This is a genomic window from Mucilaginibacter straminoryzae (assembly GCF_022953055.1).
Taxonomy (GTDB): Bacteria; Bacteroidota; Bacteroidia; order Sphingobacteriales; family Sphingobacteriaceae; genus Mucilaginibacter; species Mucilaginibacter straminoryzae.
Window position 1 is genome coordinate 230,687 of sequence record NZ_JALJEJ010000002.1, and the last position, 230,686, is coordinate 461,372.

Consider the following 230,686-nt stretch of genomic DNA (forward strand, 5'->3'; position numbering starts at 1 on the left):
TGAAAAAACGCCTTTTTGATGAGCGTGTAGGTTATTTCGCCAACAGGTATACATTGTTTAAGGATAGCAGCCAGCGCAGCAGCACGCTTGATTTTATTCAGCGTTACCGGTTAGAACCGAAGCCCGAAGATGTAGATAAATACAACAGAGGCATTCTGGTTGAACCACGCAAACAAATTGTTTATTACATCGATCCGGCGACGCCAAAAAAATGGCGGCCATATTTAATCGCTGGTGTAAACGACTGGCAGAAAGCCTTCGAACAAGCAGGGTTTAAGAACGCCATTGTTGCCAAAGAATGGCCGGAAAATGATAGCACGATGAGCTTGGAAGATGCGCGTTTTTCGGTGATCAGGTATGCCGCTTCTGAAACACCCAATGCCTACGGTCCGCGTATTTCTGATCCGCGCAGCGGCGAAATTATAGAGGCGCACGTGGTATGGTTCCATAACGTAATGAAATTACTGCACGGCTGGTACATGATCCAGGCAGGTGCGGTAGACCCCCGTGCACGAAAAATGAAGTTCGATGATGAACTCATGGGCGAGCTGATCCGCTTTGTATCATCTCATGAAGTTGGCCATACGCTTGGTTTAAGGCACAACATGGGCGCCAGCAGCCAAACACCTGTAGAAAATCTTCGTAACAAAAAGTGGGTGGAAGCAAACGGCCATACGGTATCAATAATGGACTATGCTCGTTTCAACTATGTTGCCCAGCCGGAAGACCATATCGGAAAAGCAGGAATCTATCCCCGCATCGGCATTTACGATAAATGGGCCATCCAATGGGGTTACCGCGTGTTTCCGGGCAACCAGACGACCGAACAAGAAAGCAAATTACTTAATAAGCTGACGGTTGATAGCCTGACTAAAAACCCGCGTTTGTGGTTTGGCGGCGAAGGCAAGAACGAAGACCCGAGAAGCCAGTCTGAAGACCTGGGTGATGATGTGGTGAAAGCCAATGAATACGGTATCAAGAACCTCAAAAGAGTAGTGCCTCAATTACCAGAGTGGACTAAAGAAGAAGGTGACCTGTATGATAACCTGGCAGAAATGCACAAAACAGCGGTAGCCCAATACCAGCGTTATTTATTTCATGTGATGAAGAACATCGCGGGCCGTTATGTTACTGTTAAAAGCGTGGAACAGTCTGGTCCGGTTTATACACCGGTTCCCCGTGCACGCGTTAAGGAAACCATCAGTTATGTAGGCCGTAACGTATTTGAAGCCCCTTTATGGTTATATCCGCAAAGCATCACCAGTAAAACAGGTGCTAAAACGGCAGATGATATTATCGACCTTCAAAACCAGATCATGAACGTACTGCTGGCGCCGACGTTGCTGTATAATCTTAATAATATCGCGCTGCAATCGAATGATCCCTACCCCGTTGCAGAATATCTTAAAGATGTAGAAAAACAGGTATGGAAACCATTTGGAAAAAACGCGCTAAGCAATAGCATCCGGCGCAGTTTGCAGCGTTCTTACGTAGAAAAGCTGGATTTCATCATCAATCCCAGACAGGTTAAAGATGGCGTAATGCGTTCGAACACCCAGCGCGACGACACCCGGCTTTTGGCTTTAGCCCATGCTAGAAAATTAAAAAGTGATGTAAAGCTGCTTGCTGCGGCCGATGTACGAAACGCTGATCATTACCGCGATATTATTCATCAAATAGACAAGATTTTGTACGATCAAAACAAATTATAAACCCATGATAAAACAACTAAAATCTACCTTGATCCTGCTTTTGCTGCTGGCAACCGGCAAATTTGCGGTAGCCCAGCAGGACACCGCTATCGCCATCCGCAACAACAAAGTATTACCAGCCTATGTGGCACTGCACGGCAAATTGATCCAGTCGGATTTTGCGGGTGCTACTGCTGCCGCTAAAACATTGACTGAAGAATTGCCAAAGATCCATCTGCGTTCGCATGACCTGAATGACCTGATGTCGCTGAAAGTCCTTCGTAAAGAAACAGTAGATGCCGCAAATACAGTTGCAACAGCGCCCAATATTAACGAGCAACGCAAGCAATTCGCCGTATTATCGCAAAAGCTATGGGAACTGGCAGGCAGGTACAGGTTCATTAAAGAATCGACCATTTATTACAACCAATGCCCCATGACGGGCGTTACCTGGATCAGCGATAATAAGACTATCCAGAACCCCTACTACCCTAAAAATATGCTCACCTGCGGCGAGATCAAAGCCCAGTTGTAAGTACCGCTAATTTTCTAAGTTAGTATTGATAGAACCGCTTCAAGTTAAATACATTGAGGCGGTTTTCTTTTTCCTGCGAAACTGTTCCTGTTAAAGGCTTTATTCTTTTTAACTTAGCCGGACAATTTGCTGATTTCCATGGCTACCAAACGTCCGGGTTTCTTCACCCTCGCTGCATCTTTATTTCTGCTGTCTTCCTGTCATTCGTTTTTAGGATCTGATAAAAAAGGTTCTGACGATCAAACGAACTATCATTCTGCTTATGACGATAGCACCTTAAACCGAAGTAAATTACCGGTGATGATGCCGTATAACCGGATCATTCAACCTGCCGGTGAACTGATTACCTACGGCAGCCCGGAGGTAGAGAACCATAGCCTCGACTTGAAACAGATAGAGGGTACAGACCTGATCGCCGTGGAAGACCGTTACGGCATCGCCATTATCAATAAAGCAACCAAAAAACTGGTGAGCCGGTGGGCCTACCCCAACGAGAATATTTATCGCGGACTGATGAGTACCTATTCAGGTATAGAGGTAGCTAAAATAGGCGGGCAGGTACACATTTTCTGGAGCGCGGCCAGCGGCGATACCGGGAAATCAGTAGTGTTAGATGCCGTTTGGGACGGGCAGAACATCAAGATTAACGATACCATTAACTTTGCACCGGAAGCCCCTGCCCCACTGGCCCTGCCAAATGAAGTAGCTATTAACCAGGAAAACGGAAAGTATTACCTCTACGTGGTACTGAACGGTAATAACAAGCTGGTAAAAATTGATGTGGTTGATAAAAAAACCGTATGGTCTGTCCCTACCGGTGCTGCACCTTATGGCCTTACCATTGTTAAAGGCAGGGCTTTTGTAACCAACTGGGGCGGCAACATCCCTACCGAAGGCACCAAGGACGAGACAGCGGGTATCCCTTACGGAAAGGTATATACTAATCCGGTTACCGGCGCTACCCGCGAAGGCACTGTCGGCGTGTTTGATATTACGGACGGCAAGCAGATCAAAAATATTGAAGTGGGCCTGCACCCGAACGATATTATTTCGAATCACAAGGAAGACCGGCTGTATGTGACCAATAGTAACAGCGATGCGGTATCTGTTATTGATGTGGCGACATTACAAAAAACAGCAGACATTTCTGTTAAGATCAATACCGGCGAAGCAGGCTTTATTGGAGATTCGCCCAACGCGCTGACCATCAGCCCGGACGACCGTACGCTGTACGTTGCTAATGGCATGGACAATGCCATAGCCGTAATTAAACTGAACGAAGGTAAAGCAGGAAAAGTAGCCGGTTATATCCCAACAGAAGCCTACCCAGGCGGCCTGGCAATGGATAACGACCAACTTTATGTGGCCAACCTGGAAGGCGAAGGCGCACGTGTAAGCACTAAAGAAATTAAAGGCGCAAAAGGGGAAGCCGAAAATTTTGACGGCGAGGCCTATAACTCGCATCACCAGAAGGCAACCATATCGATCATTCCATTACCTGATGACGCTACCCTGGTCAGCTACACCAAAAAGGTAAAAGACCTGATGCTGGATTTCCGTACGGATTTGGCAAAACTTACCCCAAGACCTAACCAGCCTGAACGGCCGATGCCCGAACGTGTCGGCGAGCCGTCGGTGTTTAAGCATGTTATTTATATTATCAAAGAAAACCGCACTTACGACCAGGTTTTAGGCGACCTGCCGCAAGGGAATGGTCGTAAAGAGCTGTGCGTTTTCGGAGACAGCATTACCCCCAACCAACACCAACTGGCTAAAAACTTTGTACTGCTGGATAACTATTATGCTTCCGGAAAATGTTCTGCAGAAGGGCACCAATGGACAGATGCCGGAATGGCTTCTGACTATATCGAGAAGAACGTTAGGGCATGGTTCCGCAGTTACCCGCACGTGCAAACAGATGCGATGGTGTATAACAAGAAAGGCTTTATCTGGAATAATGCCGCCGACCATGGCCGCAGCGTCAGGATATACGGCGAAGCGTCGCTACCGGATATCGACCCCAAACTTACCTGGACGAACATTTACGACAATTATAAATCCGGTAAGCCGCTTAAATTTTTTAACAGAAGCACGATTGCGCGCGTAAGGCCGATGCTGTCGCAAAATTATCCCGCATCTGATTACCTGAAAATCACCGATCAGATACGCGCAGATGCCTTTATTAAAGAGCTTAAAGATTTTGAGAAAAAACCCGGCGACCAGTTCCCTAACCTGTGTGTAATGGCACTTTCTACAGACCATACCGTGGGTACACGCCCGGGTATGCCTACCCCCCGCGCCATGGTTGCCGATAACGACCTGGCCGTCGGCCGGATTGTAGAAGCCATCAGCAAAAGTCGTTTCTGGAAAAACACGGTGATATTCATTACGGAAGACGATTCGCAGGCCGGTTGGGACCATGTTTCCGCTTACCGTACCACCGGAAATGTGATCAGCCCGTATAGCCGCCAGCAAAGAGCTATCTCTACCAATTACAACCAAACTTCTGTCGTTCGTTCCATCGAGCAGATCCTTGGCATCCCTCCGATGAACCTGATGGATGCTACCGCCCTGCCGATGTTTAATTGTTTTACCCAAAAAGCGTCCGCTTACACCTACACCGCGGTACCTAATAAGGTTAGGCTAAACGAGATGAACCCGGGCTTGTCTTCATTAAAAGGGAAATCGCTCTATTATGCAAGGCAATCCTTGCGCCCCGAGTATGACCATGTGGATGGAGGAAATGACGGTATCATGAACCGTATATTATGGTATTACGCAAAAGGAGCTAAACTATATCCCGAAAAACTTGCCGGTAAAGCCGAAGCAGACGATGATGACGACGATTAGCACATATGGCTAAAGCAGCAAAGAAATAGCAGCTGATTCAGCCTCAGGCTTTTATTAAAATATCAAAACCTTTTTTGAAATTAAGCCTTAATTGCGTAAAATTGCACACTCAAAAATAACCGCGCCTATAGCTCAGTCGGTTAGAGTAGAAGACTCATAATCTTTTGGTCCCTGGTTCGAGCCCAGGTGGGCGCACGAAATGTGATTTTTTAGAATCACGAAACCCTCTAAATCGCTGATTCAGAGGGTTTTTTATTTTATTCCAGTCTATATCAATCCTTACGAATGCACGCTTTGGAACACCAATCCGGCACCCTGAAATTAGTTTTTAATTTTAGGCGCATTTATGAGTTAATGAACTGTAAAACAGTATTTTAAGTCTTTAAATAAGCATCAAAAAAGACTCAAATAGACTGCAAATTCAAATCTTTCCTGCGCCCCTCTTGCGCCCTGAAAAATGACGGTTTCAGGCGGTAATTGGAGAATACGGCTACCTTGACCACCAAATTCCGTATTTAGGGGATCAATTATCGCTGGTGAAACATTCACGACCGCTAAATGCAATAAAAGACACCCATATTATCGCCTGTGCATCAGTAATTTAGGCAAACCATCTGTTCATTTAAAAGCAAACTGTAAACCTGGCAAACGGCTACTTCTAACCGGAAGAACACCAATAATAACCATAAACTTAAATTCAAATGAAAAGAATCCTGATCATCTCGGCGCTTGGTATATCCCTTGTCGCGTGCAAAAAACAACTGGTAAATACTACACCTGTTGATGATGTTTCGAAAAGCCACAAAACATCGGTTAACACCATTGGAAAAATCTATTATGTTGACTCTACCGGCAGTGATACCAACGATGGTTTAAGCACATTAACACCATGGAAATCTATTGATAAAGTTAACAGTATCACCTTTAGCCCGGGAGACCAAATCCTGTTTAAATGCGGAAATTCATGGTCCGGGCAATTGCACCCCAGAGGGTCTGGCGCAAGCGGTACACCTATTGTAATCGATCAATATGGTACAGGTAATAAACCTGTTATTCGCGGGCCGGGAACAAAGTCTTCTGCCGGTGTACTATTATATAACCAATCTTATTGGGAAATTAATAACCTGGAGGTTACCAATTATTATTCAGGAGGCGATACGCTTCTCCGTGGTATTTTTGTAACCAATACCAATTTGACAACAAAAGCCAATTACATCCATATCAACAACTGTTATGTACACGATGTTAATGCTTATGGTTATGCAGCCAGCCCCACCTTGTATTCTAAGCTTACAGGCGGTATAATTCTATACGGCTATTTTGATGATCTGCAAGTAAGGAAATGCCACGTGGCCAATTGTACGGTAGAGGGTTTACGCACCCTTCCCTACCCATCCGGAACCGGGTTATCTACCAATGTTAAGTTTATAAGCAACACCATAGAAAATATTTACGGAGACGGGATAGTTTTAAGTACTGTAAGCGCCGGGCTGATTGACAGTAACGTAGTAAAAAATGCCTGTATGTCTAACGACCAGGATTACGCAGGTTGCTGGACCTATCACAGCCAGAATTCTATTATCTCTCATAACGAAGTGTATAACCTGGCCGGAGGACGAGGGGACGGCGAAGCCTTTGATGCTGATGAAAATACCGATGGTGATATCTATGAATATAACTATACCCATGATAATGCAAACGGATTTATGGAGTTTATGCCTTCCGCCGCTAACATCATCGTGCGATACAACGTTAGCGTAAATGATTGTAAAGCCGGGGTAAGGTTATTCAATTACTTACCCAGTACTACGTCTAACTCACTGTATAACAACGTATGGTATATCACCAACAATATGAGCAAGCTAATAGACTGTTACTCTGCTGCAGGCTTTAACGGCACTCTGAAAAATAATATCCTTTTTTGCACGGGCACGGTTACGAAATTCTGTAAATCTTCAGCCGGAACCTCAAGCACTTGCCTCAATAATTGCTTCTACCCTGGCTCCATCACCTCTGTTAACGGGCCTGTCGGGACTGTTTCTGGCAACATCACCACAAATCCATCTTTTGTAAATGCTGGGTTTCATAGCGTTGGCCTTTCATCAGGAACTGCCTATAAACTCAACAGCGGATCGCCTTGCCTTAGTGCTGGCGTATTAGTGAGCGGTAATGGAGGTTATGATTATAGCCATAACTTGTTAACCACCGGCAACCCGGATATGGGCGCCTTCCAAAATTGACGCGAAATAGAAATCGCGGCATCAATATCACCGAATCTACTCCTATTGCTATCAGGAACGCCTTTTCAGAAACAGGAAGGGCGTTCCTGATTTTGCCATGCTTCAATCGGTTAAAACAGAAACATTCGGCATTGCTGATTGCATCAACAGTCCTGCCGGGACACGAGCGAAGTACACTACTTTGGTTGCTACGGACTATTAACCTTTAAGTCTTGTTTTTAAAAAGTCGATTACCCCAAATTTTAGATTATGAACTCTTCAAAAAAGAGCAGAATGCTCGCCCTACCTCGTTTTAATGGTCTGCTGATCTTGCTAATCAGCGTGTTAACCCTGTTCGGCCAATTAAACGTTTACGCGCAAAAGGAAGAAGACGACAATAAATTTACGTCTAATAAGAACAAGCCTGAGCGTGAAGAATGGTTGCGCGATATGGGTTTTGGGTTGTTTATCCATTTTAGTTTTGATAGCCAGTTGGGTATTTCCATCAGTCATTCCATGGTTGGCGCGTCTGATGATTATATGAACAGGTTCATCAATGAATTATCAAAAACTTTCGATCCTTATAAATACGATGCCTACCGCATGGCTATGCAGGCCAAATTAGCAGGCGCACGGTATATCTGCATTACCGCCAAGCATCATTCGGGGTATTGCCTCTGGGATACAGAAACCACCGACTTTAAGATCACCAATTCAGCTTACAAAAAAGATCTGATAAAGGAATATGTAGACGGTGCAAGAAAAGCCGGGCTGGCCGTCGGCATTTATTACTCTCCGGAAGATTTTAAGTTCCTGTACGACCATGGCGTTACCGTAAGCCGCGCAACAGGTAAATTGCCCCAGAAGATAGAAGATGCCTATAATGACCTGGTGAGAAAACAAACCCGTGAGCTGTTTACCCGTTACGGGAAAATTGATATGCTTTTTATTGACGGAAACCACAAAGAAGCATGTAAAGAAGAAGCCTGGAAACTACAGCCGGATGTAGTGATCACCCGCGGAGCGGTAAATACCCCCGAACAGACCATTCCAGGTGCAGGCGCAGATAAATTATGGGAATCAAACCTAACCATGGGGACGCAATGGGAGTATAAGCCCACTAATGACGACCTAAAGTCTGGCACCCGGTTGATAGAGATCCTGATAGAAACGCGGGCCAAGGGCGGTAACATGCTGCTTAACGTGGGGCCGAAACCTGATGGAACGATTGCTGACCCGGAAGAGCGTCGTTTACAAGAAATAGCAACCTGGCATTTTATTAACCAGGAAGCTATCCATAATGTCAGGACGTGGATTATCCCCAACGAGGAGTATATCTGGTTTACTGCTTCAAAGAACAGGAAAACGGTTTACGCGATGATAACAGGCCTGCCAGACTGGTTTAAGGGCCAGCGAAAGGATTTTGTAATATCTTCTGTAAAAACTACCCCGAACACGAAAATAAGCGTGCTGGGCTATAGTGGCAAAACGTTTGAATCTGCTGGTAACAGAGACCCGAAGTGTTATTTTACACAACAAGCTGACGGTATTCATATTTCGGTAGTAAATGGCCAAAGAATTTATGATAACAATAAATGGCCTAACCCTATCACCGTGAAGCTCGAGAACATAGAACCAGCTTTAATACCGCCGGTTTTGCAAACTTTAAAGCCGGGAACCGAAAACAACCAAACCGTTTTCAAAGGAAAAATATTAGATAAAGGGGATGCAAAGAGTTTGAATGTATGTTTCGAATACCGGCTATATCCGGGCTTTTTTGAAAATCTTTATTTTAAAGAATGGAAGCGTACCGAGGTTTTGCCGATGAATGATAAGGGCGAATTTTCCTATACGGTACAAGGGCTGCAAAAAGGTAAAACTTATGAATACCGGTTTGTTGTAATTCATCCTAAAATAACTTTATACGGCGATCGCGAACAAGCTACCGCTAAATAATCCCGTAAATTAATTGGCCAAATGTGAATGTAAGTTTTTCATGTGCGGCTCAAATGACCAGCCTCGTTAAAGGAAGTAAATGAAACCCATAGATACACCAACTAATCTTTTCAGAACTTTATTATTTGTTTCTCTTATTGGTTTAATACCACGGTTCGGTACGGCTCAAAGTAAGGCAGGCGGCTATCTTTCCCCGGCACCATCTGTTATCAGCATAGATAGCACCATTACTTGTTACGCAGACCTTCGCTATGGCCCGGTACCCGATTCTGTCAATACGGCCTCATCAGACCGTATCTTTGATCTGTATCTTCCCCATACTATGGGTTTAAAGGATAAGCTCCCGTTGTTCCTGTTTATACATGGCGGTGGCTTTTCAGGCGGTGGTAAGTCATTGAAAGAACTTTGCACGGCAATGGCCCGAAAAGGCTATGCGGTGGCATCTATCAATTACAGGCTTACATTAAAAAACAACAAGGTTCATGAGGCTAACTGCGGCGTTAACATGTCAAAAGGATTACCCGTTGGCGGAAGGTTCCACCCGCTGTTACAAAAGGCAGTAGCCAATGCCTCGGATGATGCCGCCATAGCACTGACTTTTCTTTCCACCAAAGCAGCAGCATACCATTTGGACACCGGCAAAATATTTATCTGCGGTGGATCTGCCGGGGCAATGACGGCCTTGCACCTTGCTTATATTTCCAAAAAACCGCACCCACCTGTAAAAGCGGTGGTGGATTTGTGGGGAGGCCTGGAGGATGCCGGTAAGATAGCTGCTGCTAACGTACCCCCGGTATTAATCATTCACGGAGACAAGGATGATACGATAAATATTGACTACGCCTACGCCCTACAGCGACGGATGCAGGAAATTGGATCGGCATTATCCGGTATGATCATTTTAAAAGATAAAGGCCATGCGCAATACCAATACGTTACCGATCACCTGATCGGCGATATTGACGCTTTTCTAAACCGTATTTCAAAATGAGCCGAACTGAACAGCCAACATAGCAACCCAGCAAAGAGCATCAAGCGCCTGATGCGATATCCGGCTGATGGCGCTCCTGTGCTTTCTCTACGACCAATTATTGAGCAGGTAGCGAAACGCATAGCTGGGATCGATCATACCTTTTAGTATCATTGTCATCCAAAAATCGTTGGGTATCTGTACCTCAGCCATCCGCATATTTTTAGAAACCCGGTTCTTGTTTGTTGTATTTAAAGCAATGCTGTTTACGCCAGGTGCAGAAATTGCGAATGCGATACAGGCTGCGGCTGGTTCTACCTCAAATTCCCGGCATAACTTATAGAAAGACTCCCGCCACTGATATAAATTGCTGTCTTTTACGGGGTCAACCGGCCTGTAATTATAAAAATCAAGGCCGGTTAAAAAACCGCCATTGAATACGGCTGAATTAATAATTGCGATCTTGTTCCTCTCGAGTTCCTGCATAAATTCAATCAATTCCATCGGGTGGCTGTGTATTGTAAAACTATTGGCGATCATTACCCAGTCTAACGGAACATCCCTGCTGATCTTTTGAACAACTCGCCAGTCTTTGGCGCCGATGCCAATGCCTTTAACCTCGCCCGCTGACTTCAGCTCTGCCAGGGCAGAGTAGGCATCCAAAATATCCTCATATCTCCGTTCTGCATCAAGCAAGTCTGATGCTCCGTTGATATATTCATCGGGATCATGTACCGAAACCAGGTCAGCAACATAACCATCCAGCAATTCGTTCCCTTGTGCGTAACAATCCAGTATACCTTTATAGCTAATCCGCTGTACGGCATCATGTTTTAGCCCTCTCCATACGCCCGGTTCAAAAGTAGGTTCCGGCGTGTCCAAGTCTGTCCGCAGCCAGCCTAATTTATTGCTGATCATAACCTTTTCTGGCGAAACATCAAGCTGCCTGAGACATTTTCCCAGGGTTTCGAGCGCCAGCCCTGCACCGTACTTCCCTGCCGAATCAAAAACGGTTGCTCCTTCGGTACACCTGATGCATTCGCTGATTATTGCTAACTTTTCCTCATCAGGCAGTATGGTATAAAGGTTACCCAGTCCGCTTGTTCCGTAGATCACTTTTGGTAGCTCCATCATTTTATTTGATTTTAATTAAGTAGTCTTGAGCGGTGAATTATTTTGTTTGATCCGGCCTTACAAATAGCCGTCTATGCGGAGCGTGTAAGCGATCTGATCAGGGATGGCGGCAGGTAACATCACTTCTAAACCTTCCGCTGTCTGCTGAAATGATAACTTTTTGTCAGAACCCAATAGAGATATCCTGATAGCTGAAGCAGATCCGGGTAACGCAGTGATGGAACGAATCAGTAATTTCCCGGATGACGGCCGGGCCATCGCAATTGCATAAAGTGATTTTCCTTTTGTAGTAAACCTGAAGTCTTGCGCAACGTAGGGCGCTTTTCGGTACAGCGGCATATGTCCTTTTGCATTATCGGGAACGTGATCTGCGATAGAAGGACCTTCACCGTAACGTACCCATGGCCGTGTGCCATAAATGGCTTCTCCATTAATAGCCAGCCATGCGCCAATGCCTTTAAGTATCTCCTTTTCCTTATCATCGATGGTACCATCCGCCCTTATCGGGATACTTAACAACAGGTTCCCATTTTTACTAACAACATCGATCAGGGCATGTATTACACTTTCAGCATTTTTATACTCAATATCTTTTTTATAATGCCACGCACCAATGCACGCGTCTGATTGCCATGGAATATTGCTTAGTTGCCGCTCGGTTCCCACCTCAAGGTCATTGATAAAACACTTTTTTTCTGTATCCGTCAGCGATTTGGTATTGATCACCGCCTCATTCCTGCCATATTTAGCGATACTTTTATTGTACAAGCCTGCGGCCAGGTTCAGGCCGATCGAAGGATCATTCTCATATAGCGGTAAATGGGAGTCGTCGAAATAAACCAGGTCTGGCTCGTATCTGCTGACAAGATCTTTTACCCTGTCATAGAACTTGTGCAGATATGCCGCGGAGGGCAGATCGCCGGGGTTTTGCCAGGCCAGCCGACGATTCAACACGTCTTTACTGATTTTGTGTCCGTACTGTGCGTATAAATCCTGGGGGTCATAACCTTCCCACCATAACCCTTTGCCATCTGCTTTAGACATAACCCCGTCATAGGAAACACCTTTAAACGCACCGCTGGTATCTTTTAGCTGCGTTACTTCATACCAGGACCAGGCACTGCTGGCATGAACGGAAACCCCAAAACGTAGTCCGGCTTTTTTTGCTGCTTCTGCCCATTTGCCGATAAGATTTTTCTGAGGCCCCATGTTGACAGCGTTCCAGGGCTGATATTTGGAATCCCAAAGGTCAAAGTTATCATGGTGATTAGCCAGCGCAACAAAATACTTCGCCCCTGCATTTTTGTAAAGCGCCATCAGTTGCCCAGGATCAAAATGTTCTGCTTTCCAGAGATGGATCACATCCTTAAAGCCAAACTTTGAAGGATGTCCGTAGCGTTTCAGGTGCAGGTCATATTGTTTGCTACCCTGGATATACATATTGCGTGCATACCAGTCGCCGGCCTCGGGTTCGCACTGCGGTCCCCAATGCGCCCATATACCAAATTTAGCATCGCGAAACCATTCCGGCACCTGGTAATTACTCAGCGATGTAATGGTGGGTTCAAACGGTCCTGAAGAAAAAGTTTTTATCTGTGCGCTGGCCATGCTACCCATCATATGCGCAAACAAGGAAATAGTTAAAATCCGTAAAAAAACAGCTCGTGAAAGTTTTTTCATGTGATTATTAATGTTCTAGTAGAAATAGTTTTTTAGAGAAGTTCGTGTGAATTAAATGGATGAAGAAACTGCAATAAGCGGGCATATCACGTTCGGCTTCTACAGTCATCCCGATGTAGTCCGCTTTTTTTCAGGCAACTTCTAAGTCAAAAATCAACTGCATCAGCACCCACTTTTCATTTTCTTTAGCCCAAGGCAGCGGCTGCTGGAATTTCCACATCAGTTCTTCCCAATCCTGGGTTCTAGGGTTGGCGGCATCAAGCTCGGCTTTACGTTCAAAAGAGAAAGAATCAGCCACCTCCATGATCATGAACAGGCGGTTACCCGTCCGGTAGATCTCCATGGCGGTAATATCTGCACCAACAATGGCGTTTTTAATCTCCGGCCAGCCGTTTCCGGCGCTATGCCAACGGTCGTATTCGGCTATCAGTGATGGATCATCTTTAAGATCAAGTGCATAACAAAATCGTTTCATATATTGGTTTTTAAGGTTCAATAAATAGTTCCAGGCTTAGAATATTTTTTTGATCTGAACGGCATTCAATATGGCCTGGCCCTGGTGCGGAATGAAATCAATAGTGATACCCTGGCCTTTTTCGGCAGTGATGATGGTTGTGGAATAATAGGCCGTTGCCGGAAGCAGGTAATTGTGATTGCTAAGATCCTCTAAAATGGTTTTACCATTGATCTGTACATCAAAAGAGCGGGTCTGCTCTACTTCTTTGGCTACAGTTGCATCCAGGTTGTAAATTGATTTTTCGGCATTATTTTTTGCCTGAAGTTCGGCAAAGTGCAGGGTGACGGCGTATTCCCCGTCCGGTACGTCGGCTTTAAAACCAGTCAAACCAATGCGTTGCGTTTCATAGATTGCATCATTATTGGTATTAACAATGGCTTTGTCTGATCCAAAGGGTTGCCGGTTCAGTGAATTTAGCCGGAAAACCTGCCCGCCAAGATATCCCCAACTGCCTTTAGTATAAGGCTTTTCTGGAAGCCATACCTGCTGCATTTTCTGATCTACAAAGAAACGCGGATCACCTAAACTTACGTTCAATGCATCAAAGGTGGTATCATGGGCAAGGTCTGAAGCGATCATTTTGAACTTTACCGTCTGGTCATCTTCCAGTCCTTTCCCGTCTGAAGCCTTAATATAGTTGAGGCCATTACGAAACGGCACCTGAAAAACGGCAATATGGTCTTTGGCTTCAACCTTTTTTAACAACTTACCGTTAAGCCATAGCGCTACAAAAGGCTGGTTGGTGAAAACCACCACCTCTTGCATGGAAGTTCCGTCTGCGGAGGCGATCCCCGATCTGAGCAGCCATTGATTACCACCAAGTTTAAGGAACGGCACTTTCAGCAAATTTGCCTGGTAAAGAAAATAAGCTTCTTTAGGCTCGCGTGCATCAGTTGTTAATCCCTTGGTATTGATATGCGGTGTCGACTCGCCACGCCCTTCCGAGTTAAAATCGACCAGGTTCCATACCGCTGCGCCTGCAACGAAAGGCCTGGCCATGATCTCTTTAAGATCATGCATGTGATAAATCCGCTGATATTCAATCGTTTTATCAAACCGTACCGGATCTGAACTATGAGAGCGGATATCTGCATCGGCACCGAATTCCGTTACGATCAGCGGCTTATCCGGAAGGTTGGCATGATGCCTTTCCAGGAAACGTTCAAAACCTTCGAGCCCGCCACTGTACCATCCGCTGTAGATATTCCAGCCAACGATCTGAGGTACCTTAGTTAATCCGGTATTGTTATAGAGATCGAAATTACCGTTACAAGGAATCATGGTGAATCTTGCCGGGTCTTCGGCCTTGCTCAGGCTATCAATTCTTTTGGCAAGTTTGACAATGTTGCCAAAATATAACTGCCGCTCTTTACTCCCCTCTTTGTAATGCGGATGCAGCAGTACCTCGTTCATATACGCCCAGATGACCACACTTGGGTGATTGAAGTTCTGGTCGATCATCTCCCTTTGCATGTCCAGGCAGTTTTTATAAAAAGTCTCGGATTCATTAATCTCGTTGACTACCGGGATCTCTACCGAGGCAATGATACCCAACCGGTCGCAGGCCTGGAGAATTGACGGCGCCTGCGGGTAATGCGCTATTCGGATAAAGTTGGCGCCCATATTTTTAAGCAATACTATATCTCGTTCCTGTAGGGCTTCAGGAAGCGCGTTGCCCATATCCCTGAAATCCTGATGCCGGTTCGCTCCGATAAGCTTGACATGCTTTCCGTTTAAAAAGAAACCGCTATCGGCGCTGAACTTAAACCACCTTATGCCCAGGGAATTAGTTTGCTGATCGACAACCTCCTTTGTTTTGTTATTGATCAACCGCGTGATGACGCGATAAAGGTAAGGGTCATCGCATGACCAAAGGTGCGGTTTAGACAGTGCTTGTTTAACAGACACCCCTTCTCCGTCCAATTTCTGTTCAATACGGTCCACACTTCGTCCGTCGCGGTCTACAATCTCATTAATAATTTTATAGGCGCTACGGTCTTTCAGCTCTTTCACTTTTGTATTTGTGATAATCACTGCCATCTGTTCGTTCACACGCGGCGTACTAATCCTTAGCCCTGCCTGTCCCGGCCCGCTTACATCCAGATGAGGCCTACCGGTGGCTACCAGGAAAACATTGCGATAAATACCACCATAGAAGGTAAAATCTGCACTTAACGGAGGGACGCCAGGGTCGGCGCTGTTATCTACTTCGACCATAATCTGGTTAGCAGAAACGGTGTCGGAACTGAACTTAAGTAACTTGCTGACCGGAATAGAAAACGCGGTGTATCCACCGATGTGCCTACCTGCAAACACCCCGTTCACGAACACTTGGGTAACCTGGTTTGCGCCTTCGAAATACAGGTCGATGTTTTTGTCTTTCCAGTTTGCCGGTATATATATCGTCTTTTTATAGATGCCTTTTCCGCGATAATAACCTGGTTCATCATCATTCACATCCTGCGTATTCCAGGTGTGCGGCAAGGAAACCCGTTCCCAGCTAGTAGCATCGGCAGAGCCGGGTATATCTTTATGGAAGAGCCAATTGCTGTTAATGGATTGTACGATGCGTGTTTGCGCAAACGATAACCGGGCGCATAACAAAGGCATCAATGCCGTTAGCAATAGTTTTTTTATCATGGTTTATTTTAGATTTATCGTTAAAAGTTAGCACGCCGGTTCATAGGTAGTCCGGCGATAGTTGACGGTAAAGAACATGGGCTCAGTTATCCACCCAACAGAAACGTACCGCATCGGCGTTCACCAGGCTATCCTGCTCCCCGACGATGGAGATATAACTTTTGCTGCCTTTCACAAACCGGTAGCGGCCAATCTTCACCCATTTCCCTGAATCATGCTGGTTCAGCGAGGCATTTACAATTCCATCTGCAGTGCCAATATTCAAGGGTACTTTGGCCGCGCTCTCCTCATCTGCCGGAGACCAACAGAATACGTCATACTGCCCGGATCTGAATAAGTAGGGCCTGAATGTAAACGTGCCGGCACCGCCCTGGGGCTTACTCCTGAAGTTCATTTCATAACGCCCCTTCGGTTTTGTCTCTATCTCCGTCCATTTACCGGTAAAGGAGGTAAAACCCTTCATGTTATTGTCTATAATGACATCTTGGGGCGAATTCCACAAACCGTATGGGTTTTCTGCAAGGGATATCACTTGCCTTGCCGCTTTCAGCTTTTTCTGTAAAACAACTACATCCACCTGCTGTACGGCCGTTTTTTGCCTAACGGCTAAGGCTGCGGCGATGCCAGCGGCATGCCCCATAATCATGAACTGGGGCTCCATTCTGATAGAAGCAAACGCCATATGGCTGGCAGATAGGCAAACCGGCACCAGCAGATTCCTGCACTCGTTAAATTTCGGTAGCAGTGCACGGTAAGGGATTTGGTATTGCGCTACGGGGATAGAAAGGTAACCTTCGTTATAAACTTCATCAACCAGTTCCGGGAAGCGGCTCAGGCTGATGTAGCTTCGCTGCATTTCCCGCACATCCATATTGTAAGAGCCCATGCCAATGGCATCATATTTAACCGTGTCATCTTCCAGATCATGCTCTGTCATAAAATATTCGCCTTTCATGCGGCGCGCTTCCCTTACATAAAGCTGATGAGGAAAATTACCGTTATCTGTATACTCATCTTTACATAAGCCAAAAAGTTTCATTTTCTCACGCACCCTGGCGGGTATGGATGAATCATTGGCCAAAAAATAGACCAGCCCCTGAACATAATCTTTATGCCATTGCCAGAGTGAATCCCTCAGACGGTAATCTGCCTCCGGGTACCTCCAGCTTGATCCGTCCAATAAATTGGTTGAGATACCTGCCGAGGAGTTAATATCGCTTTTACCGTTAGGCAGCGTCGGAATAAAACGAACCAGGGGGTCTGCATCCGGCCTTTCTTTGTAATACCTTTTTACCAGTTCAAAATTAAGGGTATCATAGTGGAGCGGTTTCGGCCAGGGAACCATGTTTTCAGTTTTGTCCGTCCCGATCATACGAAAGCAATAGGATTGTATTCCGCCGTCGGCTTCGCCAATTTCTGCCATCGGCAATCTATTTATCAGCGGGAGAAGCTGCTTACCAGGTCCATCACGGTAAGGGCTAAGACGGGCGTCTATCTGGTGGCTGGTAAAGGTTACCGGTTGCCTACCCGCCCATTTTTCATTGTACTCCTTTTTACTTTCGCGACCATAAGTGTAAGAAACCCTGGCTTTAGCCATCAGGTCGCCTTCGTAGCCCGCGTCAATAAATACCTTTGCTTTCAGGGAGGTTCCATCCAAAAAGAACAGCTCGGTAATTATGCCGTCATTCTTCTCAACCCTTTCCAACCTTTTTCCAAATAGCACCTGCACTTTCTGTCTTTCCAGCCAGTTCGTTAAAATTTGTTCTGCTACCTTGGGTTCGGGCCCACGCCAATAAAACAACGGCGCATGGTAATATTCTGCTACCTTTTTATAAAAGTCCGCTGCCAACCCACCGATAACCGTGCGGTCGCCATAGTCGGTATGAGACAGTCCGCCGGTCAGCATACCGCCAATATATTTTCCGGGTTCTGCAATGGTTACTTTAAGCCCCTCCTGGGCTGCAGCGATAGCAGCCATGATACCAGCTGGTGTTGCACCATAAATAACCAAATCTGGTGAGTGTGCTTCTGCCGAAGCCGCCACACATGTAAAAGCAAATATTAAAGCGGTAAAAAGTCTTCTCATAAAGTTTAATGGTCGATCTAAATTTTACCAAGGTTGGCTAACAAGTAATCGATTATGCACCCTGCTGATTCGTAAGCTTTATACCATCAATTATTTTTTCCCGGCAGGGCATCGAAATACTTTATCAACCGGTATCTGTTGATGTTCAATTCACGCATCTTTGTAGCGAGCGGATCATATAGCTGATATCTATTATCCACCAGCCCCTTATTGGAATCCGTATTTGAATTATCGCCAGACTTCTTGCTCTGCGGGTCGTTATCCTGGTATTTAAACCAGTGCCACCCCACGCAATTTTTGGATTCAAGCAGTCCGAGGCAAAAATTTTGGTATGCTTTTCCGCGGTCTTCCTGTGTTTTTACCTGCCAGCCCGCACCAGACATATTAGGAAACCCGGTGTCCATCCCCTTCGTGTAGAATTCGGTTATGATAAAAGGTTTACCAGACCATTCGCCCCAATCGTGCATGCGCTCCACGCTTGGTGTCCAGGCACCGTAATAGTTTATTGAGATAACGTCGCAGTATTTTCCGGCCACCGTCATAAACTCAGGCGTATTCTTCTCGTTACGGTAAAGCCTTGTGCCGAGTATGAGGTGATTTTTATCAAAATGTTTCAGCGCAGCAGTAACTGCACGGTAGTAACTGTCTGCCGCAAAAGCCATAAATTCATTGCGAAGCTGCGGGGTCAGCTCATTTTCGCTGATTCCCTTTTGTTTCAGCCAGGCTAACGCAGCCTGCCGGTTAGGGTCGTCTTCATCGGGTATCGCTAAATATTCATCTATGTTGCTCGCTGCAAAAGGTATCTCATTATCGGTGAAGTAGCCGAATAGGTTGGGGTCATCCTTAAACTGTTCTATCTGGCTGGCCACCTCCTCACAATAGGAAGGGAATTCGCGGTCAAAAGCATAGATGAGCCCTTTTTTATGCCCGCTGTTTCCCATAGCTTTATAACCCTTCCCTCTTTTACTGCTGTAAGAGCTCATGAAATTAAGTATCACGCAATAAGAAACCGGTTTAGACGCTTTTTTATTGGCTTTGATGAATTCTTTATAGGCAGACCATGCCCCTATACCGTTAAAGCCTAACCCTTCCAACTGTTGCCCGGTCTTCTCTGTCCAATCCTCATCATTTTTGAAATCATCTCTGAAAGCGGCTTCGTTTCTTTCCGAATTACCTTTGACGACACTATTGATAGAGACATTGGTACCGGGATGCCCCTGCGGATCGATAATCCACCAGCGGCCGTCAATCTTTTCTGTACGGAAGAAATTGGTTGCTTTGAAGCGCTTACTTTTATCAAAGCCATACGTATCAAAGTCGGGTTCCTTCAGCGGGGTAAAATCCGTTATATTACCCACCAATCTGGTCTCGAAAGGTTTCCAATCACTATAAACAGAATTTCTGTCTTTATCCAGGCTCCATACCCTGGCCTCGACAGACTCTGACCGGTAATTGCCGCTTTGCTTCTGCTGGCATAAAGCGGTATTTGAAAATATCGCCAGCACTCCCAGGGGTGCCAGGTACTTCTTATAAATCATGTTTAATTGGTGGGTTAGTTTACAAGTTGCAAATTAGGGTTAAGTGGCGAATTGTTGCAATTGCTGATGCTTCAAACAGCATAGTCATTTGTTCATCTCCAGTTGATTTTACCCCCGGGTGCCAGGATATATCTGTCACGGGCATAAAGCAGGCAGTCCTGAGTAATTAGACATGCTCTTGTGATATAAATGGCATGAACAAAAAAGGCATTGGTTTAGGAATTTTGGAAAGCAATGAAACCAAATTTGAAGGACAACGCAAATAAGCCGCAGCTTAAACTGATCTACGTCGGATTACTTCTGATCATGGGTATTTTACTGCTGATCAGATTGCTCTGAATTTTGTAAGCATACCAATTATTTAAACCTTTTTATAACCTAAATTCAAAGAATTACTATGGTGCATTTTTATCCAAAATGGCGTTGCTGCTTTTTTTTGTTAATTCTCTACACGCTGTTCCTGACCATCGTACCCAGAACAGCTTATGCCCAAACCGGGGGGATCACGGTTTCAGGTACTGTTAAAGATGGCGACGGAAATACCTTACCCGGGGTAACCATAAAAATCCAAAACACGCAGACAGGAACAGTAACCGACGCTTTAGGTAATTACAAAATCAAAATTCCCAATGCTAAAGCCGTTTTGGTGTTCTCTTTTATCGGTTACAGTACCCAGTTAAGGCCAACCGGCAATCAGACCGTTATCAACGTGACTTTAAAAGAGATCGATTCCAAATTAAACGAGGTAGTTGTGGTTGGATACGGTTCTCAAAAAAGGCGCGACGTAACCGGTGCTATCGCCTCCATTAAATCAGACCAAATGGATACGTTTGCAGGCGGCTCTTTAAATACCAGCCTGCAGGGCAAAATTGCAGGTTTGCAAATCACTACAGATTCTGGCGAACCCGGCGCGGGCGCTAATTTCACCTTACGGGGGGTGTCTTCAGTTAACGGAAACAGCTCGCCATTGATCATTATAGATGGCTTGCCCGTTAATAATGATTCTTTTACATCTGCCCAGGATGGCGCAACATTCAGCCCGCTTAACGACCTCAACCCCTCAGATATCGAATCAATAGAGGTATTAAAAGATGCGGCAACAGCATCTATTTATGGTGCACGTGCATCTAACGGTGTCATCCTGATCACTACAAAATCCGGCAAGGGCCAGCGGCCCCAGATCTCCTTTTCTCAGAACGCTTCTTCTGTTGGCCTTTACCGTAAGATTGGCATATTGAACGGCCCCGAATGGCGCAGCGCATACACCGAAGCGATATATAATTCGACCGGGGCATTAACAACAAAAGTTTCCGTGATCGATTCGCTGCACCCCTATTACCGGGACTCTTACGACTGGCAGGATGTGATGTATAGAAGATCACTGCAATACAAAACGGACGTAAGCGTACGCGGTTCGTCAAAGGATAATGCGATGGACTATTACGTGAGCGCCGGCTTCCGTAACCTTGCCCCTATCATTATCGAAACAAATTATAAACAAGCCTATGCGAGCGCAAGAACAAATTATAAAATCTCATCTTTCCTGCGCGGTTCAACTAATTTCAATCTATCAAACTATACCTATAATCGCTTAAATACGGGTAACAGTACCTCCAGTGTGATGTTCACCTACCTGGTGACCATGCCGGTCTACAGCCCGTACGATCCGATAACGGGGCAGATCATCAACTTGTTCGATGGTTCTAAGCCGAGCCCGCTTGCCCAGGCGATATACAGTACTAACAAAATTGAGCGTTCGCGCCTTTTAGGTCAGCAAGAATTTGTACTCACACTGGCAAAAGGCCTGGATATCAGATCTACGCTCGGTGTAGATTACAGTAATACCAACACCTATTATTTCTCTCCTCCGCAACTATCAACAGCTACGTCGCCCAAATCGGTTTTCTCAATCTATAATCCGATCATTAATAATTCTTTGGTGAACGAGAACACCATTACCTATCAGAAAAGCTTCAATAATCATAATATTAACGTGCTTTTCGGGGAGTCTTACCAGTTCAATAAAACCAATAATCTGAATCTTCGCGGAAGCGGTTTTATCGACAACGTGATCACGACTATCGGCGGGGCGGCTAATATTGATCTGTTCACGCAGTCTATCACCCAGTCTGTTCTGCAGTCGTTTTTCTCAAGGGTGAACTATAATTATAAATCGAAGTATTTATTCTCGGCTTTACTGCGAAGAGATGGGTCGTCCCGCTTCGGTGCAGACAACCGATATGCCTATTTTCCTTCCGTATCTGGCGGATGGAGATTTACAGAAGAAAAATTCCTGAATACAAATAAAATCCTGGACGGTAAACTAAGGGCAAGTTATGGCATTACCGGTAACCAGAATATCGGCGACTATGCGTCTACCGGGTCATATAGCAATGCCGGGAAATATTTAGGCGCAGTATCCGTAATCTCTGATGGTTTGCCCAACCCCAACCTGAAATGGGAAACCACCAGGCAGTTTGATATCGGGACTGATCTGACGTTCTTTTCAGGACGGTTTAATTTGAGTGTTGATTACTACGTCAAAAACACGAATGACCTGCTGTTCAACGTACAGATTCCGTCGCAAACTGGCTACAGCACCATACCCTATAATTTTGGCGGATTAAGCAATAAGGGTGTAGACATCCAGCTTGACGGCATGCTTATTAACAAAAAAGTAAAATGGAGTTCGGTTGTAACCTTTGGCCTTAACAGAAACAAAATCACCTCACTTCCGGATGGGCAGGATTACCGTCCTACCGCACTTAGCCTGGCAAGGGTTGGCTATCCGGTAGGGGTATTCTACGGATACCGTTCATTAGGGGTTTATGCACACGACGCAGATAATGTATACAAAACAGATGCTAACGGCACGGTTATTCCCTTTAGAAAGGGTTCGGCAACAGGTGCAGTGTACAAGGGCGGAGATGAGATTTATCAGGATGTAAACGGCGACGGAATCATCAACGATAAAGACCTTCAGATTATAGGGAACCCTACCCCGCAGTTTTTCGGAGGCTTCCAGAACACGGTAAGCTACAAATCATTCTCATTAGCGGTATTCGTCAACTACGTTATCGGGAACAAAATATTCAACAACCTTACCCGGTCAATAGACGGTTATCAGTTCGATGGAAATTATACCATAGACCAGGTACGGCGCTGGAAAAAGCAGGGCGATATTACAGACGTGCCCAGGCTTGTTAAAGGCGACCCGATGGAAAACTATGCACCCTCAAGCCGCTTTGTGGAAGACGGATCATTTATCAGGGTACAAAATCTGACCCTAACGTACCGCCTTCCCGGGAAACTCTTAAGCCGTGTGGGTATCAGAAACGGCAATGTGGGTTTAGGTGTGAATAATCTGGCCGTATTCGGGCGCTACACGGGTTACGACCCGGAAGTCAGCGCTGGGAATAATCCTTTAGGGTTTGGGATCGATAACGCATCCTTTCCAAAATCCAGATCTTACAATTTGTCATTAAACATCAGTTTCTAAACGATGAAAACACTTTTGAGCATTAAACATATACGTCTAATCGGGATGGTAATGGCTGTACTTTTAACAGCCGCGGCTTGTAAAAAAATAGATTCAGGCCCGATCACTTCCTACTCTAGCGATAATTACTGGCAGACACCAGCCCAGGCATCCGCTGCGTTGAACGGGGCTTACAAGGCCTTGCAATCAACGTTGAATACCGAGTTTATTTATTACGGCGAGGCAAGATCTGATAATCTGGTACTTGCGTTGCAGAATAACAATGCTTCTATAAGCGTGATCAACAATACGCTTAACGTAAACAGCAATTTTACAGACTGGGGCGGGTTTTACCAGGTGATCAAACAAGCTAACCTGATCATCAGTAACGTCCAGCTGATGAAAGCGAACGGGCTTTATACCAGTACCACCGAATATAACCGGGTACTTGGCCAGGCATATGGGTTAAGGGCGCTATGTTATTTCTGGTTGGTGAGGATATGGGGCAACGTTCCTTTAATTACGCAGCCTATTACCGGCGATATTATCTCTTTTCAAACACCGCGAACGGATACAGTAAAGGTATACAACCAGATATCAACAGACCTGATACTTGCAGGTAACCTGCTGCCATCCAGCTATACGGACGTGATGCAGAACCGTGCCATGCTGACGAAGGGGGCTATTGATGCGATCCAGACAGATTATTACATGCACCGGAATAATATGGACAGCGCGCTGATCACTTCTGCCAGATTTGTGAATAGTTCAGGGGCTATCGTAAATTCTAACTACAGGCTTACCACGCTGTATGATCCATCGATCAACTATTTCGCATCCCCCGCCCTGATCGATAATTCTGAATATGCGCAAATGTTCCAGACCGGATATTCGGCCGAGTCGATTTTCGAAATTGCATTTAGCTATAACGAGGGGGCAACGTCCGGAATTTATGGCATCTACGGTAGCGCCGGTAATGCGCAATTCAATGCCAGCAATAATATCCTCGCAAAATTTGACCCTAATGATATCCGCACGGTAGCAGACCTGAAGTCGCTGAACCAGGTGTTTAAGTTTTTCCCAAAAGGAACTTTCAACACCGTTACCGGTAATGATAAAAATGTGATACTCTACAGGCTTGCCGATATTCTTTTGCTGCGTGCAGAGGCATTAAACGCAAAAGGGCAGGTTGCTAATGCGTTCACACTGGTTAACCAGGTACGCGCAAGAGCGGGCGTTCCGGCAATTGCTGCGTCGCAATATAACGCCTTCTCAAGGGTGCAGGCAGAGGATTTCATCTTGGATGAGAGGGCCCGCGAGTTGTGCTTTGAAGGTAAAAGGTGGTTTGATCTGGTGAGGACCGGCAGAGCAATACCCATCATGAAGCCCATCAACGGGCTTAGTGACCCTGCAAATATATTATGGCCGATCAGCCTGAACGTGATCAATCAAAACCCATTGATAGAACAGAACTCCTATTACAAATAATCATGAAAACGAGAACGCTTACCATATTTAGTTTAACGTTACTGATCTGCACATCGCTCTTCATGACCGCATGTAAAAAATTCAGTTTGTTAAAAGACGAAGAACTACCCAGTATCCCCGCAGGTGCAAATCTGAAGAATGAAACCATCTGGCAATTTCTCTCTGACAATGATTTTCATTCCAATGATCTGACAAAGGTTGGTCTGTATGGCAAAATTGTGCAACTGGCAGGATTACAAGACCTTTTTAACAGTGCCGGAGATTATACGGCCATCATTCCGAGCGATGGCGCTATCAATACCTTCCTGCAATCTTTAGGCGCCCAGAGCATCAATGATGTATCGCCTGTAGTCTGGAAAAATCTAGTATTGAATAACCTGATCCCAAAACGGGTAAGATCTTTTGACTTACCGGCAAACCAGGCGCAAGTGTATCTGACCGTCAGCCAGGACTCGCTTTTTCTGACCAGGACCCCAAGCTCCACCAATCAGTATGTACTTTTCGTCAATCAATCAAGCACCGTAAATTCTAACAGTGTGATCGTGCGTACCCAAAATCTTGAATTCAAGAATGCTATCGGGCATGTAATAGACGGATTTACGTACTATGTACCAAAAACAAAAGGCGCTGATCCGGTAAATCCGGGCAGTGTCAGCTATGCCACCGATACCATTCCTATTACAAAAGATTCTTACGTTAATGCCGGCACCACTACGCTGATGAATACCAATTATGGATCATTGATCTATATGATTGTGATGAACACGCCTACCAACATGAGTTTTACCCGCAGGGCTTTGTTGCAGTTTCCAATCCGGAAGCCATCCTTCAACAATCGCATCGGTTCGGTCAAAGTTGCCGCATTCATTAATCGTATAGATGGCGCGGGTACCATCACCGTACAGGAAGATCAAAATGTCGACTGGCAGGAAAACAAGGTAACCTGGGCTAACGCGCCGGTACCGGGCACCATTCCATTATCCAGTTTCCCGGTAACTACGGCCAATAATTTTAGTTGGCAGTACGGAACAATTACCTCGGCCTATATGGATGCGCTTGCGGCGAACAGAACCTTTATTAACATCGGCCTGTTTACCACCAGCAATACCATCAATTATCAATTTGCCACCAAAGAAGCCGCGGCGAACAGACGACCATATCTGCTAATCAGCAGTGCTGCCAACACGGTGCTTAAGGACCTGGTTAATAATGGCCTGGTTGTAGACAGCAAGGTAGGTTATAAAACCATCAGCACCGATGACCTTAGTTTATCCGGGACGGCCGATAATAATATTTTTTATACTGTAAAAACATTGCCTGCAAACGGCTCTCTGGTGATCAATAATTTACCTGCCAAGGTGGGTAGCGCATTCTCTCAGGAACTGCTAAAAAAAGGCGGGGTAAAATATCTTTATTCTGGAAACGGCGGTGCTGACAAACTGGTATTGGAAGCCAGCGACTTCCAGAACGGCTACTATAATTCGCTGATCAATCTTAACATAACTATTAATTGATAACCCAACATCCCTGGCCAATTAAAATTGCATTGGTCAGGGTTATGGCTATTAAACGCAAAACAGATCTTACAAACAGTTTAAGCAACATCCTATGCCGAGAATTCCGTGGCAGCTCTTCGTATTTTATTTATCCACCTTACTGGTCAGCTGTTCTGACAGAGTGCTAATTCACGGTGTTGCAGACAGGGTATCCAACAACACCAATTTCTCATTAGCTAGCCTCGGTGAAAACACAAAGCCGTCCAGGTATAATGAATGGATGTACCAGAATTTCATCATCATGGAAGCGATGGATCAACTTGGCCTAGTGCTTAATGATAGTAGCTATGCGAATTATGCACGCAAGAACATTAACTTTTTTTGTGCCTATCTGGAAGAAAGAAAAAGCACCAGTCAGCTAAAAACCCTTGACTGGTATTTGCATCCGACTGAAATGTGGCATTGCGGCATGATCGCTGCTTTTGCTGCGCAACAAAACATACTAACCAACCAGGAGAAGATCAACGGACTGAAGACATTTCAGTCTTTTTTATTAACCGCGCCCAAGTTAGCGAATGGGATGTTCGTTAGACAAAAGGGCGGCAAATACAGGACAAGAGCGGTGCAAATCGATGATATTTATATGCTTTCGCCTTACTGGGTGCGAATGTGGCAATCCACCAAAGACGTTCAGTACCTGGATAAGGCAATTAGTGAAACGTATAACTATTTCAATTACCTATGGGATGACAAAAGCCAGCTAATGCATTGTTTGTGGCTGGAAAACACCCAAAAGCCTGCTTCCCACTTCTGGGGCCGGGGTAATGGCTGGTTTATCATGGCCCTTGCAGATCTGCTCAACCATCTTCCCTATGATCACCCGCAGCGCAAAAGATTGATCGCGATATTTAACCAGGTTGCAAAAGGAATTGCCAGGTACCAGGATAAAGATGGCTTGTGGCACCAGGTATTAAATGTTCCGGAAAGTTTTAGCGAATCATCCTGTTCCGGCATGTTCACCTATTGCATTTTAAAAGGCGTAAACGAGGGGTGGTTAAACCGCTCTTTCAACAAAACAGGTATGAGGGGCTGGCGGGGACTGAAAACTAAGATCACCTCGGGGCTTGAAATAAAAGACACCTGCCCGCCTACTGATATGAGCGAGGATCTGAGCTATTTTTTAAACCGTCCGCGCGTTACCGACGATCAGCATGCAATTGGGCCATTCCTGCTTGCAGGGGGGGAGGTATTGAAGGCGCGACGGTTATCAAAACTAAAATAAGCAACCTATCAACCTTGTTTTTATGGTCGCTTCAGGTCGGCAGACAGGCTAAGTAACTCCGGGAAACAGTCCCTTACGATTAAATCGCTGCTACTTTTTTTTGATCATACAAAGAAACGATTGCTAGCCAGACAAACCAGGGCGAGCCCAATATCGGGCTTTACATCAAATAACTGAACTACGGTTCATTCCAGGCAAGAGGGATATATCTTTTAAATTAAGTATTACATATTTATGTTTTTTTTACCAAAGCTGCATCAAAGGGTATTTCTAAGGGAATCGAGTATGGTTATCGGCATGTTGATCTTCACCGTGTGCCAGCTAAAAGCGCAAGGTTACAGGGAGATTGAACAGCTAAAAAAGGGCTGGTTTTTTGCAAAACAGGAAATGCCCGATGCTTTGAGCAGTCAATTAAACGGCCCGGGGTGGACAGAAGTAACAGTACCCCATGATTGGGCTATTTCAGGTCCTTTTTCGAGAGACAATGATCAGCAATCGGTAAGGGTGACAGAAGATGGCGAGGCTAAAGAAAAACTAAGGATTGGCAGAACAGGTGGACTGCCATTCTTTGGCATCGGCTGGTACAGACGTCTACTTCCTATCACCGCTAAGGACAAGGGGAAGAACATCACGGTTGAATTTGACGGTGCAATGAGTAACGCCCGTATCTTCCTGAACGGGAAATTTGTTGGCGAATGGCCTTATGGGTACACTTCCTTTCAATTTAACATAACCCCTTACGTTAACTGGAACGGTATAAACGTACTTGCTGTCCGCCTGGAAAACCAGGAGCGTTCTTCCCGGTGGTATCCCGGTGCGGGGCTATACAGAATGGTCCGGCTGGTTAAAACAAATGCCGTGCATGTAAGCCATTGGGGCACGTTTATCACAACACCCTCAATCACTTCGCGAGAAGCTAAAATCAATATCCGGACGCAGATCTGTAACGAATTGCACAACAATAAAGCCATTGTTATCCGGCAAGAAATATACGATCCTAAAGGCCATATAAAAGGGAGTTCAGCTTCGGTAAAGCACTTAAGCGGTAAGCTAAACGTATCCAACCAGATCGTAGTTGCCAACCCCGAGCTATGGTCCGCAGAACATCCGGCGCTCTACCGTGTCAAAACCACCGTCCTTTCGTCATCGAAGATACTCGACGTTTATTACACTACATTCGGCATCCGCGACATACGGTTTTCGCCAGATCGCGGTATGACGGTCAACGGTATAAAAACTAAACTAAAGGGGGTATGCCTGCACGATGACCTGGGCGCATTAGGCATGGCGTTCAATAAAGCGGGGCTTAGGCACCGGTTGAAATTATTAAAGGCAATGGGTTGCAATGCTATCCGGGGCACACACAACCCTCACGCACCTGAAATGCTTAAACTTTGTGATGAAATGGGGTTCTACTACATTGATGAGGCATTTGATGAATGGCGAATTCCCAAAGTAGAGAACGGCTATCACCGGCTGTTTGACAACTGGGCGGAAAAGGATTTACAAGCAATGATTGAGCGGGACAGAAATCATCCGGCATTGATTATGTACAGTATTGGAAATGAGATTAAGGAAGCCACGACACCGGATGGAGCTGAGATTGCGAAGTATTTGACCATGATATGCAAACGTGCCGACCCTACACGGCCGGTAACAGCAGGGATTAATGTACTTGAACCCGCTATTGACTATGGATTTGCCAAAGTACTGGATATTCCCGGCTGGAATTACAAACCAGAACAGTATTCGCGCATCCACCAGTTATTGCCGGATAAGCCGCTCTATGGTAGTGAGACGGCCTCTACCGTCAGTTCCAGGGGGGCCTATCATTTGCCGGCTGCCAAAGCGTCTATGAAGATTTGGCCAGACAACCAGGCCTCTTCTTATGATCTTGAATATTGCAGTTGGTCGCAGCTGCCGGATGTGGAATGGATGAATCAGGATAAAAATAAGTTTGTTCTGGGTGAGTTTGTCTGGACAGGGACAGACTACCTTGGAGAACCCTCCCCTTATAACGACAACTGGCCTAGCAGAAGTTCTTATTTCGGGATGATCGACCTTGCCGGGCTGCCTAAAGACCGGTATTATCTTTATCAAAGCCGCTGGAGCCGCAAAAAGGTTTTGCACGTACTTCCGCACTGGAACTGGCCAGAACGGGTTGGAAAAATAGTGCCCGTATTTGTATACACCAATTATCCCGAGGCCGAATTATTTATTAACGGAAAAAGCTTCGGCCGAAAACGATTCAAAACGGATGAACTGCTCAACCGCTACCGGCTAAGGTGGGATAGTGCCATTTACCAACCCGGTGAACTGAAAGTGGTTGCCTATGATGCTCATGGCCGTATCGCAGCAACCCGTTCGGTGAAGACGGCAAAAGAACCCGCACGGATAGTTTTAGAGGCGGACAGGAATAGGCTGGTCAAAGGCGTTGACGATCTCTGTTACGTTACCGTAAAAATAGTAGACAGGGAAGGCAATCTTTGCCCTGATGCAGAAAACCTGGTTTCTTTTGAGGTTTCCGGCTCCGGAACTTTGAGAGCAGTAGATAATGGCAACCCTGCAACCACCGAACCTTTCCAGGCAAATTATCGCAAAGCCTTTAACGGGAAGCTGATGGCCATTATTCAAGCGGGTGAGCATAAGGGTATCATTAAGATCAGAGCTTTTGCAAAACAGTTGTCCCGCACAGAAATAACCGTCAAAGTGCGCTGAGGAATATTTTCGGCGTCCCCGAGAGTTAAACTATTCGTGCTAATCAACCCCAGGGCTAAACATCGCAGTCCATTAAATGCTTTGATACCAGAGGTAAAAATTTCAATCCCGTTTTATGATTTAGCATTATCGGATTCTGCTCCGTAATAATCTTTAGGTGTTTTGCCAAACTCCTCTTTGAAACACTTTCTGAAATAGTTAAGGTCTAAAAAGCCAACCATGTAAGCCACCTCACTGATGTGATATTTTTTTGTGGCCAATAGTTGGGCAGCCCGTTTAAGTCTGATCCCCCGGATGAATTCGACCGGGGTTTGGTTGGTCAGCGCCTTTATCTTTCTGTAAAAAGTCACCCTGCTCATGAATACCTCTTTCCCCAGATCTTCAACACTTAGTTTAGGGTTGTCTATCTGCCTTTCTATCAGGCTCATAATCTTTTCTAACAAAAGCTCATCTGCAGAGTTAATGGCAATATTTACCGGCTGAAGGGTGATCTCTTTCTTGTAACGGTCCCGTAGTTTTCTCCGGCTTTCGAGTAGGTTCCAGACTCTTCTTTCCAGGAGTTTTACGCTAAAAGGCTTGGTAATGTAATCGTCTGCGCCGGTATCAAAACCCTCGATCTTGTAAATAAGCGGCGTTCTTGCAGTTAACAAGATAATAGGGATATGACTGGTCCGGGTATCTTTCTTCAGCGTGGAACACAACTCGGTACCACTTACTTCTGGCATCATGATATCCGATAAAATAATATCGGGGATAAGCTGAAATGCTTTTTCGATACCTTCTTTACCGTTGACTGCCACTTCAACAATAAAACTATTTTTAAAATAATCAGAAAGAAAAGTGATCAGGTCTGGGTTATCTTCAACAATCAATAGAATGGGTTTCTCTTCCAGCCACTCGCGCGGTTCAGCTAACTGTTCGGTTATTAATTCGGCATCCAGATAAAGGTCTTTTTCCTGGTAAGCGGCTATGTCCTCACTGCTCTTATAATCCGAAATGATTTCATCCGCTTTATACTGATCCTTACCCATCGGTACCGTAAAGCGAAAACAGGTATACCCCCTTTTTCCGTCGAGGCCCTCCTGGCTTTCAACAGTAATAGTCCCTTTATGATATTCAACAAGTGTCTTTACTAAATTAAGCCCGATACCATTCCCGTTAAGGTTAACGCCATAATTGTCATAATGGGCAAACTGATCAAATATATGAACGATCTGATCGGCGGGTATGCCACGGCCATTATCCTTTACCTCTATTTGAAGCTGTTTCTGATCATTGATTTTCTTCAAGGTTATCAGCACGGTTCCGCCTTCCGGTGTGAATTTAAGCGCATTCGAAATCAGGTTGAACAATATCTTTTCGAAAATCTCCCGGTCGAACCAAAGCCTGATCCTGGGTTGTTCGGCCTCCACCTCTATCTTAATACCCAGGTTTTCTGCATGGGCTTGAAAAGAATACACCACCTCTTTTACAAATCTTACGATATTCCCTTCTGCAACCTGAACCTTCGCCAGGTTGCTTTCAAACTTCCTGAAATCCAGCAGTTGGGTAATCAGCTTCATCAATCGCTCGCCGTTCCTTTTCATCAGCATCAGCTGATTGTTAAACTTATTATTTCCCTGATTGGTCTCGATCAGGTTTTCCAAAGGTGCCAGGATCAGTGTGATCGGTGTTTTGATCTCGTGGGATATGTTGGTAAAAAAATTCAGTTTTTGCTGATAAAGTTCCTGCTCTTTCTCGCGTACAATGTGTTCGTAAGAAAGTTCGTTCTTCAGCTTAGCAGTTTTCAAAGAATAGTAATAATACAGATAAAGCAAAACACTCATCACGGTGGCATAAATGATAAATGCCCACCATGTTTTCCACCACGGTGGAAGAACAATGATCTTCAGGGTCTTTGCCTGCTCATTCCATACCCCGTCATCATTCGATGCCTGCACTTTAAAATTGTATTCGCCGGCATCCAAACTGGTATATGTTGCAGACCGCTCACTCGTTACGTAATGCCAATCCTCATTTTTGGTTAAACCTTCCAGCTTATACCTGTAGTGGTTCTTGCTGGGATTAATATAATTGAGCGCCGCAAACTTAATACTAAAATAAGCCTGCGCGTGAGCCAATACAACCTCTTTACACTGATCAATCGCTTGCTTAAGCGGAGCATCCGGCGCACCGACCTTTACCCTCACATTATTAATTAAAAAATCCGTGAATATCACTGGGGGACGGTAACGATTGACAGCAACATGTACCGGGTCGAAGAAGGAAATGCCGTTAATGCCCCCGAAAAACAAGGCTCCATCCGGTGCTGTAGCGCCAGAGTTGGGGTTGAACTGGTTACTTTGCAGCCCGTCCTGAAAATCGTAATTTAAGATATTGAAGTTTTGAGCCCTGAACGGAATTGAAAAATTTTTGAATGTAAGTTTTGACAACCCTTTGTTAGAGCTAACCCATAGGTTGCCCGCTTTGTCTTCGCAAATATCCTGAATCACATCATTGGCCAGGCCTTCCCTGGTGGTAATATGATAAAACCTTCTGGTAGCGCGGTCGAAAAAGTTCAGCCCTCCTCCTTTTGTACCTATCCAGACACCTTGCCGCCGGTCTATGAATATAGAAAGCACACTACTGTTGCTCAGGCTATACGGATCATTCCGGTCATAAATGAATAACTTAAACTGTTTTCCATCAAAGTAGTTTAAACCCGCCCCGGTACCGATCCATAAGCTCTGGTCCTTATCCCGGCATATCTTGTTCACATGATCGCTGGCAATACTGTTGAAACCTGCACGGTGGGATAACCGGCTGATTATTTTTGAGGAGCGCAGCAACAACACGCCAGATCCATTAGTGCCAGCCCACAAACCTTTCGGGGTTTCTTCTAATGAATAAACGCCCCCGGTTACGGGAATTTCGCATTTAATGATGGCGCCGGTCTTCATATCCATGCGCCATAAGTGGGTAAGCGTACCTATCCAAAGATCGTTTCCAATCCTGAGCAGGCTTTTGACGGTATTGGATGCCTCTGGTTCGATGGCACTGAAACGGAAATTACGGAAGGTATTCTTTTTGCTGTCATAATGATCAAGCCCTTCACTTTCCATTCCCACCCATAATGAACTATCAGCCCCAACCGCTAATGCATTCACCACCTTGGAAGTCAGGCCCTGACGGTCACCAAATTGTTCACCTATCATATTAAATACACGCGCCTTGCCGGTGGTCATATCCAGTCCGCCAGAGTAGGTGCCTATCCAATAATTACCGGCCTTGTCTTTAGCGATGCAACGGACGATATTATGAGATAGCGAATAGGGATCATACTTATCAGTGGTATAGAGCGTTTGGGTTCGAAGCAGAATGTTATAAACCAAAAGGCCGTTTCTGGTACCGAACCATATTTCTTTTTCGTTCCTGACGAATATATCGCGGACAGAACTGACTACCGGGAAACGGTTAAACAAACCAGAAAACGCAGCCAAAGAGACCAGCTTATTTTGTTGCCGTTCATAAATAAATATGCCGCGCGACTCTGTACCGATCCAGACTCTCCCCTGTTTATCCTCCCTGATGGTACGGATGAAGGAGCCCGACAATGAGCGGTCTTTGACCAGGATACCAGGCAGCGGAAGTATACGTGTTGTAAAGGGATCCAGGATGACCAGACCATTTTGCTTACAAAGCCAAAGCATACCTTTTGAATCGCAGAAGATACTTTGTATCCTTTGTAATTCTTTGCTTTGGAAAGTGATGAGCCGTTTTCGCTTGCTATCATATTTTTTCAGGTTTCCGAGGCATCCTATCCAGATATCGCCAGCGTTGTCAGCAGTTATAGAAGTGATATAATTTTGCGGGCTTTCTGCTGTCTTTAACGTTTCCGTCAACCGGGTAAACCGATCCTTATCGCGGTCGTACCTGCTTAGCCCGTTTGCAGTACCAATCCACATGTCACCGCTTTTATCCTCAAAAATGGCGTTGATCTGGTTTCCGCTGATGGATAAGGGATCCTGGTTGTCATGCCGGTAGGTGGTAAATTCGTAACCATCAAATTTATTCAGACCGTCCTCTGTTCCTACCCACGTCAAACCCCGGCTGTCGCAAAGGACGCTCAATACCGTATTTTGAGACAACCCCTGGTTAATGGTGTGATGCTTGAAGTTCAAAGTCTTCGCCTGCGCTTTACCCGTTCTAAACACGCAAAGAAACACGAACAACATTATCGCAAAACGCTTTAAGCTCTTGGAATCAATTCGGAAAATCATCAAAATTAGGCTAATCGGCTGATCTAATGTAATTGGTTTGCCAATAGATCTGCAAGCAATTTAATTAAACCTTAGCTTAAAAAGGCATTACAAATATTTCATAGAGCATTGCTTATTGCTCAAATAAATTTTAAGAAACATACTGTCAACAATAGCTACCATCACCAATAGTATTTCAGGCAGAAAACGATCCTCATTCCGCTATCCGGAACCAAATGTTTAATGCATTAACAATAATCATTGGCCTGAACTATTACACCTGCCTTTTTGCTGCAACAGGCATGAACGGAACATCTCAGGAAAATCAAAATTTGTATTGTTCACTCCATACAGCCAATGTTCAGAAATAAACCTTCAAATTACAGGAGAATAAAAACAGCTATTCTTCCACTACTTTTATCATTGGGTCTGGCCAGCCGGGCCCAGGATCTAAAAATTACACCTGGAACGTACAAAGCTTCCTGGTCTTCTCTCGAGAGCTATAAACAGGCCCCGGATTGGTTTCGTGATGCCAAGTTTGGGATATGGGCACACTGGGGGCCGCAATGCGAACCCGAGGCCGGCGACTGGTACGCCAGAAACATGTATATCCAGGGCAGCAGACAATATCAACTGCACGTGAAGCGCTACGGCCATCCTTCCAAATTCGGGTTCAAGGACGTGATCCATCTTTGGAAAGCAGAGCATTTTGATCCGGAACAACTGATGGCGCTTTACAAAAACGCAGGCGCCAAATACTTTGTTGCGCTAGCCGCACATCACGACAATTTCGACCTATGGGACTCAAAGTATCAGCCCTGGAACGCTGTTAACATGGGGCCGCAGAAAAACCTTGTAAGCAAGTGGGCAGATGCGGCAAAAAAGGCAGGGCTTCGGTTTGGGGTGTCTATCCACGCCCGAAGCGCCTGGAGCTGGTATGAGGTTGCCCAGCTAAGCGATACCACCGGCGCTATGGCAGGGGTTCCGTATGACGGAAAACTGACTAGAGCAGATGGAAAAGGGTTGTGGTGGGAAGGTTATGACCCGCAGGATCTTTATGAACAGCGGCATACCCCAAGCATTTATGCACGCGACCGTAAACTGCAGAGTAAGTTTCCGGGGGAACCCGCTTCCACGGCTTACAACATGAAATTCTATAATCGGGTGCTGGATGTAGTTGACAAATACGAGCCGGACCTGGTGTACTTTGACGATTATAAATTACCCCTGGGCGTTAAGGATGATCGCGAAAAATATAGCTTAAACCTTGTCGCAAATATTTACAACAGAAATGCTGCGAGGCACTCGGGGAAAAACGAAGCCGTTATCAATACCAAATCACTGACCGGCTCAGAACAAAAATGCCTGGTGAATGATCTTGAAGTCGGCACCGAGCGTTCTATCAACCCCATTCCCTGGCAGTCAGATGCCTGCATAGGTAACTGGCACTACCAGAAAGATGTACATTATAAAGACGCCAAGAGCGTTATACACGCATTGGCGGATGTGGTAAGCAAGAACGGCAACCTCTTGCTCAGCGTTCCGATCAAGGCAGACGGAACGCTTGACGATCAGGAAAAAAAGATACTGAAGGAAATTGGGGAATGGATGGCCGTCAACGGAAACGCCATCTACGGTACACGCCCCTGGACCAGGTACGGTGAAGGTCCCTCGTTAGAAAAATACATTCCGGACAACGGAAAAGGTGCTATGCCGCTTTTCAGGAAAAAGAGTGATGCCTATACTGAAGCAGATATCAGGTTTACACAAAAAGAGGGCTCACTGTTTGCCATTTGCATGGAATGGCCGGCCTCGGGTAAGGTATGTATCACTTCATTGAAAGGCATCAGCAAAGAGCAATTGGATGCAATAAAAGCAACTATGCTGGGTTACAACGGCCCCCTTGAACTGAACAGTACTTCAAAAGGACTTGAAATAGCCTTGCCATCTGCCCCCCCAAACCCGATAGCTTATGTTATCCGGTTAGATGGCTTAACCAAATAACGCCTCCATTTTATCACAAAACCAATTCATAAAAGATCACTTAACCAGAAATTACGATGAGAAAGTATTTACCCCTTATGCTTATTTCTGTAGCCTTATTCGGCGCAGGATGTAAAAAAAACGCAGATGCGTTGCTGGAGGCCAAGTCCGGCGATAAGGCATATCATGCCGGGCAGCAACTCAACACCCTGTCCCCTGGTACAACTTATTATATAGACCCCGCCGGCGCTGATACCAGCAGCGGCACAAGCGAATTGACACCCTGGCAGAGTTTAGCAAAAGTTAATGCAACCACCTTTAATCCTGGTGATCGCATCCTGTTCAAATGCGGCGGAACGTGGTCTGGCCAGTTACGCCCTTTAGGCTCAGGTGCAAGCGGTTCGCCCATCATTATTGATAAATACGGAACAGGTAATAAACCGGTGATCAACGGGCCGGGTACAAAATCTTCAGCAGGTTTACTTTTATACAATCAGGAGTACTGGGAGATCAACAACCTTGAGATCTCTAATTACAGTAGCGCAGGTGGCATATCGATCCGTGGAATTTTAGTGACCAATACCAACCTGACCGTGCCGAAAAACCACGTTTATATCCGCAACTGTTACATACACAATGTCAATTCCGATTACTCCGCTTCAGGTGTCCCTAAAATAACCGGTGGCGTGATCTTATACGGATATTTCGACGATGTTACCGTTAGAGATTGCTACGTTAAAGATTGTGCTACCGAGGGCTTAAGAACCTATCCTTACGGATCAGGAGCCACCAGATCCACCAATATTAAATTCATACGCAATACCGTTGAAAACATCTATGGCGACGGAATTGTACTTAATACGGTTTACCAGGCCCTTGCCGATTCTAATATCGTTCACAATGCTTGTATGGACGATGTTAATAATTTTGCCGGTTGCTGGACATTCAATAGCATCGGGTCTGTTATCTCACATAATGAAGTTTACGGCCTGACCGGCGGGCTGAACGATGGTGAAGCTTTCGACGCCGATACAGATGTGGACGGTGATATCTACGAGTATAATTACTCGCACGATAATAACAAAGGGTTCATGCTATTTATGCCTAATGCAAAAAATGTGATTGTACGTTATAACATTAGTGCCAATGATGTGCTGGGCGGAACAAAGCTGATAGACTTTAAGCCAACGGGGACAAGTAACAACATTTATAATAATGTTTTCTACATCACAAATAATATCACCAACGTATTTGAGCATGCGTTCCATGGTAACTTTAAAAACAATGTGCTTAACGCTTCGGGAACAGTGACTAACTTTTCAGAAAGCGCTATGAATTCAGGGTCGGTTCTTAATAACAATTGCTTTTATCCAACAACCGCTCTAACCACCAACTGGAATACAGGTTCTCATTCATCAAATGTATTCTCGAGTCCTGCTTTTGTATCGCCATCCAGCTATTCGATGGGGCTGGCAAGTGCAGCGGCTTTTAAGTTAAGTTCTGCCTCACCATGTAAAACGGCCGGGGTTGTGATTACCAATAATGGCGGTATAGATTATTTTGGCATAGCGCTTTCTACCACCACTAACCCGGATATCGGCGCAATAAAATATTAGACTAGTTATTAGCAATAACCTTTCGTATTTGCCCCTAATACCTTAATCCAGACACCATCCGTAAAAATTTGAGGATCTTATATTGCTATGTTCACGTAGGAATTACCGGTCGAAACGGATGGTGTTCTTTTAATTTAAAAAAATGAAAGTTTCAAAAAAAATAGCTTCCTCTTTACTCGTTCTGTCTATAGCGACCAGTACGATGGGCCAGTCGAATAACGAGCCAAACAAGGGCAAAAAAACAATAAAATATACCGCATCCTGGGAATCACTTGAGCAGTATGACTGTCCGGAATGGTTCAGAGATGCCAAATTTGGTATCTGGGCACACTGGGGGCCACAATCTGTCCCAGAGCTTGGCGACTGGTACGGCCATTTTCTTTACAAAGCGCCAAATGAAGCTAACGAATGGCGAATTAAGGGCGGTATTAAAGCAAATGCCTACCATCTTAAAACTTACGGACATCCCTCAAAATTTGGATACAAGGACCTGATCCCTTTATTTAAGGCCGAGCATTGGGACCCAAAAGCGTTGATGGAGCTTTATTATAAAGCCGGCGCCCGTTATTTTATGTCCATGGGGCAGCATCACGATAATTTTGATATGTGGGACTCCAAATATCAACCCTGGAATGCTGTAAACATGGGCCCCAAAAAAGACATTGTTAAGGGTTGGCAGGAAGCCGCAAAAGCACTTCAAATGAAGTTCGGCGTATCCTTCCATGGTTCATCTTCGTGGAGCTGGTTCGAACCCAGCCGGGGAGCCGATCTGGATGGGCCGCTAAAAGGAGTACCATACGACGGAAATCTGACTAAGGCTGACGGCAAGGGGCTATGGTGGGAAGGTTACGACCCGCAAGACCTTTACTGCAAACCGCACCAACCAGGCGCACCGCCGGATTCTGCCTTTAAATTAAAATTCCTTAACCGGGTATATGACCTGGTTGACAATTACAAACCCGACCTGATCTATTTTGACGGCGGGTTCCCTTTCAAAGATCTTCGCATCGCCGCTCATTTCTATAATAAAAGCCAGGAATGGAATAATGGCCGTAATATGGCTGTAATCAATGTTAAGGGCTATTCGCCCGAAAAGCAGAAAAGCTTTGTGCATGATATTGAGAACGGCCAGAGCGATACCATAAGAAGATACCCCTGGCAAACCGACACCTCTTTTGACGGCTGGTTTATTTCCAGGGATGCCTATACTGCATCCACCAAGCAAATTTTACAGCAGTTGGCGGATATTGTTAGCAAGAACGGAAATTTGATGCTGAACATCACCCAAAAATCAGACGGTACAATATCAGAAAAGGCAGTCCAATTCTTAAAAGAAATGGCTGCATGGATGGATATCAACGGCGAATCCATCCACGGTACACGGCCATGGAAAATATTCGGTGAAGGACCAACAAACGTTGTAAACGGTGAAGCTAATAAAACCCAACGGTTAAAGTATACTTCCGAAGATATCCGTTTTACTACCAAAACAAATTGCCTGTATGCCATACTAATGGAATGGCCGGATAGTAAGGTAACCATAAAGTCTTTACAAAAAGGAAAAACGCTATGGTTCGGCGACATTAAGGAAGTTACCTTGTTAGGATCATCTGAAAAGTTATCCTGGTCTCAAAACAATAATGGGTTAACAGTTTCATTACCTCAGACACCAGATTCAAAACTAGTGCGTGTATTGAAGATTTCCGGTCAATAGCATAATAGAACTATAGTATACTTTCATTTACATCATCGGTTTGTAAGAAAATGGATTGTCTTTAGCTTTTTAAAAGACCACCGTTTTAGATTTTCCTGTATATGCTACTGTTTTGTAGGTGTTACTGTCTTCATTCAGATCTTTCAGCGCAGGGGCTATAGTTACTCTAAACTTACGGCTTTTAAGCAAGCCCGGGAAATCACCATGGCGGTCGCCTATCGTTAGTTTTTTCTGCTGGTTATCCCAGTGGAAGGTGATGGTACTGTATTTACCCTGCTCATAGTTGTAGCTGTCGTTCTCGTCTTCATACAGGGTAAAATCGCCATCCGCACCGGGATAAATCCGGATATCGAGCACATCCCACTTCTTTTCTGCAGCATACTGAACTTTTGGCCCCCATGGGATAATTGATCCTGCTTTTACGTAAAGCGGCACCACATCAATAGGCGCTTGCCTTTCTATCGCTTTGCCACCAGCAATTTGCTCGCCGGTCCAGAAATCAAACCATGATGAATTGGTCGGCAGATAAACCGATCTGGATTTTGCTCCCTTTTCAATTACCGGTGCAACCAGGAACGACTTGCCGAACAAAAACTCGGTATTCAGGTCCAGCACTTTTGTATCACCAGCGTAATCAGCTGCAAGCGGACGTAAAAAGGATGCTGCTTGGTTTGTTACATTCCACCCGGTAGCATACAGGTAAGGCAGCAGACGATAACGCAGATTGATACATTTTTCCTGCGCATCAAAGGCCCAATCGCCCCGTTTACCAAATTGATAGATCTCGCGGGGTATATCCGTTCCGTGCGAGCGCATCATTGAAGTAAATGTGGAGAACTCCATCCAGCGGACATACAGCTCCTGGAAATCCGGGTTCATGGCTCCCCCACCCTGTCTGAAACTACCGGCAAAGAACCCACCGATATCTACATTCCAGTAAGGCAGGCCGGTAAGACCGAAATTAAGCACTGCCGGTATCTGCCTCCGCAGGTTTTCCCAGTTAGACCCTAAATCGCCGCTCCAGGTATCCGAACCGAAACGTTGTTGCCCCGCGAATGCAGAGCGGGTTAACAACATCACCCGTTTTTGTGTTAATGTTTCGCGTTGATGTTCATACACCCCTTTGGTATGCTGAAGCGGAAAAGCGTTCAACCAGTTTCGATAAGTACCCAGGTAAGTTGGCTGTTCCCAGTCGCTTTCTTTAATATTGATATGATCCGGTTCGGTTGAATCCAGCCACCAGGCGTCGGGCCCTAAAGAAAATACGCCTTTATTCAGGTAAGACCAGTAAATATCCCTGGCTTCCGGGTTGTATACGTCGTAAGGTTTTGCACCGCTGTTCGGCGGCCAGGTATCAAAGTTGATCAGCATATTTTTCTTACTGAACTCTGCATACTGCGGCGTTTTTGGGCCGAAACCTGGCCAGGAAACGATGAATAAGTGTGCATTCATCCGGTGTATGCTATCGATCATGGCTTTGGGGCGTGGATAGGTTTTCGGGTCGAAAGCCATCGCATTCCAATTACTGTCCGGTCCCCAGTACTGCCAGTCTTGCACAACACCATCTATCGGAACTTTTAATTCCCGGTATTTTCTGGCTACTTCAACCAGTTCGAACTGGGTTTTGTAGCGCTCGCGCGATTGTATAAAACCAAAGGCCCACAATGGTTTCATGGGAACCTGCCCGGTTAACGTACGCATTTCTGCAACCACACCGTCTGTCCCGCGGCCTGCCATCACGTAATAGTCTATATTATCACCGCGCTCAGAATCAAAGGAAGTTTCCTGCTTGTTATCGTTAAAAGTAGTGGGCGAATAATTGTCCCAATACAAACCGTACCCTTTAATAGACTGAAAGAAAGGTATACAAACGCGGGTATTACCTTGCTGCAGAAACACTTTTTCGAACCGCTGACTCAACTTACCGTTTTGCTGCTGGCCTAAGCCGTAAATCACCTCCGTGGTATCTAATTTAAAAGCTTGCCTTACTTCATACATTTGTTTGCCCTTATCATCCATAGGACTAAACTGGGCGCCGTAATCCTTTTCAGATAAAAGCGCTTGACCTGAAGGTGTTTCGAACCATACTTTACCAGTCGCGAGATTCAGGTAAGCGGTTAACTTGCTGCTTTTAATAGCTACTACATTGCTATTACGGGTTACGGTTAACGGCACGTTCTCCGGCTGTTTAATTACCGCAAGGCTGTTCTTTGTAAAGTGATGCCCGACCGGAAACTTTTCTACCCGGGCAATAGCAGGCGAGTAGAACACGATGTTCACAGAAACGCCGTCTATAACAGCTTTAACGCCTTCTTTTGATTGCTGATAGTTCTGCGCAAAAAGAACAGAAGGCATCGCGATACAGGTTACGAATAACCATTTATACAGATTTAATTTCATTGTTTATACGTTTAGATGTATGTTACTCATCAGGCCCCTACCTGTGTTGATTTTATCTTAAAAGCTTTACACTATAAACCGGTGCGGTTCTTTTACCACCAGTTGCAACGAATTTCACTTCGAGTACTTTGTTAGTTTTTGCTAATCCATCCGGCAGTTTAAATTCTTTGGTCACTACCGCTTCGGCAGCATCATCCGCTACATTAATGTGTGTGATGTTTTGTCCGTTGATGTACACATCAAACTGACGGTCGCGGTCTTTGCCCGAATAACTGATCTGCAGTACGGTAGTTTGTGAATTCCCCCCGAGCTTATAGCTAAAGAAATCGCCCGCATCGCGCCAATGTCGGTTATTGATGATCCCTGTGTTTGAATTTTGCGAGTTAAGCCCATGGTCAACTTCGGGTTGCTGTTCACCAGCATTTACACCATCTACTATCCTCGAAGCAAGGCGGGTGCTTAGCTTGTCCTCTGTTTCCAGTTGCTGTTCACGCTGTGAAATGGAATCAGCATTGGCTACAGGCCAATAAAGCATATAACGCGCATCATGAAGTTTATAAAAAGGAATCAGTTTCAGGTTTTTGTATTTCGCCTGGTAGATCAGTGGCGAGATGCTGAAGTTTGCATTACTGCCTTTTACCGGAGTAAGCGCGGCAGCAAGGTCGCCACCTTTATCAACGATCAACGGCGCCTGGGAGAAATCATACAGTTTACCACGGGCAATATGTCCCCAGCGGCTGTCGTCTGCTTTCAGGCCCAATAGATCAGTGGTATCAGTTGGCGCAGCTAACACAATCGGTCCGTGCAGAAACGATACCCATCCGGAATGGTCCGGCAGGTATTCTACCGAATTCTTCATGGGCAGTGCTATTGTGACCACATCGCCGGTTTTCCATAGCCGGTTAACTGCCAGGTAGCCCTTAATCCCATTTTGTGCTTTTACTATTTTGCCATTAACTTTAATAGCAAACCCACCGGTTGCCCATGATGGTTTGCGCACAGACAGATTAAACTGTTGCGGCTTTTTAATCGTTACCATTAGTCGGGTGCTTTCACGATCTGGAAAGTTATTTTCCTGTTTTAAAGTTATTCCGTTGTCGCTCCAGTTCAATACCGATGGAATGAACAGATTGACGTAGATATCCTTTCCCTGATGTGCGTATATCAGCTCGCCATACTTACCATGATTTTCCATACCGGTACCCACGCAGCACCAAAAGCTTTCATCAGCGGTGGAATATACCCGGTAATGCCTTGGGTGGATAGGTGTAAAGTAAACAAAGCCGCCTTCTACCGGATGCTCTGACGATAGGATGTGGTTGTACAATAACCGCTCGTAAAACTCCATGTACTCCGGCGAGTTGTCATACAAAAACAGCATTTTGGTCAGCTTCAGCATGTTGTTGCTGTTGCAGGTTTCCGGCCCCTGTTCAGATTCCAGCATGGGCAGAAAGTTATCCGAAGGGTTAAAATGCTCGCGCACACTATTGCCGCCGATGGAGATGGTGCGGTTATCGACTACGGTTTTCCAGAAAAAACGGGCAGCAGTATGATAGGCGGTATCCTGGTTCAATTCAGAAATACGTTCAAATCCTATAATCTTTGGAATTTGGGTATTCGCGTGCAAGCCGGTGAGTTTATCCTGACGTTTTTCCAGCGGTTGCAAAATTGCCTGATGACAAAATCGCTGTGCCAGTTTCAGATATTTTTTATTGCCGGTGATATCAGCAACATCTGCAAACACTTCATTCATGCCGCCGTGCTCTGTATTTAACATACGCTGCATTTGCTCTGGCGTTAACCCCGCGGTTTCTTCGGCTGCCCAGTCTGACAGTTTAACCAACACTATTTTGGCTTTTTCATTATGCGCCAGCAACCAGCAATCGCGTAAACCGGCGTACAGCTTATGCATATTGTACCAGGGCACCCACTTTTTGTTGAAGCTGCTAAAATCGCCGTTCTTCACTTCGGCCCACATGGCCATCCCTCCCGGTACACCGCCTACATAACCATTCTTATTATTCTGCTGGCAGCGGGCCAACTCGTCTACCATGTAATTAATCCTTTTTAAACACTGCGGATCGCCGGTGGCGGCATACATTTGTGCCAGGGCGGTAAGGTAATGTCCGGCGGTGTGCCCATCCAAACCGCTATCTTCCCAGTTGCCATAGCTTTTAGCTTTGGGCGTTAAACCGCTTTCCCTTAAAAAAGGAGCCAGCAGCCGATCCGGATCAAGCTTCAACATATAGTTGAGATCGGTTTGCTGGGCAACCAAAAACGGGCTTGATAACAGCTTGATATCTTCTAAAGGAAATAGTTCAATTGGTTTGCTTTGGGCTGAAACCCTCGAATTGATCATTCCGCACGCCAGTGCGAGCATTAAGCCATATCCAATTCTCTTTCTGTTTTTCATTAGTGAATATTTAGGTTCTCAGATTTGTAGATCAATATATTTTCGAATGCCAGCAGATCCATATCCGTTTTCAGGAAACACGATACCGCATCTTCGGGCGTACAAACAATCGGCTCGTCCATTACATTAAAGGAGGTATTGATCAGTATAGGGCATCCGGTTACAAGATAAAAAGCTTGCAGCAAATGATAAAAGCTTCCGTTAAGTTCGTCAACTGTTTGTACGCGGGCAGAATAGTCGACGTGGGTAACAGCCGGAATAGTAGTTCGTACTTCTTTAAGCGTAGCTACGCCAACTGCAAAGCTATCATCTTCATCCCCATCCAACTGCCATTGTGATACGGGCGCGGTGAATAACATATACGGACTGGCAACCCGCAGATTGAAATATACATGGCAATACTTTTGCAGAACTGCGGGAGCAAAAGGCCGGAACGACTCGCGGAACTTAATTTTAAGATTCAGCTTTAATTGCATACCCGGATCACGCGGATCGGCCAGTATGCTTCTTGCGCCCAATGCGCGCGGCCCAAACTCCATACGGCCCGAAAACCATCCAACCACCATTCCGTCGGCAATTTTTTCGGCCACGGTTTTCAGGTAACTATCGGGGTTAAGCTTATGATACCTGATGTTTAATTTGTTAAGCGTATGCGCTATTTCTTCTGCACTAAACGCTGGCCCCAGCAACATCTGTTGCATCTGATTTTCATCGCCAATTTTCCGCTTATTTTGCAGATGTTGATAGTAGATGAACAATGCCGCACCTACCGCTCCCCCTGCATCTCCGGCTGCAGGTTGTACCCAGATATTTTTGAATATGCCGCTTCTGAGCAGTTTGCCATTAGCTACACAATTCAATGCGACACCGCCCGCCATACATAAATTTTCGCAGCCCGTTTTCGCTTTTATATCCCGTGCTATTTTAAGCAAAATTTCTTCGGTGACGTTTTGTATAGATGCCGCCACATCCATGTGAAACTTAGTGATGGTTTCGTCTTTCGCCCTGATCTTGTTCCCAAATAGCTTCACAAAGTTTTGATTAACCATGGTTAACCCGGATGCATAATTGAAAAAATTCATATTGATCCGGAAGGAGCCATCGGCTTTTACATCTACCAGGCATTTATAGATAAGCGAGCGGTAAACAGGTTTTCCGTAAGGGGCAAGACCCATCACCTTATATTCATCGCAATTTACCTTAAAACCCAGGTAGTAAGTAAAAGCAGAATAAAGTAAGCCTATCGAATGCGGAAAATTAATGTATTTGATCCGGTTAGTATTGTTTCCATGGCCAACTGCAATGGAAGAGGTAACCCATTCCCCGGCCCCGTCAACGGTTAAAATGGCCGCCTTTTCAAATGGCGATGCAAAAAAAGCAGATGCTGCATGCGAGGAATGATGTTCGCAAAACAGCAACCCTCCTTCCCTTTCTTTCCAGTTTTGATCTATTTGTTGAAGGGCTTTACTGATATTTCCCCGGGTAAACAATTTATCTTTTATCCATATGGGCATTGCTTTCAGGTAAGCACGTAAGCCGTGCGGGGCAAATGCAAAAATGGTATCCAGTAAGCGTTCGAACTTCAGGAAGGGCTTTTCATAGAATACCACATGATCTACTTCTGTTAAAGCAATACCTGCTGCAGAAAGGCAATATTTAATTGCGCTTTCGGGAAACGACGCATCATTTTTAATGCGGGAAAAGCGTTCTTCCTGAACAGCAGCCACAATAGTCCCGTCTTTTACGAGACAAGCCGCACTATCATGATAATAAGCAGATATACCCAGGATATACATTAGAAAAGAGAGTAGATGAACGTGGACAATGCGGTGCTTTGCGCGACAAACAAAAACAGGCTCAGCAGGATTATCAATGCCAGAAAAGGCCACATCCAGTACTTTTTCCGTTTTCCTAAAAATACCCAGAACTCGATCAGCGTATTCATACTTTAATATTGTTTAGTCGGGTCAATAGGTTCCTGTGAATCTGTTATCCAGTAGGACCGGGCCTGCTCATCAAACTTTAACTGCAAAGGATCTTTCTTAAATACTTTATTAAGCAAACTTAGCGGCGTAACCACCAGAAAGTAAAGCAGTGTCAGGATCACGCCGGTGAAAACCTGGGCCATTGCCCGTCCACACCGTTCTATCAGCATACGCGGACCAGCCAGTATCATTGGCGAAAACAGCGTGATCAGTAATAAGCCACACAGTGCTGCTACCAGCCACAGGTTGACACTACCAGTCCGGTACCTGTTCAACACAGTTGCCGTTGTTATCCCGACAGAGATGCCCAAGCCAAAACGGCTGTTATCATTCCATTTCTTCATCTTCAGTTACCTGTAGTTATTTGCCACCTGTGGCTCCCCCATCTTCTCGTAATACCCGGCTATCTCCATGCGCAGATTCTGATTTTGCGGTTGTGCCGTCAGTTCCTTTTTTGCTTGTACCAGCCTGGTCACCAGCTTCAGCATGGGCTCATAATCGGCATTCATGCCATTCTTTGCTTCCACAACTTTCAGCCAGTTCATCGCTTCTGAGGGCTTGTCCAGCTTCAGGTAAAGCAGGTACAGGTTCTGCGCATTTTTGTAAGACGGGTCTATCTGATAGCAGCGTAAGAAATAATATTCGGCATCCTTTACTTTTCCCAAATCGAAATTAAGCCGGGCGGCATACATGTAATAAGTGGTATTTTCGGGGTTCTCCAGCAGCACCGCCTCTGTGGCTTTCAACGCCTGCAACTTATTGCCTGTAGACATACTGCCCTTAAAAAGCTGATCCATCGCCATTGCCCATGGCAGGTGATTTACTGAAAGCTGACCTGCCAGCCGCTCTTCCATTGATTGCCCTAAATTGAAATCTTTAGAAATAGGTTGATTAAAAGGCCACCCTGAACGCAGGATCATAATCTGGTAAATGCCGGCCAGCGAATCTACTTTGGTAACAGGCATCTTGGCCAGCAATGTTTTAAAAGACATTTCCCTCGCGGTATCTGCATGAAAGACGCCTATTTTCTTCAAGGCTTCATAAAACCCGTCTGACAGGAGTGCATAGCCCAAAAGATTGGGATGGACATGTTCCAGCAGGGTTTCATTACCTAAAATACGATTAGCAGAATGTTCTTCAAAAAGATCACGTGCGTTTACTACGTAAACACTGGGTTTGCGTGCCGCCTGTATAATAATCTGGTTCATAGCTTCCGGCGCGCGGAAACGCAATTCATCAAAATCCTTAGCAAGTAGAAAATGCTTCTTCGCTTCCGGATAATCGCCTTTTTTTAAGGCATCGGTTGCTGAATTGAACTCCCTGTTAGCAGAATAACGGTCTGTCGCAGAAGTGCTGATAAACGGTTTCAGGTCTTTTTCATTACTCACCAGGTTACTGATCAGTAGCGGAATATGCTTTTCAGAAAACAGCGTGGTTAGCTGCTGCATGTTGGTTTCAAACTGCGTGATACCTTTTTTATAGTCGTCGCCATTGAAAGGCATCTGTTGTTTACCCACCATCCGCTTCATCAGGTTTTCACTCAGATTAACGCTGTTTGAAGGTTTGCCACCCGAGCGTATGCTGAACAAAAGGTTCTGCACCAATTGCACCGTTCTGAAACGACGCAACCACACCAGTGAATTAATTAACCCGCTGCTGCTCCCGATACGACTGGTAGAACCGACACCCAAAGCGCCATAGTATTCATTGTGCCCTACGTATACCAAAACAGCGTCGGGCTGATAGTTCACTACCTGACGTGCAAAGTTTAGTACGGTGTAAGAGTTAACCGCGGTTAGCGCCAGGTTAATCACCTCAATTTTCTGATCGGGCAATGAATGCATTAAACGGTAAGCCAGCCACCGGTGGAAAGAACCATTGTGAAAATAGGGATACCCCGCAGCGGTAGATTCGCCAAGTACAAAAATCCTTAAGGTTCCTGTTTGCTTCTGTTTTTCAAATGGCTCGTAGAATCCTTTGGTAGCGTTGATGGTATCAGAAAAAAAAGGATCAGATGCATACCTGTTCATCACCAGCTTTGATGGGTCTGCAGGATATTCCACAAATAAAGAGGTATCATGGCCGTAGCCGAAACCCCGTAGCAGCAATTCGATAAAAAGAATAAACACAAGCGGTAACAGGCAAGCCAGCAGCTTAAATATGTTTTGCTTTTTTAAGACCCTTTTCATCGATAATTACTACTGTTTCAATTAAACAGGGCGGCTGTAACCGCCCTGTTTCTTTTCTTATTGCATTCCCGGTTAATATCCCGGATTTTGCTTTAAATTACTATTTGTGTGCAGTGCGCTGGTTGGTATCGGCATTAATGTTCTGTAATCACCATTGGGAGAATGCGATAACCACGATTTTTTTGTCAGCACCCCAAACCTGATCAGATCCTGCCTTCTGCGTCCCTCCTGGGCAAACTCCCAACCCAATTCATCAAGGAAACGGCCGTATTGGATATCAGAAACGGATTCGTGGGTGGTGGCCAGGTGATTGCGCAATCCGTAATCATAAACTGTTGGCCCGGCCAGTTGCGCAGCCGTTACAACGGCTTTGCCCGGATTATTAACAAAATTGCGCTGGCGTACTTGTGTTACCAGACTGGCGGCAGTAGCGCCGTCTCCGTTGCGCAATGCAGCCTCCGCTTTCATCATCAACACATCTGCATACCTAAATAATGGAAAATCATTGCTCATGCCCACTAATTCGCCCTGCTGGATCTCATATTTTCCTAAACGGAAACCGTGTACCTCCTGCGACGAATCGACGCCTGGTAATTGGTTGATATAAGCCAATGGCTTTCCACTAAACTTATCCATGGTACCCATTAGTATGGCACCGCTGGCTGTATACTGCTGCCCTTGTATCCAGTTCGCTTTCAACCGGTTATCATCAGGGTCAAAAGTGTTGATGAATTGAGGCTCTGCACAAATACCTCCCCAAGGCGAATTTTGGAAGTTATACGTGGCCTGGTTCTCTGGCTGCAAGGTTTCCATATGCAACGTCCAGGCGGTATTGCCGTCAGCTGTATACAAGTTGTCAAAAGGAATAGCAAAAATAATTTCCTTAGAACCCGAGTTATTGGTGGCGAACACGCTGGCTTGCACCGCTTCCAGATTGAACAATCCTGAGTTAATGATCTGGTCGCAAGCGGAAATACAATCTGTCCAATGCGCTGTGCCTGTGTAAACCTGCGCGTTCTGGTACATTTTGGCTAATAAGGCCAGCGCCGCCCACTTATTAAATCGACCGTAGGTGGTACCATCGTTCTTCTGATTTAACAGCGGTAAATTGGTGGTGATTTCTGAAATGATGAAATTATAAACATCGCTACGGCTGCTTTGCGTTGGCAAAAATCCAGCAGGTACATCAAATTTGGTAATGATGGGTACATTTCCAAAGAAATCGCACAACGGGTAATAGAATGATGCACGCAGAACCTTTAACTCCGCCATTAAACTATCTTTCCCTGAAGTAATCGGGATCAGGTTATTTTGCAACTGGTACAATAACCGGTTACAATTGGTAATACCGGCATAGGCGTTCGTCCAGATCTGGTAACTATTGTCGTCATCGGCTGTCCACTTATGCTCATGCATCCGGCGATAGATACCACCGTCAACCCAGCCATTTGGCCTTGCAGGGATTACCTCCTCATCGCCGGCGAGTTCATTGGTTCGCCAAATGGCGTTTGCACTCCGGCCAAGTTCCAGTGTCCGCCAGTTGGTGTACGGTACCCCCACCAGGGCAGCAACGTCGCTTGCTGTTGGTTTAAACTCGCTGGAAATAATATTGGCAAAATTCGTGTCATTTAGTTTCGTACATGAGTATCCTATCAAAACGATGAGGACAGTCATGGTAAAAAGATATGCTTTTTTCATTTCTATTTTCTTCATGGTTGATACTTTAGAAGCTGGCTGATACGCTAAGGTTGTATATGCGTTGCGACGGATATACGTCTCTCGCATCAATGCCAGGGCTTAAGCCGCTCAGATCAACTTCAGGATCATTTCCTTTATACTTGGTAATAATGAAGGTATTCTGGGTGGAGCACGCAACTCTCAGACTACGGATGTATTTTGTTTTCAGCTTTCTGAATGTATAACCTAAATTAATGTTATCGATCTTCCAGAAATCACCGTTTTCAATGTAGTAGCTGTTAAACTCCTGCGCTACGTTTTTATTCAATACGGCCACCCCATAAATTTTATCATATGCGCTGGCCATACGGTTGTAGTTCATTATACCCGGCAGTTCGAAATCTGCACGTTGCAGGTTGGCGATCTGGAAACGGAAGGCACCACGCATAGTGACGCTGAAATCCCAGTTTTTGTAGTTAATGGTGTTGTTCCAGCCGGCATAGTATTTAGGAAGACCGTTACCTACAACTTGCTTATCTTCAAAGGCGTGTTTAAACCGGGGATCCGTATATGTCACGGTACTTCCGTCCGGTTCCTGGTAGATCCAGTAACCATCTTTGGTTATACCTACTACTTTGAAGGCATAGAAGTCGCCGATATTATGTCCAACCTGCACAATATTCGTAAAAGTTGTTGCCGGTGGACCGGTGCTGCCGGCAGTAAAGTACGGTAGTGTCGCTTGGTAAAGATCGTTAGAAAGACTTACGAGTTTATTTCTATTGGTTGAAAAATTAACCGTGCTGGTCCAACTGAAATCTTTGGTTTTTACGGGAACAAAATTTACCGAAACCTCAATACCTTTATTATTCAGGGTACCCACGTTGGCTTTAGTACTGTTATAAAGATTTGGAGGGCTCGGCACTATGTAATCATAAAGTAAGCCGGTAACGCGTCTGTTGTACAAATCTACGGTACCGTTAATCCTATTTTTAAGCAAACTAAAATCTAAACCCAGGTTGGTTTCATGCTTTTCCTCCCAACGCAACGCGGGATTAGCATTTTGACTTGGCGATAGCGTTTGAATCCATTGGCCGTTATAAAGAATATAATTTCCGTACCCTAACAGACCTACTGCCAGGAAGCTCTGGGAAGGCTGATTACCGGTAACACCGTAACCAGCGCGCAATTTCAGATCATCAAACAGGGTTTGATTCTCCATAAATTTCTCTTTGGTTAAACGCCACCCGGCCTGTAATGAAGGAAATCTACCATAGGGCTTACTTGCACCATAAAACTGGCTTGCACCGTCTATACGCATACTGGCCAGCAACAGGTACTTCTCTTTGTAATTATAGGTAGCACGGGCAAAGTAGCTGATCAGATTTGTTTGCGTCCTTTTGCTGCTAATAATGTCTTGACCGATCTTTTGGGCTACCCCTAACTGGATCTGGTTATATCCGAAAATATCTGTTGGGAAGCCGTGGTTAATAATGCTTGTTTCAAAATTATTATAATCCTGGTATTCGTAGCCGGTAAGTACGGTAAAACGGTGATCGCCGAACGAGCGGGTATATTCGGCAGACAAGTTCAAGAACCGGCTAACCGCTTGGCCCTGGTAAATCCGTGCTACACCATTTTGCTTATCACGCAAAGTAGAAATGTTTTGATGGTTCTCATAAGAAAGGTTTTGATAGCCTGATTTGGTATATGAACCTGTTGCTGCTAATCTTAACCCTTCAATCGGCAAAAACGAAATGGTTGTATTATACCTGCTACTAAAAGCGCTGTTAGGCGCGTCAACAGTGTAGGCATCAGAAACCGGATTTTGATACTCAAAGTTATTGGGTTCCTGGTAGAAAGTACCGTCCGGCATTACTACCGGTGCCGTAGGGTTCATACGCATGGCCTGCCGGTAATCATAATAATTGAAATCGCGGCTATTGAAATTCGTTTGCAGCAAGCCGAAGTTGAACTTTAATTTACCATCAAACATAGAATGGTTAATATCTGCCCTGCCGGTAATTTGGCTATGATCTGACCGAAGGAACATCCCGTTTAATAAACGGTAGTTGAAAGAGGCCGTATAATTAGTTTGACCATTGCCTCCACTAAAACTGGCGTTCTGTAGCGTAGAAACCGGAAATTTCTTAGTGATGGCATCCAGCCAGTCTGTCGAGCTGCCCTTATCGTAAGATGGGTCGCGGATCCCGTCCTTGATCTGGTCGCGGTAGTCCTGGGCAGTAAGTAATTTGGGGCGCCTGGTGATTTGCCCGACACTCGCATTTCCACTATAATCTACATGTGCCCCATTTCTGCCCTGGCCCGATTTTGTGGTAACGATAATTACCCCGTTAGAACCTCTAACACCGTATATTGCCGCCGAAGAACCATCTTTAAGCACAGAAATTTCTGCTATGTCTTCTGGCGCAACCGTAAGCAGATCACCCGGAATTCCATCAATGATAACAAGCACGCCGGTATTCGCACCGAGGATCGTATTGTTACCGCGAAGTTGAATTTGCGATTGCGCATTAGGGTCGCCAGAAGGGTTTGAAATACTTAAACCCGCAACTTTGCCTCTTAAAAGTGCAGCGGCGTCTGTAACCGGGCCAGTTACAAAGTTTTCAGATTTTACAGTGGTTACGGCACTGGTTACGTCTGCCTTTCGTTGCTGACCGTAACCGATCACCACTACTTCGTTCAACGATTTCAGTTGCGTACGCATTTGTACATTATAAGCTGTACGGCCGCCAACTATCTGTACCTCCCGCGAAGTAAAACCAATGAAAGAAAAAAGCAAAGTACCCTTCCCATCCGGTACATTGATGGTAAATTTTCCATCTACATTGCTTTGGGTTGATGTATTTGATCCCTGTAATTTGATAGTTACACCGGGGAGTGGTTGGTTGTTGTCATCCGTAACCTCACCGGTTATCTTTACGTCGGCTGCCTTAGTTGTCTCTGCTAATGGCTTCCGGTAAAGAACAATCAGGTTTTCTTTTATCTCATAACCTAATGGCTGGTTAGTAAAACACTCTTTCAGGGCATCGGCCAGCGGTTTATTCTTGAATTTTGCCGTAACGTTGTTGGTCTCGGCAAGCATCTGGTCTGTAACCAAAAAATGGTAACCCGTTTGCTGCTGGATGTGTTCCAGCACCTGCGCTAGTGGCATAGCTTTGGCAGAAAGGGTTAGCCTCTGGGCATTGCCGGCCAGCGACACCTGCAGAAAAGCTGTTACCATTAAAACGTAGGTCAATTTCATTATAAGAAGGAATTTTCGGACGCAACAAGACCTTGTATGCCTTATAGAAGCATAAAGTTTCATATCTTTGATAGTTTTGGTTTAAATCGGTAAGTAATGCTGTTAATTAAGTACTGTAGAACCAGACACTCTGGGCCCGGGATGTTGCAGCATCTTGGGCTTCTTTTTCCGTTCTACTTTTGGTAGAATCATTTCATAACAATTATCCTCCTTCCTTCTATTTTAAAGTGAACGGTTCTGGTGAGTTCCAGCAGGTGAAGCACATCTTCTATCTGAGCGGAACGTGGGATTGTGCCTAAAAAGCCCTCATCTGTTATCTTTCGCGTGTAATCTACTTCTACGTTATACCACCTGGATATTCTTCGCATAATGCTTCGGATATCCTCATGAGCGAAGTTGAAATTTCCATTTTTCCATTCGACAGCCTCATTTGCGGCTACCTTCAACACTTTGATATGACGACCAACGCGGGCTTGTTGCCCAGGTTTCAACATTTTGGCTTGCATTCCCTGGCTTACTTTCACAGAGCCTTCTAACAGTGTTGCTTTTGCAAATGGTTCATCGGCATAGGCATTGACGTTGAAATGCGTACCGAATACCTGCACAGTCATTTTTTCAGACACTACTTTGAACGGCCTGCGCTTATCTTTTGCAACCTCGAAATAACCTTCACCAAGGAGTTTTACAAGCCGTTCGTGGGCAGGGAATTGCACCGGCGTTTCCAATTCGGTAGCGGCATTTAACCACACTGCAGAGCCATCTGCCAGCACAACTTTATACTGCCCGCCTTTGGGCACAGTTACTTTTATCTGCCTGGAATAGTTGGATTTTGTTATAGTTTGACGGAACCGCACTTCCCCGTCTTTTACCTTCACGATAGTGATACCGCCATCCTCTGCTAAAACACCGTTTGGCACATGTTCAAGGGCAATTTTCTGGCCGCTGCCGAGTGTCAGGTACGCTTGATTTCTGCCTGGTTCAATGCGTACCGGTTTTACTGCTAATTGTTGTTTTGCCGGCGCTTGTTTTTGACGTTGAAAGAAGAGTGCACCAATACCAATAAGCATCAGTACGGCGGCGGCTTTAAAAAGAGTAGAAAGGACGTGATGTCTGCGTTTGTGATTGAGCAAGCTTGGATCCGAATCATCCAATCGTTGTTCTATACCACGTTTCAACCTACCGATGAGCTCCTCATCCCCTTCTTTTGGATCATCAACGGCAACGGAATAATCTGCAAGTTCATCAAGCACTTCAGCAACCTGATCCGAAGGAATGGTCTCCAACCATTTTACAAACTCGGCATGCTCCTCCGGGGTAAAGTTGCCATCCCTGAATTTTTGCAAGAAAAGTGCGAGTGCCCTTCGTTTCATATTATAATGACGAACCAAGACAGAGAAAGGACCCCTAGGCGATAAAATTTATTTGAAAAGAATAAAGAAAATTAAAACAACCAGATCCAACTGTACACTGATATAACTGCGGATAAAACTTAAACCCTGATAAAGCTGTTTTTTGACAACTGATTTTGATATATCAAGGTCTGCCGCAATTTCATCCAAGGATAGCTCATCTTCTGTCCGCATCAGCACAATCTGCCTCCGTTTGTTTGGCAACAGATTAATGGCTTCACGCATAATATGCAGATACTGGTTGAATATGATCCGGCTGTCAGCTCCGTCAGCAACTGCTTCTTCTTTAGGTGATATTTGCTGATACACGCGCGCTTTCATCTGCTCTTTTCGCAAATGATCTAACAGCATGTTTTTTGCACATTTGAAAAGATAAGACCTGATGCAGAACACCGCATGCAACCTTTCACGATTTTCCCACAACTTAACAAACAACGATTGCACAATCTCCTCTGCTGTCTCCGCATCACCACATACCAGGAATACATAATTGTGAACACTTTTAAGATACCTGGTATATAATGCCGCAAAAGCATGCCTGTCGCCATTAGCAATGGAGCTAATCAGCATTTCGTCATCTGGCTGCCGTCTCATAGGGGTCTTCTCTAACTTCAAAAATTAAGTGTCTTAAATACACTTATTAAACAGGCCGTGCGGCTTTACTAATAATTGGTAGAGCAATTTAAAATAAAAAAAATCAATACTGCAAAATTTGCAGCAAGAAAAATTAAGAGACTGGTTGTCGTTCTCTGTAAAATCAGGCTAAATATCTATAATACATTCTTATAGGATTCAGGGAAGTACTTAACTTAAAAAGGTGTTAACGCATACTGATATTATTCATTCTACTCCAATTTGCAATCACGAACGGAACAACACGGAAGCGACCGCAATCTCAGCAGCTATTTGAGAAGGAGATCAAACTCGATATATCGTAAAAAACTGCTTTTTTATTAAATGCCATCCCCATTGCTCACACCATGCTCATGGTAGTTTCCTGAATCAGCAGTTGTAACACCCGTTTCTTTCAGGATGTTAGTTAAATCTGGATGGTTCTTAGCATCTGGCATTTTAAAATACTTTTTCAACGTTAATATCGGTTGTTCAAAGTAACGATATGAAAGTGCCGAGATTCCTATCAACAGCACAAAGTTTTCAAAAATCAACACATAATCCTGATCATAGGATACTGGAGGCAAGCCCAGGAAAGCATTGAACGGCTGTAGAAAATGATAGGTATAATACGGCAATATAAAATGAAAAAGATAAATACCGTAGCTTATTTTACCTATATGCATCAGCTGTTTATTATCTAAAACAAAAGCAAAAAGGTAAGATCCGGATTCTGGCTTCCGGACAAAAAACAAAATAATCCATATAGTTATAATAGTAGCCAGCGTTGTGTCTTGTATAAAATAAAGACGATGAAAAATAGCCTGGCAAAGCAATATTGCCAAACTTGCAACAGCGGCTATACTTACGGGCGTATATATTTTGGATAATAATGGTGAATGTGTGATGGTTAACCATCCTAACAGCGCCCCCCCAGCCAACGCATTAAGACAATTGGTGGTCAGCATGGCCGAGAAAGCATTATCAGAAGTCAGTTTTTCGCTGATTAGCCCCATGCCTATAAACAAGGTGATAACATAACCTAAATATTTGCGGTTGGTAAATAGAATCACCCAAGGCCATATGAAATAAAATTGCTCTTCTACCGCCATTGACCATAAGTGAGCCAAAGCCGGCCATTGCTGAATGCGATAAGTATAAATATTTGAGGTGAAAGTCAAATAATATTTAAAGTTGATAGGCTCGGATCCCGGACGTGTAAAATACCATATACCCAATATTAAAAAATAGCCAGGGAACAAGCGTAATGCTCGTTTAGCGAAAAAGTTCACGTAAACCAGTAATTTATTAACACCGGTTTTTTCTGATTTCAGCCGGTCTTTAAGTAAAATGCTGGTGATTAAAAAACCGCTGAGCGTGAAAAACACACTCGGGGCATTGCAATAACCAGCTAAAGTATATAGAAAGGTATTTTTTGGCCACCAATGTACCATTATAACGGTAATTATAGCAATGGCTCTTATACTGTCCAACTGGCGTATATATTTCATAAAGGATTTTACGATATTATAATATATATGTTACAAACGAAGTTAAACTTACTGATAGTCAATAACAAAGAGGCTCGAGCAGATTTTCTTTCTATTCTCCTTTGAGGGGAATTTCCAACTTTCAGACAAGCTAAAGCATTTTGGCAGACGTGGTCATTTACGGCTAAAGCAGATAAAGCGATCAACAAGCCCTGATTCACGCCTGATGGAGAGGTTGTAAGTAGGATGAATACACAACCTTGATCGGGATACTTTTCTTAGCCGTCGGGTTTAAAATTATTGCATAACAAAAGCTTCCGATTCTTCCTGAAAAGCAACGTCGTCTAAATGATTCATTGATAAACTTTCATTTTATTATTAAAAAATTGTAACTATGTATTACCAATTCACTACCTACCATTCGCCTTATGCTCTCAGGACAGGACGATCAGATGTGGCCCGACGCGACGTTATTAGAAATGCTGCGGTCAGATGACCAAACGGCATTCAATATCCTGTACAATAAATATTCTGCAAAGCTTTACTACGCAGCCTACCAGCTTTTTAAAGATCAGGCGATTTGTGAGGATCTGGTACAAGAGCTATTTATAGACCTTTGGGTAAAGCGTCACCAGTTAAAAATAAACTCGTTAGAGTGGTACCTTAAGGTGGCGATTAAAAACCGCGTACTAATGTACCTGCGTACCAAACGTGCCGAACTGGATATCTCTGCTATTGAACTACTGGCAGAAAAGTACGGGGCAGATAGCCAGCTACTGCGTAATGATATCAACCGGGTGCTGGATGAAAATGTGGCGTCCCTACCCGAAAAATGCCGACAGATATTCAAACTCAGCAGAACACAATACCTGAGTAATAAAGAAATTGCATCCATGCTTAACATATCTGTTAAAACGGTAGAAAATCAAATCACTATTGCATTGCGCCATCTGCGTGCAGGCTTAAGCGATTACTTACCTCAAATAGCAATTGTACTACTGTTACACCTGCTGAACTAAAATCGATATAAAAATTTTTCTTTGTTTTAGGGGGTAGGTCTTTCTATTGCATCTTACACCCATAAACCGATGAATAAATTCAATTTCCTGAAAAAGCGTAAGCCGTCTGGCGATAGCCTGCAACAGCAAGAACTGGCAAAGCGGTATTTCGACGAACTGCAACTCAAAAACCAGCAGCCAGTCGATGGCGCCGAACCGTTTGACCAGGACAAGGTATTTTCGCGCATCAACCTTGCCTTAAATGAAATTGAACAAAGAAAAAACAACATCGGTAAAAAACTGGCCGTTGCCTGCTCGTTGCTGGTCATCGTTGGTTTAGCGGCTATTTCTTACCAGTATCGCACACAAATTTTAGATAAAGTAGACCCTGTTGCTGTAAAAACATTAACCGCCGCTAATGGACAGATGGTTAGTTATACCCTTGCCGATGGAACTAAACTATGGCTTAACGGCGGTAGTAAATTAATTTACCCCGAAAGGTTCAGGGGCGCCAAAAGAGAGATCACCTTAGAGGGTGAAGCTTTTTTTGACGTGGCCCACAAATCAGATCAGCCATTTATCATCCATACCGGCCATATCCAAACGCAAGTGTTAGGTACAAGTTTCAATGTAAAAGCCTACCCGGAAGATGCATTTGTACAAGTAGATGTGGTTACAGGTAAAGTGGGTGTTTTAAGTACTCCAAAAACAGCGGCAAAGCAACAAGCCGTTTTACTTACCCCTCGCCAGGAATTACGCGTAAATAAATCAACACTGGCTTTGGTAAAGCAAGAGAATGTAGACGTCCAACTGTCTTCTGGCTGGAAAGACGGCGAACTGGTATTTAAGCAAGCCGCATTAAAAGACGTTTTAAGTTCATTACGCCGACGTTTTAACGTCGAAATAAATGCAGATCCTAATCTTGCTGGGTGTTCTATCTCGGCCAATTTCACCAACGTATCCTTTTCGCATATCATGGAAATTATTTCCAAACTGGTAAAAGGGAATGCAACACCCGAAGGTAAGGGCTACCATTTGCGCGGTAAAGGTTGCTAATACACCAATTAAATCTATTATACCAATTAAACAAATCTAAATCCAGGAAAGAACAATGATTACTTAGAAAAACAAAAACCCTGCTCAAACGGATTTGACCAGGGTAGATTAAAATGCCGGGTTATTAATTAGTGTACCGTTTCAGAGGTCCAATTCAGAGCGGAACACTTTAATTCAAACACTTTAACTCATTCAAATTTATGAATATATCTCTATTTTCTAATGGAGTAGTTCGTTATGCACTGATATTAATGAAATTTACCTCGCTTGCCGTCTTCGTGGTTTGCCTGATGTGCTTTTCAGCTATCGCAAACAACTCTTACGGACAGAAATTCCTGGAGCAAACGGTAACGCTTAAGCTAAAAAACAAAAAGCTTACGGACGTTATTGAAAAGTTATCTGCAGATAACCAGGTGAAATTTGCTTATGCCGATAACGTGGTTAAACCACCGTTTAAGGTGAATATTGACGTTGACCAGCGTCCGATGAAATTAGTTTTAGATGAGCTGCTTACACCTTTTCATCTATCGTACAAGATTATTGATAACGTGATTGTTATCAGTGACCGTCCCACTACCGCCGCGACAACAGGAGCAAATAATTCCGAGCAAGCCATAAAGGTACGCGGCCGGGTTATTGACGACACCAATAAGCCCCTGCCGGGTGTTAGCGTAAGAGTAAAAAACAGCAATATAGCCACCGTGACAGATGTTAACGGTAACTATACCTTAAACGTACCCGACGCGAATAACACACTTGTGTTTACTTTTATCGGCTTCACTACCAAAGAAGTAGCTGTTGGCAGCCAAACCACTATCGATGTACAACTGATGCCTGCTGCTACCTCACTTAACGAAGTGGTAGTGGTAGGTTACGGTACGCAACGCCGCGCAAACGTTGTAGGCGCAGTAGACCAGATCACGTCAAAAGCTATAGAAGGAAAACCTGCAGTAAACCTTACCCAGGCTTTGCAGGGGACTTTGCCCAACTTAATCATTCAGCAAAACAACAACGAGCCGGGCGCTTACCAAACCATTAACATCCGCGGTGTAAGCACATTTGGCAACAACAGTCCGCTGGTAGTTATAGATGGGATTACCGGTGGCGACCTGAACCTGCTTAACCCTAATGATATCGAGACAATTTCTACATTGAAAGATGCCGGTAGCGCAGCCATTTACGGTTCGCGGTCTGCCAATGGCGTTATCCTGGTAACTACCAAAAAAGGCAGCAAGAATACGGCGGCCACGTTAACCTATAATGGGCAATATGGCATACAAAAACCACATGTGGGTTACAAACCTGTCCATGCTTATGAAAATGCGATACTGCGGAACGAGGCCGTAGTGAATGCCGGACTTACCCCGATTTATTCACCAGCCCAGATACGCCAGTTTCAGCAACATGGCGATGAGGAGTGGTTCCTGGATGCCATACTTAAAAACGCGCCTCAGCAAAACCATAACCTAAGTCTTTCCGGTGGTAATGCAACCTCGTCATATCTGGTGTCTGCCGGTGTTCTTGATCAGCGCAGTAACCTTGTTGGCCCTGATTATGGTTTAAGACGCTACAATTACCGCATGAACCTGACCAGTGAGTTTGGTAAACTGAAGGTAACCAGCATACTTTCTTATGCACGCACTGAAATAAAAGAACACTCGTTCAATACAGGGACGCTGATTGTAGATGCAGGCCGTACCCCCACCTACTACCCTATTCAGGATGCGCAGGGCAACTACCTGACGAACGATGTACTGGCCGAGTTTAACCCACTTGGTATCCTTGAAAAAGGCGGTTATCGCAAACGCGACAATGATAACATCTTCGGAAATTTAACAGCAGAACTTGCCGTTACCAAAGATTTCAAATTGAAAGGCGTATTCGGCGGAACCCTGCTTTCCAACCACATGTTCGGTCGTGTGATGCAGGTGAACTTCCTGCCAAAAGGCAGCTATGGTTCTGACCGGAACACCACAGATGACAATAATAAAAACCTGTTTGTTAATTCGCAGTTCCTGGCACAATACACTAAAACCATCAACAAAGATCATTTCGTCGACCTGCTGGTAGGTGTGGCCAACGAGTCCACCAATAACGAATCAAACTTTCTTCGATTGAAATACACCGATCCGGAATTAGGCACGCCTGTTACCGGCACTGTTATTGAAACATCGTCTACTGCCACTAACAACAACAAAGTAGAAACCAGCCTGAACTCGCTATTCGGACGAGCTTCTTACAACTATAAGAGCAAGTACTACGGCGAGTTTGATTTCCGGGTTGATGCTTCATCCAAATTTGCCAAACAAAACCGTAATGCCTTCTTCCCATCCGGAACGCTGGGCTATCGCTTAAGCGAAGAAAGTTTTATGCAAAACTACCGAGATAAGTTTGGCGACCTTAAACTACGCGCTTCTTACGGTATTTTGGGTAACCAGAACGTTGGCGATTATCAGTATTTCAATACGTTTAACGTATCGTCAAATACCTTTTATTCATTCAATAATCTTCCGGTTAGTACCTCTAACATCAACTTCGCCAACCCGGATATCCGTTGGGAACGCGCAGCAACCTTTAACATCGGCTTTGATGCGACTTTCTTTAAAAACGCACTTTCTGTTACCGCCGATTACTTTAACAAAGTCACCCGCGATATTCTGCTGCCACCGGTAGTGCCCGGCACTTTTGGAGCATCATTGCCGGATTATAATGCGGGTGAAGTACAAAACCGCGGCTGGGAGTTAACCGTGAACTACCGCGCAAAAACAGGCGCATTTAACCACACTTTTGCTTTTAACGTTGCCGATACCAAAAACAAGGTATTGAAGCTGGAAGGTGGTGATCAGATCCGGTCTTACGACGAGATGCAGATCATCAACAAAGTTGGTTTACCTATCGGCTCTTATGTTGGTTTAAAACGTAATGGTTATTTCCAGAACCTGGATGATATCCAGAACGGGCCGAAACCGGCAGGGATCACCGTATCACCGGGCGATAACCGCTACGTGGATGTGAACGGAGATGGCGTTATTGATGACAATGACCGTTTTGTTCTTGGTAATGGCTTCCCCCGCCTAACCTTCGGGTTTAACTATAGCGTTTCTGTTAAACAGTTTGATTTAGGCTTATTTCTGCAAGGCGTAGGCAAACGCAGCATGTTTGTTCGCGGCGAGCAGGTAGAACCTTTCCACGTAAACTATTCGCAGGTAATCTATCAGCACCAACTGGATTACTGGACACCCGACAATCCTGATGCGCGCTTTCCTCGCCTTGCGGCCAGCGGTAGCCAGTCTAACACCAATAACTTCCGTCGGGGTTCAGACATGTATTTGTTCGATGGCTCTTATTTAAGGGTTAAAAACGTGCAGATCGGCTATACGTTACCAGGTGGCTTATCAAAAAAGATCGGCATGCGTAAACTGCGGGCTTATCTGACCGGGCAGAACCTGCTCACATTCTCCGCAATGAAGTTTATCGATCCGGAGTCAACCGAATTATCGGGGAGCGCAAACGTACCAAACGGAGGCGGCGCCAACAGTGCGCGGTCTTACCCACTGCCTATTTATTATGGTTTCGGTCTTGATATTACCCTTTAAATCTACACCGACATGAAAAAAAACATTATTCATAAAATTAGCTTTTTGCTGTTGCTTGCAGCAGCAACGCAAGGATGCAAGAAGCTGGATCTTGCTCCAGAAAATAAATTTACCGACGCTAACTATTGGATTACGGCTGATAAAGCGGGCGTTATCCTGAACACGGCTTACCAGCAGATATCAAACAGCGGATACTTTTTCACCAACGAGGCCATGTCTGATAATGCGTACAACGGCCGTGGTGATAACAACGGTGTTGCTTCGCTTGCCGCCGGAACCTATGATGCTTCATTAGGCCGCCTGAAAAGCGAATGGGGCGATCATTACCGTGGTATTAAAACCTGTAACATCTTCCTGGAAAATGTTGATAAGGTACCCGGTATGGATGCTACGTTAAAAGCGCGCATGAAAGCCGAAGCGAGATTTATCCGTGCTTGGCACTATTTCATGCTCGAGACCTGGTGGGGCGATGTTCCGCTGATTGATAAAGATCTGACGATTGACGAGTCTAAAACCATTGCACGCACGCCAAAAGCACAGGTGGTAGATTTTATTCTGAAAGAATTAGACGCCGCTACTGCAGACCTGCCTGTAAATACTGCCCTTGCTGCAGCAGACCGCGGCCGCGTTACCAAAGGTGCCGCTGTGGGGCTGAAAGCACGGGTATTGCTTTACCAGAACCGATGGGCTGACGTAGTTACCGAGTGCGAAAAGTTAATGAATGGAACTGCTTACGGCACTTATGCCTTGTTCAATTCATACGAAGGCCTGTTCCTTCCTCAGAATGAATATAATTCAGAGGTAATGTTCGATCTGGAGTATCTGCCGCCATCTGTCGGAACCAGGTATTATACCGACTTCAGAGACATGGCGCCGTTATCTGTAAATGGCCGTCTAAATGCCATCGCCCCAACCCAGGAACTGGTGGATAGCTACCTGATGCTGAACGGAAAAAAGATCACTGATCCAACTTCTGGCTACAACGAAAACAATCCGTACGTAGGCCGCGACCCGCGTTTGACTTATACCGTTGTTTATAATGGTTACCAGTGGAAAAAAGCCGACAATACCATTAAAACTATTTATACTAAACCGGGATCGGATCCAGACCCAACCCACCCGGATGAATATTCGCCCGGCTCTATCGCCTCACCAACCGGCTATTACACACGTAAATATTACGATCCTACGTCTACCCCAGCCGACTTTGGTTCTGGTTTAAACCTGATCCTGATCCGTTATGCAGACGTACTATTAATGTATGCCGAGGCTAAAGTAGAATTAGGCCAGATGGATGCTTCGGTTTGGAACCAAACCGTGCGTGCAGTCAGAAGCCGTGCCGGTTTTACAGATGCAGCTGCACTAAACTTCCCTGCTACCAGCCAGGATGATTTACGCCAGACGGTTCGTAACGAACGCCGCGTTGAATTTGGCATGGAAGGCCTGCGCATCTTTGATATCCGCCGCTGGAAGATTGCCGAGGTGGTATTGAATGGGTGGGCGCATGGTGCCAAATTCGGCCCGGCCGGGGTAGATAACGGCTATATCCGCGCTAACCAACGCACCTTCGATCCGGCCAAAGCCTATTTATGGCCAATACCGAGAGACGAAAGGGCCGTTGATCCTAACTTAACGCAAAACCCGGGCTGGTAAAAAACATCATTATTGAACGATTTTTCTAATCACATAAAATCATGAAAAAGACATTATACTGCTTAGTTGCAGGTTTAGCAGCACTACTATTCATCACAAGCTGCAAAAAGGATAAAACAATCAAAAATGCAGATGTAACTGCCGTTACCAACCTATTTGCACCGGAAGATGCAAAAGCGGTAAAGATTCCGTCAGGCGCATCAGGTTCTGTAACTTTTGAATGGGCGCAGGCCCACGCTTCAGACAATGGTCTGGTACTTTACGAAGTAGCTTTTGATAAAGATGGCGGCGATTTTTCAAAGCCTTTATACACCGTCCCTTCTGATGGCAACGGTTTGTATAATAAACTTACCCTATCCTACAGCGACTTAAACAAGATTGCTTCCATTGCCGGTGCTAAACCAGAGGAAATTGCAAAACTGATCTGGACAGTACGTTCGTCAAGAGGCGTCAACCTGACCCCATCAACAGTAAAGCGGACCATTATGGTTCAACGCCCGGTAGGTTTTGAAAGCCCGGACGCTGTTTATATTACCGGTTCTGCTACTGAAGGTGGTACGGATATTTCTAAGGCCGTAAAAATGAAAAAAGTAGGCGAAGGCAAATTTGAGGTATATACTTCATTAAAGCCGGGTACTTACCAATTTGTGGATGCAAAAACGGGCATCATCAAAAAATATTCGTTCAACGGTTCTAGGTTGGTTGAAGACGGCGAAACAAATAATAGTGACACTAAAGTGGTAAAACTGGAAGTGAGCTTTAATGATGCGCTGTTCAAAGCTACAGAAGTAACCAGAGTAGGGCTTTGGTTCTCTGCGGATAATAAGATCTGGTTTGATCTTACTTACGCAGGCAACGGAACATGGACCGCAGATAACAAGCCAATTGTTTTCCACCAGGAATCATGGGGACGTGACGAGCGTTACAAATTCCGTTTTACCTTCAAAAATGCCGATGGTTCAACTACCGATCAGTATTTCGGAAGTACCAACAGGGATAACAGCGCTGCTACATCAGCAACCTCACCAACCTACTTCTACATGGTACCTGTAGATAACTCTGTATATGATTACACCTTTAAGTTCAACCACGACTTTGATAACAAGTCTGCAGATATTAAGGTAATGATGAACGCAGATGTGCCTGCTTACACCCACACCGTTACGCTAAAACAATAAGTTGATAACCGTAAGGCAGGCTCACACCTGCCTTACATTATAAACCAAGTTTATGACTCTCAAAATTCAAAATATAACCAGATTAGCGCTGGTGTCTGTAACGGCACTTACGTTAACCTCCTGCTTAAAAGACAAGCCTTTTGCGCTTTTCCCAAACCAGGTAAGTGCAAAAATAAATTACACTTTTGCCGCTACGGCAGATACCTTACAGGAAAAAACCTATACCACCTTCTTATCTGCCAACGGTAACTATTTTGTGCAAAATAACAGCGGCAACACCAATTACAACTACTGGCCGCAGGCACATACGCTCGACGTTTTTACCGATGCCTTCCTACGTACCAAGAACGACATCTATAAACAGCGTATGAAGTCGTTGCTTAACGGTACTTATAAAACCAATGGCAACAAGTATGAAAATGAATACTATGACGACATGGAATGGTTGGCCCTGGCCAGCTTGCGTGCCTATGATGCAACAAAAGACGCTGATTACCTAAGCGCCGCAAAGATATTGTGGACAGACATTAAAACAGGCAAAAACGCCAACCAGGGCGGCGGCATTGCATGGCGTAAATCGCAACCGACTTATAAGAATACCCCAGCAAATGCCCCGGCAATTATTTTTGCTGCACGTTTATACCAGCTGGAAAAAAACAGCGCCGACCTTGACCTGGCTAAAGAACTGTATATCTGGCTAAAAGGCAAACTATTGGACGGCAGCGGCATTATCTGGGATGGTATAAATTCCAAAGGCGACTCGCAGATAGATAAAAATAAGTTCACCTATAACCAGGGCGTTTTCATTGGCGCGGCACTGGAATTATATAACGCAACCGGTGACGGCACTTACTTAAACGATGCCATTAAGACCGCCGACGCTACAACAAAAGATTTGGATATCGCACCGGGAGGCTTATTAAAAAACGAAGGCCAGGGCGACGGCGGTTTGTTTAAAGGCATCCTGGTAAGATATCTGACATTGCTTACCTTGAAAAATGATGTACCGCAAGCCAACCGTGATGCTTATGCAAACTTCCTGAAGTTCAATGCGCAAACTTTATTTGCAAAAGGTATCGGCAGGCCTGATTTTATGGTGAGCCCGGATTGGAAAAGCGCCCCATCCGGATCAACAGATTTAACCACGCAAATTAGTGGTGTCACTACCTTAGAAGCCGCTGCAACCCTAAAAGCAGCAGGTAAATTCTAATACCAAAAAAGCCTTCCGAACTTAACCGGAAGGCTTTTCTATTTTATTTCGTCAGCATCTCTACCGAACCGCCAGACTTAAACAGTTCATGCGGAACAAAATATCCCTTCACCAATTTCCCGTTCATCTTTATCCCGGTAAGCGTTCTGCCTTTGCCCGGCTTCGTAATGGTCAATGTTTTACCTGTACTGGTTTTCCAGGTCACTTTATCAAACAAGGGTACAGTAACGATATATTCAGGGTCTGTAGCCGAGAACGGGTAAAGCCCTAAAGAAGTGAACACGTACCACGAAGACATCTCCCCGGCATCATCCATGCCGCTTAGCTCCAATCCTTCATCACCAATTCCGTAAAGCGTATTCAGGATACGGTCGATGATCTTCTGCGATTTCTCGGGTTTATTGATAAAAATATAAGCAAAAGGCGCTTCATGGTCCGGCTGGTTACCCTGGCAATACTGCCCGATCATGGTTTCCACATTCCGCGCTATATGGTTAGGGTTCCAGGGCAGGGTAAACAGCGAATCAAGCTTCGCTTCGAAGTTCTTCGGCCCGCCATACAACTTAATTAATCCCGGCATATCATGCGGCGCATAAAATGACACCTGCCATGCGTTAGCTTCGCGATACATGTATTCGTAATAAGGCTGCTGCGGGTCAAAGGGTGTGATACAATCGCCATTTTCCCATCGCCCACGCATAAACCGGGTTGACGGGTCGAACATATTGCGGTAGTTTTTAGACCGCTTCATCATGATCCGGTAGTTAGCGGTATCACCCAATTTTTTCGCGATCTGCGCAACAGAGTAATCATCGTATGAATATTCTAGCGTTTTAGAAACACCAGCTTTTGCTTTCGTCTCCACTACGGGGTGGTCTATCTTTGGATCTGATATATAACCCTTAGTGATGTATTCAGTAATGTAAGGCCTGGCCCCTCCCTCTACATTCGCATTGCGCAGTAATAGCTTATAAGTACCCAGAATATCGAAATCTGTTATCCCTCTCAAATACGCGCCTGCAATTGATGAAGCTCCATGGTCGCCATGGAAAAACGTAGGGATAAAACCTGTCTTATCACCGACGTCCTTTAGCGACTTAATTACATTTAATGTTACCTGCGGGGTAACAAGGCCAAGCAAAACATCTTTATTACGATAGGTATCCCATAAGGATGGTTCGGTATAATAAGTCAGGTTCCCTTTGGATATGTTTCTTTTCGCATCGCGATATTCTCCGTTAACGTCACTTCGTAATGCTGGCCATAAGAATGAGCGGTAAAGGCAAGAATAAAACATTTGCGTTTGCTTTGGTGTTCCGCCGCTTACCTCTATGGTTGATAAAAGTTTCTCCCAGGTACGGTTAGCATCCGCACGGATGGTTTCGAAACTTTTGTTACCTATTTCTGCTTCCAAATTCTGCTTCGCATTTGCAGTGCTGACAAAAGACAAACCGATCTTCAATTCGACAGGAGCTGTACTGCCATCGGCCAGGTGAACAATGGCGTATCCACTGCGCTGCCCTTCGTCTTTCTTATCTATGTTTTTAATTTTAGTATTTAAAACGGCATAGAAATAAACGTTCTCCCCTCCCTGAAAGCCCTGTACGGCATAGTCACCAGCCTGTTCCAGGTTCCAGGTATTAACACGGCTGTTTGCCTTACCCATATCAAAAAGTATTTGACGGGCAGTATTATTTTGATAACTATAACGATGGTAGCCGCAGCGAAGTGTAGACGTCAGGCTCACATCAACCTTGTAATCATCCAGGAAAACGTGGTAATAACCGGGCGAGGCCTGCTCGCGCTTATGACTGAATTTCGACCCGAACTTGTCGCCCGGGTTTGACATCGGCAGAATCGGGATATTACATAAATTCCAGTGGCCTTTATTGGTGTGCGTAAAACCCAATATCACCGAGTCTTCGTACTGATACCCTGCCCCTGATCCGTATGCCGTCATGGGGCTTAATTGCACCATCGCATTGGGCAGCGAACTACCGGGAAACGTAAGGCCCGCCCATGAACGCCAGCCGTCGGGTAATTTGTAACCAAGGATCTTAGGGTCGTTCAGTGGTGCTGTTCCAATAAATGTATTTACATATAGCGTTTTACCACCTTTTTGCTGGGCCATTAAGTTACCCCAACAAAAAAGGCAAATGAGTGCCGGTAACATACGGCAGATGATCAGTTTGTTCTTCATGCACTTAAGACGCAAAACAACCGGCAATCCCCTAATGCTAAAGTAACTTTCGTGTATAGCAGCTCATCGTATAGTGATGGTAAGCATTAAATGAACAGAAGTTTTTAAACACAAAAGGGCTACCATGAATGGCAACCCTTTTGCACTAATTAGCCGAGCAAAACTCAGCCACTTGTTTATTTAAATTGAGATCACTTGTACTCGATCACGAAATCCTCAACCGGGTTACGCACTTTTTTCATCGGTGCCAGCCAATCGCTTTCGTCACGGTAACCTAAATATAACAAGGTTACGCTTTTTAGTCCTATAGACTTCAGGTCGAGCAATTCATCAACAAGGGCATTATTGAACCCCTCGGCAGGGGTACTATCAATCCTCAGTTCGGCAGCTTGTGCAATAGCCAATGCAAACCCAATGTATGATTGCCGTGCTGTGTGCACAAAGTTTTCCTCAGCAGTTTCGTTCAGATAAAGATTTTTGATTTTGTCTGTATAGCTACCAAATCTGCCGCGGGGCAAACCCCTCTCGTCGGTAATACGATCATAAATAGTATCTATGCGTTCGGCAGTGTACCTATCCCAGGCCGCGAATACCAATACATGCGAACAGTCTACCATCACCTCGGGGTTAAGCGAGCTGGGTGCGAGTTTCTCTTTGATCTCCTGATTAGATACTACCAGCACCCGGAACTGTTGCAACCCTGAAGAAGTTGGCGCTAAACGTGCCGCTTCTACGATCTTATCGATATCTGCCTGACTTACTTTTTTAGTCGGGTCATATTTCTTAGTGGCGTATCTCCACTTTAAATCTTCTATTAATGACATTTAGTAAATTTATAACAGCGGGATCAGAACCTATTCCCGCTGTTGAATTTTAATTATTAGTAACCGCTAATTTCACTTCCACATTGCCACGGGTAGCATTAGAGTATGGACACACCTGGTGTGCTTTGGCTACCAGGTCGTTCGCCTTATCCAGCTCAACTTCTTTAATATTAACGTCCAGCTCTACAGCCAGGCCGAAACCTCCAGCATCATTTTGGCCGATGCTTACTTTGGCGGTTACGGTGGTGCCAGCGGTGGCAACCTTCTCCTGCTTGATCACCAAATTCAGGGCGCTATCAAAACAAGCGGCATAGCCTGCCGCGAACAATTGTTCAGGGTTAGTATAATCATCATTGGCACCACCAAGCGCTTTAGGCATTCTAACCTCAAGGTCTAACACGCCGTTACTGCTTTTTACATGGCCGTTACGGCCACCTGTTGCGGTTGCATCCGCGGTATATAAGGTTTTCATTTTTGATGAATTCTTAAATGTGAATTATTTTAACCGGTCGATCATTGTTTCAGCAACACCTTCAGACGAAGCAGGGTTCTGCCCGGTGATCAGTAACCCGTCTTCAACCACGTGTACGCCCCAGTCATCCACTTTACTGTAGTTTCCACCCAGATCTTTGAGTTCATCTTCCACTAAAAAGGGCACTACATCCGTCAGCTTTACGGCTGCTTCTTCTGTATTTGAAAATCCGGTTACGTTTTTACCTTTTACAAAAGGCTCGCCGTTCTCAAAATTTACGTTCTTAAATACGCCGGGCGCATGGCAAACTGCACCTACTAATTTGCCGCTGTTATAAAAATCAAGTATCAGTTGTGCCGACTTCGTATCGTTAGCCAGATCCCAAAGCGGGCCATGGCCGCCCGGGTAAAAGATAGCATCAAAATCTGACGCTTTCACATCGGCAAGCTTATGGGTGTTGGCGATAACTTCCTGCGCGTTAGCATCACTATAATAACGCTTGGTGGCATCGGTTTGTGCAGAGGGCGCTTCGCTATTAGGATCGATAGGTGCCTGCCCGCCTTTAGGGGTGGCTACTACAACATCGTAACCCGCGTCGGTAAATTTGTAATATGGAGCGGCAAATTCTTCTACCCAAAAGCCTGTTTTGTGGCCTGTATCGCCCAATTGATCGTGAGAGGTAACTACAAATAAAATTTTCATTGTTAGATTTATTAAATGTTATAATTAATGACTGTTCTTTTTGAGCGCGTTGGTACTCCAAAGCGCCCATAGGATAAGGACAGGTTGAAAAAAGAGCCGTATCAGTCTTGCTTTATCGGTGTTCAAGCCGAAGGCATTAACTTTATTAACGTATTGTGCAATGTTGCCCGGGAAAATCAGCACGAAGAAAACAGCGGCAGTAATGCCCATCCATTTTTTATACCGGACGGCAAAAATGAGCGCTAAACCCAAACTGATCTCCACTATTCCGGACAAAATAACGGTCAGGTCTGGATTAACAGGAAGCCACTTAGGTACCTGCGCTAAAAATTCTGACCGGTTAAATGTCAGATGGCTAATGCCGGCGAAGGCCAGAAAAGCACCCAGCGTAATGCGGGCAATATTTTGCAGTTTGGAGGTACGCATTATCTGGTTAAAACTTTATTTAAAAGAGCTTTTAATTGCTGAAGTTCATCCGTAGAAACATTCGCACACTTAACCAATTCCATCGGTATGTGTTTGGCTTTTCCTTTCAGTTGCCTGCCTGGTGCGGTTAAAGAAATCATAACCACCCGCTCATCTTGTTTGCTCCGTGTCCTGTTCAGCAATCCTTTTTGTTCTAACCTTTTTAATAGTGGCGTAAGCGTTCCTGTATCCAGGTATAACTTCTCACACAATTGATTTACGGTTTGCTCCTGATGCTCCCACAGTACCATCAACACCAGGTATTGCGGATAAGTAATATCCAGTTGCGCCAGCAGCGGCCTGTATAAATTGGTTAAGTTCCTGGAGAACGCATAGGCCGGGAAACAAATCTGATTTTCGAGCTTTAGTAGATCTTCCATAATTGACAAAACAACGCAAATCAAAAAATGTTTTACACAATATAATTTTGCACAATATTAATAAGTACAATAAGATTTACCGTCATCTTCAAATCATAAAACTTACTCATCAGGTGACAACGGCGTAACGCTCGTCTGCCCGGACCGCAAAGAATTTCGAAAGATTGGGCTGAATTGAGCCATACGATCTATGGTATTACAAGCACAAAATGCAACAAAATTGCATTTAATGAATTTATTCTTAATTTTGTCCTACTTCAATTTTGCAATGAACATACCGGGAAATTACGAAGAGTGGCGTTACTGCATCACTGTAGGATGCGGGCTGAACCTTTACAGGCATTTTATTGAACAACGGATTACCATAATGGAGGACGACCACAGTGATTACGTCAAAACTTTTGTTCAGTGCTATGGAGAAGCTTACTATCGGCAAGTGTTGAAATGGTTTTACCGTGCGAAACAGCAGGCGATATGACATCAACTGAACCGATACCCGTAACTATTATCAGTGGCTTTTTAGGCGCCGGCAAAACAACCTTTCTGAATAAACTGATTACCCGGCGAAAAAATTACAGGCTGGCAGTTATTGAAAATGAATTTGGCGAGATCGGTATTGATGGCGACTTGGTAATAAACGAAAAAAACGACTTGTTTGAAATGAATAATGGTTGCTTATGCTGCAGCCTGAACCAGGACTTCTACGCGTTACTGGAATCTCTTTGGGCACAGCACGACCAATACGACGAAATAGTAATTGAAACGACAGGCATTGCGGATCCGGCTTTGGTTGCAGCGCCGTTCCTGACGGATCAAACAGTATCCAGGTACTTCGAACTAAAGCGTGTAATTTGCTTGGTTGATGCCCGGCACATTGAGACAGAATTAGAGGTTTCTGACGAAGCAAGAAAACAGATCAGCTTCAGTGACATTCTGCTTATCAACAAAACCGATCTGGTCTCGCTGGTCGATGTTCAGCGTATAGAAAAACTGTTAACAGCATTGAACCCATTTGCTGCAGTTTTTAACGCCTCTAAGGAAAACTATCCTTTTGACGAACTGATTAGCTTGGACCGGATGAAAATAGTGCAGCGGCGTCCTAAATTTTCGGTAGCACCGCAACGTGTTGAATCGCATTCGCACCACAATCTCACTTCTCTGAGTTTTACTTTCCAGGAAGCGTTTAACCTGCAGAACTTTGAGCTGCGGATGAGTATGTTCCTGGCTTTTCAGGCTTCTGATATTTATAGAATGAAAGGGATATTACGGGTGGAAGGTCATCCATGCCGTATTATTGTGCAATCCGTTCATAACGACCTTGCTATCGGTTTCGGCGAAAAATGGAACGACGATGAAAAGCGGGAAAGCCGCCTGGTTTTTATTGGCCGTAAGCTCAACCCCGAAGGCTTTGAACGCATGCTGAAGCAGTGCTTGTCAAAATCGAACCTGTCAGACCTGATATGATCTGTTTAGATTATATTCTATAGGATCCGAATCCCGATATTTTCAATCTTGGCTTTTTTGCACTCAAATGGTACTCCCTTTTGTTTGCATTGGCTTTCTTTGTCAGTTACTTCCTACGGCACTTTTAACAAAACTGTCTTTATTAACTGTTGTCAAACGCTATTCTAAATGAAATTAGTTAGGGCAATTGTTTTGCTTACTATAATAGATGAAGCAAACTACTTGAATTCGTAAACCGGTTGGACTTCGTACTTCTTGCTTTTCTTCAAAAATGTTATTTTTGGGTGTATTTGCTAATCCTATTTTATACTAACAACCAAACCTAATGGCGATTTTATTACGTTCGCAGCCATTCCACAAAGGCCGCGTGGTACTGACAGCTATTATGACGCTGATCGTGATTTCCGTTATCTATTTCTCTGAATTACCGTTATTAAATCCGAAACATCCCTTACGCGCCCACCTGGATGCTATCCGCTGGCTGATACATCCTCATGTCGTATTTGCCACCATAGCCTTTATCACCGGGCCATTTCAGTTTTCTTCTTACCTTAGAAAAACCAATTTAAAGCTTCACCGGGTGCTGGGTAAACTATACGTTATCAGCATCTATCTGTCTGTATTATTTGTTTTTGCGATCTTATTCCATCAAATGCCATTGTTGCCGTACGCAGTGCGCCTTACCTATGCAACATTGTTTGAAGCGATCTGCTGGGTCATCACCGTAACCCTCGGTTGGATATCGGCCCGGAGAAGGCACATACAGGTACACCAACTCTGGATCGCCCGTAGCTATGCAATTACTACCACTTTCTTTATGACGCGCCTGCTTAATCCAATTTCTGCCTATGCCAACCTTTCAGCAGACGACTTTGCCTACATTGTGTTTGGCATAACTGGTATGGCATTTTTTGTTCCGGACATTATGCTGCAATGGAAAGCGTTTTTTGGCAGCAGGAAAATAAAAACAACTTAAAAATATAGCTATGAAGCGATACCTGCATTTATTAAGCTTGTTGATCATCACCATTGGTTTAACCAACTGTAAACAACCCTCGGGTTTAACCAGTCAGGAAGGCCAACTTAAGGTAGCAGGGGGTAAGATATGGTACAAGGTGATCAGTAAACCTCAAACTGCCAATCAGGCCCCGTTGGTTTTATTGCATGGCGGCCCGGGATTCCCCAGCTATTACCTCTCCCCTTTGTTTACACTGGCGTCTGATCGGCCGGTGATCTTTTATGACCAGTTGGGCTGCGGCCGGTCTGACCATACAACAGATACCTCCACCATGTCCATTAACGCCCAGATTAAGCAAACAGAAGCTTTGCTAAACCACCTCGGCGTAAAAAACTTTTACCTGTATGGGCACTCGTACGGCACAATGCTGGCAGTGGAATATTATTTTAAACATCCTGAGCAAGTCAAGGCCATGATATTGGGCAGCCCCTGCATGAGCACCAAACGTTGGGTAACCGATGCAGATACCCTGATGGCGGCACTTCGCGAACCGGAAAGAACCATCCTTCAAAATTTAAAAAAAGGAGTTCCGCAAGATTCTCTCAAGGAAGCTAAAGCCCTCGACCTGTACTTTGCCAACTTTTATAACCATAGGCCGCATGTGCCGCGTGTCGACTCCGCTTTGGCGCAGTTTGGCAACGCCTTATACACACATATGTGGGGGAAAAATGAATTCACCGCCGATGGTACACTCGTAAACTACAACCGTATCCCAGATCTGCACCGTATTGCTGTGCCAACCTTACTCATCGCAGGTGAATTTGACGCAGCCCGGCCGGCAACTGTACGCTATTACACCTCATTGATACCGAATGCAAAATTTGTGCTGGTTAAAGGTGCAGGGCATTCTACCATGAATGATGTGCCCGGTGTAGATGAAAAAGCGATACGTGAATTTATCAAGCACCTCGAGAAAAAATAAGCGTCTTTTTAATAATCTAATAAAAATTTAATATCCACAAACAATATCAAATACCTGAAAATCAGATTTTTAATAAATATATTCCCTGTAGGTGTATAAACAATAATCATATTGATGATGTTCAACACTGTAGATGAGCCAAAATATAATAGCCGATACAGATAAAAAGGTCATCTGGCCTTTGCAATCCCTTAACTTCTTTATGGCCGACCTTCAGGCGGGGGTTGGGCCCTTTCTAGGTCTCTTTCTTTTAGCACACGGGTGGAAAAGCGGCCTCATTGGCTCCGTCATGACTATTGGTGGTGTTGCCGGAATGATCATGACCATACCCGCAGGGGCACTCATAGACGCTACTAAAAGAAAACGTTTCTTTGTGGTTATCTCCGCCATATTTACCATACTAGCCTCGTGCATTATCTTGCTGACACAAGAGTTCTGGCTGGTCAGTATTTCGCAGGTCGCCACAGCAATAGCAGGGTCAGTCATTGGCCCGGCAATTATCGGCATCACTTTGGGTATTGTAAAACAAGAGGGCTTTAACAGGCAGAACGGGCATAACCAGGCCTATAACCATGCAGGAAACGTGGTTGGCTCGGCGCTTTCGGGGTATTTAGGTTATAAATTTGGCATGCACGCTATTTTCTTGCTTGCTGCCGTATTTGGCGTTCTATCAATTATTTCAGTCCTGATGATTCCAGCATCGGCCATAGATGATAAAGCTGCTCGGGGAATGAAACAAAACAGCACCGATGATAAGGCAAGCGGTTTTAAAGTACTTTTCCAATGTAAATCTTTAGTGGTGCTGGCGGCTGCGCTGGCTTTCTTTCACCTGGGGAACGGCGCTATGCTACCACTTTACGGGTTAGCGGCCGCCTCTAAAAGTCATGATAATGCATCTATGTTCGTAGCGATGACCATCATCATCGCACAACTGGTCATGATCGGCACCTCATTACTGGCCATGCGCATGGCAGATAAAAGCGGTTACTGGCTGGTACTGCTCATCTCGTTCATATCATTACCCGTAAGGGGTTTTATTGCGGCTTATATGCATAGCAAGTCGGGTATCTATCCTGTGCAAATATTAGACGGCATTGGAGCAGGCCTGCAAAGTGTAGCTGTGCCAGGTTTGGTGGCACACATCCTGAACGGGACAGGCAGGGTAAACATTGGGCAGGGAGCCGTTATGACGGTGCAGGGGCTTGGCGCAGCATTAAGTCCTGCAATAGGCGGTTGGATAGCGCAGGGAATGGGTTACAGCACGGCATTTTTGATACTCGGCAGTTTCGCCATAGGCTCTATCCTGTTGTGGTCTATCTATTACCGAACCATCCACAAGGATTGCGAAAAAACATCCGGTTAATCTTCATTCATTAATTTCCGATACATGTCTTCTTTACCCCTTATTTTTGCCCATATCGGCGATTTGCATATCACCAGGGCTCAAGAGCAAAATTACATTGATCTGCTTTCGATCATTTCCCAGATAGAAACAGAATTGGGCGACCAGCTGGATTTTGTTGTCCTTCCGGGCGATAATGCCGATAACGGCAAACCAGAACAATACCGCTTAGTGGCCACTGCTTTAAAGATGTTAAGCGTACCGGTGTACATCTTATCCGGCGACCATGACATGGAACAGGGCAGCCTTGATAATTTATATGCGATGCCGTTTGCCCGGCAAATGCCATTCTCTAAATTACATAAAGGCAACAGGTGCATTTTTATTGATGTTTGCGGCCCGGGAAGCGGCGGGCCTGATTTCCGGATCGGTGAGCAACAATTACAATGGCTGCATAGTGAATTAGCGCAAGAGACCAATGCCGGCGAAACCATATTGCTGTTTATGCATACGTTTCCTGCTGATTTAAAAGACGCTGCGGAAAAACAATTATTAAATGAACTGCTGGCCAGGTATAACGTAACGCTCGTAGATATGGGGCATACACATTATAACGAAATCACCAATAATGGGCAAACTATATTTACCGCAACCCGCTCTACCGGGCAAATAGAGGAAGGCCCGGTGGGCTACACGGTCATATCTACATACAACGGCGTAGTAAGCTGGCGGTTCAAGCATTTAGCCGACCCTTTCCCGTTGGTAATGATCAACTCGCCGGTTGACTATCGCCTGGCAAACAATAGTGCGCAGAAGGTTGGCGACGAGCTTGAGGTTTGTGCCACAATATTAGGTTCCAGACCACTTAAAAGCGTGGAGTGCCGCACCGACATAGCAAATTGGGTAACTATGACGGAATTCAATAAACGTTTTTGGAAAACTACATTACAAACACCTGAAAACTTAACCGGCTTAACCGTAAAAGCAACCGATGTAACCGGCAGGCCGGGGCAGTGGACGATACAACCGTTGACTGAAATTTATACTTTCCCCATACGCATAAAAGATGGCAGTGATGCTGACACTATTGGAGCATGGCCCGAAAACGGTATTTTCGGCACGCAATTAGGCCCCAACAGTAATGGTAAGCCATCCTGATTATTTTAATATTTTATGGATCATATACTTATCTGGATTATCTCTTTCCTTGCTATTGCAGGGGTTATCGTCCGTCCGTTTAAAGTTACCGAAGCTGTTTACGCCATATCAGGCGCTGTTTTGTTGTTGATACTTCAGTTGATCAGGCCGTCGGAAGCGCTGGCAGGTGTAGGCAAAGGCTTGGATGTTTACCTGTTTTTAACCGGCATGATGCTGCTTGCTGAAACCGCCCGTGAAGAAAAACTATTTGACTGGCTGGCCGCCCGTGCCACGCTTATTGCCAGGGGCTCTTCGGGCAGGCTCTTCCTGCTCATTTACCTGGTGGGTGTGGTTGTCACTACGTTTTTATCTAACGATGCTACCGCAGTGGTACTTACACCGGCAGTCGCCGCAGCTGTTAAATCGGCCAGGGTAGAAAAGCCCCTGCCCTATTTACTTATTTGCGCGTTTATTGCCAATGCCGCGTCCTTTGTACTGCCCATCTCAAATCCCGCCAACCTGGTGATCTACGGCAGCCATATGCCACCATTGGCGCATTGGCTGGGCACTTATGCTATTCCCTCTGTAGCTGCTATCGTTGTTACTTATTTTGTTTTGCGTTTTACCCAACGGAATTGCTTCAGCGAAACCATACAAACCGACATTGATTTACCTGAACTAACCAAAGGCGGCAAAACAGCGCTGATTGGTATCGGCGCTACAGCCATCGTCTTGTTGATCTTATCTTCAATGAATGCAGACCTTGGCTTGCCTACCGCCATTACCGGCATTATCACTACAGCTATTGTTTTAATTACCGCTAAAAAAAGCCCCGCTATTGTTGTAAAAGGAGTGTCGTGGGCGGTGCTGCCCCTGGTGGCCGGCTTGTTTGTTATTGTTGAAGCATTAAACAAAACGGGGATGATCCAACATTTAACAGCCCTGCTCAATCATACCATTTCTGCGTCTTTAACTGAAGCGGTTTGGCTTAGCGGCACCATTACAGCCGTGGCCTGTAACCTGCTGAATAACTTACCGGCAGGACTTATTGCCGGAAACGTTTTGCAAAGCGGGCACACACCCGAAATGGTTAAAAGCGCCGTACTGATCGGTGTAGACCTTGGGCCGAACCTTTCAGTCACCGGGTCGCTTGCTACTATTTTATGGTTAGTAGCGCTGCGCCGCGAAGGACAGGAAGTAGGCGGCTGGGCATTCTTGAAAATTGGTTGCTTAGTAATGACGCTTGCCCTCGTAGCAGCCCTGGCGTCGTTATGGTTATCATTATAGCAAAGACGCTTTGGGTTATAATAACTTTTTGGATAAAAAAGGGGCTGCCCCAAAACCCGGTGACAGCCCCATTAAACTATTACAATAGGCGTTTATTTTTTTGATTCTTTTGCCGTTTTATCTGCAAAGTATGCTTTTGCCTGTCTGTTATCTGGCGCTGTTGCCAATGCTTTCTGATAATTATCTTCTGCCTTCGCATCGTCTTTGGCGATATATTGATAATAAGAACCAAGGTAGGCGTGCGCTTCTGCCAGGTTCTTTTTTGTTCTCTCATCATCAGATGGCGCAGCCTCTTTCAACTGTAAATATTCTTCATAATAAGGTTTGGCATAACCTTTAATATTTTTCCGGTCCGTCTCTTTCAGATCATTCAGACGGGCGCGATACAGAAAAACATCGGCAACCGGCCGGGAGGTTGTTTTTTGCTGTACATAACTGAATGCAGAATCTGCTTTGGCCAACAGGGCAGTGTCCGCTGCCACAGTCGACTTTTTATTAAGAAAATTAAAATACTGGTCGCTGTAACCATAATAATAGCTCATGCCAGCCCTGAAATAATCGTTCAGCTTGGGGTGTTTAGCATGTGCGATGTATTTTTCATAAGCGTCGCCGGCGGCTGTATATTTTTGTTTTGTATACAGCATTCCGCCTATTTCGGCATAAACGTCGGCCATGGTGGTGTCCAGCTCTGCTGCTTTAAGCATGTTGGTAATGCCTAAAGAATCTTGCCCGGTTTTCACCTGCAAACGACCGAGATAAAGGTAATCGCGCGGAATGATCCGTTTGGGTGCCGCCTCTTTCATAAATTTACCCAGTGCTTCTAATCCTGCCGGATAATTGTTGTTTTCATAAGCGGCATAACCCAGGTAACGGTAGATCCGCAGGTTCGTTTTATCAGACTTCGCCAGTTGATTGGCCACCTGCTCTAAGGTTTTGTAATCTCCTGCTTCGATCAGAAAATCAGCGTATCTCATTTCGGATTCCGGCGAGCGGTCTGTCAAGTCCAGGTATTTCTTATAATACTCGGCACCTTCCTTCACTTTTACAGATGCCATTTTAGGATCTGTTTGTGCCCAGCGTAAGTCTGTTTCAGCCAGTTCACGATACGCAGGGCCGTAATTCGGGTCAGCAGCCGTAGCCTTTTTTAATTCGTCCTCGGCCCCGTCAAAATTATTTGCCTGTTTCCATAGCGCGCCTATCGCCACTTCAATCGCTGGCGATTTTGGATCGATGGTTTGTGCGTTTGCATAATTAGCGTAAGCTTTACTATTATCTAACTTGGCATGATAAGCATCACCCAAAGCGATGAAATATTGCGGGTCTTTCGCCCCCGCCTTCGCGGCCTTTTCTAATGTAGCGATCGCAAGGTCGGCCTTCGGATCTGGTTTCATCAGGTATACCTTAGACATGTAGATATACGGTAGGTCGCTTTTTCCGGCAAATTCGGCGGCCTGGTCAAAATTCTGCATCAGTGCAGAAGCATTATTATCCAGTTTGCCTATCGCTCCTAAACCTACATAGTTAAGCGACGACTTGGGGTTCACGGCTATACCTTTGGTAAACACGGTCTTTGCCGAATCGGGATAGTCCTGCAATAAATAAACCCAGCCCAAATAAAAGTAGTTCTCATCTTTAGAGGCTTCTGTTGTGGTTAGTGTTTTTAGCCAGACTTTGGCTTTCTGATACTGCTCGGCATCAATTGCCTTTTGAACATCACTTAATTTTTGTGCAGAACCTGAAGTTGCTGCCAGGATAGCGCTTGCCGCTAAAGTGGTAGTAATTAACTTATTCTTCATAGTAATTAAATAAAAGGGAGAAAATATAATGGTTACGGATAGTACGGCTGTAAAAAAACACCCCGCGCTTTAACATTAAAGCGACGCAGTTATGCCATCACCTTGGACTAAAACGGGTGGTATATCAATAGAATCTGTAAGAATTTCAGATCCGGAGAATGCAGAGTTTTACGCAGGACTTTTTACCCGCAATGAGATCGTTATAGGATAAGCTGCACGGCTTAACGCCAGAAAACAGGATCAGCGAAAGGATAGACAGACAGGTAAACAGCAAACCGCAAAATTTAGCCGGAGGGACGTGACTTACTGTCAACCGTTCCTCAAACGACTTTTCGATATGACGCGAGAAGCTGACGTGATTGGCTTCAATAGCTGTTTTAGTTACTGAAAAATGGGAGGACTTTGCGCCCGGATGTTGATCCTGCGCGTAAGGATACTGGTATTGTGTCGTTTTCACGAGCGTGAAAAAGAATACAACAAGTAGTATAAGATATTTAAATCCTTTTTCCTTCCTCACTGTCTTTTTGCTTAATCACAATAATAACGAACAGAAATATTAGAATCAAGAAAAAGTATATTTTAAGAAGCTGGCGTTAAATGATCGGCGACATTTACGACGTTTCGAAAGCGAACGGATGCTCCCGTATGCCCTTTAAATCAACCCGATTAAAGGCAATTGTTGCAAAACCATCTTAAACCAGTGGGTATATAACTGGGGGCGGCGTTCCATGTCTGCTTCGAGCGCTTCCAAGCTGATATATTTCCAATCGGCCACCTCATCGGGATTAATTACGGGTGGTTGATTAAAACGTCCGACAAAAACGTGATCGAACTCGTGCTCGGTAAGCCCATTATCAAAGTCGATACGATAGGTGAAGGCATAAACTTCCTTTAATTCTGCAGAAACGCCCATTTCTTCGTTTAAACGCCTTTGAGCAGCGCTAATGGTCGCCTCTCCGGGGCGCGGATGGCTGCAGCAGGTATTTGACCACAAGCCTGGCGAGTGATATTTACCAAGGGCGCGCTGCTGGATCAGCATTTCACCCTCATCATTCAATAAAAAAACAGAAAAAGCACGATGAAGCAGCCCCTTACGGTGTGCTTCTATCTTTTCCATCGTGCCAAGGGGATTATCGTTGGTATCTACAAGTATTACTTGTTCGGCCTCAATCATTAGTCAAATGTAGTTTTATATCCCGGGCGATACCATTAATTGTAACATAATTCCAATCTTATGCCCGTTGGCTACACGTATCCGTTCCGTCATGATGCGTTGCGGCGGCAAGCGTTTTATTTTATTAAATAGCACTAGGTAATAAGCATAAGCCAAATAAACGCCTTTACGGGCTGCCTTCGGAAGTTGCTTTATACCTATCAGTGCATCTGCAAAATCGGCCTCGATCTCGCTTTCAATCTTCATTTTATCTTCCAGACAAAAGTTTGCCAGGTTTACATGCGGAAAATATATCCGGCCCAGATCTTCCGTATCGGCCTTTATATCCCGAAGGAAGTTTACTTTCTGGAAAGCAGCGCCCAGCTTCATGGCTGAATAAGTGAGCGACTTATACAAACGCTCGTCATTCTGGCAAAATACCCGGAGACACATTAATCCAACTACCTCTGCCGACCCGAGGATATAACGCTCATACATCTGCAAAGTGTAGTAGTTATTATGCAGGTCCATCTCCATGCTATCCAGAAAGGTATCAATCAGCTCGCGCTCGATGTTGTACTTATTCACCGTAGCCTGGAAGCTGTTGAGGATAGGGTTTAAACTGATGCCTTTGTCTAAAGCCTCATAAGTTTGCTTTCTGAAATCTGCCAGCAGTTCTGCCTTGGGATAATTGTGAAATGAATCTACGATCTCATCTGCAAACCGCACAAAACCATAAATAGCATAAATAGGTTCGTGAAGGCTACGGTTTAAAAACCGGATGCCCAATGAAAAAGAAGTACTGTAAGCCCTTGTTGTGAGTTTGCTGCAACGCGCACTTACTTTATCAAATAAATCTTTCATATGTGTTTATATCCGGTTGTTTACCTGCCGGTATTAATTTAGTTTAGTTGAACACGCTTTCCGCAAGGAATTAATGTTGTACAATTTTAATACTTACAACAATGCTAACCTATAACTTTGTTTAATATTTTTGTAAAAAAGTTAAACAAAAAAATTTCGTGCGGAAAATTTTTAGGAAAACAGGCTATCTTTTAAATATCAGTCTTTTAAAGTAAACAATATACCGTTTTTTTGTTCATATCATAATCAAACAATTCATGAATACCGGCGGAACATATTCTATCAAAGATCTGGAAAAACTGTCCGGTATTAAGGCGCACACCATCAGGATATGGGAGAAAAGGTATGGCATTATCGCGCCTCAACGCACGCAGACTAATATCAGGCATTATACGAACGAAGACCTGCGCGAGATTTTAAATATCAGTTTGCTCAACAAAAACGGATATAAGATTTCGGCTATCGCGGCAATGCCTTCCGTTGAACGCGCCAGGCATCTGTCTGAATTAAGCCGATCTGCAGATGATGCACATCAAAGCTTTGAAGAAAATCTGCTTTTGAGCCTGATAGAAATGGATGAAGCCAAGTTTAACCGGGCGCTCTATGAACTCGATAAACATTTTGGATTTGAGAAGGCCTTTGAAAAAGTAATTTTCCCGTTCTTCGAAAAGATCGGTGTAATGTGGCAAACCGGCACGATCAGCCCCGTGCAGGAACACTTCTTTTCGAACCTGATCCGTGAAAAACTAATTATCGCCACTGCTGCGCTTAAACAAACAGCACCGGACAAAGCCACTACCGCTATACTGCTGCTCCCCGAGGGTGAGCTACACGAGATAGGTTTATTGTTCTACAATTATGCGCTTCGTTCGCGCGGCTACAAAACTATCTATCTTGGTCAGTCGGTTCCATTAGATAACCAGCAACGCATTCCGCCGCTTACCGAGGCCGATCTTATCGTAACAGGGATTACCAGCACCCTGCACCGCAACAGTTTTGAGGAGACAAAGCATAAGCTAAACAAACTATTTCCGGGTGCGAAGATCTATTATACCGGGCCTATCCCAGAACAGGCAAAAACCGATGGTAGTATCTTAACCGTAAAAGATTTAAGAGCCTTGCTCGACGTGTAACCCAGCATTAACTTCTACCACAAACCTATCCACCAACTCCAGGTCAGCTTTGCCCTGCGCTTCATTAATCAGGGTGAAATATTCGCCAATAACATGTACGCCTGATGCTTGCTTTTCGAGGGTTACTCTCAGAAACCCATGCTGATCTGTACAATAATTTTCAAGCGATATATCTTTAAAAAGCGCGCTTTCAGCAGTATAACGATCGTCATCTAATGCGGCAATGGCATGAAGCTGGTCATAACCGCCTGCCCCGGCAACGATAAACGGCACCACTTTTCCATCCGGATAATGTTTGTGCATCCGTTGATAATCATGCACATGCCCGCTAAAAACAGCATCCGGGAGAACATTTGCCTGGTTGCACGCCCGGTCTAAAAACCGGATGACAGGTTCGCTTGAGCCATGGTTGATATCTGCCGAGTAAGGCGCGTGATGCACACAAACCAGCAGTGCCTTTTCTGGATGATGTTGCTTAGCCCACTTTAGTTCCTGTACAAACCAGGCCAGCTGATCATCTTTCAGCACGCCAAATTTAGGCACATTGCTATGCAGGCCGATGATGTTCGCCAAAGGCGTTTCAAGCGTCCAATATACATTGGGTTGAACATTGCTCAACCGTTTAGCACCGCCGCTGAAAGGGACTGGTTGCGCGTTCGGCGAGCAGAAAACCTGCACGAAAGCATTCAGGCTATGATAAGGAACCGGATTATCCGGGTTGACGTCACTGTCGTGATTACCGGCGATGGCAAAGACGGGCGCAGGGTAAACTTCATAAGGCTCAAAAAACTGCACCGGGTAACATTCGGCTTCGCCAAAATTGTATACTACATCGCCCAGGTGGAACAAAAACTTTGGCTGATCTGCCGGTTGCTCTGCCCCGCTGATCTGGTTAGCCATTGCAGATGCCACCAGCCTTTGAAACTCGGGCCTTACCAGGCTGCCGGTATCCCCCGCCATGTGGAACACCAGTTTATCTGCTGCAACATCAGCAATGATATTTTCTAACTGAAGGTGATAGGGAAATCGCCCGGTTGGATTAGGAAGGGGTTGGAATTTATTCGTATCGTCGGGCTGGTCTTTTTTAAAAACCGGGGTAGTATGCTTTTTAATGTCCGTCATTGCACCGGCAAAAGTACAAAAGCGTCTGTTAACGGGGCATTAATGTTTACATGAAGTCTTTGAGCTACTTTGTCAATCGCAACAAAGTAGCCAAAGTGCTTTGCCGACAATATGCTTTTTAACCGCACATGCTTCCGCTCAGGCAAGGCAGAACCTCACGCTGGTTGCCTGTTGCCGCCACTATCGTTCGCGCTTGCCCCACGCTTCAGGCAACATTCAAAATGCGTTTTGCCTTAGCTTTACCCCGCTGTTCTGCCTTGCTTATGCCAAAAGCCGGTTGTCGGCAGTAAGAACAACGATAAATTAGCTTACAGTAAAAGCCGAGTAATACAAAAGAGCAAATGAAAACAGCATACATTTTTACAAATATAGCTGCACCATCTGTCGCCAGTACCTGGCGCGGTGCGCATCCCCGTCCCAAACGTAAAGCTGATGAACAATATTCTTCCTATGCAGTAAATCGCTAAGATTGCGGTTGCTGGCAATAAATGGATCGGTCTCTCCTACTACCAGTGTAATATCCATTTTCCGGATTTGTGAAAGGATGCGTTCGTCGGTGAGGTTGGCGATAAATTCTTCGGGCATGTTATAGTAAACATCCTCGTTTTTAAAACCATCAAAAAGGTCTTTGAAATCTGTAAAAGCCGTTGTCAGGTCGTAACGACCGCTCATGCCAACCACCTTTTTAAACAGACCGGGGTGTTTTAAGGCGATGTTCACCGCATGGTAAGCGCCCATGCTACAGCCGGCCACTTCTATAAAGTCGCCTTTATTTTCTTTTTTAATCAGCGGCAGTACTTCGTTCAGGATATATTTCTCGTATTGCAGGTGCCTCTTTATCCTTTCTATAGGTGTAATCTGTTGATTATAAAAACTTTCGGCATCAATACTATCCACACAAAATAACTGCAGCTCACCCGCTTCCAGTTTGCCTTTTACCGCTTCAACAATCCGCCAATTCTCATAGTCGTAAAACCGTGCCATACGTGTAGGAAAAAACAGCACTGCCCGCCCGGCATGGCCAAATACCAGCAGCTCCATATTGCGCCGCAGTTCTGTACTGAACCATTTATGGTATACTCTGTTCATCACCGGTATTGTACAGGAAATATCTGTAGCTGATATTACCTGAGAATTAAGCCTAATTTACTATTTGTAATTGATAGCCGCGCTCACCACGTCTTTCCATAGTTTATAGCCCTGGTCGCTCAGGTGCAGGCCATCCGGGCTGTAAAACCTGGCTTGCGGCTTACCTGCCTCGTCCAGCATCTTTGGAAATACATTTATAAACTGCCAGTTATTATCATTCTTAATAATCTCGTTATTGATCAGGTTATTGGTGTACTTGAACTGATCGGCCATGTGCCACCGGCTCAGGCTGGGTTTCAATGAAACATAATAACACGGGATACCACCAAAGCGTTTTTCCACCTTCGCCATCAGTTCCAGGAAAAATATAAAAACCTCTTCCGGGTGCCGTCCGTCGCCCAGATCATTATCACCGGCGTAGATCACCAACTGATGCGGATTATACGGGTACATGATCCGGTCGAAAAACCAAACGCATGCCGCCAGGGTAGACCCGCCGAACCCCAAATTCGAAGGCTTAATATTCTTAAAATCCTGGGAAAGCGTTTTCCATAAACGGATGGTGGAGCTGCCATAGAAAAGCGCTTCCGGCTGATAACCTAATTTAAGCCGCTCGCTTTCCAGACGCCGCACTTCGTCTTCGTACCAATACATAGATCAATTAAAATAGATAAAAAAAGCTGTTACCAAAGGTAACAGCAATATGTTTTCAACAACGGTTAAACTGTCGAAAAGTTATTTCAGTTCTTTCAAGTACTGTAGCATGTCACTGTCCATACCCAAGCCCAAATGCTGCAACTTAGCCAGGTAAAAGCTGCGTACCAACTTCCAATCATAATAGCCCGCTTTAACCGGCTTTAATCCGCTGATGCTTACTTCTTTTTCGTTCAACAGGAATTTCACCAGATGGCTGCCCTTGCCGTTGCTGTAAATAACCCATTGAATGTTGCTGCTCAGCGGAATCACCTGGCCTGCCTGCCAGTTCTGCTCAAAATCCTGCCCTTTAGGCGTAGCCTTGTTCGCTGTACTCATTTCTAATAAGGCAGCGAAGGGCGCTATGGTTTCGGCATGGGCAAAACGCAGGCGGGCGGTGTATTCGGGTTTGGCAAGCCAGGCATCTGTAGATTTTATAAAATCTGCAAGCAGAGGCGCTGCAATACGTACCTGCAAGCCATTGTTATCTACGCCGGGCCCTTTCAGGTAGTAATCTTCCGCAGCATCTATTTTGCCCAGCACCTGTATCTCTTTACAGGTGAAAAAACTTTCGAAGTTTAAATCGCCCGGCTTAAACCCGGCTTCGGTTATTTCCTGTTTCAGGGAAGGTACAATACTTGCAAAACCAAACACATCACTCACCAGTTTTGCAACAGTTGCCGTCTTTAAAACCGAAATATCTTTAAGCCATTTTGCTGCAATTTGCTCCTCTATCTTCTCAACCTGCAATTGCTGCTTTAGCCGTACAAGTTCCCCATTAGAAGGGGCGCTTTCTTCGAAACTGGTATAGGCGGGGGAAAGATCATAAAAACGCAAATGGAGATCGTCCGGGTATTCTTCTACCGTTGCGCTATCTTTCAGATTCTTCTTCATACCGGCAAGGAAAGCGTCAGCAGATTGTTTGGTGCGAACTTCTTTAGTGATAGCTACACTTAATTTAACAGGGCCCTTAAACACGGCTTGATAGTTCTGATACATTCTATCACCCAAACCATTCAGTTCTGCAACACCTTCGGCAGAGATAGATTTCACATGCTTATGTTCTACCTTATCCAGCTTTTTAACCATTGCCCATAAGCGGGTGCCCTCAGTTGTCAGCTGCCCCGCGCTATCTGCATTATTTAAAAATCCATAGCTAAAAGAGGTGCTTACTTCTTTAGTTAGATGCCTTGCCCCATGCCTGCCCACGTGATTAATAAAAACAGCTTTATAACCGGCAGGTGCAGCGGATGCCTTTGCTGAAGGGGCTTTATAAAGGGTTTTGGTGCCCAGGTACGCCACATTACAATTCTGGGCAGTGGCGTTAAACGCCAAACTGCCCAGAATAAAAATCAAAAACGTTAAATATTTTTTATCCATTCGCTCGTACTATCAGTGCTGGTTACCGGTACCATCGGTTTGGTAAGCGCCAAGGTCTTTACCAGGCTGGGTGATGGTTGCGCCATAGTTACCGGTTGAAGTTACTGAATTAACCGGACTAAAATCGTTACGGCCTTTTCCTATAGCAGGCGATCCGGTCTGCAGACGGAAGTTTGAAGTGCCTACCATTACAGCTGCAGGTGTTTGTTTGGCAGCTGTGATCGGGCCGGGGTTAGCGGCATAGTCATATTGCGTCATGTTATAGCCGTAGAACTTCGGATCATTATCACCCGGGGTAGATGATTTAATATCATTCGCCTTAAAGGTAGCCACGCCGTCAGCCGCTGTAAACTGGCTCACAATGCCCGAGGTTGAACCATAATACAATTGGTTATTGTACGCAATGTTGGTCAGGTCGGCATCGCTGGTTAAACGTAATCCGAAACGACAGTTCAGGATCAGGTTGTTATAGATCTGTCCGCGTGCTGCTTTCTCATAGTTAATTGAGCCACCACGGCCGGTTTTTGTCTGCCTGAAACCGCAATTGATGATGGTATTGTTATACATGGCCACGTTGGTTTGCGTACCAGAACTACCCGCGTCAGAGGCTTTCAAGGCGTTGGTTGCTGCACCGATTAACAGGTTATAGCCGATATTGCCAACGGTACCGCTCTTCATGTTAAAGAACTCGCCACCCGCCTGTCCGCAAAACTCGAAGGTATTGCGCATCACGTTGATCTTACCACCGGTAACGCGGACAGCATCATCCTTACTACCGAAAATCCACGAATCTTCCAGGATAAAGTTCTTTTTGATGTTGTTAAAAATGACCAGGTAGCGCGGGTCGCCCTGCGCATAAACCGCTGCATCATTCGGGCCGGCCGGGCCACCTGCAAACTCCAGGTGTGTCCATTTGATAATCACGTCGCCGCCAGCAGGGTTAGGGTTACTTGCCGTAGCCGGGCCTGGATAACAAACGATACCGCCCCAGTAACCGGTAAACACATTGGTATAAGTACCCTGGGTAGCTTCGGCATGAACAGCATCGCTATTCTTAATGGTAATGTAATTAGGATTTTCCTTTGTACCCAGGCTGATGAATGTACCATGCATTACAATCTCAGGGCTGGTTTGCCAAGTTTTACCGTCGCCAATGGCAATTAGTTTAGAGCCTGGTTGCATTAACAGGGTATCACCGTCATTTACGGTAACATCCTCTTTAAAATAATAGGTTTTACCGCTCAAAAGGGTACCCTTTACAGTTCCTTTCAGGGTATCTGAGCTGATGATATTTCCGGCCTGAACTACCTGTTTTGAAATTTCGGTAAGCTCTGCCTTATGACAGGCGCTCAGCGCCGATGCGCAGGCTGCCAGTATGATGAACGTTCTGAATATTTTCATGATGCTGAGTTTTACAGTTTATATCTTAATCCGGCGATGAGGTACTGACGATAGCTGTCTCTTCTTACGAAGGTATTTTCGCCCACTACTTGTTTTTCAACCACTACCCCGGTTGAAGGGTAAGGGCGGCGTATTTCCAGTTCGAAAGGTGTATTGAGCAAGTTTGTTGCTTTTACATAGCCATACAGACCTTTAACGATTCTCTTTTCTGCAGATACGTCCAGCGTTACGAAGCCTTTCTGCCAAACATCATTATCAAGGAATGGCGATACGGTATTGATGCGTGGGCCGGTGTACACTAACGAAACCTGCGCGTCTACACCTGGTTTAGGCGCTTTATACAGGAACGAAAGGTTACCAATGTGTTTAGACTGGCCTTGCAGCGGGCGGGTCTGGTCTACCGAACGGTTCGTGAGCAAGCCGTTGGCATCGCGGTAATTTTGCACTTTACTGGTGGTGATCTTCGAATCGGTATAGGTGTAGTTGGCACGGAAACCAAAGTTTTTGAAGTACTTGGTCACGTCAAACTCGAAGCCGTAGTTATTGGCATTACCAAAGTTGAACGGCTGGAATGCGAGATCAGACTGGCCGGTAAGCTTAATCAACGCATACTCTACGGGGTTTTTAATGCTCTTATAGAATACACCTACCAACAGTTGATCGAGGCCTTTAGGGAAGAACTCGTAACGAAGGTCGAAGTTCTCTGCGCTGGTACGTTTCAGGAACGGGTTACCACGTTCTGCATAATCTGCATCCGGATCGCCTGTAGTATGCGGTATCAACTCGTAAAAGTTTGGACGGCTGATCGCTGAATAGTATGACGCACGCAGATACTGGTTAGTCGCAAGGGTGTATTTCAGGCTGACGCTTGGTAAAATGTCGTAATATTTGATCGATCCGGTTTTACCTTCTACGTTAACCGGCGCGCTGCTTACCCAGGATTGATCTGTATGTTCGTAACGTACACCACCTATGGCGAACAAACGCCCTGCAGTAAACTTAAACTGTCCGTATCCTGAGGCAATCTTTTCAGAGAAATCATAATTCAGCGGATCTGACGGGGTACCCTGCACGCTAAATACTTCAAAAGTATTGTTATCGATATTGCCGGTAAATGGCTGCGAGGTATTGTTGGCAGCCGGGCGGATGGCATACTGGTCGTAATCGCTATGGCGATCTTTGTCACGGTACATACCACCTGCGCTTAATTCAACCGGGGTATCAAACAGTTTTGGAGAGAAGATCAGGTTCAGGAACCCACTTTTGTCTTCATCGGTATTTTTTGCAAATGTGCGGTTCTGCGCATTGTTCACATCAAACAAAGTAGGTGCCTGCACTACCGAACCATCTCCCTGCCTGTTACGACCGGTGGTTAAGTTCAGTTCGGCGCGGTCTGGTTCGTTAGCAGTGGCTTTTGAATAAACGGCCGACCAGTTCATGGCGAACAGATCAGAAACGCGGTGATCGCCGTGAAGGTTAAAGTTGTACACCTTCTGTATCATGCGGTCGCTGCGGTACTGCTGCGTAACACGGCCGGTACCAATGCCGGTGCGGCCCAGGTCTAAGCTGGTATCCGAACGGAAACGGAACGTATTCTGATTCAGGTTGATGAAATCTGCATCAAGTGTCAGCTTATGGGCTGGGTTAATACGGTAATCGAATTTAGAGATCAGGCCGATACGTTGCTGTTGAATATCATAAACGCGGCTTTGAATATCCGTAACCTGCGGCTCGCTGGTTACCTGGCTTACACTGGTAGAAAAGAAGGTACTGTTTGTACGGCGATAGGTGTTCTGATAACTGAAGCCTACCAACGCGCCTAATTTTTTATCGGCAGTACGTCCGCCAACAGTTACACCGCCAATGGTTGCCAGCGGCGCGTTCACTTTACTGTAATGGAACGGGCTGTTAGGAAAATTGGCCATAGTAGCCGTATAGTTGTTGCCGTTAGCTACCCGTGGGGAAACATTAGCCACACCAGAGCGGCTGAACTTCGAGAAATCCTCATTGAACAGATTCGCTGCGTAACCTGTACCGATGTTAGCGCGAACGGTAAAATCTTCCGGCGCATCTTTCAGTACCAGGTTAATACCACCACCGATAGCATCGCCTTCCATTGATGGGATCAGTGATTTTGAAACCTCCAGTCGGTCTACAATATCGGCCGGGAAGATATCCAGCGGTACATAACGGTTTTTGTTATCCGGGCTTGGTATTTTAACGCCGTTCACCAGGGTATACTGGTAACGTTGCGGCATACCGCGGATAATAGCGTATTGTGCCTCACCGTTGTTGCTGCGTTCTACAGAAACACCAGAAACACGCTGGGTTACGTTAGCGATGGTAATATCAGGCGAAACCTCAATAGTACGTGCCGAAACGGCGTTGATCAGTTGCGGCGCACGCTGTTCAGCTGTTTTTGCAGACTGTTCAGACTCGCGGCTGGAACGCGACTTTACACTTACCTCATTCAGGTCATTCGCTTTGGCGTTTAAGCTTAGCTTTAAGTTAACCGTAGCATAATCATTTACGGTAAAATGTTCTTCTGCCTTATGGTAAGAAATGTAACGAACCTCTATTTCGTACTTGCCGGCCGCTACGTTCTTAAAGATAAAACTGCCGTCGAGGCCAACGCTTAGCGATATTTTTCTGTGTGTGTTCTCATTCTCAAGGGTTACAGTAGCACCGGTAAGTGGTTCGCCGGTCTTTTTGTCTGTAACCAGTCCTTTAACTGTACCACCTGCGAGCGCCTGGGTAACATTGAATAAAAAGACAAGAATCAAAAAGGGGAAAAGTTTCTTCATTTAGAGCGTGTTGAAATTCGCTCCAAAGAAACATCCGGTATTTAAGCTAATCTTAATGCAAGTATTAAGATTATATTAAAGCACGCTTAACATAACAAAGCATTGCCTAATTTCTTAATACTTGCATTTTAATTTATTAGCAGTTTCTTAACAATTAAAGCTTTTCGTAAGCAACAATATCCTGCCGCTGCTCGCCAAGGTTGTCGGCTCCAAGCTCCACCACGTCGCCATGCTTCAGGTAAATAGGTGGGTTAAAACCGAGCCCTACCCCTGCAGGAGTTCCGGTAGAGATCACATCGCCGGGCAGCAAGGTCATAAACTGGCTGATGTAAGAAACCAGGTATGGCACTTTAAAGATCAGGTTGGCGGTAGTACCGTTCTGCATGGTTTTGCCATTTACTTTAAGCCATAGCTTCAGGTTATTTACATCGCCGATCTCATCCGGGGTAATCAACCATGGGCCGATAGGTGCAAAAGTATCGCAGCCTTTTCCTTTATCCCATGTCCCGTTACGCTCTAACTGGAATTCACGCTCAGATACATCATGGATCAAAACATACCCCGCAATATAAGCTTCAGCTTCGGCCTCATCTACATAAGTAGCCTTTTTGCCAATCACCACACCAAGCTCTACTTCCCAATCTGTTTTGGTAGAATTTTTAGGGGTTACTACAATATCGTTAGGGCCGGTTAGCGATGTAGTGCTTTTCATGAAAAGAATAGGCTCTGAAGGCATTGGCGCATTCGTTTCTTTCGCGTGGTCGGCATAGTTTAACCCCACACAAAGAATTTTCGACGGGCGCGCGATCGGGCTTCCCAAACGTTCATCATTACTTACAGTAGGCAGCTTACCTGCATTCTCATCAACGTACTGTTTTAGTTTCTCCAGACCGCCGTTGGTAAAAAAGCGTTCGTCAAAATCTGCAACGAATGAAGACACATCATAACGAATATCATCAATAATTACGCCCGGTTTTTCGGCACCTGCCTGCCCGTATCTTATCAATTTCATATATTGTAGTTAATTGTAAAATTTACATTTAAAGTAAGCGGCGCAAAACGCCACTGTTTGCGGGCATAAATATGTGATTAATTTCTGTAGCGGGGTAATTTTTCGGGAAGGAAATCCGTATCAGCTGAAACGATAGTTATCTTCCGTTTGCTGATTTTTTAACTTTTCGATAATGGGAAGGGTGATAATAAACGTAGTGCCTTTACCCAGGCGACTTTTAACATTTATTTCGCCCTGAAGCGCTTCTACATGTCCTTTCACCAGGAATAAACCGAGCCCTTTGCCTTCTACTGCAGACGAGAATCGTTTATAAGGCTTAAAAATATCGTCCTGGTATTTCTTCAGATCGATACCCAGGCCGTTGTCGCTTACACTGATGGTGATGAATTCTTCTGACCGCATCAGGTCTATCCTGATCACCGGCGTATTGCGCGACCGGTACTTGATGGCGTTACCAATCAGGTTAAAAAAGATACTATACAAATAGGCTTTGTGCGAAAATACGATACAAGGGCTTTCCGGGCTGATGATCTGCGTTCCGGACAGGGTGATCACCTCTTTCAGATCTGCTTTGACGTCTTCAATCAGATCTACTATATCCAGGCTGCAAAGGGTTAACTCCCTTGAACCATCGGTAACGGAAAGTATAGCGCTCAGATCGCGGATAATGGTGTCCAGGCGGCCGACCGCATGCTTAATTTCCGAGGTACACATTTGCACAATGCCAGGGTTAGCCTGATCGATCTCCAGCACGTTAGCCAGGCCCATGATGTTAGCCACCGGCGACCGCAGGTTGTGAGAAACTACATAGCCAAACTGCTGCAGTTCTTTATTGCGTTTAAACAGGTCATGCGCAAACTGCTGCAGCTCTGCCTCTGCCTTTTTACGTTCGGTAATATCGGTATGTATAGATATCCGTTTTTCAAGTCTACCGTTTCTATCCATCACCGGCGTAATTTCTACCAGGTTCCAGTAAGCAGAACCGTCTTTACGCCGGCATAAAATTTCTTTGGTATAGTTTGCACCCGACGCCAGTTTCTGATCCAGGCTTTTCAACTGTTCGTTTGTTGCGCCGGTCCGCAAAACTTCGCTCATCCGCTTACCCAAAGTTTCTGCCAATGTATAACCGTTGAGCTGGCAAAAACTATTGTTTACCCATTCTATCAGCCCGTTCTTGTCAGAGATCACCACACCGTTAGTGGTCTTATCAGCGACGATAGAAAGCTTCCGCAGGTTCTCCTGCATCTTTACACGATCCTCTATATCCTTAATCACCGCATAAACCTCTATTAGTTCCCCGTTATGCACAACAGGAATAATGGTAAGGTTAACATGCAGCGCCCTGCCCCTGGCGTTGAAAACTTCCACATCAAATGTTTCAGCTTCGCCGTAACGGCTGGCCTTACAATATTTTTTTAGTACCAGGCGGCGGTATTTGGGGAGAAAAAAACTGGGGAGCGACCGCTCTGTAATATCAATCAACCGGTAACCCAGATCTTCGGTAAGCTTTGGGTTAATCATATCCACCTCACCGGCCAACGTTAGATGAACTACGCCAAAAGGATGCTTGGCAAAAAAATCAGAGTAAGATGTGGTGATTTTTTTCCGGTTTTTCTCTGCTTCAATCTGGTTGGTTACATCCCTGCAGATCAGCAGAAAGCCATTTACCGAAGGCACCTGAAGCATATTGGTAACCGTGGGCTCCAGCCAGCGCCAACCGCCGCTCCGCATCCTGAACCGGAAAGGTTTTAATGCCGCTGTTACGCCAGGTAATGCCTTTGCCAGTTGCCCGGCAAACGTGGCGTCATCATCCGGAGAAATAAAGTCATGGATCAGCCTGGCCGTTAATTCGCTGCTACCATATCCAAAAGATGCGATCACCCCATCGCTAAAATGCCTGAACCGGCCGTCTTTATCTAAAACGGAATGGGTATGAAGCAACACTTCACCCACAGCAGCGCAAAGATTACTTTCGGGGTTCATTTGGGCAACCAATAATTTTGTGCTTATACGAAGCTATATTTCAAAAGGTTATATCACAAAATGTCGGATGTAAATTTTTTAGTGATACTGTTTTATTATTAACTTAGTACTGCTAGCCTTTGTATTAATTCATTTTATTTGAAACGCAAATGACCATTTCCAAAAAAACAAAAAGACCGCTGGTAAAGGAATTTGAGGCGATAGATATCATGCCTTATGGCTACTCGCTATTACTTGTTGGCGGAAGCATTTACCTGCTTCACCAGTTTATTCACCTGATACCGGGGTATTAAGCCCGGCTGAAGAACTTTTTTTAAACTTTAATTAACCTTAGTCTGTTCAGCTAACAACTACTTTTTAAACGACTGTAAATTGTTAAAACTATGGGAAAAGGAGATAGAAAAAGCCGTAAAGGAAAAATTGTAAAGGGTTCTTTTGGTAAGAAACGCCCGCACAAAGTGAAACCGAAAACAGAAACTTTGAAAACCGAAAAAGAAGCTTAGCCATATATTAATATATGGCTTTTTTATGCAACAGGCTTATTTAACGGCAGCGAGAAATAAAAAACAGAGCCTTCGCCTTCTTCTGAATTTACCCAGATACGCCCGCCTTCGCGCCTGATAATTTCTGAACTGATATACAACCCCAGCCCCAGCCCCGGAAAGGTATGCTGTTTGCTGCCGCTTACACGGTAAAACTGTTCAAATACATGGTCTTTTTTATCTGCGCTGATGCCGATGCCAAAATCCTGCACGCTTAATTCAAGATCATTATCATTAGTGTGGGTAGCCACAATAATACGGTCAGCATCTGGCGAGTATTTGATCGCGTTGGTCAGCAAGTTAATGACTACCTGGCTGATACGGTCGCGATCGCCGTAAATCTGTCCGTTAAAACGATACTCCTTAACCAGTTGGTGCTTGAGCGTAGTACGTTGCAGATCGTCGATCACTTCGTCCAGCATTTCATTAAAATCAAAAAAAGCATCGTTAAACTGCATTTTGCCGGTATGGATCTTGGTTACGTCCAGTAGGTCTGCAATCAACGTTGTTAGGCGGTTCACCTGGATACCCATTTTGGTCACCATGGATGCCTTTTGTTCGTCGCCGGCATTCCGCAACATCATTTCCAATACTTGCGCATAAGCTTTGATACTGGTAACAGGCGTTTTTAATTCATGGCTGGCAATAGCCAGAAAATTATCTTTCTGTTTCTGAAGCTCTACATGGTCATTAATGTTCATGGTTGCACCAAACCATTTCACGGGTTTTCCATCTTCGTCCAGTAATGGCTTACCGCGTTCCAGGTGCCAATTATATTCGCTGTCGTGTTTCCGCAAGCGATACTCTATCTGGTAGCTCTCGCCAGAAAGCATGGAGTTTTTCCAGGCCTGCTGCACCCTATCAAAATCATCGGGGTGAACAACCTCTTGCCAGGTGCTGGCATAAGCCGCCTCCATTGGCAACCCGGTATAGTATGCCCACCCTTTGTTTACATAATCTATACTGCCATTGGTATTTGCAGACCAGATAATCTGCGGAATAAATTCGGTTATGATCTCGAATTTACTGATCTCTTGTTGCAACGCTGAATTAATTTCATCCAGCCGGCACTCATACTCCACCTGCTCTGTAATGTCCATTGTAGAGCCAAGCATCCGTACCGGTTGGCCCTGCGCATCAAAAAACACTTTCCCTAAAGTTTTAATCCAATGCTGTTCACCGTCTGTCCAGTTCACGCGGGCTTCGTAATTAAAACGGCCTGTTTTTAAGGCATCGTCAAAAGCCCGTTCCACTTTAACGCGGTCTTCGTCATGCATATTCTTGCGCACATCGGTATGCACCAGCGTAAGTCCATCGGGATAACCCAACAACCGGTTCAGCCTTTCATTATGCACCAGTTCGCCGGTGATCAGGTTAAGGTCAAAAATACCCTGATTTGCCGCTTCTACTGCCAACCGTAAGCGCTGTTCCGCATCACGAAGAGTTTTCCGGGCTTCCAATGTATGGCTAACATCATTTGCCATTACCATTATGCCCGTCACTTCGTTTTTTAAGTCGGTAAGCGGCGAATAATATAAATCGAAATAAGAGGTCTGCAATGTACCATCGCGTTCCAGGTCAACCGGGTATTCGGTAAGGGTAAAAGACTGGCAGGTTTCCATCACACGATCATACATGTCCTGCATATCGCTTTGCCGAAGCTCTGGCAGCAGATCAAATATCGAAATACCGATCACCTGTTCAGGCCTGCCTTTATTCCATATTGCACAGGCAGCCTCATTAGCATATTGGATAACATAATTGTTCCTGCTCAGGAATGCCATGCCCACAGGCGCTTTCATCAGCAGGCTGTTTATCCGTTGCTGATGCTCTTCCAGACTCATGTTAGCCTTTTCGGCCAACTGCCTTAAACGCACCTCTTCGGTAACGTTTTTGGTGGTATTGATGATATAAGCTACGTTTCCGTCTTCATCCAGAACGGGTTCATTCGCATTAGACCAGTAAAAGGTTTCAAGTTCGCCGGTCTGCGGGTCGCGTATCTCATACTGGTAAACAGGTATATCCACCCGTTTTTTGGTTTGGATCACTTCCATCCAGGTATCCATCGCACGCTGCCTGCCGCTTGGGTCATGCTCGTTATCGGGAAAAACTTCAAAAAGGGGTTTATGTAAAATTTCTTCACGAACCGTCCCGGAAATAGCTAAAAATTGATTACTGACCGCCAGTATAGTAAAATAAGGCGGATCTGCCTTTAAAATAAGCGATTGCGGCGAGTTCTCGAAGTAACTTTGAAATTTCGGACTGGAATATAACTGATCCATTATTGGCGCTTCAGACACAAAACTTCAGCAAAGCTAAAATATCAATTTCCAATTAATAATATTAAAACTTCGCAACATTCGTTATACAATAATGGTATAAAAGGATATTGGCGCAGAAATACTTTTCTTAGAACGAAACATTCATTACATTTACCGCTACTGTTGATTGATGCCCGAGTTGAAGTTGAGACTGCTTATTTTCATAAGCCTGCTTACCCCGTTTTTAAGTAAGGCTCAACCGGTTACGCTCCCCGAAAAGACTTCCCAAATTGAAAAATACAACAAACTGATCAGCCGGTACCGGTATGATAACCCGGATTCTGCTTTGTTTTTCGTAAACAAAGGGCTGGAAGAAGCCAGGAAAAATAACGACAAAGCCGGGCGTGCCCTGATGCTGAACCAGTTGGGCATGATCAATGACAACCGGGGGCAGTTTGTAGACTCGCGGGCTAATTACCTGGAAGCATTAGGCCTGTACAAAGTGGTGAAAGACAAGAAAGGCATGGCTACGGAAAACATCCGCCTGGGTGTGGTTGAAATGCGTAAAGGTGGTTATGATAAAGCCACCAGCTATTTCCTGGAAGCTTTAAAATTGAGTGAAAGTATTAAAGACCCTAAAGGGATCATGGAGGCCAACATTACCCTGGGCGAAGCTTATACCGGCCAACGCAGCTACGAGACAGCTTTAAATTACCTGAATATTTCCGAAAAGATCAACGATACCATTCCGCTTTCGAACCTTACGCTTAACCTTTATAACGACTTTGGGATTCTATACCGCGAGACGGGCAAATTGGAAGAGGCGAAATATTACTTTCAGAAAGGGATAGACCGGAGCAATATCCCGCAGTACCAGGGGCTGAACATTACCCTGATCAACAATTTGGCTTCTGTATACGCCAAAGAAGGGAATACTGCTTATTCCATTAAATTACAAAAAACAGCGCTTGCCAAAGCCGAAAAAATCCATAATTACATCCGCCAGCTGCAAACCCTAACGGGTTTGGCCAAAAGCTACGAAAACATCAGCGTTGACTCGAGCCTTAACTACCTGTACCGGGCAAAAGAGCTGGCTGAAGGCAGGAAAGCCTATAAACAGGTAATTGATGCCCTGCAAAGCATCGCCCAGTTATACCGAAAAAAAGGAAATTTCGAGGCCGCCTTGGATGCCAAAGAAGAAGAATATGACTTGGCGGATAAATTCTTTTACAAGGAAATGTCGCAGCAGGTTTCAAATCTGCAGGCGCAATATGAGCTTACCAAAACACAGGCAAAGATCCAGCAGTTGAACCTGATCAATAGTAAGCAATCTGCAGAGCATAACGTGATCCTTGCTGTCGCCATCTGTTCGATCATCGTGTTACTGATCATCGCCTATGCGAACTACCGAACCGGCGCTTTAAATAAACAGCTTTTAAAAGCCAACAAACAACTGGACGAATCTAACCATGTTAAAGATAAACTGTTTTCTATCCTCGGGCACGATCTGCGCTCGCCATTTATCTCTGTAATTAACCTGCTGGACTTGCTGGATGATGACGATATCCCGGAAGACAGCCGCAAAGAAATGCTTCAGGAATTGGGCCTAACCAGTAAGGCTGGCTTGGAAACACTTACCGGTTTGTTAAAATGGGGCGAAACCCAAATCAAAGGGCTAAGAATCAATCAACAGGAATTTGCGGTGCGGCCGCTCGCAGACCGGGTAACACAGCTACTATCTACCAACGCCAGCCATAAAAGCATTACCATTAAAAACAGTATCCAACCAGAACTGAACCTGATTGCTGATAGCGACCATGTAGAGTTTGTATTACGCAACCTGCTATCAAACGCCATTAAGTTTACCCGCGCGGGTGGGAAAATAAGCTTTCGCTCTCAATTTGACCCTGCTACCAACAAGGCCACAATCACCGTTAGGGATAACGGTATCGGTATTTCGCCAGACCGCTTTGAGGCTATATTTTCGCTTAAAAACGTCAGCAACAATGGCACCTTCAACGAAAAAGGAACCAGCTTGGGGCTGGTGATGTGCAAAGAATTTATAGAAGCCAACAACGGTTCTATCAGCGTAAGAAGCGCACCGGGTTCGGGGTCCGACTTTTCCTTCATCCTTAACGCCACCATGAAACCTGTTAACGAGCCGCAGCCGCGCCGCGAAAAACAAGTTTAACTCAGAAACTTTTTATTTTATCAAATTAATCGTAATATTGCGATTAAATGGGCGCATCTAAAACAGAAATATTTACGGCAGAACAAAACAGGCTGGCTATCATGCTGAAAGCACTGGCGCATCCGGCCCGGATTGCCATCATTCAGGAACTTATAAAAGCCAACGCTTGTATTTGCGGCGACCTGGTAAATGAAGTTGGTTTGGCGCAGGCAACTATATCGCAGCACTTAAAAGCTTTGAAAGAAGCCGGCATTATTAAAGGTACGGTAGACGGCGTAAGCGTGTGCTATTGTATTGATGAAACCGTTTGGAAGTTTTTTGAACAGGAATTAGGCGCTTTCTTTGGCAAATACAAACCGATGAATAGCTGTTGTTAAAATTTTTTGAACAAATCAATCGTAATATTACAATGAATAATCCAATTACATGGGGCGAGTTCCTTCAGCAGCTGACAGACCACCCAGCACTTGATCTTCAATTTCAATACGAAGCCGGTAAATGGGTAAAACCATCGTACCACATTACTGAAATTAAACTGGCGCCCATTACATCCGTTGATTGCGGAGGAGTGGTAAATAAATGGACAGAAGTAATCGTACAGCTATTGGAACCCGAGAACGAGCAGCAACTGCGCGCCATGAAAGTACGCAAAGCTTTATCTATCATAGATATTGTGCAAAAAGCAGTGCCATTGGCTTCAGACGCAGTTGTAAAAATAGAATTCGGTAATTCCACCTTCGCTACAAGACAAATGCTTCCGGCGGCTATCCATATACACGGCGAAAACCTGGTGATAGATCTACAGGCAGATGCCGTACAATGCAAGGCAGAAACCCGTGGCGGTTCTTGCGGAACAGGCGCTGAGACGGAAGCTTGCTGCGTACCTGCCGCAAAACCTAAAGTAGCATTAAAAAACCTGGCGACAGAAACAGCTTGTTGTACACCCGGATCTGGCTGCTGCTAATTAAATATCAGATGAAGAATATCTTAGTATTATGCACCGGCAATAGTTGCCGCAGCCAGTTGGCAGAAGGTTATTTAAGACACTTTTTAAAAGGCACCGCCAATGTTTACAGCGCGGGTATTGAAACACACGGCGTAAATCCAAAAGCGATAGCCGTTATGGCCGAGGATGGCATCGACATCTCCAATCATACCTCTAACCATGTGGACGAATATGCCGCAATCCGTTTTGATTACGTGATTACGGTTTGTGATAACGCCAACGAAGCCTGCCCTTATTTTCCAGGTGACGTTAAACGCCTGCACTATAACTTTCCGGATCCGGCCAAAGCAACGGGAACCGAAGAAGAAGTGATGAAAGAATTCAGAAGGGTAAGAAATCTTATTAAAGGATATGTGCTCCGTTTTGTAATGGAAAACATGAAGCATCAAGGTAGAAATGAATAATTGTGCACCCGCGGTAAGCAGGAAAAAGCTGGGCTTTTTAGACCGCTATCTCACCCTTTGGATATTTGCTGCTATGGCGATAGGCGTAGCCTTGGGTTATTACATTCCGGGTTTACCAGCCCGTATAAATGCTTACTCTGTAGGTACAACAAATATCCCTATCGCAATCGGCCTTATTATGATGATGTATCCGCCGCTGGCTAAGGTGAAATTTGAGACGCTGGGCAAGGTATTCGACAACAAAAAGGCCCTTGCGCTGTCGTTGATCCTTAATTGGGTCATCGGCCCTTTATTAATGTTTATTCTTGCTGTAGTTTTTTTGAATGATGAACCCGAATATATGACCGGGCTGATCCTGATCGGCCTGGCAAGATGTATCGCCATGGTAATTGTGTGGAACGACCTGGCCGACGGTAACCGGGAATACGCCGCGGGATTGGTTGCGCTGAACAGTATCTTCCAGGTATTCCTCTACAGTGTTTACGCGTGGTTCTTTTTTTCGATATTACTACCGCTGGTCGGCTTCAAAGACTACGAAGTAACTATCGGTATGGGCGAAATAGCCAAATCGGTAGGTGTTTATTTAGGGATCCCATTTGGGGCGGGAGTCATTAGCAGAGCGGTTCTGATACGATTAAAAGGCAGCGATTGGTTCAACAAAAAATTCATCCCCGCAATCTCCCCTATCACTTTAATTGCTTTATTATTTACCATCGTCGTGATGTTTAGCCTGAAAGGGCAACTCATCGTAAAAATCCCTTTGGATGTTATGCGGATCGCGATACCTCTGGTGATCTACTTTGCCATCATGTTCCTCATCAGCTTTGCTTTTGGCAAATTCATGAAAGTCGACTATTCACAAAACGCCGCGATTGCCTTCACGGCGGCCGGCAATAATTTCGAACTGGCCATCGCCGTTGCGATAGCAGTATTCGGGATCAACTCTGGCGAAGCCTTTGCCGGGGTAATCGGCCCACTGGTAGAAGTACCGGCTTTAATTGCGCTGGTCAACGTGGCTTTCATGTTCCGAAGAAAGTATGAGAAGGCAGCTACAGCAGGGGCCTGATTTACTTTTGGTGCAAGCTTAAAGCATTACCATCAGGGTCTTTAACGGTTGCAAACCTTCCCCATGGGGTTTTACTAATTGGCTCCACGGTAATACCCTTTGCTTCCAATGCTGCAATTTCTTCGTCCAAATTATCTACGGTAATCACTAATCCCCGTACAGAACCGGGTACCATGCTTTCAAACCAGTTGACAAGCGTAATTGTAGTCTGTGTATCCGGCAAACCCAACTGTACCCAGTGCTGACCTGGACCGGCCGGGGCTTCCACAATAATTTCAAAGCCCAAATGTGTGTAAAACGCTTTGGCACGCTGCTGATCTGTAACCGGGATAGAAATGATCGAGATGGTTTTCATTTGGTCAAATTAAATTATTAATTAATACTGATTATCCTCCAACCGGGATGTTTTATCCGGGTCCGGAATTACCAGGCTTACCACCAGCGATATCAACGAGCACACCGCAATGTACCAAAAGAACCAATTGTTATGCCCCCATTTTTTAAAGGTAAGCGCAACGGTTTCCGCTGTTCCGCCAAAGATGGCAACGGTAAGTGCATACGGCAGACTGACACCAAGCGTACGGATATTTACCGGAAAAAGCTCTGCTTTGATGATAGCCGAAATAGACGTACAAAGGCTCAGGATCACCAGCGCGAGCGAGATCAGCAATGTTGCCGTCCAAAAGTTATGAGTAGCGCTTAAAGCCATCATAATGGGCACCGTTGCCACCATACTCACCATGCCATAAATGATCATTACACGCTTGCGGCCTATTTTATCGCTGATGATACCCGAAACCGGCTGCGCCAGCATAAACACCACCAAAACAATCAAGGTGATCAGTGTAGAGTCTGCTTTGGAAAACTTTGCCGTATTAACCAGGAATTTCTGGATGTAGGTAGTAAATGTGTAAAAAGCCACTGTAGTACCAATGGTAAAGCCCACGATGATGGCTGTCTCTTTAGGATATTTCAGCAACTCCTTTACTGTACCGCGTTTACTTTCGGCCACCTTTTCTTTCACAAACGAAGTAGTCTCGGGTAAGTTACGCCGCAGGTAAATAGTAGAAAGTGCAAGCACTGCACCGATACCAAACGGGATACGCCATCCCCAGCTACCCAATTGCGTTGTAGTTAAAAAATATCGTTGTAGTAAAAGCAATACAATTAGTGCTAAAATCTGTCCACAAGTTGTTGTGATGTATTGAAAACTGGAATAAAACCCGCGATGTCGTCTCGGAGCAATTTCACTTAAATAAGTAGCTGCCGTACCATATTCCCCGCCTATACTAATGCCCTGGAACAGCCTGGCCAGCACTAATATAATCGGCGCAGCAATACCAATATGATGGTAATCCGGAACGAAAGTGATAGCTAAAGAACCGGCGCTCATGATCAGTACAGATAAGGTCAACGCTGCCTTTCTACCCTTTTTATCTGCATAAGCGCCCATCAGCCAACCACCTATCGGTCTCATTAAGAAACCAATAGCAAAAATACCGGCGGTGTTCAGTAGTTGCGAAGTTTCATCATCATTAGGGAAAAATGCCGAACTGAAGTATAAAGCAAATACCGAATAAGCGTACCAATCGTACCACTCTACCAGGTTACCAATAGACCCGCCAAGTACAGATTTAAACCTGAACTTGCGGGCGTCAACCACTTGCGCTTCAGCTTGCTTCATGGCTAAAAGTATTTAAAAAAATTTAATTGCAACAAGCTGTTTTCTATGGCATAACAATTGGGCAATTCTCATTAAATCCGAAAAAGCCATGAGTTCAGCATTTGTAAGAGAGAGAGATAACAGCGGGATCAGCTGTACTTCATTAAGCAGCTATATTCAACAGATCAACAATAATGGTCGCATGATCAATCAAAATCTGTTCAACCATACACCTGGTGCCAATATGCTGTACAGAGAGCATGCGCACCAGACTAAAAAGAAATAACATCTACCAATTATAAACCGCAGTTGAATTATTGCGGGGAAAAACCTTCAAAGGCTGTAGTGTAAAACTATAGCCTTTGTTGTTTATATAAAATCGTATTATATCTTATCTAGCTACATAACCTGCAAACCTTTTATGCATTGTTACGACTGTTACTTTTTCTTGGCCGTCAAGAAAAAGTAACCAAAAAGAACTCGTCGCTGTCACCGCAGGCTATGTACTGGTTCTGCCACTGCAAAGCCTGTGTTTGTCGCCTGCGCTGGATGCGACAGTCTAAGACGGTCACGTTCCGTTCGTGACTTTAGTTTTTTGTTTAAGGCTGGCAACCAGCTTTGGGAATAAGCAAAACAGATCGGCTGAAATGTGCGATTCAAGCGAAAACCTCTCCCCAACTCCTCTCCTGAAGAGCTTTAAAGTCCTCCTTGGGGAGAATTTAGGTCGGGCTATCGTCAATAGCTATCGTTGTCGGTGTTTCTGGTTTGCTTGAGCTAAGGGAAAAGTGCGGCAGAAAAAGCATATTGCCGGCTAGGGGCCTCTACTTCCTCCGCTTCCGTTCTTTAACAATCAGGCTTAATTCGCGGCTCATCTGCCCTGCAATGGCTGTATTTTCCTGCGCCCGGCGGAACAAGTAAGGTAGCACAGCCTTCACCGGGCCGTAAGGCACATATTTCACAACATTGTAACCTGCCTCGGCAAGGTTAAAACTGAGGTTATCGCTCATGCCTAACAATTGTGAGAAATACACATGCGGGTGATTATGCGCGATATTTGCTTTGTCCATCAATTGCACCAACAGCGCGCAGCTATCTTCATTATGGGTACCAGCAACAAATGCGATACGTTCTACATGGTCAATGCAAAACCTTAACGCCTGGTTATAATCATGGTCTGTAGCAGCTTTATCCGGCTGGATTGGCGAAGGATAGCCCATCTCTGCCGCACGCTTGCGTTCTTTTTCCATATAAGCACCACGCACCAGCTTAGCACCGAGTACAAAACCCTCGCGGCTGGCTACGGCATAATCATCTTTAAGCGATTGCAATTTATCGTGACGATAGATCTGGTAGGTATTGTAAACAATGGCCTTATACTGGTTAAATCGGCGCATCATATCCAGCGCGAGCTGGTCAATCGTCTTCTGGATCCAGCTTTCCTCGGCGTCGATCATCACCGGCACACCCGAAGTAAAGGCCTTTTCACAAATAGCCAGTACACGCGCTTTCACTTTTTGCCATTCGCGGTCTTCTTCCGCGTTAAGCGCTGCGCCGGTGTCCAGCTTTTCCAGTAAACCAAAACGGGCGACGCCGGTTACTTTAAATACCGTCAACGGAATGGCTTTATCGCCGGTAGCACGTACAATGGTCCGGATAATCTCGTCGCGCGTTGCGTCGAAAACTGCTTCCTCGTCTTCACCCTCAACAGAATAGTCCAGGATAGTTCCTACATTACCGGCCTGCAGGTTTTTAATTGCTAAATCACACTCGGCAATCGTCTCCCCGCCGCAAAACTGCTTGAAAATGGTCGCCTTGATCAGCCCCTTAATTGGCAAGCCTATTTTAAGTGCGGCATTGGTAATCCCGGGCCCTACTTTTACCAGTGTGTTACTATTGATGGCTTTAAACAACCAATAGGCACGGTCAAGGTCGGCATTGGTCAGATGTTTAAAAGCAATTTCTGTATTATCAAAAGATAGTGAGGTACCTGCGGTTGAAGCGGAAATATTATTTTCAAGCATGGTGCAAAATTAGAAAATGCCAATTAGATAACTCATTATTCTTTGAATAGTTTAAATTTGCCGCCGTAACCATGATCGAGTTTGAGCTAAACGGAGAGTATATACCGCTGATTCAGTTGCTGAAGGCCACTAACCTGGTACAAACAGGCGGCGAAGCGCAGATAGTGGTATCGGAGGGCGAGGTAAGTTATAACGGACAGATCGATACGCGTAAAAGGCTTAAAGTGCGTAAAGGTGACGTTATTGAGTTCCGTGGCCAGCAGGTCAGGGTAATTTAATTATGGATACGATACAGAGTTTAGGCTACAATGTATATTTCAATGATAGCCTTACAGAGCTGGTAAATTTTATTCAGCAAGGAAAATATTCTAAAGTTTTTATTCTTTCAGACGACCAGACGAGCAACTGCTGCCTTCCCGCTGTAACAGAACGTCTTGACGGCGTAACCCCTTACGATTTAATCGAGATCTCATCCGGCGAAGCCAACAAAACCATCGACTTCTGTATCGGTGTTTGGAAGATGCTGATTGATTTCGGAGCCGACCGTCATAGCCTGCTGATTAATGTAGGCGGTGGTGTGGTTACCGATCTGGGCGGTTTTGTGGCCAGCACCTTTAAACGTGGTTTCGATTTTGTAAACGTGCCCACTACCCTGCTTTCGCAGGTGGATGCTTCTGTAGGTGGCAAAACCGGCGTAGACCTGGACAGCATTAAAAACATCATCGGTACGTTTACCCAGCCAAAAGCGGTTTTTGTTCACCCGGGTTTCCTGGAAACATTGCCAGAGCGGCAGGTACGTTCGGGTTTGGCTGAAATGCTGAAACACGGGCTGATTGATGATGAAGCTTACTGGGACGAATTAAAAAATAGTGATCTTTCTGTTCCAAACCCCGAATTAGTTTTTAAATCGGTAGTGATAAAAAATAAGATCGTGCTGGACGATCCGCTGGAAAAAGGGCGCCGCAAATGCCTGAATTTCGGCCATACGATTGGCCACGCCGTGGAAACTTTCTCACTCGACAATGATGGTGACCATCTGACACACGGTGAAGCCATCGCCATCGGTATGATCTGCGAAGGCTGGCTATCGGTACAAAAAGCCGGCTTGAAACAAGAGGAACTGGAAGAAATCATCAGCGTTCTTACCCGCGTTTATCCTAAATATCATCTGGATGATTCCTGCTATACCGTACTGAACAGCCTGATGAAAAAAGACAAAAAGAACGAAGGCGATAACATTAACTGCACGCTGATAAGCAAAATAGGCGCCTGCGCCATCAACCAGATCTGTACAGAAGATGAACTTTGCGAAAGCCTAAAATTCTACGCTTCGCTGAATTTCTAAAGGTTTTATTGGTCTTCCGTTATAAAACACGAGCTACAATGAGGGGTGTACTATCTGCTGATCGTACACCCTTTTTATGTAACGCTACGCCTATTTCTGCTTCACTCAAAATCTCGATTTAGACAACTTTCGCTACCTTTGCCGCTATGGATAATCAAGATTTTGTAACGATCAGTAATATTATTAAAAGCCGCCGTACGGTGAAGGCCGCAGCCATGAACGGCAATAAAATACCTAACGGCCACGTAGCAGCCCTGCTCGAACTGGCCGATTGGGCACCTAACCACGGCTCTACAGAACCCTGGCGTTTTGTAGTGTATGAAAACCCGGCAGATTTCTGCCAACAGCATGCGGGTTTGTATAAAGAGCATACGCCTGCAGAAAATTTTAACGAAACCAGCTACAACAACTTCATGACGCAGGGTAACAAGGCTTCGCATGTACTGGTAGCCGTTATGAAACGTGGCGACCTGCCCAAGATCCCGGTATTTGAAGAGATCATCGCAGCTTCATGCGCTGTTGAAAACCTGCTATTAGGCGCTACAGCGTTAAACATCGTTGGATTCTGGAGCACCGGCGGCATGATCTTGAAACAGCCGATGAAAGATTTTCTTCAACTAGGCGAAGAAGACCATGTATTGGGCGTTCTTTACCTGGGCTATGCAGACGAAAAACCAGAAGGCCGTCGGAAAATACCGCTGGAAGAAAAAGTAAAATGGGTTGCTGCAGCGGCAAACAATTAACTGCCAGAATAATTTATTAATTTATAATGAGATTTTAATGACTGTTAAAATCTCATTTCTTTTTATATTTGTGATACAAATCACAATCAAACAATTATAAAACTCTGACTTAAACCTGTTATATTGTCTAAAACTATTGATTAAAAAACAGGATATGAAGAAAACGTTTGGATGGGCAGCAGGCATTTTATTGGGTATTGGCGTAATAGCCACCAGTTTTAAGCCCGCCCCGATAGCTAAAGCAGATACTTTGGCAACGGCGACAACTGTTGCAACCGATGCAAATTCATTAAGCGCCCGTTTCGGCCAGTTTGCCTCAAATGTATACCAGGGTGCAGCTTTGGAACAATCAGGCTTAAGCTTAGCTGTATTTGAGAAAGCACTTACCGGTTTCTATAACTTAAAGTTAGCTCACAAACTTCCGCAGAAAAGCCAGGTGCTTACCGTGGTAGATTTTACCTTGCCAAGCCGCGCAAAACGCATGTGGATCATCGATCTGGCTAATAAAGCTTTATTGCTGAATACGTGGGTAGCACACGGGCAAGGCAGTGGCGATGATGTAGCAACCAAATTCTCTAATACAGAAGAATCGCACCAAAGCAGCCTTGGTTTCTATGTAACCGACGATATTTATTTTGGTAAACATGGCCGTTCACTTCGTTTGGATGGTATGGATGCAGGCTTTAACAACCTGGCCCGTCAGCGCGCTATTGTGATCCATGCGGCAGATTATGTTTGCCAAAACACTATTAATCAGCTTGGCCGTTTAGGTCGCAGCTTTGGTTGCCCGGCGGTATCACCTTTAGTAGCAAATCAGGTAATCAATACTTTAAAAGGCAGAAACATGTTGTTCATTAACGGTAATGACAACCGTTACAACTCCAGATATTTAAATACAGAATTAGCTGCAAGTGCCGCCCTTGGTACGGATACCGCTGGCAAACAACCCTTAACTGCAGCTTTATAATACTTCGAAATTTCTATAAGCAGAAAATGCCCGGCTATATCAACCCGGGCATTTTACGTAATAACATTTTATAGTTATGCAGCCAAATATTTCTGCATGTGCCCGTAAAGGACGATATCTAAGCCATACACATCAGGGCGGAATTGCAGCGTACCGCTCTCATCTGCCCAGCAGGTAACGTAGGTAATATAAACCGGAACCTTTTTAGCTAATGCTATGTCTGTAGGGTGCGGGTTATCTTCACTGATCAGTTTTTGTACCAAGCTAAACTTCGGTCCGTCGCCGAAAAGACTATGAGCCAAGTCAATTGGTTTCTCTAACCGCACGCAACCGTGGCTCACCGCGCGCATCGTCCAACCAAATGGTGCCTGCGCAGGAGTATCGTGCAGGTAAACGCTGCTCTTGTTAGGGAACAGGAATTTAATTTTACCTAACGAGTTGTCAGAGCCTGGCTTTTGCTTAAACTGGTATTCGGATAAATTAACGGAACCCCAGTCGACATTTTCGGTATCATCCATTTTCTGACCATTGTGGTACACCTCCATATTGTTGTTATCCAGGTAATAAGGGTCAGCTTTAGCATGTTCCACAATTTCCTTGCTGACAATGCTTTGCGGGATATTCCAAATAGGGTTTACCTGCGCTTCATAGATCATGCTGTTTAATTGAGGCGTCTCGCGCGAAAACGGACGGTCTACTTTGTCACTTTCATCATACTCTACCAATGTATTTTCCTTGTCTTTATTGCGGCCCTCTCCTACACAAACCTTCATATTTAATGTGGAATGCCCGTTTTCCATTACGTCTAACTGAAACGCAGGGATATTTACAATTACATATTTAGCTTCCCCGGGTTTGTTTTTCCAACGCAGGCGTTCCAGGTTCACTTTTATGGCGCGCTCGGTTTCTTCTTTAGACATCCCTGGCGCGGTTACGCCTTGCGTCAACGCCTTTTGTAAAGCAATATATTGGGGATTTTTAGGCTGGATGCTATCCAGGTAGGTACGGAAGTTGCTCACCTGAAGCACACCTCTTGCTGTTGTACTGTCTGGGCGTAGTGTTTTGGTAAAATAACGTGCGTAAATACGGCGCGGGCTGATGATCCCATATTGGAGGGCGTTCGAATAATTGATCATCACATTAGCGGTAAGTATTTCCAGCTTCGCCATATCCTGGTATGCTTCTTCGGTGGTTTTGATCCCCTTTTTATCATAGAACTTCTTCAGGAGTTCGTTATACTCCTGGGCGCTGAAAATCTTAGGGTCGAGGCCATGAGCGGCTGCTTTGCTTAGGTAATCTGCCAACACTTTCAGGTCGTCATTCTTCAGATGGTCCATCACAAACACCGGATCGTACTCGTGCTGCTGGTACCAGCTGAGTATTGTTGAAGCATTGTTTAGTTTAGATTTCTTATCATTCAGCATCTGTTCAAAAACAGGCTGAAAGCCTTCGGGTGTTACGTTTTTGAATACTTTATTTTTCGTTTTATCGTAAAGTTCGCGGCCCATGTCAGAGCGGCTTTTTTTACAGCTGTCGAGAACAAACAGAACAGCGCAGATCAGCAAAAACGAGGAAAGGCCGGTTTTTAACTTATGGTAATTAATGTTCATAGGGATTATCTTAAAATATGCCGAACTAAAGCAATAGGTGTACCATGATCATAAATGGTTCAAAATAAAGCAATAATGCGATATATAAAACAAGAAGGAGCTTTAGTTGTCGGTAAAACAGCGCATTTTCTTAGCATTTAGTGTAGCATCACCAATACGTCATTTCTAACTAGGGCAATCAAAACATTCGCATCAACGTTTACATTTGAATATCCGCTATGACGAACCCATTATTACCCGAAGTATGGCTGCGCGGGCCTTTACAGGATGTGTCGGCATTATTACAACCTGTTGCACACGCACTATTGCAAGCATGCGAAGAAGTAAACAGCCTGATGATTAATTTCCCGGAAAAGCAGTTATTTGATAAAGTAGCCGGAATGGCATCGCCGGCGTTCCACCTTCAGCATATGGCCGGCGTGCTCGACCGCCTGTTTACCTATGCCCACGGACACGCCCTGACCGCAGAACAGCTGCATTACCTTGCAAATGAAGGAAAACTGGACACCAGTATTACTTTGAAAGAATTACTTGATCTTTTTAACCAGCGGATTGATGACGCGATAGCCGCCTTAAAGCAATTTGACGAAACGCAGCTGACAGATTTCAGAGGTGTTGGGCGAAAGCAGCTACCATCTACCGTGATCGGTTTGCTGGTACATTCAGCAGAACATACCATGAGGCATACCGGTCAGTTGCTGGTTACCGTGAATGTACTTAAAGGCTGTCAATAAAACCCGGGATATCCTGAATGCCCAATATGCGTTCAACTTTAAGCTGATTAACTGCAGCCTGTGGCATGTAAGGTACCTGCGCGCTGGACGGATCCTGAACGGCAATGATTCCGCCGTGTTCCTGGATCACCTGCAGGCCATCTACACCATCGGCATTTGCACCGGACAACAATATCCCGACAGTGCCTTTTCCGTAGGCTTCGGCGGCGCTTTCAAAAGTAACATCAATACTTGGGCGCGAATAATTGATCTTTTCAGAGTCGTCCAGCGAGAAGTGCTTATCGCGTTCAACCAGCAAATGGTAATCAGGCGGCGCCAGGTAGATCATTCCCGGTATAATCGGATCTTTGTCATCTGCCTCTTTCACCACCAGTTTCGCCCGATGGGCCATCAGGGTGCTCAGGCTCGAATCTGAATCGCTTTTACGGTGTAATACAACAACTACAGGTATTCGCAGGGTTGGTTTCAGGTGCTGCAGTATAAACATAATCACCGGAAGACTACCTGCAGAACCACCAATCACCACCAGTTTTTCCTCGTCTCTTAGTGAATCTTTCGCCATATTTTTTCTTTACTTTCCTGCCTGTACCGGTTGGCTATGGGCGAAAACTTAATAGTTTCTTTACTGCCTACCGCCAGGTAACCGAGTTTTTCAAGGCTTTCGTCGAAAAGTGCAAAAACCCTGCCCTGCAATTCTTTTTCGAAATAGATCAGCACATTACGGCACATAATTAACTGAAACTGGTTGAAAGAACTTTCCGAAACCAGGTTATGGGTAGAGAAAACCATGCGCCTGCTCAACTCTTCGTCAAACTTTGCGCTGTTATAACTCGCTGTGTAGTAGCTGGAAAAATCCTCTTTACCACCAGAAGCAATATAGTTTTCGGAGTACTGCTTCATCTGGCTGAGGGGAAATATCCCCGTAGCCGCTTTTTGCAAAACCTGCGTATTAATATCCGTAGCGTATAGTAACGATTTGTGCAATAAATTGGCCTCTTTGAGCAATATTGCCATCGAATACACTTCCTCGCCGGTGGAGCATCCCGCGTGCCATATCCTTATAAAAGGATACGTGGCCAGCACGGGTAATACTTCTGTCCTTAAGGCATGGTAAAAAGCCGGATCACGGAACATTTCGGTCACATTCACCGTAATTTGTTCTACACACCGTCTGGCATATTCAGCGTCGTTGCGCACCTGGTAGCGTAACTCAGCAAAGCTCGGAAACCTGTCGAGGGTAAACAGGCGGTTCAGCCTGCGCTTCAGCGAAGCCTTGGCATAATCTGTAAAATCGTATCCGTAAAGCTCGAGCAGGTCTGAAAGCAACAACGCCATTTCCTGCTCACCGATAGCGTTATCCATTATTATTTTAAATAATTATTCAACAAATCCGTAAGCACATCTACATTTACCGGTTTAGATATGTAGGCACTTGCACCTGCTTCAAAGCATTTCTCCCTGTCGCCAGGCATAGCCTGCGCAGTTACGGCAACAACGGGCAGATCAGCAATGCGCTCATCCGTCCTGATTCGTCCCAAGGCTTCGTAACCATCCATCTCCGGCATCATCATATCAAGCAGTACAACAGCAATAGTGTTATCTTGTTGTAACATATTTAACGCCGTTATGGCATCCGTAGCAGACAATATCTGGTAACCTTTGGCGCGAAGGGTAAGGCTTAATGCAAATATATTGCGGGTATCGTCGTCTACGATCAGTATTTTTTTGGAGGTTTGGGTCATTTTTAAATATTCTTATCGTACAACCATACGCGCAGCAGCGATATCAGCTGGTCTACGTCTACCGGTTTGGAAATATAGTCAGAAGCACCCGCTTTAATACATTTTTCACGGTCGCCCATCATGGCTTTGGCGGTTACCGCAATCACCGGCAGGTTTTTAAACTTCTTGTTTTGCCGTATACGCTGCGTACTTTCGTAACCATCCATCTCTGGCATCATCATGTCCATCAGCACGATATCCGTTTCCGGATGCTGCTCCAGTTGTTGCAGCGCTTCGCGGCCATCAATTGCCGAAATTACATTCATTTTATGCTTTTCCAAAGCCTTGGTTAGCGAGAAGATGTTGCGTACGTCATCATCGGCGATCAGCACGGTCTTATCTTTCAGAATCTCGTTGAGCGGTGTTGCCAGCGGAAGTACAGGTTTAGCCTGCCCGCCCTGCTTGTTCTCTTCTATCAGGTGCAGAAACAAAGCGACTTCATCCAGGATGCGCTGATAGGAATGCGCCGTTTTTACGACGATAGAATCTGCGTACTGTTTGATGCGGCCTTCTTCTGCCGATGACAGGTTTTTACCGGTAAAGACAATGATCGGCAGGTTTTCCAAGCCCTGGTTTTGTTTCACAATTTCCAGGGTTTCATAGGCGTTCTTATCAGGGATGCCCATATCCAGGATCACACAATCCACCTCTTTGTTCTTCAGCATATCCACCCCTTCCGGCAAACTGCTGGACACTGCCGAAGAAACGTTGAACGTTTGCAGGAAATAAGCCAATGCCTGCGCGTGCTTAGGGTTTTCCTCAACGATCAGCACTTTCTTAGGATTGCGGCTAAGAGCATCTTCTAATTTGGCGAAGATATCTTTCATCTGTTCTACCGCCACCGGCTTATTGATGAAATCTACCGCGCCGCGCAAACGGCTTTCTTTCTTAGCCTCCATTGAAGACATAATGTGTACGGGAATATGCCGCGTAGCCGGATTGCTTTTCAGCTCTTCCATTACCTCCCAGCCGTCTTTTACAGGCAGTTGCAAATCGAGCAGAATAGCCAGCGGACGGTATTTCTGGGCCAGTTCGAGCCCAAGGTCGCCGCGAACAGCTACCACACCTTTGTAGCCGCGCTGGTGCGTAAAGTTCAGCAGCGCTTTGGCAAACGGGGTATCATCTTCTACGATAAGGATCACCTTATCATCAGCTGAAATATTTGCCCGATCGTCCTCCACATCTTTAGGAATTACCGGGGCAATATGTCTTACCCTTTCTTCCTGGCTCTCTTCTGCCTGCTGTGTTACAGGTTCTTTCTCTGGTTGCGGTAACGGAATAGCAACCTCCCTGTTTTTGGGGATGTACACCATAAAATTACTGCCTTTTCCCGGCTCGCTTTCCAGTCGAATGTCGCCGCCGAGCAACCTGCTCAACTCGCGGCTGATTGAAAGTCCTAACCCGGTTCCGCCGTATTTACGTTTAGTAGAACCGTCGGCTTGTTTAAAGGCTTCAAACACCAGCTCCTGTTTATCTTTCGGGATACCTACACCGGTATCTTTTACCGAGAACTTAATGAATGACGGATCTATTTCAGACTCGCTGATTCTTAGTTGAACCGAGCCCTCTGTCGTAAACTTTAACGCATTGCTCAGCAGATTTTTAATGATCTGTTCCAGGCGCATCTTATCCGTCTCGATTGTTTCACCCTGCTTATAGTTGTTCTGGATCACCAGTTCTATCTGCTTCTCGCGGGCAATCGGGCTGAACAGCGAACGCATATCATTTTCAATCTCCGCCAAACCGATGTGCTCATATTCCAGATCCATCTTACCGGCTTCAATCTTTGAAAGATCCAACAGCTCGTCAATCAGGTCAAGCAACCCATTTCCCGAATTCAGGATCACTTTAGCAGATTCTACCTGCTCGTCAGATAAGTTCTTTTCGTTATTCTCATACAGGTATCGCGAAAGCAGCAAAATAGAGTTCAGCGGCGTACGCAACTCGTGCGACATGTTCGCCATAAACTCTGATTTATAGCGGGTACTTTGCTCCAACTCTTCGGCTTTACGTTGAATCTCGCTGTTCCGTTCGTTAATGATCCGGTTGCGTTCTTCCAGCTCCTGGTTAGTTTGCTGCAATTCTTCCTGCTGCACGCGCAGTTCCTCTTCAGAGGTTTGCAAACGCTGGGTATGTGCTTCCAGTTCTGTATTCAGGTTTTCCAGCTCGCTGTGCTGCGCTTGCAGTTCCTCGGCTTGTGATTGTGTTTCTTCCAGCAGTTCCTGTAACCTGCGGCGGTTTTCTGCACTTTGCAAGGCGATACCGATATTGCCGGAAACGGTATTCAGAAAATCAAACTTACGCTGGGCATAAACATTCAACGTTGCCAGTTCCAGAACGCCACGCACCGAGCGATCATGAAAAATGGGAACGGCGATCACATTCTTAGGTTTTAAGCCACCAGAAGCATAATTAACCGAAATATAATCCGGGTCGATATCCGTAAGCGTGATCAGTTTGCCGGTTAAAGCCGCCTGACCGAGGATACCTTCGCCAACAGCAATCTCTTTCCGCGCATCCGGAGAAAGCGCATAACCTGCCTGCAGATATAGTCTATCCTTATCGCAGATGTAAAGCGCGCCTACATGGCTCTTGGTATATTCAGCAATAAAATCCAGAATATCCGCAGCGAGTGCTGGGGTGTCCTTTTCACCCACCATGCGGTCATTTAATTGCGCGATACCCGTTTGCAACCATTCATTATCTGATATTTTAGTGAACGAAGCTTGCAGTGATGCCGCCATACGGTTCAACGCTCCTCCTAAACTTCCTAAAACATCCTGCTCTGTTGCGGCAACGCGGGTTTCGTAATCGCCATTGGAGATTTTTTCGGCGATGCCTTGTATCACATGAATGCGATGGCTGGTTTCCTCGTCTTTTTCCTCCAATGCTTTCTGCAAACGCATCCGCTCATTAAAATCACTGGTTACCTTCAGATAAAAGAAGATGGATATGGCGAAAGAAAGGATAGCTGCAAAAACGATAACAACCGGCGTAAAACTCGACATCTGATTCAAGCGTTCTGTCCGCTGTTTTAACAACGTCTGCTCTGCTCCCTCCATTGATGCGATAGAACGGCGCAGTTCGTCCATATATTCCTTGCCTTTGCGCAGATCTTCAACCGTTACTACACCTCCGGCACGTTTTTTATCAATGGTTTGCCTAAGAATACTCATCCGTTGCAACAAAATATCCTTTACGTGGCGTATATTTTCCTGCTGCACCAGATTATCCGGTGTAAGGTTCTGCACCTTGTTGGCCTCCGTCAGCGCCTTATTGTAAGCACCTTCGTAAGGCTGAAGAAATTCGTCGCGCTGGGTAAGCAAAAAGCCCCGCTGCCCGGTTTCGGCATCCTTCATGGTGGAAATGATGTTATCCAGCGAACGGACTACCTGGTGGCTGTGTTCTACCAGGTCACTGCTGGTAAGCAGGTTATTGATGCTTACGTAAGAAGCAATCGAACTGATGATGAGCAGCAGCAGCGATAAGCCGAATCCGATCTGCAGATTGCGGGTTACGTTTGTTTTCATTAATGATATGATGTAAGTAGGTTGTTAAACAGTCTTTTTAGTAACAGGTATGGTAAAGTAGAAGGTAGATCCCTGCCCCTCTACACTTTGTACCCCAAAATTACCACCGTGGCGCTTGATAATTTCGGCGCAGATATATAGGCCCATGCCCAACCCCTGGAATCTGTTGGACGACTCTTCGACGCGGTAAAACTTATCAAAAAGTTGTTGTTGTTTTTCCTTGGGGATGCCTATACCCTTGTCACGCACACCTACCGTTACCTTATTGGGGCTTGGCGTGGTCACCTCCACAAAAACATCGTTCGAGTTTGGCGAATACTTAATAGCGTTCGTCAGGTAATTCAGTACCACTTGTTCCAGCCGCATTTGGTCGCCGTTGATCCGTACGTTCGCCCTACCTGTTTTAATAATATTTTTACCGGGGTAAGATTGCTTGATGATATCTATCGCGCTTTCGATAAACGGCTCGAAATCAAAATCTTTAAAATGATACTCCAGTTTCCCCGATACAATTTTTGAGGTATTGAGCAAGTCTGCCACCAACTGGTTCAGTTTGTTCAATTGCGTTTTTGTACGGTCGAGGTACATTCGTATGCCGTCTTTATTATCCTTCTCAAACGCTTTCTCGGCAAGTTGTAAATAGCCTTTTACAGAAGTAAGGGGTGTATTTAATTCGTGGCTGGCAATGCTGATGAATTCGTCCTTTTTACTTTCAGCTTCTTTACGGTATTCTATCTCTTCAAGTAAGGCTTGTTGAATACGGTTCAGTTCATCGGTCTGTTCGTATAGGCGGATGAACGTACGGATCTTCAGTACCAATATATCCGGATCAATTGGCTTAACCAGGTAATCCCGGCCACCAGAAAGGTAGCCTTTACTGATAAATTGTTTATTGATCTTTACCGCGGAAAGGAAAATGATGGGAATATCTTTGGTTTTGCTGTAACCCACTATCGCTTCGGCAACCTCAAAGCCATCCATACCGGGCATCTGCACATCCAGAATGATTAACTTGTACGGATATTTGAGCACCTTGCGCAGCGCTTCCTCGCCAGACAGGGCCGTATCTACACTAAAATTATGTGTCTCTAATATCTTTTTTAGCGCAATAAGATTTTCAGACTTATCGTCGACAATCAGTATCATGTAATTACAAAAGGTAGATAAAGGCGTAAATATATATCACTCCTGGTTGTTAATCAAACGCTTGTAAACTTAAATTAAGTGTTATTGTTGTTAAATGCTGGCTGCCCTGACCTTTTTAGGCCAAAAATAGTGAACGCAACACTGGTAAGGGAACGGGTATTTTATAGCTTTGTTTGCACAAGGGATGAAAAATTTTTCACACATAGACGATGACAGCAATCAACCGCGTATGGTTGACGTTAGTGATAAAGCAGTTACCAGGCGAACAGCCATAGCAACCGCTATCATTAGCCTTGGCAAACAGGTGATGCTGGGGCTGAAACAAGGTGAGCTGCATACTAAAAAAGGCCCGGTATTTCAAACGGCCATTATTGCCGGAACCATGGCGGTGAAGAAAACTGCGGAACTGATCCCGTTCTGCCACCCCCTGCCTACGGAAGCCATAAAGATCACCATCGACACGAATGACGCTTTTGAAGCCGTAGTTACATGTGAAGTAACGGTGACAGGTAAAACTGGTGTGGAAATGGAAGCGCTAACTGGTGCCAGCGTAGCTGCCCTAACGATCTATGATATGTGTAAAGCGGTATCGCAGGAGATGGTAATACGCGAAACAAAGCTGATAAAAAAGACGGGAGGAAAAAGTGACTACACAGCCGGATAAACATCAAAAACACGCTGCCCTGAAACGACCTGCTCTGGGTGATTTCGGGCGAAATGAAATCGGCATTCTCGGTGCCCCATGTGGGCTGATCAGGGAACTGGCCCAGCAATGGTGCGCGGTACTGGGTGAGCAGTGGAAGGTTTCTTTTGTTGATGCTGACCATCACGAGGAAGCGCAGCTTTGGCGGGGAGCAGATTTGATTTATACGGATAAGATCAGCTTCGGGAGGATTGACTTCAAGCAAGAGCACAAACCGTTCCGTAATCGTGTGCTTTTTAACGATCAGGACTTGATCCTGATCAACGGCAATCATTTCAAGGCGCAAAAGCAGATCGCGATCATTCATCCGGCTAAATCGCTGGAGAAAAAGCTGGAGAAGCTGACCGACGTACAACTGATCCTGCTGGCAGACGGCGTTACGGAAGTTCCTGCTTTTTTAAATCACCTGGCAGACGTACCGGTACTGAAACTGGAGCAACAGGCAGAAATTCTGCAATTCCTGCAAACACAGCTTACCGCTGCCATCCCCCCCATACACGGGCTTGTACTGGCTGGCGGGAAAAGCATACGTATGCAAACCGATAAAGGAAGTATAGCCTACCACGGGCAAAACCAGCGTATACATACTCATCACCTGCTTGCGGAATTTTGCGATGAAGTTTCCCTGTCCGGTGCAGAAGAAGAAGGATTGCCAACCATTCCGGACACTTTTATAGGGTTAGGTCCTTTTGGGGGCATTTTATCAGCCATGCAAAAGAATCCCAATGCAGCCTGGTTAACGCTCGCTTGCGATCTACCCTATTTAACTTCAGCCACCTTACAGTATCTGGTGGGAAGGCGTAATCCTTCTAAACTGGCAACCGCTTTCCTGGACAGTGATGCACAATTCCCGGAGCCGCTAATCACCATTTGGGAACCATGCGCCTACCCGGTAATGCTGCAGTTTCTGTCGCAAGGCTATTCTTGTCCGCGAAAGGTGCTGATCAACAGTGACATTGAATTACTACATGCACCGGATGTAAAAGAGTTCAGGAATGTAAACCGCCCCGAAGAGCGTGACGAAGCATTGAGGTTTTTTAAGGGAGAGGCTTCTGCTTAACCGTTCTGGCCTTAGTATAATATGTATAAAACGCGGAAGAGATTTCCCTGTTAAACTAATTTCCCAATTGCAGCATCTGTTTGCTCATCGCCATCGTTCTTTTTATTTACCTTGTATCAACTCATAACAAATAAAATTCTGTTTGCACCTGCTTTTTTCTAAAAAATAAAATTTTGTATTGACATTCTGATTTTTACTTGTACATTTACCATCGTAAACACAACAATGAAATACACAGGTGCATATTATTTTGGTTTTTACTTTTACTTTACCAGTAAGAGCCGGGACTGATATGCCATAAAGACATACAACAAAAAGCAAAAAGTCCCGGCCCAACAGCCGGGACTTTTTGCTTTAACAGCATTATGGAAACGCAAAAACCAAGAGTAGCTATTCAGGGAATCAGGGCCTCCTTTCATGAGGAAGCCGCCTTCAGATTTTTCGGCAATGACATTACTACTGTAGAATGTACTTCTTTTAAGCAAACATTTGAGAAGCTAAAAGCCGGTGAAGCCGATTACCTGGTGATGGCTATTGAAAATAACATTGCGGGCAGCATTCTGCCGAACTATAACCTGCTGTTAAGCTATAACTTTCCGGTAGTGGGCGAGGTGTACGTGCCTATTCAATTGCACCTGATGGGCTTACCCGGCGTTGCGTTTGAACAGATCACCACCGTAACCTCGCACCCGATGGCCATACGCCAGTGTGATGATTTCTTTAATGATCATCCAAACCTGAAAGTAGTGGAAAGCAGCGATACTGCCGCTTGTGCTAAACGTATCCGCGATGAGCAACTGACCGATACCGTTGCCATTGCCAATAACCTGGCCGCCCGGATCTATGACCTGCAAATTTTGGAACGCCGCATCGAGTCTAACAAAAAGAATTTTACCCGTTTCCTGATCATGACAACCCAGGAGAATGTACAAAAAACGGCGGCTGACAAGGCTTCACTATGCTTCGAAGTTCGGAATGAAGCAGGGGCACTGTTCAAGGTGCTGGAGGTTTTCAAAGAAGAAAATATCAATATGAGCAAGATCCAGTCGATGCCGGTACTGGGCAAGCGCGACGAGTATAAGTTTTATGTAGACGTGGAGTGGGAAGCTCAGGGAAATTATGATCGCGCCCTGAGAGGAATCCTTAAATTCACGCACAATTTTAACATCCTGGGCGAGTATAAAAGGTATGAAGAGGAGGAGTCCGAAAGTCGGTAAGTCCGGAAAAGTCAGCGAAGCAATAAACATAAATTAAACAGATAAAACATTCAATAATCCAACAAACAAACTTTCGGACTTTCGGACTCACGGTCTTACGGACTGTAAATTCAAATTCCGAGTAACAACCAAAATAGTATGAAACTTGATTTAAAAATACAGCCCCTAAGTTCCTGGATCACTGCTAAAAAGCAGCCGTTATTAATCGCAGGACCATGCAGCGCCGAGACTGAAGAACAGTTGGTTGCCACTGCTCATTTATTGGCAAAAACCGGTCGCGTTACCGCATTGCGCGCAGGTATCTGGAAACCACGTACCCGTCCGGGCGAGTTTGAAGGTATCGGCAGCATTGGTTTAGAATGGTTAAAACGTGCTAAAGCAGAAACCGGTTTGCCAACCGCGGTAGAAGTGGCCACCGGCAAACACGTAGAAGAAGCGCTGAAAGCAGGCGTGGATATCTTCTGGGTAGGTGCGCGTTCTACCGTTAACCCTTTCACCGTACAGGAAATTGCTGATGCGTTAAAAGGTGTTGATATCCCTGTAATGGTTAAAAATCCGGTTAACCCTGATCTTTCTTTGTGGATTGGTGCTCTGGAGCGTATCAACAATGCGGGTATCACTAAACTGGCTGCTATTCACCGTGGTTTCTCTTCTTTCGAGAAAACTGCTTTCCGTAACGAACCAATGTGGGATCTGGCCATCAACCTGAAAACGCATGCGCCTGATCTTCCGATCATTAACGACCCAAGCCACATTTCCGGTAACCGCGAACTGATCCCTTACGTTTCTCAAAAGGCGTTAGACCTGGATATGCAGGGCCTGATGATCGAATCGCACATCGACCCTTCTGTTGCCTGGACAGATGCTAAACAACAATTGACACCAGCAGCACTGGACGATTTAGTTGGCCGTTTAACCCTTCGCCAGCCGGAAACCGCCAGCAGCGAGGTGAAAGATAAATTGGCAGAACTGCGTAATCAGATCGACAAACTGGATGACCTGGTAATTCAAAAATTAGCAGAGCGTATGCAGATTGTAGAGAAGATCGGCCAATACAAAAAAGACAACGGCATCACCATTTTACAGGTTAACCGTTGGGACGAAATCTTGCAGAAGCGCACCCAGTATGGGAAAGCATTAAAACTGGAAGCAGATTTTACCGAGAAACTATTGGAACTGATCCACAGCGAATCTATCCGTAAACAAACCGAGATCATGAACCAGAGTCAGGCTCCGGTTCAGGAAAAACTAACACATGCTTAATCAGCAGATGAAACAAAACATCATACTGCATAAAAACAGCAAAACTGTAAATACCACCATCCAGCTTACGGGTTCCAAAAGCGAATGCAACCGTGCATTGGTAATTGAAGCCCTAAGCCAGGGGCGAGTAAAGGTGACGAATGTTTCCGATGCGGCGGACGCGGTTTTACTGGCTAATATTTTAAGGAACCAGGAGTCAGGAGTCAGGAATCAAGAAGTAGTTACAGCGGCGGACGAACCCGCAACTGAAAACTCGCAACTTGCAACTGAAGTAAACATCGGCCCTGCGGGTACGGCCATGCGTTTCCTGACGGCTTACTTCAGTCTGGAGCCAGGCGAAGTTTTGCTGACAGGCAGTGAGCGAATGAAGCAACGCCCGATCGGTATCTTGGTTGATGCCCTTCGCACCCTTGGTGCTGATATTACTTATGCCGAACAGGAAGGTTATCCTCCACTGCATATTAAAGGTGGTTTCGAGCAGAGAACAGACACCGTAAGCATCAAGGGGAATATCAGCAGCCAGTATATTACGGCATTATTACTGATAGCCGCGCGTTTGCCGCAAGGTTTAAAACTAGAGATTGAAGGTGAACTTACTTCGCGCCCATATGTAGAAATGACGTTGAGTATGCTACAACAGGCAGGTATTCAGCACGAATGGGAAGGCAATACCATTAGTATTGGAAACCAACCGTTCAGCGAAACCAGCATCTGGGTTGAGCCGGACTGGAGCGCGGCTTCTTACTGGTATGCAATTGCTGCACTGAGTGATGAAGCAGAACTTTTCCTTCCCGGGTTGACTGCTTACAGCCTTCAGGGCGATAGCGTCATTACCGAGATTATGGCCAACTTCGGTATTACCTCACAGTTTAAAGACGGCGGTGTATACCTGAAGAAAGAGCCTAAAGCTTTAGGTCGCAAAGATTTCAACCTGATCAAATGTCCCGATTTAGCACAAACCGTAATTGTGGTGTGTGCAGCTTTAGGTCATGAAGCTACCTTTACAGGGCTGGAAACTTTGAAAATTAAAGAAACAGACCGCATTGCGGCCTTGCAGAACGAATTAGGCAAGATGGGCGTAAAGCTGGTTGAGAAGGACGAGGTTTACACCCTGGATTGCAGCGGAAAATTTATTCCGGAAAAGATGACGATTGCCACTTACGACGATCACCGGATGGCGATGGCTTTCGCACCGCTGGCTCTGGTGATCCCCGAGCTGGAGATCGAAGACTATATGGTGGTAGAGAAATCGTACCCGGCATATTGGGATGATTTGCAAAAGGCCGGGTTTAGTCTTTCACAACCTTTTACGAAGGCTTAACGCGCCTGTCATTCTGAACGCAGTGAAGAATCTGTAAGCGAAACACAACCATGCAGGTTCTTCCCAAAACTGGTTCGGGACAGGTCGTTAACATAGGATGACAAACTTATATAAATTGTCACCCTGAGCTCGTCGAAGGGCTATTTGTGAAGAGATTGCTTCGTTACTCGCAATGACGATTTGTTAAAACTCCCCTCTTGAGAGGGGCTAGGGGTGTGTCCTTTGACTGATTTAACGAACTAAGATCCAGAAACAACCCTTCGACGAGCTCAGGGTGACATCGTTCAGGATGATTTTTATAGATTGAAATAATAATAATGTGTCATTGCGAGGATACCGATAGCTATCGGGAGACGCGGCAATCGCTTCGTCGGCACCTAAACAATGCTGTCATTTCGATCCGCCTACTGGCGGAGAGAAATCTTCTTGGAAAGGCTAAACGAAGAGATTGCTTCGTTACTCGCAATGACGATTTGTTAAAACTCCCCTCTTGAGAGGGGTTAGGGGTGTGTCCTCTAATTAATTTAAAGAACTAATATCCGGAAACAACCCTTCGACGAGCTCAGGGTGACATTGTTCAGGATGATTTTTATAGATTGAAATAATAATAATGTGTCATTGCGAGGATACCGATAGCTATCTGGAGACGCGGCAATCTTTTCGTCGGCGACTTAAACAAGGCTGTCATTTCGATCCGCCTACTGGCGGAGAGAAATCTTCTTGGAAAAGCTAAGCAAAGAGATTGCTTCGTTACTCGCAATGACGATTTGTTAAAACTCCCCTCTTGAGAGGGGGGAAGGGGTGTGTCCTTTGACTGATTTAACGAACTAAGATCCAGAAACAACCTTCGACGAGCTCAGGATGACATAAGACAAGGGTAGAAAGATTGTTCATTCCGCGCAATGGCGATCTTGATACCTGATACTAAATACTTGATACTAACGAAACCATGGCAGGAAACTCCTTCGGGCAACTATTTAAAATAACCACATTCGGCGAATCGCACGGCGAGGCAATCGGCGTTATTATCGACGGCTGTCCGTCTCAATTACCAATCGACCTGGACTTTATCCAGGCCGAACTGGATAAACGCAAACCGGGGCAATCGAAAATTACTACGCAACGAAAAGAAAGCGACACGGTAAAAATTCTTTCAGGGGTGTTTGAAGGAAAAACTACGGGTACTCCAATCGCTATGATCATCCCTAATGAAGATCAGCGGTCGAAAGACTACAGCCACAATACCGACGTTTTCCGTCCATCGCATGCCGATTATACGTACCATACCAAATACGGTATTCGTGATCACCGCGGCGGTGGCAGGTCTTCAGCCCGGGAAACTGCCGCTCGTGTAGCAGCAGGTGCGGTTGCAAAGCTGATGCTGAAAGCCTATGGTATTGAAGTGTTTGCCCATGTAAGCAGCGTTGGAAAGATAGACGCACCAAATGTGGACATCACTAATGCGGACGCGTTTATAGAACAGCGCGAGCAGAACATCGTCCGCTGTGTTGATCCGGCTACTGCAGAAGAAATGATTTCTTTTATCGATGGCGTTCGCAAACAGGGCGATACCGTCGGGGGAAAGGTAAGTTGCTATATCACCAATTGTCCGGTGGGCTTAGGCGAACCGGTGTTTGATAAGCTGCACGCAGATTTAGGCAAGGCGATGCTAAGCATCAACGCCGTGCATGGGTTCGAATACGGTTCCGGATTTAGTGGCGCCGAAATGCTGGGATCTGAACATAACGACAGATTTATCCATGATGCAGAGGGTAACGTTAAAACGCTGACTAATTTCTCTGGTGGTATCCAGGGCGGTATCAGTAACGGTATGCCTATCGAGTTTAAAGTAGCCTTTAAACCCGTAGCCACCATTATGCAAAACCAGCCGACCATTAACGCAGCAGGTGAGGCAGCAGAAATTCAGGGTAAAGGCCGCCACGATCCATGCGTAGTACCACGTGCCGTTCCGATCGTGGAAGCCATGGCCGCACTGGTGATTGCCGACCACTTTCTAAGAAATAAAACCGTTATCTTATAATGAGATAATTTGATGATTTGAAAATTTGGTAATGTAGTTTCAATTTGCAAATCATCAAATTTTCAAATCTGCAAATCGATCAACATGAACCCTATCACCTTATACCGTAAAGCCTACAGCGGCCTGTCGCGTAACAGCTGGCTGCTCACGCTGGTGGTTTTTATCAACCGCAGCGGTACCATGGTGTTGCCTTTCATGACCATCTATTGTACCCAGGCCCTGCATTTCAGTATCAGGCAGGCGGGGGTAGTAATGGCGATGTTCGGTTTGGGTTCTATCACCGGGGCTTTTATTGGCGGAAAGATCACCGATAGGTACGGGTTCTATGATGTACAGATCGGTTCACTGCTCAGCGCCGGCTTGCTATTTATCTTACTGGGTTATCAAACGCATTTTTATGCTATTTGTGCCTGCACTTTTATTTTAAGCCTGTGTAATGATGCCTTCCGTCCTGCAAATTCTACCGCGATAGCACATTACAGTTCGCCCGAAAATAAAACCCGTTCTTATTCGCTTAATCGCCTGGCGGTAAACCTGGGCTGGTCTTTCGGTGGCGCCATCGGTGGGTTCCTGGCGGCGCATAATTACCACTTGCTTTTCTGGGTAGATGGCTGTACCAACCTGTTATCAGGCGTGATGCTGATGATCCTGATGCCGAGAGCAAATGCAAAAAGAAATTTAACACAACGCCACCACACAGCCCAATCTTCGCCGTACAAAGATGGCGTTTATATGCTTTTTATCCTGTTTGTGGTGCTGTTTGCGTTTTGTTTCTTCCAGATATTTACGCTGCAGCCCGTCTTTTACAAAACAGAATGGCATTTAACCGAGCAGTTGATCGGTGGCTTGATGGCCCTGAACGGTTTCTTGGTAGCGTTTGTAGAAATGGTATTGATCCACAACCTGGAAGGCCGCCGACACCCGATGCAGTATATCTGTTTTGGTATTTTCCTGACGGCTATTGGCCTTACCCTGGTCAATTGGATGCCAGCGATGGCTTTAACGGGGGTGATGAGTATTATCCTGGTTTCTTTCGGCGAAATGTTCAGCATGCCGTTTATGAATGCTTTCTGGATCAGCAGGACGAACGAGCATAACAGAGGGCAATACGCCGCGCTTTATACCATTGCATGGTCTACGGCTCAGGTACTTGCCCCGGCGTTGGGGAGCCAGATTATCGCCTTTGCGGGTTACCAATCACTTTGGTGGACCTTGGGTGCGATTTGCCTGTTATCAATCGCCGGATTTTACGGCTTATATCAAAAGCGATTAAAAACGGTGAAAGTCGCGCCGGAGATGCTGCTGCCCGAAACAAAATAAGGCGAAAACGTTTATCAACATACCACTAATACGTTTATGATAAAAGCACTGATTATAGATCTGGATAATACCGTATACCCTGCGAAATCTATCGGCGAGGAACTGTTTCAACCCATTATCAGCCTGATGGATGAATATAAAGAAAGCCTGAGCACTGAAGACCTGGATAAAGCCAAACAAGAGCTTACCCGCACGCCTTTCCAAAAGGTGGCAGACAAGTTTGGTTTTCCCGAGGAATTTAAGAAAAAAGGTGTGGAGATACTGAAGCACCGCAAATACGATAAACCCTTTGATGCTTATCCGGATTATCCAACTTTGGCTGGATTGAACATTGATAAATTTCTGGTTACTTTTGGTTTTGTAACACTGCAAAACAGCAAGATCGATCAGTTGGGCGTTCGCGGACATTTTAAGAAAATCTACATTGTAGACCCCGAAGAAACACACGAAACCAAGAAGGAAGTGTTTCAGAAGATCATGGATGAATTTGGTTACAAGCCGGAAGAATTGCTGGCCATCGGCGACGATATGGAGTCGGAGATAAAAGCTGCAAAAGCGCTGGGTATCCCCACTTATTTATTCGATGCCGAAAACCGCTACCAACCCGGGGAGACGGATTACTATGCAAAGGATTACCAGTTATTAAAGGGATTACTGAAGCAGTAATAAGTGGTTGGTGACCATTGGGCAGGCTAAACTAAATGATACGTCCTTGCGAGGAAGAATGACGAAGCAATCTCATTAAAAAATATCAATCATGGATTGCTTCTACGCTTTCTCCGTTAAAGTAATGTCAGCCTGAGCTTGTCGAAGGCTCTTAGCGATAAATAAGTTGTTGGTATCAATACCAACAATGGCGAGGTTTTGAAAAAACGCTTTCACTTTAAAGTAATGTCAGCCTGAGCTTGTCGAAGGCTCTTGTTTGTCTTACCTTCTTGTATTTAATATTTAGGAAGGGTTTTAATAAACTTTTTATGGCACTGGGTGAAATAAAGTTACGTTAGAAAATGAATGTCGAGAAAATTCAGAATAATCAGTTTGCACTCTGTTTTATAGTACTACTTATCGTCGGTAGCATGATTTATGGTATTATTAAAAGTTGCGAACGGAATAGCTCATTGTCTCATTCCATTACAACAATAGCCAGAGTCAAAGAAAAAGTTCCTTCACGGGGTCTCGCATTTATTTATGTCACCTATAATATTAGTGGTACTCGGTATGAAAATAACTTTTCAGTTCATAAAGATACCTTCAATATTGGTGATTCTCTGAGGATTCAAGTATCGAAAAGTGATCCTGATAAATATGTTCGGTATTTAGAAAAAATCCAGCGTACCGTATCGCAATGATGTGCTGAAAATGATTATAGTATATTTTGAAACTCTTTGTCTCGTAATCTGCAAAATGGAGATAAGTTGTTGGTGACAACACCAATAACGGCAGGGTTTTGAAAAAACGCTTTCACTTTAAAGTAATGTCAGCCTGAGCTTGTCGAAGGCCCTCTGCATCTCAAAATAATAATTGCAAGGATCCTGAACCGGGTTCAGGATGACTTTATTTTAAGTAAATAGAAAAGTTATTTCCTACTTTTAATAATCACAAACTTATTACCTATGGCTACACCAAGAACATCCGGACATGCACCTGTTAACGGGATACAAATGTATTACGAAATCTACGGATATGGCGGCGTACCGCTGGTGCTGATCCACGGCGGGGGTTCTACTATAGAAAGTACGTTTAGTAAGCTGATCCCTTTGCTTTCTGCTGATGCCAAAGTGATAGCCGTTGAATTACAGGCCCACGGGCGCACTACCGACCGCAATGCCCCCGAATCTTTTGAGCAGGACGCCGATGATGTGGCGGCTTTGCTGGCGCATCTTCAAATCCCGAAAGCAAACTTTCTGGGCTTTAGCAACGGCGGCACCACAACCCTACAAATTGCTATGAGGCACCCTGATCTGGTAAATAAGCTGATTATTGTTTCGGCCAATTATCGCCGGGACGGGATGATACCAGGCTTGTTCGACTGGCTGCCCCAGGCTACCCTGGATACCATGCCCCAACCCCTACGGGATGCTTTTCTTAAGGTGAACCCAAGCCAGGAAGGATTGCAAAACATGTTTGAAAAAGATAAAAACCGAATGATCGGCTTTAAAGATATTGCGGACGAGCAGCTTCAAACCATCACTGCACCGACGTTGATCATTTCAAATGATAAAGACGTTATACTGCCCAATCATATCCTGCAGTTGGCCCAACTGATTGCAGGCAGCAGAGTTATATTACTACCCGGAACGCATGGTACAGCCATCGGTACTATCGAAGCAGAAGAAATCGGCTTCGGCAACCAGCCCGCTATTACCGCTGCTATCGTCGCCGACTTTTTAACCGGTGACGAGGCTTAAGACAAAAAATTGAAGTCAGGGACTGCCCCATTGCATTCGCAATACCGTTTCCTTATTTTGTCATGCTTACGCCATCGAACTGTCCTGAACCAGTTTTGGGAAGCATCTGCATACAATTGTATACGAAATAACTAAGCTTAAGGAGAATTTTATTTGCTAACGGATTTACAACATTCCCCATAGCTCTTCATTGCATTCTTTTATTAATTCAGTTTTAAACTTTTTTCTGAGTTGGTTGCCCGATATTAAAAAGCTACTAAATCTGATATATTCACCGTTTTTAAAGTTTATTTTAAAAGCTTTCGCTGTCGTTAATGGAATACCATTTCTGAAAAATGACTTTTTTTGGCGACTGTAGAATTCAACATTTGCAATAAGCTCTTTTGAGTAATTCTTTACATTGTTAATGTCATAGCCAAAAGAAAATTCCTCATTGCCTTTTGATAGCCGTAGGTACATCTTTTTAGCCTTATAAGCTCCATACACAAAATAGATCAGCGTAGCAGAAAGCATGACTAAAATAAAACTAACAACAAAAGCGTCCGTGTATCTCTCGTTTATTAGTAAATACCACATCACAAGAATAATAATGATTTCAACCGCCATTAATCCCCAGGAATTAATAAAAAAACTGGATAATGTCCCCCTATATTCGAATGATTTTGTAATAAAATGTGTACGAGGGAAAAGTGAATTGGTATTCTTTTTAAATACTATTAAATCTAAACCACCTTTAAAAAAAGATGCTATTCTTTCGCAAACCTCGGTTAACGTTACTACAGGATGATCGAACAAACGCCCGTTTTGATCTAAATAGTATAGAGCGAATTTTCCATTAAAATACAAACCAACTTTTAAATATTCACCTGCATTATTTTGAATTACTACCCCGGGACCGGTCAGTTGAATATCAGTTAGTGATCGCTCTTGCTCCCAGGGAAATTTTTTGATCAGTTCCAACGTCTCTTCCAACGAACGAGATTGCTCGTCAGAAAACTCTCCCTTCTCATAGTTTTTGTGCTGAACTTTAGAAATAAGCTTTAACATTTCTATCCTAAAATAGGTATTTACCGCCATTGTTGGTATTGTTACCCAACAACTCCACATTTTGAAGCAGGTATCGTGCAAAACTATCGGAAATTGAAGGAATACTAAGTTTCCAGATTCATCACTTCGCTCGGGATGACAAACCTGGCTTATAAGATATCTTACTGCTGACAGCAGTCGCTTAGCTCCAGCCGGGTGACGACTGTTTAATAGCGAAACTCTAAACGGGCGGTTATATTGTAAGCGAATCCGCGTTAATTCTTCAGTGACAAAGTGGTATGTTTGCAAAGAAACGATAGAATTGTCAATTACTACGAACGCGTTGCAAACGCGCTCGATTGGCAGGATAACAGATTTTTCGAAAAGCCTCCAGGAACGAAGCAATCCCTCGGGGGTCCCCGGAAGATTGCCACACTGCTATCGCAGTTCGCAATGACACGTTTTTGAGATCAGACTAAGCAACGTGGAGGCTGTACTGTAGAGTTTAGCGGAATTGTAAATAGAGATGAATAAATGCATTGAGGGCCTTAGTATGACAAAGCGTAGAACTAAAGCCATGTCGCCCCAACAGCGCAGTCGCTCGGCTCCCAGCCGAGTGACGACTATTTCAGTGCCAAACGCTCAAGCAGACGGCTAAATTTCAAGCAAGGGCGGCCTAAACTCTTCAGTGGCACATTAATATGTTTGCCAAGAGAAGCCTGAATCGTCAATTACTCCACGAACGTGTTACAACGCGCTCGATTGGCAAAATTGAAAGTTAGGGATTGCTTCACTGCATTCGCAACGATGTTTCCTTTCGTATTGCTAAGCCCCTCTTGATGCAATTTTTTTTTAAACAACGCTTACATTTCCTTCCATCGCCTTCGCCACATGATACCTCGAGATGCCCAGATCTCTGGCAATTTCACGTTGCGATTTACCCTGCACCGCCCATTCCCTTATTTGCAACAGGATTTGGTTATCTGTAATATCCACTGCTTCAAACAGATGCTTGTGCTCCGGTTCGCAGCCGCAAGGGCTCAGGTAGATAAAGTTCTCGTTCCTCTCAAGGGTAAAAAGGCAAACGCGGTCTGCCCCGTAAAGCTCAGTAGCATTGCGCTGCTTAATTTGTTTCAGGTAGCGTAATTTGGGGTCAAGCCTGCTACGCCCCATCGCAAAAGCACTGTCGCAGAAATTAATCAGCATCTTGCTACCCTGCATATCGTTATTGGTAATGGGTTTAGCCGGGTTACGCTTTGGCGTATGTGCAAGCGCCAATATGCTGATCTGGTAGCGGCTCTTTAGCATCTTAAGAAACTTCATGGTGTTTAACGCCTCCTTTGCATGGCCAGACTGGTTACCCAAATATGTCAGGTTATCAATAATCAGCACTTTAGCTTTTGTATTTTTTACCGTTTCTTCTATCGAATAATGGATGCGGTCGAGGTAATTTCTTACGTCACCTGCTGCGGTGTTTAGTTCGGCACGATAAAAGTTGGGACTGAAGCTGTAGGCGTTCCTGTAACCGCTGTACCGCGCTTCAAACTGGAGCTGGCTTTGTTCAAAATCGAAATACACCACTGTTGAGGCAGGTACTTCAACCTTGTAATGTTCTATGGATGTTCCCGTTGCAATACAGTTCCCTAACTGCACAGCAAGAACAGATTTACCAAGATTGGTATCAGCGAATAAGATACAAAGCTCTCCTTCGAACCAAAAGTTATCAAAAAGCATCCGTGGTTTTTGGGTTTGCCCGTCGCTTGCCATCCAGTCGTTAGCCTTGCGCACCTGGAAAACATCGTCGCTGCAGTAAAGCGGCTCCTTCCAATAGTCGTATTTCTTTTTCCCCGGTGTCGGGTTCATACTTTCGCGGACCGATTGCCGGATGATCTCGATTTCCATCGGTCTTTCAAAATTTGCCATGTGAACTTATTATTACACAACAAATTTCTGCAACCGTAACAAGATAATTGGTGGCATAGTTGCGACACCAAATCCTGACTTAAAAGTTAGAAAACCTATGGCCGGCCGGTAAATGTGGCGAATATGGTAAATATGGCTAATGCGGCAAACGTGGCAGCCCCGGCGAACTGGCTTTTGCCAGCCAGCCAGCCAGCCTTGTGATAACTGTGCAGAGCCGGGCGACTATTTAAACTTAAATAATAAACCCCACTATTTCAGCCTTTTTACCCTACTATGAGATTGCCACACTGCTACGCAGTTCGCAATGACATGAGTAATAATGACACAAAGCCTAATGACCAATGACTAATGACCAATGACACTAATGACTAATAGATCGCCGGGTATTTCTCCGGGTTGGCTTCGTTCATCATCTGGTAGGCTACCTCTATTACATCATCCAGCGATGGCTTGCTGAAGTAATCACCGTCAGACCCGTAAGGCGGGCGGTGTTCTTTCGCGCTCAGCGTACGCGGCTGGGCATCCAGTTGGTAATAGCCGTTCTGTTGCTCCAGTATCTTCTGCAAGATATAAGCAGAGCCTCCGCCCGGTATATCTTCGTCTACTATCAGCAACTTGCTGGTTTTATGTAATGAGGCGACGCATAATTTCTCCCGATCGAACGGATAAAGTGTTTGCGGATCGATCACTTCAATACTGATCCCCATTTGCTCCAGTTCCTCGGCAGCTTCCAGCACAATGCGCAAAGTAGAGCCGTAAGAGACTACGGTGATATCGGTACCGCTACGCATAATCTCGGCTTTGCCCAGCGGAACGGTGAACTCGCCCGGATTATCCGGCAGTTTCTCTTTCAAACGGTAGCCGTTCAGGCTTTCAATTACAATGGCAGGTTCATCGCCACGTAACAAGGTATTGTACATGCCAGCGGCCTGTGTCATGTTACGGGGAACGCAAACGTGGATACCACGCATCGAATTCAGGATCATGCCCATTGGCGAGCCGGAGTGCCAGATCCCTTCCAGCCGGTGGCCGCGCGTGCGAATGATTAGCGGAGCTTTCTGCCCACCGTGGGTACGGTAGCTTAAGCTGGCTAAGTCGTCGCTTAGGACAGTCATGGCATAAAGCAGGTAATCCAGGTATTGTATTTCGGCAATCGGGCGAAGGCCGCGCATGGCCAAGCCCATCCCCTGCCCGATGATGGTAGCTTCGCGGATGCCGGTATCGGTGATCCGCAAGTCGCCGTATTTAGCCTGCAATCCTGCAAAACCCTGGTTCACGTCGCCAATGTTACCCACGTCTTCGCCGAAGGCAACAATAGTTTTGTCGCGCCCAAAGTTAGCATCAAAACAAGCGTTCAACACCTCGCGCCCGTCTACCATTTTCGCCTGCGGATTATAGCGTGGCGCATTTACCGGCACGTTCAGGGGTGAAAAACGGGTATTGGTAAACAACCGGGAATTAAAACGCTCCGCGTTCTTTTCATTCTCGTAGTTCATCCAGCTGATTAGCCCTTGCTTGGCATTCAGCGTTTCTTTTACTGTTATCCGCAATGCCTTACGTACAGCAGCAACAATATCCCTTCTGCCGGGGTCTACGCAAGCCTTTAACTCGGCCGCTACCTCCTGCAGTTTTTCGTATGATACAGATTGCTGCGCCAGATCTTCGATCAGCTCTGCGGCTTCATTCAATTCACCTTTAATTTCTCCGGCAAGCTCGTTCCAGGCCTCACGCTGGCAATCGCGCACATGTTTTTTTGCCTGTTCTTCCAACGCATCCAGTTCCTGTTCGGTAGCAATTGCAGAGCTTACCATCCAGTTGCGCATCTGCAGCAGGCAATCGTGCTCTGTTTCCCAGGCCAGGCGTTCTTTAGATTTATAACGTTCGTGCGAACCAGAGGTAGAGTGGCCCTGCGGCTGCGTCATCTCGGTAACGTGGATCAGCACCGGGACGTGCTGCGTACGGCAAACCTCAATGGCCTTGCTATAGGTTTCACATAAAGCCACATAATCCCATCCGCGTACTTTAAATATTTCGTACCCGTTAGTGCCGTCTTCGCGCTGAAAACCTTTTAATATTTCTGAAATATCCTCTTTAGTAGTTTGTAACCTTGCGGGAACAGAAATGGCATAGGCATCATCCCAAACGGAGATAGCCATCGGCACCTGCAACACACCGGCTGCATTGAAGGCCTCCATAAAAAGCCCCTCAGAAGTAGAACCATTCCCGATGGTACCGAATGCCACCTCATTTCCTGTTACGGAAAACTGTCGCAAATAATGCAGTTCGGGGTTTTGACGGTACAATTTAGATGCATAAGCCAAACCCAGCAGCCTGGGCATGTGCCCGCCCGTAGTAGATATATCTGAAGCGCAGTTCATGGTATCTGCCTGGTTTACCCAGTTACCATCACTATCAATAAACCGTGTGGCGTAATGGCAGTTCATTTGCCTGCCGCCCGAAGCAGGGTCTTTTTCGATATCGGGATGGGCGTATAACTGCGCAAAAAATTCTTTAAGCGTGCTCATACCGGTGGCAAACATAAAGGTCTGGTCGCGGTAGTACCCGGCACGCCAGTCGCCCGGCTTAAAAGCCTTGGCCATAGCCAGTTGGGCAACCTCTTTACCATCACCAAATATGCCGAACTTGGCCTTACCAGTCAGCACTTCGCGACGGCCAAGCAACGCCGCCTGACGGCTTTCAAAACCGATCCGGTAATCGTTGATGACAATCTTTTTAAAATCCTCAAAGTTCAGTTCAGCAGCATCAAATCCGCTGGTTGTGTTTATATTGGTCTGAGGCATATTTAATTTCATTAGCAGGCAAATGTAAAAAATTGGATTTTGTTATTAATCCTTTTAACCATTTAAACAGTCAGTAGTTAGCAAAATTGTTGCTTTCAGTAAAATAATTTATATTTGTGATACAATACAAGGATATGAAAAAGTTAATGATAATGTGCGCGATGTTTTTAGGATTTGTGATGGTGGCTTCTGCGCAAACTGACACCAAGCCTCAGTTCAAATTCAACGAAGAAAAGCACGAATTTGGCAAAGTACCGCAAGGTAAGCCGGTTACTACAGAGTTTGTGTTTTTGAACGTTGGCGAAGAACCATTGATCCTTACCGCTGTACAACCTACCTGCGGCTGTACCATTGCAGATTACACTAAAACACCTGTTAAGAAAAATGACAAAGGGGTGATCCGTGTTACCTACAATGCTGCGGTACCAGGTGCTTTTAACAAGACCATCATTGTTACTTCTAACGCTTCTACGCCGCAGAAATACCTGAACATTGTGGGCGAGGTTGTTGCCGCTCCGGCAAGTAAATAACACATTTGAAGTAAAATATTTTGAGAGAGACGCATCAATTGCGTCTCTTTTTGTTTTTGCCCTGTTTCTTTTCCTAAATTTGTGCCATGCCAAAAATTTCGCACAAAGGCGAGCAGATGCCCGCCTCTCCTATTCGTAAGCTTACCCCGTTTGCCGATGCAGCCAAGCAACAGGGCAAAAAAGTATATCACCTGAATATTGGCCAGCCTGATATTGAAACGCCTAAAGGCATGCTGGATGCCATTCATAACAGCACGTTTAAGGTATGGGCATATACTGCTTCGGAAGGAACGTTATCATACCGCCAGAAGCTTGCAGAATATTACAACAAGCTGGGCTACGGTATCACCCCGCAAAATATCATCGTCACCACCGGCGGATCTGAAGCGATCACCATTGCCATGATGACCTGCCTTAACCCCGGCGACGAGGTGATTATCCCCGAGCCATTCTATGCCAACTATAACGGTTTTGCCTGTCAGAGCGATATTGTGGTGAAGCCCATCCTGTCTTATATCGACAATGGATTCGCGCTGCCTTCTATCAGTGAGTTTGAAAAGCTGATCACCGACAAGACAAAGGCCATCATCATCTGCAACCCTAATAACCCGACCGGTTACCTGTACTCGAAAGAGGAAATGCAGGCCTTGAAAGAGCTGTCCTTAAAGTATGACCTTTATCTTTTCTCCGACGAAGCTTACCGCGAATTCTGCTACGACGGTCGCGAATTTATTTCGCCGATGCACCTGAATGGGTTAGAGGAAAATGTAGTAGTGATGGATACCGTCAGTAAACGCTACAGTGCATGCGGTGCGCGATTAGGCTGTTTGATTACCAAAAACGAAGCCGTATTAAAAACAGCTTTAAAATTTGCCCAGGCCCGCTTGAGTCCGGGTATGCTGGAGCAAATTGCCGGCGAAGCCGCGGTAGATACGCCTGATAGCTACTTTGAAACCGTAAATAAGGAATATACCCATCGCCGCGACGTATTGGTTAGCGCGCTGAACAAAATGGAAGGCGTATACTGCCCTAACCCGGGCGGTGCGTTCTATGTAGTGGCGAAACTACCAATTGATAACGCCGACCGTTTTTGCCAGTGGATGCTGGAAGAATTTAGTCATGACAACCAGACAGTAATGATGGCACCGGCGACAGGTTTTTACAGCACAACGGGCGCAGGAACGAACGAAGTGCGAATGGCATACGTTTTGAACAGTACAGATTTGCAGAACGCGATGGTCTGCCTGGAGAAAGCCCTTGAGGAGTATCCTGGACGTACAATTGAAGGTACAAAGCTGAAGGTTGAAAGTATATAATTTGAAAAGAGCACTGCTTTTAACTTAAAACTTTATACTTTTGACTTCCTTACAAAATGGGGTCGACCGGAATTGACAGGATGGAGATAAGTAAGTAAGCATGCAGCGCGTTGGGTGAATTAGCGCTTTAATCTGAACGCTCAAACTTACAAATGGCGAAAATACTTACGCCTTAGCTGCCTAATTTAGAATTAGCATAGCTTTTGTCCCGCAGGTTTTCCGTTCTGTTGAATCTGCAAACGGGGCATCGAAAAACGGAACTGGCTTGTTTATGGTGCGCTAAACGAGCAAGAAACAGCACCTACGGAAGACGGTACAGGTGAGCAACTGACCTTCCCCTTCCCGACAATTTAACAGAGCTAAGCATGTAGAAAGCTTACCTTATACCATGTTTGGACGAGGGTTCGAATCCCTCCGGCTCCACTTCAATGTTTTATAAAATCGCCTTTAATAGATCATTAAGGGCGTTTTTATTTAATTCATTTTCTTGGCAGCAAATCAAACCTGTTTTTGAGTGATTTATTTAAACCGGCCGGCTAATGGTTTTGGTATTAGGCTTTAGGGCATTACACGTGATCGCCTCTCTTTGTATTACTTCAATATGTTGGGAAATAATCTGCATGGGTTAATTATTGATACCCCCCCCCGGCATATGATAGATAATTTGACCTGTTTATTTTCATGAAGCCAGATTAGATTCAATATCGACGCGGCAATCGTTAATAAACCGATTATTAATCATAAATTGATTATTAATGACTGACCGAAGAAAAATCTTTGTGCTTCGCGGGCGCCCGTGTAAAGTGATGTTGTAAAAATCTTACAGAGCCCGTTATCGGCGTTTCCCTATATGCGCGTAATGACCGCCTTAAAATCTTAAAAACCGTCTTTACATGCACCCTCCTGCATCATAAAGTCAGTGCTTAATGACACTTCATGTAACACCAGGAGCCTTTGGTCAAATAAAGTGTTGGTTGTATTACACCGGCTGGCATTTAATCGCTATTAATAGATAACTTTTCAGGGTTTATTAAAATTTAGTAAAGTAGCGCCGATACCTGGGATGGATGAACTTCAGAATACAATCCAAACTATGTGTACTTCTAACTATTTTCGGTGGCAAAAATTTAGCAGACATACACATTCGAAACAGTGCATGTTTGAGGGTGTAATGCCTTGGGTTGATGTATTGCGGGAGTTCGAGTCCCTTCTTCGCACGGAATGCTTAAAAAGCACAGGGCGAAAAGTGTGCGCCAGCAACAATGGACTTGCCATATTTGAAATAAAAGCTATATGATACTCCTTTCTCGTGTAACAATTCGATGTTATTATCATCAAAACTCCAAAATTTAACAACGATGGATACAAGCAAACGTACAGCAAGGTTAGCTGGCATCCTATACTTAATTGTAGTGTTCTGTGGAACCTTTTATTTGCAGTATATCCCTTCGAAAATTAAACTTAAGGGAGCCCCGTCAGCAATTCTTCCTCGCTTGGTGAACGGTGAATTGTTGTTTAAAGTTAGTATCGTTTTTGAAATAATTTGTTGGTTGGCGTTTGCCATGTTACCTATTATTCTATACAAATTATTTAAACCTGTTAATGGCACCGTTGCCAGACTGATGGTTGTTTTTGCAGTAGTTCAAGTTCCTATCGCCTTCATAAATTTATTAAACAAATTCGCTGTTCTTTACCTTATCAGCGGTTCAACCTATCTCAAAGCACTTCCGACAGACCATTTGACAGCTCAAATATTATTTTTCCTAAATCTATATCGCCAGGGTAATTTTATTAACCAAATATTTTGGGGCCTTTGGTTATTTCCGTTTGGGTATTTAGTATATAAGTCGGGTTTTATGCCTAAAATATTAGGTCTCCTTTTGATGGCCGGGTGCATTGGCTATCTAATTGATTTTTTTGGAAGCTTTCTTTTTCCAACGTATGATAAAACAATAATTTCAAACTACATCACATTGCCAGCCAGCTTAGGCGAAATAGGAATTTGCCTGTGGTTAATAATTATAGGAATAAAGGACAAACAAATACCGCTCAATACCTCTTCAGCCGCTAGCATATGAATATGAACACTACAAAAAAAATGGATCTACAGGATTTTAGAATAAATATAAAGGTTAAACTTTCGGCTTTGTGGATTTCGCTCATGTTTTGCTATATCTACGGCGACTTCTTTTCGTTATTTGTTCCTGGCCGAATTAAAGGTTTGATGAACGGACAATCCGGGGCCGGCCCCATTACGCCGTGGGTATTACTTGCATATGCAATTCTCTTGTCCATACCTCCGCTAATGATATTTTTATCTTTAATTCTAAAGCCTAAAGCAAACCGCATTGTTAACATTGCCGCCGGTATTTTCTTTACGATGGTGATGCTATTAGTAGTCGGCACATCCATTGATCAATGGATGCTCTTTTATATCTATCTGGGTGTTATCGAAATTAGTATTACTTCTTTAATCGTATATCAGGCGTGGCGTTGGCCCAAAGGCGAGTCCGGAACAAATAAATAGCTTATCGGCACGAAAAATACCGGGCCTTTCTCGCGCTTGATATAATTACAATTACTTGCATCTACCGCTACTTTAATACGTTGATTAGGCTTAAGAAAAAAAATAGAAATTAGTACCGGCGCCTACGCAAAGTAATAAATGTTTATCCTTTTCTCTTCTAACCTATAATAGTATATTAATTATTCAACTGTAACGTAATGCAATCGGTTGGGTCTTATTCGTAGCAGGTAATTCCGTTAACATCATCCATCTGGAGATATATGGCAGCTATTCAATTTTTTCTTGGCGATACTAAACAACATCGCACTGTCGCCGGCTGTAGCATTGCCCTTACCCATTATTCCGGCGACTGCGGTTATGAGGAATGGCATGCACACGAAAATTCCGGCATCAGCTTATTGCTGAATGGCAGCCATACAGAAGATTTACAGCATAAAGAGTATAAAAGAGTGCCTGGTGATCTGAAATTTATACCCGCTGGCGAACAGCATCGTTGCAACAATTATACACCCGGTACCCGGAAAATAAATGTTGATTTTAATGAGAAACTGATCCGTGACCTGACGATAAAAGAAGAGCACTTGTTCAACTGGATTCCACAATCTGTCAATACCAAATTCACACTCATCAGGCTTTGCCATGAACTGCACGACAGCTCACTTCAGGCCGGTGCCTCTGCAGAATTGTTGTTATACCAGTTGCTTGATGCCGGGACGCAACCTTCGCCGATGGCCAGTAAAACACCACCGCTATGGATTTTAAAATTACAGCAATTACTAAATGATGAATGGGATAAGCCTATTAGTTTGGATGAACTATCCTCAAAGATCGGTGTTCATCCGGTAACAATATCCCGTTATTTTCCGCTTTATTTTTCAATCACCTTAAGCACGTACAGCAACCGGATTAAGGTTGATAAGGCATTGAGAATGATTAAAAGCACCTCCCTGCCGCTCACCAGGATAGCTTATGACTGCGGCTTCGCAGACCAGGCGCATTTTACGCGCACGTTTAAGGCTGCTACCGGTTACCTGCCTAACGCGTTCCGGAAATTATAAAATAACGAAAAGGCTAATTTAGTTCAATTCCGGCACCTCCCTGGAGTTTACTTTTGAGCAAAATGATCTAACGATGCCGGTCTCACCTATCAGAAAATATCAAGCACTATTAGCGTTCTTGTTAATTTGCAGCTCATTCTGCGCCCATTCCCAGCAATTCGATCCGTTTGACGGACAAGCAGCGTCATTTCATGTCCGGTTTTCCCGCTATTTTAAAAACGAGGCTGATGAGAAAGCGACCCGAGCACGGCTGCTGGACAGCATTGCAGTTTTAAAGCGCGATACAGCCTGGTCGCCGGAGAACTTACGTGCGCACCTCGATACCTATGAACGCCTGCTGGTAGCGATGGAAAGGCATCTCTGCTACTTCACGCTAAAATGTTACGTCAATAACAAAGATACGTTGGCCAGGCAGGCTTACGATCAGTTGGATGCTTCTACCGGCGCCCTTCAGGGAATGGTTAGCACCAGATTACTTAAGCCGGCTTTTATAAGTTTAACTGATGAACAACTGAGCAACTATGGCTTAACTGCTTACCGATACCTGTTAAAGCAGGCCGCCTGTGAAGCTGTTCACAACTTGTCAGACAAAGAAGAGGCAATGGCCCATCAACTATCGGATGTCATGGTTGACCATTTGATTAACCGGTATGATGCATTAATGGACAATATCAAAGCGGATTCTGTCCAGTCGGGATCGATAAAATATGATCCGGTTACTGCTTTGCCGGTTATTCTTAAAAGCCCCGACAGCACCCTACGCAGGAAAGGCACGGCCGCTTATCACCAGGCCTATGCCCGGCATGCTGACGTACTGGCCACCACCCTGATTGATTTAACCATGCAGAAAACAGCCATGGCCAGGCTAAGGGGATTTAAGAGCGCTACCGAACGTGCTTATCTCCGCAGATTACAACTGCCTGAAGCTGCGGTTAAGGAGATGCTTGCTGAAATAGCAAGGCATACCGATGTGCTTCAAAACTATCAGCGCATACAGGCAGATCAGGTGAGCAGGATGACTGGGATCAAAAACGTCCATAGCTGGGACGCCTCATTACCGCTAAGCTATAAAGCTCAGGCACTGCCTTACGCCCAGGCCAGGTCGTTAATCTTAACCGCGTTGGAACCGCTGGGCATGGAATACGGACAGGCGTTTTCAAAACTGCTTGACCCGGCGAATGGTGAACTGGATATCGCCGGTGGGCCAAACCGGGTGACTGAATTCACATCCGTTGGCTTCCCGGGTGTGCCCGAAAGCCTTTATATGAGGAGCTACAACGGAACCATCCGAGAAATTTCGCGTTTGGCGCACGAAGGCGGTCATGCAACGCATGAACAACTGATGAGCGATCACCTTTCTGTGCCGTCTTATAAAAACGGACCAAGTTTTTTATTTGAAGCCTACGCGATCTTCAATGAGTTATTACTGATGGATGAACTGGAAAAGCGTGCGCCTACGCCAGCAGGTAAGGCCTATTTTACCAAAATGTTTTTAGACAAGCTTTCGCTCGAGCTATTTACCTCTGCAGAAGAGGGTGCATTTGAACAAGGGCTTTACGAAGGTGTTGTTGCAGGGACGATTAATGACCGCCGGGGCGTGGATAGTCTTTATGCCGGTATTATGAACAAATATGACCGCTACTTTGCAAGTGAACCAGAAAGGCGCAGCGAGTGGATCAATAAGCGCCTGCTTTATGACGACCCCATTTACAATGTCAATTACCTTTACGCCATGCTGGTCTCTTGCAAGCTGTACACTATGGCCCATGAGGATCAGAAGAACTTCGCCCGGAAATACGCAGCACTGCTAAAAAATGGTTTTGACGCCCCTGCAGATGCCCTGCTTCAAAAGTTCATGGATTTTAAACTTAACCACACCGATCTGTTAAATGGGGCACTAAAGCTGATGAAGGATAAAACATTGCAATTGCAAAAAATCTATGGCCAGGTTAAATAAAACGGGTGAACACGAATAGCAGCGCAACACAAATCAGATGTAATTTATCTACGGGCTTAACCGCATGCCGATTAATTTTCAGTAGCATCTGCATGCAGTATTTCCGGCGATATCAAAACGTAATCATATTTTTCAATTAGTTGGTAGGTATCTCTGGATAAGGTAGCGTCATACTTTACTTTCAATTTTCTCAGATCAATCAACACCCATTTATCCTTTTCATACAGGCTTGAAAATACCCTTGGATTTTCGTTCTCTTTGCTTGAGAAATCGTCTGTCAGTTTTCCATTTTCTATGGTGTAACGCACCATTAAATATACATTGGCAAAGCCGGTTTGGTTGCGCTGGGCAAGTTCGTAAACGGCGTTACCAATATCGTAAAGGTTGGTTTGCAGATTCATTCCTTTGGCTAAGTGATTGCTGCCCATTTTAAAGAATACCTTCTGTTTATTATCGGTTTGATTGTAACACCAGAAGAAGTTTTTTTTCATTAAAGCCGCCCTTGAAGCGTTATCGCCATTCCGGTAGATCTCTTTAGAAACCTTGATGCCTTGCAGAAGAGCTTTGTATTGCTTTTGCCCGATTGCATTGGCAAGGCTATCTAAAAGCAAGGTATTAGGGTACCACCACTTTGCCTGGAGGCTATCATACAGCGGTTTGTACCGCTGCCGGAATTTGTTTGACTGGGCCTGATAAATCTTCTTAAGACCATAGGGGAAGCTCATTTGAAATTCCTGATCGATTCCCCAGATATGATAACCAAACTTGTGCGCCGCCATTAGCATCTGTGCATCATTTGCGGTGCTGAAAAAAGGGAAAGTGCCAATCTTTGGATAGCCCTCTTTAAATAGCTTCTCTATGGTGTCTGCCGGGTTGGTAGCCCGTGAAATGCGTGTTAATTCTGTAGCCGTATACGGCCCCACCTCAACGCACCAATTTTTATAGCCATATTTTGCGGCGCTTTCAAGCGCATAAACGGTTAATTGTGAAAGCAAAGGCGAGTTATGATATTCGCCCCAGGCTACAAACTGGTTCTTGGCAAACAGACTGTCCAGTGTATCCCATCCCTTTCCCTCCGGGCGCTGCCCGTTAAAGGTGAAATAGCTGATATGGGAAGTAATGTATTTATTTAACCTGTCCTCGTCAGAAACAGATTTTCCATTTTGCGCATAACTTAAAGAGTTTGCTAATAATAGGACAAGCAGAAGTAATTGTTTCATTTAAATAGTGTTTAGCTGCCGATGATGTTTGTAAACTGATCCCTTAGCTACTTCTGCTTAAGCCACTGAATTGCAGCTTTCACTTTCAGGTCATTCCTCAGGTTATTAAAATCATCTCCACCGGTAATCTCTTCATCTGGTTTAACGTTGTCGGTATACAAGCGTCCATTTCGGTCGGCTTCTACCGCTGTTGCAACAAATACACCTATCGTACTGGTAAATTGAAAAGAGTTGTTGGCCGTTGTATAGCCGCCACTATCCTCGCCGATAAAGAATGTGTGGTTACGACCTTTAAAAGAAATGGCAAGTGCTTCACCAGAGCTACAGGTGTATGGCCCTATCAGCACAACAACTTTAAGGTCGTACAGGGGGTTGCCACGGCGGTTTATCCTGCACAAAGTATCATCGCCAGAATAAACTTTATCCCTGCCGTTTTCACTTTCAATGCTCCATGCTTCCTCTTTCTTTGTACCCGGATAAACAAAGGCGCCAAGCTTTCCGGGTTTAAACAGATTGCTTAGCCCGCCAATCATCGCATACATATCGCCACCGGTGTTTAAACGCAGATCGATCACCAAGCCTTTTAATTTTTCAGGCTTAAGCGCCATCAGTGAGTCTCTGATCTGCCGGGCAATGCTATTAACCGCACCCCGGTAAGTAGGGTTATTATTCGGGATAAGCAAATAGCCATAGCCTTTCTCCAGCATTTGCTTGCGCAGCCCGTAACCGTCTTTCATCTGTTTAATCAGGGCGGCATGCACTATTTTGTCCAATGGTTTATTATTTCCGGTCCATCCGTAATATTTGTTGTTATAGGTGATAAACCCATGATGATCACCCAATAGCTGATACAATAATTTAACAGCTGGTAAAGCTTCTTTGATTGTTCCTGCGCTTGCCGCTTTGGCACGTACACTGTCGTTTATCTTTTTCCAATCTGCACTTCCGCTATACAGCGAGTTGGCCTTGCTGAACTGAAGTAGGGTGTCAATAAGACGGCGTACGCTGTCTGCCTGTTGGGCATTGGCCTTACCAATGCTGGTTATCCCTACTGTTAAAATGATCAGGCACACTTTGATTGTTTTTTTCATATCCTTTGTTTTTAAGTTATGAAGCAAAGATGACCTGCAACTTTAACCGGCTAAATTTTCTTATCCCAACACCCGGATATATTATCCCACCACTATTTTAAATGTAATTACGCGTTGATACCTGCAACACAGGTTTTAATACTGCGATAAAGCCTGTTGGGATAATAAACGGCCGATTGGTATACCTTCCTATTATATTTGGGCTATGAAGCGTAACCGATTGGTCATTTATTATTTACTCGCATGGGTGTGTTATACGCTCTATCTTTATATTGATAACGTGGCCAACAAAAGGGGGACGCAACCTTACGTATGGTCAAACCTTGTCGCGGGCTTTATAGAATTTTCGTTCTGTTTCTTTTTCGTTTATCCCACGTTACTAAAAGTCAAAAAAATATCACTGTTGGTGCTTGGGCTTGTTGTAGCCGACGGTTTGTTTATCGGTTGCAGGTACCTAATAGAAGAAGTGTTTTATTTATGGTTTTTAGGATATAGTAATTATGATCATCCGGTAGGATTTTGGTATTACGTCGGCGATAACTGGTGGCGCGCAGCCCAGCCTATCATATTCAGTTTTGTAGCCTGGGCATTACTAAACACCTATCAGAAAGAACAGGAAGCCGAACAATTAAAGCAGGAAAAAACACAAGCCGAACTGCTGTTTCTGAAAACACAGATCAACCCGCACTTTTTATACAATACGCTCAATTACCTGTACTCATTAGCCTACCCCGTAAGCGATAAACTTGCAGACGCCATTGTTAAGCTTTCGCAACTAATGCGTTACATGCTTAATAATACCCTCGATGGAATGCTTGACCTAAGCTTAGAGATAGACTACCTTAGCAATTACATCAAGATTTACCGTTTACGCTTTGAAAAGAGCTTTTTTGTTGATTTTAAAGCAACCGGTGATTTTAACGGAAAAAAGATTGCCTCGCTGATATTGATACCGCTGGTAGAAAATGCTTTCAAGCACGGTGTGGTCAACGATGCCGGCACGCCAATAAAAATTCTTATTAGTACTACCGGCCAACAATTAACCATGAAGGTTAGCAATAAAATAAGCTACGGGCAGAAGGATAGTTCAAGTGGTATAGGGCTGGTTAATATCAGAAGGCGGCTGGAGTTGATATACCCGGGCGGATATGAGCTTTTAATTAGTAATAACGGGAAATTTTACAGCACAACGCTGCATCTTATATTACATAAACCATGACAAGGATACGCTGCATTGCTGTTGACGACGAAGTTTACGCTATAAACATGATTGCTGATTATATTGCCAGGGTATCCTACCTTGAGCTTGTCGGCACTACTACAAATGCAATAGAAGCCTTGAACCTTGTCCAGAGCGGAGCGGTAGACCTTGTTTTTCTGGATATTCAAATGCCCGAGCTGACCGGCTTACAGTTTTTAAAAATCTGCGGCGATAAATGTAAGGTGATCTTGACTACGGCTTATGCTGAATACGCCCTGGACGGATTTGAATACGGGGTAATTGATTATTTATTAAAACCGATAGCGCTCGATCGCTTCCTTAGAGCCGCACAAAAAGCATTCGAGCAATTTACCGGTGTAAAGCAGCTTCCTGCAAAACAATTGATCCCTGCGGCTGCGGAAACGGTACCTACTGAACAAGACTACATCTTTATCAAGGGCGACAGCAAAAATAAATTTCTGAAAATAGACCACGGCGATATCCTTTATATACAGGGACTTAAAAATTATATCTCGATTTTTACCACCACCCAAAGAATCATTACCTACCAGAGTCTGCGGGATATTGACGAACTGCTCCCTCAGCCACCGTTTTACAGGATACACAAATCTTACATCATTTCAATTGCTAAAATGCGCATGGTTGACGGGCATACGGTTTACATTGGCGATCAGGCAATACCCATTGGCGAAAGCTACCAAGAGAGCTTCCTTAAAATAATTAAAGACCGGACCTAAGCAGCTGCGTCGGATTTATGGTTCAGTCGAAAATTTGGGGGATTATTCAAACATTCGCCGAACGTATTTTAAAGGATAATCCCGATAAAGTATACTTTAACCTATGCCCGGTATGTAAAAAGTTAGCCCGAACGCCGGAAGCAAAACAATGTAGGTTTTGTGGGTATGATTGGCATTAAATGCTGATAATTTAGGGTTTAGAGTCCCTTCTTCCGCACTGGTACCTGGTATATACCTACCATCTACCTATATCACTAAAGTGGTACGAGTTCGAATCTCGTTCTGGGCACCATGCTCGATTAAGCAAGAGCCTACATAAGTAGGCTACAACTTAAGTGCTTGTGGTAATGGTATTTGTGCGGGAGAAATATTTTGAAGTATTTTTATGCAAGCTATGTTTAAAAATGCTTGCACATATCATTCAACATAAGGGCAAAGGCGGATGGGTAATAGGTATGCCTTTAATAATCGGCTTTGTATTATTTGTGCTGACTGATGCATTATCAATTAACGACAAGTATAACGGCGCCGTTACTTTTTTGCTGTCAGGCGTTTCATTATTTGTAATGGATAACAAACGTGTAAAAGTATACGAGGGGGCAATAGTTCAACGGGTTGTCTATTTACCAAGAATAAAACGACAACATACCTTTATGTGGGTAGAACTGAGATATTGTGCGATTCTAATTACGTTAGTTGGTTGCGTGTGGTTGATTAATCTGCTATCGGCTTAATATGGCAATAGTAGCACATATGTAACGCTTGCGCCAGTGACGGACAATAATTAATATGGGAAACAAAACGACAGGTAGTTTTGAAAGGATAAAAAATCTGAAGGAACAATTTCAGCATTTATCATCCGAAAAGTTAGCTAAAAGACTACTTAATTTTCGTGAGAGTAATGATATCTCAATTGCTTATAAACAAATATTAAAAGAGCGTGGAATCGATGATTATTTAATTTATTTAGATTCACTTGAGAATAATTGAAAAAGGAATAGGCTGAAATAAACGCGAAACGGCTTACTGATGGCAAATCAAGTCCATCTTCAATAGACATTAGCTACAAGGTCGTAATAGCAGCGGGCACGTAAGCTCGTGCCAACATTGGAATTACACGGCATTTGAAATTATTGAAAGCAATCTACTAGCTTGCTCCCTGTATTTATAAATTGATGCTTTCATTTCGATATACAAACCTTTATTACAACAACAATGCCCCAACTACTCGCTAAATTAAAGCTCATTTATTTACCCTTCTTGCTTGTCGGAATAGGCTTTATCGGCGGCTATTCCTTTTTGATGTGGTTAATTGTTTACCGATTCGAAATATTGTCTTTAAATGAAGAGTTAATCAAATTCTGGCTACCATTTTGTCTGCCTGCCATACCAGTGTTTATTTGGGTTAGACCTAAAATTAAACTACTTGTATTAAGGGACAAAAAGGGGAACCTTCCTTTTTTATATTTTTTTGCTGCTTCTTTGGCTATTTCTGCTCCTACCATAATCGCGCAAGAGTATCTGCTTACAGCGACAGGCGAACTGACCACCATAAATAGTATTGACGAAATAACCCGACAGCCCTTTACAAAATATTACGTTATCAGAAATCATTATATTGATAAGCAACATGCCACTGTACACCGGCGAACAGAAGTAAGCGGAAAAAACAATGAGCATTTAACATTTCATCTGTATGTAGCTTGCCCTATTATAAACAACATACCTACAGCAAAAGCTGAAACCCTGACGAGGTTTAAAACACCCGTTGCATGGCTGGGGACAGAATACATGAAAGGTATTAGTAATAACAGTAGTGATGCGGAAAAGGAAGCTGCTTTTAAAGAATTAGGTGTGGAAACGTATAATGATCTGCAAAAGAAGAACCTTGATCAATTTATTTATTTAGACCGCATTGGAAATAATGATCGCCGGAAACGTTATGAGGCGGCCATTAAAACTTCAATTGGAAATAACACTTCCAACATAATAATTTTAGAGGCCAAAACCGAACCATTCGCAGCAAGAAACGGATGTAAACTGGGTTGGATATTCAAATCATTTGCTATTGGAGCAGGTATTTGGCTACTGATGTTAATCTTTCCAAAGTTTAATACAGCACAACTTAAAAAGCTTCCGGAATATAGTCCTAAAAATCAATTCTTTGCGTTCAGTAACTTTCTCTTCTCAATAAAAATCGATAAAAATATTCCTTTGTTCGTCGTCATTATTGCTTTAAACATTCTGGTTTTTGTCCTTATGGTTTTTGCCGGGTTAGGCTTTATCTCATTTGATGGGCAAGACCTATACGCCTGGGGCGCTAATTATCGCCCCGCCGTGGTTAAAGGACAATGGTGGAGGCTATTAACAAGTATTTTTTTACATGGAGGATTAATGCATCTCTTATTTAATATGTACGGCCTTCTTTTCGTTTCCGCTTTTCTTGAGCCTGTTTTAGGTAAAGCCAAATTTATAATTGCTTATATTTTGTGTGGTTTATTGGCAAGCCTGGCAAGTATATGGTGGCATCGGGCAACATTAAGTGTCGGTGCATCCGGAGCTATCTTTGGATTATTCGGTTTAATGACCGCACTATTAACCACCAATAAAGTTGACGCGCGTTCCAAAAAGGCGCTATTGATTAACAATGCGGTTTTTATCGGCATAAACCTTATTATCGGATTAGCCGGGGGTATTGATAACGCCGCGCATATCGGCGGCTTATTGACAGGGGTTATTATCGGTTATATAATGTATTTCTTTATTGAGGCTCCTAAACCCAAAAGGCGCTATAGGAAACGATCCAAAAGTATTGATGAAGAAGAAAAACTGGTAGAAAAGCAGCCCGAATAATAGTATGATTAACGAAAAGGAAGTAATCCGTTTAAGTAAGTAAGTTGTTAAGCATGGTTTTACGGCATCAACCAGAAGCTATCGGTATCCAATGGATGATCAGGTATTGCCGGAAAAAGAAATACCTATAAGGGTAACTTACCGTAATACAGCTACTTTATATTACCGGGTTATTAAAACAGGTGAAACTGACTTACCGGCGGGCGCCAAAGTGCGTGCAACAGCGCAACTATTAAACCAACCGCCCGCAATAAACGGATTTTCTTCTGCGCAGCTTCCGCATAAAAACCACACATTAAAATCTCTCGTACCCCAGCAACCGCATATCAAACGTCCAACAGAAATATGTACTATTTCGTGCAACTCGTGCATTAAAAAAGTTAATGCAAAAGATCAGTACGTATTTATATGTTAATGTTAAATTCATTACTTAGGTATTGGTCTTACCGCATTTAGTTTTCTAAGTAATCTACCGCAAAGGCAATCCAGTCCTCTATGGATTTGTCCATATATACATCGGGCTGTATGCCAATGTTATCGATAGGGTAATCCGGTAAGCGCAACGCCCTGTATGTGGGTAAAAACACCTGATAGCCGGAACACTTTAAATTTACTAAATAGGCATTTCCATAGTCAAGGGCACCGTAGCTTGGCTTGCCGAAAATCTTAACTTTCTTGCTTTGCTTTGCGATGAATAAAAAATACTCGGCAGAGCTTCCCGTCATGCCATTCGCAAGAATAATTATATGTCGTGGGCTTTTAGGCGATACTGCTATCTGCTCAATCGCTACCTCGGGATGTTGCGAGCCACTAAAATTTACAAATTTCCCGAGATTATTTTCCAGCCGCTTTATATGATCATCAGTGTCTGTAGCTGAAGTATCCTTATCCAGTGTCTTTTTATAAGCTTTCAAGTTATCAATATAGGTTTGTGTAGCCAGGAATTCGGTTCCAGTATTTCTGATCGCTTTTCCGGAAATATATGGGAGTAATTTCTGGTAGGCATCAGTAGTCCCACCACCATTCCCCCTAAGGTCGATGATCAGGTTTTCACTTTCCAGCAAATCTTTATTATTACTGATTAAACTATCTATAGTGCGCATGTATTTATAATCGAAACTGGGCAGTTTTATAATCGCTGTCCTTGAAGAAAGCCGCTTAATATAAAAGCCATTCAACTCTCCTAATTTCTGTGATAGCTCACCTTCGCTAAGGGTTGGCTTCGGTAAATACTTTACAAATTGAACGCTTACATCCTCTAATTGTAATATGCTGTTGTCTATAACTCTAAACGTTCCGGTTTTTGTAGTACCGTCCAGCAAGGCATATTCAAACTCATTGTCATTATACAGTTTGAATTTAATTTCCTTTGGTTTCCATTCTTTATATGCTGACTCAATTATAAATCCAGTATACTCGTTTGTATTTGATTTTTTTAGTCCGATCGTATAGGTTTCATTTTTCCATATCCCCTCCAATTTATCTTTACCTGATAATATTTTATTTTTAAAATCCGGGATATGAATGTTAATAGATTCTTTACCCTTGCCACTGGTAGCGCCAGAGAAGGGCGCCCCGTTACTACCCACCCACAAGTGCGGATCTTTAAAATAATCAGTGTATGCTTTTAATAAAGCAGGGCACTGCGCAGATGTCGCATCTTTTGATGATTGCGCTAATTTTTCTTTGAAGTTGCTGTAAGCAAGCCCGTCTTTTGTCTTAAAAGCAAAGCCCGGATATTCTGTTTCTATTTTGTTTACCAGTTCGGTAAATGCCTGATCACAGTTACAGCTCGCCGTTTGTCCATACATCTGACCAGAAAAGGCCATCATTAAAAAGAACACTATTTTTCGCATAGAAGGATATTATATGCAACAAAAGTACAGGTACGGCAGGGCGTAAAATTGTAAGAATGTAAACTGCTATATAAATAGCCAGATATTGTCTTTGCGCGTATCTACCTTATCAAAAAACAAATGGGGATTGATGTTTGCAAACGTCCGGAAATCCTTTATAAAATGTGATTGGTCATAGTACGACTGGTCGTAGGTCAACTGGGTTAACGTTTTTGATTCATGCTGTTTGCTTATAGCACTTCTAAACCTATGTATTTTACGATACTCACTGGGTGACTTACCAACATTGTTTTTAAACAGCTTATGCAAATACTGACGTGACAGATTATGTTTCCTGGCCACATCATCAATCTTTTGGTCAGACTCAATATCGACCAGCACACTTTCCAATAAAGATAATGGCTGAGGTATTAATTTTGACAGCCAGTACTCTTCTAACTGCTCAATTTGTTCGTTTCTGTCGTTGAGCAAAAATATTTCTGCCATTTTATCGATAAAATCAGGGAAGGGCATAAAATCGGTAGCCGCCTTAGTCATTAACAAGGACTGTGCATTTTCGATAAAATGATGAATGCCCAAGGGCTTAAAATAAAAAGTAATTTCATTTACAGGATTTATATAGCACACTTCTATTGGCTTAATATAACTGGCAACATAGTCTGCTACAATGTTTTTATCGGAGCTATGCTTTACTATAATCCTGTTATTTTCAATACTAACATCAGCGTTTTCATTTACCGAAATGATAAAAAAATTATTTGGGAACGTCCAGTAATGAAGCAAATCAGAATTTTTATTTTCAGAGATAAAATAATATCCCTCAATATATTTCTTAAGGCCTTTATGTTTTGTTTTATAAAATTCCAGATTCATTAGCGTATAGCTTATATTGGCTTATAGCGTTCAAATTTCGAGATCGAGTTCGATTGGCGAAGTTAATTTGTGAAATTTTATTGATAACGATATCGAAGTTATTTTTAGTAAAGCAAACTCCAAAATTTACAACAAAGATAAAAAGCCTTAAAGAATGTACTCTTCAAGGCTTTTTTAATTCTATTTCGCTCCGATAACCCGGATGGTACGAAGGGTGGTAAATGATGTATCCCATATCCTGTAATTCCTTAAAATGGAACCAATGGGCACGGCTGCTTTAACATGGTATTATTTTGCAGAGCCTTCTAAGCTAGATTATTGAGAGGGAAAATTGCATACTATTATGGGAACTTAACTCCGTTATAAGCGCCTACGCTTACCTGTGGAATATTGGCATTATACTGCGTATTAATGGCTTTGATAAACTGGTTGGCTACTACGGCATAGCCCCTTGGCGTTAAATGCACTCCATCTAAAGAGAACAAACCGCCGCTGATATAAGCAGAGTTGAGACTTACACCATCTACCAATAAACCATGCGCCTTAACATCATTCAGGAAAGTGTACATATCTGCTACTGCTATATTCTTTGATGCGGCCACCGTCTTAATGGTATTATTATATGCGGTTACATAATCTTTTACAATACTTACCTCATTTGCGTCTAACACATACTGGTTTTCAATTGGAGTAAGCGGTGTTAAACCATAAGGCAGGTTACCCGCAGATGCTACCGGCTGGCCAATTTTAGAAGTTGGGAAAGTGAGCGTAATCAGGTCGCTTGCAGTAGCTGGTCTTGCTGCATAAGTGGTACTGGTAACATCAGTATTGCTTTTGGCATTTACATAGATAGCCTGCACACTTGCATTGGCTTTTTGCACACCTGCCAGTATCAATGCCGGTGTTACCGTATTAAAATAAGGAATAGCGGTTACATCTGGTATGGTAGCGCAAACACCTTTTGCACCGGTCTTAGTCAATGTATTAATCAGTTCTGTATATAGCGCATTAAAAACAGCTTTGTCTGTTAAAACATCTCCTGCGCCGCCGCTGGTGGCATAACCAAGTGCATCATTATTTCCCAGCCAGTTAGAGAAAAAAGTAAAAGGCTTGGCGCTGATAAAGTCCAGATAGGTAGTTGTATGAGTTCCTTCGGCACCCGGGAGCAGCCGTTCAAAAAAGCCGTTGAGGTTGCCATACTGCGGTACTTTAATATGTAGCAGTTTTATACCCGGCACCCCATAATTATCAATATCGCCGGTATATTTCGTATAGGTGGTAACATTACCGAAATTTGGAATGTTGGTGACGCCGGTTATAGCCAGGTTGGTAGTTACGCTTGCAGTCACCGGGCTGCCATTGCTATCAAAACCTGTTAACTTCAGATAGCCCGAGCCATTGGCCTGACTTTGAGAAAACAAAGGCTGATTAAATGTTTGAGCCCCTCCTGCTGTTATCATCTGCTTTGCAATAATAGAAGGATAAGAATTTTGCTGCCCTTCCAGGTACAATCCGCCGTCTGCATAGCCGGCGGTTAAAGAGTTGCCGACAGCAATATAGCGGGAGAAATCAGCCGAGCCCTGCTGCGGCGCAGGTGTATGAATTTCAGGCTTACAAGCCGAAAAAACGGCTGTCAGCAGCAATAAGTAGAAGTATAGTTTGAGATTTTTCATTTGATCGGGCATTTAATAATTTACCAATGATATGTAAGTGCTACACCAGGAATATATACCTGCGTATTGAAAGTACCTGAAAGGTTTGATTCTATGTTGGTTTGATTTCGTGACAACACTTTTTCAAACTCAAAGCTGGCGTCAATATCAAAGTGGCGCGAAAGCTTGTAGCCGGCCCCGGCAGTAAAATAATAACGATTTGCATCGGGCGCCTCCGGCGTTACATATCCATCCCTTACAGAAGTTAAGGCATATCCGCCACCCACGCGCAAAGCCAGTTTATCGGTTGTTTTATATTGCCCGCCAACCCTGAAGCTCGCAGCATCTTTATAATTACGCGGAGAATAAGTATCCTGTAAAGTCGACGTGTTTTTAGCATAATCAAATGCAAGTACTTTGTAAACACTCCAGTGTACATAATTTACATCAAGTGCAAGGGTAAGCTTATTGGTTGGATAAATGCCGAACCCGACAGAAGTTGTTGATGGCAAAGGAATACTTGCCGTAAAGGTATTTGGCTGAGGAAAATTAGCTTGTAAGGAAGCAGGCACTGTAAAAAAAGCATCGCCACCATCAATGGTGGTTTTAACCTTTGATCGGTACGAAACCCCGGCCGTAAAGCCTGTTGCCTTAAAAAACACACCGGCATTCCAACCGTATCCATTTCCACCACCCTTTAACTGTGCCTGTCCGTCTTGTCCGTCCGCCCCGGAAACAGGAATGGCCCTGGTCAGATCAACACTGCCATGGTTGTAAACAAAACCGCCGCCGATACTTACCCAGTTTGCCAGTCTGATACTAATTGTCGGCTGCACATAAATGGCTTTCAGGTTTAAACTTTCCAGTACATATTTTCCTGACCAGCTGTTTCCCCAATCGGTTAATCCACCAAAGGGCGTGTAAACACCCAGGCCAAATTTCCAGAAACCGTTCTTAGGCCCCCATACTGCATATGCGTTAAAAGGAGTCGCTACTTTGTTGGCATTATGATAGACCGTATTGGAACCCGATGGGTTAAAGGCCGATTTAAAAAACAATGGACTTATCCCTGCCTGAATAGAATTTTCGGGCAGCATGGCCACAGCGCCGGGATTAAAGAAAATAGAGGCGCCGTCTTGTACCAACCCGGTTCCGGTATGCCCCATCCCGATCTGTTTCTGACCGCCAAGGTTCACCTGGAAACCTTGCGCAAAGGCAATAGCAGGCACTAATGCCAGCAGCAATAATAGTAGTCTTCTCATAACAGTAAAATAGGCTAATAAGTAGTATACGGGTTTATAATTGGATTTTTAGCATACCGATAAGATAAAATTACGCAGGATAACAATTTAAAAAAGGGCTGGAATGCGGATAGATTAGTCAAAAAGTCGGAAAAACAGACGCAATGAGCTCCTCGAAGCCATCACTGGCAGATATACCCATTTATCATTTAAATAACCTTATTTTTAACGTATGTTAGGGGCAAAATATATAGCAGATACGTTAAACCTTAAAACGGCAATTGTCAGTAACCCTAACAATGAGCAAAAAAATAGCCCAACTTACCTTCCCGAAATTTGTAGATCTATATGCTAAAAACTCTATCGGAACCGACTTTTTCATCACCGAGGAGCGCCAACTATTAGCTTTAAGCGAATATCCTTACCGATCTGAAGGTTATATAATAGGTATTTGTACACGTGGCACTGCATTGGTAGAGGTAAATCTTCAGACCTATGATGCCAAACCGGATGCAATGCTTTTGGCTACGCCCTTCCACGTGTTACGCATCTATAACAGCAGCCCCGATTTTTTATGCCGCTTTATTGTGTTTTCAAAGGCTTTTTTAAGAGAGAATAACGTTAGTAGCCATCTGCCGGAGTCGCTGAGCTTTTTTAAAACCACCGCTACCCCGGTCATCTACCCCGCTAACGAGCCTGCTCAAATGCTGTTAAACATATTTTCCTTTATACAGCAAAAGTTACAGGAACAGGGCAACCACTACCGGACAGAAATTTGCAGAAGTATTTTAACAGCCATGCTTTACGAAGTAGCCTCTATTTATGAGGATCAGCACATTATCATCAAAAACAAGCAATCCCGGAAACAGGAATTGAATATGCAGTTTCAAAACCTGGTCTTCCAGCATTATAAAGAGCACCGTAACGTGCAGTATTACGCTGATGAGCTATGCGTATCGCCCAAACATTTAACGGAAACCATTAAGGAAGTAACCGGGAAAACCGCCGGAGAATGGATTGATGATGCGGTAGTTCTGGAAGCTAAGGTATTACTGCGCAATCATGAAATCAGTATTGCACAGGTGGCTGATGAGGTACATTTCCCGGATCAGTCTTCTTTTGGCAAATATTTCAAAAAACATACGGGACACTCCCCTACTGAATTTCGCGACAAAGTTACCGGCTAATTTGACCGGGCAGTTTCTCCGAATTTTTGACCAATCTATCCGCATTTCAGCCCTTTCCGAAGGGCTTCTTAATCCTATACCTTTACTTTCATATAAAGTAGCCTGAACCAATGGCTCTTTTCCAATTATAAATAGCTATGAAAGTACTGGTTTGTATTAGTCAGGTTCCTGACACGGTAACTAAAATCACTTTAAAAGACAATAATACTGCTGTAGATGAAAACGGCGTTACTTTTATTATTAACCCCTACGACGAATGGTATGCGCTGGTACGCGCACTGGAGCTTAAAGAAGCGGGTATTGCAGAAGCAGTGCATCTGATCACTGTAGGGAAGGTAAATACAGAACCAACCATCAGAAGGGCGCTGGCCGTGGGCGGGGATGAAGCAGTCCGGATTGATGCCGACAGCAACGATCCTTATGTAATTGCTAACTATATTGCGGAGTATGCAAAGGCTGCTGGTTACGACCTTATTCTATGCGGCAAAGAATCCATCGATTATCATAGCGGTGCCGTAGGACCAATGCTGGCAGAACTGCTCGACGCGGATTATATCGGTTTTGCTACCAGCATTGCACTGGAGGGTGGTATAGCAACTGTAAAGCGCGAGATAGAAGGAGGTGAAGAAACAGACAGTTGTGCTTTGCCTGTGGTCATATCCTGCCAGAAAGGCGTTGCAGAAGCACGGATTCCGAACATGCGGGGAATCATGTCTGCCCGTAGTAAAGCACTAAAAATTATCACCCCTACTCCGGTACCTGAACTAATTGCAATCGATCACTATGAAATGCCGCCTCAAAAAGCCGGCGTAAAATTAATTGCACCAGACCAGATGGATGAATTGGTGAACCTGCTTCATCAGGAAGCTAAAGTGATTTAGTATAACCCTTAATTAGTTAAAAAATGTCAGTAATTGTATTAATAGAGCATAGCTCGGGCAACATAAAAAAGAAAAGCTTTGAAGCCGTACAGTATGCTTCAGAAATAGCGCAACGATTAGGTACTTCGGCTACGGCAGTTGTAGCAGGTAGCGTAGCAGATTCGGAAATGCAGAAACTGGGCGAATATGGCGCCAAAAAAGTACTCCATGTACCAGATGAGCGATTGAACAACCTGCATACACGTGCCTACTGCCGATTATTGATTACCGCAGCCAGGCAGGAAAATAGCGAGGTAATTGTCACGCTGCACGATGTAAACGGCAGGGCAATCGCCCCACGCGTGGCCGTGGCGCTAAAGGCAGGTTTGGTAAGTGGCGCCCTGTCCTACCCCGATCTCGATCAAGGTTTCATGATTAAAAAATCCGTCTTTTCGGGTAAAGCCTTTGCTTTTGTAAAAGTAACCACAGCTATCAAGGTGATCATGCTGGTACCCAATACCTTTCAGCTAAGTAAAACAACGGGCAGTGTGATCATAGAAAAACTGTCAGTACCTTTTGAGGATAAAGATTTTGCGATAAAAGTTACCGAAGTTAACAAGGTGACTGGCCAGATACCGTTGGCTGACGCTGAATTAGTAGTATCGGGCGGCCGGGGATTAAAAGGACCTGAAAACTGGGGGCTGATTGAAAACCTGGCAAAAGAGCTGGGTGCGGCTACCGCTTGCTCCCGCCCCGTGGCCGATGCGCATTGGCGGCCACATCATGAACATGTGGGCCAAACGGGCGGAACAATCAGGCCCAACCTATATATAGCTGCGGGCATTTCGGGTGCGATTCAGCATCTGGCAGGCGTAAGTGGCTCAAAAACTATTGTTGTGATCAATAAAGATCCTGAAGCCCCCTTTTTCAAAGCAGCAAATTATGGTGTAGTGGGTGATGTAATGGAAGTATTGCCACGGCTAACAGAAGCAGTAAGAAAATTCAAAGAAAATCATCAGTAAGATATGGAGGTATTTTTTGAAGGGCAGGTACTTTGGTCGCAAATAGATGCTAATCAGCACATGCGCCATTCTGCCTATGCCGATCTGGGCGCACAGGCGCGATTAAACATGCTTGAAAAAGCAGGCTTAAATCCGTCTGTCCTTCTAAAAGCTAAAACTGGCCCGGTGTTATTTAAAGAGGAACTTTTTTATTTACGGGAGGTGAGCGTTAATGACAATATTAAGGTAGCCTGCGAAGTTTTTAAATCAAGGGCTGATGGATCCAGATGGTCTATACGCCATGAAATATACAGAGGCGACGGTATTAAAGCAGCCATTATTGTCGCAGAGGGTGCGTGGATTGACATGGAGAAGCGCAAGCTGACGGTGCTACACGCCGATCTGAATAAACTGTTTGCACACTGCCCGAAGAGTGACGACTATATTGAAGAGATTCCAAAAACTAACTAACTGATTTATAAAATACCTGAATATGGATTTAAAAGAAAGCTTTGACAAAGCCGTAAAAGAAAGCAAAGAGCTGACTTCCAGGCCAGACAATGAAACCTTATTAAAATTATATAGCCTGTATAAACAAGCAACCGAGGGCGACATGGATCCTAATACGCCCGCTCCCGGAATGTTTGATTTTGTGGCAAAAGCGAAATATGATGCCTGGCAGAAACTCAGGGGAACTTCGGCTGAAAGTGCTATGACTGACTATATAGCCACTGTACAAAAACTGCAGGCGGGAAAGTAAACCCCGCTTGCCAACTATTGCGGTTAAATACCGAACTTTTGACAAATCATTCCGCCATTTAGACCTTTATGCACAAGTTTTTACAAAGATATTTGTAGAAGTTAAACCAATTATAAAAGCCATCGCAATAAGGCTTTAACCAAATTATTAAAAAAATCTGACAGCCGTTATTTACTGCCGGGTTATGGTGGTGCTTATTGCTTTTTGCAAATGCCAGATTGTTTAAACCCTAAATGAATGTATGATGACATTCTCTAAAAAGCCATATATAACATTGCTATTGGTGCTGCCACTGGTGCTGTCAACTTTCGCGGGCCGCGCACAAACAGATAAAGTAGAAGGCTTATGGTTCAATGATATTAAAACTGCCAAAATTTTAATATCAAAAGACGCCAACGGCAAATTCTATGGAAAAATAGTGTGGCTTAAAGAACCGCTAAAAGATGGAAAGCCAAAAGTTGACGATAAAAATCCTGATGAGCAGCTCCGCACAAGGCCTGTAATAGGTTTGCAGATACTATCTGATTTCGTTAAAGACGGCGATAACAAATACGTTGACGGTACTATCTATGATCCTAAGAACGGGAAGACCTATAGCTGTAAAATGACTTACAAAGGAAAAACGCTCGACATCCGTGGCTATATCGGCATTTCTTTACTTGGCCGCACCACTGTTTGGGAAAGAACAAATTAATCCGACTAATTGACTATGAGTTCAAAACGAATTATAAAAAAAGTTGCTGTATTAGGCTCCGGAGTAATGGGCAGCAGAATTGCCTGTCATTTCGCCAACATTGGCGTGCAGGTGCTTTTGCTTGATGTAGTGGGCAAGGATGCTGGCAGCGACGCTAAATCCAGAAATAAATTGGTAAATGATGCCCTGGATGCGGCTTTAAAATCTAACCCCTCTCCGATCTACCTTAAATCATTTGCAAAACGGATCACTACCGGAAACTTTGAGGACGACATGCCTAAAATAACCGATTGTGACTGGGTTATTGAGGTGGTTGTTGAACGGTTAGACATTAAGCAGAAAGTATTTGAGCAAGTAGAGAAATATCGTAAACCAGGCACCCTTATTTCGTCCAATACTTCCGGGATCCCTATCCATTTAATGACAGAGGGACGCACGGAGGATTTCCGAAAGCACTTTTGCGGAACCCACTTTTTCAACCCGCCACGTTATCTTAAGCTCCTGGAAATCATTCCAACGGCTGATACCTTAACGGAAGTTACGGCATTCCTGCTCGAATACGGTGAAAAGTTTTTAGGCAAAACCGTAGTGCAGGCAAAAGATACACCTGCTTTTATCGGTAATAGGATCGGTGTATTCAGCATCATGAGCATCCTGCATTATGTAGACAAAACCGGCATGACGGTTGAAGAAGTTGACAAGCTTACCGGCCCTGTAATTGGTCACCCAAAATCGGCAACCTTTCGCACAAGTGATGTAGTGGGGTTAGATACCATGGTGCATGTCGCAAACGGACTTGCAGCAAACGTACCTGACGACGAGGCCCGCCATTTATTCCAGATCCCGGCCTTCGTCAGTAAAATGGCAGAAAATAACTGGCTTGGCAGCAAAAGCGGCCAAGGGTTTTATAAAAAAGAAAAGGTAGCGGGCGCTAACCAATTCTACGCGCTTAACCTGAAAACACTGGAATACCAGCCTTCGCAAAAAGTAAAATTCCCTTCACTGGAAACCACCCGTTCTATTGATAATTTAAAAGAACGCATGAAGGTGTTATTTGCGGCGCCAGATAAAGCCGGAGAATTTTATCGTGCGGTTTTTTATGAGCTTTTTGCCTACTCCAGCAACCGCATACCAGAAATAGCAGACGAGCTTTATAAAATTGACGCAGCTATGAACGCCGGCTTTGGCTGGGAGCTCGGTCCGTTTGAAAAGTGGGATGCTTTAGGAGTTGAGAAAACCTTAAAGGCAATGGAAGCGGCAGGGCACAAACCCGCTCAATGGGTTTATGAGATGTTGCAGTCTGGTGCCGATAGTTTTTATAAGGTTCAGGATGGCAAACGTTACTACTATGATATCGTTTCCAAATCTTATCTGCTTATTCCTGGCACCGAAGAGTTTATAACGCTTGATAACATCCGCGGCAGCAAAACTATCTGGAAAAACAGCGGCACTACCATCACCGATATTGGCGACGGCATCATCAACCTGGAGTTTCATACCAAAATGAACACCATAGGTGGTGAAGTAATTGAGGGTATTAACAAAGCCATAACCCTTGCAGAGCAGAGTTACCGGGGGCTGGTAATTTCTAACGAGGGAACCAATTTTAGTGCGGGCGCCAATGTCGGCATGATCTTCATGATGGCAGTAGAGCAGGAGTTTGATGAATTGGCCATGGTTGTAAAAGCGTTCCAGAACACCATGATGCGTATCAGGTATTCTTCTATACCTGTCGTGGCCGCTCCTCACCAGATGGCGTTAGGCGGTGGCTGCGAGTTGTGTATGCATGCAGACAAGGTGGTGGCCCACGCCGAACTTTATATGGGATTGGTAGAGTTTGGCGTCGGCTTGATCCCTGGCGGCGGCGGTACAAAAGAGTTTACCCTCCGGCTTTCTGACGAACTGCAGGAAGGCGATATCGAACTAAATAACTTCCGCGACAGGTTTCTCACTATCGGCCAAGCTAAGGTTTCCACTTCGGCCTATGAAGCTTTTGAACTGGGCTATCTGAAAAAAGGCCGCGACGTGGTGATCCTTTCCCGCAGCCGCCTGCTGGCTGAAGCAAAAAGACATTGCTTGCTGCTGGCAGAAGAGGGCTATGTGCAACCAGCGCCCCGGAAAGACATCAGGGTGCTGGGGAAACAGGCTCTGGGACTGGGCTATGTGGGCGCCAACAGTATGTATACTGGCAATTACATCAGCGAGCATGATGTAAAGATCTCGCAAAAACTGGCCTATGTAATGGTAGGCGGAGACCTGTCCCAACCTACCGTGGTAAGCGAGGATTACCTGCTTACGCTCGAAAGGGAAGCATTTGTATCCTTATGTACAGAAAGAAAAACGCTTGAGCGGATCCAATCAATTCTAACAGGCGGAAAAGTATTAAGAAACTGACAACTACCAATTAAAGAGAAAAATGAATGCATATATAGTAGCGGCTTGTCGCAGTGCGGTTGGAAAAGCTAACCGGGGCGGGTTCAGATTTACCCGGCCCGACACACTGGCTGCAGATGTGATTAAACAATTGATTGCCTCGGTGCCCAACATAGATAAAGAACAAATTGATGATGTAATTGTGGGGAATGCCACTCCGGAGGCAGAACAGGGCTTAAACGTAGGGAGGTTGATTTCTCTGATGGCGCTGGATACAGATAAAGTGCCGGGAATGACGGTTAACCGTTACTGCGCTTCGGGCCTGGAAACTATTGCTATTGCTTCATCAAAAATACATAGCGGCATTTCAGATTGCATTATCGCCGGTGGTGTGGAAAGCATGAGCCTGCTCCCGATGGGTGGCTGGCGCATAGTACCTAATGCGGATGTAGCGCTTGCACACCCGGATTACTACTGGGGTATGGGATTAACAGCAGAAGCTGTTGCTAAAGAATACCAGATCAATCGCGACGAGCAGGATGAATTTGCCTATCAATCGCACCAGAAAGCAATAAACGCTATAAAAGAAGGCCGCTTTAAAGATCAGATAGTACCTGTGAGTATAACAGAAACCTACGTAGACGAGAGCGGCAAGAAAAAGAAAAGAGACTTCACGGTAGACACAGACGAAGGTCCGCGTGCAGATACATCGATAGACGCCTTAGCAAAACTAAAACCAGTGTTTGACGCCAAAGGCTGTGTAACAGCCGGCAATTCTTCGCAAACCAGCGACGGCGCGGCGTTTGTGATGGTAGTAAGCGAACGCGTCTTAAAAGAAAATAACCTTACCCCTATTGCACGGCTGGTTAACTACGCTGTGGCAGGCGTACCGCCCCGCATAATGGGCATCGGCCCCATGGTGGCTATTCCTAAGGTATTGAAAATGGCCGGAATGAAGCAGGATGATATCGAGCTGATTGAGCTAAATGAAGCATTTGCTTCGCAATCGCTTGCTATTATCAAAGGGCTGGGCCTCAACCCGGATATTATTAACGTCAATGGCGGGGCAATCGCTCTTGGTCATCCGCTTGGATGTACCGGCGCCAAGCTTTCTGTACAACTTTTTGATGAGTTGAAAAAAAGAGAAAAAAAATACGGCATGGTAACCATGTGTGTAGGGACAGGCCAGGGAGCCGCCGGCATTTTCGAATTATTGTAGATCATAAAATTAAAACATACCAGCGCTATGAGCACAGCAACAGATAAAAAACATTTAAAAGGTGGCGAATTCCTAATTAAGGAAACCAGCGCAGAAGACGTTTTTATTCCCGAGAACTGGGATGAAGAACAATTGATGATTGCACAAACCTGCCAGGATTTTGTAGAACAAAAGGTTGTTCCTGTTCTTAACAGAATTGATGCACAGGAAGAGGGCCTCATGGTCGACCTTATCAATCAGGCCGGCGAGCTGGGCATCCTTAGTGTGTCTATCCCCGAGGAATATGGTGGTTTTGGTAAAGATTTTACCACAGCCATGCTTATCAGTGAAAAAACAGGGCCCGGCGCTTCTTTCTCTGTTGCGGTAATGGCTCACACGGGCATTGGTACGCTGCCTATTTTATACTACGGCAACGCCGACCAAAAGAACAAGTACATCCCCAAATTAGCTACCGGCGAGTGGAAAGGCGCTTATTGTCTTACAGAACCGGGTTCTGGCTCAGATGCTAATTCCGGTAAAACCCGCGCTACACTTTCTGCAGACGGAAAGAATTATATTCTGAACGGCCAGAAGATGTGGATAACCAATGCTGGCTTTGCCGATGTGTTTACTGTTTTTGCGAAGATCGATAATGACGAAAATTTAAGCGCTTTTATCGTAGAAAAAGGTTTCGAAGGACTATCGCTCAACCCGGAAGAACACAAAATGGGCATCAAAGGCAGTTCTACACGCCAGGTATTCTTCAATGATTGTAAAGTGCCTGTAGAAAACCTGCTTTCTGAACGCGGCAATGGTTTCAAAATAGCAGTTAATATCCTTAACCTGGGCCGTATCAAACTTGGCGGCGCAGCGTTGGGTGCAGCTAAGTCTGTGATTACAACCGCTGTTAAATATGCTAATGAGCGCGAGCAATTCGGCCGCCCCATCTCCAAATACGGTGCCATCCGTTACAAGCTGGCAGAGCAGGCCATCAGAACTTATGCTACCGAATCTGCCATGTACCGGGCCAGCCAGAATATTGAGGATGCTACCCACAACCTGATCGAGGGCGGAATGGAAGCTTCAAAGGCAAAACTAAAAGGCACTGAACTTTTTGCAATAGAAGCAGCAATGATTAAAGTTCATGCTTCAGAAGCGCTTGATTACGTGGTTGACGAAGGCGTACAAATCTACGGTGGTATGGGCTACAGCGCCGAAGCGCCTATGGACCGGGCCTATCGCGACAGCCGCATTAACCGCATCTTCGAAGGCACTAACGAGATTAACCGAATGCTGACTGTTGACATGATGCTTAAACGGGCGATGAAAGGCGAACTTGACTTGATGGGGCCTGCCCAAAGCGTAGTATCAGAATTAATGAGCATTCCTGATTTCAATACCGAAGAGGAAGACCTCTTTACCAAAGAAAAGAAATACACGGCTAACTTCAAAAAGGCAGTATTACTTGTTGCAGGCGCAGCGGTTCAGAAACTAATGATGAACCTGGCCAAAGAGCAGGAAGTATTGATGTACCTGGCGGATATGCTGATCGAAACCTACGTAAGCGAATCATTGGTATTACGCGTAGAGAAATTGTCGGGCCAGCGTGGCGCCGAAGCGGTAAAAGACCAGATAGATATGATGCAGGTGTATGTAAGAGATGCCGCAGACCGGATCTTCAAAGCAGGCAAAGAAGCTTTAAATTCTTTTGCCGAAGGTGATGAACGGCGCATGATGATGACCGGGTTGAAAAGGTTTACCAAAACAGAGGACATCAACGCAACTGCTGCGCGCCGAAGCATAGCTGCGAAATTGATTGAAAGCAACAAGTATTGTTTTTAAAAGTCTGAAAAAAATCACCTGCATCCTGCTTTAGAATTTGCTCCTATGATTAATGCGACCAGACTATTTGATTGTATCCGTGTACAGGCAGAGGCGCCTGTAAACAACCTTTTGAATGCCAAACAAAATGGCGAATGGAAAGCATACGGCACCGCGGAAGTGCACGACAAGATCAATCAGCTGGCCGTGTCCTTATTAAGAATGGGGGTTTCTGCACACGACGGCACTACCGAAGGAAGAGATAAAATAGCATTGATTTGCAGCGGCAGACCTGAATGGTTGATTACGGACCTAGCCGTGCAGCAAATCGGGGCAATCCTTGTTCCCTTATATCCCAATACGAGTAATAAAGAGCTGGAGCAAATACTGAATTCAGCAGAGGTAAAGTGCATTTTTATTGGCAATAAAGAGTTATGCAGCAAAATAGCGGAAATAAGTCCTAATGTCCCTTCGTTAAAATGGATCTTCAGCTTCGATCGGGTAGACGGATGTAAGCACTGGGAAGAACTTTTAAATCCCTTTACTACTGAAGAATACCGGCAGTTACAGCAAATCAGCAGCGGGGTAAGGGCAGATCAGGTAAGTACGATTATTTACACATCGGGAACCGCCGGTACACCCAAAGGCGTAATGCTGACCCACGAAAATATTCTGAGTAATGTTAAGGCCTGTACCGAGGTGCTTACCGAAATTCCGCTGCGTGAAAAAAAAGCGTTGAGCTTTTTACCACTCAATCATATTTTCGAGAAAATGTGCACCTATATCTATCTTTTCAACGGCTTTTCAATCTATTATGCCGAAAATATGGATACCATAGGCGCTAACATGAAGGAAGTAAAGCCTTACATATTTACCGCCGTGCCCCGTTTACTCGAGAAGGTATTTGAGCGGATTATGCAAGAGGGGCAGAAACTAAAAGGCATAAAAAAGAAAATATTTTTTACCGCTATTAACCTGGCAGAGCAATATGAAATTAAAACCGGCTGGTGGTATCAAATAAAACTTGCTATTGCCGACATGTTGGTATTTAGTAAATGGCGCCAGGCGATTGGCGGAAATGTAAAGGCAATAATTGTAGGCAGTTCTGCCTGCCCCGTACGTTTAGAAAGAATATTTACCGCCGCTAAAATGACCGTGCTGGAAGGTTATGGACTTACTGAGACGTCACCCGTAATTGCGGTTAACCGTTACTCCAAAAACCAGAGAAAATATGGCACCGTGGGCCCGCTATTAAAAGGCGTGGAAGTTAAAATAGATGGCGATGGTGAAATACTTTGTAAAGGCCCTAACGTTATGCGCGGATATTATAAAGATCCGGCGATGACTGCCCTGGTCTTACAGGATGGATGGTTCCATACAGGTGATATCGGGGAATTAGATCAAGGGTACTTTTTAAAAATCACCGACCGTAAGAAAGAGATATTTAAAACCTCAGGCGGTAAATATGTAGCCCCGCTACCTATTGAAAACCGTATGAAAGAAAGTCTTTTCATAGAACAAATGATGGTCATCGGTGCGGAACGAAAATTTACGGCCGCATTAATTGTACCGTCCTTTACCAACCTTAAATTGTGGTGCCAGCAAAATAAGATCGCTTACCTCAGTAATGAAAGTATTGTAGAGAACCCAATGGTGATAAGCTTTTATCAGTCGATAATCGATTCTTACAATCCTGAATTCAATCACGTAGAACAGGTAAAAAAATTTGTTTTGCTACCTGTTGAATGGACAATTGAAGGTGGTGAGCTTACCCCTACCAGTAAAATGAAAAGGCGCGTAATACTCGAAAAATATAAAGTCGAGATTGAAAAAATATATACCGACGAAACGAACGAGTTTACGGTAATGCACTAATACACCCTTCCACCCATGAAAACTATTCAATTAGAAATCCAGAATAATCTTGCTGTCATCACACTTAACCGGGGCCGTTCAAATCCGATTAATTTAGAAATGGTTGAAGAACTTTCCGGCGCAATAGAAAGTCTGAATAACAATGATGACGCCTTGGGTTTGATTATTTCGGGCAAAGAAGGATTTTTTTCAGCAGGTGTAGATCTGATAGAGGCCTATAATTACAATGAACAGCAAAGCCGGCTTTTTTGGGAAAGCTTCTTACAATTACAATACACCTTCTGCGCTTTTAAAAAACCGGCTATTGCCGCTATTAGTGGCCATTCCCCTGCAGGCGGATGTATCCTGGCGCTGTGCTGCGATTACAGGATCATGGCTAAAGGTAATTTCATGATCGGATTAAATGAAGTACCCGTGGGTATCATTGTTCCTGATGCAGTTTTCCATCTTTATTCCTTCTGGCTGGGTAGGCACAAGGCTTACCAATATTTACTGGAAGGACGGTTATTAAGCGTCGAAGAGGCGCTTCAAAATAACCTGATTGATGAAGCCGTTGAACCGGAGAACCTGCTTTCAGCCGCTCAGCTACAAGCGCGCAAATACATGAGCTACCCTAATGCAGTTTGGCAGCAAAGTAAGCTGAATTTCAGGAAAGAACTTATCGCGAAGCTACAGCACCAGCAAGCAGACGTACTGGAGGAAATGCTGCAACAGTGGTGGTCGCCAGATACCCGGAAAGCACTACAGAAAGTTATAGAAAGTTTTAAACCTCAAAACATAAAGAAACAACAATAACCAATGGAGCTGAATAACACCACCCCTTCTCTGAGCGGTATGTTAAGAGACGATGCTTTAAAAGGTAAAACTGCCATTATCACAGGTGGTGGCACAGGTTTGGGCAAAGCTATGGGCTTCTACTTTTTACAGTTGGGCGCAAACGTAGTAATTACCAGTCGTAAGCTCGATGTGTTAGAGCAAACCGCCGCGGAAATGGCAGCAGCAACCGGTGGTAAAGTATTGCCCCTTGTCTGTGATGTTCGCCGTGCGGATGAGGTAGAAGCCGTATTAACCAGCGCTGTTAAAACATTTGGCAAAATTGATATCCTGGTAAATAATGCGGCAGGCAATTTTATCTCGCCAACAGAGCGGCTTTCCGCAAATGCCTTTTCTACCATTATTGATATCGTATTAAAGGGGTCTGTTAATTTCTCCCTGGCAGCCGGAAAATACTGGATCAAAGAAAACCTCAAAGGCACTATTCTCAATATCGTAACTACTTACGCCTTTACCGGCTCTGCTTATGTTGTTCCTTCTGCCTGTGCTAAGGCAGGCGTACTTGCCCTCACCCGCTCTTTAGCTGTAGAATGGGGGAAATTTAATATACGCACCAACGCCATTGCTCCGGGCCCCTTCCCTACCAAGGGTGCGTGGGAACGCCTATTGCCGGGGACTGTAGCAGAGAATTTTGATTTTAAGAAAAAAGTGCCACTAAGGCGTGTAGGCGAGCCTCAGGAACTTGCCAATCTGGCCGCCTTCCTCGTCTCCGATTTTTCCGGCTTCATTAATGGTGAAGTAGTAACGATTGACGGGGGCGAATGGCTGCAGGGGGCCGGTGAATTTAACGCGCTTGAAGCGATACCAGACTCGCTTTGGGACAACATCGAACAACTAACGCGTTCTGTTAAAGGCAGCTGATCATTATTACAAACTCTATCATGATTTCGCAACTCATTTTCTTTATTCTATTTGCCGCAGCCGTCGCTTTTTTTACGCAGAACGTCCGTAAGATCAGGCGGAATATCTTGCTGGGAAGAGCTATCGACCGTAGTGACCGGCCTGCCGAACGCTGGGCCGTGATGGCCAGGGTCGCTTTAGGGCAAAGTAAAATGACGAAGCGACCGGTGGCCGCCGTGCTGCATATTTTGGTGTACGTCGGCTTTGTGATCATCAATATCGAGGTGATCGAGATCCTGATCGACGGCTTGTTCGGTTCACACCGGGTGTTTGCTTCAGTGCTGGGCGGCTTGTACGGCTTGCTGATCGGCAGCTTCGAGGTGCTGGCCTTACTGGTTTGGCTGGCCTGTGCCGTATTCCTCATTCGCAGGAATGTGCTGAAGTTAAAACGCTTCAGCGGGGTAGAGATGACGGCCTGGCCAAAGTCGGACGCCAATTATATCCTCATCACCGAGATATTGCTGATGTCGGCCTTCCTGCTCATGAACGCTGCCGACTATAAATTGCAGGCCCTGCATTACGGGCATTACATTACCGCAGGAAGTTTCCCGGTAAGTTCGCTGATTGCGCCACTGTTACCTGCCGGTGCAAGTGCATTGGTGATCATTGAAAGGGCATGCTGGTGGTTCCATATTTTAGGCATCCTGGCTTTCCTGAATTACCTGCCTTATTCCAAGCATTTCCACATCATCATGGCCTTTCCCAATACCTGGTATTCCAGGTTACAGCCCAAGGCTGAGTTTAACAATATGGCCTCGGTTACCGCGGAAGTTAAAGCCATGCTCGATCCTTCTTTTACACCGGAAACCCAGCCCGGCAGGTTTGGCGCCAAGGACGTGACCGACCTGACCTGGAAGAACCTGATGGACGCCTACACCTGTACCGAATGCGGCCGCTGCACCAGCGTTTGCCCGGCCAACCAGACCGGTAAGCTGCTTTCGCCAAGAAAGATCATGATGGATACCCGCGACCGGCTGACTGAGGTAGGAAAGAACATCGACCAGCATGGTAAGGATCACGACGACGGGAAAGCGCTGCTGGATAGCTACATCAGTCGCGAAGAATTATGGGCTTGTACCACGTGTAATGCCTGCACAGAGGCTTGCCCGGTGAACATCGATCCGCTGAGTATTATTATAGAAATGCGCAGGTACATCGTCATGGAAGAATCCACTGCGCCGGGCAGCCTGAACAATATGTTCGGTAACGTGGAAAACAACGGCGCCCCCTGGAAGTATAGCAATGCAGACAGGTTTAATTGGGCGAAGTGATGTGCAGATGAGAAAATGTGCAGATGTGCAAATGTGCAGATAAGAAGATGTGCAGATGAGCAGATGAGCAAATGTGTAGGTGTACAAATGAGAAGATGTGCAAATGAGACTAAAAAATGGAAGACCTAAATAAATCCGAAATCGAAAATTCGAAATCCGCAAATAACTCCCTCTCCTTTGGAGAGGGACGGGGAGAGGCTATCGAAGTTCCTACCATGGCAGCAATGGTGGCTGCAGGGAAAGTGCCTGAGCTATTATTCTGGGTAGGTTGCGCCGGTAGTTTTGATGAACGTGCGCAGCGGATCACCCGAAGCATCTGCAAGATTCTACAACATGTAGGCATTAGCTATGCCGTTTTGGGAACTGAAGAAAGCTGTACCGGCGATCCGGCGAAACGGGCAGGGAACGAATTTCTGTTCCAGATGCAGGCCATGACCAATATCGAGCTATTGAATGCTTACGAGGTAAAAAAGATCGTGACGGGATGCCCGCATTGTTTCAATACATTAAAGAACGAGTATCCATCGCTGGGCGGCAACTACGAGGTGATCCACCATACGCAGCTGATCCAGCAGCTGATCGATGAAGGTAAGCTAAAACCGCAGGATGGCCAGCCGTTTAAAGGCCGTAAGATCACCTATCACGATGCCTGTTACCTTGGCAGGGGAAATGAAGTGTACGAAGCGCCGAGGAGCGCGCTGGAAGTATTGGATGCCGACCTGGTAGAAATGAAACGTTGCCGCAGCAATGGTTTATGTTGTGGTGCAGGCGGCGCGCAAATGTTTAAAGAACCCGAGCCCGGAAAGAAAGAGATCAACGTAGAACGGATTGAGGATGCGATTGAAGCGAAAGCCCAGATTGTAGCCAGTGCCTGCCCGTTTTGCATGACCATGCTGCGCGATGGTGTAAAACACCACGAAAAAGAGCAGGAAATACAGGTGCTGGATATTGCCGAAATTACCGCACAAGCAAACGGGTTATAGTTACGGTTTATCTTTAAAAAATAGCAAGGCCTGGCGCAGGCTGTCCAGTTGCTCCGGCTCTACGTTTTTAACCATTTTTCATGTAGCCGCTATTTAAGGGGAATACTACCATTATTGTGAACAACATAGTAAAAATCCAAAGAAGAAACAATAGCGCTTGTAGCCGAAGCCTTTGAATCGGGAGGGAAAAACGCAGAAATAAGATCTGGTATATTAAAGTGGTTGCTCACCACAAAACAAGATGTCACGTCCTGAAAAAAGTTTACACTATTTATTAATAGTCCTTTGTTAGATTTACATACAAATATAAGTCCTGGATAGGGTTTATAATAAACTCAAAATTTATACTATTTTAGTTGGCACAATGGAGTGATTTATCATGATAAAACTAAACCTATTACTATTTTTAATTTTTGTTCTATTCTAAGTTCTTGTTCAAAGAAAACGACAGATGAGCCAAAACCAGAATCTTTAAAGGGCATTGTATTTAAAGCTAATTCTGCCGCAGAATTTAACATGGTAGTTGGTATGGAACGCAAGGATCAGAATGGTCAAATTCACCAATTTGGGAATTATAATACAGGACCTTTATTTACTTCATACACATATACCTATACAGATGTTCAATCAGGTGATTGGGTATCTCTTGGCGCTACCTCTGGAATAAACGCCCATATTACCGCTTCTGTAGTTATTAATGGTAAAAGTTATGAACCTACAATCAACTCGAATTACAATCCGCAAGGGTCTGGACTCTTTTGGACAATCAAAGTACCTTAATTAACTTGCACTTACTTATTATTATTCGCAATTGATGCAATAATAAGCTGGTAATGCAAGTGCTGTAAGCACTCCCGCGGCTTGGATATATCTGTAATATGCTACTTACGGCTGACGCTGGTATACCCTTACGTAGTCAACTTCGAACTTACGGGGAAAGGTGGTTAAAGACGGGTCGCCGCCGTTATCGCCACCTATTGCCAGGTTAAGCAATATATAATGAGGCTGCTTAAAAGGATTAAAACCGCTACCATTGCGGTTAACCAGCTCATTAAGTGCTACGCGGTTCAATAATAAATCGTCCACGTACAAGCTTATCGCACTCTCATCCCAGTCCATCCGCCAAATGTGAAACTTATTTGCCCAATCGGGATCACTAAAGGTGCTGATTTCCTTTTTATTGCTAAACCACTTCGCTTTGTATGGAGTGGCCGTGCCGCAAGCAATATTGGCTAACAGCATATTGCGGTAGTATTCCATAATATCTATTTCCCCGTTAGAAGGCCAGGGCTTGCTATCACCCAGTGTCCAGAAAGCGGGCCACATACCCGGCGAAACGTCAATCCGGGCGCGCATCACAAATCGCCCATATTGCCAGCTATGATGGTTACGCGTATTTATACTTGCCGAAGTATATTCTATCGTACTGCGGTTGATATTCCATTGACTGCTGGTACTGTCATATCCAGGGTTAGGCGAATGCTCCTTCCGCGCCTCTATAATTAACATTCCGTTATGGCATACCGCATTTTGCTGTTGATACCATTGTAACTCGTGGTTACGCACAAAACCTTGTTCAAATTGCCAGTTGGTGCTATCCGGGCTACCCTCCTTATTAAACTCGTCCGCCCATACCAATTGATATCCGTTGTTGGCATTTTTAATTTTATCCTGCGCACTACTTCGCTGATGTAATAGCATTGCTATGCCCGTTGAAAAAACAATTAGTTTAGTTCTTAAGCTCATAAGTTTATTTATTCCGGTTGTCCCTGGCCTTTATTTCTTTGTAGTAGGATTGAAGCAGATAAAAAGCCTTCTTTTTATTTCCCTTATCATCGTATAAGCCTTTGCGGTTCCAGCCCTCCTGGTATAAGGGATTATTACGTTTGGGGGAACGAAAATCGTTAAGTACCCAGGGAGAAATCCCTACAAAATTATCCGGCATGCGTTTCAGCATATCCAATTGCTCTTTATAGTACCACTCCTGGTATTCTTCGCTAAACCGGGTGAGCGAATCGGCGTGAAAACCACCTTTTGCATCAGCCCCGGTTTCACTGATGAACAAAGGCTTGTTATAAGGCGTACTCCAGTTAGCCTTACGGCATTGATCGGGTAAACCTCCGTACCAGCCCAGGTATTCGTTAAACGACACTACATCTACATACTGGCCCAGCGGGTCATCAATAACATTCATGCTCTTTAGTGCCGCGTAATTCACCTCAAGAGCCGCAGAAATCATACGTGTTGAATCCAAACGTTTTGCGGTGGTAATCAGGCTATGCATAAACCGGGTCCGTGTATCGCTAATGGGCGTCTCGTTCCCGACAGACCAGATGATAACACTCGCTTTGTTATGATCGCGGGTGATCATTTCTTTCAGCTGCGCTTTTGCTTTTTGAAGCACCGCTTCATTGCTAAAATTAATGGTCCAGTACACCGGAATTTCAGACCAAACCAATAAGCCCAATGAGTCCGTCATGCGGGTCATGGCTTCGTCATGCGGGTAATGAGCCAGGCGCACCATATTGCAGCCCAGTTCCCGGGCGCGGTTAAGCAATATACGGGCATCCTGAGGCCCTACCGCCCGTCTTACTTCATCAGGAATTTCACCGTGGATACAAATGCCACGCATAAAAATCGGCTTACCGTTTAATAATACCTGCTTCCCGGCAGCTTGTATAGTGCGAAACCCGATTTTATCAACTACTGTATCTGTAGCAGTGGCGATCACAACCCGATACAACTTTGGATTTTCTGGCGACCATAACTGAAGCTTTGGTAAGCTGAAACTTAAGGCTGTTGAGTCATTGGCAGAAACAACCCGTTTCTTGAACTTTAGCTCTGGAATACTGATCACGACAGCCTCTCCATGTTTCCAATTATTCAACTTCACCCAACCTTCTGCCTCCGGACGGGCTGCCGGCGCTTTACCCACCAACGGTTTTTTCAGCTGAAGAAAATAATCCTGTATAAAGGTTTGCGGCTCTTCTACCAATTTCACATCACGGGTAATACCACCATAGTTCCACCAGTCCGTATTTAGCGTAGGCACTTCATCTGCACCGCGCTTGTTATCAACCCTTACCACCAGGAAATTTCCGTTCTCTTTTAATAGCGCTGCTGGTATCTCGAAGTTGAAAGGCGTAAAACCGCCAATATGCATCCCCAGTTTTTTACCGTTCAGGTAAACGTCGGCACGGTAATTTACCGCTCCGAAATAGATAAAGTAACGGCTTGCGGTATTGATTTTCTTAACATCGAATGATTTTTTATACCACAAAGTACCTTCATAATATAAAAATTCCGGCTTTTGATGGTTCCAATCACCCGGCACCTGCAAGGAATATTTATCGGTATAGCCATGCTCTTTTTTTTCTGTCTTGTTACTGGGTACGTCTGTATTCCAATAAGCATCGGGGTTCGATTCCTTTAATTCGGTGTAACGGTAATCATAGAAACCGGTTTCGTAGGGGTCTGCAATGTACTGCCAGCTACCATTTAAAGATACCGATTTGCGCGAGGCAATATTGGTGATCAGGTTATCCTGCGCATAAGCCTGCGTAGTAATGGATATCAATAAAAATGCGTATTTTATGAGTTGCTTCATCTCTTGTCAAAAACTTCAAGTTTCCAGTTATCTAACCAATTAATTTCTATATCATCGCCTTTAAAAACGATGGGCAGCCATAAGTAACGGCCATCAATGGCGTTACGCGGTGCCCACTTATCAGCCATAAATATGAACGCATCTTTTTTACCGGCTACAGGCAACACATAAGTACTTTGACCGCCGAACGTGAGTTCTGATCCTGCCCCTTTACAGGGATTGCCATGATAGGTCCACGGCCCCCAGATAGAAGGTGCAGAAAAACAGCGAGCTGGGTTAGGATCCCAGCCGGTAGTTCCCGAACCGATGAGGTAGTAGACGCCATTGTGTTTAAACAATGCAGGCGCTTCTGTCTGATGGCCGGCATATACACGGGTAAACTTGCCGGTATGCGCCGTATAGTCACTGTTCAGCTCTGCGATATCCAGTGTAAAGTTTTCTTCTGCTGAAAAAATGTGGTAGGCCTTCCCATCGTCGTCAACAAATAAATTCATATCTCTTGCCATCTGGCCGCCCGGCAAATCGCGGCAAAAAAAACCTTCGCTTTTACTCTTCGTATGGGCACAATCTACCTGCTCACTCTCCGGCGTACCTGGCGGATATACAGGCATAAACCCGGCGTTAGGGCGGTAACTCCTGATGAACCGGTATGGGCCCGTAGCTTTATCACTGATAGCCAGTCCGGTTCTTGCTGCCTTATAACCCTGTCCGCGCAGTTCCAGGTGGAACCACATCACATACTTTCCCGTCTTTTTATTGTAAACCACCTTAGGCCTCTCTAAAATACAGCCTTTGGCGATATCGTTTGTCGAATCTGGAGATACAGCTAAAGCAATGCCTTCATCTTTCCAGTTATAGAGATCTTTTGAAGAATAGCAATGTACGCCCACCATAGCCCGGTTACCTGCCGACCCTTCAATCTTATGTTCGCCAAACCAATAATACCTGCCTTTATTGTAAAGTATCCCGCCGCCATGGGCATTGATATGTACCCCGTGATTATCCGTCCATATCGCTCCCGGTGTAAACCGGTCTAACTTCCCGGGTCTATCATTTACAGCCTGGGCTTTTACCACTGCTGACGCACATAGCATCACTAAGGCAAACCAGCTTGCCAGGCGTTTGTATTTTAATAATCCCATTCTTATAATTTCTACTTCCTGATATCTAATGCATGGTCGGCCATAGCATCCTGCCCCGTCCAGATCTTTACTGCGGTCCATGGTTGTGCGGGTGCGCTCCAGAACTCATCCGTCTCTGGTAACCCCAGCGTTACAAAAGCATTGGCACAGATATATAGACTGCCCGTTGTAATATAAAAATCCGCCAACCCGGGCTGTTTTCCGTATAAGCCGATGTTTAGCCATCCTTCTTTGTTAAAAGTTTCCGGGGCACCCAACGTTTTCTTAAGCATGGCGGTAAGGGCGCTTCTTACCTGCGCAGGTTTAAGACTTGCAGGCAATTGCTTTTTGTATGCGATGTTAGCCAGATGATGAAATACGCCGCCGCGATAAACGATAGAGCGCCCGGTAGCCGGGTAACTACCATCTGTATTGATCAACCGCTCGAGTATCTCTGCATAACGCTGGCCAATAAGCAACTCGCGCTCCTGCTCGTGCAAATAAGTTTTCTTTTTGGCGTTCACTTCTTCCAGTATTGTCATCAGGTTGGGGTGAATGACGATGCTGTTATAGTAATCGTAATGGAATGCCATCCCATCTGCATACATCCCGTCGCCTACGTACCAGTGCTGCGTAAATTCACGTATACCAAATTCTACCCTGACTGGATCATACCCCAGATCATACTTGCAGAAGAAAGCCTCGATCATGCCGGTGAACAATATCCAGTTAGAATAAACAGGAACCGTACTACGCGTTGCTTTCAATGCTTCCACCACCTGCTTTTTTACATTTTCATCCAGGTGCTCCCATAACCACGGGCACCTGATAAGTGCAAAAGCAACATAAGAAGCATCAACCAGCGGCTGGCCACCATTCCATTGCAGGTAATCTTTCGCCTGCGGGTTAACTGCATTTGTAATGGCTTTTAACGCCCACTGCCGGTATTGATCGCGGAGTTTCACTTCTTCCGGGTTGCCACCTTCCAGTTGCAGCCACGGGGAAATGCCGCTAAGGGTACGACCAAAAGCTTCCAGGTAACCTACTTTAGACCGGCTTTCTTTGTTATCAATCCGGTCTGAAAGTTCCATCGGCATTTTCTCTTTCAACTGATCGGCAGCCAGGTTGGCCAAAACCGGGCGCGCTACTTTATCCATATAGCTAAGCCAGACCTTGCGGTCAGAAAGTACCGTCGTATTTTTTTTCTGCGCCTTCACTACAAACGTCAGGCAAATTGCGGCCGCGATCAAAAGCGTTCTTTTCATCAGCTTTTATTTAGCAACTTTTATTTTAACCGGCTTTACCTTTTCAAAAACATTTACAGGCAAAATCCGGCCATCGGCATCAAACCGCATAGGCGAAATACAGGTTTCACGGTTGTAACCGTTACCGTCCGGAATTTTAAACCGGTGGTAAGCAATAAACCACTGATCTGTACCCGGAACCTGCACTACCGAATGGTGTCCTGCACCTTTTACTACGCCTTTTCCTTTTAATACCGGCGGCCCTTGCGCTTTTACAAAAGGCCCCAGCGGAGATCTGGAAGTAGCATAAGCAACAGAGTATCGCGGATCGCGGGTATCATATTCAGACCACATCAGGTAATAGATCCCTTTTCTTTTGATCACGAACGGGCCTTCATTATACCCCTCCGGCCTGAACGACATGATCTTACTGGTATCGCAGCTAATCATATCATCGTTAAGCTTTACCACGTTACAATTACCCTGGCCAAAGTACAGGTAAGCAGCGCCATCGTCGTCTACAAAAACCATTGGGTCTATCATCTGCCCCTTACGGCTTCCTCTTTTGATAAGTGGTTTACCCAGCGGATCTTTAAACGGGCCGGTCGGCTTATCGGCCACGGCTACACCAATATTTACATCAGCTGAATAGTAATAGTAGTATTTATTGTTCTTAACAGCGATTGCCGGAGCCCAGGCGCGCGCTTTAGCCCAAGTTAAATCTGAAGGGAGATCGAAAATAACGCCCTCATTTTTCCATTTAACCAAATCTGGCGATGACCAGCAGGTGAAAGAGGTAGACATCCATCCTTCCGTACCATCTGTTGTGGGATAGATATAAAACTTATTCCCTATTGCGGCAATGTGCGGATCTGCATATACCCCTGGCAATACCGGTGGTGGTGCATGCAGGGTGTCGGCAGGTTGTGCATAAACGATGGTGGACAAAATGCTTAGCACCAACATGGTGCTGTAAGCAGCAAGGAGATGTATTCTTTTCTTCATGGTTTTTCGTTGATTCTTTTATACCTTCCCAAGGCTTCGATGAAATAATAATCAGCGTAAGTTAAGGGTACGTCTATCTCGGTATGCCCGGGCAAACTACCTACACTATGTTGCAGAATGAAGCCGCCATTGGCACCGGGTTTAGCCAAATACTTTTCTGACGATAAGTTCCTGATAATGGTTTCGGCAGTCTGAAAATAGCGTTGCCCATTCTGATGATCGTAATGGCAAAGTTCTAAAAAGGCAGAGGCCATCACTGCGGCAGCGGAAGCATCACGCAAGGCGTTGGGAATATCCGGCGCATTGTAATCCCAATACGGTATCTTATCAGCGGGCAGGTTCGGATTATTCAGGATGAAGCTGGCGATATGTGTGGCCTGGTCAAGATATTTCTTATCCCCGGTTTCGCGGTACATCACCGTGTAACCGTAAAGCCCCCAGGCCTGCCCCCTGGCCCAGGCCGACTCGTCTGCATAACCTTGCGCGGTACGTTTTTGCTGTACGGCTCCGGTCTGTGCGTTATAGTTCAGTACGTGATACGAACTATAATCGGGCCGGAAATGATTTTTCATAGTGGTATTTGCGTGGGTGACGGCGATCTTATAAAAACTGGAATCACCGGTTTCCTTTGTAGCCCAGAACAGCAGTTCGAGGTTCATCATATTATCAATGATCACCAGGTATTCATCCGGCTTTTTAGAATCCCACGATTTAATACACCCTACCGTAGGGTTAAACCGGGTTGACAGCGATTTTGCACTATTGACCAGGATTTGCTTGTATGCTGCTTTGGGTGCTGTATTTAACGCATTGCCAAAGCTGCAATACATCATAAATCCAAGGTCGTGAGTGCCCTTGTTATATTGTTCTTTGGTAAGCACATCCAGCATGCGGTTGGCTTCGGTAAGTAAAGCAGCATTGTGTGATTGCTGATAAAGATACAACAGCGTACCGGGGTAAAAACCGCTGCACCACCAGTCAGATCCGCTGGTTTCGAACTTTCCTGTTTGCGGGTAATACGTTTTCGGAAACCTGTCTGGTGTGGAACCAAGCTCGTTCATCATGAACTGATATTGGCCAACGGCAGTTTTATAGTCGTTATCAATTGTTTTCAGTAGTTTTTTATCCTGCCTGAAACCTGTTTGCTGTGCGTAGCCCGTACCGCACAAAAAAAGGCCTGCGGCAAGGCAACTGATTATTAGCTTCTTCAATCTCATTTATAATATTCTTGTTTATCTAAGGTTTCCACTCTATTACCTGTACCTGCTGCGGCGCAATGTCTGCTTTACCTTCCGCATCCATCTGAACTGTTTTTTCGACAAACAAATCCAGCTTATGCTGTGCTTTCCATAGCTCGGTATCATAAGTAGGTTCCCACGAGCCTACGGTTTCCGCACTAAGATCGGTGACCTTCCAGCTACCTTGCTCCAAATCTCTATTCACAGCGATTGATACTTTACTACCCCTTTCTAGATCACGGAAGACGAGTGCGGCTGCCTGTTTTTTACCTTGCTTCCACGCCAAAATCTGCGGTCTGGAAATGGGGATACTTTTAGTACCTGCCCCGCTCAGGCTAAAACCGGTTTTCCTGAACCCGAGGCTTGCAGATTGCCACTGTCCGTTAGTGTTATAAATAAGGTGGTATTGCGGAACAGCATCGCCCGTACCACGCCAATAAGTGGCAATATAAGGATGCCCGTTTTCGTCTGCAAACATGGCTGTCTGATTAATTAGCTCACTGTTTTGTGGTATATGACAGGCGTATTCGGCAGTAGACTGCGTAATAGGTAACATATAGATCTCGCCGGTTGATTTCTTCCAGGTGATACCCCCATCATCAGATTTTGCATAACACATATCATGATTACTGGCCACGTCCGGAGATTCGCGCCATACCCAAGACAGATGCAGCGTTCCTTTCACATCTATCGTGATTTGCCAGTAAGCATTGCGTTTGCCTTCGCCATCGATGAGGTTATGCTGAACATGCCGCCATGTTTTTGTCTTTACATCATACCTGTTAAGTACTAAATTGCCATTGCCAGATGCGCCGTCCCTGTAAAAGAACAACAGGTCGCCAGAAGGCAGCTTATAAAATTCCGGATAAGTGATCTTATTCTCCCGGTCACTGGTCATGGATAACTTATCCGTAAGCTGTAAGCTTCCCGGGCGTACGCTGCGGCAATAATTAAGCGGCTGGTTGTGGTGCCCCCAGCTTACATGCAGGTAACCATCGCCGTCGGCGATAATAGAGATGCTTTTATGGGCGTCAGTAGCATCGCCTTTAAAGGCAGTGCGATGAGTTTGCCATGTGGTTGTACCCAGTGTACGGCTTGCTAGTACCACATACTGCTCTGCATCGTAATAAGCGGCGTATTGGATATTTTTAAAAGTAACTAACGAATTTTTACGGAATACAACCGTATTTACAGAATTATTTGCCCAGCCATCTGAGGCGATCACACTGCTCTGAGCAAACAAGCCTGCCGGCCATAAAAGTGCCACAAGCATTAGTTTATAAACACTATTCCTTCCCTGCTTCCCGATAGGTAAATGCATTCTATAACATCTTTTAAATGAAGCAGCAGCTAACAAGTAGCTGCTGCTTAAAATTATTAATTATACCCAGGATTTTGCTCCAGCGGGGCATCTTTATTCAACTGAATTTCTGTTAAAGGAATAGGCAATAACAGATTTTTAGTGGTAAGGCCGGTTATCGGTTTAGCAGCGTCATTAGCGTTAAGGCGTAATGCGCGGTCAACCAGTGTACCTGTACGCATCAGCGTCATCCGTCTGTTTTCTTCACCTATCAGTTCGCGTGCCCGCTCATCCAATATGGCATCCATAGTTACTTCGCCCGCAGTTATCAATGGCGCATTGGCACGTGCCCTAAGCACATTGATGGAAGCTGCTGCATCTGACGTTTTACCTTGTTTAAACTGTGCTTCGGCTAAAAGCAGGTAAGTTTCGCCCAAACGCATCATGATAAAATCCTTGATCATGGCATAACCAAAGGTATCGTTCGGATCAAAAGCGCCCCATTTGGTAATCATCGGACAAATACGGAAAAGCGTATCTGCACCGGTATATGGCACCTGTTTACCCAGTAAAGCAGGATAATTAGGATCATTGTAATAAAAGCGACGGCGAAGGCTGTACTGTGAATTTCGGATATCGTTACCCTTGTAAAGACTATAAATAACCCAGTTGCTGATACGCAAACGTGCGATGCTTCGGCCACCAAGACTATCCGCAAGAGCCATCCCCGGAATCTGATAATAAGCAGATCCCCAAACACGGCGTTGCTGCGCATTATCCACATTACCACCCACTACTGTATTTGGATTTTCCTGCTCCAGCACCCAAATAGCTTCGGTGTTGCCTTGCGAACGACGCTGATTACCGTAGACAAACATATCAGAATAATAATCACCGGCGCCGCTTGTCCGTACACCGTAGCGGGATTTAATTAAGCTAAACTTACCGCTGTTGATCACCTGCTGTGCCTGCTGCTCTGCTAAGTCATTTTTACCCATGCGCAGATAAACCTCGGCAAGTAACTGCATAGCCATGTACTTATTAGCGCGACTAACAGGTTTGCCTTGTATGTTCACATTCTTGTTTCCCGCGTTCAGGTCGTACCCGTTGGCTGCTGAAAAAGTAAGATCGCTGACGATCTGGTTATTAACAGCATCTAAAGAAGCGCGGGTAAAATCAAACTTAGGCCCTGTTACCGTATGCAGGATCAGCGGTACCTTGCCAAATAAGGTGGCCAGGGTGTTATAAGCATAGCCCCTGAAAAACTTAGCTTCTGCTTCGGCCTGCTTTTTACCTACCGGGCCAATTTTAGTAAGCGAAGGGTTTTGTGCGGCGTCGATAATAATATTACAGTTGTTGATGATACTGTAGTAGCGGCTCCAGGCAAATGAAGCGGCAGGATCTGTCGAGGTAAGCTGCGCATAATTATAATAGGGCACCTCTACCCCCTGCTGGTTGGCAGTTGCATTGGCAACATCAGTTCCAACCTGCCATACGCTGGGCCATCCCTGCTGGTCTGCCCAGGTTAGTATCCCGGTTTGACGCTGGTAAAGGCCAATTAGTTCTGCTTCGAAACCAAGCGAGTCTGTTAAGGTTACCGGCGCATAAGAAGAGTATGGTTTTTCATCTAAATAACTTTTCTTGCATGCAGTTAACGTTGCAGCAACCATACTTATAGTTCCTAATATCAAATATATCTTTTTCATGTGGTCGTGCTGATTATTTTAATGAAACATTTAAACCGAATACAATGGTGCGTGTAAGTGGATAGTTATTTACATAATCACCCGAACCTCTTGTATAATAAGTTTGCTCAGGATCCCATCCTATCCAGTTTGTCCATGTTTTAAGGTTACGTCCGCTCACATAAACGTTCAGATTTGAAATACCCCAGTCAGCAATAATGCTTGAAGGCAGGTTATAACTAAGCGTTACATCCTTTAAACGGGTATAACTTGCATCGTGCGGGTAGCCATACCCACGGGTATTGGTGTATGATAACGATTGAAAATCCTGACTGCCATTGGTTGGTGTCCAGTAGCCGATCTCAGCAGGCGTATTTCTTCTGCCGGCTTCATCTGCATAGTTATAATCGGCATTGTTTCTTAACGCACCTTGCGCGGTTTGTATAAATACGCTAAGGCTTAATGCTTTATAATGGAATGTATTGGTGATACCGCCTGTCCATTTAGGTGCGGTTTGCCCTAATACGGTACGGTCGTCCGGGGTTATTTTACCGTCACCATTTAGATCTGCAAATTTAAGATCACCTGGCTTGGCGGTCGGGTCTTGCTTAGACGGGTCCTCTCCTTGTTGCCAAACACCAACCATCTTGTAATCATATATTACATTGATTGGTTGCCCGATAAACCAACGGTTCCCTAAATCGCTTTGCTTGTCTCCATAAAGATCGACGATCTTATTTTTGTTAGTTGCATAAACGATGCTGCTTTCCCAACGGAATGCACTCCCCTGGATATTGCGGGTTGTCAGGGTAACTTCAAGGCCTTTGTTATTGGTTTTACCTAAGTTATCCCATACGTTGGCATAACCGGTAATGGCAGGTAAGCTTCTTTTTAACAACAGCCCGCTGGTATTTGAGTTATACGCATCGATGGTACCGCTGATACGGCTATTCAGGACAGAGAAATCAACCCCGATATTTGCTTGTTTGGTACTTTCCCAATGCAGGTTTGCATTACCTAAATTGCTGGCCTGTACGCCAACGTTGCTTATACCGTTAAAAGGAAAACGAACTGTACCATCTGTGGTGATGGTTTGGTATACAGAAATCGCCTCGTTACCGGCAAGTCCGTAAGAACCCCTTAACTTTAAATTATTAACAATTTTTGAGTTTTGCAGGAATGATTCGTTGCTGATATTCCAGGCTAAAGCCGCTGAAGGGAAGAAGCCATATTTAGATGTGTTAGCACCAAAAACCGATGAACCGTCGCGGCGGCCGGTAACCGTAACCACATAACGCTGATCATACGAATAAACCACACGGCCCATCTGGTAATTTAAGGCATAACGGTCTGCATAACTTCCAGAATAGCTAGTGTTAACTGTTGCACCTGATACAGTAGCAGCGACACCAATCTGGTTAAAGGTAAGTTCGTCATTGATAAAGCCGGTGCCTGTTAAGCCACTAACAAAGTAATTACGTTGTTGCGCACCGTAAAGGCCGGTTACGTCAATGTGGTGTTTGCCAATATCTTTGGTGTAGTACAATAGGTTATCTACAGTGTAACTTCTGGTCTCTTCGTTTCTTGCCGTCGCAGAACCTAATGGGGTATTGGCTAAACGGCCGCTGTAAGAATCGTATCGTGTTGGCAGGTAATTGTAGCCAACATTAAGGCGGTAGCGTAAACCTTTCAGTATCCCGCCAAATTTTACTTCGCCATATCCGTTACCCACTAAATTTACACTCCTGTTAATTACGCTGGTAGTAAGTCCTAATAACGGGTTGGTATAAAGCTGCTCGGGCGCCTGCGGATAAATCATATAAGTACCATCAGGGTTGTAAACACTGCCATAAGGGCTCATGGCAGTAGCAAACAAAAGGTTAGCCCTACCACCATCATAATTATTATTTGTTACGAAAGCCGATGTACCGACAGTAAGGTAATTAGTAACGTTGATATCCAAGTTTGAACGGATACTGACGCGGTTATACTGATAACCTTTAACCACACCTTTCTGCTTCAGGTAGTCGCCCGAAACAAAGTATTTCACGTCAGGCGTTCCGCCCGATACGCTCAGGTTATGATCCTGCATGTAACCTTGTTGCGTAACTTCTTTTAGCCAGTCAACCGTATTACCTGCTGCATAGTTGGCACGTTCGCCGGCATTGTAAACAGGTTCTGTAAATTGCTGCTTCAGGTTATTTTGCGACAGGTAGTCCAGATATTTTTGTGTAAATGATGCAGGGTCTCTTGGCTGAAGTACGTGCGCCAGGTTTTCGAAACCACCGTAACCGGTATAACGGATCACGGCTTTGCCTGAAGTACCCCTCTTGGTGGTAATTAAAATAACACCATTTGATGCGTTTGTACCATAAATAGCAGCAGCAGAGGCATCTTTAAGAATTTCCATAGAAGCGATATCATTGGGGTTGATATCATTCAGCGAGCCGCCTGTTTTGCTTAACGGAATACCATCAACAACTACAAATGGGCTTGAACTGGCATTGATAGAATTTTGCCCCCTCAGTAAGGTAGACGGCTGACTGCCAGGAACAGAAGATGTGGTGGTGATGTTTACCCCGGCAACTGCACCTTCCAGCGCTTGTAAAACGTTGGTTACCGGCAATTGTGACAACCTGGATTTTGGCACCGTAGTTACAGAACCGGTAATGTCTGAACGTTTTTGTGTACCATAACCTACTACAACTACTTCGTTCAGGTTGCGGCCATTATCAGATAGTGTTACGTCTATTGTTTTTGTAGCGCTTGTCACGCTAACACTCCGGGTTGCCATACCGGTAAATGATACCACTAAAATAGAAGGGGCCTTTAAGGTAATGGAAAAACTGCCGGAAGCATCTGCCATAACGCCCTGCGTTGAGCCCTCCACTTTAATACTTGCACCTGGCAAGGATAGTCCTTTAGAATCCAGTACGCGGCCTTTCACCGTGTAAGAAGTTCCCTGGGCAAGGGCAGTTTGACAAAATGCACCCAGCAGCACATTTATCAAAAGCAGAAGAAAAATTGAATTAGTAAATTTTTTTCTCATATAAATTTAAAATTGGGTTATTAATACTTGCATTGAGTTTGGGGTATATACTCCTCTTTGAGGACATACCTTTTCCGTAGTTCTTTTTTTTAGAAGTACTCCATAGTTTACAGATTAAAGGTTGATTATTGGTTTATGGTGTTCAAAAATGCAGCTACAGTAGCTTTGATCGAACAAAACGAATTAAGGATAATTTAACCGGAAGTATGGGGGACAAAACAATAAATTAAAGGGGGGTAAAACAATATATTACCCTCTTTAATTATTGCCTAAAGCAATTTAAACCACAAATAAAGCGGTCGTCGTCAATGGAAGGTGCTATCTTCTACCAGGTAGGTTTTATTGAATGCGGTGCGATGTTTTTTGATAAACTCTGAGGGTTTAATCCCGAACTGCTTGATGAAGTTCTCCCTGAAGTATTTAATATCATTAAAGCCGGTTTTTAAAGCAGCTTCGTTGACATTACAATTGGTATGGATCATAATTTCGGCAGCTTTTCGCAAGCGCACATACCTGACAAAACCGTTTACGGATTGCCCGCTAATGGATTTGATTTTCTTGAAAAGGCTTGAATAGCTCATCCCCAATTCATCTGCAATAGTTTTTACGTCAAAATCAGGATCAACGAGATAATTCTCGATAAGGCTGATACATTTATACAGAAAATCTTTGTGATGCTCTGAGATGTGCCTGGTGTTTGATTTTAGGGTAACCTCATTATAAAAATAATTCTGCAGCTCCCTTCTGTCACGTAAAATACCCTGAACCCTGGCCAGCAACATTTCTTTTTCAAATGGTTTGCTTACAAAATCAACGGCACCTACTTCAATACCCTTCAACTTCATTTCGGGGTTAGGATCACCCGTTAACAAGATCACAGGGATATGGCTTAGCGAAGCGTCCTGTTTGATCATCTGGCATAATTCTATTCCAGACAGCCCCTCCATCATAATATCGGTGATCACCAGGTCCGGAAGATATTTTTTAATGAGTTCGAGCCCCTTCTCACAGGTGCCTGCCTCATAGGTTCTGAAGTTCTCTTTGAAGATCTTTTTAACGTATCCCCTCAACTGGTCATTATCATCTATAATTAATACCGACTGGCGGTCTGAGATCATTAACTCAAGGTGATTAAACTCTTCCTCTGACGGCCTGGGCTCGGCAAGCTCGTCATTAATAAATTCTTCGAGCAGGTGCTGACTTTTTTCTGCCGCTTCAGGTATTGAACCTGCATACACTACTGGTTTGCCTTTAGGCAACTCTGCAGTAAAAATAGTGCCGCCATTTTCATTATTCTGGTAACAGATACTGCCATTGTGATGATTGATAAAACTCTTCACTAAGTATAAACCAATCCCAAAACCTGTTTTGAGCGAGGTATTATCTTTGATTTGATAAAATTTATCAAATAGCTTTTCACCTGTTCCCTCTGCAATACCGCAACCAGAATCACATACTTTAAGCAGTGCCGTACCGGCTGTCTCTTCTACCTTTATCTGAATTTCACCTTCAGCCGGAGTAAACTTTACCGCATTCGAGATGAGGTTAAAAACAGCTATTTCTATCTTCTCCCGGTCTGCCAAGATCATGATAGCTTCGTTACTGCAATGAAAGTCATATTTCAATTTTTTGAACCTGGCTTGTTGCCCGAAACACAGATAAACCTCCCTGCATAAGGTAGAAAAATTAACACTCGATAGATTAAGCGTATCATTCTCGCTTTCTGTTTTGCGGAACAAAAGCAGATGATCTACCAGACCCAGCAATCTGCGCGAATTACGGTAGATGGTTGTCAGTTCGGTATTATCACGATTATGATCCGCTTTAAGCAAGTCTTTGATTGGGTTGATGATCAGCGTAAGCGGCGTACGGAATTCATGTGCCACATTAGTAAAAAAAGAAAGCTTCTTTTCGTTCAGTTCTTTTTCCCGTTCCACCTTAAGATTAGCGATCTCAACCTCATATTTCAGCCGGGTTTGTCCGATACGGTATCTCCAAAGGCTATACCCTACAGACCCAATTACGCTAACATATATAAAGTAAGCCCACCAGGTACGGTACCAGGGCGGTAAAACAACAATACGCAGGTCTATCCGGTATGGATTTACCCCGCCACTGGTAGTGGTAGCCCTAATGTGTAAGGTGTATGTACCCTCATTTAACCGTGTATAATAAGCAGTTTTTAATTTACCTACTTCGTTCCATCCGTGGTCCCAACCTTCAAGATAATAGGCATATTTGATTTTATCGGGAAAAGAATATTCGAGCGCGTTATAATCTAACGCGATAGTGGCCTGATTATAAGGTACAACAATACGTTTCAAGGCAACCAGGGGCTGATTATCGGTATAAGGCATCCCACCCTCTACTACGGTATTATTGATCCTTAACCCAGTGATACGAAGCTGGGGCTTATTTGTCTTTAAAGCCATATCAGCCGGGTCAAAGAGGTTAAAGCCATTAATGCCACCGAACATTAAACGGCCATCTTTGAGTTTTAGCGCAGCATTGTAATTAAACTGGTTGCTTTGCAATCCATCAGAGGCATCGTAGTTCTTAAATTTCCCGGTGGCAGTATTGAACCGCGAAAGACCATTATAGGTACTGCACCATAAATTGCCGCTGTTATCAGTTAAAATATTGAGTATTGAATTACCCGGCAACCCATTGCGTTCTGTATACCTTTTATAAACGCCCGTAACTTTGTTAAACAAGAGCAGGCCACCGCCCTCTGTACCTATCCACAAATTACCGGATTTATCCTCTGCAAAAGAGCGGATGGCATAATTAACGGGGTAATACTGATGCTTTTTAGTTACCCGGTCTATGTTGATCAACCTGGTATAGTCGCCTGCCCATAGGTTGCCGGAATGATCTTCATAGATGGCATGTATGTTGGTAAGGCGGTTGTCAAACAGCTCAAATTTATCTGTCTTACGGTTATATAAATACAAAGCCCCGCCACGCGTACTACCAGCCCACAGGTTATGACGTGAATCTTCATATAGCTTCCAAAGATTTCTATCAATATTTTCGGTGACCGTATTAAAACAGGTGTAATGTTTAAATTGTCCGGAAGACCTGTCGAATGCATCAATCCCCCCGCTGAACGTTGCTACCCATACCTGGTTTTGGTAATCATTAACAATGCTGACCACAAAATTACTGCTTAAAGATCCCTTAGCCGTATTATGCGTGTAACTGGTATACTGGTTGGTTTTAGTGTTCCAATAGCTGATACCGCCACCGTCTGTACCAATCCAGATATTGTGATGTTCATCTTCGCAAAAGGAGATGATAAAATTATTAACGACACTATTTTTATTGAAAGGATCATGCGTGAATAGTTGGAACGGCGTATTCTGCGGATCTATTACATTAATACCGCCCCGGAGAGTAGCTATCCACTTGCGGCCCTCGTCATCCTCATATATCGCACTTACCGCCCCGCTACGCAGCGAACCACTTTTTTCGCCGGGTACCAGGTAGCTTAGCCTGCCGGTATGCATATCAAAAATATTGATGCCTCCGCCATTAGTAGCAATCCAAAGCAGGCCTGTACGGTCTGCATGTAAAGACATGATATTGTCGTTGGTCAGTTTATGATAAGTACTGTTAAACGGAGTTATTTTTCTGCTTGTGACATTGTAACTATACAGGCCATTTTCCGTACCGATCCAGATGTTGCCCTTACCATCAGCTAAAAGGCAGGCAGCGTATTTAATATCGCTGCATACCAGTTCAATACCGCGGCTATTCTTGTTGTAGCGGCAAAGCCCTCTGTTTTTTACAAAAACCCATAATTGGTTATCCTGATCAACCGTAAGCGCCTGCGCATCATAAGTTGCGCTCGAACCTGCAAGGTTTAAACGATAGCAGTAGGCCGCTTTTTTTTTAAGTACAAGCACACCAGCATTGTCGGCCGCTATATAGGCGTTACCATTCTTGTCAGTAACTAAAGCATTAATACTATTGGTGATCTTTTGTAAAGGGCCATTTTTCGCCACAGCACAATAAGCCGGGTAAAACCTCGAATCGGTATAGCTATAATAGGCTAATCCTTTTTGCGTACCGATCAGAATTTTATTATCCACCTCGGAAAGATTCGCAATATAATTGAAGTTCAGCGACTTGTTATCGCCCCAAATATTCCTGAATATCTTGAATTTTTCCCCATCATACCGGTTTAGCCCATCATACGTGCCAATCCATATAAAACCATAATGATCTTTAAAAATACAGGTAACAGCATTATTGGATAAGCCTTGTTCTATACCAAGATATTTAACAGCCGGATAGGCTAAAACCTGCATGGTTGGTAAAAAACTCAGACAAATAACGATACGTTTACATAGAGAACGTAAAAATCTTCTCATCAAAAGGAATTAGTGTACAATTGGCGTTACAAACAAAGCTAAGCATTTCTACAAGTTCTATCGCATTTTTACCATGGCGCAGAATAAAGTTACACTCACATTTTGCCTTGTTTTTTACCGATAAAGAAGCAGGCTATGGATGCAGGAATAAAAATGATATTTAGTATTGCTTTATAATTCCAGGCAAAAACATGGTGCGATTGTGTTGCCCGCGAGGCATGACTGGCAGGTATCCAGTGAAGTAAAGTGAAGCCGGCATCCACTAAAATTGCTGATATCAGGATACTTACAATTAATAGCAATAATAGCATCAGCATAGGCTTATTGCCATAGTAGCTGCGGTAAACGGCCAACATCGGTATCGTAACCAGGTCGGCCAGAATATAGGCTATTACACCACCAAATGATATACCACCCTGCCACAATGCAGCAGCCATAACAATATTACCAACCGAGCAGACAAAACTAATGATAGCTACTACGATGCCGACAATAACATTTAGCAGAATTACAATGAAATGCGGCAGCGTATGATTGTCGGTCAGGAATAAAACGTTCCAAAAACTTTTGGGGACCAACACCATAATAACCGAAGCGACAATAACCCCAATCAGGATGTCCTTACCCACCATCATCACGTCCATATAAAAATGGCTGCTGGCCAAAAGCATTTTATCTTTGAACCGCTTTGGCACTTCAGTTTCATTAGTGCCATGCTGATGCATATCGTGACTATGATGCTGGTGCGCAGGGCCCTCCATCATGTGCATATGATCATGAGCATTGTTCTGATGATCGATTTCAGTCAAATGAGCCTTTGCTTCATCTTTGATTTTCGCTGGAAAAAATCTCGAGATCAGCCACGCTGATATCACAATAAGCAGTAAGCCGCCCGCTATTTCACCACCAAAAAAAGACCAGCCCAAAACACTGACGATCACAATGAAAATCTCAAAAACAAGGTTGGTACTGGCCACCATAAAAGCTACGGCATTAGACCAGCTTGCTCCCTTGATTAAAAGTGTACGCGCCATAGATGCCGCAGCATAAGAGCAAGAAGAAGAAACTGCACCAAAAAAGGAAGCAAGGGATAATGCTTTGGCGTTATCTTTTCCCAGCCTAGAACTGATGGTACTGGTAGAGACAAATGCCCTGATCACAGCGGATAACATAAACCCAAAAGCCAGCCCCCAGTAAATCTCCCAGATCATGGAAAGTAACTCGATGCCAATCCTTTTAACGTAATCCATTCTGCTTATCTTAACTGATAACACGATATCTTACATTATGATTTTCTTTTTAAATAATTAAGCGGGATTTCTTCCATTAACAAGTCTGAGTAATGAACAATTAAGCGCTATATTTTTAGAACTTTTTGTAAGGTTTGAATGGCTGTTCCGACTAAAAGACTCGACGAATAGATATCGTCTTAATATTGTATCAACTAATTCAATTAAATAATGAATTTGGAGACTAAAGAACTTACTGTTGATCCGCGCCAATGGGTAAGCAAATACGCCGATTATCTTTACAATTATGCATTAACACGCCTGAATGATGAAGACATAGCACGTGATCTGGTACAGGATACTTTCCTTGCAGCGTTAGAAAAGATACAAAGTTTTAAGGGCGAGAGCAGCGAGCGGACATGGCTTACCGCAATACTAAAATATAAAGTGATCGATATCTATCGAAAGAAATCAGCTACGATTTTGTTGAAGCCTGACGTTACCCAGGCAGAAAAAGAACAGGACAACTTTTTTAACACCGAGGATGGACATTGGAACGCCGAGCACCGCCCAATCCTGCTTGGTGTAGAAGATAATGACCCTTTACATAATAAAGAACTTGCGCATATACTTCAATTATGCATGCATAAACTACCTGCGCTATGGCTATCCGTATTTACGATGAAACATGTGGACGGCGAGAACACAGAAATGATATGCACATCGCTCAAACTATCCACATCTAATTACTGGGTGATTATCCATCGTGCAAAGCTGAACTTACGGGCATGCCTTCAAAGAAACTGGAGTTAAAATTTTGAACATGGGAGAACTTAAAAAAATAGCCTATAACTGTAAAAAGGCCACGCTACTGATCGAGAAAAAACAGATCACATTGCTTACCCTGCGCGAGAAGTTAGAACTAAAGATACATCTTGCAGGCTGCTCTGTATGCCGGACTTTTGAGAAACAGAGTATCATGATAAACGAATTGGTAAAAAAGCTATTTGATGAAGCCAATCAGAAAGAACTTCACCTCGACAACGATTATAAAACAGCGTTGCAACAGGAAATAGAAACAAGGCTAAATAATTAATTTATTTTTCTTGTAAGGTTTCAGGGCGGTTAACTACAAATGAGGAAATAGATTCTTAATAATTCTAAAAACACAAAAAATGAAAAACCTGAAATCAATTTTATCAATTGCAGTTTTAGCAACTACTCTTTTTGTTACAGCGCAAACAAAAGCCGAAACAACTGTACCGGACACTTCTAAAATGTCTAAAATGGACCATAAAATGAGCAAGAAATCAAAGATGGACCATAAGACAGGAAAGAAAGATAAAATGTCTGATAACAAAATGGATAAAAAAGCAGGCGAAAGTAAAATGTAACACAATAGAGGCCTGGTTAAAACCGGGCCGCTATTATTAGTCAATGAAGCTTACAATTAAAACCTCCCCAATGACCAATTTCTCTACTCCCGGCGACGGCATAAAAAAAGCTACGCTTGCCCTATCCATATTATCGATATTCTGCCTGGCGGCTTTTGGTGCTCTTAAAGACAAGGACAAAAATACTTTACGAACCAAGCAAGCAGATACGGCTATTCCGGCTAAACCAACGGACATCAGTCCTTTACTTATTGGTGAATCTGTGCCGCAATTAACCTTACCAGATGCTAACGGAAACGCAGTGAACCTGAATCAAAAGATAACAGAAAAACCTACAATTTTAATTTTCTACCGCGGCGGCTGGTGCCCTTTCTGCAATAAACAACTGGCCGGTATTCAAAGTATTGAAAGTGACTTACGAAAAATGGGCTATCAGATTTTAGCAATTAGTACGGATAGTCCGGAAAATCTGAGTAAAAGCAGGGACAAGCATCAGCTAACTTATACGCTGTTGTCTGATAGCGAGCTTTCTGCCGCGAAGCAGTTCGGTATCGCATTTGTTGCACCAAAAGCCTACGACCAAATATTAACAGAAGGCTCAAACGGAAAAAATGCTGCACATCTTCTTCCGGTACCATCAGTTTTCATTTTAGACAGACAGGGAATAATTCAATTTGAATATATTAACCCTGATTTTAAACAGAGAATAAGCCCTGATTTATTAACCGCAGTTGCTACAACACTTTTAAAAGACGTGAAGGCTAAAAGGTAATTTTCAGCAGACTGCCAGGTATTTTAATTCTTGCTTTTATCAGTTCACACCTTCGGTGGTCATTACCACTCTTTTAATGGTACCGTCGGGATTATATTGCAGGCGGTCAACGCAAACAGAGCGGCTATAGCTGCCGCCATTGGTTTGGATACCGCCGTTATGGTAAATAAAATACCAATCGCCTTTAAACTGCACAATGGCCTGGTGGTTGGTGTTGCTATTCCCTGCAATTTCATTGATAATGCCTTTATACTCGTAAGGGCCGTCGATGTGGTCGCTCATAGAGTAAACGATCTTCTCGGGAAACCCGGACGCGTATGAAAGATAATATTTCCCATTGCGGATATGTATCCATGGTGCTTCGGTATAATCAAGCGTACCTACATTAATCTGCTTAACCGGCCCGTCAAGCTCGATCATATTTGGCTTCAGTTTAGCGCAGTAGCACTGGCCGTTGCCCCAGAACAACCAGGCCTGTCCATCAGTATCGATAATCACCGTCGGATCTATACAGGCCCATGAATGCGTTGATGCAAAACAGTCTTTATTGGTTAGCAGTGGTTTTCCTAACGCATCACGGTAGGGGCCTTCCGGCCGGTCGGCCACGCCCACGCCGATGCCCGTCCAGTTGGTGCTAATGTACCAGTAATACTTGCCGTTCCGTTCTATCACCTGCCCGGCAAACGCGTCGCCGCTTTTGGCCCATGTAAAATCGCTCACCTTCATAGGTGTTACGTATTCTGTCCAGTGCTTTAAATCCGTGGTAGAATAAACGTTCCAGTCTTTCATACGATAGTTCGTTTGCCCGCCCGCCACATCATGGCCGGTAAACATCCATAGGGTATCGCCTTTTACCAGCGTCGCCGGGTCTGCGGTAAACTCGTGCTGAATCACCGGGTTCCCTTTAGAAACGAAAGTATAACGGTCGGCCGCCGAAGTTGGCTTCAACAGTTGTTCTGGCACGCCACCCCATTTTGCCTGTAGCAGCCGGGCTTCGTCCCTGGTAATACTGATCACGCTTCCATGGCGTGGATTAAAATTCTTGGCGAATTTTTCCGGTTCTGTAGTAAAATTATACAAGTCTTTACTCCGCTGGAACTCGTAACGGCGACTGGTGTACAAATCATACATCAGGATGTAATCGTCCGAGTTATTTAGTTTGAATACGCTGGAACCTTCTACGCCGGTATGCTTGCTCGAATAAGCGTCAAGGTATTTAAACTCTTCTTTCCACGGCCCCTGCAGGCTACGGCTGGTGGCCTGCTGAATACCGTTCTGAATCTCTTTACCGGAACTATCTTTCGTATTTCCTTTATAAAAGAAGTGGTAAACGCCATCTTTATAAACAATATCGCCATCAATAGCGCCGTACTTGCTGCTGAACATCAGCTTGGGTTCGCTAATGAAACCGGTAAAATCCTTATTGGCATATGCCGCATAAAAATCGAGCTTCTCACTGTCTTTAAACCGGATGGTAAAATAAACCAGGTACTTTTTCGCTTTAGGATCATAGATAGTTTGCGGCGCCCACACCCACTTCACATTACCAAACTTTTTGGGGTAGAGTTTGGTCAAATCGATCACACTATGGCTCCAATCGGTTAGGTTATCCGAACGCATCAGGATGATGCCAGGATTACTGTCCCAACCATCTTTAATGGTATACATGTCGGTAGCCGTCATGTAGTACGATTTATTATCTGCTCCGCGAAGAATATGCGGATCGCGGATACCACCCGTTCCGGATATTTCTGCTGAAGGGATAATCGGTTTGTTATTATTCAGGGCTACCCAATTAACGGCATCCTCGCTGACAGCAAACCGTAACTGTTCCTGCTGATTAATATCACCAGACCCCTCAAAATAGGCGAACAGGTATCCCGCGAAGTCTTTGAATTTGGTTGATTGAGCAAAGTTTTGTTGAGCAAACAGAAGTGGCAGAACAAGTGCAAGAATAAAGGCAATCCTTTTTAATTTATTATTCATCGGAACAGTAGGTAATAATGGTCATCGCTCTTCCGGCCTGGCAAACTATTCTGAGTTTGCAGACAGCAGATAGATTTGCAAAAGATACTACTATTCGGCGAATTTTTGGATTGGGAAAGACTAGTTCTGTTTCATTTTGTTAGCTAAGACTGAACTTTGTTAAATTTCGTTCAGCACATTGTCTTTAAAAGAGAAGCCCCATCCCGGGCGATCATGTGGCGTAGCCATGCCATTGACAATTGTTAGCGGATGGTCGATCAGCGGATCAATCCAGTCGAAGGACTCCGCCCCGGCGCCATTGGGTATGGTGCAGAGTAACGGAATGTCATAATCTTTATAATAATGTGGCAGCACAGGGATGTTGTATGCGGCTGCAAGGGCAGCGCTGTCGCGCCAGGCCTCTACCCCACCCAAGCGCAAAATATCAGGCTGCCAAATGTCAATCGCATTACGGCTCAGTAATTCCCTTAATGGTAAAGTCGAATATTCTCTTTCGCCCATCGCCAGCGAAATTCCGGCCTGGTTACGCAGCAACTGGTAACCCTGAAAATCGGTATGGTTTATCGGTTCTTCAAACCACTGAATGTTCAGCATCCGCGCTTCCCGGGCTAATGCCAATGCCGAAGGCACATCCATCCCCTGGTTAGCATCCATCATAATACCGATGCCTTTACCTACAGCTTCCCTTACCAGCTTCAATCGCTCCAGGTCTTCTTTCCAGTCGGGTTTACCTACTTTTATTTTTACCGCTTTAAAGCCCCTCGACTTATAACCACTTACCTCTGCAATCAGGTCATCAATGCTGTAGGAAAGCCATCCGCCACTGCCGTAGATCGGCACCTGCCTGCGTGATGAACCCAGTATTTTCCACACCGGCTGACCTAATGTTTTTGCCCAGGCATCCCACATGGCAATGTTGCAAGCCGCCTGCGCCCAGCGGTTAATCCCTTCAAGGCCGAAATATTCATTCGCGTGATCCAGCTTTTTAAAAACGGCTACGGTATCGTGTACTTCTTCGCCGATGATTTGCTCGCCCAGGTCTTTCAATGCCCCGGCAATTGCATGCGGGCTGTATTGAAAGCTGAGCAGGTAAGATTCACCGATAACGCCGCTTTCCAGTTGCAACCGCAAAACAATAAAAGATATCTCCGTAAGCGTATGGGTGGCATCAGCAATTGGTTGATTCAACGTGGCTTTTGCGGTGTAGACAGCGTAACTTTTTATTCGGTGAGACATGGCGGTACTTCAGCTTAAATTGGTCATTAAACAGGGTTTCCTGGTTAAAGGCCAAATCTACAGGGCGTACATTGCCTCGCTTTACACTATCTTATCCGGATTTTGTACCATCTTCTCATCCTGCAACTGCCGCCTTCAGAGATATTCCCTTTTGAGCGATACTTTCACGCCGCAATCTCCTGGTATAGAGCTATTAAGGTTTCAACCAAATAATCAATCTCTGTTAGGGTATTGTACTTACTGAAGGAGAACCGGATGTGCTCGCGCGAAGGATCTGCCTTCAACGCCGTCAGTACATGCGAGCGGTAACCCGTAGAACAGGCGCTGCCGCCAGATGCTGCTATCCCCTCCTCATCCAGGTGGCCGAGCAAACTTACACCTGAAGCAGGCAGACTGACGTTTAATACCGTGTAAAGACTGCGATCAAGCAAACCAGAATTACCATTAAAGCTGACATCCGGAAAAAGCTGAGTAAGTTGTCCGATCAAGCTTTCTTTAATTTTTACGACGTGTTGCTGATGTTCATCCAGGTGACAACACGCTATTTCCAGGGCTTTAGCCAACCCGATGATCCCGTGTATATTTTCTGTACCGGCACGTAAGCTACGTTCCTGACCGCCGCCCTGTAACAGCCTGGCTTGTTTAATACCTTTGCGGCAGAAAAGAAAACCGACACCTTTTGGCCCGTGAAACTTGTGGGCTGAAGCCGCCAGGAAATCGACATTCAGTTTTTGCAGATCGAAGCGGTAATGCCCCATTGTCTGCACCGTATCTGAGTGAAACAAAGCGCTGTAAGTTTTGCATAGCTTACCGATCTGCTCGATATCGTTCAGGTTACCTACTTCGTTATTGGCATGCATCACAGATACCAGCGTTGGCTTTTCTTCAGCCAATAAGTGTTCAAGATGATCGAGGTCTAAATTTCCGCGTTCGTCGTGGCGGATATATTCCAGTTCTATGCTGCCTTTTTTTTGCTGCTCCTGCAAGGTATGCAGTACGGCATGGTGCTCGAACGGGGTGGTAATTACGCGCTTAACGCCGTTTTCGTAAATGGCAGAAATAATAGCGGTATTATCGGCCTCGGTACCACCAGAGGTAAAAATAATTTCTTCGGGCGATGCATTTAAATGCGCTGCAATAGTACGGCGGGCTTCTTCTATCGCGGCGCGGGCAGCACGACCGTGCGCATGATGCGATGACGGGTTACCATAATACTCCAGCAAATAGGGAGTCATGGCAGCAAATACTTCTTTGTCGAGCGGGGTGGTAGCGGCGTTGTCCAGATATACTTTCATCGTTTTTGGTTTTTATCTTTTCAACCTATCCAGAAAGCATTGGTATATGCCTAACAAATTTGGGTAAACTTGTTATCTTATCTTTCTCCTATAAAATCAGGAGCAGGAATTAGCACCTTTTATTAACTGCGTTAATACAGGTTGCTAAGACGTCATCGGGCCTTTCCCTCAGTCTTTCTGGATAAGTATAAAAAGAACGTTTAACAAACAGCAGCAAATATAAAAATAGTCTACAAAATTAATAGATTTTTTTTAAAAAAAATTATCGCGCTCAAATCAATACCATGAGCCTTAATAAAAAAGGGCCGGCGTTTGTAACGCCAGCCCTGCTATCAAAGATTAAAATGTGCTGTTTACTTAAACTTTACGAGCGACAATACCGGGAAATGGTCTGACGGGTATTTACCATGATAGCTATCCGAAAGTACGCCCCATTTTTCTGCTGTAAACTGGCTGCTGATAAAGATATGATCGATGATGCCTGTCTCTTTTAGCGAACGTCCGAATGAATTGAAAGACGGATTGTTTTCGTACCGGAAACCGGAAACGTTATAGGTATCCTTCAACACCTGTGAATTTGCAATCAGCTGATAAGGCACACTGCTGTGATCGCCGTTAAAATCTCCGGTCAGGATAACAGGGTTGTCACCGGCAATGGTTTTTATCTTAGCCAGGATCAGTTTCGAGCTTTCTTCGCGGGCTACTTTTCCCTGGTGATCGAAGTGCGCGTTGAACACGTAGAACTTCTTGCTGCTTTTTACATCCTGCAGGTAAACCCATGAGCAGATACGGTTACAGCAAGTAGCATCCCAACCTAATGATGGTTTATCTGGTGTTTGCGACAACCAGAAGTCGCCTTTGGCCAACAGTTTAAATTTATCTTTTTTATAAAAGATAGCAGAATGCTCGCCGCCGTCTATACCGTCGTTACGGCCAACACCATAACGGTTATATTCAGGCAAGGCTTTGCTGATGTCGTCCAGCTGGTTTTTAAGCCCTTCCTGCGTACCCAGGATATCGAAATCATGGAATTTGATGAGCGAAGCAACAACCGGCGCGCGGTTCACCCAAAGGTTCCCGCTATCTGCAGGGTTATCAAAACGCAAATTAAACGTACCTACAACCAGGCTTTGTGCTTTTACTGAAATGGCCGACCATACCAGCAGTATGGCCAAAAAGTGCTTATACATTTTCATGAGTAAATAGAATTATTTACCAGGATGAATTACCATCCCGGATTCTGGCCTAATTTAGGGTTAATTAATCTGTCTGTCTCCGGGATCGGGTACAAATAATACTTATCGTCCCATTTGCGGGTAACGTTGGTCAGCCAGGTTAGCTCGCCGCTGTTATCATTAGCCAAGCGTTGTGGATTAGGGGTACCACCGCTCAGGGTGGCAGAAACATTCACATAAGTTACACCTGCAACCGTTGGCGAAGGCATGGTTTTGTAGAAACATACATCCGGTTTTCCGTCCTCGTTCAAATCAATTAACTGGTTAAGCGCGGGTACATAAAAACCGTTCCATACCTGGTCCATCAGCGAGCCGCGTTTCCAGCGAACAATGTCATAGAACCTGAAGCCTTCTAACGCCAGCTCGATACCGCGCTCGCGTCTCACTTCTAATATGGCCGGGTCGCTTATTGCAGGGAAGTAATTAGTTTGCAGATAAGTATCTACAGTTACCGGTTTGGTTGAAGTATTACCGGTAATACCTGCGCGCCTTCTCAGTGCGCCAACGGTGCTATTCCAATCACCATCTGTCAGTGTACCCAATTCAGCTTTAGCCTCTGCATAATTCAGCAAAACTTCGGCGTAGCGGATAATCGGCATCGAGTTGGTGTTACGTGTTCCGCCGTCCATAGAGGCATCGTCCTGGGTAAGTTTAATCGGCTGATAACCGGTATACGTATAAGAGAATACCGGCGGAGCTGCTTCCTGCACACCGCCATTCAAGCGGGTATAGTTACCCATACGGATGGTTTGCTGCAGGCGCATATCGCGGCCTTTAACTTCTTGGGGGAAAGTAAGCGTCTGGTAGCCGCTTTTATCTGTAAACGGCGTACCATCAATGTTCAGATACGTATTTACAAAGGTACGGGTAAAACTTACACGGTCGCCGTAGGTAGCGCTGGTCCAGTACCAGTTAGAGTCGTTATAAACGCTCAAGGATGGGTCCATCACCGATGCAAGAATTACTTCTGACGCTACCGGCACCTGGCTGATGAACAACTGGCGGTACGCCTTATCGGTTCCGCCTGCGGTATTCAGGCTAAAACCTCCGTCGGTCATTACTTTCTGGGCGGCATCAACGGCCTGTTGCAGTAAACCGTTGGCAGAGCTTTGCAGGTTATACTCGGTATGATATTTCCGGAAAGTACCTTCGAACAGACAAACCCGCGATTTAAACGCATAAGCTACATATTTGGTAATCAGGCTGCGGGTGTTATCGCTGATGTTGATGTGCTGCGCAGCATAATCAAGGTCGGCAATTACCGAGTCCATCACCATTGTACGCGGGTCGCGGCCTTTGTATAAGGCAGGGTCGTCCACGGTAAAGGTTTTGTTGATCCACGGCACGTCGCCAAATCTTTTTACCTTATCAAAGTAGAACCACGCCCTGAAAAAGCGCGCCAGTCCGATGTAGTTTTCGCGCACGCTTTGTGCTACCAGCGGGCTGTTACAGTTTTCTATAAAATAGTTGATGTTCCGAAGATCAGTCCAGCTCCAGCCGGTGCTTTGCTGCGCACTAAATGCACCTGGGCGCAGGAAGTCCGGCACGGTGGTACGGGCTGCATAATCGGCCATGGCATCTCCTCTTAAAATGGTGCCTGCATCCGGCAGGATGTTATAGAAAGAGTTGGCGTAAAGATCCAGACCGTTCTGGTTGGTAAAAACCGCTGTTTTTGTAGCCGTAGCCTGCGGCTCCTGGTCAAGCTTTTTACAGCCTGCCACTACTGTGCCCAGTATGGCCACAAATAAAAGGCTCTTCAGTAATTTTATTTTTTCAGTCAACATATCCAAATCGTTTTAATTAAAATGTTACCGATAAACCAAGGGTAATGCTTTTAAGGATGGGGTAGTTATTGGCGTTACCACTGCTATTGCTGTTAGAAATACCCGGCCCCGGCGGGTTCATGCTTAAAGCATTGGTACTGCCGTTGGCGTTCATGTCGCCAGCGTTTGGCGGGCTCAGGATCACGTCTGAACGGCCAATGCTTTCAGGATCAATATCTTTAGTGATCTTGAACAGCGGGCTTGATGTCCAGATATTTTCAGCAGATACAAATACCCTTGCATCGCCCATACCCACTCTCTTGATCCAGCTCAAAGGCAGGTGGTAACCAATCTGTATATTTTTCAAGCGGATGTAAGAAGCATCCTGAATGTATTTGGTCTGGCTAACTGTCAACTCACCAGAACCATTCTGCGCTACGTAGCCGCGGTAACGCGGGAAGTAAGCGTCGGGATTTTCTGGCGACCAGATCTTATCCAGCATTGAAACCGGGATTTTATTATACGGACGGTTGTACTGTCCCCAGAAGTTACTTGCTTCCGGGCCAGGATACCAGTCGCGTTTTCCCACACCTTGTATAAAGGCAGAGAAGAAGAAATTATTCCAGTCTGCATCCAGGCCGACGCCATAAGTATATCTTGGGGTAGTATTACCTATGATCTTTCTGTCGCCGGGTTTAGAAACCGTGTTATTTCCGTAGTCGATCACGCCGTTTCCGTCCAGATCAGCAAATTTGATATCTCCCGGCAATAGCTGTCCGCTGGTAGAAGCCTTGATCAGGGTTTGCTTCGGAGAGCTGGCAATATCCTGCGCAGAGGTGAAATAACCGGCAGTCTGGTAACCCCATATCTCGCCCACTTTCTGCCCTACGTAATAATCGCTCAGGCGTTTGTCCGGATTGTTATATTTGGTAATTTCGGCAGTATAATCAGACAAGGTAAGTCTTAAACCATAGTTGAACGGTTTGGAAGACAGGTTAAAGCGATCACGCCATGCAACGGTTACTTCCCAGCCGGTAGTCTTCAAGTCGGCATAGTTACCTTTAGGCACACCCGTACCAAATACGGCAGGCAGTGTCATACCAACGGTAAACATATCTTTGGTTTTGCGGATATAACCATCAGCTGTAACGGTTAATTTGCCACCCAGCAGGCCCATATCTACACCTAAGTTCTGCACCTGCGCGGTTTCCCACGTTAAGCCGTCTGGCAGTACACCGGGCTGACTGGTGGTTTGCGGACGAACGCCGTTTAATACCCGCCCAGACTGGCTGATGTTAAATTTCTCCTGGAAGGCATAAGAAGCGATACTACCGTTTCCTAAAGAACCGTAGGAAGCCCTGATCTTCAGATCGGAGATGTATTTAGGCGACACTTTCCAGAAAGGTTCGTTAGATACACGCCAGCCTGCGGATACCGATGGGAAGAAGGCCCAGCGCTGGTTGCTCGGAAATTTGGACGAACCATCGTAACGGCCATCTGCCTCTACCAGGTAACGGTCTTTAAACGCATAGTTTAAACGGTAAAAACCGCCCATAATATCCCAGCGGTCCCAATCACCGGCAGTAGAGATAGATTGCCCCAAGGCCAGGTTGATATTGTTGGCATCGGGGTAGATCAACCCGTTACGCACAATTTCGCTACGTTTTAAGGTAGACTGCTCAAAGTTAAAACCACCCAGCGCTTTGAAGTAATGCACTTTGCTCCATTTTGGTTCAAACTCGCCATATACGTTGGTAGCTACGTATTGTGTCTGCTGGAAAACGTTCTGAAAATCGTTAGTAGCGGTACCTACGTACTCTATCACTCCGGGTTTGCGGCTGTATGGTACCGGTACGCGTCTTCTGTCCTGGTTGTTATCGGTGTTCTGGAAGGTAAAATCACCTTTCACCCTGAACACATCGTCAAAAAACTGCGTAGCGAAACCGGTGGTATTACGGAACACCCGGTTATTCATATCGATGCCGTTCTTACCATAAACCAAATCACCCACGGTATAAGCAGCCGAATAGCTCAGGTTGCCATCCGGATTAAACAGTGGTGCAACAGTATGGCCTTCGTCCTGAAGGTTACGCCAGATACCGCCGCCTTCGCCCACGTTCAGGGGGTTATGGTACTTCATGTTGGAATAGTCGGCATTGTTGTAAATACGCAACCATGGATAAACCTGTAATGAGCCTTTTGCCCGAAGGTTATAGATGCTGTAATCATCCGAGTTGTAACTAAACAAGCCATCCTGACCGTAATAACGACCGGTGATCAAAAAGTCTGACTTGCCGCTATTGCCCGAAACGGCAATATTATGTTCGCGCGCATTGTTATGGTCTTTGTAAAGCAGCTTATACCAGTCGGTATTGTCGTAGTATACATACTCGCCTGCGCCGTTCACATCCACTTTAGGCAAGCTGGGGTCACTGTTACGTTTTTGCAGTTCGGCTAAATAGGCGGGCGAGAACTTTACAGTCTTGTTAATATTCTGCGGCGTCTGGGCATAATCATTCCAGGCCGTCCACGCATCGTTAAACATTTTGGCGAAGGTGTATCCATTGGTCACCAGGTCCGGAACGGCGGTTGGTTTTTTAAAAGACTGGTTGAATGAATAGGTAATGCTTGTCTTTTCTTTCGCGGGGTTTTTAGTCGTGATCAGTACCACACCAAAAGCGCCGCGCGCACCATAGATCGCTGCGGATGCTGCATCTTTCAGCACTGACACGCTAGCTACGTCGTTCGGGTTGATACGGCTGGGGTCGCCCTCCACACCATCGATCAGCACCAATGCGTTACCACCCTGACCGATAGAAGTTGTACCCCGGATGTTGTAGGTTGCCGATTGAATAGGCTTACCATCCAGCGGAACCAGGTTAAGGTTAGGAATAGTTCCCTGCAAACCCTGGGTAAGGTTAGGCATAGAACGGTTCTCCAGTACTTTTGAAGTAACCTGGTCTACTGCACCTGTAAGGTTCTCTTTCTTTTGCGTACCGTAACCTACAACCACTACCTCGTTAAGCGTACCAGATTCGGCAACCATGGTTATGCTGCCTAAAGAAACCGTCTCATTTGCCGACAGCTTTACTGCCGGTATCCGTTTAGACTGGTAAGAGATAAATGAAACAATAACCGTATACGTACCAGGGTTGGCATTAATGGTAAAACTACCGTCGGCCTGGGTAAGCACGCCGGTGTTGGTTTCTACCAATCGCACGGTTGCGCCGGGCAGAGGCTCGCCTTTTTCGTCTACAATCTTACCGGTAAGCTTACCGCCTTCGGCTTTGCTGGCAACGGGCTTTTTATAAAGGGTTACGGTGCCTTTCACCTCTTCTTTAAAATCAATAGGCGTGCCTTGCAGCAAGGCAGAAAGAATAACATCCAGACGCTCATTACTGAATTGGATACTTCTAACCCTGATGGTTTGCAGGTGCAAGGCGGCAGGGTCATAAGCAAAATCGACATTGGCGGTGATCTCCAGCTTTTTTATCGCTGTACGCAGGTTTTCGTTATTAAAAGAAACGCTCAGGCGTTTTTCTATAATGCTTTGTCCTTGCGTTTTTGAATAAATCAGACCTGCCTGTAAAAGCAGGGCACAAATAAGAAATGAAATACGCAGGGTCTGTTTAAAGCCACGTAGGTTTTTTTTCATATTTTTGAATACTTAGTGAAATAAATAGCATTTAACTAGGGGCAAATTGGCCAGGGCTCAAACTGGGCCGTTTGCTTTGAGGCCGGATCTGCTGCAGACCGGCTTTTTATTTGGTAATTATTACCTCATTTTTACTCCTCCTGTAGTGGTTTTGGTGAACAGAACAAATGATTTTTATAGTCTCCTCTAACGTACGCGCAGATTTAAGGCGTAAAGAGTATTTATAATGGTTCGAAGCTGGATCTGTACTTACCAGTTTATACCCGTACAGATTATTAATGGCGAAAGCAAGTTCGTTAAACCCGGCCTGGTTTAACGTATACTCACCATTCATCCATTGGTGGGCGCTTTCCGGATCGACGGTGGCTAACTCGAATTTCTGCGTTAGCGTGTTGTAGCTCACCTGCTGCCCGCGGGTAAGCACAGCCAATATCCTTGATCCGCCTTTTACCTGCACGCGACCGGTTGCTACCGTCACCACGGCATTAGTAAGTTCTTTATAGGCCTTTACATTAAAGGAAGTACCCAGCACACGGGTGGTAACAGAAGGGGTAATGACGAAGAATGGCCGCCTGGGATTTTTCGTCACCTCAAAAAAAGCTTCGCCCTGGTCAAGAAAAACGTTCCTGGAATCTTTTACCTGGAAATCATCGCTAATGCGCATCCGGCTGCGGCTGTTCAGCCAAACAGACGAACCATCCGGAAGATAGATCTTCTTTACCTCGCCCGCCGCGCAGCTTAAAACCGTGAACTTTTCTGCGGTTGCATTATTTGATCGTCTTACCCTGTTCCTGGCGAAAAAGAACAACACCAAAATCCCGGTGATTGCCGCAGCGTAAGGTAAAATGCGGCGAATGGAAATAACAGGAGCGGCAGGTTTTTGCTGATGCCATTTTTGATTTAACCGGCCGTAGATCTCGTCGCGAACCGCTGATGTGTCTGGCTGCTCTTCCTTTGCAGGTTTAGCAGCGAAAGACGAATACCATTCATCTACAAGGTGCTTTTCTTCCTCTGATGCCTGCCCCGAAAGATAACGGTCTATTAATGCTTTAAATTCAGCCTGGTTCACGCCTTTTGTTTTCTTCTATGTTGCACAGAAGGGCGTTTACTACTTCTATTTTTCGTTAAGCTTTTATTAATTATACATTAAGGCAGTACATACCGAAGCCAGGCAAAGCAGGTAACGGTCTGCATAGGCCCCCTTTAACCTCGACCGCAAGCGCTTCATGGCTTCCGTCATGTTATTGGCAACGGTTTGTTCGGCAAGATTTAACGTGCGGGCTATTTCTTTAACAGAGTACTGCTGGCTTCTTAACAGAAATACCTGCTTCATATTATCGGGCATTTCCTTTACCTCGGTGCTGATCAGCTTTTCCAGTTCGTAGTAGCCCGAAAGTTCGTCGCTTTCGCTGATCAACAGGTTTAAGTGTTCCAGCGCGTTATCAAAAACGCGCTTTTTAATCTTTTCAGACCGGAAATGCTGCAGCACTTTTAATTTGACAGCACCATAAAGGTACGGCTGCAGGCTTGTGGTAATTTTCAAACCGGCATGTTTTTCCCACAGATCTGAGAAAACATTTTGCACTACATCTTTCGCCTGCTCTTCATCGCCCAGACGCTGAAATGCCACCTCATACATGTATTGCCAGTAGCGGTCGAAAAGCAGATCGAATGCGGATGGGTTCCCCAGCGATAAATTCAAGATCAGCTCATTTTCTGATGTAGCAGTATCAAGAGGCATGCACAAAGCTACGATCCCTGTGTAAAGCGAACGTTACGGCAACTTAAGCTCTGGTTAAATAAACGGTATTTTAATTAGCAACGGAAATCATAAAAGGCTGAAGTGGCCCGGATGAACAACCGCCCTTTCAATTCAGCCTTCGGCGATATTCATTGGGTGTAACGCCTTCTATTCTTTTAAAGAGCTTGAAAAAGTAGCTGAGATCCTTAAAACCCGAAGCATAACAGGCTTCGCTGACGGACATGCTGACATCACCGAGCAGTGTTTTAGCCTGTTTCAAACGTTCCTGCACTACAAAATCAACCGGGCTGATGCCAAATTCGCGTTTAAAGCACCTGAAAAAATTAGGCTTGCTCATACAGCAGAGGTTGCTAAGTTTATCTACCGTAATCTCTTCGTGCAGGTGATCTTTAATATACTGCACCACATAGGCGAACCGGTTACCGGTGTGCTTGTGGTAGCTATCCAGGATCAGTTGACGGGCCTGTGTTTGCATCAGGCGGATCAGCAATTCTTTAAGCGTAAAATCTGCCAGTACATCTTTTGCCGCAATCGGTTCCGTGCTGATCCGTACCAGCCGGTCTATCGTCGCCGTAATTTCTAACGAATTTTGCAGGTGAAAGCAGGACAGGTCTATATTCCAGCTGTCGCCGGTTTCTGCCTTAGGGTACTTATCATTCAAAAGCTGCAGTGTATCTTTTAAAATATCACCGTCAACTGCCAACGCCAGGCACTGGGTGGGGTTATCGCGGTCGGCCTCGGGGAAATCGATCACCATTTCCTCATAGTTAGGCACAATAACAGATTCGCCCGGCAGATAATCAAAATGCTGTGAACCGAATAAATGCATCACCTTTTTACCGCGCAGCATGGTGGTTAATACCATATCGTTAAATACCAGCTTAACTTTCTCTGATGCCTGGTGGGTTTCAAAAACATTCAGCTCGCAATGCGGCAAAGCGTAGACAGACCGGTTTTCAACCAGCGTCTTCAACTCTTCTTCCTTTTTTAAAGGCAGCAGTTTCGGCTTGAACTTTATCGGCATAAAATAAAACAGGTGCAACGGCAAAAGACACCGTTATAATTGGTTATGATAAAATTAGCAATAATCGCCGGAATTATAACGGTTAGTATCAATTGATATTTTATACCATAAACCTGATACGATAAGACATAAACACCACCCTGCCCCGCCGCTATTTTTACCCTAACCAATATTTAAACAAATAAGTTATGGAAACACTTGCAGAAGCAACAAACCTGGTATCGCGCCCATCGTTTAAAGATCATTACGATAATTTCATCGGCGGCGAATGGAAATCGCCGGTCAGGGGCGAATATTTTGAAAGCATCTCTCCAATCGACGGCAATTCTTTCACTAAGGTACCGCGATCAGGAAAAGAGGATATCGAACTGGCGCTCGATGCGGCACATAAAGCATTTGCTACCTGGTCGCACACCTCACCGGCAGAAAGAAGCAAGGTACTGCTGAAAATTGCGCAGGTAATGGAAGATAATATCGACTACCTGGCTGCCGTAGAAACCATCGACAATGGCAAACCGATACGCGAGACCAAAGCGGCAGACCTGCCGCTGGCAATCGACCATTTCCGTTACTTTGCCGGGGTGATCCGCAGCGAGGAAAGCTCTGTTACCGAGCTGGATGACAATACCGTATCGTTAAACCTGCACGAACCGATTGGTGTGGTTGGTCAGATCATCCCATGGAACTTTCCGCTGCTGATGGCCGCCTGGAAAATAGCACCCGCTATCGCCGCTGGCTGTACCGTAGTGGTAAAACCAGCCGAACAAACCCCGGTAGGGATACTGATTCTGATGGACCTAATCAAAGACGTAATTCCGGCAGGTATCATTAACGTAGTGACCGGCTTCGGGCCAGAAGCGGGCAAACCGCTGGCCAGCTCGCCCAGGGTAAATAAAGTAGCTTTTACAGGCGAAACTACTACCGGCCGCCTGATTATGCAGTATGCATCAGAGAATTTAAACCCGGTTACGATGGAGTTAGGTGGTAAATCGCCGAATATATTTATGCCAAGCGTAATGGATGCCGATGATGCCTTCTTTGATAAATGCCTGGAAGGCGCAGCCATGTTTGCATTAAACCAGGGCGAGGTATGCACCTGTCCGTCGCGCATGCTGGTACACGAATCTATTTACGACGCATTCATTAAACGGGTAATCAAGCGTGTAGAGAGTATCAAAATGGGGCACCCGCTCGACCCGGATACCATGATGGGCGCACAGGCCTCTAAAGATCAGTACGAAAAAATACTGGCTTACATACAGATCGGTAAAGAAGAAGGTGCCGAAGTGCTTACGGGCGGGGCATCTAAATATATTGATGGCCTGTCTGAAGGTTACTACATCCAACCGACCATCCTGAAAGGGAACAATAAAATGCGTGTTTTCCAGGAAGAGATATTTGGCCCGGTTGTTTGCGTTACCACTTTTAAAACCGCAGAAGAAGCGATTGAAATTGCCAATGATTCGCTGTACGGACTTGGCGCAGGTGTATGGACGCGCGACGCACACGAGCTATACCGCCTGCCACGCGCTATACAGGCCGGCCGCGTTTGGGTAAACTGTTACCATGCTTACCCGGCACACGCACCTTTCGGCGGTTATAAAAAATCGGGCTTTGGCAGGGAAACGCACAAGATGATGCTTAACCATTACCGCCAAAATAAAAACATGCTTATTTCTTATGACAAAAACAGTTTAGGCTTCTTTTAGCAAACCATAACCGACAGCATTGCGGCGTAACTGCTGCAGTGCTGTTAATTGAAAACAACCATGCTTGTTTCCCGTATTTTAACAACCGTTGCAGCCGACCAAATGATTGAACAACTAAAGCATGTTCACGGCGAACTGATGTTCCATCAGAGCGGGGGGTGCTGCGATGGCTCGCAACCGATGTGCTTCGAAAACGGCGAATTTAAAGTAGGTGCGAATGACGTTTACCTGGGCGATGCCTGCGGCTGCCCCTTTTTTATGAGCGCCGACCAGTTCGAGTACTGGCAACACACCCAATTGCTGCTGGATGTTACACCGGGCCGCGGCTCCAGCTTTTCACTGGAAATACCGCTCGGCATACGGTTTATCATCCATTCGCGCCTGTTCACCGCAGAAGAACTAAATTCCCTTACGCCCGTGTTAAATGGCGAAGAATATCTGCTGCAAAAAGCTGTAACGGGTAAAGTTAGCTGACTAATCACCTTCATAGATTACCCCGGAGGTTGGAGTTTCCTTTAGCTCGATCTTGCAGAGTTGCGGAAGTTGGGGCTTTATTTTATTCCACAGCCAAACTGCAAGTAATTCAGCCGTCGGATTTTCAAGCCCGGGTATCTGGTTTAGCAAAGCGTGGTCGAGCTGATCGATAACGGGCTTAATCCGGCTCTTTACGTCCCCAAAATCTATAATCCATCCTTCTTTTCCCAGTACACTACCTTGCAAAAAAACGGTTAAGTGATAGGTATGCCCATGCAATTGACGGCATTTATGGCCTTCGGGAACGTTAGGTAAAGCATGTGCTGCATCAAAAGTGAATTGCTTGTAAATAATCATGAATAATCTGTTATAGCGCGGATAATTATTGAAAGCGCAAAAGAGCAGATTTCAAAATCCCCGTACCATGACGCAGATCACATTCTGATTAAATGCAATAGACTATACTTTAACCGCCTGACGGGCCAGCAGCTTCCATTCGCCTTTGGTTTTCACCCACACCAGCAGGATACCGATCTTTACATTACCCGGCCCCTTCCCTTTATCATTGGTGGCGGCAGAAAGGATATGCCTTACAACCGCAGTAGAACCAACCACACGGATAGTTTGGTCGGTCAGGTCGATTGAAACAAAATCTGAAGACCCGCTGGTGAGGCTTTCTATAAACTGAGCTTTAGTTTGTACCACACCGGATGAATGGCCATAGCTGAGACTGTCGGATACTAATTCGTCCAGCACTTTCGCATCCGGATCAACCATTGCTTTACGTAGTTTTTCTACCGCCTCGGCAACCTGGTTTACCGATTTGCTTTGTGCTTTAACTGGGCTGGTTCCGATGCTAATCATGGCTAAAAGGGTAATAAGAAGTACTGCTTTCAGTTTATGTTTCATAGATAATTGGTTTCTATTATGGTAGAAGCCAAGTTATAAGTTTTATTGCGATGGTGAGAAAAATAAGTAAAATGAATGTTTTGCCTCTCCCCAACCCCTCTCCGAAAGAGATGGGCTTAGCAGCTCACTCTCTAACACTCGCGATGGTTAAAAGCAAGTGCCATAAAAACATTTTGCAGTACCGCAATTTAACCCCGACCAGGTACTACCGAACAGGACTTTTTGTCCCCTCTCCTCTTGGAGAGGGCTAGGGAGAGGTCCTGCGCTGGATGCGACATCTAAAAGCGCCGACGTTCCGTTTGTCACTATAGTTTTCTGTTCAACACTCGCGCTCGTTTGCACCGAATGTGGTTATATGGTAACGATTAAATCGTTAATTTACCGCAGCACGCGTTATAAACGCGCGCTATAAAAAAGGGAACTTAATTCCCTCTCCTTCGGAGAGGGCCAGGGAGAGGTCCTGCGCTGGATGCGACATCTAAAAGCGCCGACGTTCCGTTAGTCACTATAGTTTTCTGTTCAACACTCGCGCTCGTTTGCACCGAGTGCGGTTATATGGCAACGATTAAATCGTTAATTTACCGCAGCACGCGTTATAAACGCGCGCTATAGAAACTACTTTATCAGCGCTTCCCACAAAATCTCTACCGGGTGCTGCGCAAGTTTTGCTGTCCCGTCTTTAATCTGGTGGCGGCACGAGGTGCCCGAAGCGGCAATAATGGTTTCATTACTCAACTTACGCACGGTTGGAAATAAAACCAACTCGCCTATTTGCTGCGATACATCGTAATGTTCTTTCTCGTACCCAAAAGAACCGGCCATACCGCAACATCCGGAAGGGATCAGCTTGGTTTGATAATTTGCGGGGATGCTCAACGCATCTGCAATACTCTTTTGTGTAGATAATGCTTTCTGGAAACAATGCCCGTGGATCACTACTTCTTTATGAGCAGGCGTAAAGCGCTTAGCGTCTATCATCCCCCGGCTGGCTTCGCGACTTAAAAACTCTTCAATCGTAAACACGTTCTGCGAAAGTTTTAGGGCTTTCTCCAGGTTATGATTTTCGGCCAGGTCTACATATTCATCCCTAAAGGTCAGTATGGCGGACGGCTCTACCCCTATCAGCGGCGCATCGGCAGTCACCACATCTGCCAGCATACTGATATTCTTGTTGGCTATTTCTGCTGCCTTTTTCACCAGCCCTTTTGACAACCAGGTTCGTCCGCTTTCCACATGTTCCGGTATAACTACCTGGTAGCCGAGCGCTTCCAGCAACTGTACTGCTTTTTTACCAATTTCGGTATCGTTGTAATTGGTAAACTCGTCGCAGAATAAATAAACTTTACGGCCTGTTGTTGTTTTCGTACGTTTTTTGTCCCAGTTGCGCAGCGTAACCGCGCTTACCTTTGGTATGGTACGATCAGGGTGAAAGCCAACGATATTATTAGCCATGCGGCGCAGGAACGGCGTGCTATAGATGAGGTTAAAGCCCCATGGAAGTTTAGAAGCCAGCTCCATCTGCCGGGTAAAATCGCCGATTAATTTACTTCTGAACGGAACGCCGTTTCTATCATAATAATGCTGCAAAAACTCTGCTTTCATTTTGGCAACGTCCACGCTCGAAGGACACTCTGCTTTACAGCCTTTACAGCTCAGGCATAAATCCATCACCTCTTTAATCTCGTGGTGATCGAAAGGCTGCTCATCCTGTTCATTGCTCAGGAACTGGCGCAATACATTCGCCCTGGCGCGGGTGGTATCTTTTTCGCGGCGGGTGGCCATATAGCTGGGGCACATTACGCCCCCGGTTATTTCGCTCTTCCGGCAATCGCCGCTACCCGAACATTTTTCTGCCAGTTTTAAAATGCCACCGTTACCCGAGAAATCAAAAACGGTTTTTCGTTGTGCAGGAGGATTACCCACCTTATGCCGAAGGTTAGCTTCCAACTTGGGGGTATTGGTTATTTTACCTGCGTTGAAGATCTGTTTTGGATCGAAGATGTGCTTTACCTGTTTCAGCAAATCGTAAACTTCTTCGCCCAGCAAACTTGGGATAAACTCGCCACGCAGCCTGCCATCGCCATGCTCGCCTGATAAAGAACCGTTGTATTTTCTGATCAGTTCTACCGTTTCTTCCAGAATGGTACGGAACAAACGGATACCTTCCTCGCTTTTCAGGTCCAGAATAGGTTCTACGTGTAGCTCGCCTGCACCGGCGTGAGCGTAATAAGAAGCCTGCACCTGATGGCGGGCCAGGAGTTCCTGCAAATCGCTGATATAAGCTGGCAGGTCTTCCGGCGCAACCGCGCAATCTTCTATCAGGTTTACAGGCTGCTTTTCGCCGCTGATATTGCGTAGAAGCCCTAAACCAGCCTTACGCACTTCCCATCCGTATTTGGTATCCTGGTTATAAAGTATAGGATAGGCATAACCGGTTCCGGCTGCTTGTAAGTCGCTGATCAAAGCCTCGCACCTGGCCGTTACCGCTTCGCGGGTTGGCTCCATAAACTCCACCATCAGGATAGCAGCGGGATCACCTTCAATAAAGAACCTGTTTTTATGATACTCCGGGTGATTAATGGTAAAATCCATAATGAACTTATCCACCAGCTCAGAAGCCAAGGGTTTATGCTTCAGAGCAACCATGTTTGCCGTAAGCGAATCTTGGATGGAATTACAGTGGATACAGATCAACGCCGTTTCCGTAGGTGGCAGATCCAGCAAGCCGATTTTAACTTCCGTAACAAATGCAAGCGTACCCTCTGACCCTGCCAGCAGACTGCAAAGGTTGAACGACGCGCCACCATCGGCAAAAGGCGCCATTTCTAACAGGCTATCCAGCGCATAACCTGTATTACGGCGGGTCACGGTACTTTTCGGATACCGCTGCCTGATCAGCTCCTGATTATGTTTATCAGAAAGCAATTTGGATAGTTCGCGGTATATCTTATGCTCAAGCAGATTTTCAGATGATTCATCAAGGCTTACTTTTGTTTTGAATATCGCTTCGGAGCCGTCACTTAGAATCACTTTTGCCTCGATCAGATGGTCGCGCACAGCGCCCCATACAATGCTATGCAACCCGCAGGAATTGTTTCCTACCATTCCGCCGATCATGGCGCGACTGGCGGTAGAAGTTTCAGGGCCGAACATTAGCCCATGCGGTTTCAGGTAGTGGTTCAGGTCATCGCGGATGACACCCGGCTGCACACGTACCCATTTTTTTGTTGGGTTAACTTCGATAACCTGGTTAAAATATTTAGAAATATCTACCACAATACCATTGCCAACAACCTGCCCGGCCAGCGAAGTACCTGCGGCGCGGGGGATCAGGGTGAGCCCGCATTCGGCAGCCACCTTTACCAGCAGCTGAATATCCGCAACGTTTTTGGGCAGTGCCACGGCTAAGGGCTTCTCCTGGTATACCGAAGCATCCGTAGAATAAGCCATTAACTGCGTTTGATGTAGTACAGAATTATCGAAATACAATTCGCCGGTGAAGCTGCCCGCGATTGTGTTTAACTGATCAGATAAATGTTGCATAAAGTGCAAATCTTCATCTTTTTATTCTGATTTGAAACCTTATCACGTAAATACTTTGTAGCAATAAAGATCAATGTAAGAATGCTCTTGCTTCGGCTATTAATTTGACACAAAATTGGCGCTAAACACCTGTTTAAAGTTTATCGTGTATTTTTGATTGTTACTGCCTCCTTGTAGCTGAAGTACAACCTGGCCTTCCAACAACCACTTAGCCTGATCAGCAGGTTTACCAGGGGTGGAATTTACTCCTTTTACATAACCATCCACAATAGCCTGGGGACCAAATAAACAAGCCAAACAACTTCTAACAACCACTACTTTTCCTTCCAGCAAATCTGCTTTTTTCAGCTCAAAGCCTGTTCCCTTCATCGGTGCTTTTATAAAAACTGTAGATGTGTAACCATCCGCTTCATTTTTAAACCAAAACAAACGGTATTTACCTGTTTTAAGTTCGCTCCTGTCATTATCAACTAAATCTGCACTTTCCGTAAATAAATAACTGCATGTAGACCCTAATGGGCACGATGTCAGATTATCAGCCGTTATGTTCAACTTGTCCGGATCAACGGTTGAATCTTTCTTGCATGATGATAATGCAATGAACATGATGCCGGCTACTAGCCCCTTCTTATAATTAGGTCTTTTCATATTGTTGAAAGGTTTATAATCATTACGCAACCAGTTTTAACTTCGCTACATCAGGTGAAAATTTATGGCTTTTTTAGCTGTAAATCAGATTACTCCGCAACATTTAAAAAAACTGTACGGCCAATAAAGTATCTTTGGTTCAATCAACCCATGGCTGCGTTACAACTACCTCTGTCCAACCCTGTCGCTATTTTCCTGCTGGTACTCCTGATTATCTTAATCGCACCGCGACTGGTGCGAATGCTGGGTTTGCCGGATATTGTCGGCTTTATCTTATCGGGGATTGCGATTGGCCCCTACGGGCTAAACCTCCTTCAAAAAAATGCTGCTATAGACTTGCTTGCCACCATCGGCCTGTTATATATTATGTTCATTGCCGGCTTACAGCTGAACCTGAAAGAATTTCAGCAAAAGAAAAACCGGGGCTTATTTTTTGGAGTAATGACGTTTGCTATCCCCATCGCCCTGGGTTTTCCGGTTTGTTATTATCTGCTGCATTTGCCACTGCTGGCTACTATTTTAACCACCAGCATGTTCGCCACGCATACCCTGGTGGCCTACCCTATTGTTTCTAAATATCAAGTCACCGGTAACGAAGCAGTCTCTGTAGCCGTGAGCGGAACCATCCTTACAGATACTGCCGTGCTGGTAATCTTCTCGGCCATTCTGGCGGCTCAGCACGGGCAGTTTAATCTTCCGTTCATTCTTAGATTAGTTATTTCGGCCGCCGTATTCGGATTGATCATGTTTCTGGTTATCCCCAAACTTGCGGCCTACTTCTTTAAAAAGTTCGCAGGCGAAGATGGCATGCAATATATTTTTGTGTTGAGCATAGTTTTCGCAGCAGCTCTTCTTTCGCAACTGGCAGGCTTGGAACCCATTATCGGCGCTTTTGTCGCGGGGCTAACCTTAAACCGATTTGTACCCGCCATAGCCACGGCAATGGAGCGTGTACAATTTACGGGCACGGTGTTGTTTATTCCGTTTTTCCTGATCAGCGTAGGGATGCTGGTTGACCTACGTATTTTGTTTAAAGGCCCGGCAGCCTTATTTGCCGCCGCCAGCCTTACCATCACTGCCCTGCTTGGAAAATGGCTCGCCGCCTGGATCACACAAAAAACATTCGCCTATACCCCGCTTCAACGCAGGCTGTTGTTCGGCTTAAGCAGTTCGCACGCCGCCGCTACCATGGCCATCATCCTGGTGGGTTACAAGGCTGGGATTGTAGATGAAAACGTATTGAATGGCACCATTCTTTTAATTGTGGTTACTTGTATGGTAGCATCTTTTGCAACCGAGAATGCAGCCAAAAAATTAACAGCGGCAGCTACAGTTAAAACGGCATGATTGTTACAATGCGGTTTAAAGGTTGATAACGTAATTGCTTAGCTTTACCCTTAACCAAATTATAACCATATCTGATCATGTCTTGCTTAAGAAAAGTACTACGCCGTTTTTGTTTCATTATTGCCGGGTTGCCAGGAGTAGTGGCTGCCGAAGCGCAGGTTGTTAAAGTGAACAGCCCTGAAACTTTTGAAAAAGCTTTGGAAAAAGCAACACCGGGATCGACCATCATCATCGCTAATGGCACCTACACCAACTGGTACGTAGAGGTGAACATCAGCGGAACAGCTCAAAAACCAATAATCATCCGTGGTGAAAGCCAAAACAAAGTGGTGTGTACCGGCGAAGTGCGTAAACCCGCGTTTCTGATCAAAGGCGATTACGTAGAGCTGAGCAACATCAGTTTTCAGAGAGGAAGCATCTACCGGCAAGGGAAAGAATATGGCGTACTGGCCGAACTTCTAAATACCAAACATAGCCGCATCCATCATGTAGCGTGCCAGAACGATACCGCCAAAACGCAATTTATGCCACTGATCATCGTAGGTGGTAATGGGGAGGGTAACCGCGTGGACCATTGCAGTTTCAGGCAGAATATTGATAACCAGGAAATACAAGTGCGCATTTCGAAAGATGAAGTCCCGCAGCGCACCTTGATCGACCATAATGAATTTACAGACAAACCTAAAGTAACCTGGGCCAATTTCAACGGCGGCGAGTGTGTGCAGGTAGGTCAGGACCCCGTATTGCTCGGCAATCAGCAGGCGTTCACTACGGTACGTGATAACCATTTTGTACGCTGCGACGCCGAGCCCGAGGTGATCAGCAATAAAAGCTCGGCCAACCGCTACCTGAACAACCTATTTGAAGATTGTACCGGCGAACTGGTGATGCGCGGCGGACACGATTGCATAATTGACAGTAATAAATTCATCGGAGGCAATGGCATACGCATTAACGGAACCGGCCATACCATCGCATACAATAGTTTTAAAAAGGTAGCCAACCCTATCCGCCTGATGTATGGCATGGCCAATGGCAAGAATACCACCGGTTTTTACATCGCCGCCAGCAATTGCAAAATTGAACATAACCAGATCGAAGATGCGCAAACAGGTATCCTGATCGGCGATAGTAAGGGTGTAGACTGGACGGGCAAGTTCGATACCAAACGTTACCCTTCGCGCACCATACAGGATGTGCCACCAAGTGAAAATCAGATTTCAGACAACAGAATGGTACGGACAGCAAATGAGATTGTACGGAACGATCAATAAGTATTCGCTTAGTTATCCAAAGCTTTGATCTGCTGCAGGTATTGCGGAGGCAGGATGGCATGTTTCAGAACGTGATCGAGCTTTAATCGCTTGCTCACTTTGTAAGCTGCAATAATTTGCCGGATGATCGCCGGGCTTCCCAATGCTAAAAGCTGGGTTACCTGCGGTGGCGAAACTATCTTTTGTACTTCCTTAAGCAGGATATACCGCCCTGCGCCTAAATGCTTTTTATATTGGCGGAACAAGTCGCGCGTGAATTCGCTTACCACCAGGTTATCCTGCAGGTGTTCTTTACGCATCAGCAACCATCTCCGGTAATCGGCAGGCAACCCCTGTATTCCCATACGGTTTCCCACCTTATAGAACACGTTAAAAACTTCTTCCTTCTCTTTATCGCTTAACTGACGCTCCAGTAGTTCGAATGAACGCACCGAATAATCGATCAGCATAAATAACACATCGCGGTAAGCCCAATCTGGTATGTTCATTCCCCGGGCCTGCTCCACCTGTTGGTGTATCGCCGTAATCTGGTCTATCGCCCGCATGGCATCTTGGTATGGAGAAAATACGATCATCCTGGCGTACGCTACGGTAGAAAACAATCGCCCAAGCGGATCGGCAGGGAGTTTGCCGGTAAAGTAAAGCCAGTCGACAGACTTATTCAGGGCGAATTCGGCAGAAGCCCCCGCAAAAATAAACATAATGGTATCTGCACTGCCCCAGATCTTCCTCACCACAGAATCCTTATCCACAAAATAGCTCATCTCTTTTTAAACTTAATCAACAATGGTTTTAGTATCATTTCCTCCCCGGCGCATCTCTTTTGCGGTTTCTATCACCAGAATTGCAACAAAACCCAGGAAGTACGCTACCAGATCGCCCCAGGCAAAATAGCTGCCCATCACCAGCCGAGCAAACGAATTATGTTCCAGCCCGAGCCAGCAGAGCATGTTCATGTACTGCATAAACTCCATAAAGAAGGCCAGTATCAGTACCCCAAGGGCAGCAGGCAAAACCGGTACTTTGAAAACGCTTTTCAGGCTGCAATAGATCAAGATCACCACCAGCAGATCGCCGCCAAACGGCCGGATCACCGCATCATGAAAATAGGCCGCGATCAACACTTCTGTAAAAAACAGCAGCAGGGCTGCAATGAAATAGCTTTTGTTGAATGTCATGATACGTGGTAGTAAGAAAGTTTATTCTCTTTTTGGATGAGTTTATTGGTGCGTTTAAGGGCAGACCATAACGGGATAAAGCAAAATACACCAAAAGAACAATCGATCAGTTGCCAGAAGAACGGGATACCGCGTATGCTGCCTGCAATGAACGCTAAGGGGAGAATCGCTATACAGGCGATCAAACCGAACCGGGTCACCCAGGTATTCTTTACCGGGTCTATCCAGGGGCCAATGAAAAGTACCGCGAACATGATGTGTGCAAAAGCCAGCCAGTCTGTTCCATAATTTAAAAAGGGATATTTTACCTGCGTTTCTGTTAGGGCTGTGTTCACCCGGTGCAGCCACTCCCCTAATAAACCGTTTGAAGGTATTACCTTACTGAGCAATTCCAGTTCGCTTTGCAAGGGGAAGGCAGTTACCCCACTGATGAAAAGCCCCGCAATGACGATACCGATGCGCCACCTTATTGCGGCTAAAGAATGTTGTGCTGTTAAAGTTTCCATTTTATTATACTTTAAAGTACTTTGAAATACAAAGTTTATAGTTAAAAAAATATTACCCTTTCTGTTGCTTAATTAATTGTTCTAATGCTTCCAGATGTTTCTTAAATGCAGCTACCCCTTTTTCGGATGCCTGGTACCTGGTATTGGGTTTCCGGCCAATGAAAGACTTATTCACGGTGATATATTCCTCTTTCTCCAGCGCCTTCAGGTGCGAGGCCAGGTTACCGTCCGTCACTTCCAGCAGTTCTTTCAGCGAGTTGAAATCGTAGCTTTCGTTAGCCACCAGCACACTCATGATCTGTAGCCTGATGCGGTTCTCAAAAGCCTTATCGAAATTACTGAGCGATACTTTCACGGTCGTATTTAAAGTGCATAATGGTGCCGTATATGATGTGCAGCACCCCGAAACCCAATGCCCAGAACAGTAATCCGTAACCGGGCAGCAAGGTAGCTATTAAGCCGAGCAGGATTTCTAAAATGCCAAGCCATTTAACGTCGCCAAAGGTATACTTACTTGCCGAAACTACAGATAGTCCGTAGAAAATTAAACAGCACGGCGCGATCAATTCATAATTACCCTGGCTCAATATCATCAGCGTAAAGCAGCCGCCGGTAACCAGGGGCACCATCCCGGCAAACAGTAAGGCCTTGCTGCTTTGGGTCCAGATGCTTTGCCCCTTTTTGCTTGCTTTACGGTAGCTTAACCATATCGCCGTACCCATAGATATTACTAACACCCCTAACGCCACTGCAACCAGCAACTGCACATCTGCCGGGCCGTTGTTCAGTAACTGGTAAGCAACCCCTGCCCCCGCCAACGCGTAAATGCCTGCCATTACCCCTGCCAGCCCGCTTAACGAAATAAAACGGGTAGAACGCTCCATAATATTCTTGATGGAACTTAGTTCGGCATAAACATCTTTACTTTCCATTTAAAGTACTTTGATTTACAAAGTAAGATAATTTGAAGAAGTTTTACAATGGACTGAAAGATTTTATTTTCACTCATGATTTGCTGACGATTCAATCGGTCTTGGCTTTTTTTTGCACGCGTTACAAATGTGCGCAAGTATTTGATTAGAGGCTTTTAACTTTCAGTAAAACAGAGATGCTTCGACAAGCTCAGCATGACAAGGTGGATAATATTTCTATAATTTGTCACCCTGAGCTTGTCGAAGGGTTGTTTTTCCGGGTCTGTTAGAAACCCCTCCCTAACCCTCCCCAAAGGGGAGAAAGTCTCTAATTATAGCGAATTTGAAATGTGCGCGTAATTATCAATAGGCAATTAAATCGCCTTGGCTTTGTTTGCACGCGTTACAAACGCGCGCGAGTATTTGATTAGAGGCTTTTAACTTTCAGTAAAACAGAGATGCTTCGACAAGCTCAGCATGACAAGGTGGATAATATTTCTATAATTTGTCACCCTGAGCTTGTCGAAGGGTTGTTTTTCCGGGTCTGTTAGAAACCCCTCCCTAACCCTCCCCAAAGGGGAGGATACCTTTAACCAGTAAATTATCTCGCGCATTTGAAATACGTGCGTAACTTTTACTGACTTTTGAATCGTCTGGCGTATGTACGTGCATTACGGCCGACCGCAAATTTGCTAGTTTCTTTAAAAAACTGTCAAAATAATGGCGGTAAACCTAACTTAAAAGTTAGCAAACCTATGGCCGGGGCGGTAAATGTGGCGAATGTGGTAAACACGGTGAATGCGGCAGACGTGGCGAACTGGTTTTTGCCAGCCAGGCAGGCTTTCGTTATTAGTCATTGATCATTGGGTCATTGGTCATTAATCATTAGTCAACAAACAAAGTGTGCCCGTATCGCGCGAATTTGAAATGCGTGCGTAATTACAAGTTGACGATTGAATCGTCGCTGCTTTTTTGCACGCGTTACAAACGCGCGCAAGTGACATCAATAGTCATTAGTTATTAGTCATTTGTCATTGTCCTATCGCGCGCATTTGAAATGCGTGCGTAATTATAAGTTGACGATTAAATCGTCGCTGCTTTTTTGCACGCGTTATAAACGCGCGCAAGAGTGTCCAAACAAAACACCCTATTATTGAATTATAAAAACAGTTATGGAAAGATTCGAAATAACCGTTGTAAGGGATAAAGAGATCATGCGCTTCCAGGTGGCAGACTACCTGCACCAGGAAGGCGAACATTGTAAATTCGAAGTGTACAATAACGGCGATTTTATTGCCAGCTTTCAGCCCGATGCACACCAATTTTTGCACGTATGCAAGAACCCGGGCAAATTGGACGAAGAAGTGCTGCACCTGATTGCCGACCAATTAGAGTTGCTACCGCACGACGGCAGGCGGGATGATACTGAATTGTTAAAAGATCAGGACTAAAGTTCCGCTGATGATAAGCACTGCCCCGATAGCGTTTTTCCAGGTCAGCGGTTCACCCAGGAAAATGACGGACAAGGCAATGGCCAGTGCAACGCTCAGTTTATCCACCGGGGCCACCTGCGAAACCTCGCCTAACTGCAAGGCCCTGAAATAAAATATCCATGACAGCCCGGTTGCCAGTCCGGAAAGGATAATAAACGTCCAGTTGGTTTTGGTGAGTGTGGCAATTTCACTGGCCTGGTTTTTAAAAATCACTATCGCCCAGGCGGTGATCAGGATCACAACCGTACGGATAGCCGTAGCCAGGTCTGAGTTGACACCCTTAATTCCAATTTTAGCAAATATTGCCGTCAGCGCAGCAAACAGCGCCGAAAGCAAGGCATAGATCCACCACATGATGTAAAATACAAAAAAGCCCATACAACGCTGCATGGGCTTATAAATATTGTTCCTGAAAATTACTTGTTTGGCTGCGGGGTCAAGCGCAGGTATGGCTTTACCTCGATGTGGCCTTTAGGGAACTTCGCAGGTATTTCCTCATTCTTAATACTTGGTACAATCACTACGTTTTCGCCTTCTTTCCAGTCGGCCGGAGTAGCTACGCTGTAGTTGGCGGTTAATTGCAAAGAGTCGATCACGCGCAGGATTTCCTGGAAATTACGGCCGGTAGACGCCGGGTAAGTAATAATCAGTTTAATAGTTTTATCCGGCGCGATGATGAACAATGAACGTACTGTTGCGGTAAGCGAAGCATTCGGGTGGATCATGTCATAAGCTTCGGCAATTTCGCGGTTTTCATCGGCAATGATCGGGAAATTAACTTCTACGTTTTGCGTTTCGTTAATGTCCTTGATCCAGCCTTTGTGCGATTCTACCGAATCAACACTCAACGCCGCCACCTTTACATTGCGCTTGTCAAACTCTTCTTTCAGCGAAGCTGTACGGCCAAGCTCGGTGGTACAAACCGGTGTATAATCGGCAGGGTGCGAGAATAATACGCCCCAGCTATCGCCTAAAAATTCGTAAAAATCTATTTCCCCTTCAGAGGTTTGCGCTTTAAAGTTTGGCGCTTTATCGCCTAATCGTAAACTCATAACTTTATTATTTAGTTGATGGTAATCGGGTTGATGTTCGCCAGCAAATATAAAATAAGCGATCAAAAAGTCTACAAAATCAGTAGAATTATTTCAAGGATATGACGCGCGGATTAAACTCCTTTAATTGCCGTTCAAACGCCCCCGGTATTCCTTCAACGCCCGCACAATAGACTGCACAATGGCATTCTGCCCCTCGGCTGAATTCAAGTATCCCTCCTCGTCTACATTATTAATAAACCCGGTTTCCACCAAAACGGCAGGCATAGCGCTGTGCGCCAGTACCAGTACCCCCTGCTCTTTTACCCCCAGGCTATGGCGGTTGTCATTCTCCTTCAACTCGTCATTCACCAGCGTACCGAACAGGATACTTTGTTTGCGGTACTTCAGCATGTAATTATTCAGAATAATGGCTGCCGCAGGCGAAGTAGGATCGTAATCGCTGTACTTGGTTTTGTAATCCTTCTCAATAAAAATAGAAGCATTCTCGCGGATGGCCTCGCGCTGCTCGCCGCTACGATGGAAACCGTAAACCAGCAACAATACGCCTTTATCTTTCCCATGAGCATAAGGCGATGAATTACAGTGAATAGAAATATACAGTTGCCCACGGTTGCTATTGGCAATATGGGCGCGTTCATTCAACGGGATGAAAACGTCTGTCTTGCGCGTCATGATGGTACGCATCTCCGGCATCTGATCGTTAATGGCTTTCTCCAGTTTTAAAGCGATGGATAAGGCCACGTTCTTTTCAACAGAAAATGCACCATGCGCACCGGGATCTTTACCGCCATGCCCGGCATCTATCACAATCGTGTTAAAACGATATTGGGTGGTATCGGTTCGGGGCTTAAACGCACTCAGTAAAACACCAAGAAAAAGAAGTATAAAGGTTAAAGGATATAAGCGTTTTTTACTTTCCGTCATTTCTTAATAGTTGTACAAAAATGGCATAAAAAATTAGTTAACAAAGCGATTTACAGCATAATTACCGTCACAAGCAACTCCCATCCCGAAGTTCCAAAGCATGATGCTACTTCAGCAGCACACGGGTAGCACCATAGCCGAATTTCTCTTTCTGGGCATCCATAAACGTTTGCACTTTGGGGTGTTTGCTTAGCTGCTTATGCAGCTCGTGCCGCAATATGCCGTTACCCGCACCATGTATAAAAACAATGGCAGGTAATTGGTGAACAATTGCTGCATCCAGGCTTTTACGGAAATGGTTCAACTGAATGTTCAAAATTTCGCTGCTGCCGAGAAACTGGTAATCGTTACGCAGTTTTTCTATATGCAGGTCTACTTCGCTATTTGGCCGTTCCAGGCTCACTTTTTCTTCTGCCGGTTTAAAAAAGCTTTCTTTCAGTTTTTCGGGGTCTATTTTTAACTCGGGCTGGTCGAGGCGGAAAAGCCATCCACCCTTATTTAAAACAGGTACCTGCTTTTTAGCGCCGGAGAAATCCTTCGCTTTAAATTTTTCCTCAAAACGGATGGCAGCGGGGCGTTTTACGTTATACGGTGTGTAGAATATCACCTCGAGATCGAAATTAGGCCAAAGTTGCAGATCACCCAGTTGTGCGGAGTAGAATTTAACGGACGATGTGGGTTCAACAATACCTGAAAACTCGCCCTTAAATACCTGATCCTTTTGCGTTGTTAACGCAGCAAGTAGTTTAAACGAGGTTTGGTTAACTAGATGAAAATGTACCACGGATTGCGCACGTTCGTCAGGGATGGCGGCAAGAAATACACCTTCCTTAACAAATGCTGCGGGGACGGTACCGGTTATATTTGTATCCTCTGCCTTAGCCTGCCCTTTAGCGGCGTGTCCGTGTACAGCCGTTACCTTCGAAGCCAGTACCGGTATCTCAAAGTCATCATCTCCGGTTACGCCAATCATCTGGTCGTCAAAAATCCGCGTTACATATCCTTCACGGTTTTCTTCAACAAACCTTACAAAATCACCTAATTTCCATTTCATTGGCAGCAAAGTTAACATTTAACTTAAACCCGTATAGCTGCTAATGGCAGCACCGATTTTTTCAACCACCTCATCATCAAGGGCACCCTCCTGTTGCTCCCAGCATTCCGGCTCGTCGCAGGTTTTAGCGAGCGTTCCCAAATGCTCATTACCTGAAACAACAATATATTGATCAGTACAGGGTACTACCAACATGTTTACGTAATCACCGGTATCGTATAGGTCTACTTCGATATGGAATGATTCTTCGGGCGCTTCGCCAGGTTCATTTTCAAATTCGTCTAAGTAATCTGTCATTAGCAGCTTAACAAATAAAAAGCAGATGGGTTGTAGCTGGTTTCTTTTTTAAAAGGAAGTGCCGGGGGTATCACGAGTTAAAACAATTAAACATCCTTCGGCGTTTGACCGTTGACTATACATCCAATATTCTTTTCGCTCTCACTTGATTTAAAATATAAAACGTCATCATTATGAAAAACGACTTTCTTCCCCCCGATCCTACTACCCCAAGGGAACTATTAATTTACTATCTGAACCGGATCTATGATGGTAAAACTTATATTAAAGACTGTGTCCCGGTACTGAAAGGCATTACCAACCATAAGACCCTACAGCTGGCGCTTGACGAAATGGTGGAAGATGTGCACAAGCAGTTGAACCGTATGTCGGACATTTACGATTTGCTGAATGAAAAACCTGCAAAAGTAATTGATACGCCGATGAGCAAATTAATTAAAAATGCCTGCGAACTACGTAATACTAAGGGTACCGATATCTTGAACGATGTTGATATTATGATCCATATGCAGTTGGTAGAGCATGTAAATATCATTTCTTACCGTATGATGAAAAAGCTAGCCACTTCATTAAAATTGCCGCAGGTAGAGCAATTACTGATCGAATGCTTTGATGAGTCTAAAGAAGACGACCAGTTATTCAAGGCCATCACGGACGAGTACCTGTCAGAAAAAGTATAAAAAAGAAAAGCCGGGCTTAACAGCCCGGCCTTCATTCATAGTCATTTAATACCCCTATTAAAATAACTGCACAAAACAATGAAAAATTCCGTTGAAAAACAACTTCTGGTTAAAATTTCCTGTTTTTAGCTGTTATATTTAACAGCGCATTAATTTATTACGACTGCTGTATAGAGCTATTCCACTCATTAGCTGTGCTTTTAACTGCATCTTTAGCATCATTTACTTTGCCTTGAGCAGCGTCTACAGCCTGATCGCGCAGGTCTGTTGCATCACCAACAATGTCGCTAAACTTATTTTTGGCTTTATCTACCACGTTTGAGCTGTATTGCTTAATGTCATCAACGGTAGTCTGCGCCTGATTTTTAGCTTTGTCGAATAAATCGTTTACATAATCGGCAATGTCTTCCCTTAACTCTGAACCGCTTTCGGGAGCAAGTAATAAACCTATTGCCGCACCTGCTGCAGCTCCGATTAAGAGGGCTGCTATTACTTTTGATTGATCTTTCATGTTTCTATACTTTTGAGTAGATGAATTATGTAGTTAACAATGAGAGCGATGTACGGTTTGTTAAAATATAAAAAACGCTAAACCAAATACGATTAGTTCGCAGCTTGCAGCGCAAAACAAAACGCAGAACCAGATTTCTTTTCGCTGCTCACCCAGATACGGCCCTCGTGCCGGCGAATAATTTCCGAAGCTACGTATAAGCCGATGCCAAAGCCAGAGAAAGTCTGTTCGTTGCGGCCCTCTACCCGGTAAAACCTATTAAAAACTTTATACTGCTCATCTTCGTTGATGCCGATCCCATAGTCCCTTACGGTAACTATCACTTCGTTATCCACCCTGCCAAGGTGCACATCGATACGATCTGCTCCAGGTGAATATTTTACGGCATTGGTTAAAAAATTAGTGATCACCTGCGCAAGGCGGTCACGGTCGGCATTTACTTTTAGTTCGCTTTCTTCGGTAAATACAATATCGTGCTGGGTTGTGGTATGCTGTACTTCATCAATGGTTTCACGAAGCAGTTCGTTCAACACAAAAACCTCTTTGTTCAGGCTCAGTCGGCCGCTTTCTATCTTGGATATATCCAGCAAATCTGTGATCAGCCTGGTCAGCTTATTGATCTGCTTATTAACCGTCGTGAGTGATTTCTGAAGAAATTCGTCATCGGTATCATTTTTATACATGCTGATCAGCAATTGTACGTAGGCTTTAATAGAAGTGATGGGCGTTTTTAGTTCATGGCTGGCCATCCCGATAAACTCGTTCTTCATCTCTTCAGATTCTTTTCTTAACGTAATATCGGTGCAGGAGCCAACATAACCGGCAAACTTGCCTTCAAAAGTATAATAAGGCTTACCCGTAGCGGCTACCCATTGTAACCGTCCGTCCGCACGTTTTATCCTGAAATCAATCTCGAATTGTTTACGGGTGTTAAAACCGCTGATGAACCAGCTTATGACGTTTTCTCTGTCTGCATTCACCACACATTCCAGCCATCCTTTCCCCAAGTGTTCTTCGGGCGGTTTGCCTGTCCAGTCTACCCATGTTTGGTTTACAAAAGTCACGTCTGCATGGGTATCAATCATCCATAAACCTGTGGCAGCAGCATCGGTAATATTCTTCAGCAGCAACTGATGCTCGCCTACCTCGCGATTCCGCAATACGCGTTCGGTGACATTATAACCCTGAACTATTACGTAAGTCTCGTTTTCGGCTAACTGATAAGGCCATGCCACCCAATCGAACCAGATGGTTCCGGTTTTTCCAACTAACGGTGTTTCGTAACGATAAAGCGTTTGCCCGGTGCGTCTGATCTCGGCTACAGATTCCTGAAAGTCGACCTGATTTGGAAATTCAGCACCATTACGCGATTCGATACCCGACATTAGCGTATGAAAAGCTTCATTTGCTTTTATAACGGTGCCATTGGTGATATCAAAAACAGCAGTAAGACCAGGATTCTGCATTAGGGCTGCGAACTGATCTGTCTGTGTTTCTTTATATGGCGAATTGCCTGATTCTAATATCATAGCAGTTGTAACTTAGGTTTGACATTTCTTACGACCGGAGTTTTCGTTATTAGGCAACTGCAATTAACTTATTAAACACTCAATTTTAAAATAAAGTTATAATATTTAATAAAATAGAAAAAACTTAACTTAAGAAAAACAAAGATATTGCCAATGCAATTCTTCGTTGAATAACTTTATTATTGCGTGTAAAACAATAAGCGTTTGAAAAAACTGTTACTTTTGAAGTTAAACTTAAAAAATGAATAAAGCAATTATCGCCGCGCTGTTTTTTACAACCTTTACTGTAAAAGCATTTTGCCAAACAACCATCCCTGCTAAAGAAGCGGCAAAACATATTAATGAAACGGTTACCATTTGTGATAAGATTGCCGATGGCAGATACTTCGCAAACTCGCAGACAACTTTATTGAACGTGGGAAATGTGCATCCTAACGAATTGCTGACACTGGTAATAAAAGGCGACGACCGTAAGAAGTTTGAACAGGAGCCCGAAAAATTTTTCCTGAACAAAAAGGTTTGCATTACCGGTAAGATCATTGATTTTAAAGGACGCCCGGAAATTGTAATTACGGAAGCTTCGCAGATTACGCTGGCTAAAGATTAAGCAAACCGTGGTCAAATAAGATCAGCCCGCCCCAGATCAGGATAAATAACAGACTGCTGAGCACCGGCGAAAGATGCTGAAGCATACGGTTAAACAGGTTGGTATAAACTAAAGGGAATAGCCGTTCTTCTTCGGGCCCGTGGTTATAATTACAGTTCAGTTTATGCATCTGGATGAGCGACGCAATGACATCCCCGAGTATGAACAGGGATATCAGGAAACCAATAATCGGGATAACCATTGCCAGGTTGCGTTCCTGCGCCAGCAGAAAAGCATTGGGTGCCTTTACAACAACCGTCGCGCTGTAGATACCAAACATAAAAGCCTGGCTGTTATTTAACCAGATGAGCCGCAGACCGATAGACAGATGATAATGGTTGATCTGGCCGCGGCTGGCGATATACAGTTCTGATACGGGTTGATTATTGATATTTTCTGCGGCCATCGCAGTTTACAACAACCCGCAGTGTGAAGGGTTTTAAATACGTTCAGATGGTTAAAATAGTGATGCTTTGATATTAAGCGTGAACTCTGATTTGGATACCACATCGCAGATCTTAGCATCCAGTTCCAGTACAGATTGTTCAATCATATCGAAGTAGGGAAACAGCTTCTCTGGCGATTCATATTCCACCTTAAGCAGTTCAAGTATACCCATCAGCGAAGCTACCGGGCGGCGGATTTCATGCGACTGCATCAGGGCAATACGCTGTAGGGCTTCATTTTTCAACCGTAACTCTTCTTCGCCGAACTTCCTGACGGTAATATCAGATGCGTTTATGGCTACGCCGATCACCTGCTCGTTACGTACCACCGGCATAAAATAGGTTTCCATCCACGTGAGTTGTTTACCTGGGCTCATTAATTTCCACTCCTTAATTGCGTCGCTGCCTTTCACCGCCTTCCTAAACTCCTGTACAATAATCTTATTACTTAACTTATCCAGGTAACTGGTCACCAGGTCGCCTGCATACAAGTGCTTCCCGGTAACACGGTAAATAAAACGCTCGGCAGAACGGTTATGCGCTATCACCCGCATATCGGTGTCTATCAGTATAAAGATATCTTTAGAGGTGTTGAAAAAAGCCTTCAACTGAATATCCGCGGCCTCTATCAGCTTTTTCTGCTCCAGTGTTTCCTCGTGCTTTACTTCGAGTGACTCCAGGCTCAGGCTAAGCTCCATCAGGTTCACCACCTGTCTCGATAGTATTTTCAGTGAATTTCGTTGTGCTTCGGTTAAATCCTTTGGCTCTACATCCAGCACGCAAAGGGTACCGGCATTATATCCGTCGCGCGTGGTCAGGTTTGCACCTGCGTAAAATTTAATATGCGGGGCTTCGAGCACTACCGGGTAGGTTTTAAACCTGTCGTCCGTGCGGGCATCGTTAACAATCAGCAGGTCTTCCTGCACAATGGTGTATTTACAAAAAGAGGCCTCGCGCGTATTGCGGTCAGTAGCTACGCCCCTGGAAGCAATAAACCATTGTGTATCGTCATCTATCAAGGTTATCAGCGCTATGGGGGTCTGGCAAATATCAGCCGCCAGGTCCACAATATCGTGCAGATCCTTTTTTATATTCTCACTAACGTTCATTAACCGTGCGGTATGTAATACACGGGCCTTTTCATTATTTTTCATTAATATCAGAGACCAAAGAGCGTTTATCTAAATTTTCCTATCCCGGCTAAAAAAATACCCTTTACGGCTGCCTTCAAAGCAAGTAAAAGCGCTACCAGCTCTAACAAATTACCTGTTTAAAATAAGATTAAGGCTCCGTATAAAATAAATTACACAATAATTAATTATTGATTAAACATTTTTGAAAAGCCGTGGTATTATTATTAACCAATAATAAACCAATGAAATATGCGATCATTTGCGGTAGCAACCTGTTTGTAGCCGACCGACCTGTAATTACCTTTATTGAAGACGGACAAAGCACCGAGGTGCTACATATACATAGCCTGGGGAATAAACAACACGCCATTTCCGACATCAGAAGGACGATCATTAACACCAATCTGACCGACCTTGACGGGCACCAGATCATGTTATCGGACCAGGACTATTACCACAGCAATTACCGGGTAAAACGAGACGAGCACAGCGTTTCTGTTACCAACCTTGACGGAGATATTGTATTGGAAATTACTTATATTGGTATTGCCGAAATGGAGAAATTACCCGAAAGCGTTTGCGCACGTTTAAAGGCACTATCGCCGGCACAGATCATACGCATCAAAGGCGATTTCATGATCGGCGAGCACCACATCACCATAGACAATGAAAGGATGTTTGTGGACGATGAAAGCTATAAGGAAGCGGTGCAGACTGATAAGGACGGCATAAAATTAAGCTGTACAGGACTGTTGGTTTAACTATAACGATGGCAACATTTTCAGAATTAGTTAGTGATACAAAACCGGTTTTAGTAGATTTTTCTGCCGAATGGTGCGGGCCATGTAAAACTATGGCGC

At 44.8% G+C, this 230,686-nt stretch carries 182 protein-coding genes, 2 tRNA genes, 1 other RNA gene and 1 riboswitch (2 of these 186 cut by a window edge); of the genes, 92 read left to right on the plus strand and 93 right to left on the minus strand.

All coding sequences use genetic code 11. The annotated features are described in order from the left end of the window. The 7 genes from MUY27_RS04670 to MUY27_RS04700 form a co-directional block, all read left to right on the plus strand. On the plus strand, window positions 1-1,712 hold the 3' portion of the coding sequence (locus MUY27_RS04670; RefSeq protein ID WP_245128825.1) for a zinc-dependent metalloprotease. 736 nt of this gene lie to the left of the window's left edge; the window shows 1,712 of its 2,448 coding nt (coding positions 737-2,448); the start codon falls outside the window, past its left edge; it ends in the stop codon at window positions 1,710-1,712. A 4-nt stretch (window positions 1,713-1,716) separates the two neighbouring features. Then, window positions 1,717-2,226: a DUF3347 domain-containing protein gene (locus tag MUY27_RS04675; protein ID WP_245128826.1), complete on the plus strand. Its 510-nt coding sequence runs from the start codon at window positions 1,717-1,719 to the stop codon at window positions 2,224-2,226. A gap of 138 nt (window positions 2,227-2,364) precedes the next feature. Continuing rightward, window positions 2,365-5,076: a bifunctional YncE family protein/alkaline phosphatase family protein gene (locus MUY27_RS04680; RefSeq protein WP_245128827.1), complete on the plus strand. Its 2,712-nt coding sequence runs from the start codon at window positions 2,365-2,367 to the stop codon at window positions 5,074-5,076. Between the two features lie 121 nt (window positions 5,077-5,197). Beyond that, window positions 5,198-5,271, plus strand: a tRNA-Ile gene (locus tag MUY27_RS04685). A 506-nt stretch (window positions 5,272-5,777) separates the two neighbouring features. Then, the gene (locus MUY27_RS04690; protein WP_245128828.1) at window positions 5,778-7,316 is read left to right on the plus strand and encodes a right-handed parallel beta-helix repeat-containing protein; all 1,539 of its coding nucleotides are present in this window, start codon (window positions 5,778-5,780) and stop codon (window positions 7,314-7,316) included. A gap of 273 nt (window positions 7,317-7,589) precedes the next feature. Beyond that, window positions 7,590-9,251, plus strand: coding sequence for an alpha-L-fucosidase (locus MUY27_RS04695; RefSeq protein ID WP_245128829.1), 1,662 nt, complete (start codon window positions 7,590-7,592; stop codon window positions 9,249-9,251). A gap of 79 nt (window positions 9,252-9,330) precedes the next feature. Next, window positions 9,331-10,242: an alpha/beta hydrolase gene (locus MUY27_RS04700; RefSeq protein ID WP_245128830.1), complete on the plus strand. Its 912-nt coding sequence runs from the start codon at window positions 9,331-9,333 to the stop codon at window positions 10,240-10,242. Between the two features lie 87 nt (window positions 10,243-10,329). On the opposite strand, the gene MUY27_RS04705 is transcribed toward MUY27_RS04700, so the two are convergent. The 6 genes from MUY27_RS04705 to MUY27_RS04730 form a co-directional block, all read right to left on the minus strand. After that, on the minus strand, window positions 10,330-11,355 hold the full coding sequence (locus tag MUY27_RS04705) for an aldo/keto reductase (protein ID WP_245128831.1): 1,026 nt from the start codon (window positions 11,353-11,355) through the stop codon (window positions 10,330-10,332). A 57-nt stretch (window positions 11,356-11,412) separates the two neighbouring features. Then, window positions 11,413-13,035 carry an alpha-L-fucosidase gene (locus MUY27_RS04710; protein ID WP_245128832.1) on the minus strand — a complete coding sequence of 541 codons (1,623 nt, stop codon included), beginning with the start codon at window positions 13,033-13,035 and terminating at the stop codon, window positions 11,413-11,415. 130 nt (window positions 13,036-13,165) lie between these two features. Next, window positions 13,166-13,510 carry an L-rhamnose mutarotase gene (locus tag MUY27_RS04715; RefSeq protein WP_245128833.1) on the minus strand — a complete coding sequence of 115 codons (345 nt, stop codon included), beginning with the start codon at window positions 13,508-13,510 and terminating at the stop codon, window positions 13,166-13,168. 36 nt (window positions 13,511-13,546) lie between these two features. Beyond that, entirely contained in the window at window positions 13,547-16,192 is a 2,646-nt protein-coding gene (locus tag MUY27_RS04720) for a glycoside hydrolase family 2 TIM barrel-domain containing protein (protein ID WP_245128834.1), read from the minus strand. 82 nt (window positions 16,193-16,274) lie between these two features. Beyond that, window positions 16,275-18,278, minus strand: coding sequence for an FAD-dependent oxidoreductase (locus MUY27_RS04725; RefSeq protein ID WP_245128835.1), 2,004 nt, complete (start codon window positions 18,276-18,278; stop codon window positions 16,275-16,277). Window positions 18,279-18,364: 86 nt separating this feature from the next. Then, window positions 18,365-19,816 (minus strand): glycoside hydrolase 5 family protein, encoded by a 1,452-nt coding sequence (locus MUY27_RS04730; RefSeq protein ID WP_245128836.1) that lies wholly within the window; start codon window positions 19,814-19,816, stop codon window positions 18,365-18,367. A 397-nt stretch (window positions 19,817-20,213) separates the two neighbouring features. On the opposite strand from MUY27_RS04730, the gene MUY27_RS04735 reads away from it, so the two are divergent. The 5 genes from MUY27_RS04735 (at window position 20,214) to galB (ending at window position 30,278) form a co-directional block, all read left to right on the plus strand. Beyond that, window positions 20,214-23,315, plus strand: a complete 3,102-nt coding sequence (locus MUY27_RS04735) for a SusC/RagA family TonB-linked outer membrane protein (RefSeq protein ID WP_245128837.1) — start codon at window positions 20,214-20,216, stop codon at window positions 23,313-23,315. A 51-nt stretch (window positions 23,316-23,366) separates the two neighbouring features. Next, window positions 23,367-24,782, plus strand: a complete 1,416-nt coding sequence (locus tag MUY27_RS04740) for a RagB/SusD family nutrient uptake outer membrane protein (protein ID WP_245128838.1) — start codon at window positions 23,367-23,369, stop codon at window positions 24,780-24,782. 2 nt (window positions 24,783-24,784) lie between these two features. Next, entirely contained in the window at window positions 24,785-26,296 is a 1,512-nt protein-coding gene (locus tag MUY27_RS04745; RefSeq protein ID WP_245128839.1) for a CBM96 family carbohydrate-binding protein, read from the plus strand. A 94-nt stretch (window positions 26,297-26,390) separates the two neighbouring features. After that, window positions 26,391-27,560 (plus strand): glycoside hydrolase family 88/105 protein, encoded by a 1,170-nt coding sequence (locus tag MUY27_RS04750; RefSeq protein ID WP_245128840.1) that lies wholly within the window; start codon window positions 26,391-26,393, stop codon window positions 27,558-27,560. Between the two features lie 234 nt (window positions 27,561-27,794). Next, window positions 27,795-30,278, plus strand: a complete 2,484-nt coding sequence (gene galB / locus MUY27_RS04755; protein ID WP_245128841.1) for a beta-galactosidase GalB — start codon at window positions 27,795-27,797, stop codon at window positions 30,276-30,278. A 113-nt stretch (window positions 30,279-30,391) separates the two neighbouring features. On the opposite strand, the gene MUY27_RS04760 is transcribed toward galB, so the two are convergent. Continuing rightward, window positions 30,392-34,492, minus strand: coding sequence for a hybrid sensor histidine kinase/response regulator transcription factor (locus MUY27_RS04760; protein ID WP_245128842.1), 4,101 nt, complete (start codon window positions 34,490-34,492; stop codon window positions 30,392-30,394). A 381-nt stretch (window positions 34,493-34,873) separates the two neighbouring features. Here MUY27_RS04760 and MUY27_RS04765 point away from each other — a divergent pair, with 381 nt between their 5' ends. The 3 genes from MUY27_RS04765 to MUY27_RS04775 all read left to right on the plus strand — a co-directional run bounded on the left by MUY27_RS04765 (window position 34,874) and on the right by MUY27_RS04775 (window position 39,829). Beyond that, a complete protein-coding gene (locus MUY27_RS04765) occupies window positions 34,874-36,520 on the plus strand; it encodes an alpha-L-fucosidase (protein ID WP_245128843.1) in 1,647 nt (548 codons plus the stop codon). 56 nt (window positions 36,521-36,576) lie between these two features. Next, the gene (locus tag MUY27_RS04770) at window positions 36,577-38,115 is read left to right on the plus strand and encodes a right-handed parallel beta-helix repeat-containing protein (RefSeq protein WP_245128844.1); all 1,539 of its coding nucleotides are present in this window, start codon (window positions 36,577-36,579) and stop codon (window positions 38,113-38,115) included. A 142-nt stretch (window positions 38,116-38,257) separates the two neighbouring features. Further along, complete coding sequence (locus tag MUY27_RS04775; RefSeq protein WP_245128845.1) at window positions 38,258-39,829, plus strand: alpha-L-fucosidase; 1,572 nt, start codon at window positions 38,258-38,260, stop codon at window positions 39,827-39,829. A gap of 69 nt (window positions 39,830-39,898) precedes the next feature. Here the strand turns inward: MUY27_RS04775 and MUY27_RS04780 are convergent, their stop codons facing one another. From MUY27_RS04780 to MUY27_RS04830, 11 genes are all read right to left on the minus strand, one after another. Next, window positions 39,899-42,229: a glycoside hydrolase family 31 protein gene (locus MUY27_RS04780; RefSeq protein WP_245128846.1), complete on the minus strand. Its 2,331-nt coding sequence runs from the start codon at window positions 42,227-42,229 to the stop codon at window positions 39,899-39,901. A 52-nt stretch (window positions 42,230-42,281) separates the two neighbouring features. After that, window positions 42,282-44,642 carry a glycoside hydrolase family 127 protein gene (locus MUY27_RS04785; protein WP_245128847.1) on the minus strand — a complete coding sequence of 787 codons (2,361 nt, stop codon included), beginning with the start codon at window positions 44,640-44,642 and terminating at the stop codon, window positions 42,282-42,284. Then, entirely contained in the window at window positions 44,642-46,438 is a 1,797-nt protein-coding gene (locus MUY27_RS04790; protein WP_245128848.1) for a carbamoyltransferase family protein, read from the minus strand. Before MUY27_RS04790 ends, MUY27_RS04785 begins: the two co-directional genes overlap by 1 nt. Further along, on the minus strand, window positions 46,438-46,587 hold the full coding sequence (locus MUY27_RS04795) for a DUF5989 family protein (RefSeq protein WP_245128849.1): 150 nt from the start codon (window positions 46,585-46,587) through the stop codon (window positions 46,438-46,440). The genes MUY27_RS04790 and MUY27_RS04795 overlap by 1 nt, the downstream gene beginning before the upstream one ends. A gap of 3 nt (window positions 46,588-46,590) precedes the next feature. After that, entirely contained in the window at window positions 46,591-46,971 is a 381-nt protein-coding gene (locus tag MUY27_RS04800; RefSeq protein ID WP_245128850.1) for a hypothetical protein, read from the minus strand. 6 nt (window positions 46,972-46,977) lie between these two features. Continuing rightward, the gene (locus MUY27_RS04805; protein ID WP_245128851.1) at window positions 46,978-48,816 is read right to left on the minus strand and encodes an SGNH/GDSL hydrolase family protein; all 1,839 of its coding nucleotides are present in this window, start codon (window positions 48,814-48,816) and stop codon (window positions 46,978-46,980) included. 72 nt (window positions 48,817-48,888) lie between these two features. Further along, window positions 48,889-50,529, minus strand: coding sequence for a RagB/SusD family nutrient uptake outer membrane protein (locus MUY27_RS04810; protein WP_245128852.1), 1,641 nt, complete (start codon window positions 50,527-50,529; stop codon window positions 48,889-48,891). A 10-nt stretch (window positions 50,530-50,539) separates the two neighbouring features. Next, a complete protein-coding gene (locus tag MUY27_RS04815) occupies window positions 50,540-53,755 on the minus strand; it encodes a SusC/RagA family TonB-linked outer membrane protein (RefSeq protein WP_245128853.1) in 3,216 nt (1,071 codons plus the stop codon). A 188-nt stretch (window positions 53,756-53,943) separates the two neighbouring features. Beyond that, the gene (locus tag MUY27_RS04820) at window positions 53,944-55,125 is read right to left on the minus strand and encodes a FecR family protein (protein WP_245128854.1); all 1,182 of its coding nucleotides are present in this window, start codon (window positions 55,123-55,125) and stop codon (window positions 53,944-53,946) included. Between the two features lie 48 nt (window positions 55,126-55,173). Further along, entirely contained in the window at window positions 55,174-55,758 is a 585-nt protein-coding gene (locus tag MUY27_RS04825; protein WP_245128855.1) for an RNA polymerase sigma factor, read from the minus strand. Between the two features lie 359 nt (window positions 55,759-56,117). Continuing rightward, window positions 56,118-57,287 carry an acyltransferase family protein gene (locus MUY27_RS04830; RefSeq protein ID WP_262918278.1) on the minus strand — a complete coding sequence of 390 codons (1,170 nt, stop codon included), beginning with the start codon at window positions 57,285-57,287 and terminating at the stop codon, window positions 56,118-56,120. Between the two features lie 407 nt (window positions 57,288-57,694). Between MUY27_RS04830 and MUY27_RS04835 the strand changes: the two genes are divergently transcribed. From MUY27_RS04835 to MUY27_RS04860, 6 genes are all read left to right on the plus strand, one after another. Next, entirely contained in the window at window positions 57,695-58,285 is a 591-nt protein-coding gene (locus MUY27_RS04835; protein WP_245128856.1) for an RNA polymerase sigma-70 factor, read from the plus strand. A 69-nt stretch (window positions 58,286-58,354) separates the two neighbouring features. Next, window positions 58,355-59,320: a FecR family protein gene (locus MUY27_RS04840; RefSeq protein WP_245128857.1), complete on the plus strand. Its 966-nt coding sequence runs from the start codon at window positions 58,355-58,357 to the stop codon at window positions 59,318-59,320. A gap of 200 nt (window positions 59,321-59,520) precedes the next feature. Then, complete coding sequence (locus MUY27_RS04845; protein WP_245128858.1) at window positions 59,521-62,916, plus strand: SusC/RagA family TonB-linked outer membrane protein; 3,396 nt, start codon at window positions 59,521-59,523, stop codon at window positions 62,914-62,916. A 12-nt stretch (window positions 62,917-62,928) separates the two neighbouring features. Then, window positions 62,929-64,569: a RagB/SusD family nutrient uptake outer membrane protein gene (locus tag MUY27_RS04850; RefSeq protein WP_245128859.1), complete on the plus strand. Its 1,641-nt coding sequence runs from the start codon at window positions 62,929-62,931 to the stop codon at window positions 64,567-64,569. Between the two features lie 41 nt (window positions 64,570-64,610). After that, window positions 64,611-65,747, plus strand: coding sequence for a SusE domain-containing protein (locus MUY27_RS04855; protein WP_245128860.1), 1,137 nt, complete (start codon window positions 64,611-64,613; stop codon window positions 65,745-65,747). Between the two features lie 52 nt (window positions 65,748-65,799). After that, the gene (locus tag MUY27_RS04860; RefSeq protein WP_245128861.1) at window positions 65,800-66,957 is read left to right on the plus strand and encodes a glycoside hydrolase family 76 protein; all 1,158 of its coding nucleotides are present in this window, start codon (window positions 65,800-65,802) and stop codon (window positions 66,955-66,957) included. A gap of 43 nt (window positions 66,958-67,000) precedes the next feature. Here MUY27_RS04860 and MUY27_RS04865 read toward each other — a convergent pair whose 3' ends face one another. The 6 genes from MUY27_RS04865 to MUY27_RS04890 form a co-directional block, all read right to left on the minus strand. Further along, window positions 67,001-69,157 carry a GH92 family glycosyl hydrolase gene (locus MUY27_RS04865; protein ID WP_245128862.1) on the minus strand — a complete coding sequence of 719 codons (2,157 nt, stop codon included), beginning with the start codon at window positions 69,155-69,157 and terminating at the stop codon, window positions 67,001-67,003. Between the two features lie 191 nt (window positions 69,158-69,348). Further along, window positions 69,349-69,981 carry an NAD(P)H-dependent oxidoreductase gene (locus tag MUY27_RS04870; protein ID WP_245128863.1) on the minus strand — a complete coding sequence of 211 codons (633 nt, stop codon included), beginning with the start codon at window positions 69,979-69,981 and terminating at the stop codon, window positions 69,349-69,351. Between the two features lie 49 nt (window positions 69,982-70,030). After that, window positions 70,031-70,453 (minus strand): organic hydroperoxide resistance protein, encoded by a 423-nt coding sequence (locus MUY27_RS04875; protein ID WP_245128864.1) that lies wholly within the window; start codon window positions 70,451-70,453, stop codon window positions 70,031-70,033. Window positions 70,454-70,477: 24 nt separating this feature from the next. Then, window positions 70,478-71,155: a type 1 glutamine amidotransferase domain-containing protein gene (locus MUY27_RS04880; protein WP_245128865.1), complete on the minus strand. Its 678-nt coding sequence runs from the start codon at window positions 71,153-71,155 to the stop codon at window positions 70,478-70,480. 24 nt (window positions 71,156-71,179) lie between these two features. Further along, the gene (locus MUY27_RS04885; RefSeq protein WP_245128866.1) at window positions 71,180-71,581 is read right to left on the minus strand and encodes a DoxX family protein; all 402 of its coding nucleotides are present in this window, start codon (window positions 71,579-71,581) and stop codon (window positions 71,180-71,182) included. Continuing rightward, window positions 71,581-72,000 carry a MarR family winged helix-turn-helix transcriptional regulator gene (locus tag MUY27_RS04890; protein WP_245128867.1) on the minus strand — a complete coding sequence of 140 codons (420 nt, stop codon included), beginning with the start codon at window positions 71,998-72,000 and terminating at the stop codon, window positions 71,581-71,583. The genes MUY27_RS04885 and MUY27_RS04890 overlap by 1 nt, the downstream gene beginning before the upstream one ends. Before the next feature lie 268 nt (window positions 72,001-72,268). On the opposite strand from MUY27_RS04890, the gene MUY27_RS04895 reads away from it, so the two are divergent. The 7 genes from MUY27_RS04895 (at window position 72,269) to MUY27_RS04925 (ending at window position 79,170) form a co-directional block, all read left to right on the plus strand. Continuing rightward, complete coding sequence (locus MUY27_RS04895) at window positions 72,269-72,478, plus strand: hypothetical protein (protein ID WP_245128868.1); 210 nt, start codon at window positions 72,269-72,271, stop codon at window positions 72,476-72,478. Further along, window positions 72,475-73,464 (plus strand): CobW family GTP-binding protein, encoded by a 990-nt coding sequence (locus MUY27_RS04900; RefSeq protein WP_245128869.1) that lies wholly within the window; start codon window positions 72,475-72,477, stop codon window positions 73,462-73,464. Before MUY27_RS04895 ends, MUY27_RS04900 begins: the two co-directional genes overlap by 4 nt. 325 nt (window positions 73,465-73,789) lie before the next feature. Further along, on the plus strand, window positions 73,790-74,440 hold the full coding sequence (locus tag MUY27_RS04905; protein ID WP_245128870.1) for a DUF2306 domain-containing protein: 651 nt from the start codon (window positions 73,790-73,792) through the stop codon (window positions 74,438-74,440). A 10-nt stretch (window positions 74,441-74,450) separates the two neighbouring features. Further along, window positions 74,451-75,404: a proline iminopeptidase-family hydrolase gene (locus MUY27_RS04910; protein WP_245128871.1), complete on the plus strand. Its 954-nt coding sequence runs from the start codon at window positions 74,451-74,453 to the stop codon at window positions 75,402-75,404. A 133-nt stretch (window positions 75,405-75,537) separates the two neighbouring features. After that, the gene (locus MUY27_RS04915; RefSeq protein ID WP_245128872.1) at window positions 75,538-76,767 is read left to right on the plus strand and encodes an MFS transporter; all 1,230 of its coding nucleotides are present in this window, start codon (window positions 75,538-75,540) and stop codon (window positions 76,765-76,767) included. 24 nt (window positions 76,768-76,791) lie between these two features. Beyond that, window positions 76,792-77,904: a metallophosphoesterase family protein gene (locus MUY27_RS04920; RefSeq protein WP_245128873.1), complete on the plus strand. Its 1,113-nt coding sequence runs from the start codon at window positions 76,792-76,794 to the stop codon at window positions 77,902-77,904. A gap of 15 nt (window positions 77,905-77,919) precedes the next feature. Beyond that, a complete protein-coding gene (locus MUY27_RS04925; protein WP_245128874.1) occupies window positions 77,920-79,170 on the plus strand; it encodes an arsenic transporter in 1,251 nt (416 codons plus the stop codon). Window positions 79,171-79,262: 92 nt separating this feature from the next. Here MUY27_RS04925 and MUY27_RS04930 read toward each other — a convergent pair whose 3' ends face one another. The 4 genes from MUY27_RS04930 to MUY27_RS04945 form a co-directional block, all read right to left on the minus strand. Beyond that, window positions 79,263-80,966: a tetratricopeptide repeat protein gene (locus MUY27_RS04930; RefSeq protein ID WP_245128875.1), complete on the minus strand. Its 1,704-nt coding sequence runs from the start codon at window positions 80,964-80,966 to the stop codon at window positions 79,263-79,265. A gap of 145 nt (window positions 80,967-81,111) precedes the next feature. Next, window positions 81,112-81,423, minus strand: a complete 312-nt coding sequence (locus tag MUY27_RS04935) for a hypothetical protein (RefSeq protein WP_245128876.1) — start codon at window positions 81,421-81,423, stop codon at window positions 81,112-81,114. 195 nt (window positions 81,424-81,618) lie between these two features. Continuing rightward, window positions 81,619-82,140, minus strand: a complete 522-nt coding sequence (gene idi / locus MUY27_RS04940; RefSeq protein ID WP_245128877.1) for an isopentenyl-diphosphate Delta-isomerase — start codon at window positions 82,138-82,140, stop codon at window positions 81,619-81,621. A 15-nt stretch (window positions 82,141-82,155) separates the two neighbouring features. Then, window positions 82,156-82,983, minus strand: coding sequence for a phytoene/squalene synthase family protein (locus MUY27_RS04945; protein ID WP_245128878.1), 828 nt, complete (start codon window positions 82,981-82,983; stop codon window positions 82,156-82,158). Window positions 82,984-83,240: 257 nt separating this feature from the next. Here MUY27_RS04945 and MUY27_RS04950 point away from each other — a divergent pair, with 257 nt between their 5' ends. Beyond that, the gene (locus MUY27_RS04950; protein ID WP_245128879.1) at window positions 83,241-84,116 is read left to right on the plus strand and encodes a MerR family transcriptional regulator; all 876 of its coding nucleotides are present in this window, start codon (window positions 83,241-83,243) and stop codon (window positions 84,114-84,116) included. Here MUY27_RS04950 and MUY27_RS04955 read toward each other — a convergent pair. The 8 genes from MUY27_RS04955 to MUY27_RS04990 form a co-directional block, all read right to left on the minus strand. Further along, entirely contained in the window at window positions 84,093-85,238 is a 1,146-nt protein-coding gene (locus MUY27_RS04955) for a metallophosphoesterase family protein (protein ID WP_245128880.1), read from the minus strand. The genes MUY27_RS04950 and MUY27_RS04955 overlap by 24 nt on opposite strands. Window positions 85,239-85,598: 360 nt before the next feature. Beyond that, window positions 85,599-86,327, minus strand: a complete 729-nt coding sequence (locus tag MUY27_RS04960; RefSeq protein WP_245128881.1) for an esterase family protein — start codon at window positions 86,325-86,327, stop codon at window positions 85,599-85,601. A gap of 60 nt (window positions 86,328-86,387) precedes the next feature. After that, entirely contained in the window at window positions 86,388-86,981 is a 594-nt protein-coding gene (locus MUY27_RS04965) for a GDSL-type esterase/lipase family protein (RefSeq protein WP_245128882.1), read from the minus strand. Window positions 86,982-87,062: 81 nt separating this feature from the next. Continuing rightward, window positions 87,063-88,400, minus strand: coding sequence for a histidine-type phosphatase (locus MUY27_RS04970; RefSeq protein WP_245128883.1), 1,338 nt, complete (start codon window positions 88,398-88,400; stop codon window positions 87,063-87,065). A 12-nt stretch (window positions 88,401-88,412) separates the two neighbouring features. Beyond that, window positions 88,413-89,801 carry a hypothetical protein gene (locus MUY27_RS04975; RefSeq protein ID WP_245128884.1) on the minus strand — a complete coding sequence of 463 codons (1,389 nt, stop codon included), beginning with the start codon at window positions 89,799-89,801 and terminating at the stop codon, window positions 88,413-88,415. Window positions 89,802-89,812: 11 nt separating this feature from the next. After that, window positions 89,813-92,605 carry a TonB-dependent receptor gene (locus MUY27_RS04980; RefSeq protein ID WP_245128885.1) on the minus strand — a complete coding sequence of 931 codons (2,793 nt, stop codon included), beginning with the start codon at window positions 92,603-92,605 and terminating at the stop codon, window positions 89,813-89,815. Window positions 92,606-92,759: 154 nt separating this feature from the next. Continuing rightward, window positions 92,760-93,617 carry a fumarylacetoacetate hydrolase family protein gene (locus tag MUY27_RS04985; protein WP_245128886.1) on the minus strand — a complete coding sequence of 286 codons (858 nt, stop codon included), beginning with the start codon at window positions 93,615-93,617 and terminating at the stop codon, window positions 92,760-92,762. Between the two features lie 120 nt (window positions 93,618-93,737). Then, on the minus strand, window positions 93,738-95,600 hold the full coding sequence (locus MUY27_RS04990; protein WP_245128887.1) for a PAS domain-containing sensor histidine kinase: 1,863 nt from the start codon (window positions 95,598-95,600) through the stop codon (window positions 93,738-93,740). Between the two features lie 149 nt (window positions 95,601-95,749). Between MUY27_RS04990 and MUY27_RS04995 the strand changes: the two genes are divergently transcribed. Together MUY27_RS04995 and MUY27_RS05000 are read left to right on the plus strand one after the other, a co-directional pair. Continuing rightward, window positions 95,750-95,893 carry a hypothetical protein gene (locus tag MUY27_RS04995; protein ID WP_245128888.1) on the plus strand — a complete coding sequence of 48 codons (144 nt, stop codon included), beginning with the start codon at window positions 95,750-95,752 and terminating at the stop codon, window positions 95,891-95,893. A gap of 90 nt (window positions 95,894-95,983) precedes the next feature. Further along, on the plus strand, window positions 95,984-96,103 hold the full coding sequence (locus MUY27_RS05000; protein ID WP_245128889.1) for a 30S ribosomal protein THX: 120 nt from the start codon (window positions 95,984-95,986) through the stop codon (window positions 96,101-96,103). Between the two features lie 23 nt (window positions 96,104-96,126). Here MUY27_RS05000 and MUY27_RS05005 read toward each other — a convergent pair whose 3' ends face one another. Then, window positions 96,127-98,424, minus strand: a complete 2,298-nt coding sequence (locus MUY27_RS05005) for a PAS domain-containing protein (RefSeq protein ID WP_245128890.1) — start codon at window positions 98,422-98,424, stop codon at window positions 96,127-96,129. A gap of 169 nt (window positions 98,425-98,593) precedes the next feature. Between MUY27_RS05005 and MUY27_RS05010 the strand changes: the two genes are divergently transcribed. Genes MUY27_RS05010 through arsB form a run of 5 tightly spaced genes read left to right on the plus strand, consistent with a single transcriptional unit; the run spans window position 98,594 to window position 103,070 of the window. Further along, window positions 98,594-100,594 (plus strand): ATP-binding protein, encoded by a 2,001-nt coding sequence (locus tag MUY27_RS05010; protein ID WP_245128891.1) that lies wholly within the window; start codon window positions 98,594-98,596, stop codon window positions 100,592-100,594. 47 nt (window positions 100,595-100,641) lie between these two features. Next, complete coding sequence (locus MUY27_RS05015; protein WP_245128892.1) at window positions 100,642-100,971, plus strand: ArsR/SmtB family transcription factor; 330 nt, start codon at window positions 100,642-100,644, stop codon at window positions 100,969-100,971. A 32-nt stretch (window positions 100,972-101,003) separates the two neighbouring features. Further along, window positions 101,004-101,558: a DUF6428 family protein gene (locus MUY27_RS05020; protein ID WP_245128893.1), complete on the plus strand. Its 555-nt coding sequence runs from the start codon at window positions 101,004-101,006 to the stop codon at window positions 101,556-101,558. An 11-nt stretch (window positions 101,559-101,569) separates the two neighbouring features. After that, window positions 101,570-102,004: an arsenate reductase ArsC gene (locus MUY27_RS05025; protein ID WP_245128894.1), complete on the plus strand. Its 435-nt coding sequence runs from the start codon at window positions 101,570-101,572 to the stop codon at window positions 102,002-102,004. Then, the gene (gene arsB / locus MUY27_RS05030; RefSeq protein ID WP_245128895.1) at window positions 101,997-103,070 is read left to right on the plus strand and encodes an ACR3 family arsenite efflux transporter; all 1,074 of its coding nucleotides are present in this window, start codon (window positions 101,997-101,999) and stop codon (window positions 103,068-103,070) included. Before MUY27_RS05025 ends, arsB begins: the two co-directional genes overlap by 8 nt. Before the next feature lies 1 nt (window position 103,071). Here the strand turns inward: arsB and MUY27_RS05035 are convergent, their stop codons facing one another. Next, entirely contained in the window at window positions 103,072-103,425 is a 354-nt protein-coding gene (locus MUY27_RS05035) for a VOC family protein (RefSeq protein WP_245128896.1), read from the minus strand. Between the two features lie 21 nt (window positions 103,426-103,446). Next, window positions 103,447-104,754 (minus strand): MFS transporter, encoded by a 1,308-nt coding sequence (locus tag MUY27_RS05040; protein ID WP_245128897.1) that lies wholly within the window; start codon window positions 104,752-104,754, stop codon window positions 103,447-103,449. 88 nt (window positions 104,755-104,842) lie between these two features. Between MUY27_RS05040 and MUY27_RS05045 the strand changes: the two genes are divergently transcribed. Beyond that, window positions 104,843-105,019: a hypothetical protein gene (locus MUY27_RS05045; protein WP_245128898.1), complete on the plus strand. Its 177-nt coding sequence runs from the start codon at window positions 104,843-104,845 to the stop codon at window positions 105,017-105,019. Window positions 105,020-105,554: 535 nt separating this feature from the next. On the opposite strand, the gene MUY27_RS05050 is transcribed toward MUY27_RS05045, so the two are convergent. Further along, entirely contained in the window at window positions 105,555-106,754 is a 1,200-nt protein-coding gene (locus MUY27_RS05050) for a proline dehydrogenase family protein (protein WP_245128899.1), read from the minus strand. Window positions 106,755-106,825: 71 nt separating this feature from the next. Between MUY27_RS05050 and MUY27_RS05055 the strand changes: the two genes are divergently transcribed. The 4 genes from MUY27_RS05055 (at window position 106,826) to MUY27_RS05070 (ending at window position 109,809) form a co-directional block, all read left to right on the plus strand. Further along, entirely contained in the window at window positions 106,826-107,032 is a 207-nt protein-coding gene (locus MUY27_RS05055; protein WP_245128900.1) for an RNA-binding S4 domain-containing protein, read from the plus strand. Between the two features lie 2 nt (window positions 107,033-107,034). Continuing rightward, window positions 107,035-108,099 (plus strand): 3-dehydroquinate synthase, encoded by a 1,065-nt coding sequence (gene aroB, locus MUY27_RS05060; protein ID WP_245128901.1) that lies wholly within the window; start codon window positions 107,035-107,037, stop codon window positions 108,097-108,099. Window positions 108,100-108,245: 146 nt separating this feature from the next. Further along, window positions 108,246-108,842, plus strand: coding sequence for a nitroreductase family protein (locus MUY27_RS05065; RefSeq protein WP_245128902.1), 597 nt, complete (start codon window positions 108,246-108,248; stop codon window positions 108,840-108,842). Window positions 108,843-108,996: 154 nt separating this feature from the next. Beyond that, window positions 108,997-109,809 carry a murein L,D-transpeptidase catalytic domain family protein gene (locus MUY27_RS05070; RefSeq protein WP_245128903.1) on the plus strand — a complete coding sequence of 271 codons (813 nt, stop codon included), beginning with the start codon at window positions 108,997-108,999 and terminating at the stop codon, window positions 109,807-109,809. A 74-nt stretch (window positions 109,810-109,883) separates the two neighbouring features. Here MUY27_RS05070 and MUY27_RS05075 read toward each other — a convergent pair whose 3' ends face one another. Then, the gene (locus MUY27_RS05075; RefSeq protein WP_245128904.1) at window positions 109,884-111,419 is read right to left on the minus strand and encodes a L,D-transpeptidase family protein; all 1,536 of its coding nucleotides are present in this window, start codon (window positions 111,417-111,419) and stop codon (window positions 109,884-109,886) included. A gap of 218 nt (window positions 111,420-111,637) precedes the next feature. Between MUY27_RS05075 and MUY27_RS05080 the strand changes: the two genes are divergently transcribed. Next, entirely contained in the window at window positions 111,638-112,153 is a 516-nt protein-coding gene (locus tag MUY27_RS05080; protein ID WP_245128905.1) for a DinB family protein, read from the plus strand. Here the strand turns inward: MUY27_RS05080 and MUY27_RS05085 are convergent. The 5 genes from MUY27_RS05085 to MUY27_RS05105 are packed head-to-tail and all read right to left on the minus strand — an operon-like array spanning window position 112,137 to window position 118,610. Further along, the gene (locus MUY27_RS05085) at window positions 112,137-112,715 is read right to left on the minus strand and encodes a chemotaxis protein CheB (protein ID WP_245128906.1); all 579 of its coding nucleotides are present in this window, start codon (window positions 112,713-112,715) and stop codon (window positions 112,137-112,139) included. The genes MUY27_RS05080 and MUY27_RS05085 overlap by 17 nt on opposite strands. After that, window positions 112,697-113,515, minus strand: a complete 819-nt coding sequence (locus MUY27_RS05090; protein WP_245128907.1) for a CheR family methyltransferase — start codon at window positions 113,513-113,515, stop codon at window positions 112,697-112,699. The genes MUY27_RS05085 and MUY27_RS05090 overlap by 19 nt, the downstream gene beginning before the upstream one ends. A gap of 2 nt (window positions 113,516-113,517) precedes the next feature. Further along, on the minus strand, window positions 113,518-113,895 hold the full coding sequence (locus MUY27_RS05095) for a response regulator (protein ID WP_245128908.1): 378 nt from the start codon (window positions 113,893-113,895) through the stop codon (window positions 113,518-113,520). Between the two features lie 2 nt (window positions 113,896-113,897). Then, the gene (locus tag MUY27_RS05100; RefSeq protein ID WP_245128909.1) at window positions 113,898-117,464 is read right to left on the minus strand and encodes a response regulator; all 3,567 of its coding nucleotides are present in this window, start codon (window positions 117,462-117,464) and stop codon (window positions 113,898-113,900) included. 24 nt (window positions 117,465-117,488) lie between these two features. Then, complete coding sequence (locus MUY27_RS05105) at window positions 117,489-118,610, minus strand: ATP-binding response regulator (protein ID WP_245128910.1); 1,122 nt, start codon at window positions 118,608-118,610, stop codon at window positions 117,489-117,491. A 184-nt stretch (window positions 118,611-118,794) separates the two neighbouring features. Between MUY27_RS05105 and moaC the strand changes: the two genes are divergently transcribed. The 9 genes from moaC to MUY27_RS05150 all read left to right on the plus strand — a co-directional run bounded on the left by moaC (window position 118,795) and on the right by MUY27_RS05150 (window position 129,943). Next, complete coding sequence (moaC, locus tag MUY27_RS05110) at window positions 118,795-119,274, plus strand: cyclic pyranopterin monophosphate synthase MoaC (protein ID WP_245128911.1); 480 nt, start codon at window positions 118,795-118,797, stop codon at window positions 119,272-119,274. Beyond that, window positions 119,255-120,373 (plus strand): NTP transferase domain-containing protein, encoded by a 1,119-nt coding sequence (locus tag MUY27_RS05115; RefSeq protein WP_245128912.1) that lies wholly within the window; start codon window positions 119,255-119,257, stop codon window positions 120,371-120,373. The genes moaC and MUY27_RS05115 overlap by 20 nt, the downstream gene beginning before the upstream one ends. 365 nt (window positions 120,374-120,738) lie before the next feature. Beyond that, entirely contained in the window at window positions 120,739-121,590 is an 852-nt protein-coding gene (locus MUY27_RS05120) for a prephenate dehydratase (protein ID WP_245128913.1), read from the plus strand. A 138-nt stretch (window positions 121,591-121,728) separates the two neighbouring features. Further along, complete coding sequence (locus MUY27_RS05125) at window positions 121,729-122,853, plus strand: chorismate mutase (protein ID WP_245128914.1); 1,125 nt, start codon at window positions 121,729-121,731, stop codon at window positions 122,851-122,853. 7 nt (window positions 122,854-122,860) lie between these two features. After that, window positions 122,861-124,174: a 3-phosphoshikimate 1-carboxyvinyltransferase gene (aroA, locus tag MUY27_RS05130; protein ID WP_245128915.1), complete on the plus strand. Its 1,314-nt coding sequence runs from the start codon at window positions 122,861-122,863 to the stop codon at window positions 124,172-124,174. 949 nt (window positions 124,175-125,123) lie between these two features. Then, window positions 125,124-126,215 carry a chorismate synthase gene (gene aroC / locus MUY27_RS05135; protein WP_245128916.1) on the plus strand — a complete coding sequence of 364 codons (1,092 nt, stop codon included), beginning with the start codon at window positions 125,124-125,126 and terminating at the stop codon, window positions 126,213-126,215. An 84-nt stretch (window positions 126,216-126,299) separates the two neighbouring features. Next, window positions 126,300-127,535 (plus strand): MDR family MFS transporter, encoded by a 1,236-nt coding sequence (locus MUY27_RS05140; RefSeq protein ID WP_245128917.1) that lies wholly within the window; start codon window positions 126,300-126,302, stop codon window positions 127,533-127,535. Between the two features lie 36 nt (window positions 127,536-127,571). Then, window positions 127,572-128,201 carry an HAD family hydrolase gene (locus MUY27_RS05145; protein ID WP_245128918.1) on the plus strand — a complete coding sequence of 210 codons (630 nt, stop codon included), beginning with the start codon at window positions 127,572-127,574 and terminating at the stop codon, window positions 128,199-128,201. A 947-nt stretch (window positions 128,202-129,148) separates the two neighbouring features. Further along, a complete protein-coding gene (locus MUY27_RS05150) occupies window positions 129,149-129,943 on the plus strand; it encodes an alpha/beta fold hydrolase (RefSeq protein ID WP_245128919.1) in 795 nt (264 codons plus the stop codon). A gap of 165 nt (window positions 129,944-130,108) precedes the next feature. Here the strand turns inward: MUY27_RS05150 and MUY27_RS05155 are convergent, their stop codons facing one another. The 3 genes from MUY27_RS05155 to MUY27_RS05165 all read right to left on the minus strand — a co-directional run bounded on the left by MUY27_RS05155 (window position 130,109) and on the right by MUY27_RS05165 (window position 135,705). Beyond that, on the minus strand, window positions 130,109-131,020 hold the full coding sequence (locus MUY27_RS05155) for a PH domain-containing protein (protein WP_245128920.1): 912 nt from the start codon (window positions 131,018-131,020) through the stop codon (window positions 130,109-130,111). An 801-nt stretch (window positions 131,021-131,821) separates the two neighbouring features. Next, complete coding sequence (locus MUY27_RS05160) at window positions 131,822-132,892, minus strand: AAA family ATPase (protein WP_245128921.1); 1,071 nt, start codon at window positions 132,890-132,892, stop codon at window positions 131,822-131,824. A gap of 368 nt (window positions 132,893-133,260) precedes the next feature. Beyond that, window positions 133,261-135,705, minus strand: coding sequence for an alpha-ketoacid dehydrogenase subunit alpha/beta (locus MUY27_RS05165; RefSeq protein WP_245128922.1), 2,445 nt, complete (start codon window positions 135,703-135,705; stop codon window positions 133,261-133,263). A gap of 122 nt (window positions 135,706-135,827) precedes the next feature. Here MUY27_RS05165 and MUY27_RS05170 point away from each other — a divergent pair, with 122 nt between their 5' ends. The 7 genes from MUY27_RS05170 (at window position 135,828) to MUY27_RS05200 (ending at window position 143,081) form a co-directional block, all read left to right on the plus strand. Continuing rightward, entirely contained in the window at window positions 135,828-136,223 is a 396-nt protein-coding gene (locus MUY27_RS05170) for a DUF1573 domain-containing protein (protein WP_245128923.1), read from the plus strand. Between the two features lie 86 nt (window positions 136,224-136,309). Further along, window positions 136,310-137,539, plus strand: coding sequence for a pyridoxal phosphate-dependent aminotransferase (locus MUY27_RS05175; RefSeq protein ID WP_245128924.1), 1,230 nt, complete (start codon window positions 136,310-136,312; stop codon window positions 137,537-137,539). A 58-nt stretch (window positions 137,540-137,597) separates the two neighbouring features. Continuing rightward, window positions 137,598-137,965: a transfer-messenger RNA gene (gene ssrA / locus MUY27_RS05180) on the plus strand. 932 nt (window positions 137,966-138,897) lie between these two features. Beyond that, complete coding sequence (locus tag MUY27_RS05185) at window positions 138,898-139,617, plus strand: DUF4386 domain-containing protein (protein WP_245128925.1); 720 nt, start codon at window positions 138,898-138,900, stop codon at window positions 139,615-139,617. 2 nt (window positions 139,618-139,619) lie between these two features. Further along, complete coding sequence (locus MUY27_RS05190) at window positions 139,620-140,066, plus strand: DUF6326 family protein (RefSeq protein ID WP_245128926.1); 447 nt, start codon at window positions 139,620-139,622, stop codon at window positions 140,064-140,066. A 260-nt stretch (window positions 140,067-140,326) separates the two neighbouring features. After that, window positions 140,327-141,124 carry an AraC family transcriptional regulator gene (locus MUY27_RS05195; RefSeq protein WP_245128927.1) on the plus strand — a complete coding sequence of 266 codons (798 nt, stop codon included), beginning with the start codon at window positions 140,327-140,329 and terminating at the stop codon, window positions 141,122-141,124. 118 nt (window positions 141,125-141,242) lie between these two features. Then, entirely contained in the window at window positions 141,243-143,081 is a 1,839-nt protein-coding gene (locus tag MUY27_RS05200) for a M3 family metallopeptidase (RefSeq protein WP_245128928.1), read from the plus strand. A gap of 71 nt (window positions 143,082-143,152) precedes the next feature. On the opposite strand, the gene MUY27_RS05205 is transcribed toward MUY27_RS05200, so the two are convergent. Continuing rightward, window positions 143,153-144,301: a hypothetical protein gene (locus MUY27_RS05205; RefSeq protein ID WP_245128929.1), complete on the minus strand. Its 1,149-nt coding sequence runs from the start codon at window positions 144,299-144,301 to the stop codon at window positions 143,153-143,155. Window positions 144,302-144,348: 47 nt separating this feature from the next. Then, window positions 144,349-145,392: a S41 family peptidase gene (locus MUY27_RS05210; protein ID WP_245128930.1), complete on the minus strand. Its 1,044-nt coding sequence runs from the start codon at window positions 145,390-145,392 to the stop codon at window positions 144,349-144,351. Window positions 145,393-145,597: 205 nt separating this feature from the next. Here MUY27_RS05210 and MUY27_RS05215 point away from each other — a divergent pair, with 205 nt between their 5' ends. From MUY27_RS05215 to MUY27_RS05240, 6 genes are all read left to right on the plus strand, one after another. Continuing rightward, window positions 145,598-146,611 (plus strand): sensor histidine kinase, encoded by a 1,014-nt coding sequence (locus MUY27_RS05215; protein WP_245128931.1) that lies wholly within the window; start codon window positions 145,598-145,600, stop codon window positions 146,609-146,611. Further along, window positions 146,608-147,351 (plus strand): LytR/AlgR family response regulator transcription factor, encoded by a 744-nt coding sequence (locus tag MUY27_RS05220; RefSeq protein WP_245128932.1) that lies wholly within the window; start codon window positions 146,608-146,610, stop codon window positions 147,349-147,351. The genes MUY27_RS05215 and MUY27_RS05220 overlap by 4 nt, the downstream gene beginning before the upstream one ends. Window positions 147,352-147,536: 185 nt before the next feature. Then, window positions 147,537-147,643 (plus strand) — tRNA-OTHER (locus MUY27_RS05225). A 112-nt stretch (window positions 147,644-147,755) separates the two neighbouring features. Continuing rightward, window positions 147,756-148,085 carry a hypothetical protein gene (locus MUY27_RS05230; protein WP_245128933.1) on the plus strand — a complete coding sequence of 110 codons (330 nt, stop codon included), beginning with the start codon at window positions 147,756-147,758 and terminating at the stop codon, window positions 148,083-148,085. 55 nt (window positions 148,086-148,140) lie between these two features. Beyond that, window positions 148,141-148,341, plus strand: coding sequence for a hypothetical protein (locus MUY27_RS05235; RefSeq protein ID WP_245128934.1), 201 nt, complete (start codon window positions 148,141-148,143; stop codon window positions 148,339-148,341). A gap of 225 nt (window positions 148,342-148,566) precedes the next feature. Beyond that, entirely contained in the window at window positions 148,567-150,204 is a 1,638-nt protein-coding gene (locus MUY27_RS05240; protein ID WP_245128935.1) for a rhomboid family intramembrane serine protease, read from the plus strand. Window positions 150,205-150,656: 452 nt separating this feature from the next. On the opposite strand, the gene MUY27_RS05245 is transcribed toward MUY27_RS05240, so the two are convergent. The 4 genes from MUY27_RS05245 to MUY27_RS05260 all read right to left on the minus strand — a co-directional run bounded on the left by MUY27_RS05245 (window position 150,657) and on the right by MUY27_RS05260 (window position 155,847). Continuing rightward, on the minus strand, window positions 150,657-152,060 hold the full coding sequence (locus tag MUY27_RS05245; protein ID WP_245128936.1) for a S41 family peptidase: 1,404 nt from the start codon (window positions 152,058-152,060) through the stop codon (window positions 150,657-150,659). 66 nt (window positions 152,061-152,126) lie between these two features. After that, entirely contained in the window at window positions 152,127-152,933 is an 807-nt protein-coding gene (locus tag MUY27_RS05250; RefSeq protein WP_245128937.1) for a helix-turn-helix domain-containing protein, read from the minus strand. 341 nt (window positions 152,934-153,274) lie between these two features. After that, the gene (locus MUY27_RS05255) at window positions 153,275-154,606 is read right to left on the minus strand and encodes an SGNH/GDSL hydrolase family protein (protein WP_245128938.1); all 1,332 of its coding nucleotides are present in this window, start codon (window positions 154,604-154,606) and stop codon (window positions 153,275-153,277) included. A gap of 20 nt (window positions 154,607-154,626) precedes the next feature. Next, window positions 154,627-155,847, minus strand: a complete 1,221-nt coding sequence (locus tag MUY27_RS05260; protein ID WP_245128939.1) for an OmpP1/FadL family transporter — start codon at window positions 155,845-155,847, stop codon at window positions 154,627-154,629. Between the two features lie 278 nt (window positions 155,848-156,125). Here MUY27_RS05260 and MUY27_RS05265 point away from each other — a divergent pair, with 278 nt between their 5' ends. From MUY27_RS05265 to MUY27_RS05335, 15 genes are all read left to right on the plus strand, one after another. Then, window positions 156,126-157,013: a helix-turn-helix domain-containing protein gene (locus MUY27_RS05265; RefSeq protein WP_245128940.1), complete on the plus strand. Its 888-nt coding sequence runs from the start codon at window positions 156,126-156,128 to the stop codon at window positions 157,011-157,013. Between the two features lie 137 nt (window positions 157,014-157,150). Beyond that, on the plus strand, window positions 157,151-157,894 hold the full coding sequence (locus tag MUY27_RS05270; protein WP_245128941.1) for an electron transfer flavoprotein subunit beta/FixA family protein: 744 nt from the start codon (window positions 157,151-157,153) through the stop codon (window positions 157,892-157,894). A gap of 23 nt (window positions 157,895-157,917) precedes the next feature. Further along, window positions 157,918-158,895 carry an electron transfer flavoprotein subunit alpha/FixB family protein gene (locus tag MUY27_RS05275; RefSeq protein ID WP_245128942.1) on the plus strand — a complete coding sequence of 326 codons (978 nt, stop codon included), beginning with the start codon at window positions 157,918-157,920 and terminating at the stop codon, window positions 158,893-158,895. A gap of 3 nt (window positions 158,896-158,898) precedes the next feature. Further along, window positions 158,899-159,345: an acyl-CoA thioesterase gene (locus MUY27_RS05280; protein ID WP_245128943.1), complete on the plus strand. Its 447-nt coding sequence runs from the start codon at window positions 158,899-158,901 to the stop codon at window positions 159,343-159,345. A gap of 22 nt (window positions 159,346-159,367) precedes the next feature. Further along, a complete protein-coding gene (locus MUY27_RS05285; RefSeq protein ID WP_245128944.1) occupies window positions 159,368-159,634 on the plus strand; it encodes an acyl-CoA-binding protein in 267 nt (88 codons plus the stop codon). Window positions 159,635-159,875: 241 nt separating this feature from the next. Next, a complete protein-coding gene (locus MUY27_RS05290; protein ID WP_338042648.1) occupies window positions 159,876-160,328 on the plus strand; it encodes a DUF2147 domain-containing protein in 453 nt (150 codons plus the stop codon). Between the two features lie 15 nt (window positions 160,329-160,343). After that, on the plus strand, window positions 160,344-162,722 hold the full coding sequence (locus MUY27_RS05295) for a 3-hydroxyacyl-CoA dehydrogenase/enoyl-CoA hydratase family protein (RefSeq protein WP_245128945.1): 2,379 nt from the start codon (window positions 160,344-160,346) through the stop codon (window positions 162,720-162,722). A gap of 22 nt (window positions 162,723-162,744) precedes the next feature. After that, complete coding sequence (locus tag MUY27_RS05300; protein WP_245128946.1) at window positions 162,745-163,920, plus strand: acetyl-CoA C-acyltransferase; 1,176 nt, start codon at window positions 162,745-162,747, stop codon at window positions 163,918-163,920. 27 nt (window positions 163,921-163,947) lie between these two features. Continuing rightward, on the plus strand, window positions 163,948-165,741 hold the full coding sequence (locus tag MUY27_RS05305) for an acyl-CoA dehydrogenase family protein (RefSeq protein ID WP_245128947.1): 1,794 nt from the start codon (window positions 163,948-163,950) through the stop codon (window positions 165,739-165,741). A gap of 45 nt (window positions 165,742-165,786) precedes the next feature. Further along, a complete protein-coding gene (locus MUY27_RS05310; RefSeq protein ID WP_245128948.1) occupies window positions 165,787-167,595 on the plus strand; it encodes an AMP-dependent synthetase/ligase in 1,809 nt (602 codons plus the stop codon). Window positions 167,596-167,610: 15 nt separating this feature from the next. Beyond that, window positions 167,611-168,390, plus strand: coding sequence for an enoyl-CoA hydratase/isomerase family protein (locus tag MUY27_RS05315; RefSeq protein ID WP_245128949.1), 780 nt, complete (start codon window positions 167,611-167,613; stop codon window positions 168,388-168,390). Window positions 168,391-168,393: 3 nt separating this feature from the next. After that, window positions 168,394-169,290, plus strand: a complete 897-nt coding sequence (locus tag MUY27_RS05320; RefSeq protein WP_245128950.1) for an SDR family oxidoreductase — start codon at window positions 168,394-168,396, stop codon at window positions 169,288-169,290. 20 nt (window positions 169,291-169,310) lie between these two features. Next, window positions 169,311-170,600, plus strand: a complete 1,290-nt coding sequence (locus tag MUY27_RS05325) for a 4Fe-4S dicluster domain-containing protein (protein WP_245128951.1) — start codon at window positions 169,311-169,313, stop codon at window positions 170,598-170,600. 215 nt (window positions 170,601-170,815) lie between these two features. Next, complete coding sequence (locus tag MUY27_RS05330; protein WP_245128644.1) at window positions 170,816-171,583, plus strand: (Fe-S)-binding protein; 768 nt, start codon at window positions 170,816-170,818, stop codon at window positions 171,581-171,583. A gap of 369 nt (window positions 171,584-171,952) precedes the next feature. Then, complete coding sequence (locus MUY27_RS05335) at window positions 171,953-172,363, plus strand: hypothetical protein (RefSeq protein WP_245128952.1); 411 nt, start codon at window positions 171,953-171,955, stop codon at window positions 172,361-172,363. 105 nt (window positions 172,364-172,468) lie between these two features. Here MUY27_RS05335 and MUY27_RS05340 read toward each other — a convergent pair whose 3' ends face one another. The 11 genes from MUY27_RS05340 to MUY27_RS05390 all read right to left on the minus strand — a co-directional run bounded on the left by MUY27_RS05340 (window position 172,469) and on the right by MUY27_RS05390 (window position 191,458). Next, window positions 172,469-173,284, minus strand: coding sequence for a glycoside hydrolase family 16 protein (locus tag MUY27_RS05340; protein ID WP_245128953.1), 816 nt, complete (start codon window positions 173,282-173,284; stop codon window positions 172,469-172,471). Between the two features lie 49 nt (window positions 173,285-173,333). Next, window positions 173,334-175,190: a glycoside hydrolase family 2 protein gene (locus MUY27_RS05345; protein WP_245128954.1), complete on the minus strand. Its 1,857-nt coding sequence runs from the start codon at window positions 175,188-175,190 to the stop codon at window positions 173,334-173,336. Then, complete coding sequence (locus tag MUY27_RS05350; RefSeq protein ID WP_245128955.1) at window positions 175,187-176,413, minus strand: glycoside hydrolase family 43 protein; 1,227 nt, start codon at window positions 176,411-176,413, stop codon at window positions 175,187-175,189. Before MUY27_RS05350 ends, MUY27_RS05345 begins: the two co-directional genes overlap by 4 nt. Further along, on the minus strand, window positions 176,344-177,576 hold the full coding sequence (locus tag MUY27_RS05355; RefSeq protein WP_245128956.1) for a DUF2264 domain-containing protein: 1,233 nt from the start codon (window positions 177,574-177,576) through the stop codon (window positions 176,344-176,346). The genes MUY27_RS05350 and MUY27_RS05355 overlap by 70 nt, the downstream gene beginning before the upstream one ends. Window positions 177,577-177,582: 6 nt before the next feature. Continuing rightward, the gene (locus tag MUY27_RS05360) at window positions 177,583-178,560 is read right to left on the minus strand and encodes a family 43 glycosylhydrolase (protein ID WP_245128957.1); all 978 of its coding nucleotides are present in this window, start codon (window positions 178,558-178,560) and stop codon (window positions 177,583-177,585) included. Then, a complete protein-coding gene (locus tag MUY27_RS05365; RefSeq protein ID WP_420846900.1) occupies window positions 178,557-179,777 on the minus strand; it encodes a hypothetical protein in 1,221 nt (406 codons plus the stop codon). The genes MUY27_RS05360 and MUY27_RS05365 overlap by 4 nt, the downstream gene beginning before the upstream one ends. 19 nt (window positions 179,778-179,796) lie before the next feature. Continuing rightward, complete coding sequence (locus MUY27_RS05370) at window positions 179,797-181,071, minus strand: BNR repeat-containing protein (RefSeq protein ID WP_245128959.1); 1,275 nt, start codon at window positions 181,069-181,071, stop codon at window positions 179,797-179,799. Between the two features lie 104 nt (window positions 181,072-181,175). Continuing rightward, a complete protein-coding gene (locus tag MUY27_RS05375; protein ID WP_245128960.1) occupies window positions 181,176-182,804 on the minus strand; it encodes a RagB/SusD family nutrient uptake outer membrane protein in 1,629 nt (542 codons plus the stop codon). 13 nt (window positions 182,805-182,817) lie between these two features. Further along, window positions 182,818-185,832: a SusC/RagA family TonB-linked outer membrane protein gene (locus tag MUY27_RS05380; RefSeq protein WP_245128961.1), complete on the minus strand. Its 3,015-nt coding sequence runs from the start codon at window positions 185,830-185,832 to the stop codon at window positions 182,818-182,820. Window positions 185,833-186,137: 305 nt separating this feature from the next. Further along, window positions 186,138-190,208 carry a hybrid sensor histidine kinase/response regulator transcription factor gene (locus tag MUY27_RS05385; protein ID WP_245128962.1) on the minus strand — a complete coding sequence of 1,357 codons (4,071 nt, stop codon included), beginning with the start codon at window positions 190,206-190,208 and terminating at the stop codon, window positions 186,138-186,140. 95 nt (window positions 190,209-190,303) lie between these two features. After that, window positions 190,304-191,458 (minus strand): permease, encoded by a 1,155-nt coding sequence (locus MUY27_RS05390; protein ID WP_245128963.1) that lies wholly within the window; start codon window positions 191,456-191,458, stop codon window positions 190,304-190,306. Window positions 191,459-191,668: 210 nt separating this feature from the next. Here MUY27_RS05390 and MUY27_RS05395 point away from each other — a divergent pair, with 210 nt between their 5' ends. The 4 genes from MUY27_RS05395 to MUY27_RS05410 all read left to right on the plus strand — a co-directional run bounded on the left by MUY27_RS05395 (window position 191,669) and on the right by MUY27_RS05410 (window position 193,603). Then, window positions 191,669-192,250 carry a sigma-70 family RNA polymerase sigma factor gene (locus MUY27_RS05395; RefSeq protein WP_245128964.1) on the plus strand — a complete coding sequence of 194 codons (582 nt, stop codon included), beginning with the start codon at window positions 191,669-191,671 and terminating at the stop codon, window positions 192,248-192,250. A gap of 10 nt (window positions 192,251-192,260) precedes the next feature. Next, the gene (locus MUY27_RS05400) at window positions 192,261-192,533 is read left to right on the plus strand and encodes a hypothetical protein (protein WP_245128965.1); all 273 of its coding nucleotides are present in this window, start codon (window positions 192,261-192,263) and stop codon (window positions 192,531-192,533) included. A 79-nt stretch (window positions 192,534-192,612) separates the two neighbouring features. Further along, window positions 192,613-192,831 carry a hypothetical protein gene (locus MUY27_RS05405; RefSeq protein ID WP_245128966.1) on the plus strand — a complete coding sequence of 73 codons (219 nt, stop codon included), beginning with the start codon at window positions 192,613-192,615 and terminating at the stop codon, window positions 192,829-192,831. 43 nt (window positions 192,832-192,874) lie between these two features. Beyond that, window positions 192,875-193,603: a peroxiredoxin-like family protein gene (locus tag MUY27_RS05410; RefSeq protein WP_245128967.1), complete on the plus strand. Its 729-nt coding sequence runs from the start codon at window positions 192,875-192,877 to the stop codon at window positions 193,601-193,603. A gap of 39 nt (window positions 193,604-193,642) precedes the next feature. Here MUY27_RS05410 and MUY27_RS05415 read toward each other — a convergent pair whose 3' ends face one another. The 9 genes from MUY27_RS05415 to MUY27_RS05455 all read right to left on the minus strand — a co-directional run bounded on the left by MUY27_RS05415 (window position 193,643) and on the right by MUY27_RS05455 (window position 207,559). Then, window positions 193,643-195,589 (minus strand): family 43 glycosylhydrolase, encoded by a 1,947-nt coding sequence (locus MUY27_RS05415; RefSeq protein ID WP_245128968.1) that lies wholly within the window; start codon window positions 195,587-195,589, stop codon window positions 193,643-193,645. Window positions 195,590-195,748: 159 nt separating this feature from the next. Then, complete coding sequence (locus tag MUY27_RS05420) at window positions 195,749-196,825, minus strand: mandelate racemase/muconate lactonizing enzyme family protein (RefSeq protein ID WP_245128969.1); 1,077 nt, start codon at window positions 196,823-196,825, stop codon at window positions 195,749-195,751. Between the two features lie 164 nt (window positions 196,826-196,989). Then, window positions 196,990-198,120: a cysteine desulfurase family protein gene (locus MUY27_RS05425; protein ID WP_245128970.1), complete on the minus strand. Its 1,131-nt coding sequence runs from the start codon at window positions 198,118-198,120 to the stop codon at window positions 196,990-196,992. 74 nt (window positions 198,121-198,194) lie between these two features. Then, window positions 198,195-198,308, minus strand: a riboswitch (SAM riboswitch). 165 nt (window positions 198,309-198,473) lie between these two features. Beyond that, window positions 198,474-199,316 (minus strand): endonuclease/exonuclease/phosphatase family protein, encoded by an 843-nt coding sequence (locus MUY27_RS05430; RefSeq protein WP_338042649.1) that lies wholly within the window; start codon window positions 199,314-199,316, stop codon window positions 198,474-198,476. A 29-nt stretch (window positions 199,317-199,345) separates the two neighbouring features. Continuing rightward, window positions 199,346-201,139: a RagB/SusD family nutrient uptake outer membrane protein gene (locus MUY27_RS05435; protein WP_245128971.1), complete on the minus strand. Its 1,794-nt coding sequence runs from the start codon at window positions 201,137-201,139 to the stop codon at window positions 199,346-199,348. A 16-nt stretch (window positions 201,140-201,155) separates the two neighbouring features. Continuing rightward, window positions 201,156-204,773, minus strand: a complete 3,618-nt coding sequence (locus tag MUY27_RS05440) for a SusC/RagA family TonB-linked outer membrane protein (protein WP_245128972.1) — start codon at window positions 204,771-204,773, stop codon at window positions 201,156-201,158. 106 nt (window positions 204,774-204,879) lie between these two features. Beyond that, window positions 204,880-205,842: a FecR family protein gene (locus MUY27_RS05445; RefSeq protein ID WP_245128973.1), complete on the minus strand. Its 963-nt coding sequence runs from the start codon at window positions 205,840-205,842 to the stop codon at window positions 204,880-204,882. Between the two features lie 66 nt (window positions 205,843-205,908). Next, window positions 205,909-206,514 carry an RNA polymerase sigma factor gene (locus MUY27_RS05450; protein ID WP_245128974.1) on the minus strand — a complete coding sequence of 202 codons (606 nt, stop codon included), beginning with the start codon at window positions 206,512-206,514 and terminating at the stop codon, window positions 205,909-205,911. 127 nt (window positions 206,515-206,641) lie between these two features. Next, window positions 206,642-207,559 carry an AraC family transcriptional regulator gene (locus MUY27_RS05455; RefSeq protein ID WP_245128975.1) on the minus strand — a complete coding sequence of 306 codons (918 nt, stop codon included), beginning with the start codon at window positions 207,557-207,559 and terminating at the stop codon, window positions 206,642-206,644. Between the two features lie 188 nt (window positions 207,560-207,747). On the opposite strand from MUY27_RS05455, the gene MUY27_RS05460 reads away from it, so the two are divergent. Both MUY27_RS05460 and MUY27_RS05465 read left to right on the plus strand, forming a co-directional pair. Continuing rightward, the gene (locus MUY27_RS05460) at window positions 207,748-209,268 is read left to right on the plus strand and encodes an aldehyde dehydrogenase family protein (RefSeq protein WP_274709920.1); all 1,521 of its coding nucleotides are present in this window, start codon (window positions 207,748-207,750) and stop codon (window positions 209,266-209,268) included. Between the two features lie 60 nt (window positions 209,269-209,328). After that, window positions 209,329-209,742, plus strand: coding sequence for a DUF779 domain-containing protein (locus MUY27_RS05465; RefSeq protein WP_245128976.1), 414 nt, complete (start codon window positions 209,329-209,331; stop codon window positions 209,740-209,742). On the opposite strand, the gene queD is transcribed toward MUY27_RS05465, so the two are convergent. From queD to MUY27_RS05485, 4 genes are all read right to left on the minus strand, one after another. Next, window positions 209,743-210,099 carry a 6-carboxytetrahydropterin synthase QueD gene (gene queD, locus MUY27_RS05470; protein WP_245128977.1) on the minus strand — a complete coding sequence of 119 codons (357 nt, stop codon included), beginning with the start codon at window positions 210,097-210,099 and terminating at the stop codon, window positions 209,743-209,745. A 102-nt stretch (window positions 210,100-210,201) separates the two neighbouring features. Next, complete coding sequence (locus tag MUY27_RS05475; RefSeq protein WP_245128978.1) at window positions 210,202-210,651, minus strand: nuclear transport factor 2 family protein; 450 nt, start codon at window positions 210,649-210,651, stop codon at window positions 210,202-210,204. A 615-nt stretch (window positions 210,652-211,266) separates the two neighbouring features. Beyond that, entirely contained in the window at window positions 211,267-214,194 is a 2,928-nt protein-coding gene (locus MUY27_RS05480; RefSeq protein ID WP_245128979.1) for an FAD-binding and (Fe-S)-binding domain-containing protein, read from the minus strand. 99 nt (window positions 214,195-214,293) lie between these two features. Then, window positions 214,294-214,842 (minus strand): hypothetical protein, encoded by a 549-nt coding sequence (locus tag MUY27_RS05485; RefSeq protein WP_245128980.1) that lies wholly within the window; start codon window positions 214,840-214,842, stop codon window positions 214,294-214,296. Between the two features lie 150 nt (window positions 214,843-214,992). Between MUY27_RS05485 and MUY27_RS05490 the strand changes: the two genes are divergently transcribed. Together MUY27_RS05490 and MUY27_RS05495 are read left to right on the plus strand one after the other, a co-directional pair. Beyond that, window positions 214,993-216,189 carry a cation:proton antiporter gene (locus MUY27_RS05490; RefSeq protein ID WP_245128981.1) on the plus strand — a complete coding sequence of 399 codons (1,197 nt, stop codon included), beginning with the start codon at window positions 214,993-214,995 and terminating at the stop codon, window positions 216,187-216,189. 77 nt (window positions 216,190-216,266) lie between these two features. Next, window positions 216,267-217,463: a chondroitinase-B domain-containing protein gene (locus MUY27_RS05495; protein WP_245128982.1), complete on the plus strand. Its 1,197-nt coding sequence runs from the start codon at window positions 216,267-216,269 to the stop codon at window positions 217,461-217,463. A gap of 8 nt (window positions 217,464-217,471) precedes the next feature. On the opposite strand, the gene MUY27_RS05500 is transcribed toward MUY27_RS05495, so the two are convergent. From MUY27_RS05500 to MUY27_RS05520, 5 genes are read right to left on the minus strand one after another with little or no spacing between them, the layout of a single operon-like run. Beyond that, window positions 217,472-218,227, minus strand: coding sequence for an oxygenase MpaB family protein (locus MUY27_RS05500; RefSeq protein ID WP_245128983.1), 756 nt, complete (start codon window positions 218,225-218,227; stop codon window positions 217,472-217,474). A gap of 12 nt (window positions 218,228-218,239) precedes the next feature. Beyond that, window positions 218,240-218,641, minus strand: a complete 402-nt coding sequence (locus MUY27_RS05505) for a ribosomal maturation YjgA family protein (RefSeq protein WP_245128984.1) — start codon at window positions 218,639-218,641, stop codon at window positions 218,240-218,242. Continuing rightward, window positions 218,638-219,147, minus strand: coding sequence for a hypothetical protein (locus MUY27_RS05510; RefSeq protein ID WP_245128985.1), 510 nt, complete (start codon window positions 219,145-219,147; stop codon window positions 218,638-218,640). The genes MUY27_RS05505 and MUY27_RS05510 overlap by 4 nt, the downstream gene beginning before the upstream one ends. Before the next feature lie 52 nt (window positions 219,148-219,199). Continuing rightward, a complete protein-coding gene (locus tag MUY27_RS05515) occupies window positions 219,200-219,502 on the minus strand; it encodes a winged helix-turn-helix domain-containing protein (protein ID WP_245128986.1) in 303 nt (100 codons plus the stop codon). Next, window positions 219,483-220,079: a hypothetical protein gene (locus MUY27_RS05520; RefSeq protein ID WP_245128987.1), complete on the minus strand. Its 597-nt coding sequence runs from the start codon at window positions 220,077-220,079 to the stop codon at window positions 219,483-219,485. Before MUY27_RS05520 ends, MUY27_RS05515 begins: the two co-directional genes overlap by 20 nt. Window positions 220,080-221,230: 1,151 nt before the next feature. Between MUY27_RS05520 and MUY27_RS05525 the strand changes: the two genes are divergently transcribed. Continuing rightward, on the plus strand, window positions 221,231-221,509 hold the full coding sequence (locus MUY27_RS05525; RefSeq protein ID WP_245128988.1) for a hypothetical protein: 279 nt from the start codon (window positions 221,231-221,233) through the stop codon (window positions 221,507-221,509). On the opposite strand, the gene MUY27_RS05530 is transcribed toward MUY27_RS05525, so the two are convergent. From MUY27_RS05530 to MUY27_RS05550, 5 genes are all read right to left on the minus strand, one after another. Next, the gene (locus tag MUY27_RS05530) at window positions 221,492-221,905 is read right to left on the minus strand and encodes an EamA family transporter (RefSeq protein WP_245129314.1); all 414 of its coding nucleotides are present in this window, start codon (window positions 221,903-221,905) and stop codon (window positions 221,492-221,494) included. The genes MUY27_RS05525 and MUY27_RS05530 overlap by 18 nt on opposite strands. Before the next feature lie 62 nt (window positions 221,906-221,967). Further along, window positions 221,968-222,603, minus strand: a complete 636-nt coding sequence (locus MUY27_RS05535) for a peroxiredoxin (protein ID WP_245128989.1) — start codon at window positions 222,601-222,603, stop codon at window positions 221,968-221,970. Between the two features lie 123 nt (window positions 222,604-222,726). After that, on the minus strand, window positions 222,727-223,530 hold the full coding sequence (locus MUY27_RS05540) for an N-acetylmuramoyl-L-alanine amidase family protein (protein WP_245128990.1): 804 nt from the start codon (window positions 223,528-223,530) through the stop codon (window positions 222,727-222,729). Between the two features lie 106 nt (window positions 223,531-223,636). Continuing rightward, window positions 223,637-224,584, minus strand: coding sequence for a Smr/MutS family protein (locus tag MUY27_RS05545; protein WP_245128991.1), 948 nt, complete (start codon window positions 224,582-224,584; stop codon window positions 223,637-223,639). A gap of 18 nt (window positions 224,585-224,602) precedes the next feature. Further along, the gene (locus MUY27_RS05550; protein WP_245128992.1) at window positions 224,603-224,881 is read right to left on the minus strand and encodes a hypothetical protein; all 279 of its coding nucleotides are present in this window, start codon (window positions 224,879-224,881) and stop codon (window positions 224,603-224,605) included. 173 nt (window positions 224,882-225,054) lie between these two features. On the opposite strand from MUY27_RS05550, the gene MUY27_RS05555 reads away from it, so the two are divergent. Further along, window positions 225,055-225,561, plus strand: coding sequence for a DUF892 family protein (locus MUY27_RS05555; protein ID WP_245128993.1), 507 nt, complete (start codon window positions 225,055-225,057; stop codon window positions 225,559-225,561). A 157-nt stretch (window positions 225,562-225,718) separates the two neighbouring features. Here MUY27_RS05555 and MUY27_RS05560 read toward each other — a convergent pair whose 3' ends face one another. Both MUY27_RS05560 and MUY27_RS05565 read right to left on the minus strand, forming a co-directional pair. Continuing rightward, window positions 225,719-226,072 (minus strand): YtxH domain-containing protein, encoded by a 354-nt coding sequence (locus MUY27_RS05560; protein ID WP_245128994.1) that lies wholly within the window; start codon window positions 226,070-226,072, stop codon window positions 225,719-225,721. 92 nt (window positions 226,073-226,164) lie between these two features. Continuing rightward, window positions 226,165-227,601, minus strand: coding sequence for a PAS domain-containing sensor histidine kinase (locus tag MUY27_RS05565; RefSeq protein WP_245128995.1), 1,437 nt, complete (start codon window positions 227,599-227,601; stop codon window positions 226,165-226,167). Between the two features lie 241 nt (window positions 227,602-227,842). Between MUY27_RS05565 and MUY27_RS05570 the strand changes: the two genes are divergently transcribed. After that, window positions 227,843-228,208, plus strand: a complete 366-nt coding sequence (locus MUY27_RS05570; RefSeq protein ID WP_245128996.1) for a hypothetical protein — start codon at window positions 227,843-227,845, stop codon at window positions 228,206-228,208. Here the strand turns inward: MUY27_RS05570 and MUY27_RS05575 are convergent. Continuing rightward, complete coding sequence (locus tag MUY27_RS05575) at window positions 228,198-228,653, minus strand: hypothetical protein (RefSeq protein ID WP_245128997.1); 456 nt, start codon at window positions 228,651-228,653, stop codon at window positions 228,198-228,200. The two genes, MUY27_RS05570 and MUY27_RS05575, sit on opposite strands and share 11 nt — an antisense overlap. A 51-nt stretch (window positions 228,654-228,704) precedes the next feature. Next, the gene (locus MUY27_RS05580) at window positions 228,705-229,847 is read right to left on the minus strand and encodes a PAS domain-containing protein (protein ID WP_245128998.1); all 1,143 of its coding nucleotides are present in this window, start codon (window positions 229,845-229,847) and stop codon (window positions 228,705-228,707) included. Between the two features lie 221 nt (window positions 229,848-230,068). Between MUY27_RS05580 and MUY27_RS05585 the strand changes: the two genes are divergently transcribed. After that, complete coding sequence (locus tag MUY27_RS05585) at window positions 230,069-230,587, plus strand: hypothetical protein (RefSeq protein WP_245128999.1); 519 nt, start codon at window positions 230,069-230,071, stop codon at window positions 230,585-230,587. A gap of 8 nt (window positions 230,588-230,595) precedes the next feature. Then, window positions 230,596-230,686, plus strand: partial view of a thioredoxin gene (gene trxA / locus MUY27_RS05590; protein WP_245129000.1) — the 5' end (the start) only. Its footprint extends 206 nt past the window's final position; 91 of the gene's 297 nt are visible here — the first part of the coding sequence; it begins with the start codon at window positions 230,596-230,598; its stop codon lies beyond the right edge, outside the window.

Excerpts from the sequence above, each read along its gene's own strand:
- MUY27_RS05080 (WP_245128905.1), top strand. The coding sequence starts at position 111,638 with ATGACGAACCCATTATTACCCGAAGTATGGCTGCGCGGGCCTTTACAG.
- MUY27_RS04695 (WP_245128829.1), top strand. The coding sequence starts at position 7,590 with ATGCTCGCCCTACCTCGTTTTAATGGTCTGCTGATCTTGCTAATCAGC.
- MUY27_RS04925 (WP_245128874.1), top strand. The coding sequence starts at position 77,920 with ATGGATCATATACTTATCTGGATTATCTCTTTCCTTGCTATTGCAGGG.
- MUY27_RS05300 (WP_245128946.1), top strand. The coding sequence starts at position 162,745 with ATGAATGCATATATAGTAGCGGCTTGTCGCAGTGCGGTTGGAAAAGCT.
- MUY27_RS04745 (WP_245128839.1), top strand. The coding sequence starts at position 24,785 with ATGAAAACGAGAACGCTTACCATATTTAGTTTAACGTTACTGATCTGC.
- MUY27_RS05305 (WP_245128947.1), top strand. The coding sequence starts at position 163,948 with ATGAGCACAGCAACAGATAAAAAACATTTAAAAGGTGGCGAATTCCTA.
- MUY27_RS04675 (WP_245128826.1), top strand. The coding sequence starts at position 1,717 with ATGATAAAACAACTAAAATCTACCTTGATCCTGCTTTTGCTGCTGGCA.
- MUY27_RS05290 (WP_338042648.1), top strand. The coding sequence starts at position 159,876 with ATGATGACATTCTCTAAAAAGCCATATATAACATTGCTATTGGTGCTG.
- MUY27_RS04995 (WP_245128888.1), top strand. The coding sequence starts at position 95,750 with ATGACCATTTCCAAAAAAACAAAAAGACCGCTGGTAAAGGAATTTGAG.
- MUY27_RS04835 (WP_245128856.1), top strand. The coding sequence starts at position 57,695 with ATGCTCTCAGGACAGGACGATCAGATGTGGCCCGACGCGACGTTATTA.
- MUY27_RS05475 (WP_245128978.1), bottom strand. The coding sequence starts at position 210,651 with ATGAAACATAAACTGAAAGCAGTACTTCTTATTACCCTTTTAGCCATG.
- MUY27_RS05465 (WP_245128976.1), top strand. The coding sequence starts at position 209,329 with ATGCTTGTTTCCCGTATTTTAACAACCGTTGCAGCCGACCAAATGATT.
- MUY27_RS05480 (WP_245128979.1), bottom strand. The coding sequence starts at position 214,194 with ATGCAACATTTATCTGATCAGTTAAACACAATCGCGGGCAGCTTCACC.
- MUY27_RS04850 (WP_245128859.1), top strand. The coding sequence starts at position 62,929 with ATGAAAAAAAACATTATTCATAAAATTAGCTTTTTGCTGTTGCTTGCA.
- MUY27_RS05295 (WP_245128945.1), top strand. The coding sequence starts at position 160,344 with ATGAGTTCAAAACGAATTATAAAAAAAGTTGCTGTATTAGGCTCCGGA.
- MUY27_RS04705 (WP_245128831.1), bottom strand. The coding sequence starts at position 11,355 with ATGATGGAGCTACCAAAAGTGATCTACGGAACAAGCGGACTGGGTAAC.
- MUY27_RS04880 (WP_245128865.1), bottom strand. The coding sequence starts at position 71,155 with ATGAAAATTTTATTTGTAGTTACCTCTCACGATCAATTGGGCGATACA.
- MUY27_RS04710 (WP_245128832.1), bottom strand. The coding sequence starts at position 13,035 with ATGAAAAAACTTTCACGAGCTGTTTTTTTACGGATTTTAACTATTTCC.
- MUY27_RS04785 (WP_245128847.1), bottom strand. The coding sequence starts at position 44,642 with ATGAAAAACAGAAAGAGAATTGGATATGGCTTAATGCTCGCACTGGCG.
- MUY27_RS05040 (WP_245128897.1), bottom strand. The coding sequence starts at position 104,754 with ATGAAGCAAGCTGAAGCGCAAGTGGTTGACGCCCGCAAGTTCAGGTTT.
- MUY27_RS05025 (WP_245128894.1), top strand. The coding sequence starts at position 101,570 with ATGAAGAATATCTTAGTATTATGCACCGGCAATAGTTGCCGCAGCCAG.
- MUY27_RS05420 (WP_245128969.1), bottom strand. The coding sequence starts at position 196,825 with ATGTCTCACCGAATAAAAAGTTACGCTGTCTACACCGCAAAAGCCACG.
- MUY27_RS04840 (WP_245128857.1), top strand. The coding sequence starts at position 58,355 with ATGAATAAATTCAATTTCCTGAAAAAGCGTAAGCCGTCTGGCGATAGC.
- MUY27_RS05370 (WP_245128959.1), bottom strand. The coding sequence starts at position 181,071 with ATGCTTGTGGCACTTTTATGGCCGGCAGGCTTGTTTGCTCAGAGCAGT.
- MUY27_RS04890 (WP_245128867.1), bottom strand. The coding sequence starts at position 72,000 with ATGGAAGATCTACTAAAGCTCGAAAATCAGATTTGTTTCCCGGCCTAT.
- MUY27_RS04735 (WP_245128837.1), top strand. The coding sequence starts at position 20,214 with ATGGTGCATTTTTATCCAAAATGGCGTTGCTGCTTTTTTTTGTTAATT.
- MUY27_RS04810 (WP_245128852.1), bottom strand. The coding sequence starts at position 50,529 with ATGAAGAAAATAGAAATGAAAAAAGCATATCTTTTTACCATGACTGTC.
- MUY27_RS05155 (WP_245128920.1), bottom strand. The coding sequence starts at position 131,020 with ATGGCGGTAAATACCTATTTTAGGATAGAAATGTTAAAGCTTATTTCT.
- MUY27_RS04900 (WP_245128869.1), top strand. The coding sequence starts at position 72,475 with ATGACATCAACTGAACCGATACCCGTAACTATTATCAGTGGCTTTTTA.
- MUY27_RS05545 (WP_245128991.1), bottom strand. The coding sequence starts at position 224,584 with ATGAAATGGAAATTAGGTGATTTTGTAAGGTTTGTTGAAGAAAACCGT.
- MUY27_RS05235 (WP_245128934.1), top strand. The coding sequence starts at position 148,141 with ATGGGAAACAAAACGACAGGTAGTTTTGAAAGGATAAAAAATCTGAAG.
- MUY27_RS04680 (WP_245128827.1), top strand. The coding sequence starts at position 2,365 with ATGGCTACCAAACGTCCGGGTTTCTTCACCCTCGCTGCATCTTTATTT.
- MUY27_RS05045 (WP_245128898.1), top strand. The coding sequence starts at position 104,843 with ATGAGTTCAGCATTTGTAAGAGAGAGAGATAACAGCGGGATCAGCTGT.
- MUY27_RS04865 (WP_245128862.1), bottom strand. The coding sequence starts at position 69,157 with ATGAAGAACAAACTGATCATCTGCCGTATGTTACCGGCACTCATTTGC.
- MUY27_RS05505 (WP_245128984.1), bottom strand. The coding sequence starts at position 218,641 with ATGACATTCAACAAAAGCTATTTCATTGCAGCCCTGCTGCTGTTTTTT.
- MUY27_RS05140 (WP_245128917.1), top strand. The coding sequence starts at position 126,300 with ATGAACCCTATCACCTTATACCGTAAAGCCTACAGCGGCCTGTCGCGT.
- MUY27_RS05570 (WP_245128996.1), top strand. The coding sequence starts at position 227,843 with ATGAATAAAGCAATTATCGCCGCGCTGTTTTTTACAACCTTTACTGTA.
- MUY27_RS05405 (WP_245128966.1), top strand. The coding sequence starts at position 192,613 with ATGAAAAACCTGAAATCAATTTTATCAATTGCAGTTTTAGCAACTACT.
- MUY27_RS05540 (WP_245128990.1), bottom strand. The coding sequence starts at position 223,530 with ATGACGGAAAGTAAAAAACGCTTATATCCTTTAACCTTTATACTTCTT.
- MUY27_RS04905 (WP_245128870.1), top strand. The coding sequence starts at position 73,790 with ATGGCGATTTTATTACGTTCGCAGCCATTCCACAAAGGCCGCGTGGTA.
- MUY27_RS04930 (WP_245128875.1), bottom strand. The coding sequence starts at position 80,966 with ATGAAGAATAAGTTAATTACTACCACTTTAGCGGCAAGCGCTATCCTG.
- MUY27_RS04700 (WP_245128830.1), top strand. The coding sequence starts at position 9,331 with ATGAAACCCATAGATACACCAACTAATCTTTTCAGAACTTTATTATTT.
- MUY27_RS05485 (WP_245128980.1), bottom strand. The coding sequence starts at position 214,842 with ATGAAAAGACCTAATTATAAGAAGGGGCTAGTAGCCGGCATCATGTTC.
- MUY27_RS05535 (WP_245128989.1), bottom strand. The coding sequence starts at position 222,603 with ATGAGTTTACGATTAGGCGATAAAGCGCCAAACTTTAAAGCGCAAACC.
- MUY27_RS05160 (WP_245128921.1), bottom strand. The coding sequence starts at position 132,892 with ATGGCAAATTTTGAAAGACCGATGGAAATCGAGATCATCCGGCAATCG.
- MUY27_RS04845 (WP_245128858.1), top strand. The coding sequence starts at position 59,521 with ATGAATATATCTCTATTTTCTAATGGAGTAGTTCGTTATGCACTGATA.
- MUY27_RS05555 (WP_245128993.1), top strand. The coding sequence starts at position 225,055 with ATGAAAAACGACTTTCTTCCCCCCGATCCTACTACCCCAAGGGAACTA.
- MUY27_RS05585 (WP_245128999.1), top strand. The coding sequence starts at position 230,069 with ATGAAATATGCGATCATTTGCGGTAGCAACCTGTTTGTAGCCGACCGA.
- MUY27_RS05380 (WP_245128961.1), bottom strand. The coding sequence starts at position 185,832 with ATGAGAAAAAAATTTACTAATTCAATTTTTCTTCTGCTTTTGATAAAT.
- MUY27_RS05320 (WP_245128950.1), top strand. The coding sequence starts at position 168,394 with ATGGAGCTGAATAACACCACCCCTTCTCTGAGCGGTATGTTAAGAGAC.
- MUY27_RS05520 (WP_245128987.1), bottom strand. The coding sequence starts at position 220,079 with ATGGAAAGTAAAGATGTTTATGCCGAACTAAGTTCCATCAAGAATATT.
- MUY27_RS05280 (WP_245128943.1), top strand. The coding sequence starts at position 158,899 with ATGGAGGTATTTTTTGAAGGGCAGGTACTTTGGTCGCAAATAGATGCT.
- MUY27_RS04790 (WP_245128848.1), bottom strand. The coding sequence starts at position 46,438 with ATGTATATCCTGGGTATATCTGCTTATTATCATGATAGTGCGGCTTGT.
- MUY27_RS05450 (WP_245128974.1), bottom strand. The coding sequence starts at position 206,514 with ATGCCTCTTGATACTGCTACATCAGAAAATGAGCTGATCTTGAATTTA.
- MUY27_RS04750 (WP_245128840.1), top strand. The coding sequence starts at position 26,391 with ATGCCGAGAATTCCGTGGCAGCTCTTCGTATTTTATTTATCCACCTTA.
- MUY27_RS04715 (WP_245128833.1), bottom strand. The coding sequence starts at position 13,510 with ATGAAACGATTTTGTTATGCACTTGATCTTAAAGATGATCCATCACTG.
- aroB (WP_245128901.1), top strand. The coding sequence starts at position 107,035 with ATGGATACGATACAGAGTTTAGGCTACAATGTATATTTCAATGATAGC.
- MUY27_RS05090 (WP_245128907.1), bottom strand. The coding sequence starts at position 113,515 with ATGGATAACGCTATCGGTGAGCAGGAAATGGCGTTGTTGCTTTCAGAC.
- MUY27_RS04960 (WP_245128881.1), bottom strand. The coding sequence starts at position 86,327 with ATGAACAGAGTATACCATAAATGGTTCAGTACAGAACTGCGGCGCAAT.
- MUY27_RS04965 (WP_245128882.1), bottom strand. The coding sequence starts at position 86,981 with ATGTATTGGTACGAAGACGAAGTGCGGCGTCTGGAAAGCGAGCGGCTT.
- MUY27_RS05005 (WP_245128890.1), bottom strand. The coding sequence starts at position 98,424 with ATGGATCAGTTATATTCCAGTCCGAAATTTCAAAGTTACTTCGAGAAC.
- MUY27_RS05460 (WP_274709920.1), top strand. The coding sequence starts at position 207,748 with ATGGAAACACTTGCAGAAGCAACAAACCTGGTATCGCGCCCATCGTTT.
- MUY27_RS05330 (WP_245128644.1), top strand. The coding sequence starts at position 170,816 with ATGGCAGCAATGGTGGCTGCAGGGAAAGTGCCTGAGCTATTATTCTGG.
- MUY27_RS05550 (WP_245128992.1), bottom strand. The coding sequence starts at position 224,881 with ATGACAGATTACTTAGACGAATTTGAAAATGAACCTGGCGAAGCGCCC.
- idi (WP_245128877.1), bottom strand. The coding sequence starts at position 82,140 with ATGATTGAGGCCGAACAAGTAATACTTGTAGATACCAACGATAATCCC.
- MUY27_RS04775 (WP_245128845.1), top strand. The coding sequence starts at position 38,258 with ATGAAAGTTTCAAAAAAAATAGCTTCCTCTTTACTCGTTCTGTCTATA.
- MUY27_RS05215 (WP_245128931.1), top strand. The coding sequence starts at position 145,598 with ATGAAGCGTAACCGATTGGTCATTTATTATTTACTCGCATGGGTGTGT.
- MUY27_RS04990 (WP_245128887.1), bottom strand. The coding sequence starts at position 95,600 with ATGAACCCCGAAAGTAATCTTTGCGCTGCTGTGGGTGAAGTGTTGCTT.
- MUY27_RS05580 (WP_245128998.1), bottom strand. The coding sequence starts at position 229,847 with ATGAAAAATAATGAAAAGGCCCGTGTATTACATACCGCACGGTTAATG.
- MUY27_RS05165 (WP_245128922.1), bottom strand. The coding sequence starts at position 135,705 with ATGAAATTAAATATGCCTCAGACCAATATAAACACAACCAGCGGATTT.
- MUY27_RS05575 (WP_245128997.1), bottom strand. The coding sequence starts at position 228,653 with ATGGCCGCAGAAAATATCAATAATCAACCCGTATCAGAACTGTATATC.
- MUY27_RS04825 (WP_245128855.1), bottom strand. The coding sequence starts at position 55,758 with ATGAGACGGCAGCCAGATGACGAAATGCTGATTAGCTCCATTGCTAAT.
- MUY27_RS05340 (WP_245128953.1), bottom strand. The coding sequence starts at position 173,284 with ATGCTATTACATCAGCGAAGTAGTGCGCAGGATAAAATTAAAAATGCC.
- MUY27_RS04980 (WP_245128885.1), bottom strand. The coding sequence starts at position 92,605 with ATGAAGAAACTTTTCCCCTTTTTGATTCTTGTCTTTTTATTCAATGTT.
- MUY27_RS04875 (WP_245128864.1), bottom strand. The coding sequence starts at position 70,453 with ATGAAAACCTTATATACCGCGGATGCAACCGCAACAGGTGGCCGTAAC.
- MUY27_RS04820 (WP_245128854.1), bottom strand. The coding sequence starts at position 55,125 with ATGAAACGAAGGGCACTCGCACTTTTCTTGCAAAAATTCAGGGATGGC.
- MUY27_RS05455 (WP_245128975.1), bottom strand. The coding sequence starts at position 207,559 with ATGCCGATAAAGTTCAAGCCGAAACTGCTGCCTTTAAAAAAGGAAGAA.
- MUY27_RS04815 (WP_245128853.1), bottom strand. The coding sequence starts at position 53,755 with ATGAAATTGACCTACGTTTTAATGGTAACAGCTTTTCTGCAGGTGTCG.
- MUY27_RS05425 (WP_245128970.1), bottom strand. The coding sequence starts at position 198,120 with ATGAAAGTATATCTGGACAACGCCGCTACCACCCCGCTCGACAAAGAA.
- MUY27_RS05100 (WP_245128909.1), bottom strand. The coding sequence starts at position 117,464 with ATGAAAACAAACGTAACCCGCAATCTGCAGATCGGATTCGGCTTATCG.
- MUY27_RS04795 (WP_245128849.1), bottom strand. The coding sequence starts at position 46,587 with ATGAATACGCTGATCGAGTTCTGGGTATTTTTAGGAAAACGGAAAAAG.
- MUY27_RS05345 (WP_245128954.1), bottom strand. The coding sequence starts at position 175,190 with ATGAAGCAACTCATAAAATACGCATTTTTATTGATATCCATTACTACG.
- MUY27_RS04805 (WP_245128851.1), bottom strand. The coding sequence starts at position 48,816 with ATGAAAAGGGTCTTAAAAAAGCAAAACATATTTAAGCTGCTGGCTTGC.
- MUY27_RS05375 (WP_245128960.1), bottom strand. The coding sequence starts at position 182,804 with ATGAAAAAGATATATTTGATATTAGGAACTATAAGTATGGTTGCTGCA.
- MUY27_RS05095 (WP_245128908.1), bottom strand. The coding sequence starts at position 113,895 with ATGACCCAAACCTCCAAAAAAATACTGATCGTAGACGACGATACCCGC.
- MUY27_RS05325 (WP_245128951.1), top strand. The coding sequence starts at position 169,311 with ATGATTTCGCAACTCATTTTCTTTATTCTATTTGCCGCAGCCGTCGCT.
- MUY27_RS05010 (WP_245128891.1), top strand. The coding sequence starts at position 98,594 with ATGCCCGAGTTGAAGTTGAGACTGCTTATTTTCATAAGCCTGCTTACC.
- MUY27_RS05015 (WP_245128892.1), top strand. The coding sequence starts at position 100,642 with ATGGGCGCATCTAAAACAGAAATATTTACGGCAGAACAAAACAGGCTG.
- MUY27_RS05260 (WP_245128939.1), bottom strand. The coding sequence starts at position 155,847 with ATGAGAAGACTACTATTATTGCTGCTGGCATTAGTGCCTGCTATTGCC.
- MUY27_RS04800 (WP_245128850.1), bottom strand. The coding sequence starts at position 46,971 with ATGAAGAAATGGAATGATAACAGCCGTTTTGGCTTGGGCATCTCTGTC.
- MUY27_RS05365 (WP_420846900.1), bottom strand. The coding sequence starts at position 179,777 with ATGAGATTGAAGAAGCTAATAATCAGTTGCCTTGCCGCAGGCCTTTTT.
- MUY27_RS05230 (WP_245128933.1), top strand. The coding sequence starts at position 147,756 with ATGCTTGCACATATCATTCAACATAAGGGCAAAGGCGGATGGGTAATA.
- MUY27_RS05120 (WP_245128913.1), top strand. The coding sequence starts at position 120,739 with ATGGAAACGCAAAAACCAAGAGTAGCTATTCAGGGAATCAGGGCCTCC.
- aroA (WP_245128915.1), top strand. The coding sequence starts at position 122,861 with ATGAAACAAAACATCATACTGCATAAAAACAGCAAAACTGTAAATACC.
- MUY27_RS05245 (WP_245128936.1), bottom strand. The coding sequence starts at position 152,060 with ATGCGAAAAATAGTGTTCTTTTTAATGATGGCCTTTTCTGGTCAGATG.
- MUY27_RS05250 (WP_245128937.1), bottom strand. The coding sequence starts at position 152,933 with ATGAATCTGGAATTTTATAAAACAAAACATAAAGGCCTTAAGAAATAT.
- MUY27_RS05385 (WP_245128962.1), bottom strand. The coding sequence starts at position 190,208 with ATGAGAAGATTTTTACGTTCTCTATGTAAACGTATCGTTATTTGTCTG.
- MUY27_RS05190 (WP_245128926.1), top strand. The coding sequence starts at position 139,620 with ATGAACACTACAAAAAAAATGGATCTACAGGATTTTAGAATAAATATA.
- MUY27_RS05510 (WP_245128985.1), bottom strand. The coding sequence starts at position 219,147 with ATGGAAACTTTAACAGCACAACATTCTTTAGCCGCAATAAGGTGGCGC.
- MUY27_RS05070 (WP_245128903.1), top strand. The coding sequence starts at position 108,997 with ATGAAGAAAACGTTTGGATGGGCAGCAGGCATTTTATTGGGTATTGGC.
- MUY27_RS05565 (WP_245128995.1), bottom strand. The coding sequence starts at position 227,601 with ATGATATTAGAATCAGGCAATTCGCCATATAAAGAAACACAGACAGAT.
- MUY27_RS04970 (WP_245128883.1), bottom strand. The coding sequence starts at position 88,400 with ATGGATAAAAAATATTTAACGTTTTTGATTTTTATTCTGGGCAGTTTG.
- MUY27_RS05035 (WP_245128896.1), bottom strand. The coding sequence starts at position 103,425 with ATGAAAACCATCTCGATCATTTCTATCCCGGTTACAGATCAGCAGCGT.
- MUY27_RS04870 (WP_245128863.1), bottom strand. The coding sequence starts at position 69,981 with ATGTCATTAATAGAAGATTTAAAGTGGAGATACGCCACTAAGAAATAT.
- MUY27_RS05525 (WP_245128988.1), top strand. The coding sequence starts at position 221,231 with ATGGAAAGATTCGAAATAACCGTTGTAAGGGATAAAGAGATCATGCGC.
- moaC (WP_245128911.1), top strand. The coding sequence starts at position 118,795 with ATGAAAAATTTTTCACACATAGACGATGACAGCAATCAACCGCGTATG.
- MUY27_RS05400 (WP_245128965.1), top strand. The coding sequence starts at position 192,261 with ATGGGAGAACTTAAAAAAATAGCCTATAACTGTAAAAAGGCCACGCTA.
- MUY27_RS05185 (WP_245128925.1), top strand. The coding sequence starts at position 138,898 with ATGGATACAAGCAAACGTACAGCAAGGTTAGCTGGCATCCTATACTTA.
- arsB (WP_245128895.1), top strand. The coding sequence starts at position 101,997 with ATGAATAATTGTGCACCCGCGGTAAGCAGGAAAAAGCTGGGCTTTTTA.
- MUY27_RS05210 (WP_245128930.1), bottom strand. The coding sequence starts at position 145,392 with ATGAAAAAAACAATCAAAGTGTGCCTGATCATTTTAACAGTAGGGATA.
- MUY27_RS05020 (WP_245128893.1), top strand. The coding sequence starts at position 101,004 with ATGAATAATCCAATTACATGGGGCGAGTTCCTTCAGCAGCTGACAGAC.
- MUY27_RS05050 (WP_245128899.1), bottom strand. The coding sequence starts at position 106,754 with ATGCTTGAAAATAATATTTCCGCTTCAACCGCAGGTACCTCACTATCT.
- MUY27_RS05530 (WP_245129314.1), bottom strand. The coding sequence starts at position 221,905 with ATGTGGTGGATCTATGCCTTGCTTTCGGCGCTGTTTGCTGCGCTGACG.
- MUY27_RS05310 (WP_245128948.1), top strand. The coding sequence starts at position 165,787 with ATGATTAATGCGACCAGACTATTTGATTGTATCCGTGTACAGGCAGAG.
- MUY27_RS05085 (WP_245128906.1), bottom strand. The coding sequence starts at position 112,715 with ATGGCGAAAGATTCACTAAGAGACGAGGAAAAACTGGTGGTGATTGGT.
- MUY27_RS05275 (WP_245128942.1), top strand. The coding sequence starts at position 157,918 with ATGTCAGTAATTGTATTAATAGAGCATAGCTCGGGCAACATAAAAAAG.
- MUY27_RS04855 (WP_245128860.1), top strand. The coding sequence starts at position 64,611 with ATGAAAAAGACATTATACTGCTTAGTTGCAGGTTTAGCAGCACTACTA.
- MUY27_RS04690 (WP_245128828.1), top strand. The coding sequence starts at position 5,778 with ATGAAAAGAATCCTGATCATCTCGGCGCTTGGTATATCCCTTGTCGCG.
- galB (WP_245128841.1), top strand. The coding sequence starts at position 27,795 with ATGTTTTTTTTACCAAAGCTGCATCAAAGGGTATTTCTAAGGGAATCG.
- MUY27_RS05000 (WP_245128889.1), top strand. The coding sequence starts at position 95,984 with ATGGGAAAAGGAGATAGAAAAAGCCGTAAAGGAAAAATTGTAAAGGGT.
- MUY27_RS05410 (WP_245128967.1), top strand. The coding sequence starts at position 192,875 with ATGAAGCTTACAATTAAAACCTCCCCAATGACCAATTTCTCTACTCCC.
- MUY27_RS05055 (WP_245128900.1), top strand. The coding sequence starts at position 106,826 with ATGATCGAGTTTGAGCTAAACGGAGAGTATATACCGCTGATTCAGTTG.
- MUY27_RS05285 (WP_245128944.1), top strand. The coding sequence starts at position 159,368 with ATGGATTTAAAAGAAAGCTTTGACAAAGCCGTAAAAGAAAGCAAAGAG.
- MUY27_RS04830 (WP_262918278.1), bottom strand. The coding sequence starts at position 57,287 with ATGAAATATATACGCCAGTTGGACAGTATAAGAGCCATTGCTATAATT.
- MUY27_RS05440 (WP_245128972.1), bottom strand. The coding sequence starts at position 204,773 with ATGAAAAAAAACCTACGTGGCTTTAAACAGACCCTGCGTATTTCATTT.
- MUY27_RS04760 (WP_245128842.1), bottom strand. The coding sequence starts at position 34,492 with ATGTTGTTCGTGTTTCTTTGCGTGTTTAGAACGGGTAAAGCGCAGGCG.
- MUY27_RS05170 (WP_245128923.1), top strand. The coding sequence starts at position 135,828 with ATGAAAAAGTTAATGATAATGTGCGCGATGTTTTTAGGATTTGTGATG.
- MUY27_RS04950 (WP_245128879.1), top strand. The coding sequence starts at position 83,241 with ATGAATACCGGCGGAACATATTCTATCAAAGATCTGGAAAAACTGTCC.
- MUY27_RS04895 (WP_245128868.1), top strand. The coding sequence starts at position 72,269 with ATGAACATACCGGGAAATTACGAAGAGTGGCGTTACTGCATCACTGTA.
- MUY27_RS04885 (WP_245128866.1), bottom strand. The coding sequence starts at position 71,581 with ATGCGTACCTCCAAACTGCAAAATATTGCCCGCATTACGCTGGGTGCT.
- queD (WP_245128977.1), bottom strand. The coding sequence starts at position 210,099 with ATGATTATTTACAAGCAATTCACTTTTGATGCAGCACATGCTTTACCT.
- MUY27_RS05125 (WP_245128914.1), top strand. The coding sequence starts at position 121,729 with ATGAAACTTGATTTAAAAATACAGCCCCTAAGTTCCTGGATCACTGCT.
- MUY27_RS05495 (WP_245128982.1), top strand. The coding sequence starts at position 216,267 with ATGTCTTGCTTAAGAAAAGTACTACGCCGTTTTTGTTTCATTATTGCC.
- MUY27_RS05490 (WP_245128981.1), top strand. The coding sequence starts at position 214,993 with ATGGCTGCGTTACAACTACCTCTGTCCAACCCTGTCGCTATTTTCCTG.
- MUY27_RS04920 (WP_245128873.1), top strand. The coding sequence starts at position 76,792 with ATGTCTTCTTTACCCCTTATTTTTGCCCATATCGGCGATTTGCATATC.
- MUY27_RS05355 (WP_245128956.1), bottom strand. The coding sequence starts at position 177,576 with ATGAAAAGAACGCTTTTGATCGCGGCCGCAATTTGCCTGACGTTTGTA.
- MUY27_RS05270 (WP_245128941.1), top strand. The coding sequence starts at position 157,151 with ATGAAAGTACTGGTTTGTATTAGTCAGGTTCCTGACACGGTAACTAAA.
- MUY27_RS05360 (WP_245128957.1), bottom strand. The coding sequence starts at position 178,560 with ATGAAGAAAAGAATACATCTCCTTGCTGCTTACAGCACCATGTTGGTG.
- MUY27_RS05240 (WP_245128935.1), top strand. The coding sequence starts at position 148,567 with ATGCCCCAACTACTCGCTAAATTAAAGCTCATTTATTTACCCTTCTTG.
- MUY27_RS05255 (WP_245128938.1), bottom strand. The coding sequence starts at position 154,606 with ATGAAAAATCTCAAACTATACTTCTACTTATTGCTGCTGACAGCCGTT.
- MUY27_RS05175 (WP_245128924.1), top strand. The coding sequence starts at position 136,310 with ATGCCAAAAATTTCGCACAAAGGCGAGCAGATGCCCGCCTCTCCTATT.
- MUY27_RS05145 (WP_245128918.1), top strand. The coding sequence starts at position 127,572 with ATGATAAAAGCACTGATTATAGATCTGGATAATACCGTATACCCTGCG.
- MUY27_RS05390 (WP_245128963.1), bottom strand. The coding sequence starts at position 191,458 with ATGGATTACGTTAAAAGGATTGGCATCGAGTTACTTTCCATGATCTGG.
- MUY27_RS05415 (WP_245128968.1), bottom strand. The coding sequence starts at position 195,589 with ATGAATAATAAATTAAAAAGGATTGCCTTTATTCTTGCACTTGTTCTG.
- MUY27_RS05350 (WP_245128955.1), bottom strand. The coding sequence starts at position 176,413 with ATGGACCGCAGTAAAGATCTGGACGGGGCAGGATGCTATGGCCGACCA.
- MUY27_RS04975 (WP_245128884.1), bottom strand. The coding sequence starts at position 89,801 with ATGAAAATATTCAGAACGTTCATCATACTGGCAGCCTGCGCATCGGCG.
- MUY27_RS05265 (WP_245128940.1), top strand. The coding sequence starts at position 156,126 with ATGAGCAAAAAAATAGCCCAACTTACCTTCCCGAAATTTGTAGATCTA.
- MUY27_RS05150 (WP_245128919.1), top strand. The coding sequence starts at position 129,149 with ATGGCTACACCAAGAACATCCGGACATGCACCTGTTAACGGGATACAA.
- MUY27_RS04725 (WP_245128835.1), bottom strand. The coding sequence starts at position 18,278 with ATGAGAAGACTTTTTACCGCTTTAATATTTGCTTTTACATGTGTGGCG.
- MUY27_RS05105 (WP_245128910.1), bottom strand. The coding sequence starts at position 118,610 with ATGATACTGATTGTCGACGATAAGTCTGAAAATCTTATTGCGCTAAAA.
- MUY27_RS05195 (WP_245128927.1), top strand. The coding sequence starts at position 140,327 with ATGGCAGCTATTCAATTTTTTCTTGGCGATACTAAACAACATCGCACT.
- MUY27_RS04945 (WP_245128878.1), bottom strand. The coding sequence starts at position 82,983 with ATGAAAGATTTATTTGATAAAGTAAGTGCGCGTTGCAGCAAACTCACA.
- MUY27_RS04780 (WP_245128846.1), bottom strand. The coding sequence starts at position 42,229 with ATGAAATTAAATCTGTATAAATGGTTATTCGTAACCTGTATCGCGATG.
- MUY27_RS05435 (WP_245128971.1), bottom strand. The coding sequence starts at position 201,139 with ATGTTGACTGAAAAAATAAAATTACTGAAGAGCCTTTTATTTGTGGCC.
- MUY27_RS05065 (WP_245128902.1), top strand. The coding sequence starts at position 108,246 with ATGGATAATCAAGATTTTGTAACGATCAGTAATATTATTAAAAGCCGC.
- MUY27_RS04860 (WP_245128861.1), top strand. The coding sequence starts at position 65,800 with ATGACTCTCAAAATTCAAAATATAACCAGATTAGCGCTGGTGTCTGTA.
- aroC (WP_245128916.1), top strand. The coding sequence starts at position 125,124 with ATGGCAGGAAACTCCTTCGGGCAACTATTTAAAATAACCACATTCGGC.
- MUY27_RS04720 (WP_245128834.1), bottom strand. The coding sequence starts at position 16,192 with ATGATAAAAAAACTATTGCTAACGGCATTGATGCCTTTGTTATGCGCC.
- MUY27_RS05315 (WP_245128949.1), top strand. The coding sequence starts at position 167,611 with ATGAAAACTATTCAATTAGAAATCCAGAATAATCTTGCTGTCATCACA.
- MUY27_RS05560 (WP_245128994.1), bottom strand. The coding sequence starts at position 226,072 with ATGAAAGATCAATCAAAAGTAATAGCAGCCCTCTTAATCGGAGCTGCA.
- MUY27_RS05395 (WP_245128964.1), top strand. The coding sequence starts at position 191,669 with ATGAATTTGGAGACTAAAGAACTTACTGTTGATCCGCGCCAATGGGTA.
- MUY27_RS04985 (WP_245128886.1), bottom strand. The coding sequence starts at position 93,617 with ATGAAATTGATAAGATACGGGCAGGCAGGTGCCGAAAAACCGGGCGTA.
- MUY27_RS05500 (WP_245128983.1), bottom strand. The coding sequence starts at position 218,227 with ATGAGCTATTTTGTGGATAAGGATTCTGTGGTGAGGAAGATCTGGGGC.
- MUY27_RS04770 (WP_245128844.1), top strand. The coding sequence starts at position 36,577 with ATGAGAAAGTATTTACCCCTTATGCTTATTTCTGTAGCCTTATTCGGC.
- MUY27_RS04740 (WP_245128838.1), top strand. The coding sequence starts at position 23,367 with ATGGCTGTACTTTTAACAGCCGCGGCTTGTAAAAAAATAGATTCAGGC.
- MUY27_RS05220 (WP_245128932.1), top strand. The coding sequence starts at position 146,608 with ATGACAAGGATACGCTGCATTGCTGTTGACGACGAAGTTTACGCTATA.
- MUY27_RS04730 (WP_245128836.1), bottom strand. The coding sequence starts at position 19,816 with ATGATTTATAAGAAGTACCTGGCACCCCTGGGAGTGCTGGCGATATTT.
- MUY27_RS05075 (WP_245128904.1), bottom strand. The coding sequence starts at position 111,419 with ATGAACATTAATTACCATAAGTTAAAAACCGGCCTTTCCTCGTTTTTG.
- MUY27_RS04915 (WP_245128872.1), top strand. The coding sequence starts at position 75,538 with ATGAGCCAAAATATAATAGCCGATACAGATAAAAAGGTCATCTGGCCT.
- MUY27_RS05430 (WP_338042649.1), bottom strand. The coding sequence starts at position 199,316 with ATGAAAATGTATAAGCACTTTTTGGCCATACTGCTGGTATGGTCGGCC.
- MUY27_RS04910 (WP_245128871.1), top strand. The coding sequence starts at position 74,451 with ATGAAGCGATACCTGCATTTATTAAGCTTGTTGATCATCACCATTGGT.
- MUY27_RS05205 (WP_245128929.1), bottom strand. The coding sequence starts at position 144,301 with ATGAAACAATTACTTCTGCTTGTCCTATTATTAGCAAACTCTTTAAGT.
- MUY27_RS04955 (WP_245128880.1), bottom strand. The coding sequence starts at position 85,238 with ATGACGGACATTAAAAAGCATACTACCCCGGTTTTTAAAAAAGACCAG.
- MUY27_RS04765 (WP_245128843.1), top strand. The coding sequence starts at position 34,874 with ATGTTCAGAAATAAACCTTCAAATTACAGGAGAATAAAAACAGCTATT.